At 57.8% G+C, this 227,098-nt stretch carries 222 protein-coding genes and 3 tRNA genes (1 of these 225 cut by a window edge); 112 read left to right on the top strand and 113 right to left on the bottom strand.

The window, feature by feature from the left end:
- Positions 1-1,149, bottom strand: the 5' portion of a protein-coding gene (locus RUE5091_RS03910; protein WP_058280579.1) for a phosphoglycerate kinase. Its footprint begins 48 nt before the window's first position; the window shows 1,149 of its 1,197 coding nt (coding positions 1-1,149); the start codon lies at positions 1,147-1,149; its stop codon lies off the left edge, out of view.
- A 132-nt stretch (positions 1,150-1,281) separates the two neighbouring features.
- Between RUE5091_RS03910 and RUE5091_RS03905 the strand changes: the two genes are divergently transcribed.
- Positions 1,282-1,788, top strand: a complete 507-nt coding sequence (locus tag RUE5091_RS03905; protein WP_058280578.1) for a peptidylprolyl isomerase — start codon at positions 1,282-1,284, stop codon at positions 1,786-1,788.
- On the top strand, positions 1,781-2,329 hold the full coding sequence (locus RUE5091_RS03900; RefSeq protein ID WP_058280577.1) for a peptidylprolyl isomerase: 549 nt from the start codon (positions 1,781-1,783) through the stop codon (positions 2,327-2,329). The genes RUE5091_RS03905 and RUE5091_RS03900 overlap by 8 nt, the downstream gene beginning before the upstream one ends.
- A gap of 42 nt (positions 2,330-2,371) precedes the next feature.
- Here RUE5091_RS03900 and aqpZ read toward each other — a convergent pair whose 3' ends face one another.
- The 6 genes from aqpZ to RUE5091_RS03870 form a co-directional block, all read right to left on the bottom strand.
- Positions 2,372-3,058, bottom strand: a complete 687-nt coding sequence (gene aqpZ / locus RUE5091_RS03895; RefSeq protein ID WP_058280576.1) for an aquaporin Z — start codon at positions 3,056-3,058, stop codon at positions 2,372-2,374.
- Positions 3,059-3,192: 134 nt separating this feature from the next.
- Positions 3,193-4,002: a M90 family metallopeptidase gene (locus tag RUE5091_RS03890; RefSeq protein WP_058280575.1), complete on the bottom strand. Its 810-nt coding sequence runs from the start codon at positions 4,000-4,002 to the stop codon at positions 3,193-3,195.
- A gap of 97 nt (positions 4,003-4,099) precedes the next feature.
- Positions 4,100-4,600, bottom strand: coding sequence for a bactofilin family protein (locus RUE5091_RS03885; protein ID WP_058280574.1), 501 nt, complete (start codon positions 4,598-4,600; stop codon positions 4,100-4,102).
- Entirely contained in the window at positions 4,590-5,915 is a 1,326-nt protein-coding gene (locus RUE5091_RS03880) for a M23 family metallopeptidase (RefSeq protein WP_058280573.1), read from the bottom strand. Before RUE5091_RS03880 ends, RUE5091_RS03885 begins: the two co-directional genes overlap by 11 nt.
- Before the next feature lie 180 nt (positions 5,916-6,095).
- The gene (locus RUE5091_RS03875) at positions 6,096-6,911 is read right to left on the bottom strand and encodes a ferritin-like domain-containing protein (protein WP_370731925.1); all 816 of its coding nucleotides are present in this window, start codon (positions 6,909-6,911) and stop codon (positions 6,096-6,098) included.
- A gap of 82 nt (positions 6,912-6,993) precedes the next feature.
- On the bottom strand, positions 6,994-7,455 hold the full coding sequence (locus tag RUE5091_RS03870; protein WP_058280571.1) for a peroxiredoxin: 462 nt from the start codon (positions 7,453-7,455) through the stop codon (positions 6,994-6,996).
- Positions 7,456-7,523: 68 nt separating this feature from the next.
- On the opposite strand from RUE5091_RS03870, the gene RUE5091_RS03865 reads away from it, so the two are divergent.
- The 4 genes from RUE5091_RS03865 to RUE5091_RS03850 all read left to right on the top strand — a co-directional run bounded on the left by RUE5091_RS03865 (position 7,524) and on the right by RUE5091_RS03850 (position 14,068).
- Positions 7,524-10,904 carry a YhdP family protein gene (locus RUE5091_RS03865; RefSeq protein WP_243470708.1) on the top strand — a complete coding sequence of 1,127 codons (3,381 nt, stop codon included), beginning with the start codon at positions 7,524-7,526 and terminating at the stop codon, positions 10,902-10,904.
- A 43-nt stretch (positions 10,905-10,947) separates the two neighbouring features.
- Entirely contained in the window at positions 10,948-11,994 is a 1,047-nt protein-coding gene (gene queA / locus RUE5091_RS03860) for a tRNA preQ1(34) S-adenosylmethionine ribosyltransferase-isomerase QueA (protein WP_058280750.1), read from the top strand.
- Positions 11,995-12,106: 112 nt separating this feature from the next.
- Positions 12,107-13,378, top strand: coding sequence for an MFS transporter (locus tag RUE5091_RS03855; protein ID WP_058280569.1), 1,272 nt, complete (start codon positions 12,107-12,109; stop codon positions 13,376-13,378).
- Between the two features lie 111 nt (positions 13,379-13,489).
- Positions 13,490-14,068 carry a DUF924 family protein gene (locus RUE5091_RS03850; RefSeq protein ID WP_058280568.1) on the top strand — a complete coding sequence of 193 codons (579 nt, stop codon included), beginning with the start codon at positions 13,490-13,492 and terminating at the stop codon, positions 14,066-14,068.
- On the opposite strand, the gene RUE5091_RS03845 is transcribed toward RUE5091_RS03850, so the two are convergent.
- Complete coding sequence (locus RUE5091_RS03845; RefSeq protein WP_058280567.1) at positions 14,065-14,499, bottom strand: hypothetical protein; 435 nt, start codon at positions 14,497-14,499, stop codon at positions 14,065-14,067. The two genes, RUE5091_RS03850 and RUE5091_RS03845, sit on opposite strands and share 4 nt — an antisense overlap.
- 217 nt (positions 14,500-14,716) lie before the next feature.
- Between RUE5091_RS03845 and lpdA the strand changes: the two genes are divergently transcribed.
- The gene (gene lpdA, locus RUE5091_RS03840) at positions 14,717-16,111 is read left to right on the top strand and encodes a dihydrolipoyl dehydrogenase (RefSeq protein ID WP_058280566.1); all 1,395 of its coding nucleotides are present in this window, start codon (positions 14,717-14,719) and stop codon (positions 16,109-16,111) included.
- 55 nt (positions 16,112-16,166) lie between these two features.
- Here the strand turns inward: lpdA and RUE5091_RS03835 are convergent, their stop codons facing one another.
- Positions 16,167-17,552 carry a dipeptidase gene (locus RUE5091_RS03835; RefSeq protein WP_058280565.1) on the bottom strand — a complete coding sequence of 462 codons (1,386 nt, stop codon included), beginning with the start codon at positions 17,550-17,552 and terminating at the stop codon, positions 16,167-16,169.
- Between the two features lie 320 nt (positions 17,553-17,872).
- On the opposite strand from RUE5091_RS03835, the gene hemA reads away from it, so the two are divergent.
- The 3 genes from hemA to ispG all read left to right on the top strand — a co-directional run bounded on the left by hemA (position 17,873) and on the right by ispG (position 21,629).
- Complete coding sequence (gene hemA, locus RUE5091_RS03830) at positions 17,873-19,096, top strand: 5-aminolevulinate synthase (protein ID WP_058280564.1); 1,224 nt, start codon at positions 17,873-17,875, stop codon at positions 19,094-19,096.
- Positions 19,097-19,224: 128 nt separating this feature from the next.
- A complete protein-coding gene (locus RUE5091_RS03825; protein ID WP_058280563.1) occupies positions 19,225-20,436 on the top strand; it encodes a helix-turn-helix domain-containing protein in 1,212 nt (403 codons plus the stop codon).
- Between the two features lie 71 nt (positions 20,437-20,507).
- On the top strand, positions 20,508-21,629 hold the full coding sequence (gene ispG / locus RUE5091_RS03820; protein ID WP_058280562.1) for a flavodoxin-dependent (E)-4-hydroxy-3-methylbut-2-enyl-diphosphate synthase: 1,122 nt from the start codon (positions 20,508-20,510) through the stop codon (positions 21,627-21,629).
- Between the two features lie 15 nt (positions 21,630-21,644).
- On the opposite strand, the gene RUE5091_RS03815 is transcribed toward ispG, so the two are convergent.
- The 3 genes from RUE5091_RS03815 to RUE5091_RS03805 form a co-directional block, all read right to left on the bottom strand.
- On the bottom strand, positions 21,645-22,220 hold the full coding sequence (locus RUE5091_RS03815; RefSeq protein ID WP_058280561.1) for a Rieske (2Fe-2S) protein: 576 nt from the start codon (positions 22,218-22,220) through the stop codon (positions 21,645-21,647).
- Positions 22,221-22,433: 213 nt separating this feature from the next.
- Complete coding sequence (locus tag RUE5091_RS03810) at positions 22,434-23,192, bottom strand: DsbA family protein (protein ID WP_058280560.1); 759 nt, start codon at positions 23,190-23,192, stop codon at positions 22,434-22,436.
- Positions 23,189-24,571, bottom strand: a complete 1,383-nt coding sequence (locus RUE5091_RS03805) for a M48 family metalloprotease (RefSeq protein WP_058280559.1) — start codon at positions 24,569-24,571, stop codon at positions 23,189-23,191. Before RUE5091_RS03805 ends, RUE5091_RS03810 begins: the two co-directional genes overlap by 4 nt.
- Between RUE5091_RS03805 and RUE5091_RS03800 the strand changes: the two genes are divergently transcribed.
- The 7 genes from RUE5091_RS03800 to RUE5091_RS03770 all read left to right on the top strand — a co-directional run bounded on the left by RUE5091_RS03800 (position 24,570) and on the right by RUE5091_RS03770 (position 33,833).
- Complete coding sequence (locus RUE5091_RS03800; protein ID WP_058280558.1) at positions 24,570-25,733, top strand: pyridoxal phosphate-dependent aminotransferase; 1,164 nt, start codon at positions 24,570-24,572, stop codon at positions 25,731-25,733. The two genes, RUE5091_RS03805 and RUE5091_RS03800, sit on opposite strands and share 2 nt — an antisense overlap.
- 66 nt (positions 25,734-25,799) lie before the next feature.
- Entirely contained in the window at positions 25,800-27,020 is a 1,221-nt protein-coding gene (locus RUE5091_RS03795) for an N-acetylmuramoyl-L-alanine amidase (RefSeq protein WP_058280557.1), read from the top strand.
- 95 nt (positions 27,021-27,115) lie between these two features.
- Positions 27,116-29,602, top strand: a complete 2,487-nt coding sequence (locus tag RUE5091_RS03790; protein ID WP_058280556.1) for a penicillin-binding protein 1A — start codon at positions 27,116-27,118, stop codon at positions 29,600-29,602.
- A 90-nt stretch (positions 29,603-29,692) separates the two neighbouring features.
- Entirely contained in the window at positions 29,693-30,820 is a 1,128-nt protein-coding gene (gene prfB, locus RUE5091_RS03785) for a peptide chain release factor 2 (RefSeq protein ID WP_058280555.1), read from the top strand.
- 24 nt (positions 30,821-30,844) lie between these two features.
- Positions 30,845-31,528 (top strand): M50 family metallopeptidase, encoded by a 684-nt coding sequence (locus RUE5091_RS03780; RefSeq protein ID WP_058280554.1) that lies wholly within the window; start codon positions 30,845-30,847, stop codon positions 31,526-31,528.
- Between the two features lie 96 nt (positions 31,529-31,624).
- A complete protein-coding gene (locus RUE5091_RS03775) occupies positions 31,625-33,025 on the top strand; it encodes an amidase (protein ID WP_207383714.1) in 1,401 nt (466 codons plus the stop codon).
- Between the two features lie 25 nt (positions 33,026-33,050).
- Positions 33,051-33,833 carry a DUF2189 domain-containing protein gene (locus RUE5091_RS03770; RefSeq protein ID WP_058280553.1) on the top strand — a complete coding sequence of 261 codons (783 nt, stop codon included), beginning with the start codon at positions 33,051-33,053 and terminating at the stop codon, positions 33,831-33,833.
- Position 33,834: 1 nt separating this feature from the next.
- Here the strand turns inward: RUE5091_RS03770 and RUE5091_RS03765 are convergent, their stop codons facing one another.
- The 3 genes from RUE5091_RS03765 to RUE5091_RS03755 all read right to left on the bottom strand — a co-directional run bounded on the left by RUE5091_RS03765 (position 33,835) and on the right by RUE5091_RS03755 (position 37,254).
- Positions 33,835-34,587 (bottom strand): helix-turn-helix domain-containing protein, encoded by a 753-nt coding sequence (locus RUE5091_RS03765; protein ID WP_243470707.1) that lies wholly within the window; start codon positions 34,585-34,587, stop codon positions 33,835-33,837.
- 294 nt (positions 34,588-34,881) lie between these two features.
- Positions 34,882-35,442 carry an acetolactate synthase small subunit gene (gene ilvN / locus RUE5091_RS03760; protein WP_058280552.1) on the bottom strand — a complete coding sequence of 187 codons (561 nt, stop codon included), beginning with the start codon at positions 35,440-35,442 and terminating at the stop codon, positions 34,882-34,884.
- 60 nt (positions 35,443-35,502) lie between these two features.
- On the bottom strand, positions 35,503-37,254 hold the full coding sequence (locus RUE5091_RS03755; RefSeq protein WP_058280551.1) for an acetolactate synthase 3 large subunit: 1,752 nt from the start codon (positions 37,252-37,254) through the stop codon (positions 35,503-35,505).
- Between the two features lie 425 nt (positions 37,255-37,679).
- Here RUE5091_RS03755 and RUE5091_RS03750 point away from each other — a divergent pair, with 425 nt between their 5' ends.
- Together RUE5091_RS03750 and RUE5091_RS03745 are read left to right on the top strand one after the other, a co-directional pair.
- Positions 37,680-38,525, top strand: a complete 846-nt coding sequence (locus RUE5091_RS03750) for a HalD/BesD family halogenase (protein ID WP_058280550.1) — start codon at positions 37,680-37,682, stop codon at positions 38,523-38,525.
- A gap of 47 nt (positions 38,526-38,572) precedes the next feature.
- Positions 38,573-38,956 (top strand): bleomycin resistance protein, encoded by a 384-nt coding sequence (locus RUE5091_RS03745; RefSeq protein WP_058280549.1) that lies wholly within the window; start codon positions 38,573-38,575, stop codon positions 38,954-38,956.
- A gap of 79 nt (positions 38,957-39,035) precedes the next feature.
- On the opposite strand, the gene RUE5091_RS03740 is transcribed toward RUE5091_RS03745, so the two are convergent.
- Entirely contained in the window at positions 39,036-39,683 is a 648-nt protein-coding gene (locus RUE5091_RS03740) for a response regulator transcription factor (RefSeq protein ID WP_058280548.1), read from the bottom strand.
- A complete protein-coding gene (locus RUE5091_RS03735) occupies positions 39,680-41,113 on the bottom strand; it encodes a cache domain-containing protein (RefSeq protein WP_058280547.1) in 1,434 nt (477 codons plus the stop codon). Before RUE5091_RS03735 ends, RUE5091_RS03740 begins: the two co-directional genes overlap by 4 nt.
- A gap of 232 nt (positions 41,114-41,345) precedes the next feature.
- Between RUE5091_RS03735 and RUE5091_RS03730 the strand changes: the two genes are divergently transcribed.
- From RUE5091_RS03730 to RUE5091_RS03720, 3 genes are all read left to right on the top strand, one after another.
- Positions 41,346-42,431, top strand: a complete 1,086-nt coding sequence (locus RUE5091_RS03730; RefSeq protein WP_058280747.1) for a TRAP transporter substrate-binding protein — start codon at positions 41,346-41,348, stop codon at positions 42,429-42,431.
- Between the two features lie 121 nt (positions 42,432-42,552).
- Complete coding sequence (locus tag RUE5091_RS03725; protein ID WP_058280546.1) at positions 42,553-43,488, top strand: TRAP transporter small permease subunit; 936 nt, start codon at positions 42,553-42,555, stop codon at positions 43,486-43,488.
- A gap of 17 nt (positions 43,489-43,505) precedes the next feature.
- Positions 43,506-45,860, top strand: a complete 2,355-nt coding sequence (locus tag RUE5091_RS03720; protein WP_058280545.1) for a TRAP transporter large permease — start codon at positions 43,506-43,508, stop codon at positions 45,858-45,860.
- 132 nt (positions 45,861-45,992) lie between these two features.
- Here RUE5091_RS03720 and RUE5091_RS03715 read toward each other — a convergent pair whose 3' ends face one another.
- The 4 genes from RUE5091_RS03715 to RUE5091_RS03700 form a co-directional block, all read right to left on the bottom strand.
- Positions 45,993-46,382: a VOC family protein gene (locus RUE5091_RS03715; protein WP_058280544.1), complete on the bottom strand. Its 390-nt coding sequence runs from the start codon at positions 46,380-46,382 to the stop codon at positions 45,993-45,995.
- A gap of 6 nt (positions 46,383-46,388) precedes the next feature.
- Positions 46,389-47,213, bottom strand: a complete 825-nt coding sequence (locus RUE5091_RS03710; RefSeq protein ID WP_058280543.1) for an arginyltransferase — start codon at positions 47,211-47,213, stop codon at positions 46,389-46,391.
- A 76-nt stretch (positions 47,214-47,289) separates the two neighbouring features.
- On the bottom strand, positions 47,290-47,721 hold the full coding sequence (locus RUE5091_RS03705) for an RDD family protein (protein ID WP_058280542.1): 432 nt from the start codon (positions 47,719-47,721) through the stop codon (positions 47,290-47,292).
- Positions 47,722-47,789: 68 nt separating this feature from the next.
- A complete protein-coding gene (locus RUE5091_RS03700; protein ID WP_058280541.1) occupies positions 47,790-48,212 on the bottom strand; it encodes a DUF2852 domain-containing protein in 423 nt (140 codons plus the stop codon).
- A 152-nt stretch (positions 48,213-48,364) separates the two neighbouring features.
- On the opposite strand from RUE5091_RS03700, the gene RUE5091_RS03695 reads away from it, so the two are divergent.
- From RUE5091_RS03695 to RUE5091_RS03675, 5 genes are read left to right on the top strand one after another with little or no spacing between them, the layout of a single operon-like run.
- Positions 48,365-48,754 (top strand): nuclear transport factor 2 family protein, encoded by a 390-nt coding sequence (locus tag RUE5091_RS03695; RefSeq protein WP_058280540.1) that lies wholly within the window; start codon positions 48,365-48,367, stop codon positions 48,752-48,754.
- A complete protein-coding gene (locus RUE5091_RS03690; protein WP_058280539.1) occupies positions 48,751-51,540 on the top strand; it encodes a [protein-PII] uridylyltransferase family protein in 2,790 nt (929 codons plus the stop codon). The genes RUE5091_RS03695 and RUE5091_RS03690 overlap by 4 nt, the downstream gene beginning before the upstream one ends.
- Entirely contained in the window at positions 51,527-51,799 is a 273-nt protein-coding gene (locus tag RUE5091_RS03685; RefSeq protein ID WP_058280538.1) for a hypothetical protein, read from the top strand. The genes RUE5091_RS03690 and RUE5091_RS03685 overlap by 14 nt, the downstream gene beginning before the upstream one ends.
- Positions 51,800-51,837: 38 nt before the next feature.
- On the top strand, positions 51,838-53,040 hold the full coding sequence (locus RUE5091_RS03680; protein ID WP_058280537.1) for an RSP_2647 family RNA methyltransferase: 1,203 nt from the start codon (positions 51,838-51,840) through the stop codon (positions 53,038-53,040).
- Entirely contained in the window at positions 53,037-53,579 is a 543-nt protein-coding gene (locus RUE5091_RS03675; protein WP_058280536.1) for an RSP_2648 family PIN domain-containing protein, read from the top strand. Before RUE5091_RS03680 ends, RUE5091_RS03675 begins: the two co-directional genes overlap by 4 nt.
- A 26-nt stretch (positions 53,580-53,605) precedes the next feature.
- Here RUE5091_RS03675 and RUE5091_RS03670 read toward each other — a convergent pair whose 3' ends face one another.
- The 7 genes from RUE5091_RS03670 to RUE5091_RS03645 all read right to left on the bottom strand — a co-directional run bounded on the left by RUE5091_RS03670 (position 53,606) and on the right by RUE5091_RS03645 (position 60,432).
- Positions 53,606-54,295, bottom strand: coding sequence for a M48 family metallopeptidase (locus tag RUE5091_RS03670; protein ID WP_058280535.1), 690 nt, complete (start codon positions 54,293-54,295; stop codon positions 53,606-53,608).
- Between the two features lie 96 nt (positions 54,296-54,391).
- A complete protein-coding gene (locus RUE5091_RS03665) occupies positions 54,392-56,122 on the bottom strand; it encodes a hypothetical protein (protein ID WP_058280534.1) in 1,731 nt (576 codons plus the stop codon).
- Positions 56,123-56,293: 171 nt separating this feature from the next.
- The gene (locus RUE5091_RS03660) at positions 56,294-57,478 is read right to left on the bottom strand and encodes a vWA domain-containing protein (RefSeq protein WP_058280533.1); all 1,185 of its coding nucleotides are present in this window, start codon (positions 57,476-57,478) and stop codon (positions 56,294-56,296) included.
- A gap of 3 nt (positions 57,479-57,481) precedes the next feature.
- Positions 57,482-57,652: a hypothetical protein gene (locus tag RUE5091_RS23220; protein ID WP_165590748.1), complete on the bottom strand. Its 171-nt coding sequence runs from the start codon at positions 57,650-57,652 to the stop codon at positions 57,482-57,484.
- 3 nt (positions 57,653-57,655) lie between these two features.
- A complete protein-coding gene (locus tag RUE5091_RS03655; RefSeq protein ID WP_058280532.1) occupies positions 57,656-59,020 on the bottom strand; it encodes a DUF2927 domain-containing protein in 1,365 nt (454 codons plus the stop codon).
- Positions 59,020-59,469, bottom strand: coding sequence for a GNAT family N-acetyltransferase (locus RUE5091_RS03650; RefSeq protein ID WP_058280531.1), 450 nt, complete (start codon positions 59,467-59,469; stop codon positions 59,020-59,022). The genes RUE5091_RS03655 and RUE5091_RS03650 overlap by 1 nt, the downstream gene beginning before the upstream one ends.
- Positions 59,470-59,586: 117 nt before the next feature.
- The gene (locus RUE5091_RS03645) at positions 59,587-60,432 is read right to left on the bottom strand and encodes an AAA family ATPase (RefSeq protein ID WP_058280530.1); all 846 of its coding nucleotides are present in this window, start codon (positions 60,430-60,432) and stop codon (positions 59,587-59,589) included.
- 370 nt (positions 60,433-60,802) lie between these two features.
- Here RUE5091_RS03645 and dksA point away from each other — a divergent pair, with 370 nt between their 5' ends.
- Both dksA and RUE5091_RS03635 read left to right on the top strand, forming a co-directional pair.
- On the top strand, positions 60,803-61,225 hold the full coding sequence (gene dksA, locus RUE5091_RS03640; RefSeq protein ID WP_050602554.1) for an RNA polymerase-binding protein DksA: 423 nt from the start codon (positions 60,803-60,805) through the stop codon (positions 61,223-61,225).
- 71 nt (positions 61,226-61,296) lie between these two features.
- On the top strand, positions 61,297-62,448 hold the full coding sequence (locus RUE5091_RS03635) for an FAD-dependent monooxygenase (protein WP_058280529.1): 1,152 nt from the start codon (positions 61,297-61,299) through the stop codon (positions 62,446-62,448).
- Between the two features lie 4 nt (positions 62,449-62,452).
- Here the strand turns inward: RUE5091_RS03635 and xth are convergent, their stop codons facing one another.
- Together xth and RUE5091_RS03625 are read right to left on the bottom strand one after the other, a co-directional pair.
- On the bottom strand, positions 62,453-63,232 hold the full coding sequence (gene xth / locus RUE5091_RS03630) for an exodeoxyribonuclease III (RefSeq protein ID WP_058280528.1): 780 nt from the start codon (positions 63,230-63,232) through the stop codon (positions 62,453-62,455).
- A 60-nt stretch (positions 63,233-63,292) separates the two neighbouring features.
- The gene (locus RUE5091_RS03625; protein WP_058280527.1) at positions 63,293-63,616 is read right to left on the bottom strand and encodes a HesB/IscA family protein; all 324 of its coding nucleotides are present in this window, start codon (positions 63,614-63,616) and stop codon (positions 63,293-63,295) included.
- Positions 63,617-63,692: 76 nt separating this feature from the next.
- Here RUE5091_RS03625 and RUE5091_RS03620 point away from each other — a divergent pair, with 76 nt between their 5' ends.
- Positions 63,693-64,859, top strand: a complete 1,167-nt coding sequence (locus RUE5091_RS03620; protein ID WP_082643538.1) for a deoxyguanosinetriphosphate triphosphohydrolase — start codon at positions 63,693-63,695, stop codon at positions 64,857-64,859.
- Here RUE5091_RS03620 and RUE5091_RS03615 read toward each other — a convergent pair.
- Positions 64,836-65,387, bottom strand: coding sequence for a putative pterin-binding protein (locus RUE5091_RS03615; protein WP_058280746.1), 552 nt, complete (start codon positions 65,385-65,387; stop codon positions 64,836-64,838). The genes RUE5091_RS03620 and RUE5091_RS03615 overlap by 24 nt on opposite strands.
- Before the next feature lie 134 nt (positions 65,388-65,521).
- Here RUE5091_RS03615 and argS point away from each other — a divergent pair, with 134 nt between their 5' ends.
- The 6 genes from argS (at position 65,522) to RUE5091_RS03585 (ending at position 71,143) form a co-directional block, all read left to right on the top strand.
- Positions 65,522-67,267, top strand: coding sequence for an arginine--tRNA ligase (argS, locus tag RUE5091_RS03610; protein WP_058280525.1), 1,746 nt, complete (start codon positions 65,522-65,524; stop codon positions 67,265-67,267).
- An 88-nt stretch (positions 67,268-67,355) separates the two neighbouring features.
- Positions 67,356-68,420, top strand: a complete 1,065-nt coding sequence (locus RUE5091_RS03605; RefSeq protein ID WP_058280524.1) for an SPOR domain-containing protein — start codon at positions 67,356-67,358, stop codon at positions 68,418-68,420.
- Positions 68,417-69,424 (top strand): beta-N-acetylhexosaminidase, encoded by a 1,008-nt coding sequence (gene nagZ, locus RUE5091_RS03600; protein ID WP_058280523.1) that lies wholly within the window; start codon positions 68,417-68,419, stop codon positions 69,422-69,424. Before RUE5091_RS03605 ends, nagZ begins: the two co-directional genes overlap by 4 nt.
- Positions 69,414-70,208, top strand: coding sequence for a segregation and condensation protein A (locus tag RUE5091_RS03595; protein WP_058280522.1), 795 nt, complete (start codon positions 69,414-69,416; stop codon positions 70,206-70,208). Before nagZ ends, RUE5091_RS03595 begins: the two co-directional genes overlap by 11 nt.
- The gene (gene scpB / locus RUE5091_RS03590) at positions 70,201-70,857 is read left to right on the top strand and encodes an SMC-Scp complex subunit ScpB (RefSeq protein ID WP_058280521.1); all 657 of its coding nucleotides are present in this window, start codon (positions 70,201-70,203) and stop codon (positions 70,855-70,857) included. The genes RUE5091_RS03595 and scpB overlap by 8 nt, the downstream gene beginning before the upstream one ends.
- 64 nt (positions 70,858-70,921) lie before the next feature.
- The gene (locus tag RUE5091_RS03585) at positions 70,922-71,143 is read left to right on the top strand and encodes a hypothetical protein (protein WP_058280520.1); all 222 of its coding nucleotides are present in this window, start codon (positions 70,922-70,924) and stop codon (positions 71,141-71,143) included.
- Here RUE5091_RS03585 and RUE5091_RS03580 read toward each other — a convergent pair whose 3' ends face one another.
- The 8 genes from RUE5091_RS03580 to RUE5091_RS03545 all read right to left on the bottom strand — a co-directional run bounded on the left by RUE5091_RS03580 (position 71,144) and on the right by RUE5091_RS03545 (position 76,520).
- On the bottom strand, positions 71,144-72,223 hold the full coding sequence (locus tag RUE5091_RS03580; RefSeq protein WP_058280519.1) for a 2'-deoxycytidine 5'-triphosphate deaminase: 1,080 nt from the start codon (positions 72,221-72,223) through the stop codon (positions 71,144-71,146).
- A 61-nt stretch (positions 72,224-72,284) separates the two neighbouring features.
- Positions 72,285-72,361, bottom strand: a tRNA-Pro gene (locus tag RUE5091_RS03575).
- Between the two features lie 62 nt (positions 72,362-72,423).
- Positions 72,424-73,047, bottom strand: coding sequence for a MerR family transcriptional regulator (locus tag RUE5091_RS03570; protein WP_058280518.1), 624 nt, complete (start codon positions 73,045-73,047; stop codon positions 72,424-72,426).
- A gap of 18 nt (positions 73,048-73,065) precedes the next feature.
- A complete protein-coding gene (ihfA, locus tag RUE5091_RS03565) occupies positions 73,066-73,368 on the bottom strand; it encodes an integration host factor subunit alpha (RefSeq protein ID WP_008755922.1) in 303 nt (100 codons plus the stop codon).
- Positions 73,369-73,464: 96 nt separating this feature from the next.
- On the bottom strand, positions 73,465-74,436 hold the full coding sequence (locus RUE5091_RS03560; protein ID WP_058280517.1) for a beta-ketoacyl-ACP synthase III: 972 nt from the start codon (positions 74,434-74,436) through the stop codon (positions 73,465-73,467).
- Between the two features lie 21 nt (positions 74,437-74,457).
- Positions 74,458-75,546 carry a phosphate acyltransferase PlsX gene (gene plsX / locus RUE5091_RS03555; protein ID WP_058280516.1) on the bottom strand — a complete coding sequence of 363 codons (1,089 nt, stop codon included), beginning with the start codon at positions 75,544-75,546 and terminating at the stop codon, positions 74,458-74,460.
- A gap of 23 nt (positions 75,547-75,569) precedes the next feature.
- Complete coding sequence (gene rpmF / locus RUE5091_RS03550) at positions 75,570-75,776, bottom strand: 50S ribosomal protein L32 (RefSeq protein ID WP_037316137.1); 207 nt, start codon at positions 75,774-75,776, stop codon at positions 75,570-75,572.
- 207 nt (positions 75,777-75,983) lie between these two features.
- The gene (locus tag RUE5091_RS03545) at positions 75,984-76,520 is read right to left on the bottom strand and encodes a YceD family protein (protein WP_058280515.1); all 537 of its coding nucleotides are present in this window, start codon (positions 76,518-76,520) and stop codon (positions 75,984-75,986) included.
- A gap of 85 nt (positions 76,521-76,605) precedes the next feature.
- Here RUE5091_RS03545 and RUE5091_RS03540 point away from each other — a divergent pair, with 85 nt between their 5' ends.
- The 3 genes from RUE5091_RS03540 (at position 76,606) to RUE5091_RS03530 (ending at position 79,764) form a co-directional block, all read left to right on the top strand.
- Entirely contained in the window at positions 76,606-77,085 is a 480-nt protein-coding gene (locus tag RUE5091_RS03540) for an outer membrane protein assembly factor BamE (RefSeq protein ID WP_112297139.1), read from the top strand.
- Positions 77,086-77,179: 94 nt separating this feature from the next.
- Positions 77,180-77,914, top strand: a complete 735-nt coding sequence (locus RUE5091_RS03535) for a GNAT family N-acetyltransferase (RefSeq protein WP_243470706.1) — start codon at positions 77,180-77,182, stop codon at positions 77,912-77,914.
- A gap of 41 nt (positions 77,915-77,955) precedes the next feature.
- Positions 77,956-79,764, top strand: a complete 1,809-nt coding sequence (locus tag RUE5091_RS03530; RefSeq protein ID WP_058280513.1) for an ABC-F family ATP-binding cassette domain-containing protein — start codon at positions 77,956-77,958, stop codon at positions 79,762-79,764.
- Here RUE5091_RS03530 and RUE5091_RS03525 read toward each other — a convergent pair.
- Complete coding sequence (locus RUE5091_RS03525) at positions 79,761-80,312, bottom strand: sugar O-acetyltransferase (protein ID WP_058280512.1); 552 nt, start codon at positions 80,310-80,312, stop codon at positions 79,761-79,763. The two genes, RUE5091_RS03530 and RUE5091_RS03525, sit on opposite strands and share 4 nt — an antisense overlap.
- A gap of 9 nt (positions 80,313-80,321) precedes the next feature.
- The gene (locus RUE5091_RS03520; RefSeq protein WP_058280511.1) at positions 80,322-81,077 is read right to left on the bottom strand and encodes an SDR family NAD(P)-dependent oxidoreductase; all 756 of its coding nucleotides are present in this window, start codon (positions 81,075-81,077) and stop codon (positions 80,322-80,324) included.
- A 209-nt stretch (positions 81,078-81,286) separates the two neighbouring features.
- Between RUE5091_RS03520 and RUE5091_RS22865 the strand changes: the two genes are divergently transcribed.
- Positions 81,287-82,255: a hypothetical protein gene (locus RUE5091_RS22865; RefSeq protein ID WP_131726269.1), complete on the top strand. Its 969-nt coding sequence runs from the start codon at positions 81,287-81,289 to the stop codon at positions 82,253-82,255.
- A 75-nt stretch (positions 82,256-82,330) separates the two neighbouring features.
- On the opposite strand, the gene tyrS is transcribed toward RUE5091_RS22865, so the two are convergent.
- Entirely contained in the window at positions 82,331-83,584 is a 1,254-nt protein-coding gene (gene tyrS / locus RUE5091_RS03510; protein WP_058280744.1) for a tyrosine--tRNA ligase, read from the bottom strand.
- Positions 83,585-83,876: 292 nt separating this feature from the next.
- Between tyrS and RUE5091_RS03500 the strand changes: the two genes are divergently transcribed.
- Together RUE5091_RS03500 and RUE5091_RS03495 are read left to right on the top strand one after the other, a co-directional pair.
- Positions 83,877-84,986 (top strand): anhydro-N-acetylmuramic acid kinase, encoded by a 1,110-nt coding sequence (locus tag RUE5091_RS03500; protein ID WP_058280743.1) that lies wholly within the window; start codon positions 83,877-83,879, stop codon positions 84,984-84,986.
- Position 84,987: 1 nt separating this feature from the next.
- Complete coding sequence (locus RUE5091_RS03495; RefSeq protein ID WP_058280508.1) at positions 84,988-85,410, top strand: GIY-YIG nuclease family protein; 423 nt, start codon at positions 84,988-84,990, stop codon at positions 85,408-85,410.
- A 64-nt stretch (positions 85,411-85,474) separates the two neighbouring features.
- On the opposite strand, the gene RUE5091_RS03490 is transcribed toward RUE5091_RS03495, so the two are convergent.
- Positions 85,475-86,362 carry a fatty acid desaturase gene (locus tag RUE5091_RS03490; RefSeq protein WP_058280507.1) on the bottom strand — a complete coding sequence of 296 codons (888 nt, stop codon included), beginning with the start codon at positions 86,360-86,362 and terminating at the stop codon, positions 85,475-85,477.
- A gap of 3 nt (positions 86,363-86,365) precedes the next feature.
- Complete coding sequence (locus RUE5091_RS03485; RefSeq protein ID WP_058280506.1) at positions 86,366-86,785, bottom strand: cupin domain-containing protein; 420 nt, start codon at positions 86,783-86,785, stop codon at positions 86,366-86,368.
- An 87-nt stretch (positions 86,786-86,872) separates the two neighbouring features.
- On the opposite strand from RUE5091_RS03485, the gene RUE5091_RS03480 reads away from it, so the two are divergent.
- From RUE5091_RS03480 to RUE5091_RS23215, 8 genes are all read left to right on the top strand, one after another.
- Complete coding sequence (locus RUE5091_RS03480; RefSeq protein ID WP_058280505.1) at positions 86,873-88,291, top strand: protein adenylyltransferase SelO; 1,419 nt, start codon at positions 86,873-86,875, stop codon at positions 88,289-88,291.
- Between the two features lie 155 nt (positions 88,292-88,446).
- The gene (locus RUE5091_RS03475; RefSeq protein WP_058280504.1) at positions 88,447-88,812 is read left to right on the top strand and encodes a cupin domain-containing protein; all 366 of its coding nucleotides are present in this window, start codon (positions 88,447-88,449) and stop codon (positions 88,810-88,812) included.
- A gap of 39 nt (positions 88,813-88,851) precedes the next feature.
- On the top strand, positions 88,852-89,562 hold the full coding sequence (locus tag RUE5091_RS03470; protein WP_082643537.1) for an endonuclease/exonuclease/phosphatase family protein: 711 nt from the start codon (positions 88,852-88,854) through the stop codon (positions 89,560-89,562).
- Positions 89,563-89,635: 73 nt separating this feature from the next.
- Positions 89,636-90,049, top strand: coding sequence for a Fur family transcriptional regulator (locus tag RUE5091_RS03465; RefSeq protein ID WP_058280502.1), 414 nt, complete (start codon positions 89,636-89,638; stop codon positions 90,047-90,049).
- Positions 90,050-90,182: 133 nt separating this feature from the next.
- A complete protein-coding gene (locus tag RUE5091_RS03460) occupies positions 90,183-91,064 on the top strand; it encodes a DMT family transporter (RefSeq protein ID WP_058280501.1) in 882 nt (293 codons plus the stop codon).
- A gap of 145 nt (positions 91,065-91,209) precedes the next feature.
- Positions 91,210-92,487, top strand: coding sequence for a phosphopyruvate hydratase (gene eno / locus RUE5091_RS03455; protein WP_058280500.1), 1,278 nt, complete (start codon positions 91,210-91,212; stop codon positions 92,485-92,487).
- A gap of 39 nt (positions 92,488-92,526) precedes the next feature.
- Positions 92,527-93,033 carry a GNAT family N-acetyltransferase gene (locus RUE5091_RS03450; RefSeq protein WP_058280499.1) on the top strand — a complete coding sequence of 169 codons (507 nt, stop codon included), beginning with the start codon at positions 92,527-92,529 and terminating at the stop codon, positions 93,031-93,033.
- 182 nt (positions 93,034-93,215) lie between these two features.
- Positions 93,216-93,383, top strand: coding sequence for a hypothetical protein (locus RUE5091_RS23215; protein ID WP_165590747.1), 168 nt, complete (start codon positions 93,216-93,218; stop codon positions 93,381-93,383).
- Here the strand turns inward: RUE5091_RS23215 and RUE5091_RS03445 are convergent.
- The 3 genes from RUE5091_RS03445 to mazG all read right to left on the bottom strand — a co-directional run bounded on the left by RUE5091_RS03445 (position 93,380) and on the right by mazG (position 95,688).
- Positions 93,380-93,829, bottom strand: a complete 450-nt coding sequence (locus RUE5091_RS03445) for a GNAT family N-acetyltransferase (RefSeq protein WP_058280498.1) — start codon at positions 93,827-93,829, stop codon at positions 93,380-93,382. The genes RUE5091_RS23215 and RUE5091_RS03445 overlap by 4 nt on opposite strands.
- The gene (locus RUE5091_RS03440) at positions 93,826-94,767 is read right to left on the bottom strand and encodes a nucleoside hydrolase (RefSeq protein WP_058280497.1); all 942 of its coding nucleotides are present in this window, start codon (positions 94,765-94,767) and stop codon (positions 93,826-93,828) included. The genes RUE5091_RS03445 and RUE5091_RS03440 overlap by 4 nt, the downstream gene beginning before the upstream one ends.
- A 63-nt stretch (positions 94,768-94,830) precedes the next feature.
- On the bottom strand, positions 94,831-95,688 hold the full coding sequence (mazG, locus tag RUE5091_RS03435; RefSeq protein ID WP_058280742.1) for a nucleoside triphosphate pyrophosphohydrolase: 858 nt from the start codon (positions 95,686-95,688) through the stop codon (positions 94,831-94,833).
- A gap of 66 nt (positions 95,689-95,754) precedes the next feature.
- On the opposite strand from mazG, the gene RUE5091_RS03430 reads away from it, so the two are divergent.
- From RUE5091_RS03430 to RUE5091_RS22505, 4 genes are all read left to right on the top strand, one after another.
- The gene (locus tag RUE5091_RS03430; RefSeq protein WP_058280496.1) at positions 95,755-96,918 is read left to right on the top strand and encodes a M20 aminoacylase family protein; all 1,164 of its coding nucleotides are present in this window, start codon (positions 95,755-95,757) and stop codon (positions 96,916-96,918) included.
- 12 nt (positions 96,919-96,930) lie between these two features.
- Positions 96,931-97,896, top strand: a complete 966-nt coding sequence (gene speB / locus RUE5091_RS03425; protein ID WP_058280495.1) for an agmatinase — start codon at positions 96,931-96,933, stop codon at positions 97,894-97,896.
- 63 nt (positions 97,897-97,959) lie between these two features.
- On the top strand, positions 97,960-98,907 hold the full coding sequence (gene speB, locus RUE5091_RS03420; RefSeq protein WP_058280741.1) for an agmatinase: 948 nt from the start codon (positions 97,960-97,962) through the stop codon (positions 98,905-98,907).
- Positions 98,908-98,970: 63 nt separating this feature from the next.
- Entirely contained in the window at positions 98,971-99,375 is a 405-nt protein-coding gene (locus RUE5091_RS22505) for a DUF1499 domain-containing protein (protein WP_082643536.1), read from the top strand.
- Here the strand turns inward: RUE5091_RS22505 and RUE5091_RS03415 are convergent.
- The gene (locus RUE5091_RS03415) at positions 99,301-99,603 is read right to left on the bottom strand and encodes a hypothetical protein (RefSeq protein ID WP_058280494.1); all 303 of its coding nucleotides are present in this window, start codon (positions 99,601-99,603) and stop codon (positions 99,301-99,303) included. The genes RUE5091_RS22505 and RUE5091_RS03415 overlap by 75 nt on opposite strands.
- Positions 99,604-99,665: 62 nt before the next feature.
- Here RUE5091_RS03415 and prfA point away from each other — a divergent pair, with 62 nt between their 5' ends.
- The 3 genes from prfA (at position 99,666) to RUE5091_RS03400 (ending at position 102,394) form a co-directional block, all read left to right on the top strand.
- Positions 99,666-100,721 carry a peptide chain release factor 1 gene (prfA, locus tag RUE5091_RS03410; RefSeq protein WP_058280493.1) on the top strand — a complete coding sequence of 352 codons (1,056 nt, stop codon included), beginning with the start codon at positions 99,666-99,668 and terminating at the stop codon, positions 100,719-100,721.
- Positions 100,718-101,560 (top strand): peptide chain release factor N(5)-glutamine methyltransferase, encoded by an 843-nt coding sequence (gene prmC / locus RUE5091_RS03405; protein ID WP_058280492.1) that lies wholly within the window; start codon positions 100,718-100,720, stop codon positions 101,558-101,560. Before prfA ends, prmC begins: the two co-directional genes overlap by 4 nt.
- A 243-nt stretch (positions 101,561-101,803) precedes the next feature.
- Entirely contained in the window at positions 101,804-102,394 is a 591-nt protein-coding gene (locus RUE5091_RS03400) for a DUF4167 domain-containing protein (protein ID WP_058280491.1), read from the top strand.
- A 57-nt stretch (positions 102,395-102,451) separates the two neighbouring features.
- On the opposite strand, the gene rsmA is transcribed toward RUE5091_RS03400, so the two are convergent.
- Genes rsmA through lptG form a run of 5 tightly spaced genes read right to left on the bottom strand, consistent with a single transcriptional unit; the run spans position 102,452 to position 108,823 of the window.
- Positions 102,452-103,294, bottom strand: a complete 843-nt coding sequence (rsmA, locus tag RUE5091_RS03395) for a 16S rRNA (adenine(1518)-N(6)/adenine(1519)-N(6))-dimethyltransferase RsmA (protein ID WP_058280490.1) — start codon at positions 103,292-103,294, stop codon at positions 102,452-102,454.
- Between the two features lie 60 nt (positions 103,295-103,354).
- Positions 103,355-104,320: a 4-hydroxythreonine-4-phosphate dehydrogenase PdxA gene (gene pdxA / locus RUE5091_RS03390; RefSeq protein WP_058280489.1), complete on the bottom strand. Its 966-nt coding sequence runs from the start codon at positions 104,318-104,320 to the stop codon at positions 103,355-103,357.
- The gene (locus RUE5091_RS03385; protein ID WP_082643535.1) at positions 104,317-105,570 is read right to left on the bottom strand and encodes a peptidylprolyl isomerase; all 1,254 of its coding nucleotides are present in this window, start codon (positions 105,568-105,570) and stop codon (positions 104,317-104,319) included. Before RUE5091_RS03385 ends, pdxA begins: the two co-directional genes overlap by 4 nt.
- On the bottom strand, positions 105,561-107,723 hold the full coding sequence (locus tag RUE5091_RS03380; protein WP_058280488.1) for an LPS-assembly protein LptD: 2,163 nt from the start codon (positions 107,721-107,723) through the stop codon (positions 105,561-105,563). The genes RUE5091_RS03385 and RUE5091_RS03380 overlap by 10 nt, the downstream gene beginning before the upstream one ends.
- Positions 107,723-108,823: an LPS export ABC transporter permease LptG gene (gene lptG / locus RUE5091_RS03375; protein ID WP_058280487.1), complete on the bottom strand. Its 1,101-nt coding sequence runs from the start codon at positions 108,821-108,823 to the stop codon at positions 107,723-107,725. The genes RUE5091_RS03380 and lptG overlap by 1 nt, the downstream gene beginning before the upstream one ends.
- A 240-nt stretch (positions 108,824-109,063) precedes the next feature.
- Between lptG and RUE5091_RS03370 the strand changes: the two genes are divergently transcribed.
- Genes RUE5091_RS03370 through RUE5091_RS03360 form a run of 3 tightly spaced genes read left to right on the top strand, consistent with a single transcriptional unit; the run spans position 109,064 to position 112,077 of the window.
- Entirely contained in the window at positions 109,064-110,530 is a 1,467-nt protein-coding gene (locus RUE5091_RS03370; RefSeq protein WP_058280486.1) for a leucyl aminopeptidase, read from the top strand.
- A 4-nt stretch (positions 110,531-110,534) separates the two neighbouring features.
- Positions 110,535-110,993 carry a DNA polymerase III subunit chi gene (locus RUE5091_RS03365; RefSeq protein WP_058280485.1) on the top strand — a complete coding sequence of 153 codons (459 nt, stop codon included), beginning with the start codon at positions 110,535-110,537 and terminating at the stop codon, positions 110,991-110,993.
- Positions 110,994-111,030: 37 nt separating this feature from the next.
- Positions 111,031-112,077: an aldo/keto reductase gene (locus RUE5091_RS03360; protein ID WP_058280484.1), complete on the top strand. Its 1,047-nt coding sequence runs from the start codon at positions 111,031-111,033 to the stop codon at positions 112,075-112,077.
- Positions 112,078-112,148: 71 nt separating this feature from the next.
- Here RUE5091_RS03360 and RUE5091_RS03355 read toward each other — a convergent pair whose 3' ends face one another.
- Positions 112,149-113,135 carry a GlxA family transcriptional regulator gene (locus tag RUE5091_RS03355; RefSeq protein ID WP_058280483.1) on the bottom strand — a complete coding sequence of 329 codons (987 nt, stop codon included), beginning with the start codon at positions 113,133-113,135 and terminating at the stop codon, positions 112,149-112,151.
- 132 nt (positions 113,136-113,267) lie between these two features.
- On the opposite strand from RUE5091_RS03355, the gene bcoG reads away from it, so the two are divergent.
- The 3 genes from bcoG to RUE5091_RS03340 all read left to right on the top strand — a co-directional run bounded on the left by bcoG (position 113,268) and on the right by RUE5091_RS03340 (position 116,486).
- Positions 113,268-114,185, top strand: coding sequence for a 3-dehydrocarnitine:acetyl-CoA trimethylamine transferase BcoG (gene bcoG / locus RUE5091_RS03350; protein ID WP_058280482.1), 918 nt, complete (start codon positions 113,268-113,270; stop codon positions 114,183-114,185).
- Between the two features lie 82 nt (positions 114,186-114,267).
- Positions 114,268-115,731 carry a carnitine 3-dehydrogenase gene (locus RUE5091_RS03345; protein WP_058280481.1) on the top strand — a complete coding sequence of 488 codons (1,464 nt, stop codon included), beginning with the start codon at positions 114,268-114,270 and terminating at the stop codon, positions 115,729-115,731.
- The gene (locus RUE5091_RS03340; RefSeq protein WP_058280480.1) at positions 115,728-116,486 is read left to right on the top strand and encodes an SDR family oxidoreductase; all 759 of its coding nucleotides are present in this window, start codon (positions 115,728-115,730) and stop codon (positions 116,484-116,486) included. The genes RUE5091_RS03345 and RUE5091_RS03340 overlap by 4 nt, the downstream gene beginning before the upstream one ends.
- Before the next feature lie 93 nt (positions 116,487-116,579).
- On the opposite strand, the gene RUE5091_RS03335 is transcribed toward RUE5091_RS03340, so the two are convergent.
- Entirely contained in the window at positions 116,580-116,762 is a 183-nt protein-coding gene (locus RUE5091_RS03335; RefSeq protein ID WP_058280479.1) for a hypothetical protein, read from the bottom strand.
- Between the two features lie 82 nt (positions 116,763-116,844).
- Complete coding sequence (locus tag RUE5091_RS03330; protein WP_058280478.1) at positions 116,845-117,711, bottom strand: helix-turn-helix domain-containing protein; 867 nt, start codon at positions 117,709-117,711, stop codon at positions 116,845-116,847.
- A 107-nt stretch (positions 117,712-117,818) separates the two neighbouring features.
- Here RUE5091_RS03330 and RUE5091_RS03325 point away from each other — a divergent pair, with 107 nt between their 5' ends.
- Genes RUE5091_RS03325 through RUE5091_RS03315 form a run of 3 tightly spaced genes read left to right on the top strand, consistent with a single transcriptional unit; the run spans position 117,819 to position 119,822 of the window.
- On the top strand, positions 117,819-118,022 hold the full coding sequence (locus tag RUE5091_RS03325) for a DUF2061 domain-containing protein (RefSeq protein WP_058280739.1): 204 nt from the start codon (positions 117,819-117,821) through the stop codon (positions 118,020-118,022).
- Positions 118,015-118,899: a fatty acid desaturase gene (locus RUE5091_RS03320; protein ID WP_058280477.1), complete on the top strand. Its 885-nt coding sequence runs from the start codon at positions 118,015-118,017 to the stop codon at positions 118,897-118,899. Before RUE5091_RS03325 ends, RUE5091_RS03320 begins: the two co-directional genes overlap by 8 nt.
- Positions 118,900-118,919: 20 nt before the next feature.
- Positions 118,920-119,822, top strand: a complete 903-nt coding sequence (locus RUE5091_RS03315) for an EamA family transporter (protein WP_058280476.1) — start codon at positions 118,920-118,922, stop codon at positions 119,820-119,822.
- Here RUE5091_RS03315 and RUE5091_RS03310 read toward each other — a convergent pair.
- The 3 genes from RUE5091_RS03310 to RUE5091_RS03300 form a co-directional block, all read right to left on the bottom strand.
- Positions 119,819-121,192, bottom strand: coding sequence for a DEAD/DEAH box helicase (locus RUE5091_RS03310; RefSeq protein WP_207383713.1), 1,374 nt, complete (start codon positions 121,190-121,192; stop codon positions 119,819-119,821). The genes RUE5091_RS03315 and RUE5091_RS03310 overlap by 4 nt on opposite strands.
- Positions 121,193-121,378: 186 nt before the next feature.
- Complete coding sequence (locus RUE5091_RS03305; protein ID WP_058280474.1) at positions 121,379-122,320, bottom strand: glycosyltransferase family 2 protein; 942 nt, start codon at positions 122,318-122,320, stop codon at positions 121,379-121,381.
- Between the two features lie 18 nt (positions 122,321-122,338).
- Entirely contained in the window at positions 122,339-123,946 is a 1,608-nt protein-coding gene (locus RUE5091_RS03300) for a peptide chain release factor 3 (protein WP_058280473.1), read from the bottom strand.
- Positions 123,947-124,055: 109 nt separating this feature from the next.
- On the opposite strand from RUE5091_RS03300, the gene RUE5091_RS03295 reads away from it, so the two are divergent.
- From RUE5091_RS03295 to RUE5091_RS03260, 8 genes are all read left to right on the top strand, one after another.
- A complete protein-coding gene (locus RUE5091_RS03295) occupies positions 124,056-124,418 on the top strand; it encodes a nuclear transport factor 2 family protein (protein ID WP_058280472.1) in 363 nt (120 codons plus the stop codon).
- Between the two features lie 74 nt (positions 124,419-124,492).
- The gene (locus RUE5091_RS03290) at positions 124,493-125,272 is read left to right on the top strand and encodes an SDR family oxidoreductase (protein ID WP_058280471.1); all 780 of its coding nucleotides are present in this window, start codon (positions 124,493-124,495) and stop codon (positions 125,270-125,272) included.
- 2 nt (positions 125,273-125,274) lie between these two features.
- Complete coding sequence (locus RUE5091_RS03285; protein ID WP_058280470.1) at positions 125,275-126,387, top strand: DNA alkylation repair protein; 1,113 nt, start codon at positions 125,275-125,277, stop codon at positions 126,385-126,387.
- Between the two features lie 94 nt (positions 126,388-126,481).
- Positions 126,482-127,552 (top strand): methyltransferase domain-containing protein, encoded by a 1,071-nt coding sequence (locus RUE5091_RS03280; RefSeq protein ID WP_058280469.1) that lies wholly within the window; start codon positions 126,482-126,484, stop codon positions 127,550-127,552.
- An 80-nt stretch (positions 127,553-127,632) separates the two neighbouring features.
- Positions 127,633-128,718 carry an ABC transporter ATP-binding protein gene (locus RUE5091_RS03275; RefSeq protein WP_207383712.1) on the top strand — a complete coding sequence of 362 codons (1,086 nt, stop codon included), beginning with the start codon at positions 127,633-127,635 and terminating at the stop codon, positions 128,716-128,718.
- 121 nt (positions 128,719-128,839) lie between these two features.
- Positions 128,840-129,622, top strand: a complete 783-nt coding sequence (surE, locus tag RUE5091_RS03270) for a 5'/3'-nucleotidase SurE (RefSeq protein WP_058280737.1) — start codon at positions 128,840-128,842, stop codon at positions 129,620-129,622.
- Entirely contained in the window at positions 129,619-130,269 is a 651-nt protein-coding gene (locus RUE5091_RS03265; RefSeq protein ID WP_058280468.1) for a protein-L-isoaspartate(D-aspartate) O-methyltransferase, read from the top strand. Before surE ends, RUE5091_RS03265 begins: the two co-directional genes overlap by 4 nt.
- A 62-nt stretch (positions 130,270-130,331) precedes the next feature.
- A complete protein-coding gene (locus RUE5091_RS03260; RefSeq protein WP_058280736.1) occupies positions 130,332-131,489 on the top strand; it encodes a peptidoglycan DD-metalloendopeptidase family protein in 1,158 nt (385 codons plus the stop codon).
- Positions 131,490-131,553: 64 nt separating this feature from the next.
- On the opposite strand, the gene RUE5091_RS03255 is transcribed toward RUE5091_RS03260, so the two are convergent.
- Both RUE5091_RS03255 and RUE5091_RS03250 read right to left on the bottom strand, forming a co-directional pair.
- On the bottom strand, positions 131,554-132,225 hold the full coding sequence (locus RUE5091_RS03255; RefSeq protein ID WP_058280467.1) for a helix-turn-helix transcriptional regulator: 672 nt from the start codon (positions 132,223-132,225) through the stop codon (positions 131,554-131,556).
- Between the two features lie 21 nt (positions 132,226-132,246).
- Positions 132,247-132,552, bottom strand: coding sequence for a hypothetical protein (locus tag RUE5091_RS03250; protein WP_058280466.1), 306 nt, complete (start codon positions 132,550-132,552; stop codon positions 132,247-132,249).
- Positions 132,553-132,771: 219 nt separating this feature from the next.
- Here RUE5091_RS03250 and RUE5091_RS03245 point away from each other — a divergent pair, with 219 nt between their 5' ends.
- The 4 genes from RUE5091_RS03245 (at position 132,772) to RUE5091_RS03230 (ending at position 135,285) form a co-directional block, all read left to right on the top strand.
- Positions 132,772-132,987, top strand: a complete 216-nt coding sequence (locus RUE5091_RS03245) for a twin-arginine translocase TatA/TatE family subunit (protein ID WP_058271822.1) — start codon at positions 132,772-132,774, stop codon at positions 132,985-132,987.
- Positions 132,988-132,993: 6 nt separating this feature from the next.
- Positions 132,994-133,452 carry a Sec-independent protein translocase protein TatB gene (gene tatB, locus RUE5091_RS03240; RefSeq protein ID WP_058280465.1) on the top strand — a complete coding sequence of 153 codons (459 nt, stop codon included), beginning with the start codon at positions 132,994-132,996 and terminating at the stop codon, positions 133,450-133,452.
- Positions 133,449-134,324 carry a twin-arginine translocase subunit TatC gene (gene tatC, locus RUE5091_RS03235; protein ID WP_058280464.1) on the top strand — a complete coding sequence of 292 codons (876 nt, stop codon included), beginning with the start codon at positions 133,449-133,451 and terminating at the stop codon, positions 134,322-134,324. Before tatB ends, tatC begins: the two co-directional genes overlap by 4 nt.
- A 118-nt stretch (positions 134,325-134,442) precedes the next feature.
- Positions 134,443-135,285, top strand: a complete 843-nt coding sequence (locus RUE5091_RS03230) for an ATP-binding protein (protein WP_058280463.1) — start codon at positions 134,443-134,445, stop codon at positions 135,283-135,285.
- 61 nt (positions 135,286-135,346) lie between these two features.
- Here RUE5091_RS03230 and RUE5091_RS03225 read toward each other — a convergent pair whose 3' ends face one another.
- The 10 genes from RUE5091_RS03225 to alr all read right to left on the bottom strand — a co-directional run bounded on the left by RUE5091_RS03225 (position 135,347) and on the right by alr (position 145,223).
- Positions 135,347-135,991 carry an SDR family NAD(P)-dependent oxidoreductase gene (locus RUE5091_RS03225; RefSeq protein ID WP_058280462.1) on the bottom strand — a complete coding sequence of 215 codons (645 nt, stop codon included), beginning with the start codon at positions 135,989-135,991 and terminating at the stop codon, positions 135,347-135,349.
- Between the two features lie 41 nt (positions 135,992-136,032).
- The gene (locus tag RUE5091_RS03220) at positions 136,033-136,281 is read right to left on the bottom strand and encodes a hypothetical protein (protein WP_058280461.1); all 249 of its coding nucleotides are present in this window, start codon (positions 136,279-136,281) and stop codon (positions 136,033-136,035) included.
- Between the two features lie 261 nt (positions 136,282-136,542).
- Positions 136,543-138,066: an amidophosphoribosyltransferase gene (gene purF / locus RUE5091_RS03215; RefSeq protein WP_058280460.1), complete on the bottom strand. Its 1,524-nt coding sequence runs from the start codon at positions 138,064-138,066 to the stop codon at positions 136,543-136,545.
- Positions 138,067-138,697: 631 nt separating this feature from the next.
- Positions 138,698-139,303, bottom strand: coding sequence for a CvpA family protein (locus tag RUE5091_RS03210; protein WP_058280459.1), 606 nt, complete (start codon positions 139,301-139,303; stop codon positions 138,698-138,700).
- A 41-nt stretch (positions 139,304-139,344) separates the two neighbouring features.
- A complete protein-coding gene (radA, locus tag RUE5091_RS03205) occupies positions 139,345-140,706 on the bottom strand; it encodes a DNA repair protein RadA (RefSeq protein ID WP_058280735.1) in 1,362 nt (453 codons plus the stop codon).
- A 121-nt stretch (positions 140,707-140,827) separates the two neighbouring features.
- Entirely contained in the window at positions 140,828-141,472 is a 645-nt protein-coding gene (locus tag RUE5091_RS03200; protein ID WP_243470705.1) for a DNA repair protein, read from the bottom strand.
- Between the two features lie 286 nt (positions 141,473-141,758).
- Positions 141,759-142,211 (bottom strand): paraquat-inducible protein A, encoded by a 453-nt coding sequence (locus RUE5091_RS03195; RefSeq protein WP_058280457.1) that lies wholly within the window; start codon positions 142,209-142,211, stop codon positions 141,759-141,761.
- A 455-nt stretch (positions 142,212-142,666) separates the two neighbouring features.
- Complete coding sequence (locus RUE5091_RS03185; protein WP_058280455.1) at positions 142,667-143,413, bottom strand: ABC transporter ATP-binding protein; 747 nt, start codon at positions 143,411-143,413, stop codon at positions 142,667-142,669.
- Positions 143,410-144,192 carry an MlaE family ABC transporter permease gene (locus tag RUE5091_RS03180; RefSeq protein ID WP_058280454.1) on the bottom strand — a complete coding sequence of 261 codons (783 nt, stop codon included), beginning with the start codon at positions 144,190-144,192 and terminating at the stop codon, positions 143,410-143,412. The genes RUE5091_RS03185 and RUE5091_RS03180 overlap by 4 nt, the downstream gene beginning before the upstream one ends.
- Entirely contained in the window at positions 144,189-145,223 is a 1,035-nt protein-coding gene (gene alr / locus RUE5091_RS03175) for an alanine racemase (RefSeq protein WP_058280734.1), read from the bottom strand. The genes RUE5091_RS03180 and alr overlap by 4 nt, the downstream gene beginning before the upstream one ends.
- A gap of 174 nt (positions 145,224-145,397) precedes the next feature.
- Here alr and RUE5091_RS03170 point away from each other — a divergent pair, with 174 nt between their 5' ends.
- Entirely contained in the window at positions 145,398-145,970 is a 573-nt protein-coding gene (locus RUE5091_RS03170) for a GNAT family N-acetyltransferase (RefSeq protein WP_112297138.1), read from the top strand.
- Between the two features lies 1 nt (position 145,971).
- On the opposite strand, the gene RUE5091_RS03165 is transcribed toward RUE5091_RS03170, so the two are convergent.
- The 6 genes from RUE5091_RS03165 to RUE5091_RS03140 all read right to left on the bottom strand — a co-directional run bounded on the left by RUE5091_RS03165 (position 145,972) and on the right by RUE5091_RS03140 (position 152,091).
- Positions 145,972-147,462: a replicative DNA helicase gene (locus tag RUE5091_RS03165; protein WP_058280453.1), complete on the bottom strand. Its 1,491-nt coding sequence runs from the start codon at positions 147,460-147,462 to the stop codon at positions 145,972-145,974.
- A gap of 235 nt (positions 147,463-147,697) precedes the next feature.
- On the bottom strand, positions 147,698-148,378 hold the full coding sequence (locus RUE5091_RS03160; protein WP_058280452.1) for an orotate phosphoribosyltransferase: 681 nt from the start codon (positions 148,376-148,378) through the stop codon (positions 147,698-147,700).
- A gap of 142 nt (positions 148,379-148,520) precedes the next feature.
- The gene (locus RUE5091_RS03155; RefSeq protein WP_058280451.1) at positions 148,521-149,702 is read right to left on the bottom strand and encodes an ammonium transporter; all 1,182 of its coding nucleotides are present in this window, start codon (positions 149,700-149,702) and stop codon (positions 148,521-148,523) included.
- Positions 149,703-149,993: 291 nt separating this feature from the next.
- Positions 149,994-150,470 carry a CinA family protein gene (locus RUE5091_RS03150; RefSeq protein ID WP_058280450.1) on the bottom strand — a complete coding sequence of 159 codons (477 nt, stop codon included), beginning with the start codon at positions 150,468-150,470 and terminating at the stop codon, positions 149,994-149,996.
- A complete protein-coding gene (locus RUE5091_RS03145) occupies positions 150,467-150,964 on the bottom strand; it encodes a phosphatidylglycerophosphatase A family protein (RefSeq protein ID WP_058280449.1) in 498 nt (165 codons plus the stop codon). The genes RUE5091_RS03150 and RUE5091_RS03145 overlap by 4 nt, the downstream gene beginning before the upstream one ends.
- Positions 150,961-152,091: a bifunctional 2-C-methyl-D-erythritol 4-phosphate cytidylyltransferase/2-C-methyl-D-erythritol 2,4-cyclodiphosphate synthase gene (locus RUE5091_RS03140; RefSeq protein WP_058280448.1), complete on the bottom strand. Its 1,131-nt coding sequence runs from the start codon at positions 152,089-152,091 to the stop codon at positions 150,961-150,963. The genes RUE5091_RS03145 and RUE5091_RS03140 overlap by 4 nt, the downstream gene beginning before the upstream one ends.
- Before the next feature lie 184 nt (positions 152,092-152,275).
- Between RUE5091_RS03140 and dusB the strand changes: the two genes are divergently transcribed.
- The 5 genes from dusB (at position 152,276) to ntrX (ending at position 159,502) form a co-directional block, all read left to right on the top strand.
- A complete protein-coding gene (gene dusB / locus RUE5091_RS03135; protein WP_082643543.1) occupies positions 152,276-153,259 on the top strand; it encodes a tRNA dihydrouridine synthase DusB in 984 nt (327 codons plus the stop codon).
- Positions 153,256-154,323: a two-component system sensor histidine kinase NtrB gene (locus tag RUE5091_RS03130; RefSeq protein WP_058280447.1), complete on the top strand. Its 1,068-nt coding sequence runs from the start codon at positions 153,256-153,258 to the stop codon at positions 154,321-154,323. The genes dusB and RUE5091_RS03130 overlap by 4 nt, the downstream gene beginning before the upstream one ends.
- A 17-nt stretch (positions 154,324-154,340) precedes the next feature.
- A complete protein-coding gene (locus RUE5091_RS03125) occupies positions 154,341-155,708 on the top strand; it encodes a response regulator (RefSeq protein WP_058280446.1) in 1,368 nt (455 codons plus the stop codon).
- A gap of 99 nt (positions 155,709-155,807) precedes the next feature.
- Complete coding sequence (locus RUE5091_RS03120) at positions 155,808-158,096, top strand: sensor histidine kinase NtrY-like (RefSeq protein WP_058280445.1); 2,289 nt, start codon at positions 155,808-155,810, stop codon at positions 158,094-158,096.
- A complete protein-coding gene (gene ntrX / locus RUE5091_RS03115) occupies positions 158,093-159,502 on the top strand; it encodes a nitrogen assimilation response regulator NtrX (protein WP_058280444.1) in 1,410 nt (469 codons plus the stop codon). Before RUE5091_RS03120 ends, ntrX begins: the two co-directional genes overlap by 4 nt.
- 12 nt (positions 159,503-159,514) lie before the next feature.
- Here ntrX and RUE5091_RS03110 read toward each other — a convergent pair whose 3' ends face one another.
- Positions 159,515-159,997 (bottom strand): hypothetical protein, encoded by a 483-nt coding sequence (locus RUE5091_RS03110; RefSeq protein ID WP_058280443.1) that lies wholly within the window; start codon positions 159,995-159,997, stop codon positions 159,515-159,517.
- Between the two features lie 96 nt (positions 159,998-160,093).
- Here RUE5091_RS03110 and trkA point away from each other — a divergent pair, with 96 nt between their 5' ends.
- The 5 genes from trkA to RUE5091_RS03085 all read left to right on the top strand — a co-directional run bounded on the left by trkA (position 160,094) and on the right by RUE5091_RS03085 (position 164,956).
- Positions 160,094-161,470, top strand: a complete 1,377-nt coding sequence (gene trkA, locus RUE5091_RS03105) for a Trk system potassium transporter TrkA (protein WP_058280442.1) — start codon at positions 160,094-160,096, stop codon at positions 161,468-161,470.
- Positions 161,470-163,008 (top strand): TrkH family potassium uptake protein, encoded by a 1,539-nt coding sequence (locus RUE5091_RS03100; RefSeq protein ID WP_058280441.1) that lies wholly within the window; start codon positions 161,470-161,472, stop codon positions 163,006-163,008. Before trkA ends, RUE5091_RS03100 begins: the two co-directional genes overlap by 1 nt.
- A 125-nt stretch (positions 163,009-163,133) precedes the next feature.
- Positions 163,134-163,373: an RNA chaperone Hfq gene (hfq, locus tag RUE5091_RS03095; RefSeq protein ID WP_010440340.1), complete on the top strand. Its 240-nt coding sequence runs from the start codon at positions 163,134-163,136 to the stop codon at positions 163,371-163,373.
- Positions 163,373-164,644 carry a GTPase HflX gene (gene hflX / locus RUE5091_RS03090; RefSeq protein WP_058280440.1) on the top strand — a complete coding sequence of 424 codons (1,272 nt, stop codon included), beginning with the start codon at positions 163,373-163,375 and terminating at the stop codon, positions 164,642-164,644. Before hfq ends, hflX begins: the two co-directional genes overlap by 1 nt.
- Before the next feature lie 27 nt (positions 164,645-164,671).
- A complete protein-coding gene (locus RUE5091_RS03085) occupies positions 164,672-164,956 on the top strand; it encodes a putative quinol monooxygenase (protein WP_058280731.1) in 285 nt (94 codons plus the stop codon).
- Positions 164,957-164,974: 18 nt separating this feature from the next.
- Here RUE5091_RS03085 and RUE5091_RS03080 read toward each other — a convergent pair whose 3' ends face one another.
- The 4 genes from RUE5091_RS03080 to hemB form a co-directional block, all read right to left on the bottom strand.
- The gene (locus RUE5091_RS03080) at positions 164,975-165,370 is read right to left on the bottom strand and encodes an ester cyclase (RefSeq protein ID WP_058280730.1); all 396 of its coding nucleotides are present in this window, start codon (positions 165,368-165,370) and stop codon (positions 164,975-164,977) included.
- A gap of 108 nt (positions 165,371-165,478) precedes the next feature.
- Positions 165,479-167,941, bottom strand: coding sequence for a penicillin acylase family protein (locus tag RUE5091_RS03075; RefSeq protein WP_058280439.1), 2,463 nt, complete (start codon positions 167,939-167,941; stop codon positions 165,479-165,481).
- A gap of 175 nt (positions 167,942-168,116) precedes the next feature.
- Positions 168,117-168,692 (bottom strand): lipid-binding SYLF domain-containing protein, encoded by a 576-nt coding sequence (locus RUE5091_RS03070; protein ID WP_058280438.1) that lies wholly within the window; start codon positions 168,690-168,692, stop codon positions 168,117-168,119.
- 142 nt (positions 168,693-168,834) lie between these two features.
- Positions 168,835-169,833, bottom strand: coding sequence for a porphobilinogen synthase (hemB, locus tag RUE5091_RS03065; protein ID WP_058280437.1), 999 nt, complete (start codon positions 169,831-169,833; stop codon positions 168,835-168,837).
- Positions 169,834-169,953: 120 nt separating this feature from the next.
- Here hemB and RUE5091_RS03060 point away from each other — a divergent pair, with 120 nt between their 5' ends.
- A complete protein-coding gene (locus RUE5091_RS03060; RefSeq protein WP_058280436.1) occupies positions 169,954-170,478 on the top strand; it encodes a hypothetical protein in 525 nt (174 codons plus the stop codon).
- A gap of 21 nt (positions 170,479-170,499) precedes the next feature.
- Complete coding sequence (gene mfd, locus RUE5091_RS03055; RefSeq protein ID WP_058280435.1) at positions 170,500-173,955, top strand: transcription-repair coupling factor; 3,456 nt, start codon at positions 170,500-170,502, stop codon at positions 173,953-173,955.
- On the opposite strand, the gene RUE5091_RS03050 is transcribed toward mfd, so the two are convergent.
- The 5 genes from RUE5091_RS03050 to RUE5091_RS03030 all read right to left on the bottom strand — a co-directional run bounded on the left by RUE5091_RS03050 (position 173,952) and on the right by RUE5091_RS03030 (position 180,025).
- Positions 173,952-174,626 (bottom strand): SH3 domain-containing protein, encoded by a 675-nt coding sequence (locus RUE5091_RS03050; RefSeq protein WP_058280434.1) that lies wholly within the window; start codon positions 174,624-174,626, stop codon positions 173,952-173,954. The two genes, mfd and RUE5091_RS03050, sit on opposite strands and share 4 nt — an antisense overlap.
- Entirely contained in the window at positions 174,623-176,287 is a 1,665-nt protein-coding gene (locus RUE5091_RS03045) for a tetratricopeptide repeat protein (RefSeq protein WP_058280433.1), read from the bottom strand. Before RUE5091_RS03045 ends, RUE5091_RS03050 begins: the two co-directional genes overlap by 4 nt.
- A gap of 280 nt (positions 176,288-176,567) precedes the next feature.
- Entirely contained in the window at positions 176,568-177,776 is a 1,209-nt protein-coding gene (locus tag RUE5091_RS03040; protein WP_058280432.1) for a multidrug effflux MFS transporter, read from the bottom strand.
- 75 nt (positions 177,777-177,851) lie between these two features.
- Positions 177,852-178,511: a DsbA family oxidoreductase gene (locus RUE5091_RS03035; RefSeq protein ID WP_058280431.1), complete on the bottom strand. Its 660-nt coding sequence runs from the start codon at positions 178,509-178,511 to the stop codon at positions 177,852-177,854.
- On the bottom strand, positions 178,508-180,025 hold the full coding sequence (locus RUE5091_RS03030; RefSeq protein ID WP_058280430.1) for a class I adenylate-forming enzyme family protein: 1,518 nt from the start codon (positions 180,023-180,025) through the stop codon (positions 178,508-178,510). Before RUE5091_RS03030 ends, RUE5091_RS03035 begins: the two co-directional genes overlap by 4 nt.
- Before the next feature lie 65 nt (positions 180,026-180,090).
- Here RUE5091_RS03030 and RUE5091_RS03025 point away from each other — a divergent pair, with 65 nt between their 5' ends.
- Complete coding sequence (locus tag RUE5091_RS03025; RefSeq protein WP_058280429.1) at positions 180,091-180,714, top strand: helix-turn-helix domain-containing protein; 624 nt, start codon at positions 180,091-180,093, stop codon at positions 180,712-180,714.
- Here the strand turns inward: RUE5091_RS03025 and RUE5091_RS03020 are convergent.
- A complete protein-coding gene (locus RUE5091_RS03020) occupies positions 180,703-180,939 on the bottom strand; it encodes a hypothetical protein (RefSeq protein WP_058280428.1) in 237 nt (78 codons plus the stop codon). The genes RUE5091_RS03025 and RUE5091_RS03020 overlap by 12 nt on opposite strands.
- A gap of 538 nt (positions 180,940-181,477) precedes the next feature.
- Positions 181,478-183,292, bottom strand: a complete 1,815-nt coding sequence (locus RUE5091_RS03015) for an extracellular solute-binding protein (protein WP_058280427.1) — start codon at positions 183,290-183,292, stop codon at positions 181,478-181,480.
- A gap of 292 nt (positions 183,293-183,584) precedes the next feature.
- On the opposite strand from RUE5091_RS03015, the gene RUE5091_RS03010 reads away from it, so the two are divergent.
- Together RUE5091_RS03010 and RUE5091_RS03005 are read left to right on the top strand one after the other, a co-directional pair.
- Positions 183,585-184,358, top strand: a complete 774-nt coding sequence (locus RUE5091_RS03010; protein ID WP_058280426.1) for a 3-hydroxybutyrate dehydrogenase — start codon at positions 183,585-183,587, stop codon at positions 184,356-184,358.
- 15 nt (positions 184,359-184,373) lie between these two features.
- Complete coding sequence (locus RUE5091_RS03005) at positions 184,374-185,399, top strand: patatin-like phospholipase family protein (protein ID WP_058280425.1); 1,026 nt, start codon at positions 184,374-184,376, stop codon at positions 185,397-185,399.
- Here the strand turns inward: RUE5091_RS03005 and RUE5091_RS03000 are convergent, their stop codons facing one another.
- The 4 genes from RUE5091_RS03000 to RUE5091_RS02985 all read right to left on the bottom strand — a co-directional run bounded on the left by RUE5091_RS03000 (position 185,400) and on the right by RUE5091_RS02985 (position 188,606).
- Entirely contained in the window at positions 185,400-186,077 is a 678-nt protein-coding gene (locus RUE5091_RS03000) for a DUF502 domain-containing protein (protein ID WP_058280424.1), read from the bottom strand.
- A gap of 64 nt (positions 186,078-186,141) precedes the next feature.
- On the bottom strand, positions 186,142-187,053 hold the full coding sequence (locus RUE5091_RS02995) for a pseudouridine-5'-phosphate glycosidase (protein ID WP_058280423.1): 912 nt from the start codon (positions 187,051-187,053) through the stop codon (positions 186,142-186,144).
- On the bottom strand, positions 187,050-187,943 hold the full coding sequence (locus tag RUE5091_RS02990) for a PfkB family carbohydrate kinase (RefSeq protein ID WP_058280422.1): 894 nt from the start codon (positions 187,941-187,943) through the stop codon (positions 187,050-187,052). The genes RUE5091_RS02995 and RUE5091_RS02990 overlap by 4 nt, the downstream gene beginning before the upstream one ends.
- 45 nt (positions 187,944-187,988) lie before the next feature.
- Positions 187,989-188,606, bottom strand: a complete 618-nt coding sequence (locus RUE5091_RS02985; protein ID WP_058280421.1) for a thiamine phosphate synthase — start codon at positions 188,604-188,606, stop codon at positions 187,989-187,991.
- Between the two features lie 154 nt (positions 188,607-188,760).
- On the opposite strand from RUE5091_RS02985, the gene RUE5091_RS02980 reads away from it, so the two are divergent.
- The 3 genes from RUE5091_RS02980 (at position 188,761) to RUE5091_RS02970 (ending at position 192,187) form a co-directional block, all read left to right on the top strand.
- A complete protein-coding gene (locus RUE5091_RS02980) occupies positions 188,761-189,504 on the top strand; it encodes an RNA methyltransferase (protein WP_058280420.1) in 744 nt (247 codons plus the stop codon).
- A gap of 62 nt (positions 189,505-189,566) precedes the next feature.
- Positions 189,567-190,712, top strand: a complete 1,146-nt coding sequence (ctaA, locus tag RUE5091_RS02975; RefSeq protein ID WP_058280419.1) for a heme A synthase — start codon at positions 189,567-189,569, stop codon at positions 190,710-190,712.
- A gap of 5 nt (positions 190,713-190,717) precedes the next feature.
- Entirely contained in the window at positions 190,718-192,187 is a 1,470-nt protein-coding gene (locus tag RUE5091_RS02970) for a carboxypeptidase M32 (protein ID WP_058280418.1), read from the top strand.
- A 69-nt stretch (positions 192,188-192,256) separates the two neighbouring features.
- Here RUE5091_RS02970 and RUE5091_RS02965 read toward each other — a convergent pair whose 3' ends face one another.
- Positions 192,257-193,114, bottom strand: coding sequence for a DUF4396 domain-containing protein (locus RUE5091_RS02965; RefSeq protein ID WP_058280417.1), 858 nt, complete (start codon positions 193,112-193,114; stop codon positions 192,257-192,259).
- A gap of 211 nt (positions 193,115-193,325) precedes the next feature.
- Positions 193,326-196,025 carry a DNA gyrase subunit A gene (gene gyrA, locus RUE5091_RS02960; protein ID WP_058280416.1) on the bottom strand — a complete coding sequence of 900 codons (2,700 nt, stop codon included), beginning with the start codon at positions 196,023-196,025 and terminating at the stop codon, positions 193,326-193,328.
- A 224-nt stretch (positions 196,026-196,249) separates the two neighbouring features.
- Between gyrA and RUE5091_RS02955 the strand changes: the two genes are divergently transcribed.
- Positions 196,250-196,519, top strand: coding sequence for an usg protein (locus RUE5091_RS02955; protein WP_058280415.1), 270 nt, complete (start codon positions 196,250-196,252; stop codon positions 196,517-196,519).
- Positions 196,520-196,623: 104 nt separating this feature from the next.
- Positions 196,624-197,319, top strand: coding sequence for a lipid-binding SYLF domain-containing protein (locus RUE5091_RS02950; protein WP_058280414.1), 696 nt, complete (start codon positions 196,624-196,626; stop codon positions 197,317-197,319).
- On the opposite strand, the gene RUE5091_RS02945 is transcribed toward RUE5091_RS02950, so the two are convergent.
- A complete protein-coding gene (locus RUE5091_RS02945; RefSeq protein WP_058280413.1) occupies positions 197,320-198,273 on the bottom strand; it encodes a radical SAM protein in 954 nt (317 codons plus the stop codon).
- Positions 198,274-198,436: 163 nt separating this feature from the next.
- On the opposite strand from RUE5091_RS02945, the gene zwf reads away from it, so the two are divergent.
- The 4 genes from zwf (at position 198,437) to RUE5091_RS02925 (ending at position 203,940) form a co-directional block, all read left to right on the top strand.
- Positions 198,437-199,891 carry a glucose-6-phosphate dehydrogenase gene (gene zwf / locus RUE5091_RS02940; RefSeq protein WP_058280412.1) on the top strand — a complete coding sequence of 485 codons (1,455 nt, stop codon included), beginning with the start codon at positions 198,437-198,439 and terminating at the stop codon, positions 199,889-199,891.
- Entirely contained in the window at positions 199,888-200,559 is a 672-nt protein-coding gene (pgl, locus tag RUE5091_RS02935) for a 6-phosphogluconolactonase (RefSeq protein WP_058280411.1), read from the top strand. Before zwf ends, pgl begins: the two co-directional genes overlap by 4 nt.
- A 5-nt stretch (positions 200,560-200,564) precedes the next feature.
- The gene (pgi, locus tag RUE5091_RS02930; RefSeq protein ID WP_058280410.1) at positions 200,565-202,175 is read left to right on the top strand and encodes a glucose-6-phosphate isomerase; all 1,611 of its coding nucleotides are present in this window, start codon (positions 200,565-200,567) and stop codon (positions 202,173-202,175) included.
- Positions 202,176-202,320: 145 nt separating this feature from the next.
- A complete protein-coding gene (locus RUE5091_RS02925) occupies positions 202,321-203,940 on the top strand; it encodes a long-chain-fatty-acid--CoA ligase (RefSeq protein ID WP_058280729.1) in 1,620 nt (539 codons plus the stop codon).
- A 17-nt stretch (positions 203,941-203,957) separates the two neighbouring features.
- Here RUE5091_RS02925 and RUE5091_RS02920 read toward each other — a convergent pair.
- The 3 genes from RUE5091_RS02920 to RUE5091_RS02910 form a co-directional block, all read right to left on the bottom strand.
- Positions 203,958-204,032 (bottom strand) — tRNA-Asn (locus tag RUE5091_RS02920).
- A gap of 130 nt (positions 204,033-204,162) precedes the next feature.
- Positions 204,163-204,237: transfer RNA gene (locus RUE5091_RS02915), tRNA-Asn, on the bottom strand.
- A 77-nt stretch (positions 204,238-204,314) separates the two neighbouring features.
- Positions 204,315-205,229 (bottom strand): MBL fold metallo-hydrolase, encoded by a 915-nt coding sequence (locus RUE5091_RS02910; RefSeq protein WP_058280409.1) that lies wholly within the window; start codon positions 205,227-205,229, stop codon positions 204,315-204,317.
- A gap of 44 nt (positions 205,230-205,273) precedes the next feature.
- Here RUE5091_RS02910 and RUE5091_RS02905 point away from each other — a divergent pair, with 44 nt between their 5' ends.
- Positions 205,274-206,593: an ATP-binding protein gene (locus RUE5091_RS02905; protein WP_058280408.1), complete on the top strand. Its 1,320-nt coding sequence runs from the start codon at positions 205,274-205,276 to the stop codon at positions 206,591-206,593.
- On the opposite strand, the gene RUE5091_RS02900 is transcribed toward RUE5091_RS02905, so the two are convergent.
- From RUE5091_RS02900 to RUE5091_RS02875, 6 genes are all read right to left on the bottom strand, one after another.
- On the bottom strand, positions 206,590-207,510 hold the full coding sequence (locus RUE5091_RS02900; protein ID WP_058280407.1) for an AEC family transporter: 921 nt from the start codon (positions 207,508-207,510) through the stop codon (positions 206,590-206,592). The genes RUE5091_RS02905 and RUE5091_RS02900 overlap by 4 nt on opposite strands.
- A 3-nt stretch (positions 207,511-207,513) precedes the next feature.
- Positions 207,514-208,827: a TRAP transporter large permease gene (locus tag RUE5091_RS02895; protein WP_058280406.1), complete on the bottom strand. Its 1,314-nt coding sequence runs from the start codon at positions 208,825-208,827 to the stop codon at positions 207,514-207,516.
- A gap of 4 nt (positions 208,828-208,831) precedes the next feature.
- On the bottom strand, positions 208,832-209,365 hold the full coding sequence (locus RUE5091_RS02890; RefSeq protein WP_058280405.1) for a TRAP transporter small permease: 534 nt from the start codon (positions 209,363-209,365) through the stop codon (positions 208,832-208,834).
- Between the two features lie 69 nt (positions 209,366-209,434).
- Positions 209,435-210,412, bottom strand: coding sequence for a TRAP transporter substrate-binding protein (locus RUE5091_RS02885; RefSeq protein ID WP_058280728.1), 978 nt, complete (start codon positions 210,410-210,412; stop codon positions 209,435-209,437).
- Between the two features lie 50 nt (positions 210,413-210,462).
- Positions 210,463-211,713 carry an NAD(P)/FAD-dependent oxidoreductase gene (locus RUE5091_RS02880; protein ID WP_058280404.1) on the bottom strand — a complete coding sequence of 417 codons (1,251 nt, stop codon included), beginning with the start codon at positions 211,711-211,713 and terminating at the stop codon, positions 210,463-210,465.
- Positions 211,710-212,843, bottom strand: coding sequence for an enolase C-terminal domain-like protein (locus RUE5091_RS02875; protein ID WP_058280403.1), 1,134 nt, complete (start codon positions 212,841-212,843; stop codon positions 211,710-211,712). The genes RUE5091_RS02880 and RUE5091_RS02875 overlap by 4 nt, the downstream gene beginning before the upstream one ends.
- A gap of 99 nt (positions 212,844-212,942) precedes the next feature.
- On the opposite strand from RUE5091_RS02875, the gene RUE5091_RS02870 reads away from it, so the two are divergent.
- From RUE5091_RS02870 to RUE5091_RS02850, 4 genes are all read left to right on the top strand, one after another.
- The gene (locus tag RUE5091_RS02870; RefSeq protein WP_058280727.1) at positions 212,943-213,863 is read left to right on the top strand and encodes a LysR family transcriptional regulator; all 921 of its coding nucleotides are present in this window, start codon (positions 212,943-212,945) and stop codon (positions 213,861-213,863) included.
- Between the two features lie 137 nt (positions 213,864-214,000).
- Complete coding sequence (locus tag RUE5091_RS02865) at positions 214,001-214,711, top strand: aspartate/glutamate racemase family protein (RefSeq protein ID WP_058280726.1); 711 nt, start codon at positions 214,001-214,003, stop codon at positions 214,709-214,711.
- A gap of 278 nt (positions 214,712-214,989) precedes the next feature.
- Positions 214,990-216,111 carry a sulfotransferase family protein gene (locus tag RUE5091_RS02855; RefSeq protein ID WP_131726268.1) on the top strand — a complete coding sequence of 374 codons (1,122 nt, stop codon included), beginning with the start codon at positions 214,990-214,992 and terminating at the stop codon, positions 216,109-216,111.
- Positions 216,112-216,579: 468 nt separating this feature from the next.
- Complete coding sequence (locus RUE5091_RS02850; protein WP_058280400.1) at positions 216,580-217,734, top strand: hypothetical protein; 1,155 nt, start codon at positions 216,580-216,582, stop codon at positions 217,732-217,734.
- A 686-nt stretch (positions 217,735-218,420) separates the two neighbouring features.
- On the opposite strand, the gene RUE5091_RS02840 is transcribed toward RUE5091_RS02850, so the two are convergent.
- From RUE5091_RS02840 to RUE5091_RS02835, 3 genes are all read right to left on the bottom strand, one after another.
- On the bottom strand, positions 218,421-218,690 hold the full coding sequence (locus RUE5091_RS02840; protein WP_058280398.1) for a hypothetical protein: 270 nt from the start codon (positions 218,688-218,690) through the stop codon (positions 218,421-218,423).
- Between the two features lie 272 nt (positions 218,691-218,962).
- Positions 218,963-219,595 carry a hypothetical protein gene (locus RUE5091_RS23040; RefSeq protein ID WP_131726267.1) on the bottom strand — a complete coding sequence of 211 codons (633 nt, stop codon included), beginning with the start codon at positions 219,593-219,595 and terminating at the stop codon, positions 218,963-218,965.
- Between the two features lie 479 nt (positions 219,596-220,074).
- The gene (locus RUE5091_RS02835; RefSeq protein WP_058280397.1) at positions 220,075-220,971 is read right to left on the bottom strand and encodes a LysR family transcriptional regulator; all 897 of its coding nucleotides are present in this window, start codon (positions 220,969-220,971) and stop codon (positions 220,075-220,077) included.
- Between the two features lie 100 nt (positions 220,972-221,071).
- On the opposite strand from RUE5091_RS02835, the gene RUE5091_RS02830 reads away from it, so the two are divergent.
- Together RUE5091_RS02830 and RUE5091_RS02825 are read left to right on the top strand one after the other, a co-directional pair.
- Positions 221,072-221,857 carry a HalD/BesD family halogenase gene (locus RUE5091_RS02830; RefSeq protein ID WP_058280396.1) on the top strand — a complete coding sequence of 262 codons (786 nt, stop codon included), beginning with the start codon at positions 221,072-221,074 and terminating at the stop codon, positions 221,855-221,857.
- On the top strand, positions 221,854-223,104 hold the full coding sequence (locus RUE5091_RS02825; RefSeq protein ID WP_058280395.1) for a M24 family metallopeptidase: 1,251 nt from the start codon (positions 221,854-221,856) through the stop codon (positions 223,102-223,104). The genes RUE5091_RS02830 and RUE5091_RS02825 overlap by 4 nt, the downstream gene beginning before the upstream one ends.
- 169 nt (positions 223,105-223,273) lie before the next feature.
- Here the strand turns inward: RUE5091_RS02825 and RUE5091_RS02820 are convergent, their stop codons facing one another.
- From RUE5091_RS02820 to gstA, 4 genes are read right to left on the bottom strand one after another with little or no spacing between them, the layout of a single operon-like run.
- Positions 223,274-224,245 carry an NAD(P)H-dependent flavin oxidoreductase gene (locus RUE5091_RS02820; protein WP_058280394.1) on the bottom strand — a complete coding sequence of 324 codons (972 nt, stop codon included), beginning with the start codon at positions 224,243-224,245 and terminating at the stop codon, positions 223,274-223,276.
- Positions 224,242-224,463 (bottom strand): tautomerase family protein, encoded by a 222-nt coding sequence (locus tag RUE5091_RS02815; RefSeq protein WP_058280393.1) that lies wholly within the window; start codon positions 224,461-224,463, stop codon positions 224,242-224,244. The genes RUE5091_RS02820 and RUE5091_RS02815 overlap by 4 nt, the downstream gene beginning before the upstream one ends.
- Positions 224,464-224,466: 3 nt before the next feature.
- Positions 224,467-224,847 (bottom strand): nuclear transport factor 2 family protein, encoded by a 381-nt coding sequence (locus RUE5091_RS02810; protein WP_058280392.1) that lies wholly within the window; start codon positions 224,845-224,847, stop codon positions 224,467-224,469.
- Positions 224,844-225,455 carry a glutathione transferase GstA gene (gene gstA, locus RUE5091_RS02805; protein ID WP_058280391.1) on the bottom strand — a complete coding sequence of 204 codons (612 nt, stop codon included), beginning with the start codon at positions 225,453-225,455 and terminating at the stop codon, positions 224,844-224,846. The genes RUE5091_RS02810 and gstA overlap by 4 nt, the downstream gene beginning before the upstream one ends.
- A 109-nt stretch (positions 225,456-225,564) precedes the next feature.
- On the opposite strand from gstA, the gene RUE5091_RS02800 reads away from it, so the two are divergent.
- Both RUE5091_RS02800 and RUE5091_RS23035 read left to right on the top strand, forming a co-directional pair.
- The gene (locus RUE5091_RS02800; protein WP_058280390.1) at positions 225,565-226,449 is read left to right on the top strand and encodes a LysR family transcriptional regulator; all 885 of its coding nucleotides are present in this window, start codon (positions 225,565-225,567) and stop codon (positions 226,447-226,449) included.
- Positions 226,450-226,672: 223 nt separating this feature from the next.
- Positions 226,673-226,861 carry a hypothetical protein gene (locus RUE5091_RS23035; RefSeq protein WP_131726266.1) on the top strand — a complete coding sequence of 63 codons (189 nt, stop codon included), beginning with the start codon at positions 226,673-226,675 and terminating at the stop codon, positions 226,859-226,861.
- Positions 226,862-226,877: 16 nt separating this feature from the next.
- Here the strand turns inward: RUE5091_RS23035 and RUE5091_RS23390 are convergent.
- Positions 226,878-227,098, bottom strand: a 221-nt coding sequence (locus RUE5091_RS23390) for a hypothetical protein (RefSeq protein ID WP_207383711.1), incomplete at its 5' end; no start/stop codon positions are given.

The raw sequence follows: 227,098 nt of genomic DNA, 5'->3' as shown, positions 1-227,098 counted from the left end.
CATCCATTCCAGAAACGCGCCGCCAGCGGTCGAGATGTACGAGAAATCCTTTGCCGCGCCCGAAGCGTTCAAGGCCGCGACCGTGTCACCGCCACCAGCGACCGAGACCAGTTGACCCGACCGTGTCAGTGCTGCCGCCTTCAGAGCCGCTGCGTTGGTGGCCGCATCAAAGGGCTCGATCTCGAATGCGCCCAGCGGGCCGTTCCAGATCAGGGTCTGGCTTTTACCGAAAATCTCGGTAATGGCGGAAACACTGTCTGGGCCTGCGTCCAGGATCATGCCGTCCTCCGGGCATTGATCGGCAGGCAACACTTGATGCGGGGCGTTGGCCTCGAATTTTTCGGCAACCACGACGTCCGTGGGCAGGACGATTGTGCAGCCAGAGGTTTCAGCCTTGGCCAGGATCTCGGCGGCGGTGTCTTTCATTGCCGTTTCGGCCAGTGATTTACCGACATTCAGACCTTTGGCAACAAGGAAGGTGTTCGCCATGCCACCACCGATGACCAGATATTCCACCTTGTCGATCAGGTTGCCCAGCAGTTCCAGCTTGGTCGAAACCTTTGCACCACCGACAACGGCGGTCACAGGGCGCTTGGGCGCACCCAACGCGCCTTCCAGCGCTTCAAGCTCGGCCTGCATCAGGCGACCGGCACAGGCAGGCAACAAACGAGCGATGGCCTCGGTCGAGCTGTGCGCGCGATGGGCCGCCGAGAATGCGTCGTTGCAGTAGATATCACCCAGCTTGGCCATGCCGGCAGCCAGATCGGCGTCGTTCTTGGTTTCTGCTGCGTGAAAGCGCGTGTTCTCAAGCAGCAGCACCTGACCGGGTTTCAGCGCTTCGGCGGCCAGATCGGCCTCGGTGCCGACGCAATCTGCGGCGAACAGAACCTCTGTGCCAAAGGCGGCTTCAAGCGTGGGGATCAGCTGCTTCAGCGACAGGTTCTCGCGCCGCTCGCCACCAGGGCGACCGAAATGGGCCAGCAGGATGGGCTTGCCTCCGGCTGAAAGGATATCGCGCACAGAGGGGACGATACGCTGAATGCGGGTTGCATCGGTCACAACCCCGTCAACGACCGGCACGTTGATATCGACGCGCACTAGCACGCGTTTGCCGTTCAGGTCCATATCATCCAGAGTTTTCCAGCCCATCGCTCTATCCTTGACGTTACAACAGATTCAGGCGGTTCTTTTCCTGCATTTTGCCTTCAGGTCAATGCGTCACTTGGCATTCATGCGCCCGCGTCATAGGTATTTGCGCAAGACAAACGACAGGAGGGCCTCATGGCCGAGATCAAGGATCCCGAAAACACAATCATCGTCGAACTCAAAGATGGCAATGTCGTCATCGAGCTGCTGCCTGACGTGGCCCCGCAGCACAGTGCCCGGATGAAGGAACTGGCGCGCGGTGGTGAGTATGACAACGTGGCCTTTCACCGTGTGATCGACGGTTTCATGGCGCAAACCGGCGACGTGCAGCACGGCGACATGGAAGACGGGTTCAACATTCGCATGGCGGGCACTGGTGGCTCGTCGCTGCCGAATGTTCCCGCAGAGTTCTCGAAGCTGCCCCATGACCGTGGCACCCTGGGTGCGGCGCGTTCGCAGAACCCGGATTCGGCGAATTCGCAGTTCTTCATCAATTTCAAGGACAACCATTTCCTGAATGGCCAGTACACCGTTTACGGACGCGTTATCGACGGGATGGAGCATGTAGACGCCATCGTGCGTGGCGAGCCGCCAGCAAGCCCCGACCGCATGATCAGTGTCAAGGTTGCGGCAGATGTATAAACTGATCGCCGCTTTTGCCTTGCTGGCCAGCCCTGCGCTGGCCACGGGTTTGCAGATCGAAATCGAAGGTGAGGGGGCCAACGGCACCGTCACCGTTGATCTATTCGATGATATCGCCCCCAAACACGTTGAGCAGATCAGCGCTCTGGCCGCCGAAGGCAAGTATGACGGCGTGGTGTTCCACCGTGTCATCGACGGCTTCATGGCGCAGACCGGTGATGTCGAATTCGGCCGCATCGGTGGCGACATGCGTCGGGCCGGAACCGGCGGGTCCGACCGTCCTGACCTGCCAGCCGAGTTCTCGGATTTCAACTATGATCGTGGTGTCGTTGGCATGGCGCGGGCACAGGATCCGGACAGCGCGAATTCGCAGTTCTTCATCATGTTTGCACCGGGCCCGTTCCTGAACGGCCAGTACACGGTTGTCGGTCAGGTCACGGACGGCATGGACGTGGTGGACGCGATCAAGCGCGGCGAAGGCCAGAACGGTGCCGTTATTGGTCAACCGGACGTGATGAAAAAAGTCACCGTCACCGAATAAAGAAAAGGCCCCGATGTATCTGAACATCGGGGCTCTTTAAATTCAGTCGTCACCCATCATTTGCCAGATCAGCGCCCCGATGGCAGCACCGATAAGCGGGGCGACCCAGAACAGCCAGAGCTGCGCCAGCGCCGGGCCATCGGCAAACAGGGCTACACCGGTCGAACGCGCCGGGTTGACCGATGTATTGGTCACCGGGATCGAAATCAGGTGGATCAGTGTCAGACACAGACCGATGGCGATCGGGGCAAACCCGTCGGGCGCAAAGTTGGATGTTGCGCCTAAAATGACAAGGATGAAGAACGCGGTCATCACGATCTCGATCACCAATGCGGACATCATCGAATAACCCTGCGGCGACGCTTCTCCGTATCCGTTCGAGGCGAACCCGCCGACACCCTCGAACCCCGGTGCGCCGCTGACGATCAGGTACAGAACGGCGGCGGCGGCGATTGCGCCGATCACCTGCGCGATCCAATAGGGGATCAGTTCTTGCGCCGGGAACCTGCCACCGATCATCAGGCCAAGACTGACCGCCGGGTTGAAATGCCCACCTGAGATATGCCCGACCGCGTAAGCCATGGTCAGAACAGTCAGGCCGAAGGCGAAGGATACGCCCAGCCAGCCGATGCCCACATCAGCAACGCCAGCTGCCAGAACAGCGCTGCCGCAACCGCCTAGCACCAGCCAGAACGTGCCGAAGAACTCGGCCATGAGTTTTGATGACATGAAAATCCCTCCTGAAAACACTGATTTAAGGGTAATTCAAAAATCACATTTTGTGAAATGCCAGGAAGCGGGGAAAAATTTCCCGCTGTGCTCAGGAATGGATTTCGGTATCTATGTTGGGTTTCGTTTTTTGTTTAATCCCAGATTGCCGGGTCCAGACGAAACAGTTTCGAAAGCTGTTGATAGACGTCGGGCACGGCAGCTTTCAATTGCCGGGGCTGTTCAAAAAACACCTCGACCGAAACCGCAAAGAATTCTTCGTGACCAACGGCGCCATAGGGGTCGATAACTGTATGCTGCCCATGTTCGACGGCGTGGACGTGGGCGTCATAGGCGGTCAGAAACACGCGTTCCCATTCGGCAAAGCTCTGCCCGTCGCTCAGGATCGGAACGCCGTTAGTGCCGCCTGACAGGTCGTCGACCTGATGCGCAAACTCGTGCAGGACGACATTCTGACCGTCATGGTCATTGGCCGCGCCTTGTTTGCTGTGCGACCAAGAAAGAATGACCGGCCCGCGATCCCAGCTTTCGCCTGTTCGCACGATTTCCTTCTCACTGACGACATAGCCATCCTGTCGGCGCTGACGTGATTTGAAGGCGCTTGGATAGATCAGGATGGTTGTCAGGTGGTCGTACCAGAGATCGCTGTTGACCAGCAGCAGACTGGCTTGCGCGGCTATAGCCAGTTCCATTTCTTCGGTGACTTCCAACCCGTCGCAGCCGTGAAACTGCACCTGATCCAGAAACAGGTTCACCTTGCCGTCCAGTTTGGCGCGAAGATCAGAGGGCAGGCGTCGGATCAAGGGCACTTGCTGCTCAATCAGGTTGCGCTGGTGGTCAGTCAGAGGGGTGGCCAGCAGGGCCCGCCGTGCCTGAGACTTTGACCAGTGGCGGAACAGGAAAAAGCCCACAATCAACAGAAGGATAGAGAAAAAGATCAACATGACAGAACCCTATACCGACCACAGCGGCCAGCAAGGGCAAAAGAAAAACGCCGCGGGCTGACCCGCGGCGTTTGACCATTCGGAAATAGGGTCAGCGTTACTGCTTGACCTCGGCTGCCGGGTTGGCACCCGACTTGCCGCTGCGGCCCGGGTTCAGCGGATCGTCCTGACGCTGCACCGAACCTTCGAAATGCGCACCGCTTTCGATGGCGATGGTCTTGTGGATGATATCGCCTTCGACACGGGCGGACGAGGTCAGACGCACCTTCAGGCCACGCACGCGGCCCACGATGCGGCCGTTGATCACGACGTCATCTGCGGTGACTTCGCCCTTGATGGTCGCGGTTTCGCCGATGGTCAGCAGATGCGCGCGAATGTCGCCTTCGACTGTGCCTTCGACCTGGATGTCGCCCGTTGTCTTCAGGTTGCCCGTGATGTGCAGATCCGAGGACAGAACCGATGCCGGAGGCTTGGGTTTGGGCGCGGTACTAGCCTTGGTTTCCGCCGGAGTAGGGGCAGCCGGTGTCGCCGGGGCAGCTGGTTTTGCTGTCTCGGGGGCGTCGGATGCGGGCTCGTTGATTTTGCTCTTAGAAAACATTTCTCGCAGCCTTGATGTAAGTCATTGGATTTCTTGGTACACCGTCGACGCGAACCTCATAGTGCAGATGCGTGCCGGTAGACCGTCCGGTGCTACCCATATCAGCAATATGATCCCCGCGCGAGACCCTTTGGCCAACCTTGACCCGGATATTGGTATTATGAGCGTAAAGAGTCTCAACCCCGAAGGCGTGCTTGATTTTTACCAACCTGCCGAAACCGGATTGCCAGCCTGCATGAGTTACAACGCCGTCGGCAGTGGCAAAGATGTCGGTTCCATGAGCTCCGGCAAAATCCGCACCGTTATGCATACGCCGGCCACCGGTTTTCGGGTCGCGGCGGGTGCCGTAGCCGCTGGTATAGCGCACCACATCGCGTACCGGGCTGGCAAAGGGGGCCTTTTCGGCGGCGATGCGGTACAGGTTCAGCTGGTCCATCTGTTGCAGCAGGACATTTGCGCGGATTTCGTCGGGGGTCAGATCCTCACCGCGCGTGCTGAAAGAAATCGGGATCAGAGGGCCGCCCATGCCGCTATAGCCGCGGCGGACCTCTTCGATAATTCGGTCGGTGGGCATACCGGCCTCGCGGAACATCTTATCCAGCGGTTCGACCGAGATCACCATCGCCTCTTCCAGCTGCCGGAAGATCTCGTCGCTGCGCTCCTGCATCAGCCGGATTTCCAGCTCAAGCTCATCGCGCTGCGCCAGCGCGTCCTTTGCGTCGGTGGCAATTTTATCGCGCTCCTGTGCGGTGCGGACCAGCGCGTCGGTCATGAAATTCATCTGCTCGGGGTCGGCCAGAGCAGGCACGTACGTGTCGCCGTCATCGGATTCGACCTGCATGCTAGCCAACTCGGTACGGGCTTCTTCGCGCTGCTTCATGGTGGCGCGCAAAGTGGTCTGGATCACTTCGATTCCGGTTTCCAGTTCGCGGCGGCGGTTTTCCGAGGCCAGCAGTTCCGACTGCATCGCCGAGATTTGTTCCAGCGCCGCGTTAAAACGATCCTGCGCGGCCAGCGCCTCTTGAGCGCGGGTGTCCCGCTCGGTCGATAGGATATTCAGTCGGTCTTGATAGGTTGCCTGATCGCGTTTGGCCTGTTCACGGAAATTGCCCGATCCGATGCTGTCCATCAGCAAAATTGCCGTGGCAACCGCCGTCCAGCCAACGAACACCGCAACGCCGGCGACGGCGAAAATCTGCGTTTCCGAGCTGAGCCGGATAAACCGCGTGTCGTTATCAGATTTCAGAAAAACCCGGCGCTCCGGGAAATGCCGCTCGAGCATTGAGTGTAGTTTGATTGCCAGACGGGTTCGCACGCGTCTTCACCTCTCATCCCCAAGATTCGGGACCGGTCGTGAGTGATAGCCGTCCCTTGGGCGAAGTGCATAGAGGGCGCGCGTGATTTGGGCAAGTTTGTAAACTAGTTCACACAAGAAACCCCATTATTCCCGCCAAAACTCGGCGGGAAATTGCCGATAACGTCAAGTTGCATGCGTTTATTGCGCCGAGCCGGGCGCGGGCAGGTCTTCGGTCAGAGGCCAGTAAAAATCAGGGGGTAATCCGGCTTCGGCGCGTTTTTCTTCGTTGAAAGGCGGTTTCAGGACGCCGTGAAAATATTGTCGGACTAGCTGGTGGAACACATCTTTGGGATCAGCATTCTCGCGCCCGCAAAGGAAATGAAACCACTTCGAGCCATAGGCCACATGTCCAACCTCTTCGGCATAGATGACTTCCAGCGCCGCAATGGCATGTTCGTCCTTGGCCTTGCGGAAGATGTCGATCATGCCGGGGGTCACGTCCAGCCCGCGTGCCTCAAGCACCATCGGAACCACGGCCAAACGGCCCATCAGATCCTCGGCGGTGTCCTCAGCCGCGCGCCACATACCGGCATGGGCAGGCAGGGCGCCATAGTGGCTGCCCACGGATTCGAGGCAATCGCACACCATCTCGAAATGGCGCGATTCCTCTTCGGCGCATTTAACCCAGTCGTCATAGAACCCGACCGGTATCGGCACATGACCAAAGCGAGCGATGATATCCCAATGCAGATCGACCGCATTCAGTTCAATATGCGCGACGGCGTGCAACAAAGCGATACGGCCCGCCTCGGTACCCGGTTTCCGTTTTGGCACCTCGCGCGGGGATAGCAGTTCGGGACGGTCCGGGCGCGCAGGTTGTAGCGGCGGGGTGGCGGTGCCGATCTCAATCGCGGGCGCGTCGCCTTTGCGCGATGCAAACCATGCGGCGGCATAGCGTTTGGACAGGGCAGTTTTTTCCCGCCCATTCGCCGTGGTCAGAACCTCGGTCGCCATCTGAGTCAGCGTCTTGGACACCATGTTTCTCCGCTTGATTGCACACGGCTCTTAGACCGGATGGCGACTGTGGTCGAGAGGGTTACAGGGCGCGCACGGCCTCCAGCACTTCCTCCACGTGTCCGGGCACTTTGACCTTGCGCCAGACTTTGACGATCTTACCTTCGGCGTCGATCACGAAGGTCGAGCGCTGAATGCCCATCGATTTCTTGCCGTACATGTTCTTTTCCACCCACACGCCGTAATCCTCGCAAACGGTCGAGCCTTCGTCCGACAACAGTGGTGTGGTCAGGTTGTGCTTGGCCACGAATTTGTCGTGCTTGGCGATGCTGTCCCGTGAAATGCCGAAAACGTGAGCGCCCGCATCACCAAAGTCTTGAAGTTGTTCCGAGAAACCGATGGATTCCTTGGTGCAGCCCGGCGTATCATCACGAGGATAGAAGAACAAAACGACGGTTCCGCCGCGCAGGGCTGACAAGGTGACCTCGCCGCCTCCGTCGCGGGGCAAAGTGAAATCAGGGGCGATGTCTGAAACGTCGGGCATTGGAAACTCCGCTAAAGTTTTTTATGGGCTGCCCGTGATCATAGGGCGGCACGAGCGGGTTGGAAGACGTGGATAGAAAATTGGTGCAGCACGAGGAAAAAAGTGCTCAGCAGTCCAATAAACCCCGGCGTCGCCGGTCGCGTCGCCGTATTGCCGCGCATTTTTCTGGTTGGACAGTTCTGTCTCTGGGACTGTTAGTATTTGCGGGCTGGTTTTTTCTGTTCGGTCAGAATCTGCACGCTCCTGAGTGGCTGAGAAAGCAAGTTGAGCAGCGCCTTGAACACAGCCTTGGGGGGCTGAAATTCAGTTTCGGTGACGCTAGTTTTATCGTGAACGAAGAATGGCGCCCCCGTCTGCAACTGACTGACGTGACCATCAGTGACGCGGCTGGGCAGCAGATTGCGCAGGTTTCGGACCTGCGCACCCGACTATCCATGCGTGGGCTTTTGCGGGGGCAAATTCGTCCGCGCCGCATTATCCTTCGCGATGCTCAGATCGCCTTGACCCGGGGGCTGGACGGGGCATTGTCGCTGACCGTTGGCTCGGGCAGTACCCCGGTACAGCAGGCACCGAATCTGGCCCAGTTGATCGAGCAATCCGACGATGTGTTTCTGTCTCCGATCCTGTCGGGGCTGCGCTCTGTCGAGTTGGAATCGCTGACGCTGGACTATCAGGATCTGCGTCTTGGTCGGGCCTGGGTTTTCGACGGGGGGCATATCACCGCGACCAGAACCGGGGATGAGATGCATCTTGCCACAGGGTTCTCTGTTCTGACCGGCCGCGACTATGCCAGTTCGATCGAGGCGAATTATACCAGTGTTCTGGGCACACCTCAGGCGGAGTTCGGCATTTCAATTACCGATCTGCCGACTGAAGATATCGCCAGTCAAAGTGTTGCCTTGTCGTGGCTGCAGGTCCTCAAGGCACCGATTTCAGGGGCGTTGCGCGGCAGCATTGACAGTAACGCTGCCTTGGGGCCGCTGTTCGCAACGCTGAACCTTGGGGCCGGTGTGGTGCAGCCAACGCAAGAAACGCGCCCCATTCCGTTCGAGTCCGCCAGAACCTATTTCACCTATACCCCCACTCAGGAGGAACTTGATTTCAACGAAGTCTCAGTGGTTTCGGCATGGGGGGCTTTGCAGGCCGAAGGCAAGGCGTTTCTACACGGTATCGAAAACGGCGCGCTGGACAGTCTGACGTCGCAGCTAAGCCTCAGCAATATCAACATCAATCCAGCTGACCTGTTCCCGGAACCGCTGAAATTGGCACGCGCTGAACTGGATATGAAAATGAACCTGGCACCGTTCGATTTGCGACTGGGTCAGATCACGATCGAAGATGCCAACTATCGGTTGTTGGGCTCGGGCAAACTGACAGGTGAATCCCGAGGTTGGGCGGCGCAACTTGAGGCGCATCTGGACAGCATGAACGGGGATGAGCTGTTGAATTACTGGCCCGAACGCCTGGCGTCAAAGCCGCGGCTTTGGGTCGAGGAAAACTTGTATGAAGGGCAATTCTCGGATGTCGATTTCGCCTTGCGTCTGCGGCCCGGTAGCAAGCCCGATATTTATCTGGACTTCGGTTTCGACAATGCAAAAATCAGGTTCGCCAAGACCTTACCACCACTTGAGAATGCACAGGGACAGGCCAGTCTGATCAATCGCCGCTTTACGGCAACAGCGGAATCGGGCGTTGTCATCGCGGATGAAGGGGGCGCAGTAGACGCCACGGGCACATCCTTCATCATCCCGGATACCTCTATCAAAGAGCTCTCCCCGTCGATTACCCGGGTGGCCGCCAAAGGCAGCACGACAGCGGCATTGTCGTTTCTTGACCGACCTCCACTTAGCTTGCTGACCAAAGCGAATTTGCCGGTTGATCTGGCCGAGGGCACTGTAAATCTGGCCGGAACGTTGGCTCTGCCAATGAAGAAGGGGCTGAAATTCGAAGATACAGAATTTCACTTCCTCGGTGAGGTCGACAATGTCCAAAGTGATAGGCTGGTTCCGGGATTTTCAGTCAGCGCCGACCAACTGGCGCTTGAGGGCAACCAGGCCGGAGTAGAAATTTCTGGCGATGGATTGTTTGGCGACGTTCCCATTCGGGGAACATGGAGGCAGCCAATCGGTGGCACCGAAGCTCAGCGTAGTGAAATGACGGGGCAGATCGAATTGTCCCCTCGGTTGATGACCGAGTTGAACGCCGGGTTGCCACAGGGAATGCTGACAGGGCAGGGCACGGCGGACATTGCACTGGGTATCGGTGCTGGGGCACCGCCTAGACTGACTGCATCCTCGGACCTGCAAGGCGTTGGGTTGGCTGTTCCCGAACTGGGTTGGCGCAAGGGGGCTGGCACGACCGGCACCATGACGCTTGAGGCTACGTTAGGAGAAAACCTGCGCGTGGATGAGCTGAAGCTGGAGGCGGCTGGATTGCGCACTTCTGCGTCGATCTCGTTTAATGAGGGTGATTTCGACCGCGTTCAGTTCAGCTCGTTTGATCTGGGTAACTGGCTGGCGGTTCCGGCCGAGTTGATCAATCGTGGCGGCGCGGTGCCGGACATCCGGGTATTGGGCGGAGTGATGAACCTGGGTCGTGCGACTTTTGGCAGTAGCAGCGGGGGTGGTGGTTCCGGCCCCGGACCCCGGATGGACGTGACGCTGGACCGCCTGCAAGTGACCGAGACCATAGCCCTGACCGGGTTCAAGGGTGACTTTCAAACCACCGGAGGAGTCAGGGGCGCTTTCACGGCCAGCGTGAATGGAGGCGCACCCGTGCGTGGGCAAGTTGCCCCCCGCTCCAATCGCAGCGCAGTAACGTTGACCTCTGGGGATGCCGGGGCGGTCTTGCGTTCTGCAGGGATGATCACGCAGGCACGAAGTGGGTCATTGAACGTGCAATTGGAACCGGTCGCGGGGCCCGGCAATTACGACGTCATCGCGAAAATCACCAATACCTACATCAAGGATGCCCCTGCCATGGCCGCGCTGCTGAACGCCATCAGCCTGGTTGGTCTGGTCAATGAAATGGCGGGGCAGGGTATCTTTTTCTCGTCCATCGAAAGCCGAATGCGCATCACTCCGACAGAGGTCAAAGTCCTGAGCGGTAGTGCCGTTGGACCATCAATGGGTTTGTCTTTTGACGGCACAATTAACACGATTACCGAAACGCTGAACCTGCGCGGAGCTATTTCGCCGATCTATCTGGTGAATGCCATCGGCAGCGTTTTCACCAAGAAGGGCGAGGGCGTGATTGGCTTTAATTATACTCTGACCGGACCGCTGCGGCAGCCGAAAGTGTCGGTCAATCCGCTGTCCGGACTGGCCCCCCTTTTCCTGCGCAACCTGCTGCGGACTCCGGCGCCGACTGTATCCGATGGTCCCAACGCGCAAACCGTGAAACCGGATGAACCCAAAAAGACGTTTGGATCACCACCATCCGACCGGTGATCAGACGGTGGCCGAATCTGAAAAGGCAGGGTATGGCGCGGCCATGAAACTCAGCGATTTTGATTTCCACCTGCCCGAAGACCTGATTGCAACGCGCCCGGCCAGCCCGCGATCGTCCGCGCGGCTATTGGTGGCCAACGGTGATACGGTATCGAATGCTCATGTGTTTGATCTGCCCGACTGGCTGCAACCCGGTGACAGGCTGGTGCTGAATGACACGCGTGTCATCCCAGCACGGCTAAATGGCCGTCGCCATCGCGACAGCGCCCAAGGGCCGGTTTCGGCCGCGATCGAAGCGACCTTGTTGGAACCTCAGGCGGATGGCGCATGGGCGGCGCTGATCAAACCGCTGAAAAAGGTCAGGCTGGGCGAAGATATCAGGTTCTCCGATGACCTCAGCGCCACGCTGGAGCGGGTCGAGGATGGGCAAGCCTATCTGCGGTTCAACCTTATGGGTGAGGATTTCGACTCCGCGCTGGAACAGGCCGGAGCAATGCCCCTGCCGCCCTATATTGCGGCCAAGCGTCCGGCAGACGAACAGGACAAGACCGACTATCAGACGATTTGGGCGCGCAATTCGGGGGCGGTCGCGGCCCCCACGGCGTCGCTGCACTTTGATCAAGTGTTGATGCAGGCGCTTGAGACCCGTGGCGTGACGATCAGTCATGTGACGCTGCATGTCGGGGCGGGCACGTTCCTTCCCGTCAAGGTCGAGGACGTCACCACTCATAAGATGCACGCCGAATGGGGCAAAGTCAGCGCCACAGCAGCCGAAGAAATCCGCGCCACCAAAGCGGGCGGAGGGCGCGTCATCCCCGTGGGGACAACCGCCCTGCGCCTGATCGAAAGTGCTTCGCGGTCCGGGCAGATAGAACCCTGGGAAGGCGACACTGATATCTTCATCTATCCCGGTTTCGAGTTCCACGTGACCGATGCGCTGATGACCAATTTCCACCTGCCGAAATCCACACTGTTGATGCTTGTTTCCGCGTTGATGGGGCAGGGCCGGATGCGCGATGTCTATGCGCATGCGATTGAACAGAAATACCGATTCTTTTCTTATGGGGATGCGTCGCTTTTGATCCCATAAGGGACGCGTTGTCGGGATCGTCCGTTCGCAATGTCGTAGACAAGCGCGATCAGAGCCGTTTTTCATATAAAAGCGAATCCAGAGTTCAGGTCGGCATATTTCGGAGGCCCAAATGATTCAGGTCCTGTCCAGCGCATGGGCGCTTCTTCTTGGTATGGGCCTGTTGATGGTCGGTAACGGTCTGCAAGGGACGATTCTGGGTGTCCGGGGAGAGATCGAGGGCTTTTCGACCCTTGAGATGTCATTCGTAATGTCGGCTTATTTTCTGGGCTTCCTCGGCGGGTCGCGCCTTGCGCCCGAGATGATCCGGCGTGTTGGCCATGTACGGGTGTTTGCCGCGCTGGCGTCTTTCATCTCGGCTGTCATGATCCTTTACCCGATGATGACGAACCCCGTGGTCTGGATTCTGGGCCGCGTCGTGATCGGTTTCTGCTTTTCCGGGGTGTATGTCACCGCCGAAAGCTGGCTGAACAACGCGGCCAGCAATGAAAACCGCGGGCAGGCTCTGTCGTTGTACATGATATTCCAGATGACGGGGATTATCAGTGCGCAGGCACTGGTGCTGCTGGGCGATCCAGCGGGATATGAGACCTTTGTAATCGCATCCATCTTGGTTTCGGTCTCATTCGCGCCCATTCTGCTTTCGATCTCACCAACGCCGGCCTTTGACACCACCAAACCCATGACCCTGCGCGAGTTGATGGGAAAATCTCCGCTGGGTTGCGTGGGCATGTTCCTGTTGGGCGGCGTGTTCTCGGCACAATTCGGTATGGCCTCGGTCTATGGCGCGCGGGCAGGGTTTTCGCTGGCCGAGATTTCGACCTTTGTGGCCGCGTTCTATGTCGGGGCGGTCGTATTGCAATACCCGTTGGGTTGGTTTTCGGACCGAATGGATCGCCGGGTATTGATTATGATGGTTGCGGTGACAGGCGCCTGCGGTGCAATTGCCGGGATGCTGTTTGGACTGGCCTTTCCGATTTTGCTCGTCTCGGCCTTTGTGATTGGCGGCATGTCGAACCCGCTGTATTCGCTTTTGCTCGCCCACACGAACGACTTTCTTGAACATGAAGACATGGCTGCAGCCTCGGGCGGCCTGTTGTTCATCAACGGTCTGGGTGCGATTGCGGGTCCACTGATCACGGGCTGGTTGATGGGCGACCGCGTCTTTGGCCCTCAGGGGTTCTTCCTGTTCATCGCTGCGCTACTTGCGACGATGGCGGTTTACGCCATGTACCGCATGACGCAGCGTGCCGCGATCCCGGTGGATGAAACCGGTACCATGTCTCATGTCTATCCGACGGCATCGCCGGTTGCGATCGAAGTTGCGCAAGAGGTCGCCATTGAAGCCGCCGAAGCCGAGGCCGAGACGCAACATATTGCCTAAGACACGGGAATATGTCGCCAATGTTGCAATTTTTTACTGTAATACTTCTGTAAAACAGCTTTAAATGATCTTACGTCCCTGGGGAGGGCAACACGACGGAGTTTAAGGGCAATGGCAAGTCCTGAAGAAGTATTGAGTTATTGGTTAGACGAGATTGGTCCCAAGGGTTGGTATCTACAAGACGATGCCTTGGATGCGGACATTCGCGAACGGTTTTTGACCACCTGGGAAGCCGCGAATGAAGGCAAATTTTCTCTTTGGTTGACGTACCCCAGTGGGGCACTTGCATACATCATCCTGATGGACCAGTTTCCGCGCAACATGTTCCGTGGCAGCGCCGAGGCATTCGCGTCAGATCGCGCTGCTTTGTCAGCCGCGAAATGTGCGGTGGACAAAGGGTGGGATCTCAAGATCGACGAACCTGCGCGGCAGTTCTTTTACCTGCCGATGATGCATTCGGAAAATCTGTGTGATCAGGAGCGCTGTGTCCGGCTTATGTGTCAAAACATGAGCGACAGCGATCAAAGCAACCTGTTGCACGCGCGGGCGCATCGCGAAGTGATCCGCAAGTTCGGGCGGTTCCCTTACCGGAACGAGGCGTTGGAGCGCCCGATGACCGAGCACGAAGCCGCCTATGTCGACATGGGCGGATACGGGTCCACGGTGCGCGAGCTGCAGGCCGCCCTTTAGGACGACGGCACGCAGCCTCGAATGGCAATAATTCGGTCGGCGACTACGTCGGCCGATTTTTCTATGGCAGAGTTGATCAGCACACCAGGAGTTTGAGTTATCTCGGCAATGCGGGCCTGCGTGATCTGCATTCCTTCCTCGAGGTTATCCAGTTTCACCAGCGCCGTGGATATTCGCAGTTTTTCGCTGATATCGGTCACAGAACCACCTGCCTGCACATCTGCAAGATCACTGCGCAGCGCTACAAGTTCACCCTGAACGCCGCGAATTTCATCCCTTAGCGGTGCAATAACTTGGGCTTTTTCTGAAAAGACCATGGTGATGTCTTCTACTGTCGATGCCAGTTTCCACCCCAGAAATAAGCAAAGAGCCACGAGGATGAGTGTGGCGTTGAGCATTGCAAGCAACAGATCCTTAAGTGTTTTGGCCATGGTAAGCCTCTCGAATAATTTGTGTTTATGAAAGGGCGGATAAACCCGACCCCTATGTTCTAGCCATAGAAGCAGACCCGGTATAGGCTGAATTCAGCATAAACTGATACCGATGATCCCGCGTCGCATTTGTCGCGGGAATGGTGTGTTGATGCGTTCCAGAATTTAGTTTAATGGTAAACTAAATTTTTCAACCATCCTGCGCCGAGAGGGAAACATGGCTGCACAATCTTTTGATCTGATCGTAATCGGCGCTGGTCCGGGCGGCTATGTCGCTGCTATTCGCGCAGCACAGCTGGGCCTGAAAACGGCTGTGGTCGAACGTGAACATCTGGGCGGCATATGCCTGAACTGGGGATGTATCCCGACCAAGGCGCTGTTGCGTTCCTCCGAAGTGTTCCACTTGATGGAGCGCGCCAAGGATTTCGGGCTTAAGGCGGATAAGGTCGGGTACGATCTGGACGCTGTCGTAAAACGTTCGCGCGGTGTGGCGGCCCAGCTTTCCGGCGGCATTGGTCACCTGCTGAAAAAGAACAAAGTCACCGTGGTGATGGGGCAGGCGACGATCCCCGCCAAGGGCAAGGTCTCGGTCAAGACAGACAAAGGCACCGAAGAGCTGACGGCCAAGAACATCGTGCTGGCCACTGGTGCGCGGGCGCGGGAACTGCCGGGGCTTGAGGCCGATGGTGATCTGGTCTGGACGTACAAGCACGCGTTGCAACCGCCGCGGATGCCCAAGAAACTGCTGGTCATCGGCTCGGGCGCGATTGGTATCGAGTTTGCCAGCTTCTACAATACGCTGGGTGCCGATACTACTGTTGTCGAGGTCATGGACCGCGTGCTGCCGGTGGAAGATGCCGAGATCAGCGGGCTGGCCAAGAAGGCCTTTACCAAGCAAGGCATGACCATCATGGAAAAAGCGATGGTCAAGCAGCTGGACCGGGCCAAGGGCAAGGTTACCGCGCATATTGAGGTCAAAGGCAAGGTCGAAAAGCACGATTTTGATACTGTGATCTCGGCCGTGGGGATCGTTGGCAACGTCGAAGACCTCGGGCTTGAAGCCTTGGGCGTGAAACTCGACCGCACTCATGTCGTGACTGATGAATTCTGTCGCACCGGGGTTGAAGGGCTGTATGCCATTGGCGACATCGCGGGCGCACCTTGGTTGGCGCACAAGGCAAGCCACGAAGGCGTGATGGTCGCGGAACTGATCGCTGGCAAACACGCGCACCCTGTAAAGCCCGAAAGCATCGCCGGTTGCACTTATTGTCAGCCGCAAGTGGCTTCGGTCGGTTACAGCGAGGCAAAAGCCAAAGAGCTGGGCTACGACATCAAAGTCGGCCGCTTCCCCTTCATCGGCAATGGTAAGGCCATCGCTCTGGGTGAGCCGGAAGGTCTGATCAAAACGGTATTTGATGCCAAAACCGGCGAGCTGCTGGGCGCGCACATGATCGGCGCGGAAGTGACTGAATTGATTCAGGGTTACATCGTTGGTCGACAGCTGGAAACGACAGAAGAAGACCTGATGAACACGGTCTTCCCGCACCCAACTCTGTCGGAAATGATGCACGAAAGCGTTTTGGATGCTTACGGCAAAGTCATTCACATGTAATCTGTGAGACGATACCTAAACAAAGGCACCGCCAGTCCGGCGGTGCCTTTTTTGTTTAGCGGGTCAGGGCGTCCAGAATCCGGGCCCAGGACCGGATGCCTTTGTGAAAGCTTTTCACGTCGTACTTCTCGTTCGGTGAGTGGATGGCATCATCGTCATTGGCATAGCCAACCAGCATCGAATCCAGCCCAAGCTCGGTATTAAAGTACCCGACGACAGGTATGGAACCGCCCATCCCGGTGAATACGGCCTCGCGTCCCCATTCGTCCGATAGGGCGCCACGCGCAGCCTCGAACTCGGGGCGATCCAAATTCATGACCGAGGCGGGGGACCCTTCCAGATCATTGTCCCAGTCGACCTTGGCGTCCGGCGACAAACGCTCCTCTACATGTTTGCGGATTTTGTCGCGCAGGCTGTCAGGATCCATGTCGCCGACCAGACGGCAGGTGATCTTGCAATGCGCCTGCGACGGGATCACGGTTTTCGAACCCGCGCCGTTATAGCCGCCCCACAGGCCGTTGACCTCAAGCGTCGGGCGCGCCCATTGCTGTTCCAGCGCCGAATACCCCTTTTCGCCATGGGGTTGCGAGTAACCGACCGAGTTCAGATATTCAGCCTCGTCAAACCCGCAGTTTTGCCACTGGCGCAGTTGCTCGGCAGGTATTTCGTGGACACCTTCATAGAAACCCTCGACGGCGACACGGCCGGTTTCGTCGTCGTAGAACGAGGCGATGATCTTGGACAATTCCCGCAGCGGGTTCAGGCCGGGGCCGCCGTAATGGCCCGAATGCAGGTCAATGCGCGGACCGGTGATGGTGAATTCGTCCTTGAGCATGCCGCGCAATTGCGAGGAAATCGACGGCACACCACGTGATACCATCGAGGTGTCGCAAACCAAGGCCAGATCTGCCTTCAACTCGGCCGCGTTTTCCCGAAGGAACGGAACCAGAGACGGAGACCCCGATTCTTCTTCGCCCTCGAAGAAAAACGTGATGCGGCAGGGCAGGGAGCCGTTGACGGCTTTCCACGCTCGGCAGGCTTCGACAAAGGTCATCAACTGGCCTTTGTCATCTGACGACCCGCGCCCGCGAATGACCGGGCCATTGTCAGTGTCTTCAATGGCGGGATCGAATGGGTCGCGATTCCACAGCTCCAGCGGGTCAACGGGCTGCACGTCATAGTGCCCGTAAAACAGAACATGAGGTGCGTTGCTGTCCTCTCCAACATGGCCGACGACCATGGGATGGCCGGTGGTTTCGCGCTTTTCCGCTGCAATACCTATGCTTTGCAGGTCGGCCACCAGCCAGTCGGCGGCCTGATCCACCTGTTCGTCATAGGCCGGGTCGGTCGAAATAGATGGAATGCGCAGCAGCTCCATCAGGCGGTCGATTGAGGTTTGCAGATCAGCGTCGATGCGGTTCAGAACGGCGTCCAGCGACATGGGGTTCTCCTGCTTTCAAGATTTGGCCGAACCCTATCAGCGCCATCAGCGCCGTCCAGTGTGCTTTGGCGGGAATATGGTATAATATCGGAAACCCGGATGGGTGCCTGCGTCGTTTCCTCGCGCCCGACTGCCGTAACTTTACTTGTCGACACGGGTACGAGGAGATATTTGATGCAAATCAAATATGTGATCCCAATGTCGTCTATACGTACTGGGCACAAGGGAACGCATTGGCGTATACCCGGATTCGTCCGGTGAGGGCGTCAGAAATTTTGTCCGGTCTATTATGAATTGGCCGGGCAGGTAAGGAGATACCGGTGGACTATACTGCTCAGCTCGATACAGCGATTGCCAGGCTGCATGATGAAGGACGCTACCGGACCTTCATCGACATCGAACGCCGTAATGGCCATTTCCCGCATGCAGTGCGGACGCGCCCGGACGGATCGCAGCAGAATATCACCGTGTGGTGTGGCAATGACTATTTGGGTATGGGCCAGCACCCGGTTGTTCTGGACGCCATGCACGAAGCCGTTGACGCCGCCGGCGCTGGTTCGGGCGGAACCCGCAATATCTCGGGCACCACGGTCTATCACAAGCGCCTTGAAGCTGAGCTGGCTGATCTGCATGGCAAGGAGGCAGCGCTGCTGTTCACCAGCGCATATATCGCCAACGACGCGACACTGAGCACTTTGCCCAAACTGTTCCCCGGCCTGATCATCTATTCCGACGCGCTGAACCATGCGTCGATGATCGAAGGCGTGCGCCGCAACGGCGGTGCCAAACGCATCTTCCGTCACAACGATGTGGCCCATCTGCGCGAACTGCTTGAGGCTGACGACCCCAAAGCACCCAAGCTGATCGCATTTGAATCCGTTTACTCGATGGATGGCGATTTTGGTCCCATCGAGGAAATCTGCGATCTGGCCGATGAATTCGGCGCGTTGACTTACCTTGATGAAGTTCATGCTGTCGGCATGTACGGCCCGCGCGGTGGCGGCGTGACCGAGCGTGATCGTCTGGCGCATCGTATCGACATCATCAACGGCACCCTCGCCAAAGCCTTTGGTGTGATGGGCGGCTATATCGCGGCCAGTGAGAAAATGTGTGACGCCGTGCGTTCCTATGCTCCGGGCTTTATCTTCACCACGTCGTTGCCGCCTGCGGTGGCAGCAGGGGCGGCTGCGTCGGTCGCCTATCTGAAAACCGCAACGGATTTACGCGAGCAGCACCAAACACAGGCCAAGGTTCTCAAGCTGCGGCTCAAGGGGCTGGGCCTGCCGCTGATCGACCACGGTACGCATATCGTGCCAGTGATCGTAGGTAATCCTGTGCATACCAAGATCCTCAGCGACCGGCTGCTGGATGACTATGGCATCTATGTACAGCCGATCAATTTTCCCACCGTTCCGCGCGGAACCGAACGTTTGCGCTTTACCCCATCTCCGGTGCATGGACCCGGTGAGATTAACCGTCTGGTGCAGGCTATGGACGAACTTTGGTCACATTGTGCGCTAAATCGCGCCGAACTTGCCGGATAACCTCACGCCAAAGTGTGCAATAGGTTTGCCGCGTGTTAAGCTTAAGCTAACAAAAGTAACGGACGAATCGTTAAAGGGATGATTCGCCGTTAGCGTGAAACACGCGCAGGCAGAATGGGGCAGCAGGGATGATTGGGCGCAGATCTCAGCGCGATTCCAAAGGTGAAGCCGACGTCAGGCCAAAAGGCTATGACGATTACGAAGTACGGCTCGGCGACATGATGCGCGGTGAACGCGCAACAATGGGCAAGTCCCTTTTGGATGTGCAGCGGGAACTGCGGATCAAGGCCAACTACATAGCAGCCATCGAAGACGCCGATCCAGACGCGTTCGACACACCCGGCTTCATCGCCGGGTATGTGCGTTCTTATGCCCGCTATCTGGGGATGAACCCGGATGACACTTTCGCTGCCTTCTGCAAGGAAAGTGGGTTCGAGGTTGCACATGGCATGTCGGCCGAGGCTTCGGTTGTCCGCAAGCCCTCGGGCGCGGTTGCAGCACGCGGCCCGATGGGGCGCGACCCCTTTATCTCGCCCAACACGCCTTTCGTTCCCGGAAGGGAATCTCTTGTCAGCCAGATTGAACCGCGGGCCATCGGATCGTCGCTGGTTTTGGTCGCAGTTATCTGCGGCATCGGCTACGGTGGCTGGTCGGTTCTGAACAAGATCCAGCAAGTACAGGTCAGCCCGGTCGAGCAAGCCCCGGTGGTTCTGTCCGACCTTGATCCCTTGGATGCCGCGCGCGAAAGCGTCGAAACTGAGATTGCCGTTGCGACCAAACCCAGTGCCGAGGCGCTGGATCGCCTGTATCGCCCGCAGGCGCTGGACGTACCTGTTCTGGTCGCCCGTGACGCCCCGATTTCCACGCTGGACCCACGCACCGTGGGTACTTTCCAGCCACAGGAACTGCCCAAGGTTGAGGTCGCCGAGGTTCATACCGTTGAACGCCCGGCCTTGCCACAAGTGGTCGAGCAAATCGACACCACCCTGAAAATCGTTGCGGTGAACCCTTCCTGGATGCGGGTCACTGCAGCGGACGGCAGCGTTATCTTTGAAGGTACCCTTGGTACCGTTGAACAGGGCAGCGTGTTTGAGGTTCCGTTGACGGAAGAGCCGCCGCTGCTGCGTGCGGGTGCTTCGGGCTCGGTCTTCTTCTCGATGAACGGCGAACATTATGGACCGGCTGGCGCGCCGGGGACCGTCGCCAAAGGCGTTGTTCTGTCCAAGGATGCAGTTGCCGAAACCTATGCGGTGGCTGATCTTGAGGCCGATCAGAACAGCGCGCTGAAACAATTGGTGGCCGAACTACAGGCCCAGGTTTCAGAAGAACCCGCCGAGTGATCTAGCCATTGCGGTGACCTGGTAGGCGGACTATCTAAAGACCCAACTCAAGTTGTCTTGGACCCGTCCCCATGTCGCTCAATCATGTTCGCCCGTGGCGCAATATCTACCGCCGTAAATCCCGTCAGATCATGGTCGGGGATGTTGCCGTCGGCGGAGATGCTCCAATTGCCGTACAGACGATGACCAACACGCTGACGACCGATGTTGCCGCGACCGTAGCGCAGGTACAGGCCGCAGCCGAGGCAGGTGCCGATATCGTGCGCGTGTCAGTACCCGATGAAGCGTCATCGAAAGCCCTGAAAGAGATCGTGCGCGAATGCCCGGTGCCGATTGTGGCCGATATTCATTTCCACTATCGCCGCGGGATCGAGGCCGCCGAGGCCGGTGCCGCCTGTCTGCGGATCAACCCGGGTAATATTGGTGATGAAAAGCGGGTGAAAGAGGTCATCAGCGCGGCGCGTGACCACAATTGCTCGATCCGGATTGGCGTGAATGCAGGCAGTCTGGAAAAGCACCTGCTTGAGAAATATGGCGAACCGTGCCCCGAAGCGATGGTTGAAAGCGGGCTCGAGCATATCCGAATCCTGCAGGACAACGACTTTCACGAATTCAAGATCAGCGTGAAGGCCAGCGACGTATTCCTGTCCGCCGCCGCCTATCAGGGTATCGCCGAGGCGACCGACGCCCCGATTCACCTGGGCATCACCGAGGCAGGAGGTCTGGTGTCGGGGACAATCAAATCGTCTATCGGGTTGGGCAATCTGCTTTGGATGGGCATTGGCGATACGATCCGCGTCAGCCTGTCTGCCGATCCGGTCGAAGAGGTCAAGGTTGGCTATGAGATCCTGAAATCTCTGGGCCTGCGCCATCGCGGTGTGAACATAATCTCATGCCCGTCCTGCGCGCGGCAGGGGTTCGACGTGATCAAGACGGTCGAAGAGCTTGAGCAGCGGTTGGAGCACATCAAGACCCCGATGAGCCTGTCCATCATCGGGTGCGTGGTCAACGGCCCGGGCGAGGCATTGATGACCGATGTCGGCTTTACAGGTGGTGGGGCTGGATCGGGCATGGTCTATCTGGCGGGAAAGGCCAGCCACAAGATGTCAAACGACCAGATGATCGACCACATCGTCGAAGAGGTCGAGAAGAAGGCGGCTGAGTTGGACGCCGCTGCTGAAGCGGCAGAATAGGGCGCGAAGGCAAGCCTATTTCGGCGCTGGCAATCTTGAAGTGTCAATAACGACAAATTGCCCCTCTACGTTGGTCCTATGTGGTGGCACTACCAGGATTTCATTGGTTGGGCCTTTCTGAGGGCGGCCCCACATGTCGTAGTGCACACCGGCGCACGGATCGAAGAACCCCGCATAGTTGCCAGTTTTTGCTAGTATAATACACCCGAGCCCTGCAGTGCTTATCAGGCTGACGATGAACCACTCAAGACGCGCAAAAACTTCGGGACCTAGCTCCTGTTTAAGCGAGCCACTTTCTAACAATCCAGACCATTCTTCCAGAGGGACACTTGGGTCGAATTGCGCCATTGCACTTGCCATTTCTGCAAGATCACGACGCCAAATAGTGACCGGCTTCCCTTTGACTTTCAGCAATCTCGCGTCGCCGGGTTTCCAGCTTGCAATCCGGACAGTACCTGGTCTGTTTTCATAATGGGCTTCAACGTCAGCTGTTGGAGCCATGCCGGAAAACAGAAAATACAGACCGATTGTGACGGTCATCAATGCCCATCCTGCCGTTAAGTAGTAAAGGGCAGCGCCTTTCTTTTTCATAGGTTACTTGCTCAAATTCTGCTTAATCAATCGCGCTTTAGTTGAATGCTGTCGAAAAGCCCATTTAGGGAAAAGCGTTTGCCGATTTTTCCGAATGGCTTTGAGAATAATAAGGAAAACGAGTACGCCTGAGATTGGGTCAGAGAGGAGATATACTCTCACTGAACCTCGGAACGGTAGTTGGCAAGGGGCGGTTTGACCGCCCCAAACCTACTATCCCTGCTCGGCGCGCACAGCGTCGGCAATTTGTATCATCTGATCCGCAGGTAGGAAGCCGCGCAGCATTTCTGTGCCCAGAATGAAAGACGGCGTTCCGGAAATCTGCATCCGCTGCGCCAACGCGCGTGTACGCGTGATTTCATCGGTTACTTGATCGCTGTCCATCGCGGCGATGATCGCGTCGCTGTCCAGACCTAGACCATCGGAAATGCGGCGCAGGGAAATCTCGGTCGGTTCGCCGCCAAATTCCAGCAGAGCGTCGTGCACTTGTTTGTATGCGTCGTCACCGGCCACATGTTTGGTGGCCACTGCAAAGCGCGACGACAGGACCGAGGCCTCACCCAGAATTGGGAATTCCTTGATCACCAGCCGGATATTTCCGTCCTCGGACAGAAGGCTCGCCACTTCCGAGACTGCACGGCGGCAATATCCACAACGATAATCCATGAATTCGACCAGCGTTATGTCGCCGTCTGGATTGCCTCCCACCCAGCTGTAGCCGTCATTAAACAGCTCATCGGCATTAGCGGCCACCAGTTCCTGGTCAGCGGCGGCCTCGGCAACCGCGTTGCGTTGTTCAAGGATGTTGATCGCCTCGATGATCACCTCGGGGTTCTCCAATAGGTACTCGCGCACCTGTGCGCCAAACTCTTCCTTTTCCGAAGGACTGAGCGCGTTCAGATCCAGCGCTTGCGCAGGGCCAGTAATCAGGGAAAGCCCCAGAAGGGCGGGTGCTGCATGTCTGAGGATCATTTCCGTTTCCTTTTCGCTTTCTTTGCGCGTTCCGAAGCAATCAGCACATCTTGTGCCCTTTGCCAACCCGATGAGCCTTCGGGCAATTGTCCAAGGGCTCGTTTTGCGTGAATTCCCGCATCGGCCAGTCGGCCATGCAGGGCATATCGTTCCGCAGTCACGACCGAGGCCATGCCGTTGTTGCCAACCTTTGCATATGCGACCCCGAGGTCTTGCATCAGTCTGGCGTTTCGATAATCTCTTTGACGAGCTTTCTCAAGGACTTGCAAGGCAATCTTCGTCTGACCTTGCGCCAGTAGAGCACGCCCGTACCCAGCTAAAATCAATGCATCATTAGGGGCCAATTCGACCGCCTTGCCATAGGCCTGCACCGCATCCTGAACTTGACGGTTTTCCAGCAGAATCTGGCCCTTGAGCTCATAATAAAACGGATCATCCGGGCGAATTGCCAATGCCTCGTCAATGTTCGCGCGGGCATTGGCCAGATCACGGTTCTGATGATAGGCCGAGGCCTCGCGCATCAGGCGCACATCCTGTGCGTTTTCCTCTTTAGCGCGTCGCATGGTCCATGTCGGGGACCTAAGAAAGGCCGACAGCTTACCTTTGACCCGCGCGAACCAGTAATCGGCATTTGGGTCCGTCGTTGACCAGTCGCCGTGTTGCTCCATAAACCTTTGGGCCACGCGCAGGCGCTCGCGACTGGTGGGGTGCGACCGCATATAAGGGTCCTGATTGACGGTATTCAGCAGTTCCTGACCCGCGAATTTCTGATGCAGTGCGACCATTCCAACGGGCGAGATACCGGCCCATCTTAGATAGCTGGCGGCACTTTGATCGGCCGAGGATTCCTCGGCCCGTGTGTGCCCTAAAAAACTGCGCAGCGCGGCGCTTTGGGTGCCTGCCGCAATGCCTGCCGCCGCCTCCCCACCGCCAGCGGCCGCAGCAATCAGGGCCAGCGCGGTTCCGAACCCTGCTTTGCGCTGTGCGACGCGCAGGTTCTCGGCCCGTCGCGCCAAGTGACCGTTGGCGATATGCGCGGCCTCGTGGGCGATAACCGCCTGCAGCATTTCGGGGCTTTCGACATTTAGAATCAGCCCGTAATTCAGGTAGATCGCGCTATAATCTATGACAAAGGCGTTGAACGTGCGGTCATTGACCACCAGTATCTTGACCCGGTTGGTGTTCAGCCCAGCCGCGCGCAAAATCGGAAAGGCTAGCTCACGCAGCCCGTGTTCGATATCGGGGTCTCGGATCAAGCCCTGAGCGTTCGCCGGAACAAGGCTTGCCATCCATGTCACTGCCACCAGCAACAGGGTCGGGATTGACGCCACCCTGGATAAGCGTTCAAAAGCCATGGCTGAAACATGGGAGATTGGCATGAGAAACTCAACCCGGTCCGGGGTCGATCCCTTTATCGTGATGGACGTGATGGAGGCCGCACGCCGCGCCGAAGAGGCCGGGCGCCACATTATCCATATGGAGGTCGGCCAGCCTGGAACCGGTGCGCCCAAAGGCGCAGTTCAAGCCTTGGGTAAGGCGATGGAACAAGCCCCGCTGGGCTATACGGTTGCTTTGGGCCTGCCGCAGCTGCGGCAACGGATCGCACGTCTGTATGGTGAGTGGTACAATGTCGATCTGAATCCCGAACGTGTGGTGATTACCCCGGGATCATCGGGCGGATTCCTGCTGGCCTTCACTGCGCTGTTCGACAGCGGTGACCGCGTTGGCATCGGCGCGCCAGGCTACCCATCATACCGGCAGATTCTAAAAGCTCTGGGTTTGGTGCCGGTCGATCTGCCCACTGCACCGGAAAACCGTCTGCAGCCCGTGCCCGCAGATTTTGCCGGACTTGATCTGCAAGGTCTGATGGTCGCGTCCCCGGCGAACCCCACAGGCACCATGCTGGATCACGCAGCTATGGGCGCGCTGATCGAAGCCGCGCATGGACAGGAGGCGTCGTTCATCAGTGACGAGATTTACCATGGTCTGGAATATGAGGCCAAAGCCGTCACAGCGCTGGAACTGACGGATGAGTGCTATGTGATTAACTCATTCTCGAAATATTTCTCGATGACCGGTTGGCGTGTCGGCTGGATGGTCGTGCCCGAGGATCAGGTGCGCGTCGTCGAGCGCATCGCCCAGAACATGTTCATCTGTGCGCCTCATGCCAGCCAGTTGGCGGCGCTTGCTGCGATGGATTGCGACGAGGAATTGCAGGCCAATCTGGACGTATATCGCCGCAATCGCGCGCTGATGTTAGAGGGTTTGCCCAAAGTCGGGTTCACCAATATCGCTCCGCCCGACGGGGCGTTTTATGTTTACGCTGATGTTTCCGACCTGACCGAAGACAGCCGTGCCTTTGCGGCTGAGATTCTGGACAAGGCTGGGGTGGCGGTGACACCGGGGCTGGATTTCGATCCTGTGCGCGGGCACCAGACGTTGCGGTTCTCGTATGCGCGATCAACTGCGGATATCGAGGAAGGGTTGCTGCGTCTTCAGCGTTTCATGGCTGAACGCGGTGCGATCACAACTCCGGCGTAGCCCGTTCACAAATTCGCTTTGGTCCGTTAATCTGACCGTCAAACGATCTCGGGAAAACTTGAGGCCATGAGCAGGATTTTCTACGCCATCGCGCTGATCTGGGCGCTGAGCAGTGCTGCGTTCGCGCATGATTTCAGTGCGCTTGCACGTGTGTTGCCCGAGGATAGCCGCATTACCGATGACGGCCGTGCCGGCGTTCGGGTTGAGTTAGGCGTCAGCCAAGGCGTACCTTACCGGGTCTTCACTCTGCGCGATCCATACCGCGTTGTGCTGGACTTTCAGGAGGTCGACTGGACCGGGCTGGAGGTCGACTCTTTCCTGCAGACCGACCGGATCAGCGACGTGCAATTCGGCACCTATGTGCCCGGCTGGTCGCGCATGGTACTGGAATTGGGCGCACCGCTGGCCGTTGATACCTCTGACCTGCGGGTGGACCAGGTCAATGGGACAGCACACCTATCGCTGAGCCTGAGTGGCACCGATTTCGACAGTTTCGCTGCCACCGCCGGGGCGCCACGTCAGCCGGGATGGGACCTGCCGGAACCTTCAGTGACGCCCGCCAAACCCGGTCAAAATGGGACACGCCCATTGCTGGTGATGCTGGACCCTGGTCACGGTGGCATTGATCCGGGGGCCGAAGTCGCAGGAACAGATGAAAAAACCCTGATGCTGATCTTTGCCCGCGAACTGCGCGAAACGCTTCTGCGGGCCGGGGGATACCAAGTGGTAATGACCCGCGTGGACGACCATTTCGTCAGTCTGGAGCGACGCATTGCGCTGGCGCACCGTGCGGGCGCGGATGTGTTCATCTCACTGCATGCAGACAGCCTGTCCGAAGGCCGCGCTCATGGCGCGGCGGTTTATACGCTGTCCGATGATGCCTCGGACGTGGCCAGTCACAAACTGGCTGAACGCCATGATCGCGGCGATCTGATTTCGGGCGTGGACCTGAGCGGCACCGACGATCAGGTGACCGATATCCTGCTGGATATTGCGCGGCAAGAGACCAAACCGCGCACTCATACGCTGGCGCAGGCGGTGGCCGACGGTTTGGCACAACACGGCGGGCCGATGAACAGCCGGCCCATTCGTACGGCGTCCTTTTCAGTGCTTAAGGCGGCGGATATTCCATCGATCCTGGTCGAGCTTGGATTTCTGTCCAGCCCCAGAGACCTGAAAAACATAACGAATCCGGAATGGCGCAAGGGTATGGCACGCGGAATCCTAAGCGGACTGGAGCAATGGCGGCAAGACGATCTGGTCAAACGAGCCCTGATTGGGCAGTGACGCTGCGGCGCAAACCGGCTAATATTGGCCATCGTGTTTTGACCCTGCGCCGGGGCACCACTATATAGGCGGCAGCGCGAGTAAAAGGCAGTAACGTGATCCGTTTCATTCTTTCGTTTTTCGGGGCAATCTTCAGCCTCGTTACCTTGGGTATTTTTATGGCTGCGCTGGTGATTGGCGCGGTCTTCTGGATGTATGGGCGCGACCTGCCCAGCCATGAATCTTTGGCGCAATACAAGCCTCCGACGATCAGCCGGATTTACTCGGGCGAAGGCCAACTGATCGACGAATTCGCACAGGAACGCCGTCTATTTACTCCGTCCGAGGAAATCCCTGATCTGGTGAAGCAGGCCTTTATCTCTGCCGAGGATAAGAACTTCTACACTCATCAGGGCTATGACCCGCGTGGCATCATTGCTGCGGGTGTCGAGGCCGTAAAATCCAAAGGCGAAAATGTTCGTGGGGCGTCCACGATCACACAGCAGGTAATGAAGAACTTTCTGCTGTCCGGCGACCGTCGCGCAGAGCGTAAGATCAAGGAAATCATCCTTGCCACCCGGCTTGAGGATACGTTGGACAAGGAACAGATCCTCGAACTCTATATGAACGAGATCTTTTTGGGCCAGAACTCCTATGGTGTGACTGCTGCGGCGCAGACTTATTTCAACAAAACGTTGCAGGAACTGGCCCCACACGAGGCCGCAACCCTTGCTGCAATGCCCAAGGCACCTTCGGATTACCATCCTGTACGCCAGAAAGAACGTCTTCTGGCACGACGGGATTACGTACTACGAGAGATGCATCAGAACGGCTATATTGATCAAGCAACCTATGAGACCGAGGTTAACCAGCCGCTTCGCTCGGTTCAGAATGGCGATTTCGAAAGCTTCCGCACCGCGTTACCGCCGCGTGACTATTTCACTGACGAAATCCGCCGCCAGCTGAGCGAGGATTTTGGTGAGGGTGAGTTCTTTACCGGCGGCTTCACTGTCCGCGCCTCGGTGGACGAAGAGATGCAGGTCGAAGCGGCCGATGCGCTGCGCACCGCGCTGCAGAAATATGACCGTTCGCGCGGTAAATGGCGCGGCACCGGCGAGGTGATCCCAGAAGACAAACTGATCGACGAAGTCCAGTGGCGCGAGGCGCTGGCAATCCTGGAAATCCCGCGCGATGTGGTGCTGCCGACGCAATGGTATCCGGCGGTGGTTCTAAACGTAGGTGAACAGCAATTGGCGGTAGGCATCGAGGATGGCCCCGCCGACGGCGTTGTGCCGCGTTCGGACATCAAATGGATGCAGGGGGATTTCGCCGCCAATTTCAAACGCGGGGATGTCATTCTGGTGATGGCCGGGGAAGAAGGCCAGTGGTCTGCCCGTCAGGTGCCCGAAGTGCAGGGCGGCTTTGTAGCAATGGACGTGAATTCGGGCCGTGTTCTCGCAATGCAGGGTGGATTCTCATATCAGGATTCTGTGTTCAACCGCGCCACGCAGGCGCAACGTCAGCCGGGATCGAGCTTCAAGCCCTTCGTCTATGCGGCCGCGCTGGACAGCGGCTATAGCCCGGCCACTATTGTAGTCGACGCCCCGATCGAGGTGAACACGCCGCAGGGTCTGTGGCGACCCAAGAACTCGACGAATAAATTCTATGGTCCAACCCCATTGCGTACTGGGATTGAACAGTCTCGGAACTTGATGACGATCCGCCTGGCGCAAGAGGTCACGATGCCTGTTGTCGCGGGGTATGCAGAACGGTTCGGTGTTTACGACCGGATGGGCGCATTCCTTGCGAACTCGCTGGGGTCCGAAGAGACAACGCTTTACAAGATGGTTGCCGCCTATGCGATGTTCGCCAACGGTGGTGAGCGGGTCGAGCCCACTCTGGTTGACCGTATTCAGGATCGGTTCGGCAAGACAATTTACCGCCATGATGACCGTCAGTGCGTGGACTGCAACTCTAGCTGGCTTGAGCCGGACGAGTCTCCGACCATTGTGACCGATCGCTGGCAGGTTATGGATGCGATCACCGCGTATCAACTGACGTCGATGATGAAGGGGGTAGTGGATCGTGGTACTGCGTCGCGTGTCGTTAACCTTCCGGTTCCGACGGCGGGTAAAACCGGTACGACGAACGAATCCAAGGATGCGTGGTTTATTGGCTTCACGTCCAACATCGTGGCCGGCTGCTATATCGGTTATGACCGCCCGCGCCCGATGGGGCGGGGAGCCTATGGCGGCACCATGTGCGGACCGGTCTTCCAGAGCTTCATGGAAAAAGCTGTCGAGAAATACGGCGGCGGTCCGTTCGAAGTGCCCGAAGGCGGCCACTTTATCAAGATCGACCGTTTTAGCGGCGCGCGTCTGCCTGCGGATGCGACCGGAGATTACGTGGTGGCCGAGTATTTCCGCGATGGCGTCGACGGCTTTATCGATCGCATCTATGACGGTGGCTTTGCGGTCGGTTCCGACTTGCCTTTGTTCGAAGAGGTCAGCAACGGCCGTCAGGTGACCACATCAACCGGCAACACCATCACCGTTGGTCCCAATGCCAGCCAGGGCGATCTGCAGGGTGGTGGGCTTTACTAACAACTGAAATGTTTCGGGGCTCCGCTGTCTTGTGGTGTCCTGAACCTCTTGCTATCACGCAAGCCTGATTGAGTAAGTTGGGACAAGACCATGCGCGCCGAAACCCAGAATACCGTGGCGGATATCGAAAAGTCGCTGGAGCTGCTGGCGCAGCGCATGGACTATGAAACCGCGCCGCACCGTCTTGAGGAATTTAATGCGCGTGTCGAGGATCCCAACCTGTGGGACAACCCCGAAAACGCACAGAAACTGATGCGCGAGCGTCAGTTGTTGGTCGATGCGATTGAGACCTATGAAACCATCAAAACCGATCTGAGCGACAATATCGAGCTGATCGAACTGGGTGAGATGGAAGAGGACGACGAGGTCGTCACTGACGCCGAAAACGCCATCAAAAGCCTAAAAACCAAAGCCGCCAAGAAAGAGCTTGAGGCACTGCTGGACGGTGAAGCTGATGGCAATGACACGTTCCTGGAAATCAACTCGGGCGCGGGTGGTACGGAAAGCTGTGACTGGGCCTCGATGCTGGCGCGGATGTACATCCGTTGGGCCGAGAAAAAGGGCTATACGGTCGAGCTGCAGTCTGAGACAGCGGGCGAAGAGGCGGGTATCAAATCCGCCGCCTACAAGATTTCTGGCCATAATGCCTATGGCTGGTTGAAATCCGAAAGCGGTGTTCACCGGCTGGTGCGGATTTCGCCCTATGACTCGGCGGCTAAGCGGCATACCTCGTTCAGCTCGGTCTGGGTTTATCCGGTGGTCGACGACAATATCGAAATCGAGGTGAACCCGTCAGAAATCCGTATCGACACTTACCGGTCTTCCGGTGCCGGCGGTCAGCACGTGAACACCACGGACTCGGCGGTGCGGATTACGCACATTCCAACCGGGATCGTTGTGACCAGCTCTGAGAAGTCGCAACACCAGAACCGCGATATCGCGATGAAAGCGCTGAAATCGCGTCTTTATCAACAAGAGCTGGACCGTCGCAACGCAGATATCAACGCCGCGCATGAGGCCAAGGGCGATGCGGGTTGGGGCAACCAGATCCGGTCTTATGTCTTGCAGCCCTATCAGATGGTCAAAGACCTGCGCACCAACCACGAAACCTCAGACACCAAGGGTGTTCTGGACGGGGATCTGGACGGGTTCATGGCGGCCACGCTAGCGTTGAACGTGGCAGGCAAAAGCCGGTCCGAGGCGCAAGGCGAAGGTTAACAGCAGACCTGCGGGAATTCAGAGATGCGTGTGATCAAAGGCCATTGGCAACTGATCGTGATCGTCGGGCTGATCTTTGCGCTTTGGCAAACTCCAATTGTTCTTCCGCTGAAGATACTTGTTGTTTTCTTACACGAACTGTCGCACGCGATCATGATCGTTGTGACTGGCGGATCGGTGGAAAGCTTTTCTATCTCTCCACAGCAGGGCGGCCTTGTCACCGCCAGGGGCGGAAATCGTTTTCTGAGCCTGTCGGCAGGTTATCTGGGGTCTTTGGCGCTGGGGATGGGGGTGTTGGGCGTTGCCCTGCGTACGCATTGGGACAGGGCTGTTCTGGCTGGTTTCGGAGCCGCCATGCTTTTGGTGACATTGCTCTATGTCCGCGATCCTTTTGCGACGATGTTCTGTGGTGTCGCTGGGGGCGGGATGCTTGCCATGGGGTGGTATTTGAACAGACCGCTATGTGATCTTGTCCTGCGGATCATCGGACTGACCAGCATGATTTACGTTCCCTATGATATTTTTGACGATACAATCAGACGCTCGGGTATCCGGTCGGACGCGTATATGCTGGCCGAGGAATTTGGCGGCGCTACCGTAATGTGGGGTGGCGCTTGGCTTATTCTCAGCATTTTTTTAATCTTTTTGTGCCTGAAATATTTCCTTAGCAACGATAGTAATCTGAGAATTGGTCAAAAAGTCTGGTGACGCCGGTTCGGCTTTGCCAAAAGATGTATTGAAACAGTGGGTTTAAATAGAGAAGGGCCGCAGCTAGGCTGCTCTTGCAAAAGGGATGAGCCTGGGATGGAATTGAGCCGAACAACTGCAAGTGACCTGTTGAATGCGCTCTCGACCAGGCAAGTATCGACCCAAGAGGTGATGCAACAAACGCTGAACCGGATCGGCGCTGTCAATCAGGCCGCGAATGCCATTGTGGCTTTGCGCGACCCGGATGATTTGATGGCTGAGGCCCGCGCATTGGACGCCGGGCCGAACCGTGGTCAACTGCATGGATTGCCGATTGCAGTCAAAGATGTGGTGAACGTGGCGGGGATTGTGTCGTCGCAGGGTTCTCCAATATTTAAGGGCCATATCCCACAAAGGGATGATCTGATTGCCGCGCGGATGCGGGCGGCCGGAGCGATCCTGATAGGCAAGACCAATGTGCCTGAATTCGGTCTGGGCTCTCATACCTTCAATCCGGTCTACGGAGCAACGGCCAACCCATACAATCTGACGCGGACCTGTGGCGGATCATCCGGCGGCGCGGCCGTGGCGCTGGCCACCGGGATGGTGGCGCTTGCGGATGGATCCGACGCCATGGGCAGCCTGCGTAATCCAGCTGCCTGGAATAATGTTTACGGGTTCCGGCCCAGTTGGGGGCGGGTGCCATCTGAACCAGTAGGTGATGGATTTCTGCATCAACTGTCCACCTTGGGACCCATGGCGCGGAGCCCCGAGGATTTGGGTCTTTTGCTGGACGTGATCTCGGGGCCAGATTCGCGGCAGCCATATGGGGGAGCCCACCCCAATATCTTTCCGGTGAAGGCGGCGGATATGCGCGGCCTGCAGATCGGTTGGCTGGATGATTGGGGTGGGGCCTATCCATTTGAGGATGGCATACGCAAGATGTGCCAGGACGCATTGTCAGTGTTCACTCAGCAAGGGGCCGAGGTCGTCCCTGTCGCGCCGCCGATTGAGGCAGAGCGCCTTTGGGACACCTGGACGACCCTGCGGTCCTGGAGTGTTGCTGCAAGCCTTGCGCCGCTTGCCGATCAGCGCGAAGCGTTGAAAGACACTGCACAATGGGAACTTGACCGCGGCCTGACCCTGACCGCAATGCAAGTGCATCAAGCCAGTGTTGTGCGATCAGAGTGGTTTCGGCGTGCGGCAAAGTTGATGCGCGACTATGACGCCTTGGTATTGCCATCGACCCAGGTTTGGCCCTTCGAGATCGAAACGCCGTATCCAACGGAAATTGCAGGGCAACGGATGGATACCTATCATCGGTGGATGGAGGTTATGGTGCCTGTCAGCCTGATCGGCTTGCCCTGTCTAGCTCTGCCAGTAGGGTTCGGGGTCAATGGATTGCCGATGGGGATGCAGGTGTTTGGTCCGCGTGGGGCGGATGCCCGCATCTTGTCGATTGGAGCAGCCTATCATGCAGTGACAGGATGGCCACAGAAACGACCGGCCACGCCGTAGAACCGGCATCGGAGGAGGACAGAACATGGACAAGCCATTTGGCGTTCCGGATATGGGGCCGGTGAATAGAGAGATGTTACGCGAAGCCCTGCGCCGAGCCTGGGCCGACTTTCGTCGGGCCCCGGTCTTTGGGCTTTTGTTCGCAGGGTTTTATGTGCTGGCCGGTTGGTTCATGGCGTGGATCACGGTACAGACGAACACGTCCTACTGGCTGGTTCTGGCTGCGATCGGGTTTCCTTTGCTTGGGCCGTTTGCAGCGGTGGGGATGTATGAAGTCTCGCACCGGTTGGAACAGGGCGAACCCTTGGATTTCAAATCTATTTTCGGGGTGGTGGTACAACAGGGGCGGCGTCAATTGCCCTCGATCTGTGCGATTATCGTGGTGATTTTTCTATTTTGGTTTTTTCTGGGTCACATGATCTTTGCCTTGTTCATGGGGCTGTCGACAATGACCAACGTGTCGACCTCGTTTGAGGTTTATGCGACGGCCAATGGGCTGATGATGTTGACAGTGGGCAGTGTCGTAGGGGCCGTGTTCGCGACAGTGCTTTACATGATCACCGTTCTTTCGATCCCGATGTTGCTGGATCGTGAATTGGATTTTGTGACCGCGATGATCGCCAGCTTCAGCTATGTTCGAGACCATTTCGGCGTCATGCTGCTATGGGCTGTATTTATCGCGATCCTGACCTTTTTGGCCATGATACCGTGGTTTCTGGGCTTGTTTATCGTGTTGCCGCTATTGGGGCACGCAAGCTGGCATTTGTACCGGTTGATTACACAATCAGCAGATGAAAACGCGGCGTAACCTAGCCAGCTGCTTGCTGCAGTGAGCGTTCCGCGTGACGCGCTGTGCGCGCCGCGGCCAGAATAGCCGACGGGTCCTCGCCCAGATGACGCAGTAGAATGCGCCGGGTTGTTGTTGCGCTGGCCGTGGTTTTGGACAAACAGATCGCCACGCCGCGCCAACGATCTGAATTGTCCTCGGACCCACGCGTCACCAGATATATCCGGCTGTTTTGGGACGCCCGGCTGGACATCAGAATGTATATCTGTCGACCGGCGCAAGCCGCGATCCCCTGAACTTCGCGGTCGGTCGGGGCGGCACCGGGCATGCCCGGGCGCGGCTCATAGCCACGTACCAGAGTGCATTGAGGCAATCGGCGTGCATGAAACAACCTGTGTCGCGAGGGGCGGGGATCATCCACCTCAGTTTCCGTCGCATAATAAAACCCTGCCGGAAACAAGTTCTCCGTCAGTGTTGTCGGGCCCGAACCCAGAAAATCAGTCAGGGCTGACGCCGCGGGGTGTGTGGGTGAGCGGTCAATCTCGTCCAGAGGGCGCAACAGTATGCGGGCGTCGACTTCGAAAAAACGGCAAATCCGGTCCAGCACGTCAGGTCTGGGAAAGCTTTCTCCGCCCAGATATCTGTTGAACTGTGTACGGTTGATACCCAGTTGGCGACACAGTTCTGAAACCGAGGAAAATTGTTGCGCAAGTTGCCTGAGATTGGCGCCGAACATCCTGCGCAATTCGTCCGGGTTACGGATGTCTTTGGTCATTGGTGTCCCAGGTTCCCGCGACTTGTTTTAGAATACTGAACATGTTCGACCTGGCGGTCGACAAAACGCACACAACATACAGATGACACTAACGGGCGCATCCCAACGCCACGTCACACCCAAAGGCTAACGTTCAAACCTACAAACGCAATAGGCTTTATCTTATTTTGTGTGATCTTTTTTGGGTTGTATTGCACAAAAAATCAGCACTCGGCTGGTTTCAGCTTACAGATTGGCAAAACGGCCCGGAAATTCCCCACCCTTGTCGAGTGGCCCGAGAGGGTGGGGGAAAAGTTATTCGCCGCGCAACAGGGCAGCAACACCGGTACGGGCCACTTCGACCAGACCCAGCGGGCGCATCAAATCTGCAAAGGCATCGATCTTGTCCGGCGCGCCGGTGATTTCAAAGATGAATGAGTTCAAGGTGCTGTCGACCACATTGGCGCGGAAGATATCGGCCAGACGCAATGCTTCGACCCGTTTGTCGCCTTCACCAACAACTTTGATGATAGCCAATTCGCGTTCGACCGCGTCGCCTTCGACGGTCAGGTCATGCACGTCGTGGACTGTCACGATACGGCCCAGCTGCGCCTTGATTTGCTCGATCACCTGCGGCGTACCGGTGGTAACGATGGTGATGCGGCTGAGGTGACCGGTGTGGTCGACCTCGGCCACGGTCAGGCTTTCGATGTTGTAACCACGGCCCGAGAACAACCCGATCACACGGGCTAGGACACCCGGCTCGTTCTCGACCAGAACCGCGATTGTGTGGCGTTCCTGCACGTCCGAAAAGGTGGGGCGTAGGTTATAGGCCGAATGGCGGGTAGAGCCTTTTTTGATATGTAGGGCAGACATTTATGTCCCTTTCATCATCCTATTGGCGTCGGGCGTAGCCAAACGCCCAACGGTATTTCGTCAAACCAGAACCGAGCCCTTGGAATCGATCACGCCCTGCGTTTCGGCCTCGCCCAGCAGCATCTCGTTATGCGCCTTGCCCGAGGGGATCATGGGGAAGCAGTTCTCGTGCTTTTCAACCAGACAGTCAAAGATCACCGGACCGTCATAGTTGATCATCTCCATGATCGCGTCATCCAGATCGGCAGGGTCCGAGCACAGGATACCCTTGGCACCAAACGCCTCAGCAAGCTTGACGAAATCGGGCAGAGCTTCGGACCAGGAATGCGAGTACCGCTCGCCATGCAGCAGCTCTTGCCACTGACGGACCATACCCAGACGTTCGTTGTTCAGGATGAACTGCTTTACTGGCAGGCGGTACTGCACTGCGGTGCCCATTTCCTGCATGTTCATCAGCCACGACGCCTCACCCGCCACGTTGATAACCAGCGCGTCGGGATGCGCCATTTGCGCACCAATAGAGGCGGGGAAGCCATAGCCCATCGTGCCAAGACCACCTGAGGTCATCCAGCGGTTGGGGTCCTCGAAACCAAGATACTGTGCGGCCCACATTTGATGCTGGCCAACTTCGGTGGTGATATAGCGGTCGTGGTTTTTGGTCAGCTCTTCAAGGCGTTGCACCGCATATTGCGGTTTGATTGTCTTTTCGCTGTTGGTGAAAGCCAGACAATTCACCTTGCGCCAATCGCTGATCTGCGCCTGCCATTGCTTGACGGCAGCCGCGTCGGTCTTACGGCCGCGCGATTTCCAGACCTTGAGGATGTCCTCAAGCACATGCGCCACGTCGCCAACAATCGGGATGTCCACGCGGATCACCTTGTTGATCGAGGATGGGTCGATGTCGATATGTGCCTTTTTCGAATTCGGTGAGAAGGCATCAATCCGCCCGGTAATCCGGTCATCGAACCGCGCGCCGACGTTGATCATCAGATCGCAGTCATGCATCGCCAAGTTGGCCTCGTACAGACCATGCATCCCCAGCATGCCCAGCCAGTTCTCGCCAGATGCCGGGTAAGCACCCAGACCCATCAGGGTCGAGGTGACCGGGAAGCCTGTCGCATCAACCAATTCGCGCAGCAATTGGCTGGCAGCAGGCCCAGAGTTGATGACGCCGCCACCTGTATAGAAGACCGGCTTCTTCGCGGTCTCGATTGCTGCGACCAATTCGGTGATCTCTTCCAGATCGCCCTTCAAAACCGGCTGGTAGTGCGAGGTCGACGGCTTTGGCGCGCTATATTCACCTGAGGCAAACTGGACGTCTTTGGGAATATCGACCAGCACCGGACCCGGACGGCCCGCAGTGGCGACATGAAATGCCTCATGCATGGTTTCGGCCAGCGAATCCGTGTCCTTCACCAGCCAGTTATGTTTGGTGCAGGGGCGGGTGATGCCGACGGTGTCGGCTTCTTGGAACGCGTCCGAGCCGATCATGAAGGTCGGAACCTGTCCGGTCAGAACCACAATCGGAATCGAATCCAGCAACGCATCCGTCAGGCCGGTCACCGCGTTGGTCGCACCGGGGCCGGATGTTACCAGCGCAACGCCGGGCTTGCCGGTTGATCGCGCATAGCCTTCGGCGGCGTGGATCGCGCCCTGTTCATGCCGCACCAGAATGTGACGGATATCGTTTTGCAGAAAGATCTCATCATAGATCGGTAGGACGGCGCCACCGGGGTATCCGAATACTGTGTCCACGCCCTGATCCTTGAGGGCCTGAACTACCATCTTTGCGCCGGTCATCTCACGTGTCATCTGCTTTGCTCCGTTCGCGACATGTGTCTTGCGTTTAGCATAAAAAAAGCCCCCGAGATTTTTCGGAGGCGCATGGGTTCGATTATGGTTTACCGTTACCGGCCCATGCGCGTGTTTCCTACGATTACGACTAGCGCTTTCATCGCCAGAGGCTCCTTTTCAGCTTGGCAGGGACATTATGGGCGGGCGATGGGGGCGTCAACCGGCAATCGTACCAATTTTGTAACTCGAGATGCAGTTTTTGCGACATTTTATTGCGCAGATTGCCGCAGGTTGGGAATTTCCGCGAATTTTGGCCCATTCAAGGCACGTAAAGCTAATTTCCCACAGGTCTGAAAGCGTCAAAGCGATGTCCAAAATTGACATGAGTGGTTGGGTTCTGTGCGGCACGCTGGTCTCAGTTGAACAGGTATGGGAGGCGGAAAATGCTGCAGGACTTGATAGATCTGGGGCGGTATCCGATCGATCGACCGGGGTCGCGAGGTTATGATCAGATGATCGCGGATGTGCGGCGCGAGCTTGATCAGGATGGTTGTGCGGTTCTGCCCGGATTTGTCCACGAAGACGGGTTGGAGCAGCTGGTGCACGAGGCGGGTGAGGTTTCCCCACAGGCGCATAGGTCTTTCAACAGGACCAACGCCTATTTCACAAAGGATGATCCGCGTTTTGGGATCGGGCATCCGATACGCCGTTTCTATGAACGCTCAAACGCCTTTGTCCCGGCGGATAATTTTGCCACCTCGGGTCCTTTACGCCGAATTTACGAATATGAGTGGTTTATGCCCTTTGTCCGGGACGCGTTGGATGAGCCGGAAGACCGGTTCTTTCGCTACGATGATCCTCTGGCCGACGTGATTATCAACGTAGTCGAAGAGGGGCAGGGCTTTCCCTGGCATTTCGACACCAACAATTACACCGTCACGCTGGCCATTCAGAACGGAGAGGCCGGGGGTACGTTTGAATATGTGCCCAATCTGCGCACGGCCGACGATGAGAATTTCAAAGCCGTGGCTTCGGTTCTGGACGGAAACAGGGCGCGGGTGCGAGAGCTGGCGTTACAACCGGGGGACCTGCAGATATTCAAGGGGCGGTACGCGCTGCACAGGGTGGCGCCGGTAACGGGTGCGCGCACCCGATATGTTGGGATTTTCTCATTCGTCGAAGCGGAGGGGATGTGCGGTGGCGTTGAACGCACACGGCAACTTTACGGGCGTGTATTTTCGCATCATCATGCGCGTGAAGGAACACGGAGGGATCAATTGCTGGACTGAAATATCTGAGGTTAAAATACAGGGGATTGTAGCAACCGGAGGGTTCGATGCCCAAGATTTTGCAACTTACGCCATTTGTGTTGTGTTCGTCCCTGCAAAAGCAGATTGATTTCTACTGCAACCGTTTGGGATTTTCTTGCGGGTTCCAGCAGGACAATTACGCCTATTTGTCATTGGGGTCGTTGGCTATCCGGTTGTTGGAATGCCCGCAGCGTGATGACGGTCGGCCGTTAGGAGAAGATCAGTCTTTTTACATAGATGTCGACGGGATCGACGAATTGTACGACAGCTTGCGACCGGAATTGTCTGACCTGTCAGAAGGGCGTGTGCGCCCGCCGTTCGACCAACCCTATTTGCAGCGCGAGTTTCACGTCATCGACGAAGACGGAACGTTGGTGTTTTTTGGACAGGATATCCGTCCAAGGGATTAAGCCCTCCCGCCCGTTGTCGGTGCGCCTGCGGCGTATCTTTGCCAGTTGGGCCAGGCAGCGCTGCGCGCTGCGGGTGCGTTTAGAAACCGGGGCTGGTGCCTTGCAGGACCCCGTGTTCCAGCGCGTAGCGGGTCAGGCCCGCAGTTGAGGAGATACCCAGTTTGCGTTTGATGTTCTTGCGGTGGGTTTCTACGGTGCGGACAGAGATTTCCAGGGCCTGCGCGACCTCTTTGTTGGATTTTCCCTGTGCCAGTTCAAGCAGGATCGTCTGTTCGCGACCGGTCAGCGCCTCGCGCGCGCTGTCCTGTTTGGGCTGCAGCGATCCGCTGGCTCCGGTGCACAGATACTGCTCGCCGCGCATTACCGCGTCGATGGCCTGCTTGATTTCTTCCGTTGGAACATCTTTGAGGACATAGCCCTTTGCACCGTGGTTCAGCGCGGTCGAGATATATTCGGGGCTGTCATGCATCGACAGGATCAGGATGCGGGTTTCGGGCAGCCTTTCCAGAATGATCTCGGTGGCGCTGAGCCCGCCCAGGCCGGGCATGTTCAGATCCATCAGGATCACATCAGGGGACAGGTCGGCGGCCTGATCCACGGCCTCTTGTCCGGTGCCAAGGGTGCAGACCACCTCAATCTCGGGATAGCTTTCAAGGATCGACTGAATCCCTTCGGCCACCATTGGGTGGTCGTCCACAATCAGGACCCGGATCGTTTGTGCGCTCATGTACCGGCCTTTCGGTTCGGAGTTGCGTCTTCCTGCGGCGGGAGCAGGTGGCTGAGCGGCAGGGTGACCTCGATCACCGTACCGCCGCGCGGGCTGCGTGATGACAGAATGCGCAACGACCCGTCAAGTTGTTCGATGCGTTCCTGCATATTGCGCAGTCCGATTCCGGTGCTGATGCCATCGGTCTCTCGCGGCAGGCCGCAGCCATTGTCGGTGATGCGCATGGTGGCACCCTTTTTATGGCCGCGCAGGTCAATTGTAACACGCGTTGCATCGGCGTGCCGTTCGATATTAGTCAGGGCTTCCTGTGCGATGCGGTAAAGAGCGATTTTGGCATCCTGATCCAGCCGGTTGCGAAACACGACGGTCGAGAAATGGGTCTCGATCCCCGTTCGTTCGCGGAAATCGTCGGTCAGCGCCTTGACGGCAGGGCCAAGGCCCAGATCGTCCAACACACCCGGGCGCAGGTCACGGCTGATGCGGCGAACCTCGGTGATGGCGGTGCCGAGATGCTCGATCCCCTTGTCCAAAGGGTCGTGCGCCCCGTCATCATCGCCTCGCGCAAGACGCCGCCGCGCGTTATCCAGCGCATAACGTACGCCGACCAGAATCTGGCTGATCCCATCGTGCAATTCGCGCGCCACGCGGCCGCGCTCTTCCTCTTGCGCGTCAAGTACCCTTTGGGTCAACTCTTTCAGCTTGGCATCCGCCAACCGCCGTTCTCGGAAATTTAGGAGCATGCCCGAGGCAAAAACGACCAGCACCGCCGCCAGAGTGATCCCACCGATATAGTAGAATGTCCGGCGCACGCGGGCCTCGACCTCGGCTCTTGCAGCGGCGATCGAGGCGACTACATCGTCAATGAACACCCCGGTGCCCACGGCCCATTGCCAGCTGGGAAAGCTGGTGACGTAGGTGATCATCTGTGCCTCTTCCCCGGTCGAAGGTTTGGGCCACAGATAGGTGTGATATCCCGCACCTTGGCGGGCGATACGGATCAACTCGTCCACGACGGGGGTGCCTTCGCTGTCGGTCAGGCCGCTCCAGTTCTTGTTGATCAGATCGGTCTGACGCGGGCTGACCAGATTGGTGCCGTCATAATCATAGACGAAAAAGAACCCGTCATCGCCGTAGATCATCGCCGAAAGGATTTGCGCGACCTGATCCTTGGCGTCCTGATCGTCGGGCTGGGCCGAGCCGTAGACGAAGTAAAACCCGTTACGTGCTTGGGTAACGTAGTTGCGAAGCTCGGCCTTCTTGGCCTCGATCAATTGCTCTTCGAGCTGGTCGATTTCGCGCTCGGCCAGTTTGCGGGACTGATGCGCGACCAGGATGGCAATCGCCGCCACGGCCACAATCAGCGGTAGCGTAGCCAGCAGCGACAGCTTCTGCGCGTAATTCGGTCGAAAGACGTTGCGGAATCTCCCCATATCTCTGCGATAGGCAAATTTTGCGCAAAAAGCAAAGTCAGAGCGTCTGAGGCGGAAAATACGTGGGGACAGATCAAAAAAACCGCGGCTTTATCAGTGGTTTGACCTAACGAATTACCGTTTCTACGTAGTAATAGGTATTTTCATCTTCAATTGCTTGGATATGATCCGCCCCATCGACAACGATCAACTGCCCCAAGAGGCAGATCATGACTTTGGGAGGACTGACTATATGGATCGTCGTTCATTTTTGAAAACCACGGCACTAGGCAGCAGCGCGGCTGCAGCGACCGCACTGGCAGCGCCGGCTTACGCGCAGGGCAAGCGGACCCTGACAATGGTAACCTCGTGGCCGCGTGGCTTTGCCGTTCTGGATGACGCCGCCAGCTACATGGAGCAGATGGTCGGCGAAATGTCCGACGGTCAGCTGACCATCGAAAAGAAGGCGCCGGGCGAACTGGTGGGCGCGTTGGAAGTGTTCGATGCCGTGTCGTCGGGCCAGGCTGACATGTATCACTCGGCTGACTACTACTTTATTGGTCAGCACCCTGGCTATGCCTATTTCACCGCTGTGCCCTTCGGCGGCACCGCACAGGAACTGACCAACTGGTATTATCACGGCGGCGGTGAAGAGCTGCACGACGAACTGGGCCAGATCTTCAACCTCAAAGGCCTTCTGGCCGGTAACTCAGGATCGCAGTCGGGCGGCTGGTTCCGCAACGAGATCAACTCGGCCGCTGACTTCAACGGTCTGAAATTCCGTATGCCGGGTCTGGGCGGCAAGGTTCTGGGCAAGCTGGGTGCTTCTGTTCAGAACATCCCCGGCGGCGAACTGTATCAAGCGCTGTCTTCAGGCGCGCTGGACGGTCTGGAGTGGGTTGGCCCGATGGCTGACGAACGCGCCGGCTTCCAGGAAGTTGCCAAGGTCTACTACACTGCGGGCTTCCACGAGCCGGGTTCGGGTCTGGCGGCATCGGTCAACTTGGATGTCTGGAACGAGCTGACACCGGCCCAACAGGCGATTATGCGCAATGCGTCGATGGCCACGACCCACTATCAGCTGGCCGAAACGCTGGCCAACAACGGTGCCGCGCTGGCACGACTGCAGTCGCAGGGCGTGAAAACGCTGCAATTCTCGGACGATGTCTGGGATGCGTTCGGCCAGGCATCCGCCGAAGTCATGGACGAGAACATGAACGACGAGCTGTTTGCCAATATCCGCGGTTCGTTCGAAGAGTCGCTGGCGACGTCGGCCTCGTGGATCAACAAATCGGATGGTTACTACGTCCAGCAGCGCGTTCGCGTTCTGGGTGGCTAAGTAAACGCCGGAAATCTCTGAGGCCTCACGCAAGTGGGGCCTCTTTTCAATACATATTCTCTGAATCCTGTGGCCCCTGCTAAGGTGAAGATCACGGATATTCAGCTGAGTGAGGGACATCATGGACGACAGCAGCTCGGTTGGTTTGACCGACGCTCTTGCCGCAGTTGGCGGCGGGATTGTCTGGGTTCTGCAAAATCTGGCCCAAGCCTTCTACAACATTGGCTACGCGCTGACCCATCCCAGCCTTTGGCTGGACTGGTCCGATAAAGAAGCTGTCATGCGCTTCGTCTACTATGGCGGATCGGTTGAGTTCTTCTTTGCCGTTTTTGCAGTCTTTCTGATCATCACGATCATCGGCATGGTCCGCAACAATTTCATGTGGGGTTGTGTGCGCGGACTTGAGGGGTTCACCAACACCCTTGGCCGGTTCTTTGCCTGGGCCGGTCTGCTGATGGTGTTGCAGCAGATCATCATCGTGATCATGCAGCGGATTTTTACCCGCCCCGACATTGTGCTCGCCTTTGGTATCCCGCTGCAATACGACATCAGCTGGTATGCTGAAATGTTGAAGTTTTACAACGCTTTGGTGGTGTCTCTTTGCGTGGGTTACACCTTTGTACAAGGCGGGCACGTACGGGTTGACCTGTTCTATGCTCCGGCCCGGTTCGGCACCAAGAAGGTGATCGATATGCTGGGCTCGGTGTTCTTTATGATGCCGCTGGCGGTGCTGGTCTGGATGTATGGCTGGTACTTCATGTGGCGCCATCTGATCGTGCCGAAACCCTCGGCCAGTGATACGTTGGAGCGGTTGCTTTTGAAATCAAAGGCGATGCGTTGGAATGTGGAAACCATCGGTTTCAGCCCCAACGGTTTCACTGCCTATTTCCTGTTCAAGATCATGCTTGTAGCCTTTGCCGGGCTGGTCTTCTTGCAGGCGATTGCATTCCTGTACCGGTCGTATCTTGAATACGTGGAAGGGCCGGACAGTGCCGGAAAATACCTCGACAAAGACAGCCTCGGCGAGGGTGAAGAAGCCTTCGAAGGCGTACATTAAGGACGGAGACCCAGACTATGCTATTCGGACTTGATGGCGTCGAAATAGGCCTCATTATCGTATTCTTCTGCCTTTTCGGAGGCATCCTTTCCGGGTTCCCGGTGGCCTTTGCCATCGGTGGGGCTGGTATCATCTCATTCGGGATCATCGCGGCCTTGGACAGCGCCGGGTTGTTGGTGCATCAGGCCATCGACTCGGGCACACAGGCCTATCGGGATCTGGTGAATTCGGGCATCAAGCCTGACACCATATCCGTATTCCGATACCCGGAATTACCGACCATAGGTGAGCCGGTCTTCCCCTCTGGCTGGGAAACTGCGCTGGACCGCAACGTCTCGTTCATTGTGAACCGTATCAACGAACGTGTTCTGGCCGGGCAATCCATCGAAACCCTGTTGGCCGTACTGATGTTCGTCCTGATGGGGATCACGCTGGAGCGTTCAAAGATCGCCAACGACCTGCTGACGACAATGGCGCGTGTATTTGGGCCGTTGCCTGGCGGTTTGGCCGTGTCGATTGTGGTTGTGGGTGCGTTTCTGGCGGCCTCGACCGGGATTGTGGGCGCGACAGTTGTGACCATGGGTCTGCTGGCGCTGCCGACCATGTTGCGGAACAATTATTCTCCAGAACTGGCGACCGGTGTAATCGCGGCTTCGGGGACGTTGGGGCAGATCATTCCGCCCTCTATCGTGATTGTTCTGCTGGGCACGCTGGCTGGTGATCTGTATTCGACCGCGCAGGAAACCCGCGCGGTTGAAGCCGGGTGTACTGACGCGCTGACCTATTTGGGCGAGCCTGCGGTGGTCTCGGTTGGCACATTGTTCCAGGCGGCGTTGCTGCCGGGGATCATGCTGGCTTTGCTCTATGCGCTGTATGCCTTTGGCTATGCGCTGATGAACCCCGAGAAGGCCCCGGCCGTTGAGCTAGGCGGCGGTGGCGGCGAGCCGATCACCCGCGGTGAAGGCCTGACCTGGCTGCTGGGTGCGCCTGTCGCGCTAATCGTAGGGGCCGTTCTGCTGGGCAGCACAGGCGTGATTGGCAGCCAGAACATCACCGTTTCGGCCTTCTCGGATATCGGTGAGGGCGCTTCGCTGCGCACCAACGTGTCCGAGGAGTGCAAGGTCTCGATGATCGAACTGCACGGTCAATCCGCTTGGGATCAGGCCGTGACCGAGCAGCAAGCGCTGGATGAGGCGGGCGGAGTCGCTCAAGCTCAACGTCTGACCGAGGAAGAGCTGGCTGCTTCGCAGGAGGCCAAAATCGCAGCCACGGCGCCTATTGGAACCGGCGTTGCGGTTATCGTCGTGCTGTTGGGCCTGACATTGCTGTTCGGTCGCGGCATCGCACCGTCGAAATCGACGCAACCTCTAATCATCGGCACCATTGGCCTGCTGTTGATGGTGCTGGTGGATGTGCTGCTGATTGCGCCGACGACCTCGTCCGGGGTGGCATTCGTGATCATGGCGATTCCGTTTGCTCTGGCAATCTATGGCTGCAAGTTTGCGGCTGAACGCTGTGCCACCAATGATCTGATCCGCGTGGTCTTTCCACCGCTGGTTCTGATTATCGCGGTGCTGGGGTCTATCCTTGGCGGCATTACAAACCCGACACCGGCGGCGGCGCTAGGTGCGGGCGGGGCGATCATGCTGGCGGCTTATCGCAAGCTGCAGGATCAGGGGCACTCAGGCAAGGTGATCATCTGGTCGACCTTTGCCATCGTAATCTGCATGCTGATGGGTATAAATTTCGACCTGCGTGTCAATCAAGGCGATATCTCAGTCGAAACCTGGATTGCATTCATCCTTGCCTATGCAGCCTATCTCTATGCGCTGTTTGGCCTGATCTTTGCCTGTTGGGTCTTGTTCTCAAGCGGTGTTCTGACCCCGGTGGTGCGCGAGACGGCCAAAGTGACCTCTATGGTCTTTACCATCCTCATCGGATCGCAGCTGTTGAACCTGGTGGTGATCTCATTCGGGGGCGAGCATTACATTCAGCAATTCCTGCGCAGCTTTGACAACGAGTTCACAGTCTTCCTGATCGTGATGCTAGTGCTGTTCATTCTGGGCTTTGTGCTGGATTTCCTCGAGATCATCTACATCGTGATCCCCATCGTGGGCCCGGTGATCTATGGCGGGTCGTTCGACCCGAAATGGGTGACGATCATGGTGGCAGTGAACCTCCAGACCTCGTTTCTGACACCGCCGTTCGGGTTTGCGCTGTTCTACCTGCGGGGTGTTGCGCCGAAAGAGGTGACGACGGGCCATATCTATCGCGGGATTGTACCGTTCGTGATCATTCAAGTGGTAGGGATTGGCATATTGTGGTCCTTCCCCTCGATTGTGACCATCGTGCCGGATCTGATCCCGAATTGATGGATAGCTGTGATCCAATAGAAAAGGGGGCCAATTGGCCCCCTTTGATTTTTTGGTTCGCTGAGGGGCCAGCCCCTTCTTGGCCTGCGGCCAATTAAACCCCGAGATATTTTTGGCCAGATGAAGCCCGGATCAGGAGAACTGAATTAAGTCCCAGCGATTTCCGAACGGGTCGCGCCAGACGGCGACCGTGCCGTAGGGTTCGCGCCTTGGGTCTTCTTCGAAATGGACGCCTTTGGCCCGCATTGCAGCGTGATCACGTTTAAAATCGTCGGTTTGTAAGAAGAATCCAACGCGGCCACCGGTCTGGTTGCCCACGGCGGCGATCTGGTTCGGCCCGTCGGCCTGGGCCAGCAACAGCGACCCAGAGTCTGATCCTGGCGGCGACACCAGCACCCAGCGTTTGTCATCGCCCAGGTCAATGTCCTGCTTTAGGGCAAAGTTGAGAACCTGGGTGTAGAACGCAATGGCGGCATCGTAATCCGGCACCACTAGAGTGACGGCGTGAAGGTTTTGGCGCATGTCTGGTCAACCCTTGGTCGGGTGGCGGTCGGGCAGTTGGATGTTGGCGACTTGTTCGGCAATCGGAGCGGTCGACAGGGGATGGTGCTTGCCGTCTGCCAATTCGGAGGGGTTGCGGATACGTTTCCAATCACCCTGAATATAGGCCTCAAGCCCTGAGAACCGCGCTTTGTAACCCATCTTGGGGCTGCCGGGCACCCAATAGCCCAGATAGACGTAAGGCAAGCCAGCCTCGCGCGCGATGTCGATATGGTCGAGGATCATGTAAGTCCCCAGAGAACATTGCGGCTGTTCTGGGTCATAGAAGGAGTAGACCATGCTGAGCCCGTCATCCAGAACGTCGGTCAGGCTGACGGCAATCAGTTCTCCGCTTTCAGGGTCGGCATATTCGACCACGCGGCTGCGGATCGGGGTTTCTTCGATCATTGCCGCAAATTCGAACACGTCCATATCGGCCATGCCGCCGTCGGCGTGGCGCGTGTCCAGGTAGCGGCGGAACAGTTCGTATTGGTCATCTGTCGCCCAGGGTGAGTTTGCCCGGCGCTGCAAATAGGCGTTGCGCTTGGCGGTTCGTTTCTGGCTTTTGCTGGTGCGAAAGGCTGCCACGTCGATGCGGGCTGACAGACAGGCGGCGCAATCGGTGCAGGAGGGGCGGTAGAGCACATTCTGAGACCGGCGAAACCCTTGTTGTGACAGGGAATTGTTCAGCTGGTCGGCGCCTTCGCCCTGTAGGGCGGTGAACAGTTTACGCTCCATCCTGCCCTCAAGGTAAGGGCAGGGTTGCGGGGCCGTCACATAGAATTGCGGCGCGATGGGCAGCGTGTGTCGCATGAAGGTTCCGTGTTTCCTGAAACAGGATGATAACAACGGTTCCCTGAGCCGCCAAGTGATTCACGAGGCGGATTTTTTACGCCCGTTGATTGATCATGACCGTACCAAGGAAGGAATCCGTCAGGCCCTGACAGCGTGCGCTGGTCAGCATCATGATGACCGAGATGATCTGAACCACGAAAAACGCCATACTTATGAAGTACCCTGCCGTATGGGCCACGGCTTTGCCCATATCCAGACGGGACCCGAATGTGTCTCGCAGTTCAATACCCATAAATCGCATGCCCAGCGTTGCCGATCCGTTGGCAATTGTGACGACACGGTAAACAAAGCTGATGACGCCGTAGATTAGAGGTAGAAAGAACAATCCCGCGCCGAATGTCAGGAAAACCGGCACAATGCACAGCAGCGAAATTAAGGCGATGTCAAATAGCCATGCGACAAAGCGCTTGGTTGCGACTGACTGGTAGAACTCAGGCTGGGTGTCAGGATCGGGCAGGTGAGTCATGTTGTATAATGTCCGGATATTGTTCGGAAAATACCCTGTCCCGAATGGAGGGGCAGGGCAAGTCTTGATCAGGTACGCGCGCCGTTTTCGGCCTCGTCATGGTTTTCGCGGGCACGTTCGTCCATGAATTGATCGAACTCCGCTTTGTCTTTGGCGTCACGCAGGCGGCGCAGGAAGGATTCGAAATCCTGCTGTTCGCGTTCAAGCCGCGCCAGGGTGTCTGCCTTATAGGCATCAAACGCGCTGTTGCCCGAGGGTTTCATGGCGCTCATGTGGCTATGCCAGGATTTACGGCGACTGCAGGATTTGCTGAACATGCGTTTGCTCCAGATCATGTAGGCCAACAGGGCCAGGCCAACGGGCCAGAAGAAGATGAAACCAAGAACCATGGCGGCGATCCAGGCGCCTTTGCCTTTGTCGTCAAGCCAGGCTTCGATACGGTGCAGCCATCCCGGATTTTCAGGGACGGCGGGGTCGGACAATGCGGTCATTTGGGGTCTCCGGGGTTGATGTAAATCGTTTTCACATTGATAAGATGGGAAGCGGACGGCTGGTTGCAAGGGGTCGATGTGAAAAAGATTTACATTGGTTGCCGAGGTCGAGTTTGGTTGACGTCACTCAGAGAACCACGCAGTTTGCAAAAATGCCTGTCGAAGAACGAAAAACCGCCCCGTCACTTGCCGAAATTCTGGAACTGGAAAAGCAGGTCTGGACAGCCTTGGTTGAAGGCAATGCCTCGGCCGATCGAGCGCTATTGAGCGCGGATTTTCTGGGAGTATACCCCACAGGGTTTGCCAACCGCGATGATCATGTTGGGCAATTTGCCGATGCACCGACGATGGCGCGATACGAGTTGAGCGAAACGAAGCTGCGAGTTCTGACGGCTGATATTGTCCTGCTATCCTATCGTGCCGATTACCAACGCCCCGGCAGTGACGCATGGGAGGCTATGCTAATCTCATCCCTGTGGGAACGCCGCCATAACGTCTGGGTCAACAGTTTCAGTCAGGACACTCCGTTGGAGGCGCAATGACCGGCCCGCTGACCATCCACCGTGTTCCGCGGGCCTTTGATGCATCGCTGGGTGATGAGGCGCTGAATGCGGTACCTGGTATCACGCCTGAACAAGGGGAGCTGATTGCAGGAACGGCGGGTTCGAGCCCATATCTAAAGGGATTGATCGAACACGAACGCGAATGGCTACCGTCTGCCTTGCAACTGCCTGATCAGGCTTTTGCGGATGTGATGGACGCAGCGAGGGCCTTGCCACCTGATCAGTTGAAACCCGGCTTGCGGCAAGCCAAGCGGCGCATGGCGCTGCTGACCGCACTAGCCGATCTGGCGGGCGCCTGGCCGTTAGAGAAAGTGACCGCTGCGCTGACGGATTTCGGCGCACTTGCTGCGGATGTGGCCGCCAAGGCTGAAATTGCGGCGCTGATCCGGCGTGGCAAGCTGCCGGGGATGACAGAGGACGATGTGGCAACCGCCGCCGGGATGATCATTTTGGCGATGGGCAAGATGGGCGCGCATGAGCTAAACTATAGCTCGGATATCGACCTGATCGTTCTGTTCGATGAAACCCGCTTTGATCCCGATGATTTCTTTGATGCAAGGCAGGGAATGGTGCGGGCCACGCGCAATTTCTGCGCCACGCTCAGCGACAAGACCGCAGATGGGTATGTGTTCCGCACCGATCTACGCCTGCGCCCCGACCCGGCGGTGACCCCTGTCTGTTTGGCAACAGAGGCGGCCGAGCGGTACTATGAAAGCCTTGGCCGCACCTGGGAAAGGGCGGCCTATATCAAGGCGCGCCCTTGCGCCGGAGACATCGCGGCAGGGCAACGCTTTCTGGACGCGCTGCGCCCCTTTGTCTGGCGTAGGCATCTGGATTTTGCCGCCATTCAGGACGCCCATGACATGCGCCTGCGCATTCGCGAGAACAAAGGCACTGGCGGTGCGCTGACCATTCCCGGCCATGACATGAAACTGGGACAGGGCGGCATACGTGAGATCGAGTTCTTCACCCAAACCCGTCAGTTGATCGCCGGGGGGCGTGACCCTGACCTGCGCGTGCGTGGCACCGTCCCCGGACTGGCCGCGCTGGCCGGAAAAGACTGGATACCGCAGGACGTGGCCGAAAAGCTGACCGACCACTATCGTGCCCACCGCGAGGTCGAACATCGCATTCAGATGGTTCACGACGCGCAGACCCATAAGGTGCCGCAATCTCCGGATGGGATCGAACGCGTTGCCTGTCTGATGGGGATCGACAGTGCCGAGCTGACCGCTGACCTGACCCGCCGCTTGACCGAAGTGCACGAGCTGACTGAAGGGTTTTTTGCCCCCGGTTCCTCGACCCCTGCACCTGTCAGTGAAGCCGAATTCGACCAGAACGTTCTGGCCCGATGGACCACCTATCCTGCTTTGCGCTCGCAACGGGGCGCGCGGATCTTTGAACGTCTCAAGCCCGAACTGCTCTCACGTCTGTCGAAAACCGCCAAACCGGATGAGGCGCTGCGGGCGCTGGACGGGTTCCTTGCAGGTCTACCCGCCGGGGTGCAGCTGTTTTCTCTGTTCGAAGCCAATCCGCATCTGATTGATCTGCTGGTGGATATCGTGGGCACCTCGCACGCGTTGGCGGCGCATTTGTCGCAAAATGCCTCGGTCTTTGATGCAGTGCTTGTTGGCAGCTTCTTCAGCGACTGGCCGGGACAAGCTGCGCTAGAGGTCGAGCTTTCACAGGCGTTGCAACAAGAAGCAGACTATGAAACGCAACTGGATTTCGCGCGCCGCTGGTGCAAGGAATGGCATTTCCGTGTCGGTGTGCATCATCTGCGTGGTCTGATTGACGGCGTGCGGGCCGGTCAGCAATATGCCGAATTGGCCAGCGCCGTTATCACCGCAATCCTGCCCTGCGTGACAGACCAATTCGCCAAAAAGCACGGACCTGCGCCGGGGCGTGGTGTGGCGGTACTGGGTATGGGATCGCTCGGGGCGGGGCAGATCAACTCGCAATCTGATCTGGACATGATCGTGATTTATGACCCACTGGATCAGGATATGTCGGACGGTCCGCGGCCATTGGCCACGCGCACCTATTACGCCCGGTTCACGCAGGCGCTGATCACGGCACTGTCCGCACCGATGTCGCAGGGGCGGCTGTATGAGGTCGACATGCGCCTGCGCCCGTCCGGCAATCAGGGGCCGGTCGCAACCAGCTGGGCCAGCTTCACCAACTATCAGCGCAACGAGGCCTGGGTATGGGAGCATTTGGCCCTGACCCGTGCTCACGTGGTGGCAGGCGACGCTGGATTGGCGCAGGATATTGAAAGCTTCCGCACTGATTTTCTGTCCCGGCCTCAGGACAGTCTAAAGGTGCTGCGTGAAGTGGCCGAGATGCGCGTGCGCCTGGCAGCGGCCAAGTCGCCGTCTGGGATATGGGATGCCAAGAACGGCGCGGGACGAATGATGGATATCGAATTGATGGCCCAGGCCGGGACATTATTGTCCAGTGCCACGCAGCGCGATGTGCATTCCGGGTTAGACGGCGCTGTCGCTGCCGAATTATTGGATGTCGCTCAGGCACAAACGCTGAAGCAGGCCTACGATCTATGCTGGTCCGTGCAATGCGCTGCTCAGCTGCTGTCTGGCAAGGGGATCGAGGCCGATATCGTTGGTGAAGGCGGAGCGGCTTTCCTGTGTCGGGCCACTGGGTTCGAACAGGTCGAACAGTTGCAGGGAGCACTGCAGGAAAGTTACACCGCCGCCGCCGGAATTATCGACCGCGTGCTTGAGGAGGGGCAGGATGCCGCGCAATGACGATCCAAACGATCACAAGGGCCTGATCCGCGAGGCGTACCGCATCGACGGCATCACGCTGCCCGAATGCCGCAGCATCTTTCTGGACTGGGCGCTCAGCCTGCCTGCGGATCGCGACCAGACTCAGGCGCTGACCGCGCTGCATGCCATCTATGCCGGGCAAGAGGCCGATCATCCGATGACGCAGGTGCTGGTCGAAGGGCTACAATCAGCACAGACCCCCAAGCGGCGCGGCGGCTGGCGGTCTCGACCGCGCTAGGGCTTTTCCCCCGGCGCGTTCACCACTATGAGGGCGTCATGACCCAAGCCACCGATCGCCCCCGTATCCGTCTGAAACCCAAAGCCAACGCGCGCGGCCTGCGCCATGGCTTCCCCTGGGTTTATGCCAACGACATTGTCGCCGACCGCCGCACGCGCAAAATTCCCGCTGGTGCTCTGGCCGTTCTTGAGGATGAGAAACGCGCGCCTATTGCATTGGTGGCTGTGAACCCCGAGTCGAAAATCATGTGTCGCGTGCTGGACCGTGATACTGACGCCGACTTGAACGCCGAATGGTTCGAAACCCGCCTGCGTCGCGCTTTGGACATGCGCGAACGCCTGTTTGACGCTCAATATTACCGCTTGATCCATGCCGAAGCTGACGGCTTTCCGGGTGTGATCATCGACCGCTTTGGCGATGCCTGCGTGATCCAGCCCAACGCTGCCTGGGCCGAGGCACATCTGGAAACGCTGACCGACGCTCTGGTTGCGGTGACGGGTGTGACAACTGTCCTGAAAAACGCCTCGGGCCGGACCCGAGGTTTAGAAGGGTTGGATGACGAAAACCAGACCTTGCGTGGGAAAGCCCCCGACGCTCCGCTACCGGTGCCGATGAATGGCGCGACCTATATGGCCGACCTCACTGGAGGCCAAAAGACCGGCCTGTTCTACGATCAACGCCCCAACCATGCCTTTGCCGCGCGACTGGTGCAGCCGGGTGCGCAGGTGCTGGATGTGTTTAGCCATGTAGGTGGGTTCGGCCTGGCAATGTTAGCCGGGGGTGCAGGGCAGGCCCTGTCCGTCGATGGCTCGGCTTCGGCGCTAGAATTGGCCACCCGAGGGGCCGAGGCATCGGGATTTGCTGACCAGTTCCAAACCCGGCAGGGCGATGCTTTCGACGTGCTGACCAAACTGAGCGAAGAGAGCGCACAATTCGATGTCGTTATCTGCGACCCGCCTGCCTTTGCACCATCGAAACAAGCGCTGGACGCGGGCCTGCGCGCCTATGAACGTATTGCGCGGTTGGCCGCACCTTTGGTGAAACCGGGCGGCTATCTGGGCCTTTGTTCTTGTTCACACGCGGCTGATCTGGGCCGGTTCCGCGACGCGTCCTCGCGCGGGATTGGCCGGGCAGGGCGGCAGGCGCAACTGATCAACACAGGGTTCGCCGGGGCGGATCACCCGCAATTGCCGCAATTGGCCGAAAGCGGTTACCTCAAAGCCGTGTTCTACCGGCTGTGAAGGCGGTTCTGGACACCTGCGTCATCTACCCCACGGTGATGCGAGAGATGCTGTTGGGCGCTGCCAGATTGGGTCACTACACGCCGATCTGGTCCCCACGTATCCTCGAAGAATGGGCGCGTGCCGCCCGCAAGCTGGGTCCTGAAGGCGAAGCGCAGGCCCGCGCGGAAATCGCCCTGACCCAAGCGCAGTGGCCCAAGGCCGAATGTGCTGCCAATCTGGGGCTTGAACAACGCCTCTGGCTGCCCGACAGCGCCGATATCCACGTCCTTGCCACCGCCGTGGCGACCTCGGCCGATACTATTGTTACGGTAAACGCCAAAGATTTTCCAAGAAATATCCTGTCAGAAGAAGGGCTTGAGCGTCGCGATCCCGACGGTTTGCTATACAGTTTCTGGTTGGATGATCCGGAAGGTATGACTGATGTTGCCAATCGTGTTCTGGCTGAGGCCAACCGCCTGTCCGGTGATCAATGGACTTTACGCGCGCTGATGAAAAAGGCCCGTCTGCCAAAATTGGGCAAAGCGATCACCATCTGATTTTCGGCTAGCCCACTGCTGCCAACCTAACCATCTGTGCCCCAACGCTGCTCGAGTGCTTCCAGTGCCGCGATCCGTTCATCTGTCTTCGGATGGCTCATCAACCATGCGGGAACGACACCGGCGCGCTGCTGGGTCAGGTTCTCCAGCTTGTGAAACAGTGATTTCTGCGGCCCGATGCCAATTCCGGCTTTGGTTAGCAGGGCAGCTGCATATTCGTCGGCTTCGTATTCATCGCCACGCGACAAACGCGACGCCAGCAGATGGGTCAGCATATTGGCAATCCATGCACCGATGAAAGGAATGAAGCGATTCAGCAGCATCATCAGCGCCGCCCGCAAAGCGTTCTGGCCGGAAAAGTCAATCATCCGCCGCCGCGCGTGCCCCAGGGCCACGTGCCCCAGTTCATGCGCAATCACGCTGGCCATTTCCTCGGCCGAGACCTCTCCGTTGAGGAACTTGCGATAGAAGCCGCGGGTGATGAAAATCCGCCCGTCCGCCGCTGCCAGCCCGTTTACCGGGTCGATTTCGTAGATATAAACCGGCACCCGGTCGATCTCCAAAGCCGCTGCCAGCCGATCGGTCATGCGTTTCAACGCCGGGTCCGCCAGTTCGGTCGACTTTGCGTCCAACTCACGATGAGTGCGCCAGACAGAAATCCGATACATCACAATGGCATAGGCGATGGCCAGCAGGATCGGGGTAAAACGCAGCATATCTCAGATATGGGCTGCTCCTAAGGGTGAGGCAAGCCGAAATCGCAAAGACTTTCCCCAATTACTCAGTGCATCGGGGGCGCCCACTCGTCGTTATCAATCAGTCGTTGTTGGCAGCTCCAAATTCTCATGCAATTCGGCAAGTGCATCGGGCGTCAATGCCGTGCCTTTCGACGCATCATAAAAGGCGTACTCTGCTTGCTTCTGAGCAACCATGGTATCGACCCGCAAATCTTTCACATCTCCACGCAAATCATCGCGGGTTTCCTCATAGGCCTCTGCTGCATGGAGTTCGTTCTCCAAGCTGTCGAGTTGGTCCTCGTAGTTTGGATCACCCGGATCAAGCGCCGCTATATCATCCGCGATCTCATCACTGCTGCGTCCGTCAAAGCTTTCATTGAGGTCCTTCAGATCACGCCGTGCATCGTACAGATCAGAACGCAGGCCATAGTAGTTTTCCGCCGCCGCCTGGTAAGTTGCGATTTTACCCACATTACTGTTGGGGGAGGCATTTTTGAACGCCTGCGCAGCAGCATTTGATGCGTTCAGATTGCGCAGTTTGTCCGAACCGTAAGGATCAGTTATCGCGTCCACAAGCGGGTCACGGTAATGACGTTTGCCATACTTTTTGTTGGAATAGTCGGCTTCTTCATAGTGAAGCCGATAGTTTGTCTCGACCGGTTGAAACGTCTTGTCTTTGGAATAGGCGTAATACGAGTCTTCGTAATCATATGGCTGTTTCGCCTCATCGTATTTGTGGTGGTCTTTGGGTTGCGGCAAGCCGAGGTTCGAATGAAAATCGCCAAGTGTGTTGTGTGTCAATGCGCGCCCTTTGGAGGCGTCGTAAAAGGCTGATTCCGCATCATATAAGGCGTCGCGGGTTTCGGCCTTCAGGTCCCGAACATCATCGCGCAGGTCATCCCGGGCTTCCTCGTAGCGTTCTGCATGCTGCAGTTCTTTCTCCAACGCACCCAGCTTGTCGTCATAGTTGGGATCATTTGGATCAAGATTTTCTATGTCGTCGTTGATCTCATAACTGCTGCGACCGTTATAGCTTTCATTGAGGTCCTTCAGATCACGCCGTGCATCGTACAGATCAGAACGCAGGCCATAGTAGTTTTCCGCCGCCGCCTGGTAAGTTGCGATTTTACCCACATTACTGTTGGGGGAGGCATTTTTGAACGCCTGCGCAGCAGCATTTGATGCGTTCAGATTGCGCAGTTTGTCCGAACCGTAAGGATCGGTTATCGCGTCCACAAGCGGGTCACGGTAATAGTGCTTGTGGTGTTTCTTTTTGTCATAGGCAACATACCGTTTGACGCTGCGTGTAACTGGACGAGGGGATTGTTCAATCGGCGAAATCGACGCTGTCTTGTAGGTCTTCCTGGTTGTCTTGGTAGTGTTTCGCTTGGATTTTTTTGCCGACCGTTTGCCAAACAATTGCTCTACATCGCGTTTAAATTCGCGTCCTAGGCCAGCCAGTGACGTCTTCTGATTTTTCCCGTTTTTTGCTTTGCCGGATTTTACTTTGACCACCCGACCGTTCTTTGTCGTGTACTTGCGTTCTTTGTGATCTTTTGCGGCTCCGGACTTGGATTTACCAGCGTCGGCGCCTTTGCTCGCCTTGCCTTGACCGCCGCTCTGGCCTTTTCCTTTACCCTTACCACCACCATTCCCATTCCCATTGCCATTCCCATTGCCTTTGTTGCCTTTTGCATAGGCAGCATCGGCTGTCAGAACAAAGGTCGTTACTGCAGCAGATGTGAAAACAAGCGACGCTGACATCGCGGTGGATACAAGAAAAGCACGTAAGTTAAATTTGGTCATTTCAGCCCCCCAGCCTCAACTACGGCCAAACGTATCACAAAAATCTGACCTGGGGGTATTTTCAGGTTAATTGTTTCTCGTACTGGACTGTTTGTGGCGAAATGCAAGTCGAGCTAGATTTTTGTTTCCAATTGGGACGCAATGCCCGGGGTAATGATGACTGACTAAGCGCTATCGAGTCAGTTCCCGCATTCCCTGCTCCAGTCCAGCCAGGGTCATCGGCACCATACGATCCTCGAACAGTTCTTGGATCATGCCGATGGAGTGGGTGTATTCCCAGTATTTCTCGGGCACCGGGTTGATCCACAGGTTTGACGGCCACTGTTCGCGCGCGCGTTGCAGCCACACCTGACCGGCCTCTTTGTTCCAGTGCTCGTTGGCCCCGCCGGGATAGGCGATCTCGTAAGGGCTCATCGAGGCATCGCCGACGAAGATGCATTTGTAGTCCGAGCCATAGGTGCGCAGCACCTCATGGGTAGGGGTTTGCTGGTCCCAACGGCGGCGATTGTCGCGCCAGACGCCTTCATACAGGCAATTGTGAAAGTAGTAGTACTCGAGGTGCTTGAACTCGGTCCGTGCAGCCGAGAACAGTTCCTCGACCACCTTGATATGTGGATCCATTGACCCGCCTACATCTAGAAACAGCAGCACTTTGACTGCGTTGTGACGCTCTGGCCGGGTTTTGACGTCCAGATAGCCGTGTTCGGCAGTGGCGCGGATGGTGCCGTCCAGATCCAGCTCTTCCGCCGCGCCCTCGCGTGCCCAGCGGCGCAGACGTTTCAGGGCCACCTTGATGTTACGCGTGCCAAGTTCAACCGTGTCATCCAGGTTCTTGAATTCACGTTTGTCCCAGACCTTGACAGCACGCTGATGGCGGCTTTCGGCCTGACCGATGCGTACCCCTTCGGGGTTATAGCCATAGGCCCCGAACGGAGACGTGCCGGCAGTGCCGATCCATTTGTTGCCACCCTGATGACGGTCTTTCTGATCCTTAAGCCGTTCGCGCAGCGTTTCCATCAGCTTGTCAAACCCGCCCAGGGCCTCGATTTCGGCCTTTTCTTCATCCGAGAGGTGTTTCTCGGCCATCTTCGCCAACCAGTCGGCGGGTATGTCTACCGCTTCAAGCACCTGTTCAAAGCTGATCTGATCCAGCCCTTCGAAACTGGCGGCAAAGGCGCGATCGAATTTGTCGATGTTGCGTTCGTCTTTCACCATCGACACGCGGGCGAGGTAATAGAAGGCCTCAACATCGTATGTCGCTTGCCCCTTTTTCATGCCCTCAAGAAAGGTCAGGTATTCGCGCAAGGATACGGGAATGCCGGATTTTCTGAGGTTTTCGAAAAAGGGCACAAACATTGGTCAGACTACAAAACGTATGAGGATCAGGGATAGCACAAGCCCGACTAAGGCAAAGGCGATGCTATAACCGGCGGCATATTGCGCCATGTCGGCACCTGTGCCATTGCGTTTGCGCGCCGTCAGTGCCCCAAGGATTGCCCCGAGTATTGCCATTCCCAGAATTACGACCATGCGTTATCCGCCCCTGTTGTTGTTGGGGGGCCCTTCCGCAACGTCCTGACTCAGCGACCGGACCACCGTTTCCGAGCCGAACCCGTAGCGTGCCCATCCCAGACTGTCCAGCCTGACGGAACGTGCCTCAGCTGTCCGACCCGCCTGATTGAGGGCTTCGGATTTTAGCAGCAACAATGTAGCCAATTGCGAGGCATTCTCGGCCCGCGTCATCACGTTGATGGCCTTATCCAGTTCGGGCAGGGCCTCGGGACCTTTGCCCAGAGCCAGAGCGAAAGCGGCGGTTTGGGTGGTGATATAGGCCTGATGGATTTCGGTTCCGGGGGTTGCGCGCAGATATTTCAAGGCGGTCTGATAATCGCGTAGCGAGTCCTGCGGATTGTCGAACTGACCCATCCGACCCATCAAGTAGTACGGATAGGCACGACGATGATCGGTCCAACCTTCCTCCTGACCGATCCTTGCAGCCTTTTTCGCGGCCCGCAGCCGCCGTTGTGTGTTCAGTTGTGGGCGCAGGGATTTTTGAACTGCATTGATCCATTCGCGCGGCGTTTCAGAAACTGGTCGCGCGGGCAGGGTGTCTCCTCGCGGGTTCAGACGGCTGAGAATGCCGGGCAGGGCGGCCTCGACCTGTTCGCGGGTCATGCCACTGCGCAGTTCGGGCGCATAGGCCGTGCGCAGGATCAGCATGTCGAACCCTGTCAAGACGGTGTGGATATTGTCATCGTTGAACACCGAATCTGGCAGATGGTACAGATCGTTCAGTGGCCCCAGTGCCTGCGCGATCTCTTCATGCAGGCAATCGCGCTTTTCCTGCGGGCTGACGTCATAGGGGATGAAGATTCCCAGACGTTCGCGGCTGCGCAGGCGGCTCCAACTGCTTTTCTGTTTACGCCGGTCGCGCCGGTATTCTTCGAAACTCGAAGAGTTCGGCACCACGAAACAGGCTGCCTGTGGCAGAATTTCGTGAATCTGCGCCTGGCTGACGGCCTCGATTGTGATGTTGGCCGTGCCTTCCGATACCTGACGAATGTCGATCCCGGCCTCGCGGTGCAGGCGGTTCAGCAACTGGGTCAGGTCGCGTTGCATCGAAGGCGTCGGCGCGCCGGTCAGACGCAAGGTGATCGGGGTTTCGAAACGGGTGAAGACCGGCAGTTGTGCACCCCCTTCCAGCGCGAAATGCAACGATACGAAATCCGCCGCGATATTGGCGTTCGACCGACCCGGTGGAGAAGGGAATGCACGGGTGAACGCCTTGGCCGGAGGCAACGTTTCTTCAATCGCCTGAACGCGGGTCGGCACTTCGATGGGTTCGACCGTCGCGCAACCTGCCAACGCTACGCCTGCAACAAGGGCCAGCCAACGCATCACGGGCGCTGATACCGGATAAAAGGCGTCTGCTTGCCAATGCGATCATAAAGCTTGCGGGCGGCGTGGTTGAAATCCTGTGTCAGCCAATAGACCGAGGGCGCGCCTTGCCGGTCAGCCTCATCATACACCGTCTGGATCAGGGCGCGGCCAACACCGGTGCCGCGTGCCTCGGGTCGGGCGAACAGGTCCTGCAGATAACAGACGGATTCAACCTTCCACGCGTGGCGGTGAAACAGATAATGGGTCAGACCGACAAGCTGCCCGTTTTGTTCCGCAACAAAGCATGAAAAATCATTCGGGTCGTCGCCCAGCATTCGCGCGAAGGTGCTGTCATAGACATCATCCGCGACCGTTGTTTCATAGAACGCCAGATAGTCGCGCCACATGTCGGACCATTCAGCACGGTCTTCGGGCCGCAGGGCGCGGATGGTCAGAGTGTCAGTCAATCAAGATGTCCCGTCTGGTACCGGTCATAGATAGCCCGGGTAAACCGGACCGCCACCTGCAATGCTGACAGCCAGACCTGTCCAAGGCAAGCAGCGATCACCGATTATTCAACAGGTTCAGCGTTTGCTCCGCGCCATAAAGGCCAGACGTTCGAACAAATGCACGTCCTGTTCGTTCTTCAGCAGCGCACCGTGCAGCTTGGGCAGAGCGTTCGCGCCTTCGCGTTTGAGATCCTCGGCGGTCAGGTCCTCGGCCAGCAGTAATTTCAGCCAATCGAGCACTTCGGAGGTTGATGGTTTCTTTTTCAAACCCTGCGTTTCGCGGATTTCATAGAACTGGGTAAGGGCAGTGGTCAGCAGCGCGTCTTTGATGCCGGGGTGGTGGACCTCGACGATCCGGCGCATGGTCGCCTCATCCGGGAAGCGGATATAGTGAAAGAAACAGCGGCGCAGAAACGCGTCGGGCAGTTCCTTTTCATTGTTCGAGGTGATGATGACGATAGGGCGGTGCTTGGCCCGGATGGTCTCGCCGGTTTCATAGACATGGAACTCCATCTTATCGAGTTCCTGCAGCAGATCATTTGGAAATTCGATGTCGGCCTTGTCGATCTCGTCAATCAGCAGAACGACCTTTTCGTCAGCGTCGAACGCCTGCCAAAGCTTACCTTCACGGATGTAGTTGGACACGTCATGCACACGCTCCTCGCCCAACTGACTGTCGCGCAACCGGCTGACCGCGTCATATTCGTACAGACCCTGTTGCGCACGAGTGGTGGATTTCACATTCCACTCGATCATGCGCAGCCCCAGCGCACCGGCCACCTGCTTGGCCAGCTCGGTCTTACCTGTGCCGGGTTCGCCCTTGACCAGCAGAGGGCGCTCCAGGGTCACGGCAGCATTCACCGCAATGGTCAGGTCGTCGGTGGCAACATATTCAGCGGTGCCTTGGAAACGTGCGGTCATGGGCCCCTCATGTGGTTTCGCGCAATCTGTGTTGTTCGGGTTACAGAGAGGCGATGCTTTTGACAAGCAGCCCACAGCGTCACGTGATGAGAATTTCGTAACGACTCCAAACTCTTTTGCATGATTCGACCACTTTGGGTCGCAATCCGGAATGCGGTTTGCCAAAATTTTGCCTGACAATTTCCACAGTATAACAAGGTTTTGTTGTTATTTGTCTCATATTTAGACATGCCGGAGACGTGACGTATCAAGACGACGTTTGTGTAGTGACATTCACGCGAACGTCGGTTACACGCTCCGCAGAAGGGAGTGCCAAATGTCAGGTCAAACAACAGCAACCGACGTTACTGGCCATACCGAGGGAGCAAAAATGAAGCAGGAAGTTTTTCTGCCGGAGGATTACCGCCCGGCCGAAGATGAACCTTTCATGAATGATCGACAGCTTGAGTATTTTCGCCGCAAGCTGTTGGATTGGAAGACAGAGCTATTGGCGGGCAGCCGCGACACGATCGAAGGGCTGCAGGACAACACCCGTAACATTCCGGACGTCGCAGACCGCGCAAGCGAGGAAACTGACCGCGCGCTGGAACTGCGTACCCGTGACCGTCAGCGCAAGCTGGTGGCCAAGATCGACTCGGCCCTGCGCCGCATCGAAGAGGGTGAGTACGGCTATTGCGAAAAGACGGGCGATCCGATTTCGCTGAAGCGTCTGGATGCGCGTCCGATCGCGACCATGACGCTTGAGGCACAGGAACGTCACGAGCGCCGCGAAAAGGTCCACCGCGACGATTGATCGCTGGAACTTTGGTAATAATTCAAACGCCGGGGCCTGTTGCTCCGGCGTTTTTACGTTAAGCCGTTGGCATGAATATCGACGATTTGAAATTCAGTGTTATAGGCGGTGGTATAGGGGGGCTTGCGGCCGCTCTTGCCCTGCGGCAACGCGGGGCGCAGGTCGCGGTTCTTGAGCAGGCCCCGGCCATGACCGAGGTTGGCGCAGGGCTGCAGATCAGCGCCAACGGCATGGCGGTCCTGCGGGCGCTGAACGTAGTGGGACAAGTGCCGGAGGACGGGCAGCTGTCTCACGGTACAATTCTGCGGGATCACCGCAATGGCCGGATTGTCAGTCGAATCCCCGCACCGGTCGCCGGGCCAACTTTTTATTATCATCGCGCCGATTTGCTTGACCTGTTGTACCGTGCGGCTCTGGATGCGGGCGTCACTATCCGGCTGGGCGCACAGGTGGCGCAGGTTCTCCAACATCCGGCCGAGGCGGAAATTGTTCTGAACGATGGTGAGCGATTGCGCTGTGACTGCGCCATCGCGGCGGACGGAGGGCGCAGCGCCATCCGACCGATCCTTAACGGTCCAGAGGCCCCTCGCTTCACCCACCAGATTGCCTGGCGTGCGACCATTCCCTGGTCACACCGCGATGAGACGCCTAACGCTTCGCTGACAATGGGGCCAGGGCGCCATGTCGTCACATACCCATTGCGCGATCAGCGGCTGATGAATGTGGTGGCGATTGAGGAGCGCTCGGACTGGCAAGAGGAAGGTTGGCGTCTGCAAGGCAATCCGAATGATTTACGCGCGCGATTTGCCGATTTCGGTGGCCCCGTGGGCGCTATTCTGTCTCAGGTGAATGAAACCCATCTTTGGGCTCTGTTCCTGCGGCCTGTGGCGCAAAACTGGCAGGCGGGGCGACTGGCGTTGCTGGGTGATGCGGCACATCCCACGCTGCCCTTCATGGCGCAGGGGGCCTGTCTGGCGCTAGAGGATGCGTGGATACTGGCACGCTCTTTCGAAGACCAAGCCGATATGACGCAAGCCCTAGCTGCCTATGAAACCCACCGCCGCCCAAGAGCTAAACGGGTTGTGGCCGCAGCCGGAGCCAACGCGCGCAATTTTCACCTGCGCGGCCCCATGCGACTGGCGGCGCAGATGGCTCTGATGGCCGTCGGCCCGCGGCTTTCGCGAAAATACGAGTGGATCTACGACTACGACGCGACCGCGTGAACTTTTAAAGGTCGAGCTGAATCCAGACCGGAACGTGGTCTGAGGGTTTTTCATGCCCGCGTATGGCGGCATCAATCTGACAATCCTGCATCAGATCGGCAGCCTGGGGCGTCAGCAGAAAGTGGTCGATGCGGATACCGTCGTTTTTATTCCACGCGCCCGCCTGATAGTCCCAAAATGAATAATGACCGGGCCCTTGCGTGCGGGCCCGAAACGCTTCGGTAAAGCCCAGATTGAGGATTTTGCGAAACGCTGCGCGGCTTTCCGGGCGGAACAAAGCATCCTCGCGCCACGCGTCCGGGCGGGCGGCGTCTTCGGCTTGGGGGATGATGTTGTAGTCACCCGCCATGAGTGCGGGTTCTTCGCTGGCCATCAGGTCGCGCGCCCGATCATACAACCGCTCCATCCAGGCCAGTTTATAGTCATATTTCAGCCCGGGTACCGGGTTGCCGTTAGGCAGGTACAACCCGCAAATACGCAGCGCTTGCTTTCCGATTACGGTGGCTTCGATCCAACGCGCCTGTTCGTCCTCATCATCGCCGGGAAGACCACGGGAAACGTCCTCAAGCGGTAGTTTCGATAAGATTGCGACGCCGTTAAAGCTCTTCTGGCCATGCGTTTCGACGTTATAGCCGCGTTCTTCGAAAATCTCGCGCGGGAAGTTTTCGTCGATCGATTTGATTTCCTGCAACAAAACGACGTCGGGCTGTGCGTCGTCAAGCCACCGGGGCAGGGCCTCGGCCCGCGCTTTGATGCCGTTGATGTTAAACGTGGCGATTTTCATGCGCGATCCTCCGGCTGGCTGCCGGTTGATCTATCCCTCAACCGCGCGGGCAGGGCAAGGTCACATTGAAAAAGACGTACCGCAGCCACAGGAAGAGGTCGCGTTGGGGTTTTCGATCACAAACCGCGCGCCGATCAGTTCCTGTGTGAAATCGATCACCGCGTTTTCCAGAAACGGCAGCGAAATCGAGTCGACAATGACCATTTGGCCTTTGCCTTCCAGCACAAGGTCGTCGTCTTTGGGCTCGTCCAGCGCGATTTCGTATTGAAAACCGGAACATCCGCCGCCTTCCACTGCGACGCGCAGAGCTTGACCCTGATCTGCTGCGCCGATCTCGGCGAGGCGATCAAAGGCGCGTTCTGTGACTGTGGGGGGCAGATTCATGCCGGACTCCAAAGGTTTATTTCCTTAGCAGGCTACAATATATGAAACCTTAGGACAGGCGACAAGGACAAGACCTTTGGAAAGAGCGGGTTTTGCCTCGGACCCCAATCGCGCAATGGGGCGGTTGGTGCCAGAGGAGGAAAGCAGTTTCCGGTCATGCTTTCAGCGCGACCGGGATCGGATCATTCACGCCAGCGCGTTTCGGCGGCTAAAACACAAGACACAGGTGTTTGTCGAGCATGAGGGCGATAGTTACCGCACACGCCTGACGCACTCGATCGAAGTGGCGCAAGTGGCGCGCACGATTGCCGGGGCTTTGGGATTGAACCCCGAACTGACCGAAGCCGTGGCGCTGGCGCATGATCTTGGGCACACGCCCTTTGGCCATACCGGCGAGGACGCTCTGCACGCGTTGATGCGACCCTATGGCGGTTTCGATCACAACGCGCAGGCCATTCGGATCGTCACCAAGCTGGAACGCCATTATGCCGAATTCGATGGCTGCAACCTGACATGGGAATGTCTGGAGGGTATCGCCAAGCACAATGGCCCAGTGACAGGGGAATTGCCGTGGGCGCTGGCCGAGTGCAATGGCGGTTTTGATCTGGAACTACACACCCATGCCAGCGCTGAGGCGCAGGTGGCCGCGCTGTCTGACGATATTGCCTATAATAACCACGATCTATTGGATGGGCTGCGGGCCAATTTGTTCACAGATGCAGAAATTCAGCGATTGCCCATTGTTGGTGACTGCTATGCTGAAGTGGATCGCAAGTACCCCAGTCTGGACCCGTATCGGCGCAGGCACGAAGCGTTGCGTCGCGTGTTTGGGGTGATGGTCTCGGATGTGATCGACACATCGCGCGACTTGATCGACGCGTCAGGTGCACAGAGTGTCGAGGATATCCGGCATCTGGGCTATCCGGTGATCCAATTCTCGGCGGGGCTTTGGGCGCAGCTCAAGGAAATCCGCGCGTTCCTGTTTTCGCGGATGTATCGTGCGCCCAGCGTGATGAAGGTTCGGGCCGAAGTCTCAGCTGTTGTTGAAGAATTATTCCCGATCTACTTGAACGATCCGAAGCAGATGCCAGCCCGTTGGCACAGCGATATCGAGGCCGCCCCGGATGAAACGGCGCTGGCGCGTATCGTGTCGGACTACATTGCCGGAATGACCGACCGTTTTGCCTTGCAGGATCACAAAAGGTTGACGGGTCGCTCGTCACTCGATCCCGATATAGGCTAGTGCCCAGACCTGTTGGCCGGATTGTTCGGCCGCCAGATCGACGTCGTCGGTCGGTGGGAAAACGATCATCGTCGGGCCATAGCCGCCTATCCCCATCGGGCTGCCATCCGCGTGGGTCGCAACAATGGGTTGATACGCCTGAATGCTGTCCCATGGGATTTCGGACTGATAACCATCCAGCGCCATCGGGTTGGCGGCCTTGCCTTTGGCCCCGGCCATAGTCATCACATCCGATAAACGCGGGCCAGAGAAAGTGATATCACGCTGATTGTCTTCGGGGCCGTAGGCAATCGTGATCTCTACCTGCGCCAGACCGTCCAGCATCGAGGCGTCAAATCCGGCAGCGCCGTCGTGCTGCACTTCGAGGTATCCCAACAGGCCGCCGTCATTCTCGCCTCGGGCCGGCAGGTTGGTTTCGGTGACCGCGCCACCCAGTGTGAGCAGAACATGGCCCTCCGGCGTGGGCATCTCGGCCCAAATTGGGGTCGAGGTGATCAGGACGACGGCAAGGGACAAGGCAAGGCGCATGAAACGGTCTCCGGGGCTGGAAATTTTCTGTGACATTAGCCCGGTTTACCGCTAATCCAAGCGGAAACTGATCGCTTCCATTGACCTTGCCGCTTTGCGTGGTAAACCGCCGGGCAAGCAAAAGGACATCCGAAATGAACCTGTTTTCCGAGATCCGCGCCCTTGTACTGGACGCGCTGGCACAGATGCAGTCCGAAGGCGCGCTGCCCGAGGGGCTGAACTTTGACAACGTGGCGGTCGAGCCGCCGCGCGATGCAGCACATGGCGACATGGCGACCAACGCCGCGATGGTGTTGGCGAAACCGGCCAAGATGAAGCCGCGCGACATTGCCGATGTGCTGGCCGGAAAGCTGGCGGCGGATGATCGGATTACCAGCGCCGAGGTTGCCGGGCCGGGCTTTTTGAACCTGCGGTTGGCGCCGTCGGTATGGCAAGGCGTTCTGGCGGCGGTTCTGGAACAAGGCACTAACTATGGCCGCTCGACCATGGGGCATGGCCAGAAAGTCAACGTCGAGTATGTCTCGGCCAACCCGACCGGTCCGCTGCACGTGGGCCATACGCGGGGGGCAGTTTTCGGTGACGCGCTGGCAAGCTTGCTGGCCTATTCCGGCCATGACGTGACCCGCGAGTATTACATCAACGACGGCGGCGCGCAGGTGGATGTGCTGGCGCGGTCGGCTTATGAGAGGTATCGCGAAGCCAACGGCCTGAGCCCCGAGATCGCCGAAGGGCTGTATCCGGGTGACTACCTGATCCCGATCGGTGAAGCGCTGAAAGAGAAATATGGTGACAGCCTGATCGACAAACCGGAAAGCGAGTGGCTGGAAGATTTGCGCGAGTTCGCGACCGACGCGATGATGGACCTGATCCGCGCCGACCTGAAGGCTCTGGGCGTCGAGATGGATGTGTTCTTCTCGGAAAAATCGCTCTATGGCACAGGTCGGATTGAGGCCGCGCTGAAGTCGCTGACTGAAAAAGGCTTGATCTATGAGGGCGTGCTGGAGCCGCCCAAGGGCAAGAAGCCCGAGGATTGGGAGCCGCGCGAGCAAACCTTGTTCAAATCGACCGAACATGGCGACGACGTTGACCGCCCGGTGAAAAAATCAGACGGCAGCTGGACTTATTTCGCCCCGGATATCGCCTATCACTACGACAAGGTGACCCGTGGATTTGACGCGTTGATCGATGTGTTTGGCGCCGACCATGGCGGTTACGTTAAACGGATGAAGGCGGCTGTTTCGGCGCTGTCCGATGGCAAGGTGCCGCTGGATATCAAGCTGACCCAATTGGTGAAGCTGTGGAAGAAGGGCGAGCCGTTTAAGATGTCGAAACGGGCAGGGAACTTTGTCACTCTGCGCGATGTGGTCGATCAAGTTGGTCCCGATGTGACCCGTTTCGTGATGCTGACCCGCAAGAACGACGCGCCGCTGGATTTTGATTTCGACAAGGTGCTTGAGCAGAGCCGCGAGAACCCCGTGTTCTACGTGCAATACGCGCATGCCCGCGTCATGAGCGTGCTGCGCCGCGCCGCCGAGGCTGGGATTGCTGCCGATGATGCAGCCCTTTCAGGGGCTGACCTCAGCAAGAACGACCACGCCTCGGAACTGACCGTGGCTAAAAAACTGGCCGAATGGCCCCGTTTGGTCGAGATCGCCGCCCGCACGAATGAACCGCACCGGGTTGCCTTCTACCTGTACGAGCTTGCAGGAGACTTCCACGCGCTGTGGAATAAGGGCAACGAAGAAACCCAACTGCGGTTCCTTCAGGATGGCGATGTTGCCACAAGCCAGTCAAAAATCGCATTGGCTCGCGCCGTTTCTGTTGTGATTTCAGCGGGCTTGGGTATTCTTGGCGTCACCCCAGCGCAGGAGATGCGGTAACAAACACCGCCCGACGCGCCGGTACGAGGTAGGCAAGAAATGACCCGCGCGCCTTATTTTCTGGCGTGAATCGGGCGGTGAGGCGGACATGGCACGTTACGATTACTCGGGGCAGATGCGCCCCGAGCAGATGCATTACACGAATCAACCGCATCCTCAGGATGGGTATGAATATTCCGACGATATGCACGGGTTTGATGAGGCGCCGCGCGCTGCAGGCCTGGGTCGTATCGTCAACGCGCTGGGTGCGGTTGCATCCCTGGCGTTGGTCGCGGGAATTGGTGTCTGGGGCTACAAATTGGTGATGCGCGATGTCAGCGGCGTGCCAGTTGTGCGCGCCATCGAAGGCCCCATGCGCATTCAGCCGGAAAACCCCGGTGGGACGCCTGCCGATCATCAGGGACTGGCCGTAAACACGGTGGCTGCGGTCGGAACCGCAGCTCCGCCAGCGGATCGCTTGATCCTTGCGCCACGCCCGGTGTCCCTGTCGGATGAGGATACGCCGGTTGAGCCGCTGAAACCCACCCCCGCCGTGCATGTGGTACAGGAAGAGATTTCCGATCAGGAAGCTGCGCAGTTGCGTCAGGGCAATGTCGATGCTCTGGTCGCCGAGCTTGCGGGTGACGCAGCTCAGATCGAAGAACCGTCCGAGCAGGGCGTGCAACTGGCCTCTTTGACAGTACTCGAGGAAGAGCCCGCGATTGATCCCGCTGATCTGGCCGCGCAATTACCTGATCCAGAGCTCGCTGCTTTGCCAGGTGTTCGCCGGTCTTTGCGCCCCAACACCCGACCAGCACGTTCCACACCCAGCAGAGTAACCACCAACAGCAGCACCGAAGACGCGATCAATGCCGCAGTCAAAGCCGCCGTAGGGTTGGACATTGATCCCAATACGCTGTCAAAAGGCACGCGCATGGCGCAACTTGGTGCTTATGAAAGCACGGACGTCGCGCAGTCCGAATGGATTCGCCTGAATAGTCGTTTTGGTGAATATATGGATGGAAAACAGCGTGTTATACAGAAAACCTCACGTGGTGGGCGAACCTTCTACCGCTTGCGTGTGCTGGGGTTTGACGATCTGAGCGACTCGCGTCAGTTCTGCGCGGCGCTTGAGGCGCGCGGCGCTGATTGTATTCCAGTGGCCGCTCGGTGAGTTTCGGCGCGACGATCACTGACGCTGAAGGCCTGCGCCTGACGGCCGACGAAAAAAGATTGTTTCAAGAAATGAACCCGTTCGGGTTCATTTTATTTGCCCGTAACATCGATACGGCCGATCAGGTTCGCGCGCTGTGCGATGATTTCCGCGAGGCGGTAGGGCGCAACTGCCCGATCACCATTGACCAGGAAGGCGGCCGGGTGCAGCGCCTGCGCACACCGCTTGCGCGCGAATGGATGCCGCCGCTGGATCACGTCATGCTTGCGGGGGATCAAGCCGAACGCGCTATGTATCTGCGCTATCGCCTGATCGCGAATGAGTTGTTCGAATTGGGGATCGACAGCAACTGCGCCCCTATGGTGGATCTGGCCCGTGAAAACACGCATGTCTTTCTGAAGAACCGCTGCTATGGATCTGATCCCAAAACAGTTTCCGGGATTGGAAAAGCCGTCGCCAAGGGGCATATGGATGGCGGCGTTCTGCCGGTGATAAAACACATGCCAGGTCATGGCCTGTCCACGCTGGACAGCCACCACGACCTACCACATGTCGATCTGACGCAGGAGGCACTGGAACAGGCTGACTTCGCACCGTTCCGCGCTCTGAACGACTTGCCGATGGGGATGACCGCGCATCTGGTTTATGACCGGATCGACCCACAGCCGGCTACGATTTCACCCACCATGATCGGCCTGATCCGCGACAAGATCGGATTTGATGGCCTGATCATGACGGACGATATCTCGATGAAGGCCCTCAGCGGTGCGCCCGAGGACATTACCCGTCAGGCGCTGACTGCGGGGTGTGATGTGGTCTTGCATTGCAACGGCTCGTTTGAAGCCCGCGCCAAGGTGTTAGATGCCGCCGGAGAAATGACCGAGCAGGCCGGGAAACGCGCGGAAAAGGCGCTGGCGATGCGGCAGAAGCCTGTGGAACTTGACATCCCCTCGGCTGAGGCGGAACTATCTGCCCTAATGGGCGGGCAGGTATATGAACGATAACCTTTTCAGCGAAGACCCGGTTTCGGTCGCGGATCGCCTTGCGGCCGAAGCCCTGATCGTTGACGTCGACGGGTTCGAAGGCCCGTTGGACGTGCTACTTACCCTGTCGCGGACGCAAAAGGTCGACCTGCGGAAGATCTCGGTGCTGGCACTGGCGCAGCAATATTTGTCCTTTGTGGAAAAGGCCCGTGCCCTGCGGATTGAACTTGCGGCCGACTATCTGGTTATGGCCGCGTGGCTGGCGTTTCTGAAGTCACGCCTGCTGCTGCCCCCTGATCCCGATGACGAAGGACCATCGGGCGAGGAACTGGCCGCACACCTGGCGTTTCAGTTGGAACGCCTGCAAGCCATGCGTGATGCCGCAGCGCGTCTGATGGCCCGCGATCAATTGGGACGGGATTTCTTCAAACGCGGGCAGGGCGAAGATGTCACCCGCATCCGCACCGTGACCTATTCTGCGACCCTGCTGGACCTGATGCAGGGCTATGCCCGTATCCGCACACGTGACGAATTTCGCCCCTTCGTCATGGATCGTGATGCCGTGTTCACGATGGAACAGGCGTTGGAGCGGATGCGCCCTCTGATGGGCTTCGCAGGAACCTGGACTGATATGGAGACATATCTGCCCGAAGGTTGGGATACTGACCCGGTGCGTCGACGTTCGGCCACGGCAGCGACCTTTGCGGCCTCGCTAGAGCTGGTGAAAGAAGGACATATGGAGATCAAGCAAAGCGAAACCTTTGCCCCGATCCATCTGCGCAAGAGGACTGACACTCGTGACTGACGCCCCCGAAGACGAAGGCACCGGCACCCTGTTCGAAGCGCCGCCGATGGCGGAGCAGGAGCGCATGGTCGAGGCTGTGTTGTTTGCCAGCGCCGAACCAGTGACGATCGCCGACTTGGAGGTGCGGATGCCCCATGGCAGCGATGCGGCGCAAGCCGTTGAAATGCTTCAAAAACGCTATGAAGGACGTGGCGTGCGTGTGGTCAGTGTTGGCGAAGCTTGGGCTATTCGAACCGCCCCTGACCTGGGCTTTCTGATGCAGAAGGAAACGGTAGAGACACGCAAGCTCAGCCGCGCGGCCATCGAAACACTGGCCATCGTGGCCTATCATCAGCCCTGCACTCGGGCCGAGATCGAGGAAATTCGCGGCGTTTCAGTATCGCGCGGGACGATTGATCAATTGCTCGAAATGGAGTGGATTCGTCTGGGCCGCCGTCGCATGACGCCCGGACGCCCGGTGACATTCGTTGTAACGCCGCATTTTCTGGATCACTTCGGGCTGGAAAATGCGCGGGACCTGCCGGGGCTCAAGGAACTGCGCGCCGCTGGTCTGCTGGAGAACCGTCCACCGCCGGGCACTGTCCCGCTGGGTGAAGGCCGTGAGGACGAGCAGGACGAAGACCAGACCGAACTGTTCGAGGAAGAGTGATCAAACGGCCCTTTTGTTGTCATACAAATCGCCTATGTTGAGGGTCAGGAAACGGAGTTGAGCAATGAACGCCAATCGGATCATCGACATGATCGTACGTCAGGTCATGCGCCGCCTTGTCAATAAGGGCGTGAACAAGGGCTTTGACATGGCGGACCGTATGGGCGGTAAGGGCCAACAGTCCGGTGAGCCCAAACGTGCCAACAACAATGGCCCACGCCCGTCGCAGAACCTGAAACAAGCGCAGCGGATGACCCGTCAGATGCGCCGGTTCATGAAGTTCTGATCAGCCAACCGCTTTGAAATGCTTGGACAATTTCAGGCCTTGCCCCTGGTAGTTTGAAGCAATGCCTGCGCCGTACAGTTGCGTCGGCATCTCGGCCATATTCTCATAGACCAACCGACCAACGACCTGACCGTGTTCCAGCACGAAGGGCGCCTCGTGGCAGCGCACTTCCAGCACTCCGCGTGATCCTGCGCCTCCGGCGGCTGCGTGCCCGAAACCGGGGTCAAAGAAACCCGCGTAGTGCACCCGGAATTCGCCTACCATGGCCAGATAGGGGGCCATCTCGGCTGCGTACATCGGCGGAATGTGTACGGCTTCGCGGCTGACCAGAATGTAGAATGCACCCGGGTCCAGAATGATGCGACCATCGGTGGTGCGCACCTCTTCCCAGTATTCCTGCGGGTTGTATTCGCCGATCCGGTCCAGATCAATCACGCCGGTATGCGGCTTGGCGCGATAGCCCACCAGATCGGTGTCGGGCAATTGCAGGTCGACCGAAAAGCCTAAACCGTCTTGAATAACCGCAGGACCGTCAACCAAGGGCGAGTCACTGTGCAACGCGGTCAGTTCCGCGTCGCTGAGTACGGCCTGACCTTGACGAAAGCGAATCTGATTGAGCCGCATCCCCGGACGTACCAGCACCGAGAAGGAACGCGGGCAGATCTCAGCATAAAGTGGACCGGTATAGCCCGCGGGCACGCGGTCGAACTCGGTGCCGCCATCGGTGATGGTGCGGGTCAGCAAGTCCAGCCGTCCGGTCGAGCTTTTGGCGTTAGCCACAGCCGTCACGTTTTCGGGCAGGGCCAGCGATTCCATCAGCGGCACCAGATAGACGCAGCCTTTTTCCAGAACCGCCCCGTTTGTGATGTCGATGCGGTGCATCTCGAACTCGGCCAACCGATCCGCGACGTATCGGGTTTCGCCGGCCAGAAACGAGGCGCGAACACGGTAAGCCACTGTTCCTAAGCGTAAATCAAGGCTGGCAGGTTGAACCTGCGCAGGGATAACCTCGGGGTTGGCGGTGATTTCGCCGCGCGCGATCATCGCTTCGATCTGCTGATTTGGGCATACACCTGTCATTCCAATCCCCCCTGATGCCAGAGCGGGATCTGGCCTGTCTGCCATAAACGTCGGTGTGATTTGGTCGGGCTAGCAGGACTCGAACCTGCGACCTTCCGTCCCCCAGACGGACGCGCTACCAGGCTGCGCCATAGCCCGACGTTGAGGTGTTCATAAAGACTTTCCCGGCAGGGGCAAGAGGAAATCATCGCCTTTTTTTCTTATCCCGCCGTTCGGTTTTCAATGCGGTTAAGAACGGCGCGCAAGTCCTTTGCCACCGGAGCGATCTGTTTCAGCAGATCGTCATCGAAATCGGTGCGGTTCCATGCCTGCGTTGCGATTCCACCCAGCAGGGGGGATTCGTCTAAAAATTCCGGCGTCGATTTCGAGGCGACCGGTTGCGGCGTGGGTGCTGATGGTGAGGCTTCAGCCGCAACGGGGGCGGTAGGTTCAGCCACCGGAGATGAATCGCCCAAATTCAGATCAATCTGCTCGCTGGCCGCGGCAGGTTTGGAGGCGAAAGGCACAACCACGTTGTCGTTCGGCGCGGCCTCCGGATTGGCAACCTCATCCAACCCCTGCGAGAGCGAGGCAACATGCGCCACGCCCTGTTCGCGCAGGATACGTTGAACGCCCTTGATGGTAATCCCGTCCTCGTGCAGCAGTTTCTTAATGCCGCCCAGCAGCCGCATGTCGTTGGGCCGGTAATAACGTCGGCCACCGGCGCGTTTTACCGGTTTGACCTGATTGAAACGGCTTTCCCAGAATCGCAGGACATGCGCCTGAACACCCAGCCAGTCCGCAACTTCACTGATCGTGCGAAAGGCGTCGGGGGACTTGCTCATGACCGTGCCGTCCTGATCTTACTTGCGGTTCCCTGCGGCGACGCGATCCTTCATCAGGTGCGACGGGCGGAAGGTCAGAACCCGGCGCGGTTGAATCGGAACTTCTTCGCCGGTTTTGGGGTTGCGGCCAATGCGGGCGGTCTTGTCCCGAACACTGAACGTGCCGAATGACGAAATCTTAACCTGCTCGCCGCGCACCAAGGCGTCGGACATGTGGTTCAGAACGCTTTCGACCAGTTGCGCACTTTCATTGCGTGACAGGCCAACCTCACGAAAGACGGCCTCGCTCAGATCCATTCGCGTCAGTGTTTTATCGCCCATACCATTTCCCCTGTTGATACCGCAGAATACGGCGAGGGGAAATTCGCTGTCAATATCAATGAATTGCAAGTCTGTGTGTAAGCCGATTTGCGCCGGTTACCAACGCAGAACAACCGCACCCCAGGCCAGACCGCCGCCAATGGCCTCGGTCACGACCAGATCGCCTTGTTTGATTTGCCCGCGCTGTTTGCCAACAGACAGGGCCAGGGGAATCGATGCAGCCGAAGTGTTTCCATGGTCCTGAACCGTAACCACGACATTATCCATCGGCAGGCCCATTTTCTTGGCGGTGCCCTGAATGATTCGGATATTGGCCTGATGCGGCACAATCCAGTCGACATCGGAATTGCCAAGGCCCGCAGATTCCAGTGCGGTTTCGGCGGTTTTCGTCAGTTTTTCAACGGCATGGCGGAATACCTGGTTGCCTTGCATTCGCAAATGACCGGTCGATTGGGTCGACACACCACCATCAACATAAAGCAGGTCCTTGTATCGACCGTCCGAATTCAGGTCGGTCGCCAGTATACCGCGATCCTGTGCGGTGCCTTCGCCTTCTTGTAGTTCCAAAACCAGCGCGCCAGCGCCATCGCCGAACAGCACGCAGGTCGACCGATCGGTCCAGTCCATGATTCGCGAGAAGGTCTCGGCCCCGATGACCAGAACACGTTTGGCCTGACCGGATACAATTAGGGCGTTGGCATTGGTCAGTGCAAAGACGAATCCGGCACAGACGGCCTGAACGTCAAAGGCGAACCCCTTGGTCATGCCCAGTTGCGCCTGCACCATGGTTGCGGCGGACGGAAAGGTCAGGTCAGCAGTCGAGGTTGCCACAACGATGGCGTCTATATCGTCCGCCGTAAGTCCCGCATCCGCCAACGCGGCCTCGGCCGCTTTGGTGGCCAGATCGGATGTGGTTTCGTCTTCGGCGGCAAAGTGGCGGCGTTCGATACCAGAGCGGGTTTTGATCCACTCATCCGTTGTATCAAGCGTCTTTTCAAACTCGGAATTCGGAACGATGCGCTCTGGCAAATAATGTCCGACACCTACGACAACTGAACGGCCTGCCATGCTTGGGTACTGCCTTTTTTGTTATTCGCCGGCCTTTGGCGGCGTGTGGGCGGCATCTTGTGCAAGCTCGGCTGTCGATGCAACCCGCGCCGCCAATTTTTCGGCGAAGCCGGACTGGGCTAGGGTATAGGCCAGTTTGACTGCTGCCGAGACTCCGGTGGCATCCGCGCCACCATGTGATTTGACCACGGTTCCGTTGAGGCCAAGGAAAACCCCGCCATTCACCCGGCGCGGGTCGATACGTATTTTCAGACGGTTCAGCGAGGTGATCGCCAGAACCGAAGCTAAGCGAGACAGCGGTGAATACTTGAACGCTTGTCGCAGTAGATCACCGATCAGGCTGGCTGTACCTTCACCTGTCTTGATCGCGACATTGCCAGTAAACCCATCGGTGATAATGACATCTGCCTTATCGCCGGGAATATCGCTGCCTTCAACGAAGCCGACAAATTCGAAATTCGCCTGCTCTGCGAATTCCGTGATCATCGCGTGCGCTTCTTTCAGCTCGGCGCGGCCCTTGTGTTCTTCAGTGCCTACGTTCAGCAGGCCGATCCGCGGGCGTTCCAGCGCCATGCCGTTGCGCGCGTACGAGGCGCCCATCAGTGCGTATTGCAGCAGATCCTTGGCGTCGGCACGCACATCTGCGCCGACGTCCAGCATCACGTTGAACCCTTGCGGGTTGCGCGAAGGCCACAGAATTGCAATTGCCGGACGGTTCACGCCCGGCAATTTGCGCAGTCTCATCATCGACAGAGCCATCAACGCGCCGGTGTTGCCGCAAGACACAGCGCCATGCGCTTCGCCTTGCCGCACCGAATCCAACGTCGACCACATCGAGGTCTGTTTGCCGCTGCGGACAACCTGGCTGGGCTTGTCCTCCATCGTGACCACATCGGTGCAATCACGAAAAACGACGCGCCCCTGAAGGACACGCCGTTTGGCAACAAGTTTGCGCAGCGTTTGCTCAGGCCCGTGCAGGATGAACGCGATATCAGGGTTTACGCTTGCCGATTTGGCAATGCCCGCAACCACGGTCGCGGGCCCCGAGTCTCCGCCCATAGCGTCAACCGAGATGGTAATCCGTCCGGCCTGCGAGGGCTGTTCTGTCATGCCTTGCCTGCGCTTTTAAAGGCTTAGGCCGCGTCTTCGTCCAGGTCGATTTCGTCGGCCTGTGCGACGACTTCGCGGTCATCGTAGTGGCCGCAGGACGCGCAGACGTGGTGCGGGCGCTTCAGTTCGCCGCAATTGGCGCATTCGTTCGGGTTTGCAGCAACCAGAGCGTCGTGTGCGCGGCGATTGTTGCGACGCGACTTGGAAACTTTGTTCTGTTGGACGGCCATGGTCTCAACCTTTGTCTAACTAAGGGCCAACAGATTCGCTGTGGGCCGGGTTTCATTCTTCGTTTTTCTCGTGGTTTGACGCGCGTTTAGGGTACAAGCCCCACGTTGTCCAACCCAAATTCCGATGAGCGCGCGAAAATACTGCGATTCTCGACATGTTCAAGCGATTTTTCTGAGGGCGTGCTATGACAGGAAAACAGACCTATGTCACTCGTCTTTTTTCAATGCATCCCGCAAACCGGCCAGACCGGCAAAGGGTTTGACGTCTTCATCCGTCATGGCCTGTTTGCCCGGCTCGGTATAGTCGGCTTGTCCCAATTCCGCACCATCTTTGCGCGGGTATTGGGGCAGGGCCAGCGACAGGGCCTCGATCATAACAAGTGCCGGGTCGATCTCGGCGCCCAGCTGTTCTGTTTCATCGCCTTCGGGGATTTCAAACTCGGCTTCTTCGGGATCAGTCCAGTCGGCCACAAATATCCGTGAAACAGGAATATCGATGCGGGTGGTCACAGGTTCCAACGACACCACGCAGGGCTGAATTACCGTAGCACCCAATTTTCCGTTCAGCGCCCAGTCGCGCTTGCCCTGTGCCCTAACGTCACCTGCAAAGCTGAGCTTGCGCAGGCCCAGCAGGCCTAATTCGTCTCTGATCGCCTCCAACGCCTTGGTGTCCGGGCGCAAGTTAAAGGACGTCGGTGCGTTTTGCGGCAGGTCGGCCACCCGTAAAGTAGTCTGGTTGCTCATTCGTGACCCTTTCCTGTGTTGAACCGGGGCTGCGGTTTGATGTAAGCGGATAGGGTCCGTAACGGGCCAAGGCAAGAGGGTGTGAATGTTGAAGGTTGTGAACAGGTTGAAACCAGCGTCGAAAACGCTTGTCTTTGCGGCCTGTTTGGCAGCGGCCGGTGCATGTACGCCAGTCTTCAAGAATCACGGATACATCCCGCCAGCTGAAGAATTGGCCGAGGTCAAAGTGGGTGTCGACACCCGCGACAGCGTGATCGAGGCGGTCGGGGCCCCAACTTCGTCCGGCGTAATCCGCGATTCCGGCTTTTACTATGTCCGGTCGCGTGTTCGCCATTACGGTCCGAAAAAACCCGAAGTCGTCTCGCGCGAGCTGGTGGCGATCAGCTTTGATGACCGGGGCGTGGTGCGCAACATCGAACGTTTCGGGCTTGAGGACGGCATCGTCGTCACGCTGGATCGCCGGATTACCGAATCCACGATTCAGGGTCAGGGCTTTATCCGCCAGCTGTTGGGTAACATCGGCAACTTCAACCCGGCCAATATTCCGGGTGCAAGCCAGCAATAAAGAATCAGCCTTGCAGTGGTCGTCCGGCAGTCACACATTGCGTGGTGGGGGCATGGCAAGAGGAAACGGGTCAGCAACCGCGGAGGATGCGACCATGGCACTATTGCTTGGGAAGGGGCGGTACCGCGTCCGGCTGGCTCAGTCGCCGCAGGACGTGGCAGCGGCACAGCAGCTTCGGATGCTGGCCTTTGGAACGGACAAGCCCGACCAGGATGAATTCGATCCGCTCTGCGCCCATATTCTTGTCGAGGATGCGCGAGCAGACGAGCAGTTGGTTTGCTGCTTCCGAATGTTGATAATGGCGGATGGCACTGAAATCGGCCGCAGCTATTCGGCGCAGTATTATGATCTTTCCGCGCTCACCGGGTTCAATGGACGGTTGGTCGAGATGGGGCGGTTTTGCGTCCATCCGGATTGGACCGACCCGGATATTCTGCGTGTCGCATGGGGCGCTATGACGGCCTATGTAGATCAGAATAACGTCGAAATGCTGTTTGGCTGTTCCTCTTTCGCCGGGACCGAGACTGAGGATTATCTGGATGCGTTTGCGATGCTGAAGTACCGGCATCTGGCACCAAAACGCTGGCTGCCTCGGGTCAAGGCGCCGGATGTATTCCGATTTGCCACGCGTCTGCGGCGCAGGCCGGATGCGAAAAAGGCGATGCTGCGGATGCCGCCTTTGCTGCGCACATATCTGATGATGGGCGGATGGGTCAGCGATCATGCGGTGGTCGACCGAAAAATGAATACGCTGCACGTCTTCACCGGGCTTGAGATCGGCGCGATTCCCCAGGCGCGGAAACGATTGTTGCGGGCCGTGGTCGGGTAATCGCCGTTGACGCCTTGGCCCTGCCGGTTTAGCTGGCAGGCATGGCGAGAATTCCTTTGTTGCAGATGTCCGGCATTTCCCTGACTTTCGGGGGCAATCCGGTGTTTTCCGAACTGGACCTGGTGGTTCAGCCGGGTGATCGCGTGGCTCTTGTTGGGCGGAACGGGTCGGGTAAATCCACCTTGATGAAAGTGATGGCCGGTCTGGTCGAAGCCGATCAGGGTGACATTGTCGTGCCGCCGGGGAAGTCCGTTGGGTATATGGAACAGGACCCCGGGATGGAGGGGTTCGCCACGCTGGGCGATTATGCCTCCAGCGGGTTGGAGCCGGGTGAGCTGTACAAAGTCGAACGCGCCGGAGAGGGGCTGAAGTTTGACCCGGATCGCGCGGTCGAAACCGCCTCGGGCGGCGAAAGACGGCGCGCGGCGCTGGCCAAGTTGATGGCTGAAGCCCCCGATCTGATGCTGCTGGATGAGCCGACCAACCATCTGGATATCGAAGCCATCGCCTGGGTGGAACGCGAGTTAGGTGCGACACGGGCTGCTTATGTTCTGATTTCGCACGACCGCGCGTTTCTGCGGGCTTTGACCCGTGCAACGCTGTGGATCGATCGTGGCATGGTGCGGCGGCAAGAACAGGGGTTCGAGGCGTTCGAAACCTGGCGCGACAAGGTTTGGGACGAGGAAGATCAGCAGCGGCACAAGCTGAACCGCCTGATCAAGTCCGAGGCGAAATGGGCCGTTGAGGGCATTAGCGCGCGGCGTAAACGCAACCAGGGCCGGGTGCGGGCCCTGCAGGCGTTGCGGGCCGAAAAGGCGGCGCAGATCAAACGTCAGGGCTCGGCTGCGATGACGCTTGATGCAGGGCCGAAATCCGGGCGAAAAGTGATCGAAGCTAAAGGTTTGTCCAAGTCTTTTGATGCCCAACAGATCGTGCGGAACTTTGACCTTTTGGTGCAGCGTGGTGACCGGGTGGCTTTTGTCGGACCCAATGGCGTAGGCAAGACGACCCTATTGAAGATGTTGTTGGGACAAGAGCAACCGGATGAGGGCTCGGTGACCCTGGGTACCAATCTTGAGGTCGCAGTTTTCGATCAGACGCGCGCGCAACTAGACCCGGAAATGAGCCTTTGGGACAGCCTGACCGGCGACCCCGAGATGCGGGTGTCTGGCAAGGCGGATCAGGTCATGGTCGGTGGCCAACCCAAGCATGTGGTCGGTTATCTCAAAGAGTTCCTGTTTGAAGAGGCTCAGGCCAGAGCGGCGGTTAAGTCCCTGTCAGGTGGTGAAAAAGCGCGGTTGCTGCTGGCTAAACTGATGGCCAAACCCTCGAACCTTTTGGTGTTGGACGAACCGACCAACGATCTGGATGTCGAGACACTGGACCTGTTGCAAGAGTTGCTGGACGATTATGACGGCACCGTTCTGCTGGTCAGTCACGACCGGGATTTCCTGGACCGCGTCGCCACCACAACCATCGCGATGGAGGGCAATGGCCGCGCAACCGTCTATGCAGGCGGGTGGTCGGATTATATTGCGCAGCGAGGGGAAGTTGCTGAAAAGAAAGTTGAAAAATCAAAACTCTCCAAGCCGAAAGTAAAGCAAGAAAGCCAAACGAAATCGGGCTTGTCGTTTTCGGAAAAACACCGGCTTGAGAAACTGCCCGCCGAAATCGCCCGTCTTGAGGCTGAGATCGGCAAGCTAGAAGACCTCATGTCAGATCCCGAACTGTTCACCCGCGAACCGGTCAAATTCCAGAAGGCGACCGAAGCTTTGGTCGAACGACAGGAAAAACTGGCCGCAGCCGAGGAAGAGTGGCTGACGCTCGAAGAAAAGGCCGAAGGCGCTTAGGACTGTTTCAGCGCTCGGGCAGGGTTTCCAACTACGGTTTCTTCGGCCACTACGTCTTTGGTCACGACGCTGCCCGCGCCGATGGTGGCATTGTCGCCAATTGTGATGCCGGGCATCAGGATGGCTCCACCGCCCACCCAGACATTCTGCCCAATCGTCACTGGCAGGCCAATTTCCAGACCCTGCGCACGCTCGACCGGGTCTTTGGCGTGTTGGGCGCAATAAATCTGAACGTGCGGGCCGAACATCGTGCCGTCTCCGACCCTCACCGGTGCGGTGTCCAGAACCACGCAGCCCGCGTTGAAATAAACGCGCTGTCCAAGGCGGATGTTCACCCCATAGGCGCAGTGAAAAGGGGCCTCGAGAAAGCAATCCGACCCGGTGCTGGCAAACAGTGCCTGCAACTCGGGGGCCAGTGCACCGCGGGTATCAGGTGGACAGGTGTTATGCGCGTGAACCGCGCGCCTAGCCCGCGCGCGCAGCGCATCCAATTCTGGATCCAGACAGCAATACCATTGTCCGGCCTGCATCTTTTCGCATTCGGTCATGAAACAGACCTATCGCATACGCAGGGCACCGTCGATGCGGACGACTTCTCCGTTCAGATATCCCATCTCGACGATGAAGCCGGCCAGTCGTCCGTATTCTCGTGGATCACCCAGACGGGCCGGGTTAGGGACGTCAGCGGCCAGTTGCTGCTGCACTTCTTCGGGCAGACCGGCCAGCATCGGGGTCATGAATATGCCAGGGGCGATGGCCATAACCCGTATCCCGGTTGAGGCCAGATCGCGAGCCATCGGCAGGGTCATCCCGACTACGCCGCCTTTTGAGGCCGCGTAGGCCGCTTGTCCCTTTTGCCCATCAAAGGCCGCGATCGAAGCGGTGTTGATGATCACGCCGCGCGAACCGTCGGGTTCGGGGGCATTCTTTGCCATCTCAGCCGCAGCTAGGCGCGAGACGTTGAAGGTGCCCACCAGATTGATGTCGATGGTGCGTTGAAATGCGTCCAGAGGGTGGGGGCCGTCCTTGCCCACTGTCTTGATGCCATAGGCGATCCCGGCGCAGTTCACGGTGGTAGTGATTTTGCCCATCTTGTCCATCGCTAGTCCAATGGCCGCCGCGACCGATGCCTCATTCGTCACATCCGTTTCCGCGAAATGCCCGCCGGTTTCGGCCGCAACCTGAGCGCCACGGGCAGTATCGCGATCCAGAATGGTGACTTGCGCGCCTTGTTCGGCAAAGTAGCGTGCTGTTGCCTCGCCCAGCCCTGAGGCACCGCCTGTGATGATGGCGGATGTGGTGGACAGTTGCATGGCGGTTGTCTCCTCTTGGGATATGAACGTTTGTTCAGTTAATCTAAGTATTAAGGCCGTGTCCACAATCCAGGTGTGATTTTTCAAAGATCTGTATCGCTTCTCAAGGCTTTCTCAGATGATCTTTAACCAAGCTTAATGCGCAAGTCTCACATCGAAACTCAGGGAAATGACGCGTCGAGGGGGCGTCGAAGAAGGAGATGAGCGTTATGAGTAAGAGATTGAAGGTTGGAATTCCTGTGCTGGTGGCAGCACCTTTTCTGACGGTGATGATGGCAAGCAGTGCCGTAGCCGCGCCAGACGTGTGCAATTGGAAAACCGCTCGCGATGCGGCGAATCGCGGGGATTATCGGGCGCTGTGTGATTGTCAGAAAGTGACGCCCAGCTTTTTGGAGCGTCTTCAAAAGCGGTCGGATTTCACGACCACTTTGCGCAATACAACGGCACAATGCCCGGGATTGGCTGCATTGCTGACCGATCAGCCGACTGGGTCGATTGGTGCGATCGGAACACCGGGTGAGGCGCGTAGCAATGATCAATTCGCTGAACTCGGTTCGGACAACAGAAGCACCGGGTCTGGCGGCGGTAGTGATCCCGGTAACGGCGGTAGTGATCCCGGTGACAGCGGCGGTGATCCCGGTAACGGCGGTAGCGATCCCGGTAACGGCGGCAGTGATCCCGGTAAAGGCGGTAGCGATCCTGGCAACGGCGGTAGCGATCCTGGCAACGGCGGTAGCGATCCTGGCAACGGCGGTAGTGATCCCGGTAACGGCGGCAGTGACCCTGGTGACGGTGGCAGTGACCCCGGTGACGGTGGCAGCGATCCCGGTAACGGTGGCGGTGGCAATGGCGGCAACAACGGCGGCGGTAAAGGCGGCGACGGTAAAGGTGGTGGCAAAGGCGGCCACGGCGGCGGCAAAGGCGGTGACGGTAAAGGTGGCGGCAAAGGCGGTGACGGTAAAGGTGGCGGCAAAGGTGGCCACGGCGGCGGTAAAGGCGGCGACGGTAAAGGTGGCGGCAAAGGCGGCCATGGCGGTGGCAAATGTGGCGACGGTAAAGGTGGCCACGGCGGTGGCAAAGGTGGTGACGGTAAAGGTGGTGGCAAAGGCGGCCATGGCGGTGGCAAAGGCGGCGACGGCAACGGAGGCCACGGCGGCGGCAAAGGCGGCAAGCGGTAACTGCACCTTCACAATCGAAAATAAAAACGGCCACCCAATCAGGTGGCCGTTATTTTTTGTCGGCTAAGGCTATGATCAGCCGAGTTGCACAAGCGCGTGACGCTTTTTGCCAGCACTTAGCTTGATTGGCGACGACAGCGCGCCTGCGTCAATCATCAGCCCTGCATCGGTCAGTGGCGCGTCGTCCAGCTTCGCACCGTTCTCAGCGATTAGGCGCTTGGCCTCTTTGCCCGATTTGGCCAGGCCCGATTTCACAATGACCTGCACGATGGACATGCCGTCGCCCAGCTCATCCGCGCTGAGGGTCAGGGTCGGAAGGTCTCCGCCCACGCCGCCCTTTTCGAACACTTCACGCGCCGTGGCTTCGGCCTTGGCTGCGGCTTCAGCCCCGTGCAGCAGGGCAGTGATTTCGTTTGCCAAACGGATTTTGGCCTCATTGATCTCGGACCCCTGAAGCGCTCCCAGACGGTCGCACTCATCAACCGGCATCTCGGTGTAGAGCTTCAGGAAGCGCCCCACATCTGCGTCAGTGGTGTTGCGCCAGAACTGCCAGAATTCGTAGGGCGAGCGCATTTCGGCGTTCAGCCAGACGGCGCCGTCCTGAGATTTGCCCATCTTCTTGCCGTCGCTTGTGGTCAGCAAGGGCGAAGTCAGGCCGTAGATCTCGTGATCCAGCACGCGACGCGTCAGGTCGATACCGTTGACAATATTGCCCCACTGGTCACTTCCGCCCATCTGCAGGACACAGCCATAGCGGCGGTTCAGCTCAAGGAAGTCATAGGCCTGCAGGATCATGTAGTTGAATTCGAGGAATGACAGCGATTGCTCGCGATCCAGCCGCGATTTCACCGATTCAAACGCCAGCATCCGGTTGACGGAGAAATGCCGCCCGATATCGCGCAGGAAATCGAGGTAGTTCAGGCCATCTAACCATTCGGCATTGTTCAGCATCAAGGCCTTGTTTTCGGCATCGCTGTCATAGTCGATATAGGCCGAGAACACCTTTTTGATGCCCGCAATGTTTTCGTCGATCTGTTCGGGGCCCAGCAGGGGGCGTTCATCCGCACGGAACGACGGGTCGCCCACTTTGGTGGTGCCGCCCCCCATAAGGGTGATTGGCTGGTGACCGGTTTTCTGGAACCAGCGCAGCATCATGATCTGGATCAGGCTGCCCACATGCAACGACTTGGCCGTCGCATCAAAGCCGATATAGGCCGGTTTGCACCCACTGATCAGCGCTTCGTCAAGGCCCTGATAATCGGTGCAGTCGGCGAGAAAGCCGCGCTCGATCATCGTGGCGATGAAATCCGATTTGGGGTGGTAGGTCATATCGTGCCCTTTGGGTTTATGTTGCGAGGCACTGTATAGGCGGGGCGTCAGGCAAGGAAAAGCCACCATTTCCAAGAAAACCCGGGCAGCGTGCGCTTTTGAATGCCGGTGATTGCAACACAAATACAGCCAGTGCAATCGGTTCTTGTGCCGGCTGGCATCACCTTCCTGCCGATTGTGGTTGCAGATGCGCAGGTTGCACCAAAATTACGCGCGGGCAGCGAAGTGTCTTGCGTTGCCGGGCATCGAACAGGCAGGTTGAGCGCCATAAAACAGGATAAATGAGGTGAGCGTGAATCGGGCCATCAGGAAAGGCGGGCCAATCAAGGCCCTGGGTGCGATGTCGGGCACATCGCTGGATGGTGTGGATGCAGCTGTGGTTGAAACCGATGGGCATCAAATCATCGGTTTTGGCCCAAGCGGCTATCGCGCGTATTCAGAGGCCGAGCGCGCCGATCTGCGCGAGGCATTAGGTCAGTGGCATGGTCCAGAAGTGGACAAGGCGGCTGAACTGGTCACTTTTGCGCATGCCGAGGCGCTTTCGGAATTCGAAGAGATCGACCTGATCGGCTTTCACGGACAGACTGTGGCGCATGAACCGCACGGTCGGGGTACGTTGCAGGTGGGTGACGGCAAAGGGTTGGCGCAGGCCCTGGGCGTGCCGGTGGTCTGGGATTTTCGCAGTGATGACGTAGCGATGGGGGGCGAGGGCGCGCCTTTGGCACCGTTCTTCCACTTTGCCTGCGCCAAATGGATCGGGGCGACCCAGCCCCTGTGTTTCCTGAACCTCGGTGGTGTGGGAAACCTCACCTACGCGGACCCCGGCTTTGACGGCCCGGAAGCGCCCGGCGCTCTGTTGGCCTTTGACACCGGGCCTGCCAATGCGCCCGTTGATGACCTGATGCAGGCCCGACTGGGCCTGCCGATGGATCGTGACGGCGCGGTTGCGCGTGGCGGCACGGTCGAGATGGGTGCGCTCGAACTGTTTCTGGCCGAGCCATATTTTGCCCGGATGCCACCGAAATCTTTGGACCGGAATGACTTTGCCGAAATGATCCGGCTGGTAAAGGAGTTAAGCGACGCCGACGCCGTGGCCACCCTGACCGGCATGTGTGCCGCAGGCGTGGTGCAGGGGATGGAACATTGCCCCAAGCCGCCCTCGCGCCTTCTGGTCACCGGTGGCGGGCGGCACAACCCGGTGCTGATGGAGATGCTGCGTGTCGCATTGGACTGCCCGGTAGAACCTGTCGAAGCGGTAGGGCTGGACGGTGACATGCTCGAAGCACAGGCTTTCGCTTATCTAGCAGTGCGCGTGGCGCGCGGGTTGCCGACCTCATGCCCTGGGACAACCGGCGTCAAGGCGCTGGTCGGTGGTGGGGTGGTGAGCACGGTGGCGGGGTAGGATGAGTTTTGATGGTGAATTGCGCGTTGTTGCCGAGTTAGACCTTAGGCCTCAGGATCGCTTTGCTAACCCGAAAGGTTATGCCCTCGCGCCGGATTACGATGTTTTCTATTGCTCGTTTAAAGTTAATGCGCCGAAAGCCTCGGGGATATACTGGATTCTGGTCAACGACGTGGTTGTTTACATCGGCCGGGCGAAGAATCTGCACAACCGCCTCAGTGTTCAGTATGGTACGGTTTCTCCACGGCATCCGTATAAGGACGGGCAACTGCAAAAGTGCCGAACTAACGCGAAGATCAATTCCATCTTATCCAATGGGGGGCAGGTTTCATTCAGATGGAAGGCCTGCGTTGACTATTTTGAACAGGAACATGCGCTATTGAAGTCACCGGAAACCAGACCGGCTTGGAATCTGCGCGCATAGTTGTGTGTGCGCCTGACGCACAATGCTCATCAGGGTGATACGAGGGTGCTTTTAGCTTATCTACTCATCTAAGAGATTGCACAAAGTCAGCCGTAAACTCCGAATACCCCTCCGAGGTCGATTTCAGATGCGCCTGGGTCCAATCGTGTAGCGCGGGCAGATGGTGGAACGGCACGTTGGGAAAGGCGTGGTGTTCGGCGTGGTAGGGCATGTTCCAGGCCAGAAACCGTACAATTCGGTTGGTGAACGTGGTTCGGGAGTTCTCGAGCATATTAGCGACAGGGGGACACAATCCATGCTCGGCCAGAAGGTAAAGCCGCAGGATGGGCTGCGCGATCAGCACCGGCAGAAGCCACAACCAGAACAGCGCTGATGAATAGAACAAGCTGAGACCGGAAAGGACATAGACCCCCAATAGCAGCCGCGCCTCAATACGCATGGCGCGGTGTTGGCGGGCAGGCAGATAGGGCGCGTCGATCCAGCCAAAGGCGTTTTGCATCAGAACCTTTGCCATTCCGGCCCAATACGGCCAGCCGCTGAGGTAAATCAGCAGGTCTCGCCAATTCCCGGGCCGTGGTTTGCCGCCCAACTCCGGGTCCTTATCCGGGTGATTGGTCCATTTGTGATGCGCCAGATGGAAATACCGAAACCACGTAAAGGGCAGGGCGATAGGGAACGAGACCAGATGCCCGATGACATCGTTCAACCAGCAGCTGCGAAACGGTGTTTTATGTGTGCATTCATGGCTGAGCGTGAACAGGAAGACCAAAAGGACGCCTTGAGGGAGGATAAACAAGGGCCAGAGAGGAGCCCTGAGCGCGATACAGGCGGATGTACCCGCCAGTAGCGCGCCATACATTGCCAAATGCCTAAGCCCTGCCGCGTCAGATCGTTTCTGAAGGCTGTCTTTTGCCTCGGGCGGGATTGAAGCTATGAGGGCGCGGTGATCCATGGTTTATCCGCGCGCAATGTCGAACCCCGGCGCGGCCAGAACAAAGCCGTCGAATTCAAATCCGGGTGAGACAGTGCAACTGACCAAAGTGTACTCTCCGGTCGATTGCGCCGATTGCCAATGGTTCTTGGGCACGATCAACTGCGGCGCACCTTTGGTTAGGTCCGGGGTCAGTAGGTGATCGGTGGCGGGGCCGTCATCCGTGGGGCTGAGGGACAGGATCAGTGGTGCACCGGCGTGATACAGCCAGATCTCGGTCGCATCGACGCGGTGCCAGTGGCTGTGCTCACCCGATTGCAGCAAGAAGTAGATGCAGGTGCCGGTAGCACGGCCTTCGTTGTCAGCCCGCCAGGTTTCGCGGAACCAGCCACCCTCGGGGTGGCGCTGCAGGTGCAGGTGGTCGATGATCTCTTGCGCGGTCATTGGGGCCTCTTGCTTGGTTAGGGGGATTATGCACGCAGGCGCACGATCGGCTATGGTATTTACGCGTTTCCGCCATATGTTTGCGGCATGACCCTGAATATCCCGTTTGACAACAGCTACGCCCGTCTGCCCAACACGTTTTTCGCCCGGCAGGCACCAGTTCCGGTGCGCGCGCCACGTCTGATTGCGTTCAACGATGATCTGGCCCAAGTGCTGGGGATATCTCCGGGTGATGTGCAGGAGATGGCCGAAGCTTTCGCCGGGAATTCACTACCTGATGGGGCTGAGCCAATCGCACAGCTTTATTCCGGACACCAGTTTGGCACTTACAACCCGCAGCTTGGCGATGGGCGTGCTGTATTGCTGGGTGAGACGGTCGGAACCGACGGCGTTCGGCGGGATATTCAGCTAAAGGGCTCAGGGCAGACACCGTTCAGCCGTCAGGGCGATGGCCGCGCTTGGCTGGGCCCGGTGTTGCGTGAATTTGTGGTGTCCGAGGCGATGCACGCGCTGGGCATCCCAACGACCCGTGCGCTGGCCGCAGTTGAGACCGGAGAGGTTGTCTTGCGTGAAGGCCCAATGCCGGGCGCAGTATTGACCCGTGTGGCGCAAAGCCATCTGCGCGTGGGCACATTTCAGGTGTTTGCCGCAAGGCGGCAGGTCGAAAACCTGAAACAGCTCACCGAATACGCCATCGCCCGACACTATCCGCAGGCCGAGGGGCCAATGGGCCTGTTACGTGCGGTACGGGATGCGCAGGCGCAGCTGATTGCGCAATGGATGAGCGTTGGATTTATCCATGGGGTCATGAACACCGACAATTTTTCGATTGCCGGAGAGACCATCGACTATGGGCCCTGTGCCTTCATGGACAGCTATCATCCGAACACGGTCTACAGTTCGATCGACCGGATGGGACGATATGCCTATTCCAACCAGCCGGACATCGCGGTGTGGAATCTGGCGCAATTGGCGACCTCGTTAATCCAACAGGTTGAGGACCCAGAGAAAGCCGTGGAAGAAGCCACCGAGATTGTGCACGCAATGCCCGGGTTGATACAGCGGGAATGGCTGAACCGCTTCCGTGCCAAGATTGGTTTGGCCACCGAGGACAAAGAAGATGAGGCGCTGATCACCGACCTGCTGACCCGGATGGCGCATAACAGTGCCGATTTCACCAATACGTTCCGGGCGCTGGGCAATGAAAAGGCCCGCGATCACTTCCTGAACCCCGAGGCCTATGACGAATGGGCCGGTGGCTGGCAGGCGCGACTGGACCGTGAAAAAGACCCCCAGACGGTGATGAGCACTGCCAACCCGGCCTTCATCCCACGCAACCACCGGGTCGAACAGATGATACAGGCCGCTGTTCAGGGGGATTACGCCCCGTTTCATCGTCTGAACGCGGTGCTTGCCCGTTCGTATGAGGATCAACCCGACGCAACCGACTTGACGCACCCGCCAACCGAGAACGAAGTGGTCCACGCGACATTCTGCGGGACTTAGGAATTAGCATAGAACTGAACGCTGCTCTTTTGAGCAATCGACGGGGTATTCTTCAGAACACAATATCATGCGACTTACCATCAACACATAATGCTGCATAATGGGCGCATCGGGGGAACTGCAGATAAATTCGGTTTTGTTTTAGGGAGCATACAATGCGCTACTCTATTTTGTTGGAAGACGCGGACGGCGTGTCTTACTTCGAAGATCGCGAGGTCGATTTTGAACTCAAGACCTTTGCCCCACCAGCCGCACCGTTTCTGGTTTCCAAAGAGGTCGATGCCGCGCGTATTGCGTTCCTGTGTTTGCCCGCGGGTTGGAAAGGGGTTCAGCACCGATCCCCCAAACCCCAGCTTGCGACAGTTCTGTCCGGCACGTTTCGTGTTCAGGCCGGTACGGGTGAAATACGTGATTTCAAAACGGGTGACTTGTTTTGGGCGGAAGATGTCACGGGAACGGGTCATGCCTCGTCCGCCGAAGGGGGTGAGCCTGCCAACCTGATGATCACGCAGTTCCAGTAGTGACTGGGTTGAAAAGGAACGATTGATGCCAATCACGGAATGCTCATGAACCAACTCTCAACCCTGCGCATCGCCAGCTACAACATTCAGAAATGCGTGGGCCTGGATTTCCGGCGGCAGCCGCAGCGTATCATGCAGGTCATCGACGGCATGCAGGCCGATATCGTGGTGTTGCAAGAGGCCGACAAACGCCTGCCTCCACGCCCGGCTGCCTTGCCGCATTTCATGCTGGATGAGGCGGGCTGGCAGATCGTCGATCTGGGCGGGGCGGGCAGTCTGGGGTGGCATGGAAACGCTGTGATCTGGCGCGGGGACGCGATCCGGGTACGGCAGACCGGGCACCACGACCTGCCGGGGCTGGAGCCTCGGGGGGCTGTGCGAGTGGAATTCGACACTCATATCGGGCCGCTGCGCGTGATGGGAATGCATCTGGGCCTGTTGCCCGCATCTCGTCGGCAGCAGATCACGCATATCCGCCGCTTTGACGATGATCTGGACAAGATGCCTACCGTCTGGGCTGGGGATTTCAACGAATGGTCGCGCCAGCCGGTGTTGGATCATCTGGCCCCGGACATGAGCTTTCTTGCCCCAGTTCCCAGCTTTCCGGCCGCGCAGCCGTTAGGGGCGCTGGACCGAATCGCGCTGGGCGCCGGGCTCGAGGCGGTTGTCCACGGTGTGCACGACGCACGGCCTGCACATATTGCATCCGACCATTTGCCGATCTGGGCCGACTTGCGACGGGTAGCCTAGGGTGCAAATCCCCTGTGGCGTGATCCGCGCAGACGTACTAAGACGGAATCCCGAACTATTCTGAGGTTCACTTATGTCCGACACGATCATCGCCCGTTGCGAAGCAAAAGGTCTGCGCATGACCGGCCAGCGCCGCACAATCGCGCAGGTGCTGCAACAAAGCGCCGATCATCCGGATGTAGAAGAGCTTTATGCCCGTGCCTCAGAAGTGGATTCGGGCATCTCTATCGCCACGGTCTACCGCACCGTCAAACTGTTCGAAGAGGCGGGGATTCTTGACCGTCTGGAATTTGGCGACGGGCGCGCGCGGTATGAGGACGCCGAGCGTGATCATCATGATCACTTGATCGATATGCAATCGGGCAAGGTGATCGAATTCGTCGACCCCGAGATCGAAGTACTGCAGGAAAAGATCGCGGCAAAGCTTGGGTATAAGCTGAAAGGCCATCGTCTGGAACTGTACGGCGTGCCGCTGGAACAAGACTGACCCATCACAAAACGCGAACGTCAGGCGCACGGGAATTCATGCTTTCCGGGCGGATAATGCTTGCCTGAACGCGCTTCTTGCGATTTTGCTGAGAAAAGCGGCATTGGGGCCGCAGGTTTCAACGGACACGGTCATGAATAACGTACACGGCATTTTTCTGGTCGTCGGCGCGATGGCGGCCTTTGCGCTTGAGGATATGTTCATAAAGCTTCTGTCAGTGACCGTGCCGACCGGCCAGATCATGGTTGTTCTTGGATTGGTTTGCGGCTTTCTGTTCGCGCTTTTGGCGCTTGTAACGCGCAAGCGCATTTTTGATCCCTTGGCGTGGAAGCCCTTGCCCTTGGCGCGCGCCGGGACCGAAATGGTGGGCGCTATGACATTCGTGACCGCGCTGTCACTGGTGGAACTTTCCACCGTGGCTGCGGTGTTTCAGGCGATGCCTCTTGCCGTCACCATGGGTGCTGCACTGTTTCTAGGCGAAACCGTTGGCTGGCGGCGGTGGAGCGCGATCGGTTTAGGCTTCATCGGTGTTTTGATGATCATTCGGCCTGGGTTCGAGGGGTTCCAACCCGAGTCATTGTTTGTGGTTGCAACCGTAATCGCCATCGCTGCGCGTGACTTGATCACACGAAAGCTGGACAGCCGTGTCGCTTCGTCTGTTGTGGCGCTACAGGCTTATTTCGCGGTGGCGATCTCCGGTGTGGCACTGATGGTGTTTACGGCGCAACCTGTTGTTTCGTTGCACACGTGGCAGATTGGCCCCTATCTAGGTGCCGTGGGCTTTGGCTTTCTGGGTTACTACGGCATCGTCATCGCCATGCGGATAGGTGAGGCTTCGGCCCTGACACCGTTCCGCTATACGCGGTTGATATTCTCAATCGCGGCCGGGATGCTGATGTTCGGTGAACGCCCGGATCTGATGACGCTGGCAGGGGCCACTCTGATTATGGGGTCGGGCATGTACACCTTTATTCGTGAACGCCGCTTGGCCCGCGAACTGGCGGTTGCGGCCTGACGGATCGTCGCACGTTGGCGCAAACAGGAAGATGTTAGCCCTAAACGGCCAGGAATATACGTGTTAGCGATAACATGGCCGGTTTACTTTTTGCCCGGTGATGGTATGAGGCGTGCAACTGATTGCAGCCACAGGAACGGGCCTTATGAGCACCATCATCGACATCCACGCACGCGAAATTCTGGACAGCCGGGGCAACCCAACCGTTGAGGTCGACGTGATTTTGGAAGACGGCACCATGGGCCGCGCCGCCGTACCCTCGGGCGCGTCGACCGGCGCGTATGAGGCGGTGGAAAAGCGGGACGGCGACAAATCGCGTTATCTGGGCAAGGGCGTGCTTGAGGCCGTCGCAGCCGTGAACGGTGAGATCGCCGAGGAACTGGTCGGCTTTGACGCGACCGAACAGGTCGCCATTGACGGTGCGATGATCGAACTGGACGGGACTGAGAACAAGGGCCGTCTGGGAGCTAACGCAATTCTGGGTGTCTCGCTGGCAACTGCCAAGGCAGCGGCGGATTTCACCACACAGCCGCTCTATCGCTATGTCGGTGGCACTTCGGCCCGTGTTCTTCCGGTGCCGATGATGAACATCATCAATGGTGGTGAGCACGCGGACAATCCGATCGATATTCAGGAATTCATGATCATGCCTACCTCGGCCGCGAATATCCGCGAAGCCGTGCGCATGGGATCCGAGGTTTTCCATACCCTCAAACGCGAGCTGTCGGCTGCCGGTTTGGCCACCGGCGTGGGCGACGAGGGCGGCTTTGCCCCCAACATCGCATCCACTCGCGAAGCACTGGATTTCATCCTGCAAGCCGTTGAAAAAGCAGGCTACAAACCGGGTGAGGAAATCCACTTAGCGCTGGATTGCGCCGCCACTGAATATTACCGCGATGGGAAATACGTGCTGTCGGGCGAAAAGATCTCACTGACCTCGGAAGAAAACGCCGAGTATCTGGCGACGCTGGTGAACGACTATCCGATCATCTCGATCGAGGACGGCATGTCCGAGGATGATTGGGATGGCTGGAAAGCCCTGACCGATGCCATCGGCGACAAGGTTCAGCTGGTGGGCGACGACCTCTTCGTGACCAATCCTGATCGTCTGGCCGAGGGGATCGAGCGCGGCTGCGCCAACTCGATGCTGGTCAAGGTAAACCAGATCGGATCGCTGACCGAAACCCTGCGCGCCGTCGATATGGCCCACCGTGCGGGTTACACCAACGTGATGTCGCACCGTTCGGGCGAGACCGAGGACGCCACCATCGCTGATCTGGCCGTAGCGACAAATTGCGGTCAAATCAAAACCGGCTCACTGGCGCGCTCGGACCGGTTGGCTAAGTACAACCAGTTGATTCGCATCGAAGAATCTCTGGGCGAGGTTGCCGAATATGCCGGGGCTTCGATCCTAAAGCGCTGAGTGTTATTCTGATCCTCAAACCTACCTGAGGATCAGCGATTGCTTAGCATCATAGAACCCAGAACGCCGAACCACTTTGATGCGGTCCGGCGTTTGTGTTGGGAATATCGTGATTTCTTGCTGTCGCTGGATGAAAAGTCGCAACGTATTGTTCAAACCATCTACTCGCAGGACAAATATGCCCGCGTGATGGAGGCCATCGAGGCAGAACACAGCCCGCCGAAGGGTGGCGCGTGTCTGGCGCTGAAGGGCGATCAACCCGTCGGGTGCGGCATGTTCCACACGATCGAGCCGGGCGTGGCCGAGATCAAGCGCGTATTCGTCCGGGACAGCGCCCGCGGTACGGGGGCAGGTCGTGCCATCATGCTGTCTTTGATCCAGCAATGCCGCGAACAGGGGTTTGACCTGATCCGCATGGACACTGGCAAACCCTTGCAGACAGCGACCCGACTTTACCTCTCAATGGGGTTCGTTCTGCGGGACGCATATGCCGAGATTCCGGAAATCGCCGACGGTCATCTGCTGTTTTTCGAGATGAAATTGTAGCGGAACGGATAAGTAAGACCTTTTAGCCAAATTATTTTGCGCCGCTTTCCTGTTGTTAACGCATGGAAAAAGCATAACCTTTAAATTATTTCAGCATAATTCACGTTATGTGTGAACTTTTTCCTATTTGTCTCAATTTGAGCTGACTTATTGTGTCTGCATTACAGAAAAGGGGGTACACCATGACTGGTTCGAAATTCCTTCTCGTAGTTTCAGTGATCAGCACTGTATTTTTGGCGGCCTGCTCGGGGCCGGGGACTTATCCGGTATCGGGGATGCAGGCGTCGTCCACGGATCCGGTGATGGATATGGACATTCCTGGTTTCGATATGGGGGTTGAGGCGCGCTAAAGCGGCTTGCTCATCAGCACATAGCGGTCTCGTGGTTTGAAACCGGTACGCAGATACAGCCTTTGCGTGGCTTCATGCGCCCGGTCGACCTCAAGGTGCAGCGCGGTTAAACCTGCCCCGGCAAGGGCTTTGGGCAGGTCCAGCAGGACTTCAGTGGCGATACCGCGGCCACGAACGGCAGGGCGGATGTAAATCTCGTCGACAAAGCCGTCCATGCCGCCGAATTCGACCGACCAGCCAAAGGTCAGCACGATATAGCCCAGCGGCGCGCGACCGGGGCCTATCAGATAGACACATCCGTGAGGGATGCCCTCAAGCAGTGGGGCCAATGCATCGCGACGTTGGTCCGCATCTTGTTCAATTCCGGCTTCGGCGTGAAAGGCTGTGACCAGCGCCATCAGGCGGTCCAGATCTTCGGGACGGGCGAGTTTCAGCGCGGCGCTCATAGGCGGGCCAGCCTTTCTGTTAGCAGGTCAAAGAATCCATCGGCGTCGATTTCCCCCATGAACATGGCATTAGGTAGATGATCCGTCACGCGCCACCAGTCGGCGACGGTCATCCCAAGAGTCAGGTCGGATTGCGTTTCGATCTGTACGTTGATGTGGCGGCCAGAGAACAGTTCGGGCCGGATCAGATATGCGGTCACACAAGGGTCGTGCAGTGGGGCGCCTTCCGAGCCGTATTTTTCCATGTCAAAGCGTTCAAAGAAATCCGTCATTTCCGCAACCGCGTGCCCGACTTTTGAATCAAGCGCGCGGAATGCCTCATTGCGGTGTTTCGTGACTAGCGCGTCGTGGGTGACGTCCAGCGGCATCACTACGATGTGAACGCCGGATTTAAAAACGATTTCAGCCGCTTCCGGATCAACGTAAATGTTGAATTCGGCGGTAGGGGTAATGTTCCCCACCTGAAAATATGCACCACCCATCAGCACGATTTCCTGCACCCGGTCGACGATATCAGGCGCTTTCTGAAAGGCCGTGGCGATATTGGTCAACGGCCCCAGCGGGCACAGTGTCACCGTCCCCGGTTCCTGCGCGCGCAGGGTGTCGATGATGAAATCTACTGCGTGCCCATCAGCCAAAGGCATTTCGGGATCTGGCAGTACGGGTCCGTCCAGACCGGTCTTGCCGTGCACATGCTCTGCAGTCACCAAGGCGCGACTCAGCGGACGGTCGCAGCCAGCATAGACAGGGATATGCGTATGCCCGGCCAGCTCACAAACGATCCGCGCGTTCTTGGCGGTCAGCTCCAGCGGCACGTTCCCAGCGACAGCAGTGATGCCCAGCACGTCGATCTCTTCGGGGCTGGCCAGCGCCAGCAGGATGGCGACGGCGTCGTCCTGACCGGGATCAGTGTCGATGATGATCTTGCGCGGTGCCATGATTTGCCTCCGGGGTCTTGAAGCGCGGACACTCGCAAGTGTCACTGCACTTGTCCAGCGGTTTCAGGCGTCGGTCGCAGCGTCCACAGGCGGGAGTTTGCCATTGGCGCGATGTTCCTCAATCTTCACTTCGTCCCAAAGGGCATCCATCTCGGCCAGATCACTTTGCGACGGAGTTTTGCCACGCGCGGCCAGGCGTGCCTCGACCTGCTCAAAACGACGGGTGAACTTGGCATTGGTGCGGCGCAGGGCGGCCTCGGGTTCGATACCCAGATGACGGCCTAGATTGACCATCACAAAGAGTAGATCGCCGAATTCATCCTCTAGCGCATCCTCGTCCTTGCTGTTGCGGGCCTCTTCCAGTTCGGCGGCCTCTTCGGTGATCTTTGCAAGCACATGGCTGGCATCGGGCCAGTCGAACCCCACACGGGCGGCGCGTTTTTGCAGCTTATGCGCACGCAGCAGGGCAGGCAGGTTCGCGGCCACGCCGTCCAAAGCGCCTTTCTGTTCCTTGCCGGCACGCTCGGCTGCCTTGATCGTTTCCCAGTCCACCGTTTGTTGTTCGGCAGACTTGTCCCGGGATTCGTCGCCGAACACATGCGGATGGCGGTCGACCATCTTGTCCGACATGGTGCGGACCACATCCTGAAAGGTGAAATGGCCAGCCTCTTCAGCCATTTGCGCGTGGAAGACGGACTGGAACAGCAGGTCACCCAACTCGCCCTTCAACTCGTCATAGGCGTTGCGTTCGATGGTGTCCGCGACCTCATAGGCCTCTTCGATCGTGTAGGGCGCGATGGTGGCGAAATCCTGTTCGATATCCCACGGGCAGCCTGAATCCGGGTCGCGCAGGCGGCGCATAATTTCCAGCAAACGCTCGATACCCGCTTCGCTGTCGTGGATCAGAGGATTTTCGGCCATTGCGAACCCTTTCGTTCCGGTGTCAGATGCATCCATTCCGCAGTCAGGATCAGGAGTCCACCCCAGATGCCCGTCGTCAACCGAATTGCCGATTTCTCTGCCGACATGGCCGCATGGCGTCAACACCTGCATTCGATCCCCGAGCTTGAGTTCGAATGTCACGAAACATCTGCTTTCGTTGCCGACCGACTGCGCGAGTTCGGCGTGGATGAGCTGCATGAGGGCATTGCCAAGACGGGCATAGTGGCAATCATCAATGGGCAGGGTGAGGGGCCGACCATCGGCTTGCGCGCCGATATGGACGCATTGCCAATCCCCGAGGAAACGGGCGTGTCTTACGCGTCCAAGAAACCCGGCATGATGCACGCCTGCGGTCATGACGGACACACCACGATGCTGTTGGGCGCGGCACGCTATCTATCAGAGACACGGAATTTCCGCGGCCGCGTGGCGTTGATCTTTCAACCCGCCGAAGAAGAGGGCGGTGGGGCCGGTGTCATGGTCGAAGAGGGGATCATGGATCGGTTCAACATCTCTCAGGTCTATGCGCTGCACAACGCGCCCGGATTTGTCGAAGGGTCGTTCTATACCACGCCGGGGCCGATTATGGCAGCAGTGGACACGTTCGAGGTACACATTCAGGGTGTCGGAGGCCACGGTGCCATGCCGCACGAAACGCGCGATCCAGTGATGGCAGCCTGCGGCATCGCGCAGGCGATCCAGACCATTGTCAGCCGCAATCACTATGCGCTGGACGATCTGGTCGTCTCGGTAACGCAAATCCATACGGGAACGGTGAACAACGTGATCCCCGATACGGCCTTCATCAACGGTACGGTGCGCACTTTTGATCCCGCTGTGCAGAAGATGGTGATGGAGCGGATGGAACAGATCGTGCAGGGGCAGGCGACCTCGTACGGGGTCACAGCGCGGCTGGACTATGAAAAGAGTTATCCCGCCACGATCAACGACGTCGAAAAGGCCGGGTTCGCAGCCGACGTCGCGCGTGATATTTCCGGCGCAGACCGGGTAACCGCCAATGCTGGGCGTGAGATGGGGGCCGAGGATTTTTCCTATATGTTACAGGCACGTCCCGGCGCCTATCTGTTCCTTGGGCAGGGTGAGGGCGCGGGCCTACACCACCCCAAATATAACTTTAACGACGAGATCGCGCCGGTTGGCGCCTCGTTCTTTGCACGGATTGTCGAAAAGGCGCAGCCTTTGGGCTAATGGGGGGAAGACATGGCACTGGAAGACGCAAGAAATCAGGTGGATGAGGCATTCACCAATCCGGACCTCAAAGGGTTATCCTTCGAAAACACGTTTGGCGGCGCAACTTCGTTCCTACGGCGGCTCTATACCAAAGAGCTGAAGGGTGTGGATATCGCCGTCACCGGTGTGCCCTTCGATCAGGCGGTGACCAACCGCCCGGGCACGCGCCTTGGTCCCCGAGCGATCCGCGAGGCCAGCGCGCTGCAATCGCCGGATGCACCATATGGCTGGCCCTTCGATGCACTCAGCGAATTGGCGATCGTAGATTACGGAGATGTGGCCTATGACTACGCCAATATCCCGGCGTTTCCCGATACGCTGACGGATCACATTCGTACTATTCTGGCGGCCGACGTGGCCTCGGTTTCGTTGGGCGGGGATCACTATATCAGCTTTCCGATTCTGAAAGCCTATGCCGAGAAATACGGGCCGATGTCGTTGCTGCAATTCGATGCTCATACAGACACCTGGGCGGATGACGACATGTCCCGAGTGGATCACGGCACGATGTTCTACAAGGCGGTGAAATCAGGGATCGTGGACCCGAAACGCTCGGTTCAGGTCGGCATTCGCACCACGAATGAGGACACGCTGGGCGTCAACATCATCGACGCGCGTGAGGTTCATGAATCCGGCCCTGCCGCCGTGGCGCAGAAGATCAAGGGTATTCTCGGCGACAGCCCCGTCTATCTGAGCTTTGACATTGACGGATTGGACCCGGCCTTTGCCCCAGGCACCGGCACGCCTGTTTGGGGTGGGCTCAGCTCGATCCAGGCGCAGATCATTTTGCGCGACATTGCCGGGATCAACATCAAGGGCGGCGACGTGGTCGAGGTCTCTCCGCCTTATGACACGTCCGGTGCAACGGCGATTGCCGGGGCGCATGTGGCGACGCAGATTGTTTGTCTGTTGGGGTGGAATAAGTTGCAGCCTTAATCATTGGTTAGCCACCTTTCCGGTATCAGGTTAACCAAAAGACCGGACGGGAGAATGACGGGAATGACAGAGTTTAACCAACCCATCAGCGGCAATGATCTGGCGCGTTTTTCGGGGCCGAATACGTTTATGCGCCTGCCGCAGGTGGATTCGCTTGCCGGGTTGGACGTGGCGGTGCTGGGGATTCCGATGGACATCGGCACTTCGTGGCGGTCGGGCACGCGGTTCGGACCCAAGCAGATCCGCAGCGAAAGTGCGATGATCCGGCCCTATAACATGGCCACGTTTGCGGCCCCGTTCGACAGTCTGCAAATCGCGGATATCGGCGATCTTGCGATCAATACATTCTCGTTGGCCGACAGTCTGAAAATCATCAAGGAAAGCTATGACGCTATTCTGGCGCAGGGCGCGACGCCGGCTGCGATGGGGGGTGATCATTCGATCACGTTGCCCATCCTGCGCGCAATTGCGGCCAAGCATGGGCCGGTAGCGCTGGTCCATGTCGACGCCCATGCGGACGTGAATGATGAGATGTTTGGCGAAAAGGAGACCCACGGCACCGTCTTTCGCCGCGCTTACGAAGAGGGGCTTATTGTTCCTGATAAAACCTTTCAGATCGGCATTCGCGGTTCTGGCTATGCTGCGTCGGATTTCACCGAAGCAAAGGGCTGGGGCTTTCGCCAATTCCCAGCATGGGAGCTGTGGCAGCAGAACTTGACCGTGACCGGTGCCCAGATTCGCAAAGAGATCGGCGAGCACCCGGTTTACATCTCGTACGATATCGACAGCCTGGACCCCTCCATCGCCCCTGGCACCGGCACGCCCGAGATTGCGGGGCTGACCACGCCCCAGGCCTTGCAACTAATCCACGCGCTGGCGGGCATGAATGTAGTGGGGTGTGATCTGGTTGAGGTGTCCCCGCCCTATGACCCCACTGGAAACACCGCGCTGACAGCGGCGAACCTGTTGTTTGAGATGTTGTGCATCCTACCCGGCGTGACGTCACGGTAGGGGGTGGGGTGCCTTGCCACGACCAGCGATCCGAATATTGTTTTGCAAAGCGACGGGATCGGGATGAAAAGAATGTTCTTATGGGGATTGGTTGCTTGCCTGATCGTCATGGCTGCCATTCGCTTAGCCCCATCAGACCCAAATCGTTGGCACGTCGCCCCGGTTGGAGATACAGATAGGGATATGCCAGGCGGCGTGTTTCGGGTGATCGAAGGCGAACCGGACAGTTTTGAGCGTCTGCATGAAATCGTGACAGATACCCCCCGAACCTACGTGTTGGCGGGATCCGTGCGAGAGGGGATGGTCACTTACATAACGCGCAGCAAGGCTTTTGGTTTCCCAGATTACACAACGATTCAGCAGGATGGAGAAATTCTGCGCATCAATGGACGATTAAGATTTGGTCGGCGAGATTTCGGGGTAAATCGAAACAGGGTTGATGGGTGGTTGACTAGGTTGCAGTTCTGACGACAAACAACCCTCTTGCACTTCGCGCCACATGGGGACGTTCAGGGACATCTGGCATTGTGCCGTGAACATGCGGCCATCGACCTGCAGGCAGATCATCTCACCCAACTCGATGCGCGTGCCGGATTTGTCGGTACAATAGCAGTCTTGTACCTTGCCTCCGGGACCGACCACATCAGCCATGGCCGGGGCTGCGCACACCAAAATAACAAGTGCCAAACGTGTCATAGCGTCAGCTTAGCACAGGGACGGCCCTTGACCAAAGCGCCGGATTAAGAGACACCGCGCGGATGATCCCCGAAGAACGCCTTGAACAGTTAACCCAGCGATTCCAGTATCTCGAAGCGGCCATGGCAGATGGCGCCTCGGGAGGAGATATTGCGGCTTTGGCCAAGGAGTATTCGGATCTGAAGCCGGTGGTCGATCAGATCATGGCGTGGCGCCAGCTGGTCGCCGATCTGGCCGAGGCTGAAACGATGCTGACCGATCCCGACATGAAGGAGCTGGCCGAAGAGGAAATTCCCGACCTGCAGGTCCGCATCCCACAGGCCGAACAAGCCTTGCAACTGGCGCTGTTGCCGCGGGATAAGGCCGACGCGCGTCCAGCGATGCTGGAAATCCGCCCCGGAACGGGTGGGGATGAGGCCGCGTTGTTCGCCGGTGATTTGCTGCGCATGTATCAACGCTATGCCGAAGCCCGCGGTTGGCAGTTTGAGATCATTGAAGAACAGGCCTCGGACCTTGGCGGTATCAAAGAGGTTGTGGCCCATATCAAGGGCGACAATGTTTTTGCACGCATGAAATACGAATCCGGTGTTCACCGGGTGCAGCGGGTGCCCGAAACCGAAAGCGGTGGCAGGATTCATACCTCGGCGGCGACTGTGGCGGTTCTGCCCGAGGCTGAGGACGTGGATATTCAGATCGACGCCAATGACATTCGCATAGATACGATGCGAAGCTCGGGCGCAGGTGGTCAGCACGTGAACACCACCGACTCGGCGGTGCGGATCACGCACCTTCCCTCGGGTTTGGTGGTAACAAGCTCCGAAAAATCGCAGCACCGTAACCGTGAAATTGCGATGCAGGTGCTGAAAACGCGCCTCTATGATCTGGAGCGTCAGCGGATCGACAGTGAACGGTCGGCGGATCGCGCCAGTCAGGTGGGGTCAGGCGACAGGTCGGAACGGATCAGGACGTATAACTTTCCGCAGGGCCGAATGACGGATCACCGCATCAACTTGACGCTCTATAAACTGGACCAGGTGATGCAGGGCGATCTGGATGAAGTGATCGACGCGTTGACCGCCGACGATCAGGCCCGGCTTTTGGCCGAGATGGCGCAATGATTGCTGCGTTGACAGCCGCCCAGGCCATGGTTGCCGCCACCGCACGGCTGCGCGCTGCAGGGGTGGACGACCCGGCACGCGATGCGCGGGTTCTGCTGGCCCATGCTGCCCGGATCGAGGCAAGCCGGGTCACTTTGATCGCGCCTGAGGAATTGTCGCCCGAGATTGCCGAACGCTATGATCAACTGATCTCATTGCGGGCCATTCGTGTGCCGGTATCGCATTTGCTGGGCGAGCGCGAGTTTTATGGCCGCCGGTTCCGTGTCAGCCGGGATGTGCTGGATCCTCGGCCCGAAACCGAGACACTGGTTGAGGCAGCGTTAAGTGAACCGTTCGATCATGTTCTGGATCTGGGCACAGGCTCGGGCTGTATCCTGATCACCCTGCTGGCCGAGCGCACGAGTGCCTCGGGCCTCGGTGCTGATCTGAGCGAAGCCGCCTGTTTGCAAGCCAGCGCGAATGCCGTGCAGCATCAGATGCAGGGCAGGGTCGAGATTGTACGCTCGGACTGGTTTGAAAATATTGAGGGCATGTTCGACCTGATCGTTTCGAATCCTCCTTATATTTCGCTGGCCGAAATGCAGGATCTGTCGCCCGAAGTGCGCGAGCACGAACCGCGCATGGCGCTGACGGATGAAGGGGACGGGCTTGGCGCATACCGCCATATCGCAGCTTCAGTACCGGATTTCCTGATGCCCGGTGGGCGTATTCTGGTTGAGATTGGGCCGAAGCAGGGCCAAAGCGTCGCAGCTTTGTTTCAGGCGGCTGGATTGATTGACGCGCGGGTCATCCCCGATTTGGATGGCCGTGATCGCGTTGTTGTCGCCAGAATGCCGTAAATTAGACATCAGGTGAGGCTGAAATGCGCCGATCAATGTAAAAAACCTGCGATTTTTTGGACAAACCTCTTGTCTGTAGGCGCTGGACATGCTTACTCAGAGATAGTCGGAGAGGTTGACGCTGTTTCAGCGGGCCCCTGACGCCAAGCCCAAAAAAGTCGACATCGCGTGACGGCTAACGCCTTTGAGCAGTGCAGGACGCGACTTGATCGACACCGAAATACAAGGCTGACGTAAAGTACGATGAGATCTTCCAAATCCCGCTCGCGGGCCAAAAATAACCGCAATCGCCCTTCTGGCGGCAACGTTGTTAACCGGGTTTTTGACAGCTCGGGCCCCGAAGGCAAGGTGCGCGGTACGCCCCAGCAGATCATTGATAAATACAATCAGTTGGCGCGTGATGCCCAGCTGGCGAACGACCGTGTGGCCGCTGAAAACTTTCAACAGCACGCCGAGCATTATCTGCGTCTGCTCAGCGAAGCGCAGCGCGAAATGGAAGCCCGCCGCGAAGAGCAGGAGCGTCAGAACCGCGAGCGTCAGGCCGAGCGTGATCGTGAACGTGCCGAACGCCAGGAACGTGAAGCTGCGCGTCAGGCTGATCCGGCCGAGACACCGCAGCCTGACGTGATGGATTTCGGAGCCGAAGCGTCTGCACCTGAATCCGGTCTGGTCGAAACCCCGGAAAGCAAGGATGCCGCACAGGCAGCTGACGCCTCTGAAAAGCCAGAAAAGAAAGAAAAGCCCGCGCGTCGTCCACGCGCACGCAAGCCCAAGGCTGCACCGGCCGAGGATGCCCCCAAAACGGATGGGGATGCGCCCGAAGCGGCAGAATAATTCCAGGCGTTGAAACTGTAAAAGCCCCGGGATGGTCCGGGGCTTTTTTATTGTCTCTCAACCTTTTTTGACTTCGCGCGCCAAGGCGCAGAACGCCTCAAGCGGGACTTGTTCAGCACGTTCGGTGGGCTGAATGCCTGCTGCCAGCAGGCGATCTTCGATATCCGGGGCGACGCCTTTTAGCGACGCGCGCAGCATTTTCCGGCGCTGGTTAAAGGCGGCTGCGACGACACGTGACAGGGTGGCGGGGTCGGCGGGATAGCGCGGTTCGGGCATGGCCGTCAGATGGACGACCGCGCTTGAGACTTTGGGTGGCGGCGTAAACGCACCGGGCGGCAGCGACATGGCAATGCGCGCTTCGGCCCGCCATTGGGCCAGGATGGCGAGGCGGCCATAGGCTTTGCTGCCAGGTTGGGCAACGATGCGGTCGGCCACTTCGCGCTGGAACATCAGTGTCAGGCTTTGCCAGAAGGGAGGCCATTCAGGTGGGGTCAACCAGCGGACCAGCAGTTCAGTACCGACGTTATAGGGTAGGTTGGCCGCAATACGGATCGGCGGGGTTAGATGTGCCAGCGGGTCGATTTCCAGCGCGTCGCCGTTGATCACTTCAAGCCGACCGGGATAAGCGGTGGCGATATCGTTCAGGGCGGCGATGCAACGGGTGTCTTTTTCTACGGCCACGACCTTGCGCGCGCCCTCAGACAACAGCCCGCGGGTCAGACCGCCGGGACCGGGGCCGATTTCCAGCACATCACAGTCCGAAAGATCTCCGGCCTGACGGGCGATCTTGGCCGTCAGGTTCAGATCCAGCAAAAAGTTCTGACCCAGAGATTTGCGGGCCGACAGCTGATGTGCCGCGATGACCTCTCGCAGAGGGGGAAGGTTGTCGATTGCGCTCATGATCCAGTTACCGTGACGCGAGTTGCGCCGAAGATGAGGTATTTTCAGTCAACCGAAGGGTCAAGCGCTTTGTGCCATGCGTTGGGCCAGTTTCAGCGCCTCGATCATGCTGGTGGGGGTGGCGATACCCTGACCTGCGATATCCAGTGCGGTGCCGTGATCCGGTGAGGTGCGGATGAATGGCAGGCCCAGCGTCACGTTCACGCCACGATCGAAATCCAGCGTTTTGATCGGGATCAGCGCCTGATCGTGATACATCGCAATCGCCGCGTCATAACGGGCACGGGCCGTGGCATGAAACATCGTATCCGCCGGATACGGGCCCGTGACCGTATAGCTTTCACTTGGCAGGTCGCCGATCAGGGGGGCGATCCAGTCTAGTTCTTCGTGCCCCATCTTACCGCCTTCACCTGCATGCGGGTTGAGGCCAGCGATGGCAATGCGGGGATGCGCAATCCCGAATTGATTGCGCAAGCCTTCGGCGGTGATCGCGATAGTGTCGCGCAGCAGGTCCGGGGTCAGGGCCGAGGGCACCTCGGACAGTGCGATATGGATGGTTGCCGGGACCACGCGCAATTGTGCGCTGGCCAGCATCATGACCACGCGGCTCCGGCCTGCCAGAGCGGCCAGAAATTCGGTATGGCCGGGGTAAGAAAAACCTGCCCCGTCGATGAGGGCTTTCTTGTGTATCGGCGCGGTGCACAGCGCCGAAGCTGCGCCGGACTGCACCAATGAAACACCACGTTCGATAGCCGCGATAACCGAGGGTGCGTTCACTGGATCGGGCCGTCCGGGAACGTTGATCGCAGGGAAGTCCAGCTGAAGAATAGGCAGGGCCGAAGCGCTGGTCTCTGCGGCCTCAGTCGGGTTAGAGATGCGCGCGACAGGGATTTCAGGCGGCAGATGCGCTGCGTCACCGATATAGAAGAACGGGCAGCTATCTCGCAGCTCAGACCACGCTTTGGCTGCGATTTCCGGGCCTATTCCGGCCGGATCACCACAGCTAAGCGCAATCGGCTGCGTCATTGTTCGACGATGTCGGCTTCGGCCCGCAATTGCGCCACCAGACTGTTCGCAAAGGCCCCGAGGCGTTGTTGCGTCAGCGCATTGGCAACATCCACGCGAGATGTCTCTTCCCCCAGGTCCCTGGTCCGGGTGCAGAGCATCAGGAACATCAGCGTCTGGCCATTGTTGCGGGTCAATGTTGTTGACACCTCGTTGATGTCCAGCTTCGCAAGTTCCAGTGCCACGTCGCGCGGAATCTCGTTTGGGCTGGCCTGAATTCGCTGCAGAACTTCGGGTGGCTGGTCCTGGGCGATACCGTAAAGGTCGTCGCAGGTGTCGATCTCTTCCCTGAGTTTGGCCGCTCTTGCCAGAGTTTCGGCACTGCGGCCCCCGGCGAGGTTGTAGATCGCGTAGTCAATCGTGGAATAGCTGGGTGTTCCGGTCGAAACCTCACGCAAGCCGCGCATCTGGAACAACGCAATGGCGTTAGGCAGTGTTAGCGGCTGAGTAATGTCGCCGTTCTTCAGGCTTAGGATCACCGGTTGCAGCGCCGGAGGCAGGCTGGTGAGGTTCAGCCAATCTAGCCGACCACCATTGTTGCGTGTGGCGGCCGCAGAATATTGCGTGGCTGCGGCAGCAAACGAATCAAAGCCCTGCAGTTGGGCAATCTCTTGCCCCAGAAGTTCGGCCTGTGCCAAAGTTTGTTGGTTCACCGGGATAATGATTTCGGACAGCAATACCTGCAATCCACCACCCCCCGACTGACCCAGGGCGCGATTGATCTCATCTTCAGACGGGCGTGCCTGCGACAGGAAGCGCGCGCTGACATAATCGTTCCAGGAAACCTGATCAGCTACGAAATCCCGCACCGTTTCGCGATCGACACCTTGATCTGCAAGCAATTGCAGGAATTGCTCAGTCGAGAGTTGCCCGCGCGCGGCAAATTCGTCGATGCCGACCTGAATGGCTTCGGGGGCAGCTTCAATTCCGGCCTCGCGCATGGCCTGGCGGCGTAGCCTTTCATTGATCAGTGCATCACGCACTTCGGCCTCGGACGCGCCAGAAGCACCCAGAGCGGTCAGGAATTGCTGCCGCTGCGACAGCTCGTACCAGGTAATGATATCCTGATTGACCTTGATCGCGGGCGAAAACAGGCTTTGCGCCTCAGCTTGAGGCGCCGTCAAAGTCAGTACGGCTCCGATAACAACCGGGGCGACCGGTTTAAGCCAACCGGAGCGGAGGAAACTGGTGAAACCTGAAATCAACTGCATCTTCTCTTGTACTGTTGGCCGCCACTATTCACGGAGTAACCCGTCAGGGCTACGGTAAACCCGAATTCGGTCGAAGGCTCAATACTTGATGATGAGGTAAAGCGCCTGCTGACGTTCATGTTAACTTGCACGCATTCATTTTGATATGTGACGCCCAACCCATAACGGATCGGTTCCGATTCGCTTAGGTCATATCGCGCCGTGGCCCGAGTGTTCCAGTACCGATCCACGCGGTAACGTCCCGTCAACCGCACTTCGGAAATCTCGTCGTCGACACCTTCGGCCGGGTCCGGTTCCTGCCAGCCATAGCTGCCGGTAAAGCCGACCTTGGGTTGTTGCCAGCCGACGCGCAGTTCGGCTTTGGAAAAGCTGAAATCGCCGTTCAACAAGCCGCGCCCTGCCAGGCGCCAGCCATTGTTGGTTTGAATCTGGCCAGCCAACAACAGATCCGATGTTGTACCCTGCAGGCCCGAAGTCAGGTTGAAATTGGGATCTGCGTCAGAACGGAAAACTTGACCAATCGTGGCGAGGGCCCGCCAGCCGCCTGCTGCATAGCGGGACCAGTTCAAGCCGACAACACCTGTAAACCCGTCTTCGCGCCGGTCCGGAGCCGGAAAGCGGGACAAAGACAATAAGTTGCCCTGATCAAACTCCTGAAAGGTGCTTTCGTCATTTGGCACGTCGTCATCCGAGACATGGGTCCAACCGATTTGGGCAATGGGCTCCAAAATCTGGGTCGCGCCGGACGACTCGCGCCTGCGCAACGGATAGCGCAGTGTCAGAGCAGCACGCGGCGTAGTTCGGGTGACGTTGTCGGGAAAGTCGCTGTCGTGGCGGATATTGAACGCATCGACTGACGCACCCACACGCGCTTCGGCCCGAAGGCCCGACACAAGGGTCCAGTTCCGCAGCCATTCCGCGTCGAAAGTAGCCCGCGCGACATCGCGTCCGACGATGTCCGCGTCGCTGGTACGCTCATGCGCGTGGGTGACAAATCCCAGCCGTACCTCGCCGCCCACAGAGGTGGGGAATAAGCGTTTCTGATAGTAGAGGTCAAAGATTCGCGATGGGATTTCATCCTGCTCTTCGCTGTCACGCAGGGTTTTATAGTGGATGAAGCTGGTACGGAACGCTGTATCGCGTTTGATCCGTTCCAGCGCCACTTCGCTGCGCAACCGGTCGAGATCGGGCAAGCCATAATCTGTCAGATAGGAATCGTCCGATGTGGTTCGGATGTTGAACGTGAATCGGAAACCATCGTTGAGGTTGAACCAGCCATTGGCAAACAGGTATCCCCGATCCTCGCCCGGTTGCAGATCATCGCGTGTATAAGCACCTTCAAGCTGGATGCGGCCCCGTTTGAAAGCCTGACGGTAGCGCAGCCCAAGAGTGTTTGTTCTGGACGAGACATATGGCGTCAGTGTCAGGTCCCTGTGGTCCCCCAGCTTGATGAAATACGGAACCTGAACGCCGGTCCCCAGCTGCGATGTGGTCCGAATGGACGGCACCAAGAATCCGGTCGCCCGATCCAACGTCGGATCCGGCAATCGCAAATAGGGGAAATAGAAAACCGGCACGTCCAGTACCCGAAGCTGCGCGCCCTCAAAGTACAGTTGCCGTTCCAGCTGGTCATGTGTGACCTTGCGGGCGCGAATCTGCCAGATCGGCGGCTTGCCGTTTGTGCAGACATGGCATGAGGTGGCCGAGACCTTACTGAACTGTGTATACCTACCTGCCGCACGAGTCGCCTGAACCGAGGCGATCTGGACCTGCTGTTCAAACACCATTCGCGCGCCTATCAGCAGGCCGTTCTGAATGCCATCATCCAGCTCTGCCGAATCCGCCAGGATCGTCGTATCACCGCCCTGATCGATACGGATCGGTCCCTCCAGCGTCAGCGCTCCGGTATCTTGGTTATAGGTGACCCGATCGGCAGTAATTTTGACGTCACCTTGAAAGGCCTCAACATTGCCTTCGGCCACCAACACTCGTTCGGGTGTTATGAAGATTTCATCCGCCACCAGCAGGGCAGGTTGGTCTTCTTGCTGCGCATTCCCGGCCGGGCCGGTGGCGGGTTGGGTTTGGGATACTGCACCTGTTGGCATCGCCAGAGCAACAGCACCGGACAGCAAAAGACTGGATAAAAGCCGCATCAGCCATCCTCCGCATGAAGCAGAAGGCCGAGTGACAAAAGAATGGCTGCAAGGGGCGGAGCCCAGGCCGCGACGAAGATAGGCAATTGACCGTTTTCCCCGAGTATTTGGGCAAAGTTGCGCACGAAGTAGATTGAGAATCCCAAAAGCACCGCGGACAGAACCGCAACGCCGGTGCCGCCAAAACGAACATGGCGCATGGTAAAGGCTGCCCCGATCATCACCATCGCCACCAAAAAGAAGGGCCGCGCAAGCTGCACCTGCAACCAGACCTCGTATTGTTTGGTGGAAAACCCGGCCTCGCGGAGGTCGCGGATCAGTTGTGGCAGATCATAAACCGACACCGAGTCCTGTTGACCCAGAGTGTCTAGAATACGCTGGCGTGTCAGCGTGGTGGGGATTTCTATGCGGCGGTGTGTCTCGGCTTCGGCCTCAGGGTTCACGTCATCCGCCAAGGACCAGACTTTTGCGTTGCGCAGAATCCATGAACCGTTCGACAGTTGCGCCCGGCCAGCATTGATTTGTTGTGTCGGCTTGCCGTCCGGCGAAAAGGTAACGATCGTCACACCGGTCAATTCCAACCCATCTGCGTTTGTCGTACCTCGGGCATGAATGACCGATTGACCACTCGCCGACCCTTGCCGCAGCCACAGACCTTCGCTGGTGATAGACAATGCCGAGCTGCCCTTGTTCTTGTAGGTATCGGACAGACGTCGGAATTCCTCGGACGTGGCGGCGGTGATCGGGTTCAGCAAAGCCACCGCCAACATGCCGATGACGAGTGCCAACGTGACCGGAGCCAGCAGCGCCCGGATACCGGACCGTCCGATGGCGCGCGTCACCACAAGTTCGGAATTGCGCGCCAGCCCTATGAACAATGCGATAGTGGCCAGAATGACCAGCAGAGGCAGCATTTCGCTGATCGCAGCAGGTGAATTCAGCAATGTCAGGTGCAGCAGGGTTCCGAAAGATAACCCTTCGGAGTTGAACCGTCGGGACTGTTCGACAAGGTCAATCAGAATCAGCAGCGTCAGAAAGATGCCGCCAATAACCAGAAAGCTTTGCATGAACCGGCGGGCAAAATAGCGGTCGAGGATCACGACAGCGCCTCCACCCTGGCCCGACAACAGGGGAAACCGGTGGAAAAAAGGCCAGAATCGTTTTCGCCTGCGCGGATGCGCGACGGCATATGCCTGCCCTGTCTCGCCAATTCGTTCTCCCCCGATCCTGCCGGATTTTTTTCGGGACTGTAATGCAATTGGTGCGCGGGGAAAACTGCTATCTGGTCAAGCAGCGCAGCGCGGGCTAGGTCTTGGGGAACAGATTTTGAGGAGTTCGCAATGAGCAGTCTTGTACCGATCCGGTTTCAGCCCTTTGACACGGATACAATGGCGCAGGCCGAAGGCCGGGTGGCGGTGATCATCCCCACGGATGGCAAGATGAGCCCTGCAGTGCGTCGGGCCAACCGTCTGACCAGGGGTGCGGTGGCGCGTCTGGTGGAAAGTCCTCGGTTTGAAAAGGTAAAGACGGGTGACGTGATCTCGATGGCTTGGCCCGCTGGCATGGCGGCCGAGTCGCTGGATATCGTGATCCTGCCCCGGCGTCCCGATGCCGTCGAGGCGCGCAAGGCCGGTGCGGCCCTGGCCAAGCTTACGGGCGGCAAGGATGTGCTGGTGATGGCTGGCAATCAAGTACGAGCCGAGGATTTGGCTATGGGTATCGCGCTGCGCAGCTATGACTTTGACGCCCACAAAACCAAGGAAGCAGAAGAAACAGGTACTGTCATCATCAGCCATCAGAAAGCCGATGAGGTCGAAGCAGCCTTTGCCCCGAAATACGCCGTGGCCGACGGGGTACGGATGACCCGCGACCTGACCAACGAACCAGCAAACGTTCTGACCACCAATGAATTCGCCGACCGGCTGGTCGAGATGAAAGAACTGGGTCTTGAGGTCGAGGTTCTGGAAGAGGACAAGCTGGCTGAACTCGGCATGCGCACACTGCTGAGCGTCGGGCAGGGCTCGGACAGCCCATCGAAGGTTGTGGTGATGCAGTGGAATGGTGGCGACAAGGATGACGCGCCGCTGGCACTGATCGGCAAGGGTGTGGTGTTCGATACTGGTGGTATCTCGCTGAAGCCTGCCGGTGGCATGGAAGACATGACCATGGATATGGGCGGCGCCGGTGTCGTCGCGGGCACCATGCGCGCGCTGGCCAAGCGTAAGGCAAAGGCCAATGTTGTAGGTCTTGTCGGTCTGGTCGAGAACATGCCGTCAGGCAACGCCACGCGCCCCGGCGATGTGGTCAAGTCAATGAAGGGTGATACGGTAGAGATCATCAACACCGACGCCGAGGGCCGTTTGGTTCTGTGCGATGTGATGTGGTACACGCAGGAACGGTTCAAACCGGTGGGCATGATCGACCTGGCCACCTTGACTGGCGCGATCATCATCGGGTTGGGGCATGAGAACGCGGGTGTCTTTTCGAACAATGACACGTTCTGCGATGCCTTCCTGAAATCGGCCAAGGCCGAGGATGAGGGTGCGTGGCGCATGCCTTTGGGCGACGCCTACGACAAGCAACTGAAATCGCGCATTGCTGATATGAAGAACGTAGGCGGTCGTCCGGCGGGCTCGATTACGGCGGCCCAGTTCCTGCAGCGGTTCGTCAAAGAAGACGTGCCATGGATTCACCTTGATATTGCAGGCGTTGCCTCGGTGTCGTCGGAAACATCCTATGCGCCCAAAGGGGCAACCGGCTGGGGTGTCCGCGCGCTAAGCCGTCTGGTGCAGGATCACTTCGAGTAATCCCATGGGTGCCGTCTATTTCTACCATCTAACCCGTCAGCCACTGGAACACACCTTGCCGGTACTGCTGGACAAGGCGCGGCAGGCCGGGTGGAAGATTGCCGTGCGGGGCACCGATCCCGCGCGGATGGATTGGCTGGATGAAAAGCTGTGGCTGGGGCCCGAGGACGGGTTCCTGCCGCATGGGCGCGAGGGTGGCCCGCATGATGCGGCGCAGCCCGTTCTGCTGACGACCAGCCCTGAAGCCGCCAATGATCCGGCCTGTGTGATGGCGGTGGACGGTGCGTCTGTGGATCCCGTTGAGGTCGCGGCATTGGAGCGGGTCTGCATCCTGTTCGACGGCAATGACGATCAGGCCGTTCAGCAGGCGCGGGGCCAGTGGAAGGCTCTGACCGGCGCGGGATGTTCGGCGCAGTACTGGTCCGAGGAATCGGGCAGGTGGGAGAAGAAGGCCGAGGCATAAGGTTCTGACCTCAAAAGGATTCTCAGGAGGGCGACAGATGGAATCGAAACCTTTGGGTCGTACAGGGATACAGGTGACAGACCTGTGTCTGGGAACGATGACCTTCGGCACGCAGACATCCGAGGCGGACGGCCACATGCAGATGGATATGGCGCTGGCGGCCGGGATCAATTTCTTTGATACGGCTGAGATGTATCCGGTGAACCCGATTTCTAAAGAAACCGTGGGCCGGACCGAAGAGATTCTGGGCAATTGGAACGCAGTAAACCCATCGCGTCGCGGAGAATACGTGCTAGCGACCAAGCATTCTGGGTCAGGGTTTGCCCATATCCGCGACGGTGCACCGATTACGGGCCAGAGCATCCCCGAGGCGATCGAAGGGTCGCTGCGACGGTTGCGTACCGATTGCATTGATCTCTACCAGTTTCACTGGCCGAACCGGGGCAGTTACATGTTCCGGCAGAACTGGAACTACTCACCCTCGGGACACAACACCAACGAAGTTCTGGACAATATGCAGGATTGTCTTGAGGTCCTGCAAGCGCAGGTCGACAAGGGCAATATCCGCGCCTTTGGCTTGTCCAACGAAAGCGCTTGGGGCACGGCGCAATGGCTGCGGATAGCCGAGCAGATGGGCGCGCCACGTGTAGCCTCGGTTCAGAACGAATACTCGATTCTGTGTCGGCATTTCGATACTGATATGGCAGAACTCAGCGTGCATGAGGATGTGGGGCTGATGGCCTTTTCTCCGTTGGGCGCAGGGTTTCTGTGTGGCAAGTATCAGAACGGGGCGGTACCCCAAGGATCGCGCATGTCGCTAGTCCCTGAGATGGGCGGGCGCGTAGGGCCGCGCGTGTTCGATGCCGTGGCAGCCTATCTGGACATTGCCGATCGACATGGTTTGGACCCGGTGCATATGGCGCTGGCCTGGTGCCGGACGCGGCCCTTCATGATGTCGGCTATATTTGGCGCGACTTCGGTGGCGCAGCTTGATCATATTCTGGCGGGTAAGGATGTGCGGTTATCCGATGAGGTTGTAACCGAGATTGCCCAAGCCCATCGCGCGCATCCAATGCCGTTTTAGGGGGCCCTGCCCCCAACGCACTGCGTGCGCGCCCCCCCTGAGGCATTTTTTGCCAGATGAATTTGATCTGGTCAGTGATGGGTCGGGTGAATGCGCTCTTGCCTCAGATCACGGGCGGACAGACCGTGCGCAGTGCGGAAGGCGCGGGCAAAGCTGGATTGCGAGGCAAAACCCGTGGCAATCGCCACGTCCATCAGCGATATGTCGGTGTCAGTGACCAGACGGCGGGCCTCGGCCAGACGCAATTGCAGGTAATGGTCTTGCGGCGTTGTGTTAAGGCGCAGGCGGAATTGCTGTTGCAGCGTGCGCGGGCTGGTGCCCAGAGTCTCAGCGATGTCAGCCAGTGGCAGAGGCTCGTCCAGCGAAGACTCCATCAAGGTGTTGGCCTTGGCCGTCAACGCTGTATGGCGATGCGGGGCACCGGTTCGGCTTTGCGGTTTTGTCGGTTCCGGCGCGCCATCGTAGAGGAACAGGCCCGAGACCCGCGCGGCAAAACCCGCGCCGTGGCGGGCGGCGATGATGTGCAGCATCATCTCGACCGCAGGGATCGCGCCGCCGGACGTCAAGCGATCGCCAGATACGGTGAAGCGGTCGGGACGGACGTCGACATCGGGGAAGCGGGTGGCGAAGTTATCTAAATCTTCCCAGTGAGTTGTAGCAGCGTGCCCATCTAACAGGCCAGCCTCGGCCAACAGCCAAGGGCCGCCGTCGATGCCAGCCATAGTGGCACCGGTCCCGGAGATGCGTCGCAACCCGGCCAACAGGCTGGGCGTGGCGTGGCGGGCTAGTTGGAACCCGGCTACAACGATCATCAGATCGCAACTCTGCAACCGTGCCAACGGGATACCGGGCACGTTTAGCGCGCTGGTCAGCATCGCAGGCTCTGCCGTGGCGGTCACATAATCCCAATCGAAGGCGGGACGATCCGCAAGACGGTTGGCCGCGCGCATCGGATCGACGGCCGAAGCGAAGCTGAGCGTGTTGCATTCGTCCAGAACCAATACGGCCGTTTTCAGGGCGCGATGTTCGGGTTGAAGTATGTTTTTTGCGGATTTCATCAAGTCTGATTCGCATTCTGGCAAGTGTTTCCACAAAGCTGCGTCAGAGTCGGGGGTGAACGCAAATCGGAATCCGGGGAGAAGCCTGGGGAAAACTCAAGGCAAAACCGGGTATAACTTGGGGAAAACAAAATGCCTCTGGAAATGAACCGCGAAGTCTTCATCACTTGCGCCGTCACCGGCTCGGGCGGGACGCAGGATCGCAGCCCGCATGTACCACGTTCGCCGCAGCAGATTGCCGACAGTGCGATAGCCGCAGCCAAGGCCGGCGCGGCGGTGGTGCATTGCCATGTGCGTGACCCCGAAACCGGCGCGCCCAGCCGCCGTTTGGACCTGTATCGCGAGGTCACAGATCGCATTCGCGAGGCCGAGGTCGACGTCGTTCTGAACCTGACCGCCGGGATGGGTGGGGACATGGTTTTTGGTCCGACAGAATCTCCGCTGCCGCTGCGGGAAGACGGAACCGACATGATTGGCGCAGCAGCGCGGGTTGAGCATGTGGCGGAATGCCTGCCCGAGATTTGCACGCTGGATTGCGGCACCATGAACTTTGCCGAGGCCGATTACGTCATGACCAACACGCCGGGCATGTTGCAGGCGATGGGGCGGATGATGACGCATCTGGGTGTGAAGCCCGAGATCGAAGCCTTTGACACGGGCCATTTGTGGTTTGCCAAGCAATTGGTAAAGGACGGCGTGCTGGACAGCCCGGCGCTGGTGCAGCTTTGCATGGGCGTACCGTGGGGTGCGCCGGACGATCTGAACACTTTCATGGCGATGGTAAACAACGTGCCCGATGACTGGACGTTCAGTGCGTTTGCTTTGGGTCGAAACCAGATGGCTTATGCCGCGGCGGCCGTTCTGGCGGGCGGCAATGTTCGCGTGGGTCTTGAGGATAACCTGTGGCTGGGCAAGGGCGAGTTGGCCGAGAACTGGCAACTGGTCGAACGCGCCGGCACCATAATAGAGAATATGGGAGCACGCGTGATCGGCGCGCAGGAAGTGCGCGACAAGCTTGGGCTGGTAAAGCGGGCGCCGGTCGCGAAATGATCCAAGGTGGGGTTAGGGCAACGCCCTAAGCCTCAAAAGTATATCGATAGATGAAGACTGCAATCTTTGTAGGCGAGAAAAAATGAAAACAGCAGCTATCATCGGTGGCGGCGTCATCGGCGGCGGTTGGGCCGCTAGATTTCTACTAAACGGTTGGAATGTCCGGGTGTTCGACCCGGACCCCGAGGCTGAGCGCAAGATTGGTGAGGTTCTGGACAATGCGCGCCGCTCCTTGCCGGGGCTGAGCGATGTGCCACTGCCGTCCGAGGGGGCCCTAACCTTTCACGAGGAATTGGTCGAGGCCGTGCAAGGTGCCGCATGGATACAGGAAAGCGTGCCCGAACGGTTGGACCTGAAACTGAAGGTCTACAAGGGCTTGCAAGAAGCTTGTGATCCGGATGCGATCATTGGTTCCTCGACCAGCGGGTTCAAACCGTCCGAGTTGCAGGAAGGCGCGCTGCGGCCCGAGCAGATCGTGGTGACGCATCCATTCAACCCGGTTTATCTGCTGCCGCTGATTGAGCTAGTGCCCACTGACGCGAATCCGCCCGCGATGGTTAAGAACGCTCAAGAGCTGCTGAAATCCGTCGGGTTTTTTCCTCTGCACATCAAGAAAGAAATCGACGCGCATATCGCTGATCGGTTTCTCGAAGCTGTCTGGCGCGAGGCGCTGTGGCTGGTCAAAGACGGTATCGCCACGACAAAAGAGATCGACGAGGCCATCCGTATGGGCTTTGGTATCCGCTGGGCGCAGATGGGTCTATTTGAAACTTATCGTGTGGCCGGGGGCGAGGCCGGGATGCGGCATTTCATGGCGCAGTTCGGGCCAGCTTTGAAATGGCCTTGGACCAAACTGATGGACGTGCCGGATTTTACCGATGAGCTGGTCGACCTGATCGCGGATCAGTCGGATGCGCAGTCGGGCATGCACTCGATCCGCGAGCTGGAGCGTATCCGCGACAATAACCTCGTGGGTATGATGCGCGCACTCAAGGCGCAGAATTACGGTGCGGGGGCGGTGTTGAACCAGTATGATGCGCTGCTGAAACCGGGGGCGTTGCCAACGCTGGAACAGACAGACATCAGCCAGCCGATCCTGACCTTGGCTCGCGCGGTGCCGTTGGATTGGACCGATTACAACGGCCACATGAACGAGGCGAAATATGTCGAGGCCTTCGCCGCTGCGACTGACCGGTTCATGGAGATCATTGGCTGCGACGCGGATTACATCGCCTCGGGCGGCAGCTATTTCACTGCTGAAAACCACATCCGCTATGTCGATGAAGCACATGCGGGCGCAAAGATCGAAGTGCGCACGCAGATGCTGTTGGGGCAGGGTAAAAAACTGCACGTGTTCCACAGCATGTACGAGGGGGACAAGCTGCTGGCCACAGGCGAAAGCTTCCTGCTGCATGTCAGCCTTGAATCTCGCCGCCCCAGCGCACCGTCGCCGGATATTGAGGCCGCAATGGCGCGGATCGCCGAGGCGCAGGCCGGATTGCCCTATCCCGAAGGTGCGGGGGCGGCTATCCGGAAACCCGCATGACCCGGCGCGTTCTGATAACGGCTGGCGCCTCGGGTGTTGGCCGTGCCATGGCCGAAGCGTTTGATGCAGCGGGTTATGCTGTTTGGGTCACGGATATTGACGAAGATGCGCTGAATACGGTGCCAAATCATTGGGTGGCTCGGTACGCAAACGTTTCCAGCGAGTCCGATATGAGCGCTGTCTTTCAGGCTATCGCAACCGAAGGCGGATTGGATGCGCTGTGTGCCAATGCGGGCACGGCAGGACCGACGAACGCGATTGAGGAAATCGGGTTAGCAGATTGGCGATCCTGCGTTTCGGTCAACCTCGAGGGCGCATTTTTGGCGGTGAAACACGCCGCGCCTTTGATGAAGGCTGCGCAGGCGGGTAGTATCACTCTGACGTCCTCGACCGCTGGACAATACGGATACCCATATCGCGCGCCATATTCGGCGGCGAAATGGGCGGTGATCGGTTTGATGAAGACCCTGGCGATGGAACTTGGCCCTCATGGAATTCGCGCCAATGCAATTTGTCCCGGCGCGGTCGAAGGCCCCCGGATGGAGGGCGTGTTGCAGCGAGAAGCCGCAGCCAAAGGCATGACCCGCGATCAGGTGTATGAGGGATATGCGTCAGGCACCTCGATGGGCCGTTTTGTCGAGGGGCACGACATCGGAAATATGGCGGTGTTCCTGGCCTCAGATGCTGCGCGGCTGGTGTCGGGACAGATCATAGCGGTGGATGGACATACGGTGAACCCCGATCCGAAAATCTAGATCGTTACAGGAAATACGTGAAACCTCAATGCCTTGGCGCTGCCAGGGCATTGGTGATCAGGCGTGGGTTAGGGATTTTCCGAAACGCTGAAATCAGCCCTGATTTGGCCCGCGCATTTGGCGGATGCTCTGGCGCACCGCCTGCCAGTCCTGTGCTTCCTGTCTGTTTCCTGCGGCCTCGCATTCGCGCATCTTTTGTGCGGCTTCCGCCTCGGCCCTGTCGCCGTGAACGGTGTAAAGGGCCCGTGCGTATTGAGCGGTCTGTAGTGCGTCCATTCCTGTCGTCCTCCGTCTGTGATCGGAATACCCGAAGGTTCGCGCCGAATGACGATAGCACAAGTCGGATGCCGGTGCACCCTCAGTGGTCGCAAATCTGCGTGCGCAACTGCCTGAGATGTTCCGAGAAGTCTCGGGCTGTCAGGTCGGCCTCGCGCACCAGGCGGTCGAAATGGCGGGTGAAGGTTTCGATCCGGTCGCGGTCACGGAAGGCCATATAGTGGCTGCCAGCGTAGAAAACGCAGAGCAATGGGCCGAAGATCGTGACCGGAGCGGAATAAAGCCGTTTTGCGTCAAACAGATAGATTCTAAGGCGCGGGTATAGCTGTTCGCAGATGTCGAGCAGATGGTCGATCTGATCCAGTCGGATTTTGGGGCAAAGCCCTTCGTAATATCCAGTGGCATTTGTGAAGCTGTCGATTTCATACAGCGGCATGGCGATTTCATAATCGGATTGTGCGCTGCGCATCCACTTCAATCGGTCGGCCGAGGCACCAATGGCCTGATCCGCTGTCCGCCCCAGATGCGGTGCATACTCCCACTCCAACACTGCCCGGGTCTTTAACATGTCGGGCAAAGTCGCTGGGACATAACGGATTTTGTACCCTGCAGCCTCTTGGTGCCATTCAAATATGCGCTCATCCACCAGCGCACGCGGCGCTTCGGTCACTGTCAGGGAACTTGCCAATAGTTCCGCGGCGCTTTCGGGTCGGTTTGATAAACTCAGAAGCCAGTCCGCCGAAACCCCCAACGCCGAGGCGCAACTGCCCACCACATGTGCATTCGGCAATCGTGCGCCCTCATCGGTTAAAAGCTGCGACACAGTCGAACGATCCACACCGATATGACGCGCCAGCGCGCTTTGGCTGACGTGCTGTTCCTCCATCGCGCGGGCAAGGCGCATGCGGAACTGTGCCGCGCGGTCACGTTTGTCGATTTTTTCCTGCATATGTTGATAAATATCATAAATGATGAGTTTTGTTAATCATATTCAGAATTTTCAACAGATGCCGTGACCCGTAATTTTGAAGACATAACAATAATATGGGTGACGGAATGGAAACACGACGTAGATCAGTCGTGAAAGCTGTGTTGTGGAATGCGATGGGCTTGCTGGTGATGACGCTGGTCGGGTTGATCGCAACCGGATCGGTGGCTGTGGGCGGGACACTGGCGATTGTGAATACGGCCATCGGGCTGACGATGTATGTAATTTACGAGCGCGTCTGGGCCAAAGTCTCATGGGGTCGCAATGTCTAGGGCCCGCGCACCCGAATGGGGTACCTTTGCCCTGATCCTGGCCTGCTATGGGGCGTGGCTGGCGGTGATTTTCCTTCTGCCCGTCTGGCTGGCGATCCCGGCGATGGGGTTGGTTGCGGCGCTTCACTCCTCATTGACGCATGAAGCGCTGCACGGTCACCCGTTTCGTACAAAATGGCTGAACGAGGCCCTGATGGCGCTGCCTTTGACCCTTTTCATCCCATATCAGAGGTTCCGCGATCTGCATCTGGACCATCATCGGGATGAAACGTTGACCGACCCCTATGATGATCCAGAAACCAACTATCTGGACCCACAGGTTTGGGGGGCATTGGCTGGGTGGCAGCGCTGGCTATTATCCGTAAACAACACTCTTTTGGGGCGAATGGTTGTGGGGCCAGCGATTGGTCAGTTCATGTTCACGCGGGATGAGATACGCGGGGCATTGCGTGGCGACACTGGCATCTTGCGGGCATGGGCTCTGCATCTGCCCGGGGTGGCTGTGGTTTTGTGGGTGGTCGGACACTCAGCGATGCCAATTTGGGCCTATATTCTGTCGGCCTATATCGGGTTGGGGCTCGTTAAGATCCGCACATTCCTGGAGCACCGCGCACATGAAAACCCGCAGGCCCGCACGGTGATCATAGAAGATCGAGGGTTATTGGCGTTTCTGTTTCTGAACAACAACCTGCATGTCGTTCATCACATGAACCCCGGCGCGCCGTGGTACCGTCTTCCGGCGCTGTACCGAGCGGGCAAAGATCAGTATCAGGCCCGAAATGACGCCTATGTCTACCGCTCATACACGCAGGTTTTCCGGGCGCACTTTTGGCGAGCCAAGGACCCGGTGCCACATCCCCTCTGGCCAAAGCACTGATTTGACGACAAAAGGGGCCCATGAGTTTATGGATTCCCGTCACCATCGCCGCCGCGTCGTTCCAGACAGTGCGGTTTATGCTGCAAAAATCGCTCAGTACCGTAAAGCTGACCGCCGCCGGAGCGACCTTTGCCCGGTTTGCCTATTCTATGCCGCTGGCTGTTCTGGGGTTGGTTGTGGCGCTGCAAGTGACCGGGTTCAGCCTGCCACCTCTGACGGGATTGTTCTGGGTATACGCCGTCATAGGTGGCACCTCGCAAATTCTGGCGACGATTTGCGTTGTTGCGTTGTTCAAGCAACGAAATTTTGCGGTCGGGATCACCTTCAAGAAAACCGAGGTAATTCAAACAGCTATTGTCGGATTTTTGGTATTGGGCGATCGGATCTCGTACGGGGGGCTGGTTGCGATCCTGTTGGGACTGATGGCGGTGCTTTTGCTGTCAAAATCCCCTGAGGTTGAGGGGGCGTGGTGGAAGCACCTCACCAACCGGGCATCGCGCCTTGGGCTGGGATCGGGCGTGCTGTTTGCTTTTTCCGCGGTCAGTTACCGAGGCGCTTCGCTGGAATTGGGCGATATCGACGCGTGGTTTCGTGCCCTGATCACTTTGGCCGTGGTTGTGACGTTCCAGTTCCTCAGCATGGCGCTTTGGTTGCTGTGGCGCGACAGGGCCGAGCTGCTTGCGGTCTGGCAGACGCGCCAGACAGGTGTATTTGTCGGCCTGACCAGTCTAGGTGGGTCGTTCTGCTGGTTCTTTGCGTTCACCTTGCAGAACGCGGCCTATGTCAAAGCATTGGGGCAGGTCGAGCTGTTGCTCAGCCTGTTTGCGTCGATCCTGTTTTTCCGTGAGACTATCACCCGGCGAGAGATCGCCGGTATGACATTGCTTGGCGCATCAATTCTGGCGCTGGTGCTGGCGATCTAACCAGTGCGGCGCTCATCAAAGCTGAGGGCGATAAAGCTGGGAAGGTGATCGCCCATGCCTACAACTGCGGGTCCCCGGTCGTCTCTGCGACCTCGGCCCCTGGGCTCTTTGTCCTTGGTGCGGTCGTTTTTCTTGCTGTCGGCCTTCCGATTGTCAGCTTTCTTGGTGTCCGCAGGTTTGGATTTCTTCTCGGGCTTTTGTGCCTCGGTCTCGGGCTCTTCCTTCAGCGGATTCTCGAGCCGCGGAATTTCCTTCTGGATCAGCTTTTCTATCGCAAGCAGCGCCTTTTCATCGCGACCCGAACAGATGGTGATCGCTTTGCCGTCACGCCCTGCACGACCCGTGCGGCCTATGCGGTGTACGTAATCCTCTGGATGGCCGGGAACGTCGAAATTGAACACATGGCTCACCGACGGCACATCAAGGCCGCGCGCGGCCACATCCGAGGCAACCAGCAGCCGCAATGAACCGTCACGGAACCCATCAAGTGTTCTCGTCCGCTGTGACTGGTCCAGATCGCCATGGATCGCTGCGGCATCATAGCCGTATTTCTTCAGCGACTTGGCGCAGATATCCACATCAGTCTTGCGGTTGCAGAAGATGATTGCATTGGTGCATTTGTCGCCTTCCGAGTCGATCAGCGCGCGCAATACCTTACGCTTGGCGCTGGCTTCACGATCGCGGCGACCGCCTTTGAGCACAACCACGCCTTGTTCGATGGTCTCGGACGCGGTCGCTTGGCGAGCAACTTCAACCCGGGCAGGGGCCGACAGGAAAGTGTCAGTGATCCGCTCAATCTCGGACGCCATAGTGGCCGAGAAAAACAGTGTCTGACGAGTGAATGGCGTCAACGAGAAGATGCGCTCGATGTCCGGAATGAACCCCATATCCAGCATTCGGTCTGCTTCGTCCACCACCATGATCTGAACACCGGTCAGCAGCAGCTTTCCGCGCTCAAAATGATCCAGCAGACGACCCGGAGTTGCAATCAGCACATCAACGCCTCGGTCGATCAGTGCATCTTGCTCTTTGAAGCTGACGCCGCCGATCAGCAGCGCTTTGGTCAGCTTCAGATGCTTAGAGTAGGTGTCGAAGTTTTCGGCGACCTGTGCAGCCAGTTCCCGTGTCGGGCACAGCACCAGCGAACGTGGCATACGCGCCCGCGCGCGACCCCGTGCCAGCAGGGTGATCATCGGCAGCGTAAAGCTGGCCGTCTTTCCGGTGCCCGTCTGGGCGATCCCCAGAACATCGCGCCCTTCCAATGCGGGCGGTATCGCGCCCTCCTGAATTGGGGTGGGGGCTTCGTATCCGGCTTCCTCAATAGCTTTGAGGACCTTCGGGTTCAGGTTCAGTTCGTTAAACTTTGTCATGTATGTCCGGTTCATGCGGACACTTAACCTGGCCCGCGCGTCTGAAAAGTGCCGGGCCCGGATGGCCATACGCAACATTGCGCATTTTCGGCTTGGAGGGGGACATAACAAAAACACCGGGCATGGTCAAATGAAGACCTCTTTAGGGTATTTGACCCTATTGTAGTGCGGATTTCCCGCAACAATTCAGTAACTTCCGGGAAAGTGTTTCCTGAATTTTTCGTCCAAGCCAAGTGGGCGGTGACGGATCAAGCCGTGCTGCTCCAGACGCGCGCGCACGTCCGGATCAGCTCCGCTGATTTCATCAAAAAAGCTGTGCAGACCATCCATGCCACTTTCGGCTTCGATCCAGCTGAGCAATTCGTTCATGTTCATTCCGCCACGGTCGCGCGGTACATTCAGGGACATACCGGGCTGGTAAGAGCCGCGCGCCAGGCGAAACCTAAGGTGTGTTTGCCAATGGTCCCAATCGGGGGCATGGCGGTGACACAGCTCTAGTCCCGGCAGTTCAAACTTGCAGGGAAGAAGTTTCTTGTTCTGGAAAAGATTGTGAATGCGAAAACTCAGTTTCTCCATTCCGGTACGAACCAGAAGCTTGCCCTGAACGTGGCTAAAGAAACCGCCCAGAACAAAGCCGCCGAAATTGGGATAGATCGACTGTACGATCGCTTCGCGGTCTGGTCCGCCGGGAATATGCGCCTTGTAGAGGTCCTGACCACCGGCAATCGCTTCCATTGGCCGGACCCGCACCGCAGGGGTGAGCGCGGGAACATCGGCCAGTTTTTGGGTTATGGCGCTGTCCGACCACAAAAACTCGTCCACGTCGATATGGGCCAACCAGCCCAGATCGGTATTGCGATAGGTATAGGATGCATTCGCAGTCTGACGGTTCTGATGCCGTTCGGGCCGCGCGCGTTTGCGGTTGGCCCAAAAGGATTCGTCGCACGTGAAGACGTCCACTAGAGGGTGCTGTTCCAAGGCATCAAAAGCTGTGGAGTTGGGTTCGTCCAGATAGATGTATATCCGGTCAACCCCGAGATCGAGGTGATAGGCAACAAACCGCAGGATGTCGGGGGCAGGGCCCCGAACCGTCGAGACAATACCCCAGGTTGGTTGCTTATCTGTCATATGTGGCCTTTGGGCCGGTCACACCATCATTTCCTTGGTCGCCGTCAGGCTCAGCTCGGGGTAGTCGCGCTCGACTCGGTCGATGTCCCATTGCAGGCGCGTCAGATAGACGATGTCGCCGTCGTGGTCATGGGCGATGTGCTGCTTGTTGGCGTTGACGAACTTGTCCACCGCGATCTTGTCACCGCTGACCCAACGGGCGGATGTGAATTGCGACGCCTCGAACCGCACGGGCAGGCCGTATTCCATCTCAATCCGGCTGGCGAGCACTTCGAACTGCAGCGCACCCACGACACCGACGATAAAACCCGAGCCGATTGAAGGTTTGAAGACCTTGGCGGCACCTTCTTCGGCAAACTGCATCAGGGCTTTTTCCAGATGCTTGGCTTTCATCGGGTCTCCGGGTCGTACTGTCTGCAACAGCTCTGGTGCAAATGACGGGATGCCAGTAACACGGATCGCTTCGCCTTCGGTCAGGGTGTCGCCGATGCGCAACTGGCCGTGGTTCGGGATGCCGATGATATCACCGGCCCAGGCCTCTTCGGCCAGTTCTCGGTCAGAGGCCAAAAACAGCACGGGGTTCGAGATCGCCATCGGCTTTTTCGACCGCACGTGGGTCAGCTTCATGCCACGCTTAAAATGGCCCGAGGCCATGCGCACGAATGCAACACGGTCGCGGTGCTTAGGGTCCATGTTAGCCTGCACCTTGAAGACAAAACCGGCGACTTTCTTTTCGTCAGGCGCAATCTGACGCGGTTCGGCAGACTGAATCTGCGGTTGCGGGCCGTAGGCACCAATGCCCTCCATCAGCTCTTTGACACCAAACGAGTTAATCGCTGAGCCGAACCATATCGGGGTCATATGCCCCTCAAGCACCGCTTGTGGGTCCAGAGAGGGCAGCAGTTCGCGCGCCATCTCAACCTCTTCAAGGAACTTCTCCAGCAGATGCTCGGGTACGTGTTCGGCCAGCTTCGGATCGTCCAGCCCGTTGATCTCGATGCTTTCTGCTACCTTGTTGCGGTCGGCGCGGTCCATCAGTTCCAGCCGGTCGCGCAACATGTCATAGCAGCCGATGAAATCCCGACCTACGCCAATAGGCCACGCGGCGGGCGTGACATCGATGGCCAACATCTCTTGAATTTCGTCAATGATTTCGAACGTATCGCGGCTTTCGCGATCCATCTTGTTACAGAAAGTCAGGATCGGTAGATCGCGCAGGCGACAGACCTCGAACAGCTTCTGCGTCTGGCTTTCCACGCCCTTCGCACCGTCGATCACCATTACCGCCGCATCCACCGCAGTCAGTGTGCGATAGGTATCTTCCGAGAAATCCGAGTGTCCGGGGGTATCCACCAGATTGAACCGGAAGTTCCCGTAATCGAATGACATCGCCGAAGCCGAGACCGAGATGCCCCGATCCTTTTCCATTTGCATGAAGTCCGAACGTGTCCGTCGTGCCTCACCCTTGGCGCGCACCTGACCGGCCATCTGAATGGCGCCCCCGTATAACAGGAACTTTTCAGTCAGCGTCGTCTTGCCCGCATCCGGGTGCGAAATGATGGCGAATGTTCTGCGCCGGGCAATCTCGGGCGGCAATACGGGTTGGTTCGTGGCGGTATCAAGCATGAACGCGCGTATATGCGGGGAATTCTGCCGAAGCAAGACAAAGGGGCTGTTCAGAATCACGTGACTGTGGCAGTGAGAACATATAGTGAACAAATAATGGAGAGGATCAATGAATTTAAAAGAGATTGCCGACGAGCTGGTGGCCGGTTGCCGCGAGGATCGGGCCAAGAAAAATCTGGCAAAGCTGTATGCGCCGGATGCCGTTTCGGTCGAAGCGCAGGATTTTATGGATATGGGCCGCGAAACACACGGCGTTGACGGTATCCGTGGTAAGCACGAGTGGTGGGAGGGCGCGCATGAGGTCTCGGGCGCGTCGGTTAGTGAGCCGTATCTGCACGGTGACGACCGCTTTGCCGTGATCTTCGAAGTGCAAGGAAAGGTTAAGGACAGCGGCGACAGTTTCGATATGAAAGAGGTGGGTATCTACCACGTCGCTGACGGAAAAATCGTACGTGAGGAGTTCTTTTACTGACACGTTTTGACTTCTGGTCTTCCCTGTCTGGCCGGTGCTAGACATGCGGGCAACAACAGATTGGGGAGGATCAGATGGATCTGGGAATTCAGGGAAAACGCGCGCTGGTCTGTGCCAGCAGCAAAGGACTGGGTCTGGGCTGTGCCGAGGCATTGGCCGAGGCGGGCGTCGACCTGGTGATGAACGCGCGTGGTGTTGCAGCGCTCGAAACCGAAGCCGCCCGGTTGCGATCCGAGCATGGCGTTGACGTGCAAACTGTGGCCTGCGACGTCACCTCAGTCGACGGTCAGGCGCAGGTAATCGAAGCTGCGCAGGGTGTTGATATCCTTGTGACAAATGCCGGTGGCCCACCGCCCGGATTGTGGTCGGACTGGGACCGGGATGATTTCATCAAGGCACTAGATGCCAACATGTTGACGCCGATCGCCTTCATGAAGGCTCTGCTGCCGGGGATGATCGACAAGGGCTGGGGTCGGGTGGTGAACATCACCTCGCAATCCGTGCGCTCTCCGATTGCGGCCCTGGGTTTGTCGAATGCCGCGCGGACCGGGTTGACCGGATATGTGGCGGGCACGTCCCGACAGGTGGCGCAATTTGGTGTGAATATCAATAACCTACTGCCGGGTATTCATGATACGGATCGAGCGTTGTCATTGGATGGCGGTGTCTCGAAACAACAAGGCATTTCACTGGACGAAGCCCGTGCCGCGCGCTCGGCGACGATCCCGGTGCGTCGGTATGGCACGCGCCAGGAATTCGGGGCGGCCTGCGCGTTTCTGTGTTCGCAACATGCCGGCTTCATGGTTGGGCAGAATATCCTGCTGGACGGTGGCGCGGGCAATATGACGATGTAGCCATGTCACAAGGGTTTTCGCTGAAAGATCAATTATTTAACGTGGAAAAGATCCGTTATCTGACGGGCCTTTTCACCGCTGCCGATCCTTCCTTTGATGGAGAGGCATTCGAGGCGCAGGTCATGTCGCGGCTGTTGGACCTTGAGTTGAAAGAGCGCATGGCCTGGATCGCCGAATGTCTGCAACAGGCCGTACCAGGAGAGTTGCCGGCCATCGCACCGATCCTCCTACGCGCGCTGCCGCTGCCTTTGGACCCGACCAAAACAGATGATGATTTCGGCGATTTCATCTTTGCGCCTTTAGGGGATTGGGTTGTGGCCGTGGGGTCGGATCATCCTGATCTCGCCCTGGATGTACTCGAAGAGTTGACCCAACGGTTTTCAATGGAGTGGGCCATTCGGCCTTTCCTCAACCAGTATCCCGATCAGGTTTTGGCACGGATGGAACACTGGTGCGGGCATGACAGCTATCACGTGCGCCGTCTGGTCAGCGAAGGTACGCGGCCGCGATTGCCTTGGGGGCAGGCGGTTGGGCTGGAATTGACCGACCCGCTGCCGTTGCTGGACCGGTTGCACAATGATCCGACGCGCTATGTCACGCGGTCTGTGGCGAACCATCTGAATGACATCACCAAGAAAGAACCCGAACTGGTGCTGGACCGGTTGCAGGCTTGGTCCCGGTCCGGGAAGCAGGATCAGGGCGAACTGAGTTGGATGATCTCACATACCCTACGAGGGTTGGTGAAGGCTGGCCATCCCGATGCCATGAAAATGTTGGGGTTTGATCCTGACGCCGAGGTAACGGCCAGCGTGCAGGTTACCCAATTGGCGCGGATTGGTGGGGCGCTTGAGTTTGATGTCTCGCTGAATGGTACGGGTGATCAGCCTGTTCTGGTTGATTATATCATTCACTTTCAACGGCCTGGCGGAAAAACCTCAGCCAAAGTGCACAAGTTGAAGCAGACGGCTTTGCGTAACGGCGCGCTAAGCCTAACCAAGAAACACAAGCTGAAGGGCAACGCGACCACGTTCAAACTGGTTCCCGGCGTGCATCAGTTGGATATTCAGGTAAACGGCCGGGTCCGCACCTCGGTCGATTTTGACCTGCTGGGCTAGGCCTCACGCTTTTGTCAAATTTGGCGGCAACGGTTGCACAGGCGGCGGTGCTACATTAGCTGCCAAAGCAGCCAGTGAGGAAAGGGATGCTGCGATGAAGCATGAATCAGTGCAAAATTACTATGGCGAGGTCCTGCAGGGCAGCGCGGATTTGCAAACCAACGCGTGCTGCACACCTGACGACATGCCGGATCATGTCAAAAAGATCCTCTCGAAAATTCATGACGAAGTGCTGACGCGGTACTATGGCTGCGGCCTGATTGCGCCGCTGGATTTGGAAGGGATGAGCATCCTCGATCTGGGGTGCGGGGCAGGCCGCGATGTTTATGCCCTGTCCGCGATGGTGGGTGAAAAGGGCCGGGTGGTTGGGGTCGATATGACAGCAGAGCAGTTGGACGTCGCCCGCGCGCATCAGGATTTCCACGCGCAGGCTTTCGGCTATGCTGCCAGCAATGTGGAATTCCATCACGGCTATATTGAAAAGCTGGATGAGTTGGATCTGGAGCCTGGTTCCTTCGACATCATCGTCTCGAACTGCGTGATTAATCTGGCCACGGATAAAGAGGCCGTTCTGCGCGGTGCCCATCGTCTGCTGAAAGAGGGCGGTGAGATGTATTTTTCGGATGTCTACGCCGACCGCCGTGTACCGCAGGCCATGGCCGAAGATGAGGTGTTGTACGGCGAATGCCTGTCCGGCGCACTGTATTGGAACGATTTCCTGTCTGTGTCGCGCAAGGCGGGGTTCGGTGATCCACGCCGCGTCACGCACCGCCCGCTGACCATTGAGAATCCGGTGCTTGAAGAACGTGTTGCACCGCTGAAGTTCCTGTCGGCCACTTACCGTTTGTTCAAATTGTCCGCGCTGGAAACCGCCTGCGAAGATTACGGGCAGGCCGTGATCTACAAGGGCACCATCCCGCACGCGCCGCATCTGTTTGAACTGGACGATCACCATGCGATCGAGACAGGCAAGGTGTTCCCGGTCTGCGGCAATACCTGGATGATGTTGAAAGACACGCGTTTTGCGCAGCATTTCGACTTTATCGGCGATTTCTCGACCCATTATGGCATTTTCGACGGCTGTGGTGGCGAAAGCCCGTTCGAGGCCTCCGGTGCCACAAACAGTGCGACGCCTGGCGAAGCTCCTTCGGGCGGCTGCTGCTGATCGCTTGCGCCTGACGGGCGGGGTTGCTATCCCCGCCCAAGCCCGGGATTTTGATCGGGAAAAGGCAACGGGGCCCATCGGTGACAATAGACGCAACTCCTCCTCGTCTGGAAATCCGCAATCTGATTGCCCGGTATGAAGGGCGGGTTGTCGTTGACGACGTCTCTTTGACGGTCGAGGCCGGAAAGGTGACTTGCTTGCTGGGGCCGTCGGGTTGCGGCAAGTCGACCACGTTGCGCATGATCGCCGGGGTGGAGATGCAGGAATCCGGCGAGATTTATGTCGACGGCAAGCTGATCTGCGACACCGTGTTTCGTGTCCCACCCGAACGCCGCGAAATCGGGCTGATGTTTCAGGATTTTGCCCTTTTCCCGCATTTGAGCGTTGCCGACAATGTGGCTTTTGGCCTGTCGGGGCATAAGGAAGAAAAGCGCGCGCGCGTGGATGAGTTGTTGCGCAAAGTTGACCTGATTCACTTTATCGACAAATTCCCGCACCACCTGTCAGGGGGTGAGCAACAACGCGTGGCCCTGGCCCGCGCACTGGCCCCACGCCCGCGGATCATGTTGATGGACGAGCCGTTCTCGGGCCTCGACAACCGGTTGCGTGACGGTATCCGGGATGAGACGTTGGCGATCCTCAAAGAGGAGGACGCTGCCGTTGTGCTGGTCACGCACGAGCCCGAAGAGGCGATGCGGATGGCAGATGAGATCGCTTTGATGCGGCGCGGTAAGATTGTACAGCAGGGTGCGCCGTATAACGTCTATACCCGTCCTGCCGACAAGGCGGCGGTGGCATTTTTTAGCGATGTCAACGTGTTGCAGGCGCAAGTAAATGGTGCTTTGGCGGATACACCCTTTGGGCAATTTCTGGCGCCGGGGGTTCCGGATGGCACGGATGTCGAGATCGTGTTCCGGCCTCAGCACGTGCGATTGGACTTTGACCGCAACGGCAAAGGGCCACTGCCCACGTCAACTGACGGAGTCGCAGCTCGCGGCACCGTCGAGCGGGCGCGCTTTTTGGGCAACGAAAGCCTGGTCGAGTTCCGTATGGACCATGACGGCTCGGTCCTGAAAGCGACAGTGCCGAATGTTTTTGTGCCCAAGTCGGGACGGATCATGTGGCTGACCATTCGCCGGGACCGGTGCTTTGTTTACCCCATTTAGGGCCTGAAAACGTAGTTTAGGTCAAAGTGGTGCGCGAAAGCCGCAGATTGCATGCGTGCTTTGCTTGCCGCCAAGAGGGGGCGGGTCTATCAAGGTCAAAACGCTGCAGTGGATGGGGCAAATGCGTATTCTTCTGACCAATGATGACGGTATCAACGCGCCGGGCCTGATCACGCTTGAAGCGATTGCCGCCGATCTGGCCGGACCTGACGGCGAGGTCTGGGTCGTTGCGCCCGCGTTCGAGCAATCGGGCGTCGGCCATTGCATCAGTTATACCCATCCGATGATGGTTGCCAAACTGGGTGAACAGCGCTTCGCTGCCGAGGGGTCGCCCGCTGATTGTGTGCTGGCGGGGCTGCATGATGTGATGAAGGACGCGCCGCCTGATCTGGTGCTATCTGGCGTGAACAGGGGCAATAATTCTGCGGAAAACACGCTTTATTCCGGCACTGTCGGTGGTGCGATGGAAGCTGCGTTGCAAGGCATTCCGGCCATTGCCCTTTCGCAGTATTTTGGTCCGCGCAATCTGGGGCTGGACGATCCGTTCGAGGCCGCAAGTCGGTACGGTGCTGATCTGGTGCGGAAAATACTCGACGCGACCCCGGCAGAGCAGGGCGATTACCGCCTGTTCTACAATGTTAATTTCCCGCCCGTGCCCGCGGATGAGGTGCTGGGCACCCGGATTGCCCCACAAGGGTATCGCCGCGACACGCACTTCTCGGTCGAGCCGCACAGCTCGCCCTCTGGGCGGCGGTTTCTGTGGATCAAGGGCGGGTATCAGCACAACCCAACTGCGCCGGGCACGGATGCGGCGGTCAATCTGGCGGGCTATATCTCGGTCACGCCGATGCGCGCGGATCTGACAGCGCATGATGCGCTTGAGGTACTGAAAACAATCGAATGACCGGACCAAATCCCGAAACAATTATGCAGTTCCTGTTTGCCCTGCGATCGCGCGGGGTGACGGATGCACGCGTGCTGGCCGCGATGGAGCAGGTCGACCGAGGTCAGTTTGTCAAAGGCCTATTTGCTGAGCGCGCATATGAGGACACGCCTCTGCCGATTGCTTGCGGTCAAACGATCAGCCAGCCTTCGGTTGTCGGGTTGATGACGCAGGCTCTGGACGTGCGCCCGCGCGACACAGTGTTAGAGGTTGGAACCGGCTCGGGCTATCAGGCGGCGATCCTGTCCAAGCTGGCGCGCCGGGTCTACACGGTGGAACGTCACAAGCGGCTTGTACGCGAAACCGGCGCGTTGTTCCGCGAGTTGGGGCTGACCAATGTCACTGCGATGTTGTCGGATGGCTCCTTTGGTCTGTCCGAACAAGCGCCGTTTGACAGGATCATTGTGACCGCTGCGGCAGAAGACCCACCAGGGCCGCTCTTGGCGCAGCTGAAAATCGGCGGTATCATGGTGCTGCCGGTGGGACAGTCGGATGCGGTTCAAACCCTGATCCGGGTCAGACGGACCGAGACTGGTCTGGACTATGATGAATTGTTGCCCGTTCGTTTCGTGCCCTTGTTAGAAGGGCTTGGCAGGGACGGGGCGTAAAGAATATTTTGCAACACGCGCCGGAACCCCGGAATACACGGGCAGGCGCTGAGGACGGTGAGATGAGAGCAGTTTCCAAATCAGCGATGCTCCGCTGCGCAACAGGCGTGGCGGCTTTGGCGATTCTGGCCGGGTGCGAAGGCCCGCTGGATTATGATCTGCGCGGGCAGGTCGGCGGATTTTCGACCGCCGATGCCGCGCGTGGGGTTACCACAAACCGGCCAGCCCCGGATGCGCGGGGGGTTATCACCTATCCGAACTATCAGGTGGCCGTTGCGCAACGTGGTGACACGGTTGCTTCGGTTGCTGCCCGCCTCGGGTTGCCCGAGGGGGAGTTGGCCGTGTTCAACGGCCTAAAGCCAACTGATCAATTACGGGATGGTGAGGTGATCGCCCTGCCGAGGACGGTCAGTTCGGCCAGTTCGGTGGATATCGCCACGATCGCTGGAACCGCGATTGATGAGGCACCGGCAGATGGTTCGGTCCGGACATCGACGCTGGCACCGGCCCAGGCTGCACCGGCCCCAGCAGCATCGGGACCCGAGCCGATCCGGCACCAAGTCAAACGTGGCGAGACGGCCTATACCATCGCGCGGCTTTACGATGTGCCGGTGGATGCGCTGGCCGATTGGAACGGTTTGGGGCCAGACTTTACCGTGCGCGAAGATCAGTTCCTGCTGATCCCGATCAAGAACCAGCCCGCGCCCGCGCCGCAACAGGCGGCTGTGCCCGCCACCAACGTGACGCAACCGGGGCAGGGCTCGCCCACGCCGACACCGCCAAGCGCCACGCAACCGCTGCCGGAGGAGGTGATCGCTCCGGCCACACCGGCACCAGACGTGACGGCTGAACCGCCGACCAGTCAAAGCAGTTCGGCCCTTGGGCTGCCGGTGTCAGGGACAATCATCCGGACCTATGACAAGGGCAAGAACGAAGGGATCGACATCGCAGGTCAGCCAGGAACCGCTGTGAAGGCAGCCGAGGCCGGGACCGTGGCCGCAATCACCGCAGATGCGGATCAGGTGCCGATCATCGTGGTTAAGCACAACAGCGATCTGCTGACAGTCTATGCGAACGTCGACAGGATCACGGTCAAAAAAGGTGACCGAGTGCGTCGAGGAGAGCAGATTGCCTCCTTGCGCGGCGGAGATAATTCTTATGTTCATTTCGAGGTGCGCAAAGGCTTCGAATCCGTAGACCCGGAACCTTACCTAAAGTGATGGGAATGGCCCGTTTCGGGCCATGCCTCCGGCGGAGGTTTTTTGAGCCAGATGAAGAGACGAGCTAGGCGTGCGGGTCGAAGTCGCTCAGCGATTTTCCCGGTTCGTCAGCGAAGATTTCCGGCAGGGGTAAGACGGATTCAATCAGGTCGATGCGAAAAACGCGGAAGCCTTCGCGCAGCTCACACCACGCGGTCAGGGTCCAGACGCGACCCCAGTATTCCATGTGCAGCGGGCGGATGGTGCGGTCTGTCAAAACCCCGTCGATTCGGCGATAGGACAGGTACAGCTTCTGCCGGGTTTTGATCGCCGACCGGATCGGGGCCATATGCGCCAGCCCGCGCGCGGCGTCAGCAAAGGGGTAGACGGCGAATTTCCACGTGTCTGCCTCGGCCACGACCTGGGTGGGCAGAACGGCGTCAATCTTGTCGGCCAGCGTTTCGGCAGCGGCCTTCAGATCGGGGTCTGCGGCTTCGGCCACGATGGCCATGCCGAGGTTCAGCGCCTCAAGCTCGGCCGGGGTCAGGTTCAGCGGGGGCAGGGTGATCTGCTCGCGGACCATATAGCCCACGCCGCGTTCACCCTCGACCGGAACACCCGAGGCCACCAGCGTGTCCATATCGCGATAGATCGTGCGAACCGACACTTCAAGACGGTCGGCAATGTCCTGCGCGCGGTGCAGTTTGCCGTCGCGCAGGATTTGGACAATGTCGAACAGACGGTCAGTGCGGCGCATGACACGCCGCCTGAACCGCGTTTATGCGGTCATGTTCCATAGCACATTCTCATGGCGCATCTGGATGCTTTCAGGGTTGATGGCAGCCATCAAACCCGCGCAAAAGTCTTGTTGCGGGAATTGCGCGGCTGCGTCCTTGGCCGCCTTCATATCCGTCCAGATGACATAATCAGTCCAGCGGCCATCTTCACCCTGGCTCAATTGACGGTGGGCAAATCCGGGGGCGTTGCGAACGAATGCCTCGGACGCTTGGCTAAGCTTCACGAACTCTTCCGGTGTCGTCCCATTGGCGAGGGTGAAGGTGACGATTTCAGCAACATGGGTCATTTGAATCTCCGTTGACCAGGTTTCGATGCCCTGTTCTTAATGCCCTACAACTGACATAAACCTGTCAGTTGGATAATGCCAGTCCGCAAAAAATGCGTGATCGGATCAATTTTGAGCGTGGAATTGATTTGGCGCACTTTTGTACAGGGCCGAGCAGGCGTAGACACAGACCCAGATCACATCCCCGGCGCATTGCGTCGATGTACAAGGAGAAGAGACATGCTCAACAATATCGGCCTTCCCGGTCTGCTGCTGATCGCCGTTGTGGTGCTGGTGCTGTTTGGTCGCGGTAAAATCAGCTCGTTGATGGGCGAAGTGGGCAAAGGCATCACGTCGTTTAAAAAGGGCGTCAAAGAAGGCGCGGACGAACTGGAGCAGGACGCTTCCGAAGTTGCCAAAGACGTCACCCCCGAGACCGACAAAGACAAGGTCTAAGCGCAGATGTTTGATCTGGGCTGGACCGAGCTTCTGGTCATCGGCATCGTTGCCCTGATTGTTGTGGGGCCGAAGGACCTGCCGGTGCTGTTTCGCAATGTCGGCCGCTGGGTCGGCAAGGCCCGCGGCATGGCGCGTGAATTCAGTAGTGCCATGAACGAGGCGGCGGATCAGGCGGGTGTAAATGAGATCAAGAAGGGCCTGAACGCAGCCACTAATCCTGTCAACTCGGCGATGGATGGCGTTAAAGAAGCTGCGCAGGAAATGGCCCAAAGCATGGATCCAACCAAGTTCGACCCTAACAGCGAAACTGGCAAGCTGGCGGCTGAACGGGCTGAGCAGGCCAAGAAGATCCAAGCCTCGACCGCGCGTGCCGCTGCCGAGCGCAAGGCCAAAGAAGCGGCGGATGCGCTGGCCAAGGCCGAAGAGGCCGAGGCCGCGCTGAAGACTGAAAGCAAGACATGACAAAAACCGACGAGATCGAGGACAGCTCGGCCCCATTGATCGAGCATCTGACAGAACTGCGCACACGGCTGATTCATTGCGTCGTGGCGTTTCTGGTCGGGATGATCATCTGTTTCACTGTGGCCACGCCACTTTTCAACTTCCTGACTAACCCGCTGTGCGAAGTATTGGCCGAACGCGGGCAGGACTGCGGGTTGATCTTCATCTCACCGCAAGAAGGGTTCTTCGTTGCTATCAAGGTCTCGCTACTGGGCGGCTTTATTCTGGCCTTTCCTTATATCGGGATGCAGATGTGGCGGTTCGTGGCGCCGGGTCTCTACCGGTCGGAAAAGAATGCGTTTCTGCCGTTTATGCTGGCCTCGCCCTTTATGTTCCTGCTGGGCGCAAGTTTTGCGTTCTATGTCGTCACGCCACTGGCCTATGACTTTTTCCTAGGGTTCCAGCAGTTTGGAGCCGAAGGTGAAGCCGTGGTTGAAGGTGCAACCGCAGCCCCGCTCAGCGTAGTGTTCCAGGGTTCGGCGCAGGAATACCTGAACCTGACGATCAAATTCATCGTGGCCTTTGGCCTGTGTTTCCAACTACCCGTTTTGTTGACCCTTATGGGCAAGGCGGGTCTGGTTACAGCTGAAGGATTGGGCTCTGTCCGGAAATACGCGGTGGTTGCCATTCTGGTACTTGCCGCGCTGGTGACACCGCCGGATGTGATCACGCAGGTCATCCTGTTTGTTGTGGTTTATGGGCTCTACGAAATTTCTATTTTCCTCGTCGCCCGGGTCGAGAAAAAGCGTGAAGCGCAACTGCGCGCCGAGGGCTATTATGACGATGAAGAAGAAGCCGACGAAGAGATTGTGCGGGAAGAAGACGGCAGGTAATCCCGTTAAATTCCAAGACAAAGGCGCGCCCAACCAGCGCGCCTTTTTCGTGTCTGGCCCTTGTTGCGCTGCTTGGAACATGGTTTGAACCCCGCAAGACGTGACGCCGGAGGCCCCAATGGACGACCAAGCCCTGAACCGTATCGCCGCCGCACTGGAGCGGATGGCCCCAGCCCCTCTGGCTGCGCCCAATTTTGCGGCGGCCCCGGCATTTGTTTGGCATGTGGAACCGGATCGGCTGGAGCCTGTCGCGCAGGTCAACCGCGTCGATCTGGACCTGCTGGTGGGTATCAACCGGTCCCGCGATACGCTGCTGGACAACACTCGTCGGTTCGCCACCGGGTTCAAAGCTAATAACGCACTGCTTTGGGGTGCACGGGGGATGGGGAAATCCAGCCTCGTCAAAGCCGTTCACGGCACGATTCAGGCTGAATACCCGGACTTGAAGCTGGTAGAACTCCAGCGCGAGGATATGGGCTCGGTCGCGCGCCTGCTGAACCACCTTCGCGCTGCGCCGTACCGGTTTATCCTGTTCTGCGATGACCTGTCGTTCAGCCATGACGACCAGCACTATAAATCGCTGAAGGCTGTGCTGGATGGCGGCATCGAAGGGCGTCCGGAAAATGTCGTGTTCTACGCCACCTCGAACCGCCGCCACCTGATGCCAAGGGACATGATCGAGAACGAACGCTCCAGTGCGATCAATCCATCCGAAGCGGTCGAGGAAAAGGTCTCACTGTCCGACCGGTTCGGTCTGTGGCTCGGCTTCCACCCTTGTGATCAGGACGAATACCTGGCGATGATCGATCGTTATTGCGGTGCATATGGCGTGTCAGTTGACACCGAAACCCTGCGTGCCGAGGCCATCGAATGGCAGGCCACACGTGGCGCGCGGTCGGGCCGTGTTGCATGGCAATTCTTTGTCGACCTGGCCGGGCGCAACGGCGTACATATTGCGTAACCCGCCCGCTTCATCTGGCGGAAAATACCTCCGCCGGAGGCATGGCCCAAAGGGCCATTCCTTACAGCAAAGACAAAATCCGCGCGGCTTCGTCTGCCGTGCTAGTTAGTGCGCCGCGATCTTCACCGGGATGGAACCGCGCGCGTACGGCTGTCGGCATCGGGGCAGGCTCGACAATCGTGACCCGCGGGCCGGTGCGCTCGGTCTCAAGCGCCCAGCTGCGCGCCAACGCCATCTGCGCGCCTTTGGTCGCGCCATATATGCCGTAGAACTTCTGACCGGCCTTGGGATCGTCAAAGAACACCGCATGACCGGTTTCGCCCAACAGGGGGGCGATATAGGGGATCAGAACCGACGTGGCAGAGGCGTTGGTATTCACGGCTTTTGCCCACTCTTTCGGGTCGATGAAATGCGTGGGCGTCAGGGCTGAGGTGTGAACGGCTGTGTGCAACCACAGGTCCACCTTGCCCCAGCGGTCATGAATACCCCGGCACAGGGTCGCCATGGCGTTCGGGTCGGCTATGTCCATCGGTGCCAGCGTTGCCGCGCCACCTTTGGCCTGAATGCGGTCGTCCAACTCTTCCAGCCCGCCGGTGGTGCGGGCGACGGCGACGATGTGATATTCGGGTGCCAGCGCCTCGGCCAGGGCGGCGCCCAATCCACGAGAGGCCCCGGTGATGAGGGCAATTTTGGTCTGATCGGTCATGACAGGGGTTTGAACCCCTGCACGCAGGGCGTCAAGCCAGTTTAACTTCCGGGGATGACGATCCGCTTGGTCTGGCCGCTTTGTCGCAGCATCACGCCGTCGGCATCAATGGCAACGACGGTGCCCGAGGACACGCGGCTGCCCAGTTTAACCTCTTTCACACGCCCCGATGACATGCGCATCAGGGCTCGCATATCCGATTTCGGGCCGAACACCCCCAGTACGGACAAAGAGCTTTTGTTCAGTGCGCCCTTTTGCGTGGCCGCACTTTTGACGGTGGCATTTGACATAGATTTCGGCCCGGTCGCAGCGACCCGACCCCTTGTTTGAGTGGTTGGCAGCGGGCTACCAAAACAAGTTTGGAAGGAAAAGCCTGTTTGGTTTGTCGTCATTCTTTGAGAATCTAAACTAGGGCGAAGCCTTTGCGATTGCGTTTCCTTCATCGAAGGGTTGTGGCGAAAATCTTCCTATTCAGTCCGGCTGACACGCAGAAAAAGACCCGCATCGCGACTGCGAAACGGGTCAATGAAAAAGTCGATTCGGCTTGGAACCTATCCCGAGACAAGCTTTGCGCTGTTCCACGACCCGCCGGGAACCTGCATGTCTTCCCGTTTCTTGCTGACCCGAGTGCTGTTTTCGAGACTGTCCAGATAGTCATCGCTGACACTTCCGGTGATGTAGTTGCCATCGAAGCAGGAACAGTCAAAAGCCTCGATCTCAGGATTGCCTTCCTTGGCCGCCCAGATCAGGTCGTCGAGGTCCTGATAGAACAGGGCATCTGCGCCGACTTCCTGGCGGATCTCTTCTATGTCTTTGCCATTGGCGACCAGCTCATGCTTGGTGGGCATGTCGATGCCATAGACGTTGGGGAATTTTACTGGTGGTGAGGCGCTGGCGATGTACACTTTCTTGGCACCGGCTTCACGGCACATCTGGACGATTTTCTTGATCGTGTTGCCCCGCACAATCGAATCGTCGATTAGCAACACGTTGTGGTCTCTGAACTCCAGCGGTACGGCGTTCAGCTTGCGGCGCACTGATTTTTGCCGCTCTTCCTGACCGGGCATGATGAAGGTTCGACCAACATACCGGTTTTTCACCAGACCTTCGCGATAGGGAATGCCCGTGGCTTTAGCGACCTCAAGCGCCACAGGGCGGGCGCTGTCGGGCACAGGAATAATACGGTCGATCTCAAGCCCGGCAGCTTCAATCTGACGGGCCAGGGTCTGCCCCATGCGCATCTGGGTTTTGTAAACCGAAACACCGTCCAACAGCGAATCCGGACGGGCCAGGTAGACATATTCAAAGATGCACGGGGTCAATTGACCTTCGACCGCCTGGAAGGTGTGCATGTTACCATCCAGATCGATCAGGATCGCCTCACCAGGTTTAAGGTCGCGCAGTTTTTCAAACCCGTTGATGCCAAAGGCCACATCTTCAGAGGCAAAGGCGTAATCGTCACCGTCTCCGTCCACTTCACGTTTGGCAACAGAAAGGGGGCGGATGCCATAAGGGTCGCGGAAGGCCAGCATGCCGACGCCGGCAACCAGACAGATCACCGAATAGGCACCCTGAATCCGTTCCATCGTCATCTTCACTCCGGCGAAGATGTTACGGATCGGTTCGGCATTGCCGTTGACTTTGATTGCGTCAGCCACCTTGTCGGCCAGCACGTTCAGCAGGATTTCCGAATCCGATGTGGTGCGCAGGTGACGGCTGTATTTGGCGGTCACTTTCTCGCGCTGTTCGGCGGTGTTGGTGATGTTGCCGTTATGAACCAGATAAATACCGTAGGGCGCGTTCACGAAAAACGGCTGTGCTTCGGACGCGCTGAGTGATCCGGCGGTTGGGTAACGCACGTGACCCATTCCGATCTTGCCTAGAAGGGTCTCGGCGTCTTGTGCGTTGAACACGTCTTTGACCAGACCATTTGCCTTCTTTTCACGGAAAAACTCGTCGGTATAAGTGACGATCCCCGAGGCATCCTGACCTCGATGCTGCAGCATCAGCAGCCCGTCATAGATTTCGGCAAAGACATCATGCGTCCTGCTTGCGATCCCCAAAATCCCACACATGTACGGGCTCCAATTTCTATGACGGTTTGATTAGCGGTGATGTTCTGAACATCGGCATGGGTGTGCTTGTGTGCCCTGCATCCATGCCAAATGGTGGAGCAAACGCGCCATCGTCACGAGGGCAAGCGCGAAAGAAAACAGGTACAGCAAGATCGGTGGCTCCGATTCCATGTCAGTTCGGCCTCCACATAAAGCCTAATGAAGGCTGTGTCATCAAAGGATCACAATTGTTATTTCCCACAGGTGGATTTCGCCGAACCCGGTATCAAAAGGTGACATAAGCGCAGGCTTGTGCTGTCATGATGCGAGTAATGAGTTTACCCGGAATTCGGGGTTGTCAATTGGAACAGAGCCATGTGGGAACACAAGCAAGGAAAGAAAAAGCCAGACCCGGTAAAACGCCGGTGCCATCGTTGTCGTGGCATGGGCCGGTCGCCATGTCCGATTTGCAATGGATCGGGAGAGGTGATCAAAAGCCGCGATATCCACGGCGCACCCATTGTGGGCCGCTGTGAAGGGTGTTTTGGACTGAAGAATACCAGGTGCACAGTCTGCGGCGGAGAAGGTTTTTTAACCGAATACGTTTGACCGGCAGTAAAGAAAAAAGCCCGGTCGAGGCCGGGCTTTTTTCTTATTCGGTTGTCGCTGGTGTCGTGGTTTCCGAAGCTTCTGGTGCTTCGGTGCCGGCGCCGCAGCTTGCCACCAACTCTTCATATTGTTGGGTAACCCAACCCAGCCATTGTTCGGGGTTTTGTTCTTCGATCCGGTCACTGAACTGTTCGAACACCTTGGCCGAACGGCTTTCGTCGACCATCGTATATGACTGGCCGGTCATCACCGTATCATAGACAAAGAAGGCGATGGCCACCAACAGGATGCCGCGTGCGATGCCGAAAAAGAAACCAAGCGCCTGATCCAACCCACCAATGGCCGAGCGTTGAACGATCGACGAAAACAGCGGTGTAAAGATGCTGACCACGATCAGTGCAATGGCGAATACCGCGGCAAAGCCGGTGATCACCGACAATTCGCAGCTGTCGCGCAGGAAATCGCCGACAACCGGGATTTCTTTCACCAACGGTACGGCCTGGGGTGCAAAAATAAAGGCCAGAACTGCAGCCGCGACCCAGCCTGCGATGGCCAAAACCTCACGTAAAAATCCGCGTGAATAGGCCAGCAGGCCCGACACGACGATGATCAGGGCAACCACCCCGTCGACAATTGTAAAACCTTCCATGGCCCTCGCCCGTAATTTTTTCTGCCCCTCAAGGCGTTACCTTAACCTGCTCCGAAGGTTTCGCCAACAAACCCCACCAAATCAGAGGGTCGGGTGAGTGTCAGACCTGCCACAGTACCGGTTTTGCCGCCCGCCGGAGCGATTGCCGATGTGAAACCAAGTTTTTGCGCTTCTTTCAACCTGTTTTCGGTCTGAGGGGCCGGTCTAAGTGCCCCGGATAACGAGATTTCTCCGAAAACAACTGTATCTGCGGGCAAAGCTGTGTCTTCGCGGGCACTCAGCAGCGCGGCGGCCACCGCGAGATCGGCTGCCGGTTCACTGACTTTCATTCCTCCGGCCACGTTCAGATAGACATCAAGCCCCGCAAAAGGGACACCGCAGCGGGCTTCGAGCACTGCAAGGATCATCGCTAGCCGCCCGCTGTCCCATCCCACGACGGTGCGGCGGGGCTGCGAATGGGGCGACGGGGCGACCAAGGCCTGCAACTCAACCAACACAGGCCGGGTGCCTTCGATTCCGGCAAAAACCGCCGAGCCGGGGCTGGGGGTGCCGCGTTCCGACAGGAACAGGGCCGAGGGGTTGGTGACCTGTGCCAGACCCTTCCCAGTCATCTCGAAAACACCAATTTCATCAGCGGGGCCGAACCGGTTCTTGACGGCGCGCAGGATGCGAAACTGGTGGCCGCGCTCTCCTTCGAAGTAGAGGACCGTATCGACCATATGTTCGACTACACGGGGGCCTGCGATCTGGCCTTCCTTGGTGACATGGCCGACCATGACGATCGACACACCGTGTCGTTTCGCGAACGTGGTCAATTCATGGGCAGCGGCCCGAACTTGTGATACCGAACCGGGGGCGCTGTCGACATTGTCGGCCCACATGGTCTGGATCGAGTCGATGATGGCGAGGCCGGGCTTTTCCGCTTCAAGCGTTGTCAGGATATTGCGCAAGTTGGTTTCGGCGGCCAATTGAACTGGCGCATCCTCTAACCCAAGCCGACGGGCACGCATGCGAACCTGCGCGCTGGCTTCCTCACCCGAGATATAGATGGTTTTCACACCTGCGCGGGAAAAGCGCGCGGCAGCCTGAAGAAGAAGGGTGGATTTGCCGATGCCGGGATCACCGCCCACCAAAAGGGCCGAGGCGGGGACAAGGCCGCCGCCCAGCACGCGATCCAGTTCTTCTACCCCGCAGAGCGTGCGGGGCGGGGGTGTTTCTTCGGTCGACAGATCGGTGAGTGTGATGGACTGCCCGCGTTTACCGCCCAGGGATTTCTTGGCGGGGCCGGCCGAAAGGGGGACGTCCTGCGAAATGGTGTTCCATTCACCGCATCCGTCACAACGCCCGGACCAGCGCGAATGCGACGCACCACAGGCCGAGCAGGAGAAAGTCGTTTTTGCCATGCGGCCTTGGTGCCCGAGGACGGGCGGTTCTTCAAGCCCTTGCAGGGCTTTCATCTCCGCCGATGGCGCGCCGTGTCCTCAGACCCAATGGGCTCTCGTCCGCGGCGAGGCGCTGACGCGCCTATTCCGCCGCACGAGGCGGGGACATTGCGACCACACTGGAGGCTTTGGTCGAGCTGTCCTTGGACGGTGCTTGCAGCTGCGCTGACAATTCGGGCAGCAGCTCGAACAGCTCATCCCGCAAACGGGCCAGTTGCGATTTGGCAATGGTCTCTTCCATTTCAACGTCGCGGGTCCATTGGCGCAACTCGTTCTGGATCACCTGAGCCTCTTCGAGCCGTTTTTGGAATAGCTCGATCTCTTCCTGACGTTGTTGCAGGAAGGACCGCGCGCGGTTGATTCTGGTATCGCCGTAGGTCTCGGCCAGTTCATGGCTAATCTGGCTCATTTGCGCAGCCAGTTCCAAAATTTCGGGTTCGAGTTTTTGCAGGTCGGGGTGTTGGCGCAGAAACGCCATGCGTTCTTTGACCGCGTCAAACTCGGACGACATCATAAAGAGGCCACCGCGATCCGCAGCGTGGGCCATATGATAGGCGTCAGAGATGTCATGCATGTTCAGGGCGAATTTGCGGTGATTATTTTCCAATGCCATCATTCGTGCGTTGGCTGGCAGATAAAACGCCAGCATGAGAATCAGGACGGTCAGACCGATCTGAATAAACATCCCGGCATCTGTCACCGGCGCGTCACCGAATCCGGCTTGCATGGATAGCCAGGGTAACACACCCAAGGCGGATAAAAGTGTGGCTGACACGGCGAAAAGGGCAGCCGCGCATATGAGGAAAAAAGTCAGTCTTAAAAAGGCATTCTGAAATTGCAATGTTATGTTGTGGAGGGCAGTCATGTTCGACGAACTCCTTCTAGAACCGGTACACACCAGGCCCAAGCGAGAACATCCAAAACACACAGATTGATCCGCTACGGACCCGAAAACTACAAATTGTCACTGCTCGAAATATGAAGATGATACTCAGATGAGTGTTTTCAATCAATTAGCTATGAGGATTTCGTGAACTGCGTGTCATTTCGGTAATGTGGCCCAACGCAAGCGAGGCCAGAATGCAGGCCGTGAACAGGTATAGACCCCATGCGGTTTCGATGGTCGCGTACGAGATGCCCTTGGCCAGCGTGATGTAAAGCGCGATCAGAAAAATGTCGGCCATGGCCAGTTTGCCGAGGATATTCAGCGCAGGTTGGACGCGGGCATCCAGCAGGTCCCACTGGATCAGGGCGGTGCCGATGGTTTTGATGTAAGGCGCAAAAAGGGCGAAGATGGTGACGATCAGCGCTAGAAAGACGTCGGATTTCCACAGCGATTGCAGGCCGGTGATGACGCTGATCTCGGAGAGACCGAAGATCGGTAGCAGGCCTGCGCGCATCAGCGGGGCGAACCACGCGATGGGGTAGAGGATCAGGAGCGAGAGGGTGGCGAGGCGGAGGGTCATTACGGACACCTAGCTAAGCCATTAAAACGTATCAAGTGCCACTCAGTGCTGCCGTGCGATTGGTAAAAGCATAGCTAGCTCAGGTTTACGCTGATCCGAGGAAATGTAAGAAAGCTGACTAGGTTAACATTTAAAGTTGAGTAGCTTAGGTAATGCCAAGTTTGTCGCAAATAGTTCGTTACTTCAAAGAAGCCCCTGAAAGCCGGGGCATCTATAAGTATTTCCTGATAGCAATCACAGTAGAGCTGGGTCTAGTCTATTATGTCGTTTACGAGCCAGCGATTTACTTAGAAAGCCGGTCTAGACACCTTACTCAATATGCAGTCTGGTTGAATCTGATTGTGATGCTCTGGATAGTATTTCTGTTTCTGAAAAAAGTATCAGAGTATTCTCGCGAACGAGAAGCGTTGAAGCAACAGCAAACTTTTAGAACCAAATTTGATCAAAAGTAACCGTCACCGTACCGCCTCAATCGGCCCTTCCGCACTCCCGCTGATGAATTGCTCGACATAGGGATCGCCCGAGGCATCCATCTGTTCAACAGGCCCGGTCCACTGGATGACGCCTCCGTGCAGCATCGCCACGTTGTCGGCAATCGCGCGGACGGAACTCATGTCGTGGGTGATCGTCATCGCGGTGGCGCCCATCTCGGTCACGATCTCGCGGATCAGGTCGTTGATGACGCCGGACATGATTGGGTCCAAACCCGTGGTAGGCTCGTCGAAGAAAATGATCTCGGGCTCGGCGGCGATGGCGCGGGCGAGGCCCACGCGTTTTTGCATGCCCCCGGACAGCTCGGACGGAAACCGGTCGGCGACGTCGGATTTCAAACCTACGCGGCGCAGCTTCTCGATAGCGATTTCGCGGGCGTATTCCGGTGGGCGTTTCAACGGTCCGCGCAGCAGACGGAATGAAACATTCTGCCAGACAGGCAACGAGTCAAACAGGGCAGCACCCTGAAACAGCATCCCGAACCGGGCCAGAAACGCGTCGCGGTCGCCCTTGGTGGCGTCTTTTCCATCCACATAGATCATGCCGCTATCGGGTTTGATCAGGCCCAGGACACATTTCAGCGCCACTGATTTACCGGTGCCCGAACCGCCGATGATGACCATCGACGTTCCCTTAGGGATCTCAAGGTTCATACCCTGCAAAACCCGATTGTCGCCAAAGGCCTTATGTACGTTCTCCATCCGGATCATAGCGAGAAGAACACCCCTGTCAGAATGAAGTTGGTGGCCAGAATCATGATGGCAGCGGATTCGACCGAGGATTTGGTGGCACGGCCCACACCCTGCGCGCCGCGGCCCGAGTTCATGCCATAAAAGCAGCCCATCACCGCTGCGATCAGGCCGAAAGCTGCGCCCTTGGCCAGCGATGACATGATGTCATGGGCCTCAAGGAAATTGACAGTGTTCAGTAGGTAGGTCGCAGGGTTGAAGCCCAGATTTTGAGTCGCAACTACATAACCGCCCGCGATGCCGATGATATCTCCGATCCCGACCAGCAGCGGCACGGTGATCAGCGCGGCCAGAACGCGCGGTGCGGTCAGATATTTCATTGGGTGGGTGGACAGGGTGACTAATGCGTCGATCTGCTCGGTCACTTTCATGGTGGCGATCTCGGCGGCGATGGATGAGGTCACGCGGGCCGCGATCATCAGGCCGACCAGAACGGGGCCAAGTTCGCGCACCATGCCGATAGCAACGATCTGGGGCACCACGGCCTCGGCGTTAAAACGGGCGCCACCGGCGTAAATCTGTAGCGCCAGCGCGCCACCGGTGAAGATGGCGGTCAGGCCGACAACAGGTAGGGACAGCCAGCCGATATTCATCAGCGCGATGACAAATTCCCGTGGATAGTAAGGCGGACGAAAGATGTGCGAGATCGCATCGATCGTAAACAGCGCGACCTTGCCGAATGTGGCAAACAGCGCCAGGACCGCGCGGCCCAACCCACCCAACAGAGAAAGAGGATTCATTCCACGTAACCCCGTGAATAACGCGCGCCAAGCGATGTGAGGATTTCATACCCGATGGTTCCCGCGGCCTCGGCCAGATCATCGACAGTCTGATGGCCGTTCAGGATGCGCAGGCGTTCGGGGTCTTCGGGCAGGTCGGTCACGTCGACGGTGATCAGATCCATCGAGATGCGGCCAACCACGGGGCAAGGTTGGTCACCTACAAAAGTGTCAATACCGCCGCCAATGGCGCGGTGCAAGCCGTCTGCATAGCCTGCGGCCACGGTTGCGATACGTGACGGTCGGCGGGCGACCCAATACCCGCCATAGCCCACTGTTTCCCCTACCGAAACTGAACGTACCTGAATGACAGGCAGGTCCACGGAAACTACCGGTTTAGCATCCGCAAACGGCATACCACCATAAAGCCCGACGCCAGGGCGGCAGAAATCAAAGTGAAACTCGGGGCCCATCAACAAACCACCGGTCGCTGCCAGTGACCTTGGCGCGGCGACGCCATCGGTCATATCGCGGAAGGTTTTAAGTTGTCGCCGGTTCATCGGGTGGTCTGGTTCATCCGAGCAGGCCAGATGAGATATGATCGCCTTTGGGTTCAAGCTCTCTATCTCGGACCTAAGCGAGGCCCAGTCGGCGGGTTCAAGGCCCAGCCGATTCATGCCACTGTCCAACTGCACTCCGAAAGGGTGGTCCGGCATCGCTTGTTGCAGACGCTTGAACTGTTCTGGCGAATTGATCATGGGGATCAGATTGTCGGCGAAATGCAGCCCGTTGTCGCCGTCCATGAAACCTGAGAAGACGAAGATCTGGGGTTCGGGGCCAACGGCCTGCCGCACGGCCAGACCTTCTTCTGCAGCCGCGACAAAGAATTTGCGAACGCCTTCTTCGGCCAAAGCCGCAGAAACCGGACCAGCCCCCAAACCGTAAGCATCTGCTTTGACCACGGCGCCGGTCTCGACATTTGATTTTGCGTCCAAGGCCCGCCAATTGCTGGCCAGGGCGTGAAGATTGATCGTTAAGCGTGCGGTACTCATGGTGCTGTTCATGACATTGGATTGCGGCAGGTCAAGGGGGTAGGTGGCAATTCTTGTTCACTTCGCGGCCTTCCCGCGCAGCTTCTGGCCTTTAACCTAAGGTCAAGGCTGAAAAAGGCCGGTTGGAGGAAGTCTCGCCATTGTGTCTTCCCTGTGATCAACTGAGCGTACCGAATGGGATCGTTGATCCAGTTGAAAGGGGCTGCAATGCTGAACCTGACCACCGATTGTCAAGCATGGGCCGCTGAATTGCCCGGGTTGTATCTGGACGTCTTCACCGCCTCTGAGGGTGAGGCCGAAGGGCGCGCAGTTGCCGCTTTGGTGGTTGAACTGCTGCAATCGACACCCAAATGTGACCTGATGGGCGCGTTGGCGCTGGACGGCGATGTGCTGGCAGGCTGCATTTTGTTTTCACGCCTCAGCTATGATCAGGATCCGCGACAGGTTTTTCTGATGTCACCGGTGGCTGTGCGAACAGACAGGCAAAAGTCGGGGATTGGGCAAAAACTGATCCGCTATGGGCTGGAAGAGTTACGTCAGAAAGGGATTAGTTTTGCAGTGACTTACGGTGATCCTGCCTATTACGAGAAGACCGGTTTTCAGCCGATCACCATCGCCTTCGCACAGCCACCCTTACCGCTGAGCATGCCGCATGGATGGCTTGGTCAATCTTTGAATGATGAGGATGCGCCGCTTGCGGGCCCGTCTCGCTGTGTCCAAGCGTTCAACAAGCCCGAGCTTTGGTAGGTCAGTAACCTTCGATTTGGCCGTCCTGCTGCCAGGGTTTGACCAGATTACCGAAGCGGGTGAACTGCGCCTCGAACGACAGTTCGACCGTGCCAATGGGGCCGTGACGCTGCTTGCCAACGATAACTTCGGCTTTGGCGTGAAGGCGCTCCATCGCCTGCTTCCACTCTTCCATCTTTTCCAGCTCGTGATCGCCGGGCTTTTCGCGTTCCTTGTAGTATTCCTCGCGGAAAACGAACATCACCACGTCGGCGTCCTGTTCGATCGAGCCCGATTCTCGCAGGTCAGACAGCTGCGGGCGTTTGTCGTCCCGGTTTTCGACCTGACGGCTCAGCTGGGACAACGCGATGACCGGGATGTTCAGTTCCTTTGCGATGGCCTTCATGCCCATCGAAATCTCGGCGATTTCGTTGACGCGATTTTCAGCCATACCCCGGCAAAGCTGCAAATAGTCGATGACCAATAGGTCCAGCCCATGCGTTCGTTTCAACCGGCGAGCACGCGCGGCCAGTTGCGAGATCGGCAGGGCGGGCGTGTCGTCGATAAACAGGGGGCAGGCTTCCAGATCCTTGGCTGCATCGACAAAGCGGCGGAATTCGGATTCCGTCATGTCGCCCTGACGGATTTTGTGGCTGGAAATCTCGGAGGCTTCGGCCAGAACCCGGCCCGCCAACTGCTCGGCGCTCATCTCGAGTGAGAAGAACCCAACCACACCGCCGTCAATCGCGCCTTCGGTGCCATCGGGCTTGGTACCGCGCTTATAGGCTTTGGCGACGTTGAACGCCACGTTAGTCGCAAGCGAGGTTTTCCCCATCGACGGACGCCCGGCCAGAATGATCAGGTCGGACGGGTGCAACCCGCCCAATTGTTTGTCCAGGTCGGCCAGACCGGTAGAAATTCCCGCCATGCCACCACCGCGTTGATACGCTTCGTTGGTGACGTTGACGGCTTCTGTGACCGCCTTGAGGAAAGATTGGAAACCCTGTTCGGTCTGGCCCTGCTCGGACAACTGATAAAGTTGCTGTTCGGCTTCGACGATCTGTTCTTTGGGCTCGCTCGACACATCGACCCGAGCTGCCTTGTCCGAGATGTCCCGACCCAACCGGATCAACTCGCGCCGAATAGCGAGGTCATAGATCATCTGCGCGTAATCATGCACCGCGAATGCACTGATCGAGGCGCCGGCCAACTTCACCAGATAGGCCGGGCCGCCCAGTTCTTTCAGTCCTTCGTCCTCGGCCATGAAGGATTTCAGCGTCACGGGCGAGGCCAAAGCATTCTTGGCGATGCGATTGGCCGCAACCTCGTAGATGCGGGCATGAACCGGATCATAGAAATGCTCGGACCCGATAATCGAGGCCACCCGGTCATACAGATCGTTATTGGTGAGGATTGCACCCAAAAGCTGCTGCTCGGCTTCGATAGAGTGCGGCATGGTTTCGGCGTTCTGAATCCGCGCCGCTGCCTGCTCGATGCTGCTTATCTCGTTCATTTTGTCCCCGCTGCCCTGCGGCAGTTCTAATCAATCAGACCCCGGTTGGGCCATCTGTAAATCTCTGAAGATAAGTCGCGTATAACTTGGCTTCAGCTTGGGATAACTTTGGACAACTCTGCCAAAAAATGCCGTGTCACGCAACATTTTGTGGAGCCGCGCCATAGCTACACAAGATACTAGCGGTGTGGTGGCGATTCTGGACAGAGTTACCCCCAGCTTATACACAGGCGTTTTAGGAAGATTTGTTGGCTTCCTGCCAACCGCGGGGGTCGTTCAAGAAGGCCTCGACACCGTCAAGTGTCTCTTGATCAAAGGCTTTCTGCGCCTTGGCCTCGGCCAGAACATCCCACCAGGTGCACAGGTGATGCAGTTGCACGCCATGATCGCCCAGCGTTTTTTCGGTTTCAGGGAAAATGCCATAGTAGAAGATCACTGCGGTGTGCCCGCAGGTCGCGCCGGTTTCACGGATCGCATCCACAAAAGATAGTTTCGAGCCGCCATCAGTGGTCAGGTCCTCGACCAACAGCACGCGCTCACCTTCGCTCATCGCACCTTCGATACGGGCGTTGCGGCCATAACCTTTCGGTTTTTTGCGCACGTAGGTCATCGGCAGTGCCATGCGTTCGGCGACCATGGCGGCAAAGGGGATACCTGCGGTTTCACCGCCTGCGATGTTGTCAAACGCCTCGAACCCTGCATCGCGCATCACGGTGACGGTCAGGAAATCCATCAGGGTAGACCGGATGCGCGGGTATGAGATCAGCTTGCGGCAGTCGATATAGGTTGGGCTGGGCAGGCCGCTCGCCAAGGTGAACGGCTCGCGCGAATTGAAGTGGACGGCCTTGATCTCCAGCAGCATCCGCGCGGTCAGGCGGGCGATTTCGGTGCTATCGGGGAAAGAACTGGGGATCATGGTGCAACCTCGGGACAAAATGACGTTGCGGGCTGATAGCCTGTCCATTGGGCCAGAGTCGAGAGGGCTGACCCGCAAAAGAAAAGCGGACCCGCAAGAGGTCCGCTTTTTGCCCTTACGGGCCGAGCACGCTAAGGTGGGCTTAGCTGCTCATATCATAGGCCCGCTCGCCATATACCGACAGATCAAGCCCGTTTGTCTCGGTTTCTGCATCTACGCGAAGCGGGGTGACAAGCGCAACCACCTTGATCAACACAAAAGTGACAGCTGCCGTAAAGGCACCCACGATGATCAGCCCGCCCAGCTGAGCAGTCCACGCGCCCAAGCCGAAGACGGCAATCATGAGGGTACCGAAGATACCGCCCACGCCATGCACGGCAAAAACGTCCAGCGTATCGTCGATCTTGAGGGTATTACGGATGACGTTAACTGCTTCCTGACACAGGACGCCCGCGACCGCGCCAATGATCAGCGCCTGTACCGGATCGACATAGCCCGAGGCAGGGGTGATCGAGGCCAGACCGGCGATCGTACCGGTGACCAGACCCACCATTGATGCTTTTCCGTATTTGATACGCTCGTACAGTGCCCATGTCAGTGACGCAGTTGCAGCCGAAATATGTGTGACAGTCATCGCCATCGCAGCTCCGCCATCGGCGGCCAGTTGCGAACCGCCGTTGAAGCCGAACCAGCCGACCCACAGCATCGCGGCCCCAATCATGACATAGCCGGGATTGTGTGGGGGCGTCGTGCGATTGCGACGCGGGCCAAGCACAAAGGCGATGATCAGCGCGGCCAGACCGGCTGTTTCATGAACCACGATGCCACCGGCGAAATCGCGCACGCCGACCTCTCCCAGGATGCCACCATCGGTCAGCATGCCACCACCCCAGATCCAATGCACCACAGGCGCGTAGCACAGCAACATCCACAGGCCAGAGAAGGTCAGGACAAAGCCAAAACCCACGCGTTCCACATAGGCTCCGACGATCAGCGCGGGGGTGATGATGGCAAAGGTCATCTGGAAGGCAAAGAACAGAACCTCGGGCAGGGTGCCCGATAGGCTGTCGGCGTCGACACCGTTCAGAAAGGCTTTGCCTAACCCACCCCACAGGCCGGACCCACCGTCGCCGAATGCGATCGAATAGCCCGCGATCAGCCACAGGATGCTCATCAAACAGGCAATGCTGAAACAGTGCATGAAGACGCTGAGAACGTTTCGGGCGCGCACCAGGCCGCCATAGAAAAGGGCGAGGCCGGGCAATGTCATGAATAGGACCAGGGCGGTTGCCACTATGATCCAGGCGGTATCGGCTCCATTCATCGGCCGGTCTCCTCTTTGCTTCTTTGACGTGCGTGAGAGGGGTTGAAGCCAAGAGTAGGTGTGGAAAAAAGAGGCAATCGCGGTTTTAGCGCCTGTTTTAAGGGCTTTTGGTCAATCGGTGATTAAATGGGCGCCGATTGGCATCAGGTGCTTAAAATATGAACAGCAATGGAAAGGTGATTTGAGACAAGCTTGCGGAGTTCTGCCGGATAAACCCTCATGTTCAGATCATTGGCTTCCGGTTGGTGGGCTACAAGAATAAGACGGGTGACCGGGGTTGGGCGCGTCGCCTTAGAAAAACTCATCAAGCCCTTTTGCCAGCAATGCCAAAGCGTGATCACGTGCGGCCGTCCGCACGTTGCCCCGGCCTATCGGCCCGAATTCGACAGTCTCAGTCAGCGTTGGGCGACCTTTTACGGCCAACCCGAAACAGACCCGGCCTTCGGGCTTGAACTCGGACCCGCCGGGGCCTGCGATGCCGGTGACGGAAACTGAAAGCTGCGCCTCGGACTGGGTCAATGCACCTTCCGCCATTTCGCGCGCAACCTGCTCCGAGACCGCCCCATACGCATCAAGCGTTTCAGCCTGAACCCCCAGCATCTGTTGTTTGGCGGTGTTTGTATAGGTGACAAACCCACGCTCGACCACAGCCGAACTGCCGGGGATGTCGGTCAGGGCCGCAGCCACCATGCCGCCGGTACAGCTTTCGGCGGTGGCGATCATTACGCCTTGGGCTTTAGCGCGGTTGAGGATTTCAGCGACGGTCACAGGCCCAGAACTCTGTGCGAGATACCGGCGAGGATGAGAACTCCGATCCCGGCCAGAACACCGGCGATGACATCGTCCAGCATGACGCCCATCGCATCATCGCGTCGGTCGGCCCATCCAACGGGGCCTGGTTTGGTAATATCGAACAGGCGGAATAGCAAGAAACCGGCGATCCAGCCCGGCCACAGCGCTGTGATCTCAACTCCGTGTGCCCAGGATGGGTATGAAATCGCCCAGAGCGCGATGAATTGTCCGGCGACTTCGTCGATGACAATTTCAGATGGGTCGTGATTGTCCTGACCCGCGGTCATCACGCGGGTGGCCCAGAGACCGCCAAAGAATGCGGCGAGCGTGGCGATCACCAACAGGGGGAAGCCGCCCAGCGTGTGTAACACCCACGCAAGGGGCAGGGCGGCCAGAGACCCCCATGTACCGGGCGCAGGCCGCAGATAGCCGACACCGCAGACGGTTCCAATCAAGCGCGCGGCGGTCATGATTTCACCAGACAGGCTGTGGCCACTGAGGCAATCCCTTCGCAACGACCGGTGAAACCCAACCGTTCCGATGTGGTCGCCTTGACCGAGACCTGATCTGCGCGCAGGTCCATAATCCGCGCCATCTCGTCCCGCATGGCGGGCGCGTGGGGGCCGATCTTGGGGTATTCGCAGACCAACGTGCAATCGACATTCGAGATATTATATCCCATCTGCCCGGCCAGCTCGACCGCGTGGCGCAGGAAAATCTCGCTGGCAGCTCCCTTCCATTGAGGGTCCGAGGGTGGAAAATGCTGGCCGATATCGCCCTGCGCCAGCGCGCCATAGATGGCGTCAGTGACGGCGTGCATACCCACATCCGCGTCAGAGTGGCCCTGCAGGCCACGGTCATGCGGCATCTGCACGCCACACAGTATCACGTGATCCCCGTCGCCAAACCGATGCACGTCGTATCCGTTGCCCAGCCTTACATCCATGTCCGTTCCCAATATGCGTTCCGCCCGGGCAAAATCCTCGGGCCGTGTGATTTTGATGTTATCGGCGTTGCCCGGTACGATGGCTACATCCAGCCCTGCGGCGCGGGCAACCTCGACATCGTCCGCGGCGCCGCCGGGGTGGGCGGCGTGGGCCGAGACGATAGCGTCATAGTGAAAGCCCTGCGGCGTTTGCGCAGCGAACAGCCCGGTCCGGTCCTGGGTTCCCGTGACGATGGCTCCATCTCCAGTCCACAGCGCATCGGTAACGGCCAGTCCCGGTGCCGCAGCGGGACGGGTTTCCAGCGCTTCCAACACCTGTTGAATGGTCTGAATGTCAACGCAGGGTCGGGCGACATCATGAATCAGGACACAATGCACCTCGTATGGCAGGAGCGCGTCAAGCCCGTTGCGCACCGATCCGGCCCGGTCGCTGCCGCCCTTGGCAAGTATCAAGTCGGAGTTATCAAACTCCGCCCACGCGTCGCCGTCATCTTCGGACAGAACAAGTACGATATGGTCAATCTGTCCCCGAAATCGATCAATCGTCCAATCCACAACGCGCCGCCCTGCCAGTGGGCGCCACTGTTTCGGCATGCCCCCGCCGGCGCGCAGGCCGCGTCCTGCGGCGACGATGATGGCGGCGGTTGTCATAGGGGCGTTCTCTCCGGTGGTTTGAGGCAATCTTTAGGGCGCGGTGAATGCAGAGGCAATCACCCACGTAATCTTGCCTAAAAAATAGGCATCTGATGATTTTGCGGGCTTGTTGGTCGCCATTTTATTGTTCATATGCGTTCAATTCGATAACAAAGCCCCAACTGCCCAAGGATTAAGCACGTTGACTCTGCTGCTCGCTGACAAAGCTCTGAACCCGCCGGTCCTACTGGCACCGATGGCCGGAATCACCGACCGTCCATTTCGTGATCTGGTGATGCGCTTTGGGGCGGGCATGGTCGTGAGTGAAATGGTCGCCAGTCAAGAGATGGTTCAGGCCAAGCCCGGTGTGCGGGAACGTGCCGAGTTGTCAGCCGACGTGGAAAATACCGCCGTGCAGTTGGCCGGGCGTGAGGCGCACTGGATGGCCGAAGCTGCCCGGCAAGTGGCCGATCGCGGGGCGCGGGTGATCGATATCAACATGGGCTGTCCGGCCAAGAAGGTGACAAACGGTTATTCCGGGTCAGCCTTGCTGAAAACACCGGATCACGCGCTGACGTTGATCGAAGCGGTTGTCGAGGCCGTAGATGTGCCGGTGACGCTGAAAACCCGGTTAGGTTGGGATGACAGCCTGCTGAATGCGCCTGATGTGGCACGGCGGGCGCAGGATGCGGGTATCTGCATGGTCACGATCCATGGTCGTACCCGCTGTCAATTCTACAAAGGCAGCGCCGATTGGCAGGCGATCCGTGCGGTAAAAGAGGCGGTGTCGATCCCGGTGATCGCCAATGGGGATATTGTGGATACGGATGCCGCGCGCGTTGCGTTGGCCCAATCAGGCGCAGATGGCGTGATGGTCGGACGCGGGGCGCAGGGCAAACCGTGGCTGCTGGCGCAGATTTGTCATGATCTCTATGGCGCTGCCGCGCCGGACATTCCGAGGGGTGACGATCTGATTGAAATGGTGCGGGCGCATTATCAAGCGATACTTGGGTTCTACGGCACCGACCTGGGCCTGCGTGTCGCGCGGAAGCATTTGAGTTGGTATATGGACGAGGCCGGCACTCCCGTTGCTTTACGTCGCGCCGTTTTGACCACGCGCGACACGGACGAAGTGATGCGCCTGCTGGGCGACGCGTTGAACATAGATGCTGAGGCGGCGGCATGACCTCGGATCAGAACATCTGGACCTCACTGCCGGTTCCTGCCTTTATCATCAGCGCTGAGGATCGGATCACTGACGTGAATTCCGCGGGCGAAGGGTTTTTGAATGCCTCGCGCAAAGCTGTGGTGGGGCATCCGGTCTGGGACCAGATCGCCGTGGACGCCCCGCTGGAAGAAGCGTTTGAGCGCGCGCGTGAACAGGGTACGCCGCTCTTCGTGAACGATGTGGATGCTGGGTCCGGCAACCGGGCTCCGCTGCAATGCGCGCTGCAGATTGCGCCGCTGGTCGGGCATCCGGGGTCAATGATCATGATCATCTCACCACGCGAGCTGGCGGGGCGGATGACCTTGAGCAATACGGTGAAATCGGCGGCACAGTCGGCCATAGGAATGGCCGAGATGCTGGCGCATGAGATCAAGAACCCGCTGGCGGGTATCACCGGGGCGGCGCAATTGTTGAGCATGAATATCCCCAAGCAAGATCTTGAACTCACAGATCTTATCGTCGCCGAGAGTCGCCGCATCGTGAAGTTGCTGGAACAGGTTGAGCAATTCGGAAACCTGCAGCAACCCGATTTTAAGCCGGTTAATATCCACGACGTTCTTGATCGCGCGCGTCGGTCGGCGCTGCTGGGGTTTGGCGGGCATATGAAAATCATCGAGGATTACGACCCCTCGCTGCCGCTGGCCTATGGCGACCCGGATCAGTTTCTGCAAGTGGTGTTGAATCTACTCAAGAATGCCTCTGAGGCCGCTGACACCAAGGGCGGCACCATCAGGCTGCGTACTTATTTCGAACATTCCTTCCGGCTGAGGCGCAATGACGGGTCAGGCCATTCCCTGCCGCTGCAGATCGAGATCATCGACGACGGTCCAGGCCTGCCCGAAAAGATTCGTGACGACATTTTCGATCCCTTCGTGTCGGGCAGGGAAAATGGCACCGGTCTTGGGTTGGCGCTGGTCAGCAAGATTATCTCGGACCATGACGGTTGGATTTCGGCCGACTCGGTGCCGGGCCGCACAGTGTTTCGCATCTCGCTGAGGCGGGCGCCAAAAGACGCAACGTAGAACAAGGAGAGCACCCGATGGATGGCACAGTACTGGTCGCAGATGACGACCGCACGATCCGCACCGTTCTGACGCAAGCCCTGACACGGGCTGGGTGCAAAGTTCATGCGACCTCGTCGCTGACCACGCTGATGCGCTGGGTCGGCGAGGGCAAGGGCGACGTGGTGATCTCGGACGTGGTCATGCCGGACGGTAACGGGTTGGAGATGCTGCCGAAAATAGCAGAGGATCGCCCCGGCTTGCCAGTCATCGTGATCTCAGCTCAGAACACGATCATGACAGCGATTCAGGCGGCCGAAGCGGATGCGTATGACTATTTGCCCAAGCCCTTCGATCTGCCCGATCTGATGAAACGCACGGCACGGGCGCTTGATCAGAAACAGCATGTGCAGACTGAAGCGGTTGATATCACCGAAGATCGCCCCGAAGAGCTGCCCCTGGTTGGGCGTACGCCAGTGATGCAAGCACTGTATCGGCTGGTGGCACGAGTGATGAATACTGATCTGTCGGTGATGATTTCCGGTGAAAGTGGCACGGGTAAGTCTCTGATAGCACGCGCTATTCACGATTTTTCGGATAGACGTACCTTGCCGTTTGTGACGGCCACTGCCGCCGATCTGCGCGATCTGGAAGGACCCGCGCGCATCATGGCCCGGGTGCGCGGCGGTACACTACTGATCGACGAGATTGCCGATATCGACGACGAATTGCAGGCCCGTTTCGTGCGCATGATGGACACGCCCGGCGATCACGTTCCGCGTTTTATGGCCACCAGCCAATCGGACCTAACCGAAGCGATGGAGAGTGGGCGGGTTCGTCAGGACCTGTATTATCGCCTGTGCGGTGCGACGGTGCATGTGCCGGCCTTGCGTGAACGAGTGGACGATATCGTCTTGTTAACCGATCACTTTCTGGCACGAGAAGAGCGTGAGCATGGCACCAAACGCTGGCTCAGCTCCGAGGCGGTGGAACTGGTTCGGCGCTACTCATGGCCCGGCAACGTACGGCAGTTGGAAAATGCTGTCCGCCGTCTGAGCTTGACCAGCCGCACCGACGAGATATCAAAGTCCGAAGTAGAAATGGTGCTGGGCAGCCAGCCCGAGGCCGAACCGATTCTGGGCGATGGCGAGCGCGAGAAATTATCGGCCTCAGTAGCCCGTCATCTGCGTCGATATTTCGACCTGCACGGAAATCTCTTACCGCCTCCGGGCCTGTATCAGCGGATTTTGCGCGAGGTTGAGGCACCATTGATAGAACAAGCGTTGGATGCAACTGGCGGAAATCAGGCGAAATGTGCAGATTTGCTTGGAATTAACCGAAATACGCTGCGGAAAAAAATTACAGATCTCGATATTCAGGTGACACGTCGACGCAAACTGATGTAATATCGCCACACAAATCGTGGCATCTGGGTTCGTACCCGGCAACGACCACGACATATGGCGGTACGTCGCGCAAGCGACACATCAGGATGAGGGCAGACGGTGGCAACCCGGGCACAGAGTGGGCCGATTCCAGCGATTAATCGGTGGCGGAAATCCCGAAAACTGCGCAATTTCGGTACTTTGGGGCTGGTTCTTCTGGGCCCTGCGTTGGCGTTGGCCACCTATCTTGTCATTGGTCCTTTTGATCTGGGGGCAACGGCCCCAACGCTGCGCCTGATCCTTCTGGCAGATCTGGTCTATGTTTTGGTCGTGGCCGCCCTTGTATTGGGGCAGGTCTTTAACTTGATTGCGGCGCGCCGGGCGAAATCGGCCGGGTCCAGATTGCACCTTCGATTGATCGGCGCATTTACCTTGCTGGCTCTAGTACCGACCGTAACCGTTGCGATCTTTGCGGGCCTGACGGTGAATATCGGACTGGAAGGGTGGTTTTCGGATCGTGTGCGGCAGGTGGTGGGTTCGTCCCTGACTGCGGCTGAGGCGTACGAGTTGGAGCATCGCCAGGGCCTGACGCAGGACGCAACGATTCTAGGTCGCTATCTGGACAATGCCCGCAACCGGGACTTTTACATATCGGATGCGGAACTGCGCGAAGTTCTGGCTCAAGGGCAAGCACAGATTCAGCGTGGTTTGCGCGAAGCTTATGTTATTGACGGCAGTGCTGAAATCAGATCGCGCGGGGATCGATCTTATCTGTTCGATTATGAGGCACCCACGCCTGAACAAATGGTCGAGGCCATGGACGACGGCGTGTTGATCATTGCCGACTGGCAAAACAACGAGTTTCGCGCGCTGGTGCCGTTGCAGGCTTATCTGGACCGGTATCTGTATGTCAGCCGTGAGGTGGACGGGCAGTTGCTAACTCTGTTGGATGACACCAAGGAAACGGCGCAATTCTATCAACAGTTGGAAAGCGAACGGGGCAGGGTGCTGTTCGAGTTCGGCCTCCTGTATCTGGGTTTTGCGGTCATCCTCATACTGGCGGCGATGTCGTTGGGTATGTGGTTCGCCGAACGCCTCTCGCGCCCTGTGGGTAGGTTGACCACGGCGGCGCAGCGCGTTGGCGCCGGCGACCTTGGAGTGCAGGTGATCGAAGAGGCCAGCGATGATGAAATCGCAATGTTAGGCCGTTATTTCAATCAGATGACGCGTCAACTTAAAGGGCAACGTGACACGCTGTTGGAAAACACGCGACAGATCGAGCGCCGTCGGAGGCTGTTTGATTCGGTGCTTAGTTCGGTAACATCAGGCGTGGTTGGTGTTGATCCGGATGGATGCGTGACGTTCGTGAACCGGTCCGCCGAGCGGTTGCTGGACTGGACGCGTGTGGATGAGCAATTGGCCATCGGCATCGCCGTGCCAGAGTTCCTGCCGCTGTTTGAAAGCCTCAAGGAAAGCGGGCAGGAAGCTGTGCAGGGTGAGGTTAAGGTGACCCGTAAAGGTCGGCTGGAGAACCTGCTGGTTCGCATGGCCACCCGTCGGGGCGAAGATGGCGGGCTTGAAGGCTATGTGGTTGCCTTTGACGATGTGACCGATCTGGTTAGCGCGCAACGGATGGCCGCCTGGGGCGACGTGGCGCGGCGGATCGCGCATGAGATCAAGAACCCGCTAACCCCGATCCAGCTGAGTGCTGAACGCATCAAGCGAAAATTCTCGCGCAAGCTGAATGAAGAGGATTGCGACAGCCTTGAATCCATGACCGACGTGATCGTCCGGCAGACGAATGATCTGCGGCGGATTGTCGATGAGTTTTCGAAATTCGCGCGGATGCCAGAACCGGACCGGCGCGAGGAAGATGTTGTTGGGTTGGTGCGCGAGGCAGTGCTGTTGCAGCAAGCCGGGCAGCCAGATGTACAGATCGACGCCACCGTGCCGGATCAGCCGATACTGGCGGATGTGGATGCCACGATGTTGAATCAGGCGCTTACCAATCTGATCAAGAATGCCGGGGAAGCCATTGAAACCCTTGAGCAAAAAGACCCGCCGGAGAATCTGAAGCCACAGATCAAGGTGGACGTAATTAGCGATGACGCGGGTACGGTGATTACTATCGCTGACAACGGCATCGGCCTGCCCGAAGACCGGGCGCGGCTGTTTGAGCCGTATGTGACGACACGCGACGAAGGCACAGGTTTGGGCCTGCCTATCGTCAAGAAAATTATCGAAGAACATGGCGGAGCGCTCACATTGGAAGATGCGCCCGTCTTTGCCGGACAGGACCATTTCGGTGCGATGGCCGTGATCCGTTTGCCGGGGGATAATTTCTCCCCGACCGCAGCGCCACAAATGCAGGCAATTCATACAAACAAACTGAAAGCAGGCCAAAGATGAGTGACATTCTGATCGTAGATGACGAACGCGATATTCGCGAACTGGTGTCCGACATTCTGGAGGACGAAGGTTATTCAACCCGGCTGGCTGGCAACTCGGATGAGTGCATGGCCCAGATCAATTCCGAACCGCCGGGGTTGTTGATTTTGGACATCTGGCTAAAGGACAGCCGCATGGACGGCATCGACATTTTGAAATCGGTGAAACGCGACAATCCGGATGTGCCGGTGGTGATTATTTCGGGCCACGGGAACATTGAAATCGCCGTGGCGGCGATCAAGCAGGGGGCGTATGACTTTATCGAAAAGCCCTTTAACATTGACCAGTTGATGGTGGTGATCCGCCGCGCGATGGAGACCTCGCGCCTGCGCCGCGAGAATGCCTCGTTGAAGCGCAAAGAGGTCACCAATTCGGATATGATCGGCAAGTCCGCATCTTTCCGTGCGATGCAAAGCCAGTTGGACAAGGTGACCAAGTCGAACGGTCGCGTGATGCTGAGTGGCCCTGCCGGATCGGGTAAGGAAATCGCCGCGCGATATATCCATGCACACTCCAACCGCGCCAACGCGCCCTTTGTGACCGTGAACTGCGCCGGGATCGAACCCGAGCGTGTCGAAGAGGTTCTGTTTGGCCGCGAATCCTCTGAACGCGGCATCGAATCCGGCCTGCTAGAAGAGGCCCATGGCGGAGTGGTCTATTTCGACGAGGTGGCCGATATGCCGCTGGGCACGCAGTCCAAGATTTTGCGCGTGCTGGTCGACCAGCAATTCCAGCGTGTGGGCGGATCGGACAAGGTGCGGGTTGATCTGCGGGTGATCTCGTCCACCAACCGCGATCTCGAAACGGAAATTGCTGCCGACCGGTTCCGCGAAGAGTTGTATCACCGCCTGAACGTGGTGCCGATTGCAGTGCCGTCACTGGAAGAACGGCGCGAGGATATTCCGGTCCTGGCGCAGCATTTCATTGAAATGTGCAATGAATCCCAAGGGCTGGCGATGCGCGAGATCTCGGATGAGGCGGTGGCGTTGTTGCAGACTATGACCTGGCCAGGCAACGTGCGTCAGCTCAAGAACCTGATCGAACGCGTTCTGATCCTGGGGGATGAATCGGGCCCGATCGAGGCCAAGGAACTGCCGGCCGAAGAAGAAAAGACCGACGACTCGGGTCGTGTGGTGTTGTCGGGGGCGCTGGCCACCTTGCCGTTACGCGAAGCACGCGAAGCGTTCGAGCGGGAATATCTTCTGACCCAGATCAACCGTTTCGGCGGCAACATCAGTCGCACCGCCAGCTTTGTCGGGATGGAGCGCAGCGCGCTGCACCGCAAGCTGAAATCGCTGGGGGTTGTGACCTCGAACAAATCCGGCGCGCGGGTGGCGCAGCTGGATGAACCGGAACCGGCGGAATAATCCGCCGATCCGCTACCCGGGCTGACCGGGGGTAATGATCTGGAACGACCCGTTGTCGAATTTTACATAACAGGATTGGGTGCCCACCGGTGGTAATGTCGTCGTGGGCACGGCTGGTACCTGAGATTTCACATTCTGCTTGCAGGGCGGCAGGCTGATCGGGCGAAACCCTTTCTTGGCCATGCACTGAGCCTCGACCTGATTGCGCAGCCCTTGATTGACATCGACCGTGTAGACCCGACCGGGCTGCCACCATCCGGGTGACCGGTAACAGCGCCCCCGGCCATCGCAATAGGTGCGTCCGGGCCAGTAGGTTGGCGGGCTTTGCCGCGTCTGATTGGCCACCGGGACCTCGTTCACCGCCTGAACCTGACACTGAGTGGTCTCGGTCTGCAGACGCGATACGCTCTCACCCTCACGGTAATATAGTGCAAGCGGACCCTCGCATGCGGATAGGGCCATTATTGGAAAAAGCAATCGAAGCACTGATTTCATGGGCTTATCTTGCCTTAGCTTCGCCGGTATGACAATTCAATTGACCGCTTTGGGGGCATCTGTCATTCAAAGATTTCAGGCAGAAGGGCCAGAAACATGAAGGTCATCATTTGCGGTGCGGGTCAGGTGGGTTGGCAGATTGCACGGCACCTTTCGGGCGAACTGAACGATGTGACGGTGGTGGATAACAACGCCGATCTGGTACGTCGCGCGACCGAGACGCTGGATGTGCAGGGGATCGCGGGGTTTGCCAGTTATCCGGACGTGTTAGAGCGGGCAGGGGCCCGAGACGCCGACATGATCATTGCCGCGACCCATTCGGACGAGGTGAACATGGTCACCTGTCAGATGGCGCATTCGATCTTTTCGATACAGCGCAAGATCGCGCGTCTAAGGTCAAAGTCCTATCTTCAGGCCATCCATTCGGACCTGTTCCGCCGCGATCACCTGCCTATCGACGTGGTGATCAGCCCCGAGCGTGAGGTGGCCGCAGCCGCCATGCGCCGTCTGTCAGCGCCATCAGCCTTTGATACTGAGATATTCATGGATGGCAAAGCGCAGCTGCTTGGTATCCGCATCGAAGAAGATTGTCCTATCATCAACACACCTCTACGGCAGCTGACGGACCTGTTTTCGACACTCAGCTCTATTGTTGTGGGGGTTCGGCGCAAGGGTAACCTCTTTGCCCCGGAATCCGAGGATCAGTTGTTCGTCGGCGACGAATGCTATGTTTTTAGCAACGTTCAGGACGTTGATCGCACGATGGAGGTCTTCGGCAAGACTCAGAAGAAACAGGATCGTGTGGTGGTCGTTGGCGGGGGCAATGTGGGACTCGAAGTCGCGCGCACACTGGAAGAACGTGAAAGCCGGGTGCGCGCCAAGATTATTGAACGCGACCGCCGCTGCGCTGAATTAGCTGCCGAGTCACTGGAACGGACGATCGTTCTGAACGGTGACGGGCTGGACGCGGCGTTACTGCGTGAGGCGGGGATCGAACGCGCGGATGCGATGTTGGCGGTTACAGATGACGATCGGGCCAACATGCTGGCCGCGGTTCGCGCCAAGGCCGAGGGCTGCGCGCTGGCGATTGCGTTGATTAACGACCCCAGCATGGTGGCGCTGATGGGGCCATTGGGGATTGATGCCTATATCAATCCACGCGCCACGACCGTCAGCTCGATCTTGCGCCACATTCGTCACGGGCGGGTGCGGCAGGTCTATTCTATCGGTGACGCCGAGGCCGAAGTGATCGAAGCCGAAGTGCTGTCGACCTCGCCATTGGCTGGGCAAAAACTGCGCGACATCGACTTTCCCGAAGGCGTTCTGGTGGGCGCGGTGCGTAAAGGCGATGAGGTGCTTCGCCCCTCTGGCAGCCTGCGGATCGAGGAAAAAGACGTTGTGGCGATCTTTGCCATGGCCAAGGACGTACCCGAGGTCGAACGGTTACTGCAGGTCTCGATCGATTTCTTCTGATGATACGCGCGCGAACACAAAAGATCAGGTTGGTGCAGCGCTTGCCGCTGTTCCTGCTGATCTGGGCTGTGTTTGCGCTGTCGATGTGGATACCGGCGATCTATGCGCTGGCACTGGATGACCATGAAACGTCGCGGTCGTTTTTCTATTCCGGTTTGCTGGGTCTGTTCATTGTGGCCTCGGTCACGCTGGCGTCTTCGAACCGGGTGCCGCGCCGGGGCACGCTGGGGCAGTTGGCGGTGTTATTGGGCTGCTTTACCGTGCTGCCTTTGTTTCTTGCCATCCCACTGCATGATGCGTTGGGCAATACGATACTGCTGAACGCCTATTTCGATATGGTCAGCGCGTTGACAACCACTGGTGCCGACATTTTCCCCGACCCTGACCGACTGACCGCCCCCCTGCATCTGTGGCGTGCGTTGGTGGGCTGGATGGGCGGCTTGCTCATGTGGATCTCAGCGGCAGCGATCCTGGCACCGCTATCGCTTGGTGGGTTCGAAGTGACCGCGCAAGGACAGCCCGGTCGCCCGGTCTCGGGTGTCGCGCAAAGCGAAAAGGTTGACCCACGCGGGCGATTGATCCGAGTGACACGCACGCTGACACCGGTCTATGTGGGTCTGACGGCGGTGATCTGGCTGCTGCTGCTGATCGCGGGTGAGCAGGGGTTGACCGCCATCTGCCACGCCATGTCCACCATGGCCACGTCCGGAATCTCTCCGGTTGGAGGGCTCGAAGGTGCCCAGGCTGGGATCACGGGTGAAGCGATCATGTTCCTGTTCCTGTTCTTTGCCCTGTCCCGGCTGACCTTTTCAACGGATACTGCGACCACCGGGTATTCGCGGTTGGATAAGGACCCAGAGTTCCGGATCGGGCTGTTGATCGCGCTAACCGTTGCCACGCTTTTGTTCTTTCGCGTTTGGGCCGGGGTTAATGAAATTGGCGGGACCATGTATCCGCTTGAGGCGGTACATGTGTTCTGGGGCATGGTGTTCACGGCGCTGTCTTTCCTGACAACAGCCGGGTTTGAAAGCGCCAACTGGAATGATGCACAGCAATTGTCCGGCTTGGGCACGCCGGGCCTGATCCTGATGGGACTGGCCCTGATCGGTGGCGGTGTCGCCACCACGGCAGGCGGGGTCAAGCTGTTGCGGGTATTCGCCCTGTACCTGAACGGCGCGCGCGAGATTGATCGGCTGATCTATCCCTCATCAGTCAGTGGAGTGGGCGGAGGTAACCGACGCATCCAAAGTGACGGTGCATTTATTGCGTGGATCTTTTTGATGATGTTCGCGCTGACGGCAGCCTTGTTCAATCTGTTGCTGGCGATGATGGGGTCGGGGTTTGAACAGGCCATGGTTCTGACCGTTGCGGCGCTCAGTACGACAGGTCCGGTGATCGAACTTGCAACGGATATTCCGATCCGACTGGTCGATCTGCCAGTGGGTGCCAAACTCACTATGTGCGCGGCAATGGTGATCGGGCGGCTGGAAACGCTTGCGATTATTGCTTTGATTACGCCAACCCTTTGGCGGGATTAAACTTCGGCATTGGCGAATTGGCTGATTTTTCATCTGGAAACTCGGGTCATCACACTCCATACTCTGCCAGAGGGAGCGCGTTGGTCCGCAGCGCGTAGCAAGAACAATGGCGAGATTATAAAAATATGGCTTCGGACAGACAGAATCTGCAGGACGCGTTCCTGAACAATGTACGGAAAGCAAAGGTCCCGGTCACAATATTCCTGATCAACGGTGTGAAACTGCAGGGTGTGATCACCTGGTTCGATAATTTCTGCGTGCTGCTGCGCCGCGACGGACAGTCGCAGCTGGTTTATAAGCATGCGATTTCGACCATCATGCCGTCGCAACCGATCAGCCTGTATGAGGGCGAAGACGCCTCTTGATGGAACATGACAGGACGCAGACCCGCGCTTGGGTTCTGCATCCGGAAATCAAATCAGATGAACAGCGCCGTGTCCCCGAACCAGCGCTGGAAGAGGCGGTGGCGCTGGCTGCCGCTTTGCCCGATCTGGATGTGATCGGGTCCGAAATCGTGCGCCTGCCACGCGCCCAGCCGGGGTTGCTGTTCGGCAGCGGTAAGATCGAGGAACTGGCCGAGCGGCTTCATGATCATGAGATCGAACTGGTTCTGATCGACGGGCCGGTATCGCCCGTGCAGCAGCGCAATCTTGAAAAAGCGTGGAAGGTCAAAATCCTCGACCGCACCGGTCTGATCCTTGAGATTTTCAGCGACCGCGCGCGCACCCGGGAAGGTGTGTTGCAGGTCGAGATGGCTGCGCTCAGCTATCAACGGACACGATTGGTACGGGCTTGGACCCACCTTGAACGTCAGCGGGGCGGATTGGGTTTCGTCGGCGGACCGGGTGAGACACAGATTGAGGCCGACCGCCGTGCCATTGATGAACAGTTGGTGCGTCTGCGGCGACAGCTGCAAAAGGTGGTCAAAACCCGTACGTTGCACCGCGCCGCCCGCGCCAAGGTACCGTATCCGATTGTGGCTTTGGTGGGATACACCAACGCCGGTAAATCAACGTTATTCAACCGCCTGACCGGAGCCGAGGTGATGGCAAAGGACATGCTGTTCGCTACACTGGACCCGACCATGCGCCGGGTCGAGCTGCCTGACGGCCCCGAAGTGATCTTGTCGGACACAGTGGGCTTCATCTCGAACCTGCCGACCGAACTGGTCGCCGCATTCCGCGCGACGCTGGAAGAGGTTCTGGGCGCCGATCTAGTTGTCCACGTGCGTGACATCAGCCACGAAGATACGGAAGCGCAGGCGCAGGACGTTGAGACGATTTTAACCTCACTTGGTCTGGATGAAGATCGCCCTCGTTTGGAGGTCTGGAACAAGATTGACCTAGTGAACGACGACGAGCGTGAGGCGGCCTTTAAACGGGCAGATCGTGACCCGTCGGTTTTCGCCATTTCGGCGGTGACCGGCGAAGGTGTCGAGCCTTTGCTCGCCGAGATTGCGACTAAGCTTCAGGGCGCGCGCCACCAAGAGACACTGTCTTTGGATTTTGCCGAGGGCAACAAACGCGCCTGGTTATTCCGTCAGGATGTGGTGCGGTCTGAACAGCAGACCGAGGACGGTTTCGAAATTACCGTATTGTGGACGGATCGGCAGGCCGCCCAATTTGCAACCCTTTGATTGCCCTACGGGGAGCAACGGCGCGAGATGGCGAACGGAAAGATTTATTTACGTGGATTTATTTTAGTGCCCGCTGATCGGCTTGAACAGGTGCGGGCCGCATTGCCGCGACATATCGCACTGACGCGGGCCGAGCCGGGGTGCCTGTCTTTCGAAGTTGCAGAGGACACTGAAATCGCAGGGCGGTTCAATGTCAGCGAAGTGTTCGAAAATCGGACCGCTTTTGACGCCCATCAGGTACGGACAAAAGCGTCAGACTGGTTTCACGTCACAAAAGGCATTCCACGTGAGTATTCCATCACGTCGGAATAACCCGACCTGCCGTTCCTATTATGCCCCATCAATCTGTCGCTGCAGATCCTCGACGTCAAACCAGCCTTGTGAAGAGAGGACCTTGTGGTCTTCGTTCAGGTCCCATTCTTCCCATCCCCGCGTCAGTACGTGGTTGCCGGTTTTGGTGTGATGGCCTTCGAAGGTCCAAACAAAGATGGCGTGGGGACCGGCCCATCGCATCATGTCGCAACGCAATTCAAGGTCGGGAAAGTCGGATTGAAATCCGCGGGCCATCTCGGCGATCGCTGCACGGCCTTTCAAGGGTTCAGCCCGGTTCATAGAAATCTGTCCATCGGCGGCAAAAAAACTGGCCACGGCATCATGGTCGCCCGAACTCCAGGCGATTGCGTAGTCGCGCGCAAGGTTGTTTAGCCTATCCCGAATACTCGCCATTTGTGCCCCCAGTCCCACTTTATTCATCCGCAGATCGTATGCGAAAACGGCACTCGGCGTCCACGGCGGTGGATTACAAGGGGCAAGGTCTTGCCGAAACAGCGGAATTCAGCGCGGGATCAGGTTGGTTACGCCAACGGCGGCGGCGCGCGCCAGGTCAAGATCCAGTGACATCGGGATATATTCTCCCCTCCGCCACAGCTGCGCCTGATCGTCATAATAACGCGACAGAAAGTGCCCCGACTGTCCGGTCGCAGTGATAAAGACCGAGCTGTCCGGGTCGGCAAAGTCATACACACCGCGATAGCCCGCGCCGTGCACGTTCTGGAACGGGTCCCTGCCTTCGCCCGTGGTGCGACCGCGCAACAGGGTGTTGTCCCCACCGCTGGTGGATTGCCGAATGTTGACGAAGAACCGCAGCACCGGAACATTTCCCAAAACTGGGTGATCATGTGTGGCCTGATGGGCATCGCCCCAGCGCAAGGACTGAAGGGCCGTTCCATAGTTTTCGGCAATCCAAATCAGGGCGTCGTCCAGTGCCAGCCGCGCCATGTCGGTGCAGGTCTCGGACGGCGCGCTTTGGCGGACGTCACACCAGACCGACGCGCCGTCGATATCGCGATAGACACGCTCGATGAACAACGGCTCCACATGTTTGTATTCGGCAGCCAGCGGTCCCAGCTCATCCGAGATCAGACGGATTTGCAGCGCGCGCAGCCACGCGGCATAGATTAACGGCTCGGGCAGGTGTTCGTTCATCTCACCATTCCATTCGGCCAGCAGGGACAGGGCGATTTGGCGTTGTCGTTCCGGAGTGCCTTCGGGGGCGGATGCACCAGTAAACCAAAGGTCCGCGCCGATCAGCGGCAGCAACGAGCGGGCGGTAAAGCTGACAGTATCCAGCTGCGCCTCGATAAAGCTGTCGCGGGTGTGGACCTCGCGCGACTGCATCAGACGCTCCCAGCGGTGTACGCGCTGGGTGTCGCCCCATTCATACGAGACATGCAAAGGGAAAGGACGGTCGATGATCTTGTTGTTGGTGTTACCCAGAATGCCGCCTGCAGGGGCGACGAATTCAGGATTGTCGGCATAAGGCAGACGGCCTTGCCAAAGGTTCTCAGCCAACCAGCCTGGGGTCGGGATGCGACCACGGCTTTGGTTGCGCAGGTCACGTTTGGGCATTGCACCGATCAGTTTCAAACCGATCGTGTCCTTGTCGACCAACGACAGGTTTTGCGAGGGCGAAATGAACAGCTCACCCACATCAATGGCTTCACGAACGTTGTCTGCATTCATCAGCGCCAACGACGCCGTCATCGACGTGTCGCGCGGGCTAAGCGCCGTCCAAGACAATGAGGCTATATGACCCGGAGGCGTGATCGTTTCCAGATTGTAGTGGCTTCCAGGCAGGACAGGGCCATTTTCCGTCCAGCGCAGTGTCAGGGTAATGGGGGCCTCGTCCTTGATCTCGATAATCGAGGGACGGGTGCGGAACTTTTTGAAGCCATCCGGTGTCAGGTATTCTTCTGGGTTTTCAGGATTCAGCCGCTCGATATGCAGGTCCTGATCGTCCAGATAGGACGAGGTCAACCCCCAGCCCAGACGATCGCTGCGCCCGGTCATAACGGCGGGAACTCCGGGGATGGTTGCGCCGATCACGCCACCTTTGGCCAGTTCCAGCCGCGCCAGATACCAGACACCCGGGGCAGTGAACCCCAGATGCGGGTCATTAGCCAGCAACGTGCCACCACTGGCCGAGCGTGAGGGCGCAGCGGTCCAGGCGTTGGACGCTCCGGCCAAGCCACGTTTCGGGAATGGCGACAGCGGCGTGTCGGGCATAGGCGTGCCGCGGGCGTAACGGGGCAGCCCTGGAAACAAAGCGGCATATTCTGGCAAAGCAGCTATACCGGCCCCCGGCACATTGGGCAGGATATCGGTCAACCGTGCGGGATCGTTCAGCATTAATGAGGTACGGGCGCGCAGCACTTCGTCCTCAAGATGGCCGGACAGTTGCAGACCCATCAGCTTGATCACTGCAATGCTGTCACCTGGCTGCCATGGCGAAACGGGTGCGTTGAACAAAAACATCTCAGGCGCGCCGCGGCCAAGGGCGGCTTCGTTGATCTCATCCAGCCGCGCGTTTACCCCGGCGGCATAGGCGCGCAAGGCGGCCTTGGTGTAATCATCCTGCGCGTCGACCGATCTGTGCGCCAGACCGTACAGGTCCAACCGGCGCAGCAGCTTGTCGATATGGACGGTGCGCGCACCGAAAATTTCCGACAGTCGGCCCTGCGCTGTGCGGCGCATAACTGTCATCTGCCACAGGCGGTCCTGCGCGTGGGCATAGCCCAGACCAAAGAACACATCCGGGTCGTTTTCGGCCAGAATATGAGGGACATTGGCGGTATCTCGGATGATCTCGACCGGGGCGCTTGCTCCGCTAACCTCAACGGTCTGGTCGTAATCCGGCAAAGACTGACTGGCCAGGAAATATACCAATGCCACAGCGGCCAAAGCCAGCAGGATCAGACCCGTTGTAATACGCACGAGCCAGCGAAATACGATTCCCATTTATGGCCTACAATCCTGAACCAATTCCGAATGCCGCCAGATTAGTGGATGGCCGGACTGACCGAAAGAGGAACAGCCCGGGAATATTCACGTTAACAGCACTATGAATGAAAAATCCCGCCACAGCTGGGAGCCTGCGGCGGGTCGTAATAGAGGGGGAAGCGGTAGTTGGATATTATGGAATGATCCGCGTGTATTTTGTGCCTTCGACGGTTGCGCCGAATTTCAAACCGGCTTGTCCGAACACTACGGCCAGCACCGGCGAACGCAGCGTCGTTGTGTCCGTGGATAAGGAGTTTCCAGTTGCGTCGACTACATAGCCAATATCTGCGCCGGCGGTCCATCCGCTGGAACGGCGGAAATCGTTGAGTGCGTCCTGCGTCATGAAGAACAGGACATGTGCATATTGCTGTGCGCCGATTTGCAGGCCGGCGGTTCCGGAAATTGCAGAATAGTAATCAACCGTCGCGCCCTGAATACGCAAGGCGCCCTGACCGTAGGCACCACCAAAGAATATTAATCCGGCGTCGGTGATCAGGGGCATGACCAACATGCCGTTGGCTTTGTTTGCGATCTCAACTGTGTTGGGGTATTTCGCATACATTTCGGTTAGTGTGGCATCGACGCGGGCGTCGATGGTCGCGGCATTGGAATTGCCGACGCCGTTGCCGCAAGCGGCGGTCACCGTCAATCCGGCCATGCCAAAGGCAAAGCCACGACGGCTCAGTTGGGGTGCGTTGGAACTGCTCATGATTTTTTTCTCTGTATGACTGCCTGATATGTCGGGTGTTCCCGATCTTATGTGCAAGAATACGCCGATTGCCGCCGTGTGTCACGGGAAAGCTGCGTGAGGGCAGATTACAATCGGCGAAAAATTGCGACAATTAAGGGAATTAGCCTTGCAGGATGCGGGCGACCTCGGGTGCGAAATAGGTGAGGATGCCGTCACAGCCAGCACGCTTGAAGGCCAGCAGGCTTTCCAGCATCGCCTTCTCGCCGTCAATCCAATCATTCTGGGCCGCAGCCTGAATCATCGCATATTCCCCTGACACCTGATAGGCATATGTCGGCGCGCCGAAGGTATCCTTAACCCGTCGACAGATATCCAGATAGGGCATGCCAGGCTTGATCATCACCATATCTGCGCCCTCGGTCAGATCGCGTTCAATTAGGCGCAGCGCTTCGTTCGAATTGGCCGGGTCCATCTGATAGGTCTTCTTATCGCCCGTCAGCGCGCCCGATGCGCCCACCGCATCGCGGAACGGCCCGTAAAAGGCGCTGGCATATTTCGCCGCATAGCTGAGGATCATCACGTTCTGATGCCCGGATGATTCCAGCGCGCGGCGCATTTCGCCTATCCGGCCGTCCATCATATCAGAGGGCCCAATGATATCGGCGCCTGCTTCGGCCTGTGCCAGAGTCATCTTGACCAGCGCCTCGACCGTTTTGTCATTCACAATCTCGCCATCGACGACATAGCCGTCGTGACCGTTGATATTGTAAGGGTCCAATGCCACGTCGGTCATCACTGCGATATCAGGGGCCGCTGCCTTGATGGCGCGGATGGCGCGGTTGGACAGATTGTCGGGGTTCCAGGCCTCGGCGCAATCCTCGGTCTTCAGGCTGGGATCGGTGTAGGGAAAGATGCAGATTGCCGGAATTCCCAGCGCTTGCGCCTCAACCGCGGCCTTGGCGATCTGGTCGACTGAGCGGCGCATCACGCCGGGCATCGAGGGCACGGGCTCTTCCACGCCTTCGCCATCACGCACAAATACTGGCCAAATCAGATCATCTGTAGTCAGCGTATTTTCCCGAACAAGGCCCCGCACGGCCTGCAATTGGCGCGCCCGGCGAAAACGGGTCAGAGGATAGGGGGCGATGGTCGGCTTCATGTCGCGCTCTCCTTGAATATTCTTGCATTGGGTGGCATGAATTCCCCGTGGTCTCAAGGGTAACGATGGTCGCGCCTGCGCAAAGAAGGCCCCTAAAGACAGTGAACAAAGGGCTGACGCTTGGACTTATTCTCTACGCTTTTCGAAATCATCGACATGCGCAGCTTTTCGAATCTGTGGTATTGGATCGGTTTAGCCGTGTTGTGGTCGTCGGCAAGCCATTGGGCGATGGGCGTGCCCTATGATCTTCTGGTGCGCGCCCGGCGTGTCGGTGGCCAGGCCGAGCGCGACTTTCTGGACATCGTACGCATAAACGGCAACCGGATTCTTTATATTGTCGATGTGTCCGGATTGGCCATTTTGGGGCTGAGCTGTTTCATCTTCACTGGTCTGGCGATGCTGGGGTTCTTTTACGGTGTCGAATTTGCTCAGGCCGTGTTCTTGTTGTTGTTCCCGGTCTGTATTGTGATGCTGATCAACGTCCGGGCTGCGCGTAAATTGCGCGCCGGTGACGGGACGCTGGAATTTACCGGCAAGATTTTGAACCGTTGCCGGATCTATACGCAGATCATTGGCATGGTCTCGATCTTGATCACGTCGCTTTGGGGCATGTATCAGAACTTCTCGATCGGTGTTCTGGGGTAGGAAATTCGGAAAGGCAAAACGATGACGGCTCCGAACCACGTAACAGTCGGCGGCGCCCCCGAGGGGTTTGACGCACAACTTGTCCTGAATGAGATCGCGCGTTCGGGCGGGCCGGTCTGTCACGTCGCGCGCGATGACAAGCGGATGGAGGCGATGCGGGCCGCTCTTGCCTTTTTCGCGCCAGACATGCCGGTGTTCGTCTTTCCAGGCTGGGATTGTCTGCCGTATGACCGGGTTTCACCCAATGCGGATATCGCTGCTGCGCGGGTGGCGACACTGGCCGCGCTGGTGCATCAGATGCCCGACCGGTTTGTCCTGTTGACCACGCTGAACGCCGCAACTCAGCGCGTTCCGGCGCGTGAGGTTTTGCGAGAAGCTGCGTTTACCGCGCGGGTAAGCCACCGGGTAGATGAAACCGCGCTGCGGAACTTTCTGGTGCGCATGGGGTTCACGCAAAGCCCGACGGTGATGGAGCCCGGAGACTATGCGATCCGTGGCGGTATTATCGACATCTTCCCTCCGGGCGAATCCGGCCCGGTTCGCCTGGACCTGTTCGGAGATGTTTTGGATGGCGCACGCCGGTTCGACCCGGTGTCGCAGCGCACCACCGAAAAGCTGGATCTGGTGGAACTGGCCCCGGTGTCCGAGGTTATTCTGGATGACGCCGCCATCACGCGATTCCGTCAGAACTACCGCATCGAATTTGGCGCGGCAGGCACTGACGATCCATTGTACGAGGCGGTCAGCGCCGGGCGCAAACATCAGGGCGTCGAACACTGGCTGCCGTTTTTCCACGAAAAGTTGGAAACGCTGTTTGACTATCTGCCCGGGGCCACGATCTTGCTGGATGATCAGGTCACGCCCGCTCGGCTGGCCCGGTGGGACTCGATTGAGGATCAGTATGAAACCCGGCGACTGGCACTGGAAAACCGCTCGCGCATGGATACGGTCTATAAACCGACGCCGCCCGGTTTGCTGTATCTCGACGATGCTGCGTGGGAACAGGTCGTGGGCGACCGTCGGGTGATGCAATTCAGCCCTCTGCCGCAGGCCAGCGGTCCCGGCGTGATTGACGCTGGTGGGCGGATCGGGCGGAATTTTGCACCCGAACGGCAGCGGGAAAGCATCAGTCTGTTCGGTGCGCTTGCCAGCCATATCACTGACAAAATGAACAAGGGCCCTGTGCTGATCGCGTCTTATTCCGAAGGCGCGCGTGAACGTCTGACCGGATTGATCGAAGACGAAGGCCTGGCCGAGGCGATCTCCGTCACCAACGGAACCCGCATCGGCAAGCGTGGCCTGCATCTGGCGGTCTGGGCGCTGGAACATGGGTTCGAAACGCCTGGCCTGACGGTGATAGCTGAGCAAGACGTTCTGGGCGACCGCCTGATCCGGCAACCCAAGAAACGCCGCAAGGCCGAAAACTTTTTGACCGAGACCCAATCGCTCAGCCCCGGTGATTTGGTGGTGCATGTCGATCACGGGATTGGTCGCTATCAGGGGATGGAGGTTGTCACCGCAGCGGGCGCAGCCCACGAATGCTTGCTGCTGGAATATGCCGAACAGTCCAAACTGTACCTGCCGGTCGAGAATATCGAGCTTCTGTCGAAATACGGCCATGACGAAGGGCTACTGGATCGGCTGGGTGGCGGTGCATGGCAGGCCAAGAAGGCCAAGCTGAAAGAGCGCATCCGCGAGATGGCGGATAAGCTGATCCGTATCGCTGCTGAACGTGCGCTGCGCAAGGCGCCGGTCATGGACCCACCGCCCCACGCGTGGGAGGAGTTCAGCGCGCGCTTCCCCTATCAGGAAACCGATGACCAACTGCGCGCCATCTCCGAGGTGATGGAAGACATGCATTCCGGCGCGCCGATGGATCGCCTGATCTGCGGTGATGTCGGCTTTGGCAAGACCGAGGTTGCCATGCGCGCCGCCTTTGTCGCCGCGATGTCCGGTGTGCAAGTGGCTGTTGTAGCACCTACGACGCTGTTGGCACGACAACACGCGGCGTCGTTCAAGGAACGGTTCCGGGGATTTCCGCTTGAGGTCCGGCAGCTGTCGCGTTTCGTCTCGACTAAAGAGGCGCAGCAGACCCGCGACGGGTTGGCGCGTGGCACTGTGGATATTGTGATTGGCACGCATGCGCTGCTGGCTAAGGGGATACGGTTCAACAACCTCGGACTGCTGATCATCGATGAGGAACAGCATTTCGGGGTGGGTCACAAAGAGCGCCTCAAACAACTGCGCTCGGACATTCACGTGCTGACCCTGACCGCGACGCCGATCCCGCGGACGCTGCAATTGTCGCTGACAGGTGTGCGTGATCTGTCGATCATCGGCACGCCGCCCATCGACCGTCTGGCCATCCGCACCTATGTCAGCGAATTCGATGCGGTCACGGTGCGCGAGGCGCTTCTGCGCGAACATTATCGCGGCGGGCAAAGTTTCTATGTGGTCCCGCGTATTTCGGACCTGCCCGAGATTGAGGAATTCCTGAAGGACCAACTACCGGAACTGACTTACGTTGTCGCGCATGGGCAAATGGCGGCGGGCGAACTCGATGACCGCATGAATGCTTTCTATGATGGGAAGTATGATGTGCTGTTGGCAACGACGATTGTGGAAAGTGGGCTGGATATTCCGACGGCCAACACAATGGTCGTGCATCGCGCGGATATGTTCGGTCTGGCGCAGCTTTACCAGATCCGCGGACGGGTGGGGCGATCAAAGGCCCGCGCATATGCTTATCTGACCACCAAACCGCGCCAGCGATTGACGGCCACCGCCGAGAAACGCCTGCGGGTTCTAGGCTCTCTTGATACACTGGGGGCGGGGTTTACGCTGGCATCGCAGGATCTGGACATTCGCGGTGCCGGCAATCTGCTGGGCGAGGAACAGTCGGGCCAGATGCGCGATGTGGGCTACGAGCTTTATCAGTCCATGCTGGAAGAGGCGATTGCCAAGATCAAAGCCGGCGAGATGGAAGGGTTGAGCGATGCCGACGACCAATGGGCCCCGCAGATCAATCTGGGCGTCCCGGTCCTGATCCCCGAGGATTACGTGCCCGATCTGGATGTGCGTCTGGGTCTTTATCGCCGCTTGTCGTCGCTTTCGACCAAGGTTGAATTGGAAGGGTTCGCGGCTGAGCTGATTGACCGGTTTGGGTCGCTGCCAAAAGAAGTGAACACCCTGATGCTGGTTGTGCGTATTAAGGCGATGTGCAAACGGGCGGGCATTGCCAAGCTGGACGGCGGACCAAAGGGCGCGACGATCCAGTTCCACAACGACAAGTTTGCCTCGCCTCAGGGGTTGGTCGAGTTCATCCAGAACCAGCACGGGCTGGCCAAGGTCAAGGACAACAAGATCGTGGTGCGCCGCGACTGGAAAAAGGACAGCGACAAGATCAAAGGCGCGTTTGCTATTGCGCGTGATCTGGCGGAGAAGGTTGTGGCCGAGAAGAAAAAGGCCAAGGCCTAGTCTCCGCTTACAAAAGTACACAACTGCCAATCACCTACGTCCGATTTAACAAACGCGGCGCGGTGGCCGGTCATGGGCCAAAGAAAGTCCGAGTGCATATAGCCTTGGGTGCCGTCCGTCAGTAGCACGCGCTGATATTCGGCACCGTCCTGAAAATCGCGAATGATGGCGATCTCGTGGCTTATCGGGGTTAGAATGGGCGCGTTGCGATCTGGACTTTGACGCAATGAGACATTTGTGCCCGTCACAAAGTACGCCAACTCTGGGTCCAGCGAAGCAGGCAGGGTGATCTGCCACTGATACGGCATCCAGAACTCGCCTTCGTCGTCGAAATAGCCGGGTTGGGATAGGGTATATTCCAGATCGGACCAGTACTCCGCGCGCAACGCGTCTGCGTTTTCGCGCTGTTCTTCCGACAGAGTCTCAGGGTCGAGTATCAGATTGGCGCGCAATTCCTCGGGGCCGCCATCGCCGCCATGGCTGAGGTAGATATCAGGGCAGGCCGCCGCGACCACCGCGTCGATATTCCGTGCGGTCACCTGGGCCAATAACGTCTCGCGAAAACCCACCAGAGATGGGTCACGGTCGGCCTGATCGACCGGTGGAAAGGATTGACGATCGGCAAAGGCAGGACCGCAGAGCAGGGCGGCCAGCAGCAGAGTGTATTTCATTCAGCGGCCCTCATCGCGGCTTGCGCACAGAAACAGGATGCCCCGACGGCCCGGTCAGCACGGGCCAGTGCTAGATCAAGTCGCTGCTTGATCTGAGCGATTTCAATATTTTCCCCGCGCGCCTTAAGGCAGTCGTGCAGACCTTTGAGGCTCCAAACATTGTCCGGGTGGATCGAGGCGCGGCTGAGGGTGCCACCCAGTCCCAAGTCTTCGCGATAGACCGCTTCCGCCTCGGTCACGTGACCTTGTTCGAACAAAAGAGCCCCCAGCGCGTGGCGGGTCGGCTGCATCCAGCCCCACGGTTCGTCATAGGGCAGCGTGTCGTCCAGTTCGACAGATCGACGCAGATGGGCATAGGCAATGTCGTAATTGCCCTTGCGGTATTCAATCTCTCCGCTCAACATTTCTCGTGCGATTTCAAGCAGATCGACGACGCGGTTGTTGTGCAGCAATCGCGTCTCGGGCACACAAGCCTTGGCGGACAGGAATAGCTGCTCTTCAGCTTCGGCCTTGGCCACCTCACCAGTCGCGGCATGAGCGATGGCGCGGGCGTAATGGATGGTGGCTGTCAGCGTGCGATAGAGATCAGGGTCTTCGGGCAGTTCCAGCGCCTTGGCCTCGTCCCACCGACCAAAACGGATCAAGATATGCGGCCCCATAGACATGTAACTTTCGAAGTAATCCGCCATGGGCGGGCTTTCGATGCGCAACATCTCTTCGGGAGTTGTGTCCCACAGGCCCTGATTGGCGCGCAGGGCCGGCTCCATCTGACCTAGGAACAACGCGCCGTAGATCGCGAAATGATAATTGTGCTGGCGATAGCCGGTGTAGATGTTGAACGCGCCTTCGCGCTCGTAATATTTCAGATCGGCGACGGTGGCCTTTTCGTTCCAGTATACGACGTTGTGGTAGTGGCCACAAAGCACGTCGATATGGGTGGGCATATGCACAAGATGGCCCGCATCGGGCACCAACGTGCGTAGAACATCCCCGGCCATAAGCGCCTTTTCCGGGGTCGGAGACATCTCCATCAGGTGAACATAAAGGTGGAGCAAACCCGGATGATACATGGCCGCTGGAACGTCGGCCATCGCGTCTTCCAGAGCCTTCTGTGCTTCAAGCGTTGCGGCGCCTTCGGCGGGTTGGCCGGTCTTCAGATCCCACATCTGCCAGGGGGTGAGGTTCAGCAGTGCCTCGACATAAATCGTGCGCAAGTCCAGGTGATCGGGCTGATCGGCAAAGGCTGCGTGCATGGTGTCTGCAAAATCGTGGTTCCAGCCGTTCATGTCCGGGATCGGATCACGCTGAGGGTAGCGCGCAGGCAAGGCGCGGATCATCGCCTGTTCAACCGGAGTGCAGGTTTCCAGCAGGGCAAGTGCCTGCTGCGTCGCGTCATAGGCCTGTGCCAACGCTTTCTGTTGACCACGCGCATCACGTAAATCCCAAGGCAGGTTGTAATTCGGGCCAGCCGCGTAGGCGATGCCCCAATAGGCCATGGCGCAATCCGGGTCATGTTCGGCGGCGCGCTGGAAACAGACCACGGCTTCGTCATGGTTATAGCCATAAGTCCAGACCAGCCCCCGGTCGAACCACAGTTGTGCCTCGGCCGAGGCCGTGCTGACCGGACAGGAATGCGTACCCAGATCGTAATAGTCGCCCATGAAAATCCCTTTATTGTGATCCCAATGTCCAGACTCTGGGGCTCTGTTTTGCTTGTTCCCGAAGATGAACGACGTACAGCGCCGCCAAAAAGACTACGCAAAATACCGAGAAATTCACACTTAGTGCTTTGAGGAAACCGTGACGATAGTTGCGCCCTTGCCAAGTGCCCTTGAACTCTTTGGGTTTGCGCGACCTTGGGTTGGGAGGTTCAAAGTTCTTTTTCATCACGATCCCTTCGAGTTAGGGAAACATTAGCGTGATTCACCTGGTCTGCACACATCAGGCAGGCAGTCTGTTTTCGATCCGACCCATATGCAGCATCAGCCCGAACCCCGCCACGCTCATGACCAGAACACCGGTGGTCAGCGGGCTCAGGGAACCGTCGAACAATTGCCCGATTGGGGCGGCGATGGCCGCGGCCAGGACGGTCGAGAACGCGCCGATGACCGAGGCGGCCATGCCAGCAATATGGCCCATCGGTTCCATCGCAATGGCGTTCAGGTTGCCCATCGTCATGCCAGCCATGAAAAAAATCGAGGTCTGCCAGAAGACGAAAACCGCAAAGTTCAGGTTGGCTGAAAGCGGTATCATGTTCAGAGCTATGACGCATATCGTGATGGCAATTTGTGCGCCGAGGGCCCATGTCACCAGCCGCCGCATCCCCACGCGGATCACGAGCGCGGCGTTCAACAGGCTGGCAGATCCCGCCATCAAAGCCACAAAGCCGAACCAAAACGGGAAGCTGTCGGCGCTGTCATGGATCACGTCATAAACTGGCTGCACCATAGTCAGCATGGTGAACAACATGCCAAGGCAAAGGGTTTGCACAAAAATCGACACGCGCACCGTGGGGTGGGCGAACATCTCACGCGCGGCCGCGGTCATCAAGGGCAGGCGCAGCGGTCGGCGGTTTTCGGGCCTCAGCGATTCAGGCAGACGCAAGCCCAGCCAGATCACGGTGATCACCGAGAACAGGATGAACGAAACAAAGATGCCGCGCCATCCTGCGATGGCGATCATTCCGGCCCCCAGCATCGGGGCGACGGCGGGCACCAGAGTAAAGATCATCATGGCGATAGAGACGATCCGCGCCATTTCTCGGCCCGAGTACAAGTCTCGGATGATCGCCATGGCGACCACGCGCGGCGCGGCGCAGCCGATGCCCTGGGCCACCCGTGCGAACAGTAGAAGTTCCAGTGAAGAACTGGCCCAAGCCACTGCAGCAGATACGATATACAAAGCCGAGCCGACATAGATCACCGGCTTGCGCCCAAACGCATCGGACAATGGACCCACAAAGAATGTCCCGATGCCCATGCCCAGAACAAATGAGGTCAGGATCAGCTGAGCGTCGTTGATATCATCGGGGCTCAGCTGCGCGCCGATCTCGGGCAGGGCAGGCAGCATCGAGTCGATCGAAAACGCAATCGTCGCAAACATCATTGCGACAAGTGCGATGAACTCTCCCGAAGACATGCGATTGGCCATGGCGCCCTCCTGACCTGATCGCGCTATCACGGCTTTTCAGGCGGCGCTAGGGGGCAGGCTGCACAGGGACCTGTGCTATTTTGCAGGAGAAGCCTCAAGCTGAGACATGATCTCGCCGATCACTTTTTCCCACATTTCAGGGAGTTGCGCGCCCGGAACTGCGTGTTGATTGGCCACGATGAAGGTGGGAACAGAATTCACACCCATCTGACGCGAATGGGTGTCGCGGGTGCGAATATCCTCGCGGTCTGCGTCTGATTTCAGCAGTTTCGACACCACGGCGGCGTCCATACCGACACTGTCGGCGATATCGGCCAGGACTTCGTGGTTGCCGATATCGCGACCTTGTACGAAATAAGCGTCGAACAGAGCGTTTACGACCGCGTCCTGCTTGCCTTCGATCCCCGCCCAATGGATCAGGCGATGGGCGTCCAGCGTGTTTGGGGTGCGTTTCATCCCTTCGAAATCAATGCTCAGCCCGGCATTCTGGGCATGCTCAACCACAGGGGCATAGGCGCTTACGGCACCGTCCTTGCCGCCGAACTTGCGCTCCAGATATTCGCGGCGATCCATGCCTTCGTCCGGCATATCGGGGTTCAGCTGAAACGGATGCCACTCGATCACGAACGGGTGTTCAGGAATGGTGGCCAATGCTTTGTCCAGATGGGTTTTGCCGATGTAGCACCATGGGCAGATCGGGTCGGACATGATGTCGAGTTTGACGGTCTGGGTCATGGTGTATTCGCCTTGAAATAGGCCGGTAACGCCCGGCGCAGGAGTTTGCCGTTGCCGCCGGTTGGCAGCTCGGGCAGGTGAATGAACGCGCGTGGCTGTTTGTACCGCGCCAGATTTGCTTCCACATAGGTTCGCAGCGCGGCTTCGTCCAGTTTTTCCGGCCCGGTATAGAAAGCGGTTATGACGAATGTGTCTTGTTTGACTTCAACTGCTGCTGCACCCACTTGCGTGATACCGGGGTATTTGGTCAACGCAGCCTCAACTTCGACCGGGGACACGCGATAGCCGCCCGCGTTCATCATGTCGTCGTCGCGACCCAGATAGGTGATCTGCCCGTCCACAGCCATGGCCCCCTGATCGCCAGTCAGAAACCAGTTACCCTGCATACGGGCCTCGGCCTCGTTCGGTGCGTTCAGATAGGTCAGCATCAGGCCGGGGTCTGAACGGTGGATGGCGATGGTGCCCTCTTGGCCATGCGAGACAGGCCCGTCCGGCCCCATGATTGCCACGCGGCGACCCGGTTGGGGTTGACCCAGCGCCTCACCCCGCGCCGGATGGGTGGGGCTGGATGAAATGAAGGTGGAACATTCGGACATACCGAAGGCTTCGTACATTTCAGTCCCGGTCAATTCGTTCCATTGGGCGTGCAGATGCCGTGACAGCTTTTCACCTGCGCACAAGCCATGGCGCAAGTCCTGCAGGTGCAGATCATCGGCAGATTTGAGCAGTTTCCGAAACACGCCGGGCGCTGCGGCAAAGATCGTTGCCCGATGTTGGCGTAACAGGGCCGGCAGGGCGTCCAGGTCGGTGCCCGCTTCTGGGATCAACGCAGTCGCGCCGATGGCCCAGGGGTCCATCAGCCCGGTGCCCAGCGTATAAGTCCAGTTGAACGCCCCGGCATGACACAGGCGGTCCGTTTTCCTAAGTCCATACCAACCATCCACCATCATCTGACGTGCCCAAATGGCGCGATGGGCGTGGGCGACGGCGCGCGGTTTGCCGGAGGTCCCAGAGGTATAAACGATATAGGCCAGCCGATCCGGGTCACCAAACTGGAATTCAGCGGGGTGCAGGGCGCGCATCCCGGCCAGATCGTCCAGAGAAATTTGCCCCGGATGTTCGGCGCAGGCGACGTCAGGATCCCGCAGAATGGCTGCGGGTTTCAGTTCGGCGAGCATCCGTTCGGTTTCGGGTTCGGTCAGTTGTGACGAGGTAGGCACCGGCACAATTCCCGCAGCTATGGCCCCGAGATAGGCAATGGGAAAATCGACCGTATTCCCCAGTCGCATCAGCGCAATGTCACCCGGTTTTAACCCGGCCTTCTGCAACCCCGCAGCGGTACCCAGAACGGCCGATTTCAATGCGCCGTATGTCCAATCCAGTGCTCCGTCACTGCGCAGAACCGACAAGGCGACTTTATCCTGCTGGTCGTCCGAATGACGCAGCACATGCGCGGCCAGATTGAAGGGGGCAGGGCAGGCCGGAGGCGGCCCGTGATCAAAAACAGAAAGCATGACAACTGGCTATCGTGGTGCTTGGCGCGTTGCAAGCGGGGCAGGCTGGCCCTATAGAGTTGCGCATGAGCACCAATGAACAGCCATCCCTGATCCGTATTGCCCGCGACTCGGGCGAGCAAGCCGATCCTGAACCGCTTGATCTGGGCGCGCGCGTGCGTCAGCTACGCAAAGCGCGGAACTGGACTCTGGAACAGGCGGCGTCTCAGGCGGGGCTGGCGCGCTCGACCCTCAGCAAGATCGAGAACGGGCAGATGTCGCCCACTTACGATGCGCTCAAGAAGCTGGCGACCGGGTTAGAGATTTCAGTGCCACAGCTGTTCACCCCTCCGCAGCGTGATCAGGTGATTGGCCGTATGGCTGTCACGCGCATGGGTGAAGGGGCCGAACATCCAACGGGGACCTACGAGCACGAGTTGCTGGCGGAAAACCTGACAAAAAAACAGATGCTGCCCTATCGCGCCCGTGTTCGCGCGCGTTCAATGGACGAATTTGATGGCTGGGTGCGCCATGATGGCGAAGAATTCCTGTATGTGCTGACCGGGGTTGTGAAGCTGTACACCGAATTCTACGAACCTGTCGAAATGCGCCGTGGCGACAGCGCATATTACGACGCCAGTATGGGTCACAACGTGATTTCCGTCAGTGACGAAGATGCGACGATCCTGTGGGTAACGTCACTTACTTAAGGAGCGGCTGAACTCGCGGTTCAGTCCTTCGGTAAACAGAAAATCCTCAAGTTCTTCGTGGGCTTCATTTACGGTCAGGTGGTGGCGTTCGGCCAAATACGCTTCGAACCTTTTTCGATCCTTACTAAGCCGCACCTTGTCCTGATCGCGCAGATTCGGAAAACGCCGTTTGGCGCGGGAATACATAGCGTCCCAGTCTTGCAGCAGGTCAGTCCAGTTCAACATCAGTCAGCTTCCGTAGTTCGGGTTTCACGGCTGCTCGGCCCTTGCAACAGGGTACGGAGCAGGCCAGAGTCGGAGCGCATGACAAAATGTCGCACCCTAGTGAGGCTTACGTTGGGTCAAAAAGGCCCGTCGCGCACGATACGCAACGGGCCTACGGACCTGAGGTTGGAGTGAGTGGAGGCCGGTCCGTAAAATCCAAGTATGACGTGCCGCATGCCAAGCTATCTAGCGAAATAATCAGAACTAATCAGGTCAAACAGCACGTTTAAATGCCAACAGGTTATATCGTCTGGGCCTTGTCAGTAAAGTCCCTTGTAGGTGTTTCTTTAGCTTAAGCTGGAAATTGGGTTTATTGCAAATTGTGGCGAAATCACATTTTTTGGATACCAAATATTGTGTTGTTTGATCCATGTGCCGAAATCCGCCGAACTGGGCGGCGAATTGCTGGGGCATTCCTTGGGAAATAAACCTGTAGATGCAAGAGATCATCGCATTGACGAACTTGCAGCGGACCAGGCAGGCAACGGGCTTTATTTAGTCACTCTTCGTACCACCAGACCTGCGGCATATACTCGGGTCCGTCGCCATAAATTGGCAAGCTCTGCGGTTGCTTCAGTTCTTTTGCGTGGGCAACGCGCCCGACGTCGAAATTCCAGATCGGAATGACATAGCGACCGGCAGTCAATACCCGGTCAAGTGCTCGGGTGGCGGAGACGAAATCTTCGTGGCTTTCCGAGGCCAGCATGGCGTCAATCAACCCGTCCACGGCAGGTGAGGCGACGCCCATCAGGTTGCGCGTACCCTGCGTGTCGGCGTTTTGGCTGCCCCAATACAAACGCTGTTCGTTGCCCGGTGACAGAGAGAGCGCGCGGCGGAAGAACGTGAGGTCGAAATCCAACTCGGCATTGCGGCCGGCAAACTGAGCACTGTCGACTTGTTCGACATTGATCTTGATGCCCAGGCGCTCAAGCGCGCGGGTATAGATTTCCATGGCCGTCTGACCTTCGCTATCGCCCTGTTGCAGCAGAACGGTAATGGCGAAGTCCTGGCCGTTCTGATTGCGCAATACGCCGTCCTGAATGGTCCAGCCAGCCTCGGTCAGCAGCTTGTTGGCCCTGCGGATATTGGCGCGATTGCGTGCGGTACCGTCACCGACGGGCAGGGCATACCCTTCAAGCGCACCGGGTGGCAAATCGTTGGTGTAAGGTTGCAGCAGTTCAGCGACCCGACCAGTGGCAGGGCCGGGTTGCATACCCAGATCAGAGCCCGAGAAATATGAGGTGATCCGGGGTTGAGCACCACCCGTGATCGTGTCGTTGATAAACTCGAAATTGAAAGCCAGCAGCATCGCTTCGCGGACGCGCCAGTCATCAAATGGGGCTTTGCGGGTATTCATGACAAACCCGGTCATGCCCGAGGGTTTGCCGTGCGGGATCTCGGTCTTGATTACGTCGCCACGCTGGACGGCCGGGAAATTGTACTGAGTATTCCATTTATCGGCGTTGAATTCGCGGACCGCGGTCAATTCACCCGCCTTGAACGCTTCGAACAGGACTGTGCCATCGCCATAGAATTCGATCCGAATGTCATCCAGGTTCATGGTGCCGCGCCGGAACGGAATGTCAGCGCCCCAATAATCCGGATTGCGACGTAAATTCACATAGCGTCCCGCCTCATAACTATCGACGAAGTAGGGGCCCGACCCGATGGGAATGTAGTGCAACGGAGCGTTGGCGAAATCCTTCCCCTCCCACTGCGCTTTTTGCAGGATCGGACGCAATCCTGCGATCAGCGCCAATTCCCGGTCCGGTTCGTTAAAAGTGACGCGGACTGTGCGTGGGGCTGTCTGTTCAATACCGTCGATCTTGTCCCACAACCCGCGATAGCGCAGGTGTCCTTCGGTGCCCAGAGTCTCATATGACCAGATCACATCGTCCACGGTGACCGGGTTGCCATCCGAAAATCTGGCGTTTTCGCGCAGCGTAAATTCGACCCAGGACCGGTCTGGCGCAGTCTCAACTGATTCGGCTAACAACCCGTAAAGAGTGAAAGGTTCGTCCCAGGACCGGCCCATTAGGCTTTCGTGGGTCCAAAATCGCAATTGCCAGGGTGACGTGCCTTTTTGCACAAACGGGTTCAAACTGTTATAGCCGCCGGTATTTCCGAAAACGACTTTTCCGCCTTTGGGAGCCTCGGGATTGGCATAGGGCAGAGACACAAAATCCGGTGGTAAGGCAGGGTCGCCGTACATAGCTATGCCATGCGCCGATTCTGCATGAGCAATCGCGGCAGCAAAAACAGAGGTGATTCCCGCGATCACATGGCGAACGGGGCGTAGATAATCAGGGCGCATTTTGGAAACAATCCTGCTCAGGCCTTATTTTGTTGGGATTCACCGTACCGATGATTTTTCTTATTTTCAAACTTTTAGCTTGGATGGATGCAAGGAATTGCTTATAAAGGTTGCACTGCTCGATAGGTTTCTTGCCTGTATGAAACCTGCCTCAATAACTTAACGCCCGCTTCGTGCGGGCGTTTTTTTTGGCAAAATTCACCCCGGATACAGAACCTAAATGTTTCCCCGTTTTCTTTGCACGTGCAGCATGGCACTGTGCGGTCAAAGCGGATGTTGACGGAGAAATCTCATGAGCGTGGCAGGAAAAACAGCGATTATTACAGGGTCAAATTCGGGGATTGGTTTGGGTGTCGCCCGCGAACTGGCGAAGGCCGGGGCGAACGTGGTTCTAAACTCGTTCACCGACCGGGATGAAGATCACGCGCTGGCCGCCGAGATTTCGCAGGAGACCGGAACCAACGCGCGCTACATCAAGGCAGACATGTCCAAGGGGGATGAATGCCGCGCTTTGATCGAAAAGGCAGGGGCCTGCGACATCCTCGTGAACAACGCTGGCATTCAACACGTCTCACCGATTGATCAGTTCCCGGTCGACAAATGGGATGCGATCATCGCGATCAACATGAACTCGGCCTATCACACCATGGCCGCAGCTTTGCCGATGATGCGCAATGCCGGGTGGGGCCGGATCGTGAATATTGCCTCTGCGCACGGACTGACAGCGTCGCCCTACAAGGCAGCCTATGTCGCCGCCAAACATGGTGTGGTCGGGATGACCAAAACTGTAGCGCTGGAAACTGCACAGGAACCGATCACCTGCAACGCGATTTGCCCGGGTTACGTGTTGACGCCATTGGTCGAGGCGCAGATCCCCGACACGATGAAGGAATACGGTATGAGCCGCGAGGACGTGATCAAGAACGTAATGTTGGAACGTCAACCTTCGAAAGAGTTCGCAACGGTTGAGCAGCTAGGCGGGACCACGGTTTTCCTGTGTTCGGATGCTGCTGCGCAGATTACCGGGACGGCGATCTCAGTGGATGGGGGCTGGACAGCTCTTTGAGTTAGGAGTGGGGTCATGAAACGGATCAATTTGGCCCTACAGGGCGGCGGCGCACATGGCGCCTTTACCTGGGGTGTTCTGGACCGGCTGCTGGACGAAGATGATATCGAGGTTGCCGCGATCACCGGAACTTCGGCCGGGGCGCTGAATGGGGCGGCGTTCAAATCCGGAATGGTACGCAATGGGCGTGACGGCGCGCGGGCCAGTTTGGATGGGCTGTGGTCGCGTATGGGCGCCGTAGGTGACATGCGCCTTGCCAATTGGATGCAGGCAATCGAGCCTGCACAGATCGCGCATGCCATGGAATATTCTCTGCCGTTTTCTGTGGGGGATGCCTGGTCGCGGCTGGTGTCGCCCTATGCTTACGGCCCGTTCTATCGCAACCCGCTCGAGTCGGTGGTGGACCGCTTTAATTTCGACGAAATATGCGCCGATGAAGGCCCGCGCCTGTTTGTCTGTGCCACCTGTGTACGCAGCGGTAAGATACGGGTCTTTACCGGGGATGAGGTTTCGACGGATGCGATATTGGCTTCGGCCTGCCTGCCGAACCTGTTTCAGGCGGTCGAGATTTTCGACCCCAAATCCGGCAGGACCGAAGCCTATTGGGATGGCGGCTATACCGGAAACCCGGCCCTGTACCCTTTGTTCGAAACCGATTTGCCGGACGACGTGGTGATTGTGAACATCAACCCGCTTGAGCGGGACGAGGTGCCGAAAACGCCGCAGCAAATCCAGAATCGGATTAACGAAATCAGCTTTAATTCATCCCTTTTCCGTGAACTACGCGCGATCAATTTCGTACAGCGTTTGTTGGCCGAGGGAAAATTGAAACCGGGTGAGATGAACCGGGTACTGGTCCACATGATTGCCGATGATGCACTGATGAACGATCTGTCCGTGGCGACAAAGACGGTGCCGAATCCGGTGGTCTTGCACAAGTTGAAAGAGGCTGGCCGCGCGGCAACTCATAGGTTCCTGTCAGACAACAAAGATGATCTGGGCCAGCAAAGTACGGTCAGCTTGCCCGAGATGTTCGGCTGATTATTCAGGCGGTTGTGTCGGGTCTTTATCGTTGGGGTAAACCAGCCCTGCCGAAATCACCAGCTTGGCCGCATCCTCAATGGACATGTCCAACAGAATGACGTCTTCTTCGGGGAAGAACAGCAGAAAGCCCGAGGTCGGGTTCGGGGTTGTGGGGACGAAGACGCTCAGCAATGCGCCACTCGTTTCCGCCCGTTCACTGACCTCACCGCGCGCGGTGGTCGACACAAAGCCGATGGCCCATATGCCACGGCGGGGATACTGGATAAGGCAGGCTTTCTCGAAAGAGCGTTCGGTCTGGGCAAAAACCGTCTCAGAGATCTGTTTGATGCCGGAATAGACCGAGCGGATGACGGGCATCCGCTCGACCACGCTTTCGGCGAAAGAAATTAAGGATCGACCAAGAATACCCTTGGCGATCCAACCCACCAAAACGGTAAACGCCAGAAAGATGATGACACCAACACCGCGCGGGTTGATGCCCACATATTGCTGAGGCTGGAACTGTTGCGGGATCAGCGGCAGAACGGCGCTGTCGATCCAGCCAACGACCGACCAGATCAGCCAGATCGTCAGCCAGACAGGCGCAATAACAACAATGCCCGTCAGAAAAGACGCGCGCAGCCGGGATAACAGGCCCGGTCTACGGTGGGGTTCTTCGTCAAACGGTGTGTTCATTGCGATCCTGAGTGGTTTGCCGAATTAGTTAAGCAGTCCGGCGTCTTGGTACAATAGGCTAATCCTAGTTGGAATTGCTCAGCGCAATCGCGACACCTGCAGCAAGACGGGCATTGTTGCGGACCAGCGCAATGTTTGCGGTCAGCGAGCGGCCCTCGGTTTGTTCGTAAATCCGCTGCAGCAAGTATGGTGTGACCCCTTTGCCCGTGATACGATGCGTTTCCGCATCGGCATGGGCCGAGGCGATAATGGGGGCCAGTTTCTCGGCCGGGATTTGATCGGCGGTCGGGATCGGGTTGGCGACCAGCTGCCCTCCGGGCAGGCCAAGCGCCCGTCGGGTGGCGTGGGCCTTGGCGATGTCTTCGGCGTTGTCCATGCGCAAGGGCGCGGCATAGGGGGACTTGGCCGACCAGAAGGCAGGGAACTCGTCTTGCCCATGCGCGATGACCGGAACGCCAAGCGTTTCAAGCACTTCAAGCGTTTTGGCAAGATCCAGGATGGCCTTCGCGCCGGCGGCAACAACGGTAACGGGCGTCTGCGCCAATTCGTGTAGATCGGCTGAGATGTCAAATGATGTCTCGGCCCCCTGATGCACACCACCGATGCCACCGGTTGCAAAGACCTCGATCCCGGCATAGCGCGCTGCAATCATCGTGGCGGCCACTGTCGTAGCCCCAGTGTCGCCGGTCGACATGCAGGCCGCCATATCCGCGCGTGAAATTTTGGCGACGCCCTGAGCCTGCCCCAAGGCTTTCAACTGGTCGTCTTCCAGGCCCACATGCAGTTTGCCTTTGATCACAGCCATGGTTGCCGGGACCGCGCCAGCGTCACGGACGTCCTGCTGAACCTGTGCCGCCACCTCGATGTTCTGAGGGTAGGGCATGCCATGCGTGATGATGGTGCTTTCCAGCGCGACGATGGGCTGGCCCGCATCTTTGGCGGCGCGAACCTCGGCGGAATATTGGATGTCGATCACAGTGGGGTTTCTCCGGAAACATAGGTTGCAGCGGCGTGCAGAGCGCGGCTCAGGGCTTCGTCACTGGACGCACCGTTGGCCTCGGACGCGATATGCGCCGCCATAAATGTGTCACCCGCGCCGGTCACACGGGTGACCAGAACGGACGGGGGTGTTTGGGTCAGGATTTTGTCAGCGCTGCCGACGGTGGCCGAGTTGCCGCCATCGGTGACCAGCACCCGCACCGCGCCGCGATCCAGCAAGCCTTTGGCGGCGCTTTCGGAATCCTTGAATTCGCGCTGGCACAGGATGCCAGCCTCTTCGAGGTTCACATAAAGCGTGGCACGGGCGTGTTTTAGGAAAGGCAGCAGACGCTCAGCCTTACCGGGCGAAGCTGGGGCTACACGCAGGTCAGCCCGCGCAAAAGCGGGGCTTTGGGCGATTTCTTCCAAAAGGGTTAGCGTCAGGTTGCCATCCAGCGCGATCGGGCCCTGGAACGGAGTGTTCTCGTACCCCAGCGGCCCGTGCATCAAGGGGCGCAGGATTTTGGCCCCGGCTGCCTCAAGCGAATGCGCGTCGGCAATTGCCGCAATCAGGCCATTGGCCCCTTCGACGGCCATGTACCTGTCCGTCGGCAAATCCTGCGAGCGGTAGATGTGGTCCGTGACCATGCCTAGCCGTGAACAGGCGTTGACCAGCTCATCCCCTTCGGGGTCGCGGCCAATAGCTGTCAAAAGGGTCGGAGTCATGCCGAACCGCACCAACGTCATGGCGATATTCATGGCCACACCGCCGGGCAGGCGGGTGATCCGCCCCGGCACGTCCGAACCCTGCCGCATGGCACTGGCGGAACGCCCGATAATGTCCCACAGGACCGAGCCGATACACAGGATTTCGCTGTTCTGAGTCATGTCCGTGTCATGCCGTAGGCCCGACGTGGGTGCAAGAGTTAAGGCTCACATCGCGTCGGTGAGGGCTTTCAACGCGGCAAGCGGGTCGTCCTGTGACCAGATCTCATCCCCGATGCCGAAAAAATCGGTGCAGGGGGCTAGGTCACGGACCAGCTCGGGGGTCAGGCCACCTTCGGCGACAACCGGAACCTCGATAGTCTCGGACCACCATTGGAGCAGATCCTTTTCAGCCGTGGTGCCATCACCCAGGGTTGACGCGCCCAACGGGCCAAAGGCGACATAATCCACGCCAGCCTCGCCAGCCGACATACCATCATGGCTGGATGCACCGCAAAAGCTGCCAACGATGGCGTCTGCCCCCAATTCCTTTCGTGCGAACCGGACCGAGCGCGCGGCGTCGTCCAGATGTACCCCGTCCAGCCCCAACCGTTGCGCCAGCAGAACATGATTCAAGATCACCAACGCCACGTCGCGCGCATGGGCCACTTCGCGGCAGGCATCGGCGGCGCGGGCGATGGCATCTTCGTCATTGCCAGCCAGTGCCAGTCGGATGCAGGCGATCTCGGCACCGTCCAGAACGCGGCCAAGTTGGTCGGGAAAGGTGCTTAACGAGATGGTCGGCGGGGTGATCAGGTAAATCTGCGGCTGCTCGGGGGTGTCCATTGGCGCGTCCTTCGCTTTCAGTCTTTGGCGCGGTTTAGCGGATTGTGCCGGGGAAGCAAACTTTTATGCCGGTTTAAGGCGCAATTGACCAATCGGACGCCTTGCCCTGCGCCAGCGCGCCGATTACAGCAGGCCAAGTTTTCCGGAGACAACCATGCCCAGCGATACATCCCAGCCCTCTTTTGTGCTCGTGCGCCCTCAGATGGGTGAAAACATCGGCGCCGCCGCGCGGGCGATGTGGAATTTCGGGTTGGACCGGATGCGGATCGTAGCGCCCCGCGATGGCTGGCCGAACCCAAAAGCGGTGGCAATGTCCAGCGGGGCCGGGCGATTGCTGGACGAAGCGCAGCTGTTCGACGATTTGGCCGGAGCGCTGGCCGACAGCACCTTTGTCTTCGCTACAACCGCACGGCAACGGGGCCTGACTAAGCCGGTCTACAGCCCTGAACGCGCGATGCAGATCGCGGCCGAAAAGGTTGCGGCTGGTGAAAAGGTTTCTGTCCTGTTCGGACCTGAGCGCGCGGGACTTGAGAATGAAGATATCGCCAAGGCCAACGCCATCATCTCGGTTCCGGTGAACCCGGAATATGCCTCTCTGAACCTTGGCCAATGCGTGTTGCTCACTGCCTATGAGTGGATGCGTCAGAGCGGTGATGTGGTGCATGAAGCCACCGATCTGGGCAAGGGTGACTGGGCCACGGGGATCGAGGTCGAGAAACTGGTCGAACATTACGAGGATCGACTGGATGAGGCGGGCTTCTTCTACCCGCCGGAAAAGGCCGAAGGCATGAAGACCAATCTGCGCAATCTGTGGTCCCGTATGCGGATGACCCGGTCCGATGTGCAGATGTTGCACGGGATCATGCGTCAGATGGTCCGTTGGAAGGATAAAGGCTGAGGCTGGACCTTAGCCCCCCTTCACCCTAGCTTGCGACGAAATCCAAGGCACAAGAGGACAGCATGAGCGGTAAGCGCAGCATCTTCGAAGACGTCTCAGACACCGAAAAACAACAGTCTGTTCAACCGGGTATGATTGACCGGGGAAAGGGCGGCGCACGCGGGGCCATCCGCGTCTGGCTGATGATCCTGTTCGCGCTGGTGGTTGTTATGATAGCGGTGGGCGGCCTGACGCGCCTGACCGATAGCGGGTTGTCGATCACCGAATGGCGTCCGATCACCGGGGCCATCCCACCGATGACCGAGGCCGATTGGCAGGCCGAGTTCGACAAGTACAAACAGATCGACCAATGGGAAATCCAGAACCAGTGGATGGAGTTGGATGACTTCAAATCCATCTACTGGTGGGAATGGGGCCACCGTCAACTGGGGCGTGTGATCGGCTTGGTTTGGGCGCTTGGGTTCTTTGGTTTCCTTCTGGCGGGGAAGATTCCGACTGGATGGACCGGTAAGCTGCTGATCCCCGGCCTTCTGGGCGGTGTGCAGGGCGCGGTCGGCTGGTGGATGGTCGCCTCGGGCGTAACCCAGGGCGAGGGAATGACGGCCGTTGCCAGCTATCGTCTGGCGATCCATCTGGGTTTGGCCTTTGTGATCCTCGGGTTCCTTGCGTGGTATATCTTTGAACTGGGCCGCGAGGAGCGTGACCTAATGCAGGCTCGCCGCGCGAAAGAGGGTAGGCTGTTCTCTCTCTCGACCGGACTGATGCATTTCGCCTTTTTGCAAATACTCATCGGCGCGCTTGTGGCCGGGATTGACGCCGGGCGGTCTTATACCGATTGGCCCTTGATCGGCGGGCAGTTATTGCCACCCGACGCGACAATGCTTGAACCAATGTGGCGCAATTTCTTTGAAAGCCCCGGTTTGGTTCAGTTCATCCACCGCTGTGCGGGCTATCTGCTGCTTATCTTCGGCTTCATTGTCTGGCGGCGCGGCAGCACCAGCGCGCATCCGCAAACGCGGTATGCCTTCAACGCAGCCTTTGCAGCGCTGTCGCTGCAAGTGGTGGTCGGGGTTATGACAGTCATCTACGCAGCCCCTTGGCAGATTGCCATCTTCCACCAGCTCATGGCCGTCGTCGTCTGGACCCTGATCCTGCGTGCACGTTTCCTGACTGCTTATCCAATCGCCACCTCGATCCGCGGAGCCTGAACCCGATGAATGCCTATGATGACTTGATGGCCTTTCAACGCGAAACCTCGGCCCTTGGGCAGATCGCAGGGCGACTGGGCTGGGATCAGGAAACGGTCATGCCGCGCGGCGCGGCACCGCAACGCGCCGAGGAAATGGCTGCGATCGAAGCGGTTCTGCACGCCCGCCGATCTGACCCGCGCGTGGCTGAGTGGTTGGAGCAGGCCGACCCGCAGGACGACGTGGCCCGCGCCCAGTTGCGCGATATCCGCCGAACTTATGAGCGGACGGTCAAGGTGCCCGCTGATCTGGCCAAGGCCATCGCACGCGTGGCCTCGACCGCGCAAGGAACGTGGGCGCAGGCCCGAGCGGATGAAGACGTCGCAGCCTTTCTGCCTGTTCTCAAAGAAGTTGTTGCTCTTAAGCGTGAAGAAGGCGCGGCATTGGCGCAGGGTGGCGATGTCTATGACGCTATGGTCGAGGATTATGAACCCTACACCACCGGCTCGCAGATCGCCAAGATTTTTGACCAGATGCGCCCGCGTCTGGTGGCTTTGCGGGCGGCTGTGCTGGATAAACCAGCGCCTCAGGCTCTGACCTGTAAATTCGATGAACTGGTTCAGATGCAACTGTCGCAGAAACTGGCCACCACCTTCGGTTATGACCTGAATACAGGGCGCGTGGACAAGGCGGTGCATCCGTTTAGCTCGGGCAGTGGTCTGGATGTGCGCATCACCACCCGCACCAGCGAGACCGATCCGTTCAACTGTTTTTACTCAACCATACACGAGGTTGGCCACGCCGCCTATGAACAGGGCATTGACCAGGCCTATGTGCTGACACCACTGGGGCAGGGGGTGTCGATGGGGGTGCATGAAAGCCAAAGCCGCATCTATGAGAACCAACTTGGTCGATCCCGTGCCTTTACAGGTTGGCTGTTCGAACAGATGGTTGAAGCCTTTGGCGATTTCGGTGTCGCGGATGCCGACACGTTTTACGCCACAGTCAACGGTGTGCACAAAGGTTACATCCGGACCGAGGCAGACGAGGTACAATACAACCTGCACATCATGCTGCGCTTTGATCTTGAACGCGCCCTGATGGCCGGAGACCTTCAGGTCAACGATCTGGAGGCCGCGTGGAACGATCGCTTCAAGGCAGATTTCGGTTATGCGGTCGACAAGCCCTCGAACGGGTGTTTGCAGGATGTCCATTGGTCGGTCGGACTGTTCGGGTACTTCCCGACCTATTCACTGGGCAATGTCTATGCCGGGTGTCTCTATCAGGCGTTGTGTGCTGCTGTGCCTGATCTGGATGCGCAATTAACCAAGGGCGACGCTTCGGGCGCAACTGGTTGGTTGCGGGACAACCTTCAGTGCTATGGCGGGCTTTATGCCCCGCGCGAAACTATTCAAGGTGCCAGTGGCATGGAACCGGGACCGGAGCCGTTGCTTAGCTATCTCGAACAAAAATTCGGAGCGCTTTATAGCCTGTAGCCTTAAAAGCCGCACACCGTGCGGTTTTTTTGATTCAGGCCTCAGTTTGGCCTCCGTAGCTTCTCGCGCTCAGAACGTGATCGGCACGAATCGGGCAGTCATCCAAAGTGACGCAATCAGCAGCGCATAGGTGCCGAATACCCAGACCGCCGCCTGTGTGGCTGAAAGTGCCTGCATCTCCATCTTGCCGTTATCGCTCATTTTCCGGTCATTCTGGTGCATTGAGCCCATCGAAACTTCAGGGGATCCATGCCCTAGCGCTGGTGCGGGGCCATCCGCCTCGGGTAGAGTCATACAGCCATGTTTCAGGTGATGTACGACTAGCCACCAGTTCATGGGATATGCGATAACAGCGCCTGCAATTGTGGCCAAGCTCATCCTGAACCAGAAGTCAGGTGTCAAAGGGTCTTCAGAGCCGGGCCAAAGTGCTGCCAGAACAACCATGGTAGGGATCATCCCGGTCATCACGAAGTTCATCGACACCGTTTCCGCGAATATCGTTTTGCGAACCGCTTGTGTGTAATTGCCGAACATGGGCAACATCATCAAAGCCTGAAAGATGAAGAGGCCGGAGAAAAAGCCGAAACCGTATTCGACAAGGATGTCCCAGCCATTGGGTAGCGCAAAAAAGTGCAGGAGGATGGCTGCTACGATGATACCTGTTGCGTCTCCGGCGACGCAGTGCATTTCGCTGTTGATCCCCTGTTTCCACGTGGCTTTTGTGAATTGATCATGCGCCCCGGGAAACGGGCGCCGACAGGCCAGAAGGTAAAAGAACAATCCAACTGGCCCGGTATACAGCGTTACGAGTATCCATGCCGCGCGTTGCACCCAGCTGGTGACACCATTCGAAATAGAATCCCAAGTGACAAACAGAACACTGAGGCCCGTTAGCAGGAACCAGACAAGCATTGCACCTTCAAGCATCCGCGACCTTTTTCGTTGCCGGTTTTCAGAATGGTTCCCAGGTTAGCATGACTTGCCACCATTTTGATGCAGTTTGGTTTTTTGACTTTGGTAAATGTGTATGCAGCAACGCCATTTTTGGGTGCAGTACGAGAAGCAAGTATTCGCACGAGCCACAAAAAAAGCCCGCAGCGACGCGCGCTGCGGGCCATAATTCGTTGGTGAGGCACATTTATTCTGTATCTGACTCGTCTTCGGCCTGATCTGCGATCCAGGCGACACTGACGACCACTTCGCCTTTGCCGGTGTTGAACACCTTGACGCCGCCCGCGCTGCGGGACCGGAACGAGATGCCGTCGACAGGCACCCTGATCGACTGACCCTTGGACGTCGCCAGCATGATCTGGTCGTCCATCTCAACCGGGAACGAGGCCACCAATTCGCCGCCGCGCATCGCCTTGTCCATGGCCGCAACGCCCATGCCGCCGCGTCCGCGGACCGGGTAGTCGTGACTTGAACTCAGCTTGCCCGAACCGCCTGCTGTGATGGTCAGGATCAGGTTTTCGGCGGCCGACATTTCGGCATAGCGTTCCTGGCTGATGGTCGCCAATGCGTTGCCTTCTTCGTCGCCAGTTTCGGCTTCGTCGGTCAGACCAGCCACCGCGCGGCGCATTTTAAGATAGGCAGAGCGTTCGTCCGACGTGGCCTCAAAATGGCGGATCACCGACATGGATACCACACGGTCACTATTGTTCAGCCTGATGCCACGTACACCGGTCGATTTGCGGCCTTTGAAGACCCGTACATCGGTGGTCTGGAAGCGGATTGCACGGCCCGAGTTGGTGACCAGCATCACGTCATCTTCTTCGGAACAGATGCGCGCGTTCACCAGTTCCACGCCCTCGGGCAAATCCATTGCGATCTTGCCATTTCGCTTGACGTTGGTGAAATCGCTCAGCGCATTGCGGCGCACGTCTCCGGCGCTGGTGGCGAAGACGATCTGCAGGTTTTCCCACTCTTCATCGGGCACGTCCACGGGCATGATCGCCGCGATGGAAACGCCGGTCGGGATCGGCAGGATATTGACGATGGCCTTGCCTTTGCCGGTCCGGCCGGACTGCGGCAAGCGCCAGGTCTTGAGCTTGTAGACCATCCCGTCGGTGGTGAAGAACAACAGCTGCGTATGCGTGTTCGCCACAAAGAGGTTGGTGACCACGTCCTCCTCTTTGGTCTGCATACCGGACAAACCCTTGCCGCCGCGTTTCTGCGCACGGAAATCGGCCAGTGGGGTACGTTTGATGTAACCGCCCGACGTGACCGTCACGACCATATCTTCGCGCTCAATCAGGTCTTCGTCTTCCATATCGCCGGACCAGTCGACGATCTCGGTGCGACGGGGAACCGCGAACTGTTCGCGCACGCTGCGCAGCTCGTCTCCGATGATCGACATAATGCGTTCGCGCGAGGACAGAATATCCAGGTATTCCTTAATCTTACCTGCCAGTTCTTCCAGCTCGTCCGTGACCTCTTTGACGCCGATTTGGGTCAGTCGCTGCAGACGCAGGTCGAGGATGGCGCGAGCCTGAACCTCGGTCAGGTTATAGGTGCCGTCGTCGTTCATCTTGGACAGAGGATCGTCGATCAGGCGCAGATAGCTTTCGATCTCAGCCGCAGGCCAGCGGCGGGTCATCAGCTTTTCACGCGCTTGCGCCGCGTCGGCGGATGACCGGATGGTGGCAACCACTTCGTCCACGTTAGAAACGGCCACGGCCAGACCACACAGGATATGGCTGCGTTCGCGTGCCTTGCGCAGGTCATAGGCTGTACGACGTGCAACGACATCCTCACGGAAGTCGATGAACGAGGTCAGGAAACGGCGCAGGGTCAACTGCTCGGGCCGGCCACCGTTCAGCGCCAGCATGTTGCAGCCAAAGGAGGTTTGCATCGGCGAGAAGCGGAATAACTGATTCAGAACCACCTCGGGCGTCGCATCGCGTTTTAGTTCGACGACGACACGGACACCGTTACGATCGGATTCATCCTGTACGTGCGACACGCCTTCGATGCGCTTTTCACGCACGGCCTCGGCGATCTTTTCGATCATCGCTGCCTTGTTCACCTGATAGGGAATCTCATCCACGACGATTGCGTAACGGTCCTTTCGGATCTCCTCGACACGGGTCTTGGAACGGATGATGACGCTGCCGCGCCCCTCAAGATAGGCTTTGCGCGCACCCGAACGGCCCAGCATCACGCCGCCGGTCGGAAAGTCCGGACCGGGGACATATTCGATCAGTTGCTCAGATGTCAGGTCCGGGTCGTCGATCAGGGCCAGGGTTGCGTCGACCACTTCACCCAGATTGTGCGGCGGAATGTTCGTAGCCATACCCACAGCGATACCACCGGCACCGTTGACCAGCATGTTCGGAAAACGGGCGGGCAGAACGGTCGGCTCGCGATCCTTGCCATCATAGTTGTCCTGGAAATCGACTGTCTCTTTTTCGATGTCAGCCAGCAAGGACGCGGCAGGTTTGTCCATGCGCACTTCGGTGTAGCGCATGGCTGCAGGGTTATCTCCGTCCATCGAACCAAAGTTGCCCTGACCATCCAGTAGCGGCAGCGACATCGAGAAATCCTGTGCCATCCGCACCAGCGCGTCATAAATCGCGCTGTCGCCATGCGGGTGGTACTTACCCATCACATCGCCAACCGGACGCGCCGATTTGCGATAGGATTTATCATGCGTGTTCCCGGTTTCATGCATTGCATACAGGATGCGGCGATGCACCGGCTTCAGCCCGTCGCGCAGATCGGGGATCGCGCGGCTGACAATGACCGACATCGCATAATCCAGATAGGACGTGCGCATTTCGGATTCGATGGACACCGTCGGGCCGTCGTAAACGGGGCGCTCGGGCGGGGTTTCATCCATGTTTTCAGGAATATCTGGCGTATCGCTCACGTAAACTGCCCGTGTATTGTGCTGGGTCTATATCTTGTGGATGTACCTTATCAGACCCGGAACATAAGGTGCAAGCAAGCATCGTTTTTGCACGCAAAAAACCCCCGTAACACCTGAGTAACATATTGTTAACTAAGGGTTAGGGAGTTTTCGTGTTACCCTGAAGAGACCTTGCAACAAAATTGGAGGTCTGCATGGAGCAAAGCGAAACCGAACTAATGCTCAAGGGGTACGGGCTGACAACGGCAGAGTTCTTCTACCGCATGCCCGATTACATCCACGTTCTGAACACGTTCATCTGGCAGGATTACGACCTGGCGCCGGATCATCCGAAATTGTTCGATTTCATCGACTTCTGGCAGCGCGAGATTGACGGTCCGCTGCATTCGGTCCGGTTTACGCATCGCAAGATGATCGCGCCCGGTGAATGGCGCAACATGGTGGGTGAATTCAGGGTCAATTGAATATCCGGCCTGTTTTTTGGTCAGTAACGATTGAGACGCGTTAAATTTATTGGTGCTTGGGTTATGGTGTCGACCAATTCATTGGTCACATACGGAATCGCTTTATGTCCCGAGCTTTGCTTTTCGCCGCTGCGCTGTTTATCAGCGGACCATCTGTCGCCGAAGGCGTCTTTGACAAAATCAAGAAAGGTGCTGCAACCACAGCCGACGCTGTCGGGCGCGGGGCTGAAACCGTGGGCAATACCATCGAAAAGGGTGCAAACGCGGTTGAAGGGACTATCAACTCGACCACTGATCTGGTGACGAACGAGGCTACCCCCGAAGAGACGCGCGCCAAGCTGGACATTATGGCCAGTGAGGTCCTTACCCAGTTGCTGGCGGAAAACCCCGACGCGAAGGCTCTGTATGACGTGAGTGCGGGCTACGCGGTGTTCGATTCACGCAAGGTTACGGTGTTTCCGGTCTCGGCCGGGTATGGACGCGGGGTGGCCGTTTCAATGGATACCGGCCAGCACACTTATATGAACATGGGGACTGGCGGAGTGGGTGCCGCCGTGGGTATCGGCGGGTTTGAAACAAAGTTCGTGATTATGTTCGAAACCCCCGTCGACCTGCAGAAATTCATTGAACAGGGTTACGATGCTACGGCGGAGACCGGCGCCATGTATGGCGACGAGCGCAGCGGGGAAACCGTGCGGTTCACTAATGGCCGGTCCTTTTTCGTACTGGGCAAGAAAGGCTGGCGTGTCTCGGCTGGGGCGTCCGGCACAAAATTCTGGGAATCGCCTGAACTGAACTGATCAGCCTGAACAACTGGCCCCGCCCAGAACACAGAATTTGGCGCAATGGGGATGGTTGAGGTGTACGTCCACTTCAGCCTCGGCCAGGGTGTGGCCCATTTCGAATTCCGGTTCATAGGGTAACAAGGTGCAGGCCAGAACCGCCGGACGATCAGCGCCTTTGCGCTTTACCACCATGCGGGCGCTGGCGCACATCACCGCGTCGGGTGACTTGTCCAGAATGCCCCAGCAGGCGGTGGTGATTTCAGGCACTTCGACGGTTTCATCCATTTCGGGGAACAGAACCGTCTGACCGGGGTTCTGGGCGTCAATGTCAAAGCCGTGCTGCTTGAAAAATGCGGCATAGCCAGCGCGACTTTCGGCGTCGTTGTCGCCCCAGACGGTGCGACCGGCAATAGCCATGTTAAAGCTGTGGTCACGCAGCCACTCCATCCCCATCAGGGTCTTGGCGAAACTGCCTTTGCCGCGTTCTTCGTCGTGCAGATCAGGTCGATAGTGATCGACCGAGATTCGCAGGGTCAGCTTGTCGCCATAGTCGCGTTGCAATTCAAGCAGGCCTTCGCGCATCTTACGGCGCATCATCGGTAGCATGGCGTTGGTAAGAATCAGTACCTCATAACCACGTTCGAGCGCGGCGCGGGTCATGTCGATCATTTCAGGATTCATGAACGGTTCGCCACCGGTGAATCCAATTTCGCGAACCGGCCAGTTGCGAGCCTCGATCTGATCCAGATAGTCCCGAACTTCGTCAGCGGTAATATAGACCAGCGCATCATTGGTCGGGCTGCTTGCGATATAGCAGTTTACACACTCGATATTGCACAGGGTGCCAGTGTTGAACCACAGCGTTTCCGGGTTGCTAAGTGCAACCGAGGCCCGTGTTTGCCCGTCAGCTGTTACCGATGTGTTTTGAAACTTGCCGATATTGGCGGCCTGAGCGGCGTTGTCTTTCATTCCGGTATCCGGTTCTTTGAAGTCATGCTGCTGACTTAGCCTCTCGGACCGGCTTAGTTAAGGGTGTCACGGGTGACCTGACGGAGTTTTGATGATGGGAAAAAATGTTATTTTGTTTGCGCTAACATTGGACATGCCCGCAGGGGTAAGGTAGGGGAAACGCATGGTTTCTCGTGTCATCCCCGTCGACCCGTTCGATCTGGTCATATTTGGCAGTACTGGCGATCTTGCACAGCGCAAGATCCTGCCAGCCCTGTTCCGACGCTATTGCGCCGGGCAATGGCCCGAGGACGTTCAGATCATCGGTGCTGCTCGCTCGGACTTGGATAGTGATGCGTTCCGCGACTTGGTCGCGCAATCTTTACGCACACACGCCCCTGCGCAGTTTCGAGACAGCAGTGCGCTGAACGCGTTCCTGCAACGGGTCGATTATGTCGCGCTTGATGCGCTTTCGGACGAAGGCTGGGGCAATCTTGCGGCAAAACTCACCATTGATCGGGTGCGGGCCTTCTATTTCTCGGTCGGGCCGCGCCTGTTCGGACCGCTGGCTGAACGGATCAAAGCTAATGATCTAGCCACGGCCCAGACGCGGATCGTTGTCGAAAAGCCCTTTGGTCATGATCTGGGCAGTGCGCAAACTTTGAATGCCACGCTGGCGGCCCATTTCTCGGAAGGGCAGATTTATCGGATCGACCATTACCTGGGTAAAGAAACCGTTCAGAACCTGATGGCCGTTCGCTTTGGCAATATGCTGTTCGAGCCATTGTGGAACAGCCAATATGTGGATCACATCCAGATCACGGTTGCCGAATCCGTCGGTATCGACGGGCGTGAAGAGTATTATGAGCGCGCTGGCGCGATGCGTGATATGGTGCAGAACCACCTGATGCAGCTGCTCTGCCTGATCGCGATGGAGCCACCAGCCAAGTTCGATCCCGACGCGGTGCGGGACGAAAAGCTCAAGGTGATCCGCGCGCTGGACCCGGTCAAGCCTCACCACATCGTGCGCGGCCAATTCGAAGGCGGTCCAAATGGGCTGAGCTATCGCGATACCGTGGGTAACCCACGCTCGACCACGGAAAGTTATGTGGCCTTGCGGGCGCATGTCAGCAATTGGCGATGGGCAGGTACTCCGTTCTATCTGCGCACAGGCAAACGGTTGGTGGCACGATCGTCGGTGATCAATGTGATGTTTAAGGACGCACCGCATTCGATCTTTGGCGCAGATGCCGGGCGGCATGCCAATGTTCTGTCGATCCGCTTGCAGCCAAACGAAGGCATCACACTGAAAGTGACGATTAAGGAGCCGGGGCAGGGCGGGATGCGTCTGGTAGATGTGCCGCTGGACATGAGCTTTGCCGAGGCATTGGGGCCGGAAAACCAGAACCCGCCGGATGCTTACGAACGGCTGGTGATGGACGTGATCCGTGGCAATCAGACCCTGTTTATGCGCGGGGATGAGGTCGAAGCCGCCTGGGCCTGGACCGATCCGATCATCGCGGGTTGGCAGGCGCGTGGTGACGTACCCAAACCTTATGAAAGCGGCAGCACCGGCCCGGGCGACGCCGAGCTGCTGATGAAACGAGACGGTCGCCGCTGGCAAGGGATAAACCCATGAATATACAGGAATACGCCGACCGGGATATGCTGGCGATCGACGTTGCAAACGTTCTGGCAGGGGAACTGGAATCTGCCTTGCTGCATCACGATATCGCCTCGTTGGTCGTTCCCGGAGGCACCACGCCGGGTCCGATGTTTGACGTTTTGTGCGCGGCGGATCTGGAATGGGATCGGGTGCGGGTTTTGCCAACCGATGAACGCTGTGTGCCGGGTGATCATGAACGTTCGAATGAACGCCTGATCCGCGAGCGGTTACTGACCAATCGGGCCGCTGTGGCGCAATATTTTCCTCTGTACGTTCCGGGAAAGGACCCCGAGGATGTATTGCCCGAAATCGAAAGCCTGATCACCCCGATCCGGCCCTTGTCGGTGCTGGTGTTGGGAATGGGGGAAGACATGCATACTGCATCCCTTTTCCCCGGTATGGACGGGCTTGAGGCCGCCTTGGACAGTCACGCGCGCCCTCTGGCTGTGGCGCGAACCGAAGTTCAGCCCGAAGCCCGCATTACATTGACCGCGCCCGTTCTGGATGGGGCTTTGTCGAAACACCTGATCATTTTCGGAAGCGCGAAACGGGATGCGCTGGAACGGGCCATGTCCCTGCCACCAGAAGAAGCCCCCATCGCAGCGGTACTAAGCGGTATGACCGTACACTGGGCGGAGTAGACGCTATGAAACTTGAGACGCTCAGCGCACTGGCGGCGGACCGAGAAGAGCAATCCATACTGGGGTTGTTCCAGAACGATGCGAACCGGGCGCAAGGGTTTTCGGCCTCAACCGGTGATCTGCTTTTTGACTACTCGAAAACCCTCGTTGATGCGAATGTCCGCGACGCTTTGATCGCGCTATGCGATGCGGCTGCTCTGGCCGAACGGCGCGACGCCATGTTTTCGGGTGCCAAGATCAACGTAACCGAAGGGCGCGCGGTATTGCACACCGCGTTGCGGAATCTGGATGGCGGCCCGGTCGAGGTCGATGGGCTAGATGTAATGCCCGATGTACTGGACACGCTGCAACGGATGCGCGTTTTTTCCGAAGAGGTGCGCGGCGGTGCGATTTCCGGGGCAGGGGGCAACTTTACCGACGTGGTGAATATTGGAATCGGCGGCTCGGACCTCGGGCCCGTGATGGCAACGCATGCGTTGGCCCCGTATCACGACGGTCCGAACCTGCACTATGTATCGAACGTGGATGGCGCGCATATTGCGGATACTTTACGTCTGCTTGATCCGACGCGGACGCTTGTCATCGTGGCTTCGAAGACCTTTACCACGATTGAGACAATGACCAACGCCCGCACCGCACGCGCGTGGATGTTGGAGGGTGGCGGCGATCCGGGAAAGCAGTTTGCCGCCGTATCTAGTGCGGTGGACAAGACCGAAACCTTCGGTATCCCCAAAGAGCGTGTGTTTGGTTTCGCCGACTGGGTCGGCGGGCGGTACTCGGTCTGGGGGCCGGTAGGTTTACCTGTGATGATCGCGGTCGGATCGAATGCTTTTGACGCATTTCTGCGCGGCGGACAGGCGATGGACGCCCATTTCCGCGCTGCGGACTGGGCCGAGAATATGCCGGTCATGTTGGCCTTGGTTGGCGTCTGGCACCGTCAGGTTTTGGGATATGCCAGCCGTGCTGTTCTGCCCTATGAACAGCGGTTGGTGCGTCTTCCCGCCTATTTTCAACAGCTTGAGATGGAATCGAACGGCAAGTCCGTAGCGATGGACGGCAGCTCCTTGACCGTGCCCGCTGGCCCGGTTGTTTGGGGTGAGCCGGGTACCAATGGCCAGCACGCCTTTTATCAGCTGATCCATCAGGGCACGGACGTGATCCCTTGTGAATTCATGGTGGGCGTCGAAGGGCATGAGCCCGAACTTACCCACCATCATCGTCTTTTACTGGCCAATTGTCTGGCCCAGTCCGAGGCGCTGATGCGCGGCCGGTCGCTAGACGAAGCGCGGCAGCGTATGGCCGATCAAGGGCTGGTCGGTGATGAACTGGAACGGCAAGCCCGACATCGCGTGTTCCCGGGCAACCGCCCTTCTACGACCCTGATCTATCCACAACTTACACCCTTTGTGCTGGGCCAGATCATCGCATTGTACGAACACCGGGTATTTGTCGAAGGGGTCCTATTGGGGATCAATTCGTTCGACCAATGGGGGGTAGAGCTTGGCAAAGAGCTGGCCACCTCGCTGGGTCCAATTGTGGATGGTGAGGAAGGCGCCGATGGTAAGGATGGCTCGACCGCTTCATTGGTCGCCTACGCCTTACGTCACCGGGAATGACAGTCTGGTTTTAAGACCTGTCGCCACGGCAGGCTGCATTCTTTTATTGTCAGACAATTAAATGCTTGGCAGGCTCACCCAAGGAAAAGCCAAACCGCCCGATGCGTTTGCGGGCAAAATTGGCACCGCCATAGGGAGGACGCCCATGCTGGGACAGATGATGACGCAGCCTTTGCTGATTTCGTCGCTGATTGATCATGCCGACCGTTTTCATGGTCAGACCGAGATTTATTCGGTTGAAACAGATGGCGCTGTGACCCAGAGTAGCTGGTCGCAAGTGGCAGAAAACGCACGGAAACTTGCCTCAGCGCTTTCAAAGTTAGGGCTGGAGTCACAGGCGCGGATTGGCACGCTGGCCTGGAATAACCGGCGGCATCTCGAAATCTACTATGCGACTTCGGGTGCCGGGTTTGTCTGCCACACAGTGAACCCGCGTCTGTTTCCCGAACAGCTGACCTATATTATCAACCATGCGCAGGACCGGGCTCTGTTCTTTGACGCGACCTTTATCCCCCTGGTCGCGGCTCTGCACGAGCATTTGCCCGATGTAGAACATTTCGTCCTGATGGGCCCAAGAAACGACGATGCCATCGCGCAGATACCTAACGTGCAATTTTACGATGACCTGATCGAAACCGGCGCGGCTGATTTTGAATGGCCCAGCTTAGACGAAAACACTGCATCCGGCCTGTGTTATACATCCGGTACGACCGGGAACCCTAAAGGAGTGTTGTATTCGCATCGTTCGACCGTGCTCCACAGTTTCGGATCGAACACGCGCGACGTTATCGGATTTTCAGCGATGGATGTGGTGATGCCGGTGGTTCCGATGTTCCACGTAAATGCCTGGGGGTCACCATATGCCTGTGCAATGTCTGGGTCGTGTATGGTGCTGCCGGGGCCGGGCTTGCATGGTGAAGCGCTGGTGAATCTGATCGACACCTATGGTGTTACTCTGGCCATGGGCGTGCCGACAATCTGGCAGGGGTTGCTGGCCTCTGCAGAGCAATCGGGAAGCAAACTGGCCAGCCTGCAGCGGACTGTGATTGGCGGGGCTGCGTGTCCGCCTTCGATGATCGAAACCTTCCGCGAGAGCTATGGCGTTGATACCGTCCACGCCTGGGGGATGAGCGAGATGAGCCCGTTGGGAACTGCCAACCAGCCGCTTGCAAAACACCACAAGTTACCATTGGAAGATCAGCACAAGCTGAGGGAAAGTCAGGGGCGGCCTTGCTATGGGGTCGATCTGAAAATCGTCGATGACGACGGCAATGACCTGCCGCATGACGGTGAGACGCAGGGCGATCTGCTGGTGCGTGGCCCATGGGTTCTGGACAGCTATTTTCAGATGCAGAGTGAGGATTTGCTGCAGGATGGGTGGTTTGCCACCGGTGATGTCGCAACGCTGGACCCCGACGGCTATATGACCATCCGCGACCGATCCAAGGACATAATAAAATCCGGGGGCGAATGGATCAGTTCGGTTGAGCTAGAAAACATCGCTGTAGCTCATCCCAAACTGGCGACGGCCGCAGTGGTGGGGGTGCCGCATCCTAAGTGGGGCGAACGCCCACTTTTAGTGGCTGTCAGGGCCGAAGGGGAAGACCCCACCAAAGATGAGATTTTGGCATTTTATGACGATAAAATCGCCAAATGGCAGGTGCCCGACAAAGTAGTGTTTGTCGACGCCTTGCCGCTGAACGCCACGGGCAAGGTGCTGAAACGGAACCTGCGCGCAGATTTTGCGGACGCCTTGGCTGGCTGATTTTCAAAGAAGGGAATTGGCTCCGGCGGTAGGGATCGAACCTACGACCAATTGATTAACAGTCAACTGCTCTACCGCTGAGCTACGCCGGAACGGTTCGCGCCGTATAGCAACCTGTTCTTACGGCGTCCAGAGGGCGACGAACATTTTTCGACGAAAAATCTTGGACCACAATACGCAAGGCTAGGAGGGCCAGCGGCTGATGGTAAAACAGGAAAGAATTGGCTCCGGCGGTAGGGATCGAACCTACGACCAATTGATTAACAGTCAACTGCTCTACCGCTGAGCTACGCCGGAACTGAGGGCCGTATAACAATCCCGATTTTTTTCGTCCAGAGGGGAATTTGACGTTTTCGCAAAAAAGTTCTGGCGGGTCAGGATTGCTTGTGGAACCGGGCATCCGCAGACAGTTTTCCTTCGGGCGTGACCTGCGATTTTCCAACCAGATCAATCAGATGAGCGAACACGTTTCTTTCAGCAGCAGGCAGCAGAGCGGCCGGTGTCTCCGTGTAGATACGCTCAGCCAGGTTTCGGGCGGTGCCGGGGCTGTCCTCGAGTGCGGACAGAATTTGAGCCTCACGTGTCAGGCGGTGATCGATCAGCCAGTCCAATCGTGCTAAGGGGTCGTTAATTGGAGCTCCGTGCCCAGCGTGAAAGACGGACCAGTCGCGTGACCGCAGACGATGGCAGGCCGCCATGAATTCCGTCAGGTCACCGTCCGGGGGGGAGACCAGTGAACTGGCCCAGCCCATGACGTGATCGCCGGTGAAACAGACGTGATCCCAGCCAAGCGCGATATGGTTCCCCAGATGACCGGGAGTGTGAATCACCTCAAGCTGCCAGCCTTCACCGGTGATCATCGCACCATCGGGTAATTCGATATCAGGGCGGAAAGTAGTGTCGATGCCTTCACCTCCGCCTGCTAACCCACCCTCGGCCAATTTGGTCATGACCGTGCTGCGCCCGGCCTCGGGCCCACCAAAGGCCAGAATCGGGGCGCCCGTGTGATCCGCCAGGGCGCACGCCAGCGGTGAGTGATCCAGATGGCTGTGTGTGACGATGATGTGGCTGATCCGCTGTCCCGGCTGCACCGCCGCAAGAATCGCGTCCAAGTGCCGGTCGTTGAGCGGTCCGGGATCGATCACGGCAAGCTCACCTGTGCCCAATAGATAGGAATTGGTCCCGCGATAGGTCATGGGCGAGGGATTCGGCGCCAGAACGCGCCGTAATCCCGGCTGTAATTCAACCGCCGGGCCAGCGGGCGGGTTGAAATCGTCAGGCGCCTGCATTCTGTGCTCTTTCTCTTGTCGTAACAGCCCGTTAGGTTTAGCGCATGTCCGCGCTATGGCTCAAACACTATATGCCGCGCAGCCTCTATGTCCGTGCTGCGCTGATTCTGGTCCTGCCAGTGGTCGTTGTGTTGTTGGTGGTGGGAATCGCCTTCCTGCAAAAACATCTGGAAGATGTCACCGCGCAGATGACCCGCGCCGCTTCGCGCGAGGTGACATTGGTAACCGATGTCATGGAAGAGACGGAAACCCAGCAGCAAGCGCTGGCGGCTGTCCGACCTGATCTTCAGGCGCTCGATATGAAGGCCCGGTTTCTGGCCATCAACGAAGAACCGGCGATCGGACGGCGTCGCTGGTATGATTTCATCGCGCCGCAGGTTGAAGCCGATTTACGGGCGTTGCTGCCGGATCTGACGGCAGTTGCTTTGCCCAGCGGACAAGAGGCGCGATTGTACCTGCAGACGGATATTGGGGTCTTGCAGCTAACATTTGATCGCCGCCGCCTCTCTCCGGTCGCGCCGCATCAGCTGATCGTGACGATGGTGTTCTTTGCGGTCGTCATGACGACAATTTCGTTCCTGTATATGCGCAATCAACTGCGTCCGATCACGCGTCTGGCCGAGGCTGCACAGGCCTTTGGTCGCGGCCGAGTGGTGCCGTATTCCCCCGGTGGGGCCATCGAGGTACGCGCGGCGGGCAGTGCGTTTTTGGATATGCGCGCCCGTATCGAACGCCAGATGGAGCAACGCACTATGATGCTGTCTGGGGTCAGTCATGACTTGCGCACTCCGTTAACGCGTCTGAAGCTGGGCTTGTCGATGCTGCCTGAAGAGGAAGCCGCCCCATTGCAGCAGGACGTCGACGAGATGCAATTGCTGCTGGATGCGTTCCTTGAATTCTCGCGCGGGGCGGTCGAAGGCGCTTCGGAAACTGTCAATCCCAAAGTTTTGTTGGAACTAATTGTCAAGGACGCGCGCCGGGCCGGATATGAGGCTGAACTGATCTCGGTCGAGGGGGAAGGAAAAGCTATGCTGCGCCCCACTGCCATTAGGCGCGCGGTAGAGAATCTGATTGGAAACGCCGTGCGGTATGGAAGTCGCGCGGATGTCAGCCTGTCGATTACGCCCAAATCCTTACGTATCCGGGTCGAGGATGACGGGCCGGGAATTCCGCCCGAACAGCGGGCAGAAGCGGTCAAGCCATTCTCGCGTCTTGATCCGGCACGCAATCAGAACCAGGGCAGCGGAGTGGGGCTGGGTCTTGCCATCGTCTCGGACATTGCGCGGGCGCATGGTGGCGTGGTGCGTTTAGGCAAGAGTGAAAGTTTGGGTGGCCTTTGCGCTGATATCATCATCGGCCGCTAACGATCTCGATACATGTGCTGCATCAGCAGCGGGGTCAGGTACATCGGGATTTGGTAGGCTCCGATGAAGACCATGATCGGCGCGGTGATCTCGGGTGCCAGAGCCACGAAGAACAGTGCGATATTACGGTTGCCTGCGATCAGGGATACTGCTGTTGCCGTGGCCGGGGGCATGCGAAATCGAGTTAACTGGAAACAAATGATCTGCACGCCGAGATTGGCTACACAGGCAAAGGTGATCCAGAGAAACGCGCGTTTTGGGTCAGCCAGCACGACCTCGCTGACCGAGGGCATCAGGCCGATGACGAAGAGGGCCAAGGTGATGTTGGCAAGGCCTTCGAGTGCGCTTTCCGTCGAGGGCGTTGGATCTCGCAACAGTGTTTTCCGGATGACAATCGCGGCGAGAGTCACCAGCAGGATCGTAGCCAGAAGTTTTAAGGCGGCCCAGAGCACGGTGCCGAACCCGCCCAACTGCGGCGTCAGCCAAAACACCGGGGCAATGGTTAGTGGCAACAACGCAGTGCCGATGACCAACAGGCGGAGCGCGTATTCAGATGGGTGCCCCATCATTCGGCACATGTTTGGGCTGCCCGCAATTGACGGGGCAGCGGTCATGATCAGCAAGGCAAACAGGGCGGGACTGTCCAGCCATCCGCCCAAGGCGCCAACACCCAGAACCGTCAGGGGCAGTGCAATCTGCAATCCAAGAACCGCCGCCACGACGCGATGCAGATCACGCAGTGATCCGAAAATGCGCGCCGGGTCCATTCGCAGAACGGTGACGAACAGCAACAGAACAACCATCGGCGGCAGCAGGGGCCGCATCGGTTCTGCCAGCCACGGCAACAGCAGACCCGGCAAAAGGCCCGCCAGCAGTACATAGGGTCCGTGGCGGGCAGCAATGTGCAGCGGGTTCAATGTCTACCCGGTGGGGCTTTGCCGCAGGTTATCCGGCAGCCAGGTGGCCAGTTCCGGGAACCAGATCAGCACGAACACCATGACCACCATGATCAGGAACATCGGGATCGCAGCGCGAGCGATATAGCTCATTTCGTGGTTGGTCATGCCCTGCATCACGAACAGGTTGAACCCGATTGGCGGTGTGATCTGCGCCATCTCGACCACGACGACGATGAAGATGCCGAACCAGATCAAGTCGATCCCTGCATCGCGGATCATCGGTTCGACCACGGCCATGGTCAGAACAACCGAGGAAATGCCGTCCAGAAAACACCCAAGGATGATGTAGAACACAAGCAGCACCATCAGCAGTTCGAACCGCGTCAGTTCCCATCCGGCAATCAGGTCAGCCAGACCGCGCGGCAGGCCGGTAAAGCCCATCGACAGGGACAGGAAGGCCGCGCCGGCAAGGATCAACGCGATCATTGCACTGGTGCGGGTGGCACCCATCAGGCTTTCAGTGAAGGTCTTCCAGTTCAACGAACCCTGACCGGCGGCCAGCAAAAGCCCCCCGATCACGCCAAAGGCGGCGGCCTCGGTCGCGGTGGCATATCCCAGATACATCGAGCCGATAACCACGACGATCAACAGGATCACAGGCAGCAGGAAGCGTGAGTTCTTGATTTTTTCGGCAAAGGTCAGCTTGTTTTCCTGGTTCGGGTTCCAGTCTTTGCCGATCTTGGAATAGATCGCGACATAGCCCATGAACATGAAAGCCAGAAACAGGCCTGGAAGGATGCCAGCAAAGAACAGCTTGGTGATCGATTCATTGATGGTGACGCCGTAGACGATCAAAGTCAGCGAAGGCGGGATCATCAGGCCCAGTGTCGCGGCACCAGTCAGGGTGCCGATGATCATGCGTTCGGGATAGTTGCGCCTGCGCAGTTCCGGGATCGACATCTTGCCGACCGTGGTCAGCGTGGCAGCGGATGAACCTGACACGGCGGCGAAGACCGTGCAGCCCACGATATTGGTATGCACCAGACCGCCGGGCAGGGGGGCCATCCAAGGGGACAGCCCTTTGAACATGTCCTCGGATAATCGCGTTCGGTACAGGATTTCGCCCATCCAGATGAACATCGGCAGCGCCGTCAACGTCCACGAGGACGAGGCTGACCAGATCGTCGTGATCATGACGTCACCGACGGGGCGGGTGGTGAACAGTTCCATCCCGACCCACGCGACGCCCATCAGGGCTAGTCCAACCCAGATGCCAGAGCCCAACAGAGTGAACAGAACAAAGAGGAAGAGGATGATGATTGATGCGTTTTCCATACTCTCACTCTCCGTGGCTTTGATCGGCAAGATCGCGGGTGATGCGGTGATCGCCGCGGAATATCACGTGGATTAAGTGGTCCGTAAGGGCGATGGCTAGGATCACGGCCCCGAGCAGCATTGCTGATTGCGGTATCCAGAGTGGTGTTTTGTCCAACCCCTGACTGACGTCGTTGAACTTCCAACTCCAGAAAACAAACCGGTAGGCGTACCAGCAAAAATACCACATGACCGCTGTTCCGATGCCAAAGCACCAGATTTCCAACACGCGCCGGAATTTGTCAGGCACTGCATTCAACAGGATGGAAACGCGGATGTGGCTGCCCCGGTTCAGCGCGTTTGCAAAGGCCAGGAACGAGGCCGCAGCCATTGCATATCCGGCATAGTCGGGCGCGCCGGGAAATACTTCACCGGTCCAGCGGGCCAACATCTGCACCACGATCAGAACCAGAATGGCGATCAGGCTTAACGCCGCCAGCACGCCTGCTGCCAGATAAATGAAATCCAGTACGGACCGAAGCCCTCGTAATGCCGCCATACCGTCCCCGCTTTTCTTATGATTGGATAGAGAACGGGCGGCAGATGGCTGCCGCCCGCCCATGCTGTGTTATTGCTGTGCGTTGAAGGCGTCGACGATGGCCTTGCCTTCGTCCCCGGCGGCCTCAAGCCATTCGTTGGTCATGGTGACGCCGATCTCTTTCAGCTCGTTCGTCATCTGCTCGGACGCCGGACCAACGGTCATGCCGCCGTCACGCAAGCCTTGCAGGGTGAACCCGGTATATTCCTTGGCCCGCCAGTTCCCCGCGTATTCGGCCAGTTCGGCGCAGGCTTTGATGACGTTCTTGTTCGCGTCAGATACTCCAGCCCAGATATCCGAGTTGACCATCACATAGTTGCGCGGCAGCCAAGCATCCACTTCGTAGAAATAATCCAGGCTTTCCCAAACTTTGCGGTCATACCCGGTTGAGCCAGAAGACACCATGGAATCGGCAACGCCGGTGGCAAAGGCCTGGCTGATCTCGGCCGCTTCGATGGTCACCGGCAGCATTCCAGTCAGCTCGGCCAGACGTGACGTGGCGTTGTTATACGAGCGGAACTTGATGCCTTTCATATCAGCGACCGAGTTCACTTCGTCTTTGAAATACAGCCCCTGCGGCGGCCACGGCACTGCATAAAGCAGCGTCAGGTTCTGTTCGGCCAGCAGGTTCTCGATCGAAGGTTTTGCAGCGTCCCAAAGCTTGGCGCTGTCGTCAAACGACGTTGCCAGGAAGGGGATTGAATCAAATCCAAACAACGCGTTTTCGTTCTGGTGGCCGGACAGCAGACGCTCTCCAATAGGGGCCTGACCGGTCTGAATGGCGCGTTTGATATCCGCCCCTTTGAACAGGGAACCCGATGGGTGGGTGACAATTTCGATCTCGCCGCCGGTGCCGGTGGTCACGCATTTGGCGAATTCAGCGCCTGTGGCCGAATGGAAGTTCGACGCTGAATAGGCCATTGGCATGTCCCATTTTTCAGCTGCGACCGGCAGGGCTGCGGCAGCGGTCAGTGCGGTTGCTGCCAGAAGGTTCGTTAGTTTTTTCATTTTAGTCTCCCAGTTGGTATTGGTCAGGCCGGTGTTGATCACCGGCTGTGTTAATTCGTGTATCGCGACGGGGCGTAGACACCCGTGTCTGCGTTCGGGGTTCTGCCCGCGATCATTTGGGCCAATAGACGCCCTGTTTTAGGCCCGCCTGTCAGGCCGATGTGATGGTGACCAAAGCCCATATACGCGCCTTCAACCCCCGGAACCTCACCGATTACCGGGATCGAGTCTGCAGGCGCGGGCCGGTGCCCCATCCATTCCACTTCATCCTTCCATGTCACGCCCGGAAAAGCTGCCCGGGCATTTTTGCGCATCAGCTCAAACGGCGCCCTAGAGGGTGGCGCGGCCAGCCCGCCAAATTCGACGATCCCGGCCAGACGGATGCGACCCTCCATCGGGGTGGCGACGAACTTGCCTGACGCTACCATAACCGGACTTTTCAGCATCGCGGAAGGTTCCACCAATTCAAGATGATACCCGCGTTCGCTCTCCAGAGGAACAGAAACACCCAGTTTGTTGGCCAAAGGCCCGGACCAGACGCCTGCGGTGACAATTGCGGTGTCACAGGCAATGGTCTCGCCAGCCGCCCGCACGCCGACGACGTGGCCATTTTCGCGCACAACATCATCGACGGCTGCGCGGATGATTCTGCCGCCATTGGCTTGGACATGGGCAGCCAAATCTTTTACATACCGCCCCGGATCGGTAATGTGCCCATGATCGGGCAGCCTTGCAGCAAAGCCGATATCCTTGCTGAAAATGGGGTCATAAGCGTGAAAGGCTTCGCCCTCCAGCTCCTCCCACTCAAAACCATGCTTGCGCCGGATATCCCAGCCAAGGGCATCGCCTTCGAAGTGTTTTCGGTTCTCGTAAAGAAATAGGTAGTCCGAAGGGGTAAGCCATTTCTCGGCTCCGGTGCCCTGCGCCAGCGCCTGATGGTCATTTAAGCTGTCGCCGACGATAGGTGCCAGTGCAGCGGCAATACGTTCGACGTCGTCCACGTTGGCGTGTTTCAGGTAACGCACCAGCCACGGCAGCAGCTTGGGCACATAACCCCATTTCATGAAAAGCGGCTGGGATGGATCAAACAGCATCCTCGGTGCCTTTTGCAGCAGCCCCGGCACCGTGACAGGAATGATTGAACAGGATGCCAGAACCCCGCCATTGCCGTGCGACGTACCCTCGCCAGGTCCGGCTTTGTCGATCAGGATGACGTCATGCCCGTCTCGTTGCAGCCAGACCGCTGCCGATACGCCGACGATGCCGGCTCCGATGATGGCTATGGTCTTGCGTTCGCTCATGCAGCGACCTCCTTGGTCACAGCATAGTGGTTCAGTTTACTCATATCGGGACGGCCGCCCAATCCAGGTGTGTCCGGCACAATGACCCGTCCGTTTTGCACCACGAAGGGGTCTTCCAGAATGTCTTCTTTCAGGAAATACGACGCCTGATAGAACTCGCATCCCAGTTTGATTTCTGGTGTTGCGGCGATCATGTGGGTTCCGGCCAGATGCGCCAGCCCAGCCTCGAACATGTCGCCTCCATATGCGCTGAGCCCATGTGCGGCAGCGATACGCGCCACAGTCTGACCCCGGCTGAGCCCACCGGATTTCATGATCTTGATTGAAACGCCATCGCAGATGCCTTCACGCGCCGCACGCTCCATATCCTCGGGGCCAAACACACTTTCGTCGGCCAGCAAGGGTAGGTCGATCTGACCTCGCAGTTTGGCCATCATGTCATAGTGATGCGCCCGGACCGGTTGTTCGATAAAGTCGGGATTGAATTGAGCGACATCACGTACCTGAGCCGGCGCATCCTCAATAGATAGGCCTTGGTTGTAATCCACGCGCACCGAAAACTCGGGGCAATGCTGCGCCAGATGTTCAAGTCTCATGATGTCGAACGCGTGGTCCTTGAACCCGGTCTTCAGCTTGACGATGCGAACCCCGTCCTCGCGCAATTGCTCAAGTAGCGCGATGTCCTGCGTGAAATCGGGGTTGGCGATCGAACAGCTCAGCGGGATCGAATCCCGGCACTTACCGCCCAAAAGTGCCCAGACCGGCACGCCGCTGATACGCCCGGTCAGATCCAGCAAGGCAGTATCCAATGCGGCCTTTGCTTCGGTGCAATGTGCGACGGCAAAGGCAGCCTTGGCCATGATCTCAGCCCGGTCGGCCACGCGAGACCCAACAACCAACGGGCGGATGTAACGATCTAGCGCTGCGTAAGTTGCTTCGGGCGTACCGGTGAAAACCGACCAGGGCGATGCTTCGCCAAATCCTTCCGATCCGCTCTCAGAGGTCAGGCGCAAGATTACAACTTCGCAACTGCCTTCGACCGAGCCGATCCCATGATCACGCCGCGATGTAACAGGCAGCTCAAGATGCCAAAGGTCGAACCCTGTGATGGTTTGGTTCAAGTCAGTCATTGGTCCTCCGGTCGCTCGGAGAACCGTGCCGCGATAGCTATATCATTTCAAATACTATATTGTAGTAAGGGTATCAGAATAAATGATGTGAGTATGACGATGTCTCTTCGGTTTCGGCAATTGCAGGCGTTTCACGCGATTATGGAGACGGGAACGGTGACTGGGGCGGCTTCGGTTCTGGGGATATCGCAACCTGGTATCAGCAATCTTTTGGCTCAGTTAGAACGCGAAGCCCGTCTGCCGCTGTTTGAGCGGAACAAGGGCCGTCTGCTGCCGACCCCCGAAGCCGATCTGCTGTATCGCGAGGTAGATACGGTTGTTCGGGGTTTGGATCACGTGGCGCAGGCCGTGACAGATTTGCAAAACAAACATCCCGGTCAGCTACAAGTGGCCGCGCCGCATATGCTGTCGTTTGGGTTCATGCCACGGGAAATCGCGCGTTTCGCTGCCAGCCGCCCCAATTTGTCGGTCAGCTTCCAATCACAATATTCGTCAAAGATTCAGGAATGGGTGATCTCGGGCCTGTTCGAAGTGGGCATTGTCGAGGTTCCGATCCTTCACGATACGCTCAATGCTCAGGTATTCCGCTTTGAAACTGTGGCCACATTTCCCGAAGGCAGCCACCTGGCCCAATACGATGTGCTGACCCCGGAACTGCTAGAGAATGAACCCTTTATCGTGATGGGTCCCGAACACCAAACCTATCGCGGCACACGGGATGTCTTTCAGGCAGCGAACCGGATTTGGCGCACGCAGATACACACGCATCTGTCTGAAAACCTGCTGAGCTTTGTTAAACAGGGCATGGGGGTTGCCGTGATCGACCCCTTTACCGTAGCCTTTGACACTGAGCGCGGATATCAGACCCGCCCATTTCGGCCGGCGGTGACTTTGGAACTGGCCATCATCACCGCCAAAGGGCGCCCTTTGTCCACCATCGGGCGGGAATTTCTGGACCAACTAAAACCCGCGATGGCGTCATTTGCGACCAGCGTTGAAGGTGGCAGCGACACCATTTGAAGACGCGCCGGATTCGACGCAACTCAGTTTTGCCTATTGACCTTTAACCTGTCTGTGCAAACTCTGCGCGCGTCGTCGCGTTTTGGATGGCGAAGAAAATCTTGCAGAACATGACTGAAAGACAAGAGGTTAGAGGAATGATCGCAGCAGGTGGCAAATCGATTTATGGCGCATCGGTGGGTATCCTGATGCTGGACGCACGCTTTCCCCGCATTCCCGGCGACATGGGCAACGCGCTGACCTGGCCATTTCCGGTTCATTTCCGCATCGTGCGAAACGCCTCGCCCGATCTGGTGGTGCGTCGCGGGGCCACCGGTATGTTGGACGCTTTTGTCGATGCCGCGCGTGAGTTGGTTGATGAGGGCGTCGATGGGATCACCACCAATTGCGGGTTCCTGGCACTGTTTCAGAAAGAACTGTCCGAGGCGGTGTCGGTGCCCGTAGTCACATCCTCACTTATGCAGGTCGAAATGGTGAACCGGATATTGCCTGCGGGCAAACGGGCAGGGGTGCTGACCATCTCGGCCTCGACTTTGACCGAGGCCCACCTGCGCAGCGCACAGGTGCCCGAGGGCACGCCCGTCGGATCGACCGAAGGTGGGCAGGAATTCACACGCGCTATCCTAGACAATGAGCTGACGCTGGACGTGGAAAAGGCCCGCGCCGACAATGTCGAGGCCGCCCTGGCGATGAAGGAGGCCCATCCCGACCTCGGCGCGCTGGTGCTGGAATGCACCAACATGTGCCCCTACGCCGCCGATATTCAAACGGCGACGGGGCTGCCGGTGTATTCCATCGTCTCTCTGGTCAGTTGGTTTCAGTCCGGGCTAAGGCCACCGATTTACTAAGTTGATACTCTAGTCCAACGACTGACTTCTGCATCGCAACGATCAGAGCAAAAAACCGTGCTTAAGAGAACTCAGTTTGCAATTTCAAAACGAACGCCGTTATTGGTTGATGAACAGGACTGCCAAACCGATCAGAGTTTGGTCGGTCAAGAACCGGGAAACCGGCGCGCGCTTGCGAAGATTTTCTGAAACAAGTAACAAAACTGCGCACGACAGAACGCCTGAGCGCCGTCTCACTCAACGTCTTCTCCTTTGTTCTTTGGGATACTTGAAGAAATTTGGCAAATGTTATCTTTCATATCGGCCTTCCAAAAACGGGCACGACTTCCATTCAGAATTTCCTGTATCACCACGCGGCCTGGCTTGGCGAACGTGGTGTTTATTATCCCAAACCGATATTTGGAGCCAATCACGTAGTTGAGTTGCTTCAAATTGTCAGGGCAAAAAATCCAAATGCGAATATTCGTTGGGCAGCTCGTTTCGAAAAGCTTGCGACATCAGAGAGTGCGCGCCTTCCTTTGATGATTGAGGCTGTAAAGAACGCCCGGGAGGCGTCTACGGATTCGATCATTAGCCATGAAGGTTTTCTCAAAACGATCAGCACGCGCGATCATATCGAATGGCTCGCGGAAAAATTTGGTCGCACTAACGTAAAAGTAATTTTGTACCTAAGGCGAATTGATCAATGGGTGGAAGCCTCAATTTCGCAGAGATCTAAGGGGGTTGAGCCCTATTCCGACGAAATGGTCCGCAGAGCAGCGCGCAATCGTCTGGAAAGTTATGAAAAGATCGAACAGAACTTGGAGGTCTGGGAAGAAATTTTCGGTTCGCAGAGCATCGTTGTCCGACCTTTTGAAAGAAAAAGTTTTGTAGGTGGTGATGTCATATCTGATTTCGCGCATGCTTTGGATTTGCCGGAATTGTCTCGGCTGTTTGAGCAAAAGCGCAAGAATTTTAGAACTCGCAATTTATCACCCAATGTCGAAAGCGTGCGCCTCTGGCCACAATTCCTTTCCTATCCCGTGTCGAAAAGAACTGAGTTGGAAAAGAAAATCGTATATTTGCTCAGTTCACAGCAGCTTCTAGAGAGATTGGGACCACCTCGCGCAAGTTTTTTGTCTTTTGAAGCGAGAACATCGTTAGTTCAAAGAGTCTCCGGCATGTATGGGCGCCTTGCTGAAAAGTACCTTGGGCAAGAGAAGTTCTTTGTCGACGAAGGGCCGCAAGAGGGCGACTTTCCCGAGTTTACGCCAGCCGACGAAAAGCGAACTTTCGAAATTATGTATGATTTTCTGGTTGAGTCTTTCAGGGCAGAAGGCATCGACGCTAAAGTTTTGCTATCAGAGCGGATGAAGTCCGGCATTTCAGATACCAAGCCCGAACGGCCCCTAGCAACTTGAAATTCGAATTGGGGATGTCGGGAGTCCGACAGCACAGATCATCTCAGTTTCAGGTAAGGTGATAGGCCCGGCAGGACTGCCAATATCTGGATTTTATAGTTATATTTCAACGTGGGTGTCCCACGCTGGAATACTTCGTGGGACGCCGCCTATATTCAAACGGCGACGGGGCTGCCGGTGTATTCCATCGTCTCTCTGGTTCGCTGGTTTCAGGCCGGGCTGCGACCGCCGGTTTTTTAACTGGCTTATTCAAGACCGCGATTGATTTCAGTATGAACACGATCCGCGCATTTGTGAGCTTAGCACCCAAGAACTGGATGGTGAGGATTGGCCGATCAGCGAAAGTCGAAAAATTGTATGCGCTTGCCCCGATTTTCCGAAGCGGGTATCAGTGCCATTCATAAAGGAAACGTATGAGTGGCCAAGTAGCCAGCGTTTTTGTCCTTTCCATCGGGAAACTTTGATCAGTTGGCAAACATTATTTTTCATATCGGTTGCCCAAAGACCGGCACCACATCCATACAGAATTTTCTCTTTCAGAATGCCGAATGGCTAAACGAAAATGGGATTTACTATCCTAAACCTATATTTGGCTCGAACCATGTCGTTGAAATGCTTCAGATCGCAAAGACTGTGGAACCAAACGCAACTTTGCCCTGGACAGACCGTTGGGACGACCTCGCAACTACTGAACGCGCCCGACTGCCTATATTTGTAGATAGCATCAACAAAGCTCGTGATGCGTCTTTGGATTCAATCATTAGTCACGAAGGCTTTTTTAATGTGCTCCACACTCGAGACCATATTGAATGGCTCGCAGAGAGCTTTGGGCGCGAAAATGTCAAAGCGGTTTTGTATGTGAGGCGGATTGATCAATGGATCGAAGCCTCTATCTCTCAAAGATCAAAGGGCACTGAACCGTGTTCCGAAGATATGATCCGCAGGGTGTTGGACAAGAAGCTGGGCGATTATGACTTGATCGAGCAAAGGTTGGATATCTGGTCAGAAATCTTTGGGGTCCAGAACGTTATTGTACGACCTTTTGAAAGAAAAAGTTTCGCTGGTGGAGATGTTATAGCGGATTTCGCTGATACCCTGGGTTTATCGAAATTGGCCGGGCTTTTTGATGAGAAACGCGAGACATTTGAGGCTCGAAATCTGTCCCCCAATGTGGAAAGTATTCGTCTCTGGCCCCATTTTCTTTCTTACCCGGTTTCGCAGAGGAGTGAATTTGAAAAAAAAATTCAGGAACTCCTCAGCTCCAAGCAACTTCTAGATAAGCTTGGGTCACCGCGCACGAGTTTTTTGTCGTTCGAAGAGCGTACGTCATTGGTAAACAGATACTCGGGTATGTATGCGCGAATTGCAGAGAAATTCCTCGGGCGCACAACGTTCTTTGCGAATGACGTACCGCAAGGGTCCGATTGGCCCGCGTTGACGCAAGCCGACAATGAGCGAACCCTGAAAATCATGCATGACTATCTTGTTGATTCTTTAAATAAAGAAGGTACCGACGCGAAGGTTTTGCTGTCTGATCGGACGAGTTGCGACTCAGCAGTGCCTGTTTCCGAGAGTTCTTCGCCAACGTGGCGGGATTATCTGGGCAGATTGTTTGCCCGTTAACAACAAATAGCACTGTTTCGAGGCAAGGTGGTAGGCCCGGCGGGACTAGCCAAATGCCTAAATTCTTTTTTATTTTTAATGCCGGTGCCCCACGCTGGATCACCCCGTGGGACACCTTACCAGTCCATGCGCGGCAGTTTCGAGGCACCCATTTCCGCTAATTTCATGCGTTCTACGCTCTCGATGTAGACCTCTGAGGTGCTTGCTTGCGCGTGCCCTTGGATAGACGACCAGCTGCAGACTGAGCCGCTACAAATGGCACCGTCGTCTTCTAAGGTTCCAATTGATTGCCGATTACTCTGCCCCTTTACTTGAAAATAGACAGCATCACTCGATTTTAAATCGGGTGTGCTCACACTCGAATTCACCATCTGGTGGCCAGCGTCTGACCCGAGAATGCCCGACGTGTCTGTACAAGATGCAAGGAAAACTCCTGCAACAATCGCAATGGTCGCACTGCTCTGCATGACTCACCTTTTGCTGAATTAGTATTTCGGTACTGTGATTTTTCTGAGTAAAAGTTGGCTTTGCTCGCTGCCAGATTGATTTCAGTAAGTGGTAGGTTTGGGCTCAAACTGCCTGTGCTAGCTCTCCGCAGAGAAAGTCGAGTGCGAGCCCATTTTGACCAATGCTGCGGAGAGCACCGACGCCTGCTTGAAGGAGGCAGGCCAAAGGCTTGGCAAAATCTAAGGTGCTAATTTTCCTTGATTTTCTTCGGAAACAGAACTCGTGCGGACGAGCAGAAACAAGGCAATACCAACAGCGAACAAGACCCAACCACTCCAAAACATCGCGTTATCAGCATTCTCGATATCGGCAGTGTCCCAACCGCGCGTTCCTTCAAGGTAGGCAAACAAAAGAGCCTGCCAAAGCGGTGAAGCTTTTAATGGGATCGACGCGACGATGATGTACTTTGGGATGCGCGTTTTAGGATCGCCTAACCACAGCCGCAACACGCGGTATGTGAAGGAAAGAAACTCAGAGAATCATGTGCTCGTGCCCATCTGAACCAGTTTGCGATTTTTGGTGGACTTGGGCAATCAAGGCTCTTTCGACAATTCATTTGTCCCGCTCATCCGCCTTTCGCAATCTTGTCCTGAAGACCTGGAATATGCGGTGCGCGACGAACTGCACATGCCAGGGACCGAAGTTTGGCCGACGGCGGCAATGGGCTCACAACAGACATTCGAAGGTTCACAATAGGGACGTTTGTCATGCCGTCAGAAATTCAGAAGAACGTCCTGACACGTCTTAATGCGACGCGTGTTTCGTGTTCGAGTAAATCGAAAAATGAGTCTTCGTTTCTGAGGATTTTCTGTGCAGATTGTCGTCCCGCAATCTCTCTATAACTACGGTTGCCAGAATTAATATAGCGAATCTGAACATTGCGGGCTTCGAAGTAATCCATCCAAACTGAATACCGACTTACAAGCGGGCAGGTATCGAGTACTCTAAGTTTTTCTGCGCTGGGGTATGCTCTATCTGGACGCTGGAGGTTTATGTCATCGCTGAATTTCGCACGCCTTCTTATGCGTTCACGCAGAATACGCTCTGGAACAATAAGAAAATCAACACTCGTGATACCCTGAGAAAATACGCCTTTTGCTGCAATAGGGTGATTATTCACATCTGGCGTGTAGTTTGGCCGGGCTTCGCTTGGGTCATTCGAAATATCTAGGTGAAACACATCGCCAGATGTCAGTGCGTTGCGCACCTTGCTGCCAAACATCGCCTCATAAACTGGTGTCGCATCAAGAAATGGCCCGGGCGTTGTCAGCAAATGACGAATGTACTCCGATTTCCCCACGCTACTGAAGCCACATACAACGTGGATGCCGTGCCAAAAGTTTTGATCTTTCACAAGTCTATCAACCTTATTGTTGCATAGTTGCTTTTGGCGTTGGACCAACTCAAAAAACTGAACTTAGACGGCGGTCATATTCGTGTACATATACAAGAACGTTACTCTGACATTCCCGGAAATATGAGCTATGCCTTGGTCAAAATCGAAACCCCGGCCTCAAGAACGGTAGTTCGGGCACAATGGTGAAAAAGTGTAAGTGCCAGTCGAACTGATCGGTGTAGCTACCTGAAGTATGTGTTGCGGTGATCAGTTGAAACCACCGCTCAAAGCAAGCATTCGAGAGTTCACTATGAGGAGCGAACAGCAGCTCTGCGGACAAATTGGCCGTTGGTTCAATGGTTGCTGAGGACCGGTCTCAGCCCAAACCGGACATTTACCGTTGGGCTTTGCAAAGGCCGAAATGTGGACAAAACAGCCTTCTTCTTGTGAATTAGGAACGGCAGCTTTCATCGCACAATGATGATAAAGGCTGAGTCTTACTCCGACTGGCTTGTCGGTTGTGACAATACATCCAGTACGCGAACAATAGTTGGGTGGGACTGCAGCCGTTTTGGATGGGCAATGCGATAACTACTTGTCAATTCCAAGGGTGGGCTATCCATTTGCACGACCAATTCCGAGGACAGATCATCAGTCGCCATCGCCGCCGGGACCAAAGCAACGCCAAAACCATGGCGCGCAAATTTCAATGCTACGCTGCTGGAGCGCACCAACATGCCCAGGTGACGATTGATGGTTTTACCCAAAGAAAGCACAGATTCCCAATTCGGAGATGAGGAAAACCCACTGCCCCAATGGGTGTGGATCAAATATTTATCAGGCACATCCTGCACGTGTAACCCGAAACGGCGGATGAAATCCGGGCTGGCAACTGCAACCAAGCTATCTGTAAAGAGGCTATGGATCCGATAGTCGCCGTACAGATCGTGGCCAAAGAAAATCCGCATGTCGATCTTGTCACGGGCAAAATCTATCGGGTCCTCGTCAATGCGCACGTCAATTGGGGTATACTGATCTGATTTCATCAGCGGTGCGAGTCTGCTGGGCAGCCATGTTTCCACAACCGAATGAGGCGCGCTCAGCACCAGCCGATTCATTCTGATCTGCTCGCTTTGCATTTCGGCGGATAGAGCCGCCAAGCTGGCCATGGCCTGGGCCAACTGTGGATAAGCCGACTGCCCTGCATCCGTTAACGACAGCCGATTGCCCTGGCGGATAAACAACGCCTGTTGCCAGAATTCTTCCAGCAGTTTCACCTGCTGGCTGACAGCAGGCGAACTGACGCCCAGTTCAGCAGCGGCGGCCGTGAATGACCCGGTTCTGGCCGCGGCTTCAAAAGCTTTAAGAGCGTTTAGGGGGGCGTTAAAACTCATGACCACTTCGAAAGTTTTTCTTTCCCACCATAATTAGAAATACTGTTGATTGGAAAGAGCATACGGTCTTAGCGTTTTGGCAGAATAAAGGAGGACTGGCATGTGCGACCATATCAATCTGCAGGATTACCCACTGGATCAACCCGGTAGCCCGAAATGGATCGCTCTTGTCGATGACTGCAAGGCCAAGCTTGCAAAGGAAGGTCTGTTCAACCTTGCAGCTTTCATAAAAGTAGACGCGTTGCCAAAGGCTGTTGCTGAACTGAAGCCGGTTCTGGAGGCTGAGGCCTTCATCCACGCGCGCAAACACAACATCTATTTCAAAAATGAGATTGAGGAGCTGCCCGCCGATCATCCGGCGCTAACCAAGTTTGAGACTTCAAACCGCACGATTTGTGCCGATCAGATGGGTCAGGCGGCGGTGATCCAGCTTTATGAATGGTCACCATTCGCGCAATTCTTAGCTGCCGTGATGGACAAACCCGAGCTTTTCACAATGCAAGATCCGTTGGCCCGCGTGAATGTAATGGGATATCACGAAGGGCAGGCGCTGAACTGGCATTTTGATCGGTCTGAGTTCACAACGACCCTGCTGTTGCAAGCGCCTGAAGTCGGCGGCGAGTTTGAATATGACCAGGACCTGCGCAGTGAAGACGATCCGAATTATGCTGGCGTCGCCGACTTGCTGGAAGGGCGCCGCAACCCCACGCGCATTGTATTGGAACCCGGCACGCTCAATATCTTCAAGGGTAAGAACACCGCCCATCGCGTTACTCCCGTGAAGGGTGATCGGGACCGGATTATCGCAGTCTTTTCTTTTTATGAACGCCCGGGCGTGCAGTTCTCCGAAAAGGAACGCATTGGTTTTTATGGTCGTGCTGCATGAGCATGGATACGGCATTCAAGGATGATCGAAAGCTCACTTATCTGAACGCCGAAGGCGGGAACAAACCGCTTAAGAGCCCAGTCTGTGATGATGTACTCGAACGCGCGCGCGCATACCGTCTAGGCCGCTTGCGTGCGGCGCTGAACCAGTCAGATTGTGCGGCGCTGTTACTCTATGATCCCTGCAACATCCGCTATGCCTTTGACAGCTCGAATATGCAGGTCTGGACGCTCCACAACCAGATGCGCTACGCGCTCATTCTTGCCGGTGGCCCTGCGATCATGTTTGAATTCAAGGGGTGTCTGCACCAATGCGAGGGCCTGCCTGGCATTGACGAAATCCGAGTTGCCAAGACTTGGATGTTCATGGCCTCGGGCGACAGGGTTGAGGCCGCTACCAACATCTGGGCCGATGAGATTGCCGACCTGATCCGGCAATACGGTGGAGGCAACACGCGCATCGCCTGCGACAGTCTGGGTGGCAGCGGGGTTCATGCGCTTGAGGCGCGGGGGCTGGCCTATGTGGAAGGGACACAACTGACCGAAATAGCCAGGTCGATCAAATCCGTAGACGAGATTGAGTTGATGCGTTGGACCATCCGTGTCTGCGAGGCAGGAATGGCTCGAATCTACAACCATTCCCATCCCGGTGTCACTGAACGGGAATTATGGGCGCACCTGCACTTTGAGAACGCCCGGTCTGGCGGCGATTGGCTGGAAACCAAGCTGCTGACTTGCGGCCCGCGAACCAATCCCTGGTATCAGGAATGTTCTGACCGGGTGTGTCAGAAGGGCGAGATGATCTCGTTCGATACCGACATGATAGGACCTTACGGATACTGCGCAGACCTTTCACGTTCCTGGACCTGCGGCAATTCACAGATGAAGGATAGGCAGCGGCGGCTATACGACACGGCACTGGAGCAGATTTACCACAATCTAGACCTTGTTCGCCCGGGTATGAGCTTTGACGAATTCAATGCTGAAAGCTGGCGCATCCCAGGGGCTCATGTGCCCTACCGCTATTCACTGGCGGTCCACGGCGTTGGCATGGCCGATGAATGGCCGGTGGTGCCTTTACATGTGGACTGGGGTCCCGGTGCCACGACGGGCTGTTTTGAATCAGGTCAAGTTGTCTGTGTGGAAAGCCTGATCGCCGAGGAAGGCTCGGAGAGCATTAAACTGGAAACCCAGGTTCTGGTCACAGAAACAGGGGCCGAACGGCTGGACAGTTTCCCGTTTGAATAGCGCGGCAAAAAAACAAACTGAACTCAATCTCTGATCGCAAGATCAGAAGATGGCTTGATAGCTGCCGATCATCCGCAGTGCAGCATAGGTTGAAATGTGCTCAATGTTGCCGTTCTCTGCGGTGAACCTAATAGGTCGCTCGCAGCCCTAAGTGGCCCAGCACTGCGTTTTATCGTTCTGCGACGGAAGCCGCCTCAGCCAGACACCGCTGCACGTCCGCCATGAGCTTCGCCAGAATATCGCCGGCGGGTGCCGCAGAACTGATCAAACCGATGCCCTCGCCTGCAAAGGCGGTTGCTACATCAAGATTCCCGGCTTCCTGAGCTGCCGCCCACTTTGCCGCTTCAATGCCCGCTTCCAGCTTTAACGCGTCTTCTGCGCCGTGCCATTTCTGAATGAACGGGTTACGCAGAACACGGCCGTTGTAGCGGCGGGGCCAATTAAAACCGCGGACCACGTCCACCACCACCGTGCGGACGGTGTCGTCACCTGTTGCGTCGAGCGCGCGATCAAGTATACGCGGATGTACCAGTGCCTCGTGCGAGGCCCAGAACCGCGTACCGATTACCGCCCCATCTGCCCCAAGCATCAGGGCCGCCGCCAGGCCACGCCCGTCCGAAATACCGCCAGCAGCGCAGAGCAACGCCTCGTTGTTTTGGCGCGCGATCTCATCAGCGATCTCGGGAACCAGAGCAAAGGTGCCGCGCGCTTCACCATGGCCGCCAGCTTCCGCCCCCTGGGCGACAATGATGTCTGCGCCGCAATCCAGTGCCTGCCGCGCATCGCGCAAAGTCTGGACCTGGCAGATCAGCGGCACACCGGCTTCCATGATCGCTGGAGCGAATGGTGCCGGATTGCCAAATGACAGGAACAGTGCAGCGGGATCACGCGCCAGCACTTGGTCGAGAAGGTCCGGCTGTTCCGCAAGCTTCCAAGTGATTAGCCCGCAACCCACGCGGGTACCCGCAGCGATATCGAACTGTTGGCCGATCCAGGCGGCATCACCGTAGGCGCCCCCAATCATGCCCAGACCGCCGGCGCTGGATACGGCGCTGGCGAGCGCACCGCCTGCAGCAAACGCCATCGGTGCCTGGATCACCGGACAGGTGATCCCCAGCGCCTCAGTCAGCCGCGTCTTCATAGCGTCTGTTTCCGGTACTCTTGCACCGGCAGCCCGCCAACGCCCCAATCTTCCAGCGGAACTTCGTTTATCACCACAAAGGTTGTGGCCGGGTTCTTGCCCAGAACGTTGTGCAGAAGGTCCGTAACCCCGATAATCAGCTGCGCTTTTTGATCTGCACTTGGACCTGTGCCGTCAGGACCGCCTTCGCGTGTCACTTTGATATTCACGTATGGCATGGGTCAGTCCTTTCGCGGAACATAGGAAAACACTTTCGCAACGATGCGCCATTCTGTGCCGTAGCGGACAAGGGTCAGCAGGTCATGGAAATCCCGCCCCATCATGGTCATCCGGGCGCTGACACGGGCCAACCTGTCGCTGGCAAATGCGATCTCCAGCACTTCCTCCTCACGCGGATCACCGCGTCTGGCCGGTGGCTCACGCCCGTCCACGCGACCCATGTAGGTCTCGAGATCCAGATACAGCTCATCACCTTCAGTGGCACAGACGTAGGCCAGCTGGGGATGGAACACTCTGCGCAACATGGTGCTATCGGCCTGATGGAGGCCTTCGAAATAGGCCTCCATCAGTTCGCCGACCTTTTTGTGGTCGGCGGGCGTCATTGGATCAACCCCTCGGCACGCATCGCGGCCTGAGCAGATGGACGGGCAGCACTACGGCTTACAAACGCCGCCAGCCGGGGCCAACGAGACAGGTCGATGCCGGTGAAATTCGCCCAGTTCGCGACCACGAATAGGTATGCGTCAGCTACAGAGAACTGGTTCGAAACCAACCACGCGCGGCCATCCTCCAGTTGCGCTTCGATCAGATCAAATTTGCCCGCAACAGCGGTGCGGGCGGTGTCTTTGTCAGCCTCGGACGTGCCGTCGCGGAATAGCGGGCCGAAGGCCTTGTGCAACTCGGTCCCAATCCAGTTGAGCTGTTCCTGCATCCGAGCTCGGGCCAAGGTGCCGGCTACCGGCGCCAGAGCCGCTTCGGGATGGCTGTCCGCGATAAATTGAAGAACAGCGGCTCCTTCGGTGAGGACGCTACCGTCTTCCAAACCCAGAGCCGGAACGTATCCTTTGGGGTTGATCGTATGATAGTCAGCACCGCTTTCAGTTTGGCCTGCCGCAGTGTCCACGGCCTCGATTTCAAACGGACGGCCAGTTTCATACAGGGCGATGTGGCTGGCCAGGGGGCACGCGCCGGGTTTGTAGTAGAGTTTCATGGCATTCTCCTGTGTTGAGCGATGCCATCTGAATACCCGGCGATATGATTGATTGATAATATTGTCTTTTCACAATTATGATTAGGAAAACAGATCATGTTGAGAGTCTATGAAACACGACCAACTCATTGCCTTTGAGGCAATTGTCTCAACCGGCACCTTTCGCGGTGCGGCTGAGCGCCTTCACAAATCACAATCCGCCATCAGCCACACCATCCGTCAATTGGAAGAGGAGCTGGAGCTGGAATTGTTCAGCCGCGAAGCCTACCGGCCCTCGCTCACGCCGGCCGGCGAGATCTTCTATCGAGAAGCCTCTCGGGTGTTGCGGCAGATGCAAGGGCTTAGAACCACCGCTGCTCGGTTGCGCGCCCGAGAAGAGCCGGAACTGAATATTGCCGTCAGTGCCACTATGGATCTGGATACTTTTCTGCCAGCGCTTGCCGACACAGGTCGGAGTCACCCTGCAACTCATCTTCGGCTGCGTATGGAGATGATGGGCGGCCCGATCGCACGGTTAATGGAGGGCAAGGCGGATATCGCGCTTGCATCGCTTGACGGGGTGCCTCTGGACGACGTTGAGGCAGTGCCGGTCGCGGAGGTGACAATCCGGCCAGTGGCCAGCCCCGATCTGAATCTGCCGACCGGTTCCCGCGCAATATCGACAACTGAGATGCAAAGCCATGTGCAGGTGATTACGGCGGGCACAGGCGGCACCACGCATGAACAGAGCCGCGATATACTGCCGGGGAGCCTGAAATGGACCGTCTCGGATCTCGCGGCCAAGAAAAAAGTGATCCTCGCCGGCCTCGGCTGGGGCGGTCTGCCGGACCACATGACCGAGGAGGAGCGGCGGTCCGGGGCTTTGATACCCCTCAATCTGGAACGGTTCCCAATACGCCGAACGATGATTTTCAAAATTAGACGGAGAGACCAGCCTGCCGGTGTGGTTGCCAGCGAACTTTGGGATAAGATCGGGGCTGCTGAACTTGCGTAACGCAGAATTAGCCAAGTACGGCAGATCTCAGTGATTGACTTTGGTTGCAGCGAAATGGTTTTTTTCTGTCAGGCAGAACAACTTTGAACCGCTGGTGCCACAAATATTGGTTGGTGCGATAGCGAGTGTCGTCTTGGGCTTTCTGCACGTGAAGATACCGACTCGAATGGGTCTGAATGTTCTGCGATTCAGTCACCTGACAAGTTGAAATGTTGAACACTGAATGCATGTTACGCTAAGCCTCGCATCAGACGCGCAGGTAATAGGCGGTTTCATGCCAGCGATGGGCGACGTCACTGAAATCGGCTCGAATATTTCGGCCGATAGTTTTGCGATATTCGAAGAAAGCGGTGATGCACTTGGACAGACGTCTACCTGTACCGAAATCGAGCAGGTGCAGCGAACGATCTGACTGAAGAAACACCCAGCTAACGAATATGCCGCAGCCGCCAAAAGCGCGGATGCGGCGTTTTTGTGCTGCTTTTGAAATTTGGGCAAATTAGCGAACCCCAGTATTGGTGTACCTTCACTATTGCAGCGAATGACTGCAAAGCGGGCTGCAAACGCAGCATTTGACACCAATGTTGAGTGACCTCTGTGGGTGGCTCCTGCATTGCAAGTGTTTTCTGGTGATATTCGCGGTCTTTTT

Origin of the sequence: Ruegeria denitrificans (genome assembly GCF_001458295.1) — a bacterium.
Classification (GTDB): domain Bacteria; phylum Pseudomonadota; class Alphaproteobacteria; order Rhodobacterales; family Rhodobacteraceae; genus Ruegeria; species Ruegeria denitrificans.
The sequence above is the reverse complement of the archived record's forward strand: the minus strand, read 5'-3'. Positions and strand labels throughout refer to the sequence as shown.

Coding starts and splice junctions, on each gene's coding strand:
- RUE5091_RS03905 (WP_058280578.1), top strand. CDS start 1,282: ATGGCCGAGATCAAGGATCCCGAAAACACAATCATCGTCGAACTCAAA.
- RUE5091_RS03900 (WP_058280577.1), top strand. CDS start 1,781: ATGTATAAACTGATCGCCGCTTTTGCCTTGCTGGCCAGCCCTGCGCTG.
- aqpZ (WP_058280576.1), bottom strand. CDS start 3,058: ATGTCATCAAAACTCATGGCCGAGTTCTTCGGCACGTTCTGGCTGGTG.
- RUE5091_RS03890 (WP_058280575.1), bottom strand. CDS start 4,002: ATGTTGATCTTTTTCTCTATCCTTCTGTTGATTGTGGGCTTTTTCCTG.
- RUE5091_RS03885 (WP_058280574.1), bottom strand. CDS start 4,600: ATGTTTTCTAAGAGCAAAATCAACGAGCCCGCATCCGACGCCCCCGAG.
- RUE5091_RS03875 (WP_370731925.1), bottom strand. CDS start 6,911: ATGGCGACCGAGGTTCTGACCACGGCGAATGGGCGGGAAAAAACTGCC.
- RUE5091_RS03870 (WP_058280571.1), bottom strand. CDS start 7,455: ATGCCCGACGTTTCAGACATCGCCCCTGATTTCACTTTGCCCCGCGAC.
- queA (WP_058280750.1), top strand. CDS start 10,948: ATGAAACTCAGCGATTTTGATTTCCACCTGCCCGAAGACCTGATTGCA.
- RUE5091_RS03855 (WP_058280569.1), top strand. CDS start 12,107: ATGATTCAGGTCCTGTCCAGCGCATGGGCGCTTCTTCTTGGTATGGGC.
- RUE5091_RS03850 (WP_058280568.1), top strand. CDS start 13,490: ATGGCAAGTCCTGAAGAAGTATTGAGTTATTGGTTAGACGAGATTGGT.
- RUE5091_RS03845 (WP_058280567.1), bottom strand. CDS start 14,499: ATGGCCAAAACACTTAAGGATCTGTTGCTTGCAATGCTCAACGCCACA.
- lpdA (WP_058280566.1), top strand. CDS start 14,717: ATGGCTGCACAATCTTTTGATCTGATCGTAATCGGCGCTGGTCCGGGC.
- RUE5091_RS03835 (WP_058280565.1), bottom strand. CDS start 17,552: ATGTCGCTGGACGCCGTTCTGAACCGCATCGACGCTGATCTGCAAACC.
- RUE5091_RS03825 (WP_058280563.1), top strand. CDS start 19,225: ATGATTGGGCGCAGATCTCAGCGCGATTCCAAAGGTGAAGCCGACGTC.
- ispG (WP_058280562.1), top strand. CDS start 20,508: ATGTCGCTCAATCATGTTCGCCCGTGGCGCAATATCTACCGCCGTAAA.
- RUE5091_RS03815 (WP_058280561.1), bottom strand. CDS start 22,220: ATGAAAAAGAAAGGCGCTGCCCTTTACTACTTAACGGCAGGATGGGCA.
- RUE5091_RS03810 (WP_058280560.1), bottom strand. CDS start 23,192: ATGATCCTCAGACATGCAGCACCCGCCCTTCTGGGGCTTTCCCTGATT.
- RUE5091_RS03800 (WP_058280558.1), top strand. CDS start 24,570: ATGAGAAACTCAACCCGGTCCGGGGTCGATCCCTTTATCGTGATGGAC.
- RUE5091_RS03805 (WP_058280559.1), bottom strand. CDS start 24,571: ATGCCAATCTCCCATGTTTCAGCCATGGCTTTTGAACGCTTATCCAGG.
- RUE5091_RS03795 (WP_058280557.1), top strand. CDS start 25,800: ATGAGCAGGATTTTCTACGCCATCGCGCTGATCTGGGCGCTGAGCAGT.
- prfB (WP_058280555.1), top strand. CDS start 29,693: ATGCGCGCCGAAACCCAGAATACCGTGGCGGATATCGAAAAGTCGCTG.
- RUE5091_RS03780 (WP_058280554.1), top strand. CDS start 30,845: ATGCGTGTGATCAAAGGCCATTGGCAACTGATCGTGATCGTCGGGCTG.
- RUE5091_RS03775 (WP_207383714.1), top strand. CDS start 31,625: ATGGAATTGAGCCGAACAACTGCAAGTGACCTGTTGAATGCGCTCTCG.
- RUE5091_RS03770 (WP_058280553.1), top strand. CDS start 33,051: ATGGACAAGCCATTTGGCGTTCCGGATATGGGGCCGGTGAATAGAGAG.
- RUE5091_RS03765 (WP_243470707.1), bottom strand. CDS start 34,587: ATGACCAAAGACATCCGTAACCCGGACGAATTGCGCAGGATGTTCGGC.
- ilvN (WP_058280552.1), bottom strand. CDS start 35,442: ATGTCTGCCCTACATATCAAAAAAGGCTCTACCCGCCATTCGGCCTAT.
- RUE5091_RS03755 (WP_058280551.1), bottom strand. CDS start 37,254: ATGACACGTGAGATGACCGGCGCAAAGATGGTAGTTCAGGCCCTCAAG.
- RUE5091_RS03750 (WP_058280550.1), top strand. CDS start 37,680: ATGCTGCAGGACTTGATAGATCTGGGGCGGTATCCGATCGATCGACCG.
- RUE5091_RS03745 (WP_058280549.1), top strand. CDS start 38,573: ATGCCCAAGATTTTGCAACTTACGCCATTTGTGTTGTGTTCGTCCCTG.
- RUE5091_RS03740 (WP_058280548.1), bottom strand. CDS start 39,683: ATGAGCGCACAAACGATCCGGGTCCTGATTGTGGACGACCACCCAATG.
- RUE5091_RS03735 (WP_058280547.1), bottom strand. CDS start 41,113: ATGGGGAGATTCCGCAACGTCTTTCGACCGAATTACGCGCAGAAGCTG.
- RUE5091_RS03730 (WP_058280747.1), top strand. CDS start 41,346: ATGGATCGTCGTTCATTTTTGAAAACCACGGCACTAGGCAGCAGCGCG.
- RUE5091_RS03725 (WP_058280546.1), top strand. CDS start 42,553: ATGGACGACAGCAGCTCGGTTGGTTTGACCGACGCTCTTGCCGCAGTT.
- RUE5091_RS03720 (WP_058280545.1), top strand. CDS start 43,506: ATGCTATTCGGACTTGATGGCGTCGAAATAGGCCTCATTATCGTATTC.
- RUE5091_RS03715 (WP_058280544.1), bottom strand. CDS start 46,382: ATGCGCCAAAACCTTCACGCCGTCACTCTAGTGGTGCCGGATTACGAT.
- RUE5091_RS03710 (WP_058280543.1), bottom strand. CDS start 47,213: ATGCGACACACGCTGCCCATCGCGCCGCAATTCTATGTGACGGCCCCG.
- RUE5091_RS03705 (WP_058280542.1), bottom strand. CDS start 47,721: ATGACTCACCTGCCCGATCCTGACACCCAGCCTGAGTTCTACCAGTCA.
- RUE5091_RS03700 (WP_058280541.1), bottom strand. CDS start 48,212: ATGACCGCATTGTCCGACCCCGCCGTCCCTGAAAATCCGGGATGGCTG.
- RUE5091_RS03695 (WP_058280540.1), top strand. CDS start 48,365: ATGCCTGTCGAAGAACGAAAAACCGCCCCGTCACTTGCCGAAATTCTG.
- RUE5091_RS03690 (WP_058280539.1), top strand. CDS start 48,751: ATGACCGGCCCGCTGACCATCCACCGTGTTCCGCGGGCCTTTGATGCA.
- RUE5091_RS03685 (WP_058280538.1), top strand. CDS start 51,527: ATGCCGCGCAATGACGATCCAAACGATCACAAGGGCCTGATCCGCGAG.
- RUE5091_RS03680 (WP_058280537.1), top strand. CDS start 51,838: ATGACCCAAGCCACCGATCGCCCCCGTATCCGTCTGAAACCCAAAGCC.
- RUE5091_RS03670 (WP_058280535.1), bottom strand. CDS start 54,295: ATGCTGCGTTTTACCCCGATCCTGCTGGCCATCGCCTATGCCATTGTG.
- RUE5091_RS03665 (WP_058280534.1), bottom strand. CDS start 56,122: ATGACCAAATTTAACTTACGTGCTTTTCTTGTATCCACCGCGATGTCA.
- RUE5091_RS03660 (WP_058280533.1), bottom strand. CDS start 57,478: ATGTTTGTGCCCTTTTTCGAAAACCTCAGAAAATCCGGCATTCCCGTA.
- RUE5091_RS23220 (WP_165590748.1), bottom strand. CDS start 57,652: ATGGTCGTAATTCTGGGAATGGCAATACTCGGGGCAATCCTTGGGGCA.
- RUE5091_RS03655 (WP_058280532.1), bottom strand. CDS start 59,020: ATGCGTTGGCTGGCCCTTGTTGCAGGCGTAGCGTTGGCAGGTTGCGCG.
- RUE5091_RS03645 (WP_058280530.1), bottom strand. CDS start 60,432: ATGACCGCACGTTTCCAAGGCACCGCTGAATATGTTGCCACCGACGAC.
- dksA (WP_050602554.1), top strand. CDS start 60,803: ATGAAGCAGGAAGTTTTTCTGCCGGAGGATTACCGCCCGGCCGAAGAT.
- RUE5091_RS03635 (WP_058280529.1), top strand. CDS start 61,297: ATGAATATCGACGATTTGAAATTCAGTGTTATAGGCGGTGGTATAGGG.
- xth (WP_058280528.1), bottom strand. CDS start 63,232: ATGAAAATCGCCACGTTTAACATCAACGGCATCAAAGCGCGGGCCGAG.
- RUE5091_RS03625 (WP_058280527.1), bottom strand. CDS start 63,616: ATGAATCTGCCCCCCACAGTCACAGAACGCGCCTTTGATCGCCTCGCC.
- RUE5091_RS03615 (WP_058280746.1), bottom strand. CDS start 65,387: ATGCGCCTTGCCTTGTCCCTTGCCGTCGTCCTGATCACCTCGACCCCA.
- argS (WP_058280525.1), top strand. CDS start 65,522: ATGAACCTGTTTTCCGAGATCCGCGCCCTTGTACTGGACGCGCTGGCA.
- RUE5091_RS03605 (WP_058280524.1), top strand. CDS start 67,356: ATGGCACGTTACGATTACTCGGGGCAGATGCGCCCCGAGCAGATGCAT.
- RUE5091_RS03595 (WP_058280522.1), top strand. CDS start 69,414: ATGAACGATAACCTTTTCAGCGAAGACCCGGTTTCGGTCGCGGATCGC.
- RUE5091_RS03585 (WP_058280520.1), top strand. CDS start 70,922: ATGAACGCCAATCGGATCATCGACATGATCGTACGTCAGGTCATGCGC.
- RUE5091_RS03580 (WP_058280519.1), bottom strand. CDS start 72,223: ATGACAGGTGTATGCCCAAATCAGCAGATCGAAGCGATGATCGCGCGC.
- RUE5091_RS03570 (WP_058280518.1), bottom strand. CDS start 73,047: ATGAGCAAGTCCCCCGACGCCTTTCGCACGATCAGTGAAGTTGCGGAC.
- ihfA (WP_008755922.1), bottom strand. CDS start 73,368: ATGGGCGATAAAACACTGACGCGAATGGATCTGAGCGAGGCCGTCTTT.
- RUE5091_RS03560 (WP_058280517.1), bottom strand. CDS start 74,436: ATGGCAGGCCGTTCAGTTGTCGTAGGTGTCGGACATTATTTGCCAGAG.
- plsX (WP_058280516.1), bottom strand. CDS start 75,546: ATGACAGAACAGCCCTCGCAGGCCGGACGGATTACCATCTCGGTTGAC.
- rpmF (WP_037316137.1), bottom strand. CDS start 75,776: ATGGCCGTCCAACAGAACAAAGTTTCCAAGTCGCGTCGCAACAATCGC.
- RUE5091_RS03545 (WP_058280515.1), bottom strand. CDS start 76,520: ATGAGCAACCAGACTACTTTACGGGTGGCCGACCTGCCGCAAAACGCA.
- RUE5091_RS03540 (WP_112297139.1), top strand. CDS start 76,606: ATGTTGAAGGTTGTGAACAGGTTGAAACCAGCGTCGAAAACGCTTGTC.
- RUE5091_RS03535 (WP_243470706.1), top strand. CDS start 77,180: ATGGCACTATTGCTTGGGAAGGGGCGGTACCGCGTCCGGCTGGCTCAG.
- RUE5091_RS03530 (WP_058280513.1), top strand. CDS start 77,956: ATGGCGAGAATTCCTTTGTTGCAGATGTCCGGCATTTCCCTGACTTTC.
- RUE5091_RS03525 (WP_058280512.1), bottom strand. CDS start 80,312: ATGACCGAATGCGAAAAGATGCAGGCCGGACAATGGTATTGCTGTCTG.
- RUE5091_RS03520 (WP_058280511.1), bottom strand. CDS start 81,077: ATGCAACTGTCCACCACATCCGCCATCATCACAGGCGGTGCCTCAGGG.
- RUE5091_RS22865 (WP_131726269.1), top strand. CDS start 81,287: ATGAGTAAGAGATTGAAGGTTGGAATTCCTGTGCTGGTGGCAGCACCT.
- tyrS (WP_058280744.1), bottom strand. CDS start 83,584: ATGACCTACCACCCCAAATCGGATTTCATCGCCACGATGATCGAGCGC.
- RUE5091_RS03495 (WP_058280508.1), top strand. CDS start 84,988: ATGAGTTTTGATGGTGAATTGCGCGTTGTTGCCGAGTTAGACCTTAGG.
- RUE5091_RS03490 (WP_058280507.1), bottom strand. CDS start 86,362: ATGGATCACCGCGCCCTCATAGCTTCAATCCCGCCCGAGGCAAAAGAC.
- RUE5091_RS03485 (WP_058280506.1), bottom strand. CDS start 86,785: ATGACCGCGCAAGAGATCATCGACCACCTGCACCTGCAGCGCCACCCC.
- RUE5091_RS03480 (WP_058280505.1), top strand. CDS start 86,873: ATGACCCTGAATATCCCGTTTGACAACAGCTACGCCCGTCTGCCCAAC.
- RUE5091_RS03475 (WP_058280504.1), top strand. CDS start 88,447: ATGCGCTACTCTATTTTGTTGGAAGACGCGGACGGCGTGTCTTACTTC.
- RUE5091_RS03470 (WP_082643537.1), top strand. CDS start 88,852: ATGCTCATGAACCAACTCTCAACCCTGCGCATCGCCAGCTACAACATT.
- RUE5091_RS03465 (WP_058280502.1), top strand. CDS start 89,636: ATGTCCGACACGATCATCGCCCGTTGCGAAGCAAAAGGTCTGCGCATG.
- RUE5091_RS03460 (WP_058280501.1), top strand. CDS start 90,183: ATGAATAACGTACACGGCATTTTTCTGGTCGTCGGCGCGATGGCGGCC.
- eno (WP_058280500.1), top strand. CDS start 91,210: ATGAGCACCATCATCGACATCCACGCACGCGAAATTCTGGACAGCCGG.
- RUE5091_RS23215 (WP_165590747.1), top strand. CDS start 93,216: ATGACTGGTTCGAAATTCCTTCTCGTAGTTTCAGTGATCAGCACTGTA.
- RUE5091_RS03445 (WP_058280498.1), bottom strand. CDS start 93,829: ATGAGCGCCGCGCTGAAACTCGCCCGTCCCGAAGATCTGGACCGCCTG.
- RUE5091_RS03440 (WP_058280497.1), bottom strand. CDS start 94,767: ATGGCACCGCGCAAGATCATCATCGACACTGATCCCGGTCAGGACGAC.
- mazG (WP_058280742.1), bottom strand. CDS start 95,688: ATGGCCGAAAATCCTCTGATCCACGACAGCGAAGCGGGTATCGAGCGT.
- RUE5091_RS03430 (WP_058280496.1), top strand. CDS start 95,755: ATGCCCGTCGTCAACCGAATTGCCGATTTCTCTGCCGACATGGCCGCA.
- speB (WP_058280495.1), top strand. CDS start 96,931: ATGGCACTGGAAGACGCAAGAAATCAGGTGGATGAGGCATTCACCAAT.
- speB (WP_058280741.1), top strand. CDS start 97,960: ATGACAGAGTTTAACCAACCCATCAGCGGCAATGATCTGGCGCGTTTT.
- RUE5091_RS22505 (WP_082643536.1), top strand. CDS start 98,971: ATGAAAAGAATGTTCTTATGGGGATTGGTTGCTTGCCTGATCGTCATG.
- RUE5091_RS03415 (WP_058280494.1), bottom strand. CDS start 99,603: ATGACACGTTTGGCACTTGTTATTTTGGTGTGCGCAGCCCCGGCCATG.
- prfA (WP_058280493.1), top strand. CDS start 99,666: ATGATCCCCGAAGAACGCCTTGAACAGTTAACCCAGCGATTCCAGTAT.
- prmC (WP_058280492.1), top strand. CDS start 100,718: ATGATTGCTGCGTTGACAGCCGCCCAGGCCATGGTTGCCGCCACCGCA.
- RUE5091_RS03400 (WP_058280491.1), top strand. CDS start 101,804: ATGAGATCTTCCAAATCCCGCTCGCGGGCCAAAAATAACCGCAATCGC.
- rsmA (WP_058280490.1), bottom strand. CDS start 103,294: ATGAGCGCAATCGACAACCTTCCCCCTCTGCGAGAGGTCATCGCGGCA.
- pdxA (WP_058280489.1), bottom strand. CDS start 104,320: ATGACGCAGCCGATTGCGCTTAGCTGTGGTGATCCGGCCGGAATAGGC.
- RUE5091_RS03385 (WP_082643535.1), bottom strand. CDS start 105,570: ATGCAGTTGATTTCAGGTTTCACCAGTTTCCTCCGCTCCGGTTGGCTT.
- RUE5091_RS03380 (WP_058280488.1), bottom strand. CDS start 107,723: ATGCGGCTTTTATCCAGTCTTTTGCTGTCCGGTGCTGTTGCTCTGGCG.
- RUE5091_RS03370 (WP_058280486.1), top strand. CDS start 109,064: ATGAGCAGTCTTGTACCGATCCGGTTTCAGCCCTTTGACACGGATACA.
- RUE5091_RS03365 (WP_058280485.1), top strand. CDS start 110,535: ATGGGTGCCGTCTATTTCTACCATCTAACCCGTCAGCCACTGGAACAC.
- RUE5091_RS03360 (WP_058280484.1), top strand. CDS start 111,031: ATGGAATCGAAACCTTTGGGTCGTACAGGGATACAGGTGACAGACCTG.
- RUE5091_RS03355 (WP_058280483.1), bottom strand. CDS start 113,135: ATGAAATCCGCAAAAAACATACTTCAACCCGAACATCGCGCCCTGAAA.
- bcoG (WP_058280482.1), top strand. CDS start 113,268: ATGCCTCTGGAAATGAACCGCGAAGTCTTCATCACTTGCGCCGTCACC.
- RUE5091_RS03345 (WP_058280481.1), top strand. CDS start 114,268: ATGAAAACAGCAGCTATCATCGGTGGCGGCGTCATCGGCGGCGGTTGG.
- RUE5091_RS03340 (WP_058280480.1), top strand. CDS start 115,728: ATGACCCGGCGCGTTCTGATAACGGCTGGCGCCTCGGGTGTTGGCCGT.
- RUE5091_RS03335 (WP_058280479.1), bottom strand. CDS start 116,762: ATGGACGCACTACAGACCGCTCAATACGCACGGGCCCTTTACACCGTT.
- RUE5091_RS03330 (WP_058280478.1), bottom strand. CDS start 117,711: ATGCAGGAAAAAATCGACAAACGTGACCGCGCGGCACAGTTCCGCATG.
- RUE5091_RS03325 (WP_058280739.1), top strand. CDS start 117,819: ATGGAAACACGACGTAGATCAGTCGTGAAAGCTGTGTTGTGGAATGCG.
- RUE5091_RS03320 (WP_058280477.1), top strand. CDS start 118,015: ATGTCTAGGGCCCGCGCACCCGAATGGGGTACCTTTGCCCTGATCCTG.
- RUE5091_RS03315 (WP_058280476.1), top strand. CDS start 118,920: ATGAGTTTATGGATTCCCGTCACCATCGCCGCCGCGTCGTTCCAGACA.
- RUE5091_RS03310 (WP_207383713.1), bottom strand. CDS start 121,192: ATGACAAAGTTTAACGAACTGAACCTGAACCCGAAGGTCCTCAAAGCT.
- RUE5091_RS03305 (WP_058280474.1), bottom strand. CDS start 122,320: ATGACAGATAAGCAACCAACCTGGGGTATTGTCTCGACGGTTCGGGGC.
- RUE5091_RS03300 (WP_058280473.1), bottom strand. CDS start 123,946: ATGCTTGATACCGCCACGAACCAACCCGTATTGCCGCCCGAGATTGCC.
- RUE5091_RS03295 (WP_058280472.1), top strand. CDS start 124,056: ATGAATTTAAAAGAGATTGCCGACGAGCTGGTGGCCGGTTGCCGCGAG.
- RUE5091_RS03290 (WP_058280471.1), top strand. CDS start 124,493: ATGGATCTGGGAATTCAGGGAAAACGCGCGCTGGTCTGTGCCAGCAGC.
- RUE5091_RS03285 (WP_058280470.1), top strand. CDS start 125,275: ATGTCACAAGGGTTTTCGCTGAAAGATCAATTATTTAACGTGGAAAAG.
- RUE5091_RS03280 (WP_058280469.1), top strand. CDS start 126,482: ATGAAGCATGAATCAGTGCAAAATTACTATGGCGAGGTCCTGCAGGGC.
- surE (WP_058280737.1), top strand. CDS start 128,840: ATGCGTATTCTTCTGACCAATGATGACGGTATCAACGCGCCGGGCCTG.
- RUE5091_RS03265 (WP_058280468.1), top strand. CDS start 129,619: ATGACCGGACCAAATCCCGAAACAATTATGCAGTTCCTGTTTGCCCTG.
- RUE5091_RS03260 (WP_058280736.1), top strand. CDS start 130,332: ATGAGAGCAGTTTCCAAATCAGCGATGCTCCGCTGCGCAACAGGCGTG.
- RUE5091_RS03255 (WP_058280467.1), bottom strand. CDS start 132,225: ATGCGCCGCACTGACCGTCTGTTCGACATTGTCCAAATCCTGCGCGAC.
- RUE5091_RS03250 (WP_058280466.1), bottom strand. CDS start 132,552: ATGACCCATGTTGCTGAAATCGTCACCTTCACCCTCGCCAATGGGACG.
- RUE5091_RS03245 (WP_058271822.1), top strand. CDS start 132,772: ATGCTCAACAATATCGGCCTTCCCGGTCTGCTGCTGATCGCCGTTGTG.
- tatB (WP_058280465.1), top strand. CDS start 132,994: ATGTTTGATCTGGGCTGGACCGAGCTTCTGGTCATCGGCATCGTTGCC.
- tatC (WP_058280464.1), top strand. CDS start 133,449: ATGACAAAAACCGACGAGATCGAGGACAGCTCGGCCCCATTGATCGAG.
- RUE5091_RS03230 (WP_058280463.1), top strand. CDS start 134,443: ATGGACGACCAAGCCCTGAACCGTATCGCCGCCGCACTGGAGCGGATG.
- RUE5091_RS03225 (WP_058280462.1), bottom strand. CDS start 135,991: ATGACCGATCAGACCAAAATTGCCCTCATCACCGGGGCCTCTCGTGGA.
- RUE5091_RS03220 (WP_058280461.1), bottom strand. CDS start 136,281: ATGTCAAATGCCACCGTCAAAAGTGCGGCCACGCAAAAGGGCGCACTG.
- purF (WP_058280460.1), bottom strand. CDS start 138,066: ATGTGTGGGATTTTGGGGATCGCAAGCAGGACGCATGATGTCTTTGCC.
- RUE5091_RS03210 (WP_058280459.1), bottom strand. CDS start 139,303: ATGGAAGGTTTTACAATTGTCGACGGGGTGGTTGCCCTGATCATCGTC.
- radA (WP_058280735.1), bottom strand. CDS start 140,706: ATGGCAAAAACGACTTTCTCCTGCTCGGCCTGTGGTGCGTCGCATTCG.
- RUE5091_RS03200 (WP_243470705.1), bottom strand. CDS start 141,472: ATGCAAGCCGGATTCGGTGACGCGCCGGTGACAGATGCCGGGATGTTT.
- RUE5091_RS03195 (WP_058280457.1), bottom strand. CDS start 142,211: ATGACCCTCCGCCTCGCCACCCTCTCGCTCCTGATCCTCTACCCCATC.
- RUE5091_RS03185 (WP_058280455.1), bottom strand. CDS start 143,413: ATGATCCGGATGGAGAACGTACATAAGGCCTTTGGCGACAATCGGGTT.
- RUE5091_RS03180 (WP_058280454.1), bottom strand. CDS start 144,192: ATGAATCCTCTTTCTCTGTTGGGTGGGTTGGGCCGCGCGGTCCTGGCG.
- alr (WP_058280734.1), bottom strand. CDS start 145,223: ATGAGTACCGCACGCTTAACGATCAATCTTCACGCCCTGGCCAGCAAT.
- RUE5091_RS03170 (WP_112297138.1), top strand. CDS start 145,398: ATGGGATCGTTGATCCAGTTGAAAGGGGCTGCAATGCTGAACCTGACC.
- RUE5091_RS03165 (WP_058280453.1), bottom strand. CDS start 147,462: ATGAACGAGATAAGCAGCATCGAGCAGGCAGCGGCGCGGATTCAGAAC.
- RUE5091_RS03160 (WP_058280452.1), bottom strand. CDS start 148,378: ATGATCCCCAGTTCTTTCCCCGATAGCACCGAAATCGCCCGCCTGACC.
- RUE5091_RS03155 (WP_058280451.1), bottom strand. CDS start 149,702: ATGAATGGAGCCGATACCGCCTGGATCATAGTGGCAACCGCCCTGGTC.
- RUE5091_RS03145 (WP_058280449.1), bottom strand. CDS start 150,964: ATGACCGCCGCGCGCTTGATTGGAACCGTCTGCGGTGTCGGCTATCTG.
- RUE5091_RS03140 (WP_058280448.1), bottom strand. CDS start 152,091: ATGACAACCGCCGCCATCATCGTCGCCGCAGGACGCGGCCTGCGCGCC.
- RUE5091_RS03130 (WP_058280447.1), top strand. CDS start 153,256: ATGACCTCGGATCAGAACATCTGGACCTCACTGCCGGTTCCTGCCTTT.
- RUE5091_RS03125 (WP_058280446.1), top strand. CDS start 154,341: ATGGATGGCACAGTACTGGTCGCAGATGACGACCGCACGATCCGCACC.
- ntrX (WP_058280444.1), top strand. CDS start 158,093: ATGAGTGACATTCTGATCGTAGATGACGAACGCGATATTCGCGAACTG.
- RUE5091_RS03110 (WP_058280443.1), bottom strand. CDS start 159,997: ATGAAATCAGTGCTTCGATTGCTTTTTCCAATAATGGCCCTATCCGCA.
- trkA (WP_058280442.1), top strand. CDS start 160,094: ATGAAGGTCATCATTTGCGGTGCGGGTCAGGTGGGTTGGCAGATTGCA.
- RUE5091_RS03100 (WP_058280441.1), top strand. CDS start 161,470: ATGATACGCGCGCGAACACAAAAGATCAGGTTGGTGCAGCGCTTGCCG.
- hfq (WP_010440340.1), top strand. CDS start 163,134: ATGGCTTCGGACAGACAGAATCTGCAGGACGCGTTCCTGAACAATGTA.
- hflX (WP_058280440.1), top strand. CDS start 163,373: ATGGAACATGACAGGACGCAGACCCGCGCTTGGGTTCTGCATCCGGAA.
- RUE5091_RS03085 (WP_058280731.1), top strand. CDS start 164,672: ATGGCGAACGGAAAGATTTATTTACGTGGATTTATTTTAGTGCCCGCT.
- RUE5091_RS03080 (WP_058280730.1), bottom strand. CDS start 165,370: ATGGCGAGTATTCGGGATAGGCTAAACAACCTTGCGCGCGACTACGCA.
- RUE5091_RS03075 (WP_058280439.1), bottom strand. CDS start 167,941: ATGGGAATCGTATTTCGCTGGCTCGTGCGTATTACAACGGGTCTGATC.
- RUE5091_RS03070 (WP_058280438.1), bottom strand. CDS start 168,692: ATGAGCAGTTCCAACGCACCCCAACTGAGCCGTCGTGGCTTTGCCTTT.
- hemB (WP_058280437.1), bottom strand. CDS start 169,833: ATGAAGCCGACCATCGCCCCCTATCCTCTGACCCGTTTTCGCCGGGCG.
- mfd (WP_058280435.1), top strand. CDS start 170,500: ATGACGGCTCCGAACCACGTAACAGTCGGCGGCGCCCCCGAGGGGTTT.
- RUE5091_RS03050 (WP_058280434.1), bottom strand. CDS start 174,626: ATGAAATACACTCTGCTGCTGGCCGCCCTGCTCTGCGGTCCTGCCTTT.
- RUE5091_RS03045 (WP_058280433.1), bottom strand. CDS start 176,287: ATGGGCGACTATTACGATCTGGGTACGCATTCCTGTCCGGTCAGCACG.
- RUE5091_RS03040 (WP_058280432.1), bottom strand. CDS start 177,776: ATGGCCAATCGCATGTCTTCGGGAGAGTTCATCGCACTTGTCGCAATG.
- RUE5091_RS03035 (WP_058280431.1), bottom strand. CDS start 178,511: ATGACCCAGACCGTCAAACTCGACATCATGTCCGACCCGATCTGCCCA.
- RUE5091_RS03030 (WP_058280430.1), bottom strand. CDS start 180,025: ATGCTTTCTGTTTTTGATCACGGGCCGCCTCCGGCCTGCCCTGCCCCC.
- RUE5091_RS03025 (WP_058280429.1), top strand. CDS start 180,091: ATGAGCACCAATGAACAGCCATCCCTGATCCGTATTGCCCGCGACTCG.
- RUE5091_RS03020 (WP_058280428.1), bottom strand. CDS start 180,939: ATGTTGAACTGGACTGACCTGCTGCAAGACTGGGACGCTATGTATTCC.
- RUE5091_RS03015 (WP_058280427.1), bottom strand. CDS start 183,292: ATGCGCCCTGATTATCTACGCCCCGTTCGCCATGTGATCGCGGGAATC.
- RUE5091_RS03010 (WP_058280426.1), top strand. CDS start 183,585: ATGAGCGTGGCAGGAAAAACAGCGATTATTACAGGGTCAAATTCGGGG.
- RUE5091_RS03005 (WP_058280425.1), top strand. CDS start 184,374: ATGAAACGGATCAATTTGGCCCTACAGGGCGGCGGCGCACATGGCGCC.
- RUE5091_RS03000 (WP_058280424.1), bottom strand. CDS start 186,077: ATGAACACACCGTTTGACGAAGAACCCCACCGTAGACCGGGCCTGTTA.
- RUE5091_RS02990 (WP_058280422.1), bottom strand. CDS start 187,943: ATGACTCAGAACAGCGAAATCCTGTGTATCGGCTCGGTCCTGTGGGAC.
- RUE5091_RS02985 (WP_058280421.1), bottom strand. CDS start 188,606: ATGGACACCCCCGAGCAGCCGCAGATTTACCTGATCACCCCGCCGACC.
- RUE5091_RS02980 (WP_058280420.1), top strand. CDS start 188,761: ATGCCCAGCGATACATCCCAGCCCTCTTTTGTGCTCGTGCGCCCTCAG.
- ctaA (WP_058280419.1), top strand. CDS start 189,567: ATGAGCGGTAAGCGCAGCATCTTCGAAGACGTCTCAGACACCGAAAAA.
- RUE5091_RS02970 (WP_058280418.1), top strand. CDS start 190,718: ATGAATGCCTATGATGACTTGATGGCCTTTCAACGCGAAACCTCGGCC.
- RUE5091_RS02965 (WP_058280417.1), bottom strand. CDS start 193,114: ATGCTTGAAGGTGCAATGCTTGTCTGGTTCCTGCTAACGGGCCTCAGT.
- gyrA (WP_058280416.1), bottom strand. CDS start 196,025: ATGGATGAAACCCCGCCCGAGCGCCCCGTTTACGACGGCCCGACGGTG.
- RUE5091_RS02955 (WP_058280415.1), top strand. CDS start 196,250: ATGGAGCAAAGCGAAACCGAACTAATGCTCAAGGGGTACGGGCTGACA.
- RUE5091_RS02950 (WP_058280414.1), top strand. CDS start 196,624: ATGTCCCGAGCTTTGCTTTTCGCCGCTGCGCTGTTTATCAGCGGACCA.
- RUE5091_RS02945 (WP_058280413.1), bottom strand. CDS start 198,273: ATGAAAGACAACGCCGCTCAGGCCGCCAATATCGGCAAGTTTCAAAAC.
- zwf (WP_058280412.1), top strand. CDS start 198,437: ATGGTTTCTCGTGTCATCCCCGTCGACCCGTTCGATCTGGTCATATTT.
- pgl (WP_058280411.1), top strand. CDS start 199,888: ATGAATATACAGGAATACGCCGACCGGGATATGCTGGCGATCGACGTT.
- pgi (WP_058280410.1), top strand. CDS start 200,565: ATGAAACTTGAGACGCTCAGCGCACTGGCGGCGGACCGAGAAGAGCAA.
- RUE5091_RS02925 (WP_058280729.1), top strand. CDS start 202,321: ATGCTGGGACAGATGATGACGCAGCCTTTGCTGATTTCGTCGCTGATT.
- RUE5091_RS02910 (WP_058280409.1), bottom strand. CDS start 205,229: ATGCAGGCGCCTGACGATTTCAACCCGCCCGCTGGCCCGGCGGTTGAA.
- RUE5091_RS02905 (WP_058280408.1), top strand. CDS start 205,274: ATGTCCGCGCTATGGCTCAAACACTATATGCCGCGCAGCCTCTATGTC.
- RUE5091_RS02895 (WP_058280406.1), bottom strand. CDS start 208,827: ATGGAAAACGCATCAATCATCATCCTCTTCCTCTTTGTTCTGTTCACT.
- RUE5091_RS02890 (WP_058280405.1), bottom strand. CDS start 209,365: ATGGCGGCATTACGAGGGCTTCGGTCCGTACTGGATTTCATTTATCTG.
- RUE5091_RS02885 (WP_058280728.1), bottom strand. CDS start 210,412: ATGAAAAAACTAACGAACCTTCTGGCAGCAACCGCACTGACCGCTGCC.
- RUE5091_RS02880 (WP_058280404.1), bottom strand. CDS start 211,713: ATGAGCGAACGCAAGACCATAGCCATCATCGGAGCCGGCATCGTCGGC.
- RUE5091_RS02875 (WP_058280403.1), bottom strand. CDS start 212,843: ATGACTGACTTGAACCAAACCATCACAGGGTTCGACCTTTGGCATCTT.
- RUE5091_RS02870 (WP_058280727.1), top strand. CDS start 212,943: ATGTCTCTTCGGTTTCGGCAATTGCAGGCGTTTCACGCGATTATGGAG.
- RUE5091_RS02865 (WP_058280726.1), top strand. CDS start 214,001: ATGATCGCAGCAGGTGGCAAATCGATTTATGGCGCATCGGTGGGTATC.
- RUE5091_RS02835 (WP_058280397.1), bottom strand. CDS start 220,971: ATGAGTTTTAACGCCCCCCTAAACGCTCTTAAAGCTTTTGAAGCCGCG.
- RUE5091_RS02830 (WP_058280396.1), top strand. CDS start 221,072: ATGTGCGACCATATCAATCTGCAGGATTACCCACTGGATCAACCCGGT.
- RUE5091_RS02825 (WP_058280395.1), top strand. CDS start 221,854: ATGAGCATGGATACGGCATTCAAGGATGATCGAAAGCTCACTTATCTG.
- RUE5091_RS02820 (WP_058280394.1), bottom strand. CDS start 224,245: ATGAAGACGCGGCTGACTGAGGCGCTGGGGATCACCTGTCCGGTGATC.
- RUE5091_RS02815 (WP_058280393.1), bottom strand. CDS start 224,463: ATGCCATACGTGAATATCAAAGTGACACGCGAAGGCGGTCCTGACGGC.
- RUE5091_RS02810 (WP_058280392.1), bottom strand. CDS start 224,847: ATGACGCCCGCCGACCACAAAAAGGTCGGCGAACTGATGGAGGCCTAT.
- gstA (WP_058280391.1), bottom strand. CDS start 225,455: ATGAAACTCTACTACAAACCCGGCGCGTGCCCCCTGGCCAGCCACATC.
- RUE5091_RS02800 (WP_058280390.1), top strand. CDS start 225,565: ATGAAACACGACCAACTCATTGCCTTTGAGGCAATTGTCTCAACCGGC.
- RUE5091_RS23035 (WP_131726266.1), top strand. CDS start 226,673: ATGCATGTTACGCTAAGCCTCGCATCAGACGCGCAGGTAATAGGCGGT.